Source organism: Oceanicaulis sp., from assembly GCF_965284345.1.
GTDB lineage: Bacteria > Pseudomonadota > Alphaproteobacteria > Caulobacterales > Maricaulaceae > Oceanicaulis > Oceanicaulis alexandrii_A.
The window spans coordinates 112105-333123 of record NZ_OZ260073.1 but is presented as its reverse complement, the minus strand read 5'-3'; the positions used below and the strand labels follow the sequence as shown (position 1 = coordinate 333123).

Below are 221019 nucleotides of genomic sequence, written 5' to 3'. Positions count from 1 at the left end.
GCGAAGACAGGCGCGCGCCAGCCAGGACGAAACGACTTTGAGCGATTTGCCCCCTGAAACGCCCATGGATGAAGACCTGCCCGCCGCGCCGAGCGGCCCGATGGTGTCCATCGAAGACGAGATGAAGCGCAGCTATCTCGATTACGCGATGAGCGTGATCGTCAGCCGCGCCATTCCTGATGCGCGAGACGGGCTCAAGCCTGTGCACCGCCGCATCCTGTGGGCCATGCATGAGGGCGGCTACACCAAGGACAAGGCGTACAAGAAATCCGCCAACGTGGTCGGCGACGTGATGGGTCGCTATCACCCCCATGGCGACAGCGCGATCTATGACGCCCTGGCGCGTATGGCGCAGCCCTTCTCCATGGGCCTGCCGCTTATGGACGGTCAGGGCAATTTCGGCTCCATGGACGGCGACCCGCCCGCCGCCATGCGTTACACCGAAATCCGCATGGACCATCCCGCTGAAGCGCTGCTGGCGGATATCGACAAGGATACGGTCGAGTTTCAGGACAATTATGACGGTTCAAAGCAAGAGCCGATCGTCTTGCCGGCGCGCTATCCCAACCTTCTGGTCAACGGCGCCGGCGGCATCGCCGTGGGCATGGCGACCAATATCCCGCCCCATAACCTCAACGAGGTGGTGGACGCGACGATGGCGCTGCTCGACCAGCCTGACATCACCGACGTTGAATTGCTGGAATTCGTTCCGGCGCCGGACTTCCCCACAGGCGGCGAGATCATTGGCCGCTCCGGTGCGCGCAAGGCGCTCCTGGAGGGCCGCGGTTCGGTCATTCTGCGCGGCAAGACCTCCATCGAGGATATTCGCCAGGGCCGCGAAGCCATCATCGTTCACGAGATTCCCTATCAGGTGAACAAGGCGTCGATGATCGAGAAGATCGCCGAACTGGTGCGGGAGAAGCGCGTCGAGGGCATTTCCGATCTGCGCGACGAATCCGACCGCTCGGGCGTGCGCGTGGTGATCGAGCTGAAGAAAGACGCCAACGCCGAAGTCATTCTGAACCAGCTGTATCGCTGGAGCCCGCTGCAAACCTCGTTCGGGGTGAACATGCTGGCGCTGATCGGCGGTCGCCCGCAGCAGGCGGGGATGCGCACCTTCCTTGAGACCTTCATCAATCACCGCAAGGAAGTGGTGGTCCGCCGCACCAAGTTCGACCTCAAGAAAGCGCGCGATCGGGCGCACGTCTTGATCGGTCTGGGCGTGGCCGTCGCCAATATCGACGAGATCATCGCCATGATCCGTCGCGCGCCCGACCCGCAGACCGCGCGTCAGCAATTGCGCGACAAGGCCTGGCCGGCCAAGGACATCGCGCCGCTGGTGGAGCTGGTGGCTGATCCGCGCTCTCGGATCAAGGATGGCGAGATCCGCCTGACGGAAGAGCAGGCCAAGGCGATCCTGGATCTGCGCCTGCACCGCCTGACGGCGCTGGGCCGCGACGAGATCGGCGATGAGGCCAACAAGCTGGCCGAGACCATCGCCGAGTTGCTGGAAATCCTGCGCAGCCCGACCCTGATCCGCGACATCATCCGCAATGAGCTTCTGGACGCCAAAGCCAAGTTTGGCGTGGAGCGTCGCTCCACGATCATCGAGGGCGATCTCGGGATTGAGGATGAAGACCTGATCCCGCGTGAGGACATGGTCGTCACCCTGACCCATGGCGGTTACGTCAAGCGCACCCCGCTCTCCACCTATCGCGCCCAGAACCGCGGCGGCAGAGGCCGCGCGGGCATGGCGATGAAGGATGAGGATTTTGTGGCGACCCTGTTTGTCGCCTCGACTCATGCGCCGCTCTTGTTCTTCACCTCTGACGGCATGGTCTACAAGACCAAGACCTGGCGCCTGCCGCTCGGCGCGCCTAACACCAAGGGCAAATTCCTGACAAACCTGCTGCCCAGCCTTAATGACGGCGCGTGGATCACCTCGGTGATGGCGCTGCCCGAAGATGAGGATCAGTGGAGCGAGTATGACGTGATGTTCGCCACCACGGCGGGCACGGTGCGCCGAAACAAGCTGTCGGATTTCGTTCAGGTCAACCGCAATGGCAAGATCGCCATGAAGCTGGACGAAGACGGCTCCGAAATCCTCGATGTGCGCCTGTGCAACAAGGATCAGGACGTGCTGCTGGTGTCTGCGGCTGGCCGGGCGATCCGCTTCTCGGTGGAAGATGTGCGCGTCTTCGCCTCGCGCAATTCCACCGGCGTGCGCGGTATTCGCCTGAAAGAGGGCGATCGCCTGATCTCCATGGCGATCCTGAACCATATCAACGTCACCACCGATGAGGCGCGCGCTTATATGAAGCACGCCAACGCCATGCGGCGTGCGGCGGGCCTTGAGGAAGACGACGCCGTCATCAGCACGCCGGAAGAGGGCGAAGCGGCTGCGGAGGTGGCGCTGAGCCCGGAACGCATCGCCGAGCTGGGCGCTGCGGAAGAGTTCGTGCTGACCGTGGCTCAGGACGGCTTGGGCAAACGGTCCAGCGCCTATGATTACCGCGTCATGGGACGCGGCAATCAGGGCGTCGCCGCCCACGACATGAGCAAGGTCAAGGAATTGGCGGCGTGTTTCCCGGTCATTGATGGCGACACCGTGATGGCGGTCACCGATGGCGGTCAGCTGATCCGCTTCCCGGTGGACAGTGTGCGCATCGCCGCCCGCGCCACCAAGGGCGTGCGGCTGATCCGACTGGCGGACAGCGAAAAAGTCGTGTCTGTTGTGCGCATCGCGGAAAGCGATGACGATACTGGCGTTGACGAAGGCGATGAGGGCGAAGCCCCGACGCCGGATGCGCCGGAATAGTTTCATTTGCAGAAGAAGTTATTCCTATGAGTGGAAGCAAGACTTTAGTCGATCCTGATCCTGTAACGATCGTTCTTACAGGTGCGGCGGTTGTTTCTGCAGTTTCCGCGCTTCCTTCTGCTATCGAAACACTACTTCGGATGAGGAACAACAAAAGAGAGGCTCAGCAGAACACAATCAATTTCCGCCAAACCTTGCTTCGTAAAATTCTGAATGATTTAAACGACGCAAGTGAATCTATATCTGAATTTCGCCATCAAATTTCCATTTATGAGGGCGAAGGCAGAGCTTCAAATTTAGATGAACCCATCCAGATAGGAAGGGCTCGGCTTGATTTAAGTATAGATGAGATTTCTCTTTTCTCTGAGCTCTATCAGCCGCTGGCCTTAGCGAATAATACGATAACCAACTCAGTTGGGAATTACCTCAGGACTGCTTCTCTGGATGATTGCCAGTTAGACAGTGACATAGTCGCTGTCTTGTCCGGCGTTGGTGAAGACCTCAGTAAAATTCTAGTTGGTGACTGCAGCTTGCGGGAAGCCCTAAGAATACTGGATGGCGCAATTTTCAACATCCACCAAGAATTGTCGAAGTTAAGGCTGAGGGGCAATAGATGAAACGCCGCGTCGCACTCTATCCTGGCACGTTTGATCCTATCACGAACGGCCATCTCGATATTATCGGCCGGGCTGTGAAGCTCTATGACAAGCTGGTGATCGGGGTGGCTCGCAATGACGCCAAGAACCCGCTCTTCAGCTTTGACGAGCGGGTCGAGATGGCGCGCGAGCTGGCGGAATCCGTGGCGGGCGACACCGAGATCGAAGTGTTGCCGTTTGAAGGCCTTTTGATGCACTTCGCCGAAAAAGTCGGCGCCAACTCGATCATTCGCGGTCTGCGCGCGGTGTCGGACTTTGAGTACGAATTTCAGATGGTGGGGATGAATCAGCGCCTGAATGCGGATATTGAAACCGTGTTCTTGATGGCCGATCCGCGCCATCAGGCGATCGCCTCGCGTCTGGTCAAGGAAATCGCCAAGCTGGACGGGGACATCACGCCTTTCGTTCCAGAATTGGTCAAAGCGCGTTTGTTGGAGAAATTCGTCTAATGGCCCAGTGCCCCCGTTTGTTCGCCACCGCCTGCCTGTCCGCCCTGTTGGCGACGGCGTGCGCGGAAGCCGAAACCGACAGCCAGACCCAGGACGCGGCGCCGGCAAGCGAAGCGGCTGAGCAAGCAGCGCAAGCGCCGGCCGCAGCGCCGGGCGCCGCTATCATCGCGGATGCGCCTGACAGCGCCTGGCGCACGGTGGACGGTGAAGACCTGATCCACATGGTGACCAGCAAGGGCGAGGTGTGGATCGAGCTGCAAGACGAGTTCACCCCGCTCCATGCCGCCCGTGTGCGAGAATTGGCCGAGACGGACTGGCTGGACTGGAAAGTCTTTCACCGTGTGATCGACGGCTTCATGGCGCAAGGCGGCGGGGCTGTGGATAATCCCAGCGTTCAGGCGCCGTTTGATCCGATCCAGGCTGAGTTCGGCATTCGCCGCGATCCTAACGCCATCATCGTCAATGAGCTTCAGGAACGCCGCGCCACACGGGACGGCCCCATGGCCCAGGCCGGGTTCTGGGATGGCTTTCCCGTCGGCACCCAGCCGTCAGCGCTCGCCGGCATCGTGGCCGATGGCCGGGTAGAGAGCTGGCTGCTTCATTGTGACGGCGCCGCCGCCATGGCGCGCACCAATGATCCCAACTCCGCAAACGCCCAGTTTTATATCGTCCGCGGCGACGCAGAGCATCTGAACACCCAGTACACCGTCTGGGGCAAGGTGCGTGTCGGGCAGGACGTGGTGGAGAGCCTCAATGTCGGCACCCAGGGGCAGACCCTGGGGTTCCGCCCTGACATCATTGAAGAGTTCGAGCTGGCCCGCGACATGACCGATGCGCCGACGGTGCAGGTCATGGACACGCGCTCGGCCAGCTTCACCGCCTATCTCGAAGCCTTGGCGGCCAGCCGTGATAACGGCCGCCTGCCGGATATTTGCGCCATCGACGTGCCTGTGCGCGTCCTCGATTAAGAACCTATCCTCCAAAGGAGACCGTCGTGTCCGACGCCAAGCAAGAACTCGTGTTCACCCTGGAAGGCGGCGATGTCGTCATTCGCCTGCGCCCCGATCTGGCGCCCAAGCATGTCGCCCGGATCTCTGAGCTGGCCGCTGATGGCTTTTATGACGGTCTGACCTTTCACCGTGTGATCGATGGCTTTGTCGCGCAGGGCGGTTGCCCGAACGGCAATGGCATGGGCGGCTCGGGCCAGAATATCGAGGCTGAGTTTAGTGCCGAGCCGCATGTGCGCGGCACCATGTCCATGGCGCGCGCGATGGATCCCAACTCCGCCGACAGCCAGTTCTTCATCTGCCTGGACGCCGTGCCATATCTCGACAACCAGTACACCGTCTGGGGTGAAGTGATCTCCGGCATGGAACATGTGGACGCGCTGCCCAAGGGCGAGCCGCCCGCCGAGCCGGGCAAGATCGTCAAGGCGTCCGTACGCTAGACCTGACTTCTGCGATGATGTGTGAAACGGGCGGCTCTCAGAGCCGCCCGTTTTTCGTTGCAGCGGTCGCTCAAGCCTCGCACCGCTCCACCAGGGTGAAGACAGGACGGTGATCAGACCCTGCGTCAGGCGCAGCGCCGGTTTGGGAGGCGCAGAGCCCGTCACTGATCCAGATATGATCAATCCCCAGCATGGGCAGAGGGATCAGACGTTTGGACGGCCAGGTGCGCAAGCCGTGGGTGACGCGTCTGAGCGGCGCCAGCGCGTGTGTCAGCGCTCGCATCGAAAAGCCTTTTTCGGCGGTGTTGAAATCTCCGGCCAGGATCTGGGAGTGCTCAGTTTGCGCCGCGATCAGCGCGGACAGGCGTTCGCGATGATACTGGTAGAGATCCGGGCGTGTCGGTCGCGCGAAATGGGTGCTGGTCAGCCGCAAGGGGGCGCCCTGGAAGTCGATCTGCATGAAGGCGATGGGCACGGTTCGGTATTCATCACACCCCTGATCCAGCACCGGCAGGCGAGAGATCAGGGTCGCCCCCCAGGGACAGCGCACCTGATGGGGATAGGCATCTTGAAGGCTGGCAGGGACATATTGCAGCGCGCCGCCAGTTTCCTGCAGGAAGACCAGATCAAAATCGCCCTCGCGCAGGAAGGTGATGGCCGCGTCCGGGTCGCGATTGAGGTTCCACAGATTGAATGTGACGAGTCGCAGGGCGTCTCCGGTTTCACTGCGCGGCGGCAGAGTGTCTGGATGCGGGCGAAGCTGGGCGTAGGGAAAAGCCAGAACGATCAGCAATGCACTGGCCATGAAGCCGATGCGGCGCAGCAGCGTCAGTCCTTTGGGGCGCAGGGTAAACAGAGCCGTTCCCGCCAGGGCGCCGGCTGCTGCAGGAACGGGCCAGATCATGTTGAAGACATCAGCTTTGGGAAAATAACTGCCGGACATCAACACTCCATAGGTCAGCGCCAGGCAGATACAGGCGCCCAGACACGCCGCGTATGCGGAAAGGCGAAAGACCGCAGTCAATAGGGGGGGCGGTTGAAGCATGCGGGAAATCTGTCCGGGTGTCTGGCGGGCGAGCGTTGCTATGCGTATATCACCGCCAGCTTGAAGGAATGTTATGACTCAATTGCGACTGACCGATTTTGATTTTCACCTGCCAGAAGACCGGATCGCCCTGCGCCCGGCGCGGCCGCGTGACAGTGCGCGCCTGTTGCAGGTGAAGGATGGCGGTGTGTCGGATCTGGGTGTTCTTGACCTTCCAGACCTGCTCGAACCCGGTGATCTTCTGGTCTTCAACGACACCCGCGTCATTCCGGCGGCGCTGACCGGCGTGCGCCCGGCCCGCGCTCATGGCGGCGGGGGTGATGTGGAGATCGAGATCAACCTGCACAAGCGCGATGACGAAGCCGTCTGGCGCGCCTTTGTGCGTCCCGCCAAACGCCTGAAAGAAGATGATACGCTGCAGTTCAAGGGCGGGTTGACCGCTCAGGTGACTGAAAAGCGTGAGGGGGGCGAAGTCGTTCTGACCTTTGACCGGTCCGGCGTTGACCTCGACAGGGCGATTGTGGAAGCCGGCGCCCCGCCGCTGCCGCCCTATATCGCCTCAAAGCGCGCTGCAGACGCCGCCGATCTTGAGGATTACCAGACGGTCTACGCCGCCCCGGATAAAGCGGGCTCGGTCGCGGCGCCCACAGCAGGATTGCACTTCACCGATCGCCTGTTTGCGGCGCTCGACGCGCGCGGGATCAAGCGCACTCATGTGACGCTGCACGTAGGGGCGGGGACGTTCCTGCCGGTCAAAACCGATGATTTGTCCGAGCACCAGATGCATGCGGAATATTACGAGATCAGCGAACAGACGGCGGATTTGATCAACCAGACCCGCAAGGCGGGCGGTCGCATCATCGCCGTGGGCACCACCTCGATTCGCACGCTGGAAAGCGCGGCGGACGAAGACGGCACGGTCCGCGCCGAAGCGCGCGACACGTCAATCTTCATCACGCCGGGCTACCGGTTCAAGGTGATCGACGCGCTGATGACCAATTTCCACCTGCCCAAATCCACGCTGTTCATGCTGGTCAGCGCGCTGGCGGGTTTTGACGAGATGCAGGCCGCCTACGCCCATGCGATCAGAAACGAGTATCGTTTTTTCTCTTACGGGGATTCCAGCCTGTTGTGGCGCAAGGGCTAATCCGCCGTTCCGCACACCGCGCCGTCATCCACCTGATCATAGCCTTGCCGGGCCAGATACATCGCGCAGCCGCAGGCGAGATCGGGGTCCGCTTTCACGGTGTCTTCGTTCTCCAGCACCATCAGGCACAGATACTCGTACTCATCTTTCATCATGGCGGGCTCCTTTGTGTTGAGCCCATCCTGCGCCCGGTGCGTGATCACGGTCCAATCGATAGTTTGTGTAAGCGCCAGTGAGCAGCTCTATGGCCGATAACGCGTCCCCGGCTTGTCGCGCGTGCGCAATTTGGCGGTCAGGTTCGCAAATTCTGTCAGCAAGGGTCGGGTGTCCGCCGGGTCGATGATCTCCTCGATCCAGAAGCGTTCGGCGGTTTTGAACGGGTCGGACAGATCACGCATCCGGGTGCGCAGCTCTTCCTTGAGCGCTTCGGGGTCTTCGGCGGTCGCCAGCACGGATTTAAACGCGGCCTCCACCCCGCCCTCCAGCGGCAGCGAGCCCCAGTCTCCTGACGGCCAGGCATAGCGATAGCGAAAGCGGGTATGGTCCATCATCGCCGCGCCCGCCACGCCATAGGCTTTGCGGATCAGCATGGTGCACCAGGGCACGCTGGCCTGATAGATCGCCGACAGGGCGCGGGCGCCATGCCGGATCGTGCCGGCGCGCTCGGCCCGGGTGCCGATAACAAAGCCCGGCACATCCACGAAATGCACCACCGGCAGGCGGAAGGTTTCGGCCAGATCGACAAAGCGGATGATTTTCTGTGCGGCCTCGGCGGTCCACCCGCCGCCATAGACATTGGGATTGCTGGCGAGCACGGCGACCGGCCAGCCGTCGAGCCGGGCGAGGGCGGTGATCACCGAACTGCCGAAATGACGGCCCATCTCGAACACGCTGCCCTGATCAAGCGTGGTGTTGAGGATCGCGCGCATGTCATAGCCGAAGCGTTTGTCGCGCGGCACGATTTCGCGAAGGCTCTCATCAATGCGCGCGGGATCATCTGAGGGCGGCGTGCGGTCGGCGGCGTCGCCCGCCATGTCAGGCAGATAGGAGAGGAACCAGCGCGCCGCCTCCATGGCGTCCGCCTCGCTGGCATAGGCGTCGTCTGCGGCGCCCGCGGCAAGCTGCAGGTCGGATCCGCCCAGCTCTTCCTTGCTGACATGTTCGCCCACGCCCGCCACCACGGGAGGGCCTGCGATGAACATTTGCGACTGGCCTTTGACCATGACGCAATAATGCGACGACACGGCCCGCGCTGCGCCAAGACCCGCCACGGGACCAAGCGCGAGCGACACCACCGGCACCCGTTCAAGATTGGCGACCACCTGATCCCAGGCGGGATTAAACGGCACATAGCTGGCGCCCATGTCGAGAATGGATTTGACCGAGCCGCCGCCGCCCGTGCCCTCGATCAACCGGATCAGGGGCAGGCCCAGCTCGCCCGCCATTTTCTCGGCCTCGATCTGTTTTTCGACTATGGCGGCGTCCGCCGCGCCGCCGCGCACAGTGAAATCATCAGCGACCACGGCCACCGCGCGTCCGCGCACCGTGCCGCGACCGAAGATGCAATTGGCCGGGGAGAAGCCCTCAAACCCGCCCTCTGCATTTGTGCGCGCTTTGCCGGTGAGCGAGCCGATTTCCCGAAAACTCCCTGGGTCGAGCAAAAGATCCAGTCTTTCCCGTACGTTGAGACGGCCTGCCGCCTTTTGGCGGGCGAGCTTTTCCGCCCCACCCATGTTATGAGCCAGCGCCTGACGCTTGCGCAAATGGGCGATTTCGTCTTTCCAACTCACTCAACTCTCTCCCGCAGTATCGCCAGGTTCTGATGCCCAGCTTTGATTTTGATCTTCACGCCACTGACGGCGCCGCCCGCACCGGGGTTCTGAAAACCCCGCGCGGGGATATTCGCACGCCGGCTTTCATGCCTGTCGGCACGGCGGCGACGGTGAAGGCGCTATATCCTGAACAGGTTAAGCAAGCTGGCGCGGATATCATACTGGGAAATACCTATCACCTGATGCTGCGGCCTGGCGCCGAGCGGGTCAAACGTTTGGGGGGGCTGCATCATTTCATGCGCTGGGATGGCCCGATCCTGACCGATTCGGGCGGCTTCCAGGTCTGGTCCCTGTCCGATCTGCGCGAGATGACCGAAGAGGGGGTGGCGTTCAAAAGCCATCTCGACGGCTCAAAGCACATGCTGACGCCCGAACGCTCCATCGAGATCCAGGCCGACCTCCTGGGCGCCGACATCTCCATGCAGCTTGATGAGTGCACGCCCTATCCGTGTGAGAAAGACGCGGCGGCGAGCTCCATGCAGCTTTCCCGGCGCTGGGGGCTGCGCTCGAAACAGGCGTTTGGCGAGCGCTCCGGCCAGGCGCTGTTCGGCATTGTTCAGGGCAGCACCTATGAGGATTTGCGTCGCGAAAGCGCGGAAGTCCTGATCGAGATCGGCTTTGACGGTTACGCCATTGGCGGCCTCGCCGTGGGCGAAGGCTTTGAGATGATGTGCCAGGTGCTCGACGTCACCACGCCGCATCTGCCTCATGAGCGCCCGCGCTATCTGATGGGCGTGGGCAAGCCGATTGATCTCGTGGAAGCCGTCGCACGCGGCGTGGACATGTTTGACTGCGTGCTGCCGACCCGCTCGGGCCGTCATGGTCAGGCGTGGACGGATTGGGGGCCGGTGAACGTCAAGAACGCCCGCTTCGCCGAGGATACGCGTCCCATGGACGAGACGCTCGATTGCCCGGCCAGCCGGGATTATTCGCGCGCCTATCTGCATCACCTCATTCGGGCGGGCGAGTATCTGGGCTCGATGCTGTTGTCCTGGCATAACATCGCCTATTTCGAAAACCTCACCGCCCGCATGCGCGCCGCCATCGCCGCAGGCGAGTTTGAAGCCTTCCGCGCCCAGTTCCATGCCCGCATGGATGAAGGGCCTGAGGCGATCTAGCTCTCGGGCTCCGCGGCTGTTTCGCTGAGTAAGCCATAGGCGCTCATCGCCTCAATCAAGGTCGCCCGGTCACACTGGAGCGCATCAAATCCGCCGCGCAGCCAGGCGCGGCGCTTGAGCGCCAGCTCACGCTCTTGCGCGGCGGCGGCTTCAATCTCACCCGCCCGGCCCAAAAACCGCACGACGGGACGCGTCGGGTTCAGCCCCACAATGGTGTCGCGCGCCGTATCGGCGGCGAGATCTGGCGCATCCTCTGCGATGGAAGAGGCGAAATCTCGCGAGCGGTCCAGCATCCCTTCTTCTTGCTCGCCTGAGTCTGTGTGGGACTCGGGGCGGGGCGCCTCGATATCTGGACCCAGCAATGAGGTGAGGCGCGCAATGTCGCGGGCGAGGGCCGGGCAGCTGACCGCCGCGCCGGAACCGCCATAGGGGGTGGGTACGGTTTCATCGCCATCATCAATCACGATCTGGCCGGGACGCGCCCGCGGCAGGCCCACCGTGTCAGACGCGACCGATTCCGTACGCCCCAGGGGCGTTTTGGGCAGGTCGGGCAGGCTGGAGCACGCGGTCAGGATGAGCGCGATTGCGCCAACGATCAGCATTTTGGACAGGGTGTTCTTCATGCTTATGTCCTATCATGATCGTGTAACTGTAAAAGAGGGGGTTTCCCGCATATAGCCGGGTTGACCCTATGGGGCGCCGGTTATAGGTTCCGCGCCTCTCGAGACGGAGAGCCGATAGCTCAGCTGGTAGAGCAACTGACTTTTAATCAGTAGGTCCAGGGTTCGAACCCCTGTCGGCTCACCAATCACTTAGCCTTGTTTTGTGATTGGCCGTTTGCAGCACCGTTTACAGCAGTAAAGCGCTCTGCCGTGCGAAGCGCAAGAGAATTCGCGTCTACATAGACCCGCCGAATCTCCGCCACCTTCTCAGGTGACCAGCCGATAATCCCCGCTATCTCCCGATCGTCGGTCCCTGCGAGCGCAAGGGCTGTGGCGAATGTTCCGCGCGCGTCGTGGATGTGTTTGTCCACACCCGCCAGTGTCGTGATCGCGTCAAAGTTCGAGCTGAATCCGTCCGGCGTCATGGGCTCGCCCCTGGCGCCGCGCAGGATCGCGCCCGTGGTTTCCGGCATTTCATCGATCAACGCCCGCAATTGCGGCAGGATGGGGATGATCACCCGCCTGTGCGTCTTATTGCTGATCCAGTCGAAATACCCGCCCTGATCGGCGCTATAAGGGATGGCCACAAGGCTGCTGCGTCTCAGCCCAGTGAGGCAGGCAAAGCGCATCGCCCAGGCCATGCGTTGCCCCAGAGGCGTTTGAACCCCCGCCATCTTTGCGTGATCGTCTTCGGTCCAGATGATGTCCGCCCGGCTTGCCCGGTGCAGCCGCCCCATGCGCGCGGCCACGTTCAGCACCAGCTCGCCATTGTCCATGAGCCATGACAGAAGCCGCTTGAAGACCGCCACGGCGTAATCCGCTGTGCGCGGCCGGTTGCGCATGTCGTCGCGCCACTCCTTCACCTCGCCCCGCATCTGCGGATCGTTGAAGGCGGACAATGGCGCGTCTGAGAATTCCAGCTCGATCAGGGACAGGTAGCGGCTGTATTCGCGCTGGGTCCGTTCTGAGAGCTTGGAGAAGTCACCCGACCGCTTGTAACGCTTGATCGCATCGCCAAGGGTTCCGGGGATGACATAGGCGTCTGGCGCGGTCTTGCTGGCTTGCGCCTGATTATAGGAGCGCAGGAACTCGACAGATCCCGGCTCACCGTCCAGCTTCGGCCCGCCGCGCCACGCATAGCGATGAACGCGGACAGAGCCGTCAGCCAGCTTCCTTCTGACCGTGTGAATCCCGTGCAGTTTTACGTCCACGCTTCCACTCCCTGAATGCGTCGGGGGGAGTGTAAGCCCCTGGCGCGTGAACAATCACGCCCCGATCTGTAATTTCAACAGACCCGACCGTCACGCCCGCATCCCGCGTGGCCTGCACAGCCTTGGTGATCCATTCGGGAGAGGGGCGCCGGCTCAAGGCGTACCCTCCTGGTCTAGCGCTGAGAGGGCGACTTCAAGGCGCTGCAACGCGTCGCCCATAACCTGCAAATCGCCGTCATCCCTGAATGCTTTTAGACCTGCGAGCAGTGTGCGAGCAAAGCGCGCCGCTTCCACAACCCGGTCCCGCTTCTCCAGCTCTGATTTAAGCGCGCGGATGGTGGAGGCCATAGCGCCCATGGCGGTCTTGCTGGCCACTATGAAATCGCGGTCAGCCTTTTTGACCCATGGCCCGTCGCAGCACCCGCAGGCGGCGATAACGGACGCTTCACCAGCGGCGATGAAGGCAAGGTTTTCACCCTCATCTGGGCTTTTGTCTTCCCACACGCCCGGCGTAGCCTTCGACAGCAACCGCTCCAGCTCTTCCAGTTCTGCATCAGTCATGGGTGGGCTCCTTGCGTCCGCGCTCATGCGCGCCCCATAGATAGACGCCCGTCATTGGCGCCATAAAAAGCAGGCCGATCAAAACGCCTGCGATGCCACCTTCGATTACACCGACAAACGCGGCGCCGGCGTTGCACATGAGGATCAAGCCGGTGCCGGGGTGGTGGCCATAGCCGGGCACATATCCGCACCCGCGCCAGATCGCTCGGATCACATCACCCATCGGTCTTGTCTCCTGTTGGGGTGGGCTTCGAGTTCGCGCCAAGCGTCTCGTAAAGCCTTAACCAACCCCACTAGGGATGCGGCAATCAAAAACATTGCTGCTACAGTCAGGCTAAAATTTAGCGGCTCTGGCGTGTGAAAAAGGTGCGTTGCGAATAGCACTCCGAACTGCACACCCATCACCCTTCTCCATTATTGAGAGAGCGGAGCATTGCCAGAGAAGCACTGTCCTGAGCGCGGATCACACTTGGTACATCGCCCTGAATGCTGTTCTCTTCGGTCAGTACGCCGCGCTCAAACATGGTCGCCAGCGCTTCGATGGTCTCACGCTCCACATCTCCTTGAACCAGCCGCCGCGCTGCGCGCTTGTCTAACTCCAGTGCTTTTTGACGACACCGCGCCGCTTCCTCTGGTGAGGGCGGAGGCCCAACCTCCCAATGCCCCTCCCCCTCACTGACAAGGGAGGCGAGAGCGGCGGTGATGCGCCCTTCTGCAATGTCTTGGCAGGCAATCAGGTGGTTTGTACGTTTTGGCTCTCCGCCGCCGCGGCTTTCGTTCCACCCGCATGTCCATGCGCGCTGTATTTCGCTTCGGATCAAAACGCGCAGATCATCACTCACCACCCCTGAAGGCTGTACAGGGGTGAGTTCCTCTGAGGGGTTTTCGGCCCCGTTCACCCTGTCAGGGTTGACGATTTGGCCGAGTTCCTCTGACCCTTCCCGCTGTACGCCCATGCGCTCGGCGCTTTCTTGGCGCACAATCTCTGTGCGCTCTGCGGCGTACCGGTCGAGGGCGGAAGGCTGTACAAGGGCAGAGGTGATGTGTTGGGCGAAGTCAGCTTGATCCGGTTCAACCGATACAATGGCAGAGGATGTCACGAGCAACCGCCAGTCTTCTTCGGCAACCGCACGCGCTTCTGTGAGTGATTGCTTTTCCCAAATGGGGTCGTCGCCCAAGCGGCCAACAAGAAACGACCCTTCATCTGGCTGAATGGCGTAGATCCGACCAACGCCGGTCACTGCAAACTCGCCATCGAAGTCAAATGGGCCATCCTTACTGCTTGTTGTTTCCCAAACCAATGGCCGCACCCCCATCTGCGGGAGTAGGGGCTTTCCAGTGCTTCCGCACACGTCGCACTTCACTGTCTCACTCATCTTCAGTCCTTCATGTCTGATAGTGCGGCCCGGTCCACGCCGTTCAGCGCCGCAGCGAGGGGCAAGCCGTTGACCATGTTGGACCGCACGTCAGTGCGCGCGCCGCGCAGCGCGGGCGTGAAGCCCGCCGCCTCCAGAGACACGGACACGTCATGGCCGCGCTCTTTCCAATAGGCTTCGATCCGGGATTTGAGGCGCAGGGCGCCGGTGTGGTCGCAGAGGTCAGGGGTCATCAGGCGGCGTCCTTCTTGTCGTCGGCAAACTCAACGCCGCGTTCAGCGCCGAATTTGAAAATCAGTTCGATCAGGTCGCTCATTTCAGACTTGCTCAGGCGAGAACTGGAGCGGCCCAGGTTGATGAAACCGGTCCCGTTGATGTTCGGGACAAGGCGCATTTCTTGGTTCAGCGCGTCCATGAAGATCAGTTTCCAGTCGTCGGCGGTGAGCCGGACGCCATGCCACTCGACCTGACGCGCGACTTCGGTGAGCATCGCCCACATCCGGGCGTTCTGATCTGACGAGCGCTTGCTTTCGCGGAACTCGACATACGTTCCAGCGGGCGCGCCCATGCACCATGAAGCGGCTTTCTCGCGCTCGCGCTTACTGGTCAGGATGACGCCCGCCCGGCTCATGCGGCCTCGCTCTCGCCCATGCGGGCGCGGATGCTGGCCACCACTTCGTCAAGCTCTTCAGTGAACTCAGCGACGGCGGACGCCATGCGGGCGATGTAGGCTTCGTCTCGCTCGATACGCTTGGTGAACAGGGGTAGGCCGCGATAATAGGCGGCGAAGTCCCACCACTCGCGTTCACAGACCCACATGCAGCCCTGAACCTGGGCCATGTGTTCGGGCGGCATTTCGCCCTTGAGCAGCGTATCAATCATCAGGTGAGGCGCGCGGGTCTTGATCTCCAAGCCGCCGCGCTCGCCTACCAGAGCGTCAGGAGAGCAGCCGGGCCGTTTATTGGTCACAAAGCCCACCTGCACCGGCTCAACGTCCGCCATGAAGGCGTAGAGGTTGCGCGCTTCCGCTTCCATTTCATGACCGCGCTCCATGGCGGCGTTTGAATAGGACTCGGCGGGCTCGCCCGTGAGGATTTCCCCTGCGAGCTTCAGCATCAGCGTGCGGCGTGTCTTGCTAGGCGCACCGCCACGCCCGCTGGCCATGATGGTTGAGAACTCCGAAGCGGTCGGGCGTCCGGCGCGGATGGCGAACCATTCCGGTGTGCCTTGGTCCATGTCGTGGATCTGCACGCTCATGCGTCACCGCCTTCCGCCTTGGCCTTGGCGGCTTTCTTGACGTTCAGAGCCTTGACTGCATCCCAGAACCGGGGCTCCGGCAGGTCTGCGAGCGTGTCCACCCCCAGCCATTTGCAGAATGCGGCTTCGTCAGCGTCTGCCGCTTCGATTTCGCGGCGAAGGTTGGCGAGTTGATCGGCGGTGATCGGGTCCGGCGCGTCAGCGGTGCGCGCGTCGTCATCCGCCGCAGCGGCAAGGCCAAGCGCCAGCTTCAGCGTGTACCGCTGGAGATAGGTCGTCGTGGAGCCCACGGCCTGAATGTTGTTCTTGCCGCCGCTCTCATCGCGCCCGGCGGAGAGTGAGGTTTCCTCGCTGTATCCGCCCCGGTGCGAGATGATGCACGCCACGGTGATGATCCCGCCTTCGCCTTGAGACGAGCGGAAGCGATAGGACAGGCCATGCTCTGCAAGGATCGGGTCAACCGCCTTGGCGATACCGGCAAGGGTCTCGTGCTTGTACTCGGTGCGCTTGTTGCCTTCGCCATAAGCGACCTGCTGGTCTTTCAGGATCGTCGGCAGTTTGGCCTTGGCCTCAGAGATAGCATTATCAAACGCCTTCTTGCCCTGGTTCGCTTCCCAACGCTCCTGAAGCGCGAGCAGCTTTTCCATGACGTCGATATTGGCGCCGCTATCAACAGCGCGTGAGAGCATGTCCATAGGCGTGAGCGCGCCGCCATTGGCAGGGGCCGGCGCTTCGTACTGCTCGCGCGTGGCGATCTCGGTTTTAGGTTCAGCGGACATATCAGGCTCCTAAATCTTTGGTGAAGTACAGCACCACGCCCGCCGCTGCGCAGATCAGCGCAAAGAGGATGTATTCCCATGCGGTGAGGGTGAGGAAGGACGGGCGGCGATGGAACAGGGGGCGGCTCATGAGCACCCCTTTTTATCGTCAATAAATCCGCCCAGAACGGGCAAGAAAAACGCGGCCATAATAAAAAAACAGGAGAGAAGGCTGTATGCTATGGCCAAGCTGCGGACGCGCGGCGTGGACGGGATTTCCCCACTCGCCAGCGGCGCCAGCCAAGCGGCAACGCCAAAGAGCACGATCACCAGAATTACCGCCACAATGCCCAGCCGCAGCGACCAGTAAGGTTTCGACATATCCAGTCTCCGAAAGAAGGGGGCCGAGCGGGCGAAGGGGATAACCCGCTCGGCCAGTTGACCGACGCGCAACCGGGGAGGCGCAGGACGTCGGCTTGAAGGGGGTTATTCGATCTCTCGAACGTCGCTGATGTGGCGGAGAGGGAAGGGCGAGACGATCAGCTCAGGCTCCCAATAGACAGGGCGAATGCCGCCTTCACCGTCGCTGCAGAGCACGTAGGTTGCCTGCAGCCCTTCGGGCATAAACAGGCCGTTGGGTTCTGGCTGCGGTATTGTCCCACCAACATCCCTGTGCGATCCCGAAAACCCAGTCGTGTCCTGCCCTTCCATCCAGATGCGCTCAGGATTGGTAATCTGAACGCTGGCGGGCATTCCGTAGCCGACGCTTTCACAGATCAGGAACAGCTCGCCTTGCCAGTTCTGATAGTACGAGTAGGTCGCAATCTCCTGATCGCGCAGCTCATAGAGGAATGTCTGCCAGCGCAGCTCTTGCCAGTTTGCAATCGCGGGAGGCGGAACCTGGCGCGTCGCCTCGCGCATCATTTGCTCGGTTTGAGCGCGCCGCTGCGCGTCGGCGGACTGGGTGGCCTCAACATCGCTGCAGGCAACAAGCGCCAGTGCAGCGGCGGCAGTGAAAATAATCGCTTTCATGGTATTCTCCTTAGCGGCAACCGGACGCCTGAAGGCGGCGGTAGTAGGCTTGTTGATCTGGGGAAAGGCGCTCCACGTCCGGCGCGAACTGGCGCACAATCGAAGCGCAGACAGCAGAGCGTGAGCCTTCATTGCGCGCAGTCTCAAGGGCCACACGCTGGCGCTCAAAGTTGCTGGATACTCCGCGATTGAAGGAGAGGCTTTCTTCGTAAACCTCGCGCTCCACGCGGACCTGTTCGGCTCGCAAGATTCCGCCAACACGAATGTTGAGAAAGGAGAGCCCAAACAGGGCGACATAGAGGACCGCAAGTGCGGCAATACCTCCGACGATGTAGGCTGCAGTCTTCATTTTACGCCTCCAATAAGGGGCTAGCGACCGGGGATAGCTACAGGCTGGGGGAGCGTTGAGCTGTCCCCGGTCGCAGTGGGGCTGAAGCCCCTGCAGGGCGTCAGCGGAAAGGGGGTCAGCCGATCAGGCAGGCCGCGCCGATCACGACAACGGCCATGAAGCCAAAGACAGCGCAGGCGCTGAGCGCGTCACTGGCGAGGTCAAGGAGATACTGGCGCATCACGCGGCCTCGCCTTCGGTTGCCTCAGCGCGCGCCTTCAGTTCAGCGAACGCCTGTTCAATCGCTTCAAGCGGGCAGTCCGCGCCGACATGAATATCAGCCGGATAGAGCTTGCCGTGCGGGGTCGTGACGGCGCCAAACGAAACCCGGCAATCAAACGCTGCGTCAAAGCTGCGAAGGTGGCGGCGAATGTCTTGGCGCGTGGTCCCGACAAGGGTCAGGGAGGCTGAGACATGCTCCGCGCCGGTGTGGTGCAGGGCGCGCGCTTCGAGCTTGTCGAGCTTGGCCTGCATGTCGTGAACGTCTTGGATGCTCATCGTGCTGCGGCTCCTTCTTTGTCAGAGGCGCGGCGCTTGATCTCGGCAGTCAGAGCGGCGGCGAATGCCGGATCGCTCTCACGCATACGCTCAGCGTGTTCAGCGCCGAACCGGGCCTGCATGGCGGGGTTTGACTTCCACTGATCGAGATAGCTGCGCGCCCGCTGCTCCGGGGTTTTCTGGACGAACACAGGAGCCGGGCGAGGGCGACCATCCAGCAGGTTGTCGAGCGCGTAATCGGTCTGCGTCCGGTAGCCTGCTTTCACATATGCGGGGGTGGTCTGCGTCATGTCGTGCTCCCTTGTTCGATAGGGAGACGATAGAAAAGCTATCGCATCAGGTCAACAGAAAAACTATCGATGTGCGATATTTTTTATGATGCCGGTGTTTTGGGGTTGGCGCGAGAGTGTTAAATCACAGGCTCGCCGCGTGCGGGCAGGTCGCACCGTGCGCGCTCTTTTGCGATGATCATGGCGTCTTCGTGGCCGCGCAGATCGGCGATCTCATCGGCATAGTCCCGCGTTCCGGCAAGGCCGATCAGAGCAGGCCAGAAAATCAGCGCGCCCGCCGTCATCAGCGCAGTGTCTGAATTTGCGCTATTGCCCTGGCGTCTGGCCAGCACGACCGCTTCAAACCGCACGCGCTCAATCTCCTCATCAAGCTGTTCGCATGAGAGATTGGCGTATAACGCCGGGTTTACATAGGTTGGTCGGATGGTGTGCGGCTGCGCAGCGCAGGCTGTAAGGAGCATCACGGCCCCGGCGATCATGGCAGTGCGTTTCATGTCAATTCCCCCTTTGCGGGTAAACGCTATCCCGCCACGCGCGCGGCGCCTAGAGTATCACCTCGTATTTGCCAATCATGACGCGGGCAATGCGGGTTTCTTCACCATCCCTGAGCATGTCGTCAGTGAGGGTGATCTTGCCGGTCCATCGCTTGTTCGTGGATCTGGCCTCAAGGGCATAGCCTGCGCCATCGCGCACCAGGGCCTTCAGTGTCGCTTCGACCAACCCGCCCCGAATGCGCTCTGCCACCACGATCAGGTCGCGGCCCTTGGCCTCAAATTCCCTCAACAGCCCATCCAGCCCATCGGCCGGCAAGGCCATTTCGAGCGGAACTGTGTTCACATAAGCCCCGTCTTGAGCGATCAGGTCGCAGCTATCGCCGCGCACACGCAAGGCGCGCTGGGCGCTCTTTGGAAAGCGCGGGTGCGGGATGAATGGTATGGATTCGCCTGTGTCGAGCATTTCAATTGCCTCTTGCCAAACCCCTGCGGCGATTTCGCCTATTACAGGTATTGAGCCGGAGGAATTCACCTCAATCAATGCTTTACCGTGATCTCGATTATGCTTGACACCTTCCGCCCAAGGCGGCGCGCCTTCGCCCGTCAAGAGCCACCCGGCGGACACCTTGAAGGCGTCGGCGTATTCTTCAGCCCTAGGTGCTCTAATGCCGCTCTGGCCATTCTCATGTGATCGGTAGGTGACTTCCTTCCACCCATAGCGCCGGGCGGCGTCAGAGGCGGTTTCAAAGCCTGCCCATTCACGGGCGGCCTTCAGTCGTTCGGCCTGCGTTTCCATATCGCCTCCGATACACATCAGCGCAACAGAAATCCTGTTGACGTTGAGCGACAGCTTTTCTATTGTGTCGCCATGAAGACATTCACCGACATCATGGCCAAGTGGCCGACCCTCGTGGAGTTCGCTGAAGACGCTGGCGTGCCTGAGCGGCGCGCACGCGGCTGGAAGGCGGCGGATTCTATTCCCGGCCGTTACTGGCTTTCTCTGGTGAAGGCGGCGGATCGTCGCTCGATCAAGGGCGTTACGACTGATGTGCTGGCCAAGATCGCGGCGACCACAAAGCCGAAGCCGACCAAGCCCCGCAAAAGCGAGGCCGCATGACCCGCTCACCCTTCCCCCTTCCCCCCCGCAAGGAGTCCTTCCATCATGACGGACATGACAGATGCCGAATTCAAGCAGGCCGAGGGTCAGCGCATTCTGGCCGGTCTGGGCGCTATTGCGGCCCTGCCGGGCGCGGGGCTGGTGACCGGGACGGGGGCTGGCGCGCCCCTGTTCGCGGCGGCGCTGTGCTGTGTGGCTCTGGCGTATCTGTTCTGGCTGTACACGGACGGGGTGTATGCCTTGTCGGTGAAGCTCAAACAGGCGGGTGTTTTGTCGGCCTGGATGGGGCGCCTGTTGCGGCCCGGCCGTCCGTTTCAGGTGATCACGCTTCTCAGCGCTGTCGCCAATGTGCTGTTGACCCTGTGCGGCTTTGCAGGGGAGCGCGCCGGGATCGCCTTGCCGATCAGCGCTCAGACCGGTTTCGCCCTGGCGCTGGGCTGGGCGGGCGTGTGCGCCGTCTTGGCCCTGTGGGGCTATGTGGCGATGGAACGGCTTCGCGCCGAGGTCCGCGCCCATATGGCCAACGCCCCTCAAGACTGAGCCTCGCTGATCAGCGCGGGCGGCTTCACGCCTCCGCCGCGTCTGGCGCGCTTGATCTGCGCGGCGTTCTCTTTTGCGCGCGCCCTGATTTCCAGATCCACGGCCGGCCTGATCAGCCGGATGCTTTCGCGTCTGAGCTGCATGGCGTCGGTCAAGTCCTTCATCGCGGTCTCCATGCCTATGCCCAGACCATGGCGCAAGGCCGGGGCGAGCGGAACGCAAAAACCTTGGGAGTGTTTGCATGACCCCGACCTTTCACCGGGCGCAAACGCGCCAGATCGTGAACGCCGCAGGCGGCGCCCAGCCGACCGCCGAAATGCTTGGCCTTGCGGATACGTCCGCAGTGTCGCGCTGGTTGAACGGCAACGGCACGATGAGCGCTTGGCATATGACGACGCTGCAATGCGCGCTGGGGGTGTCGAGCTATTCGGATGCGATGACCAATCTGGTCGGCCCGCCCCCTGTCTCACCGCTGGGCATGATCGAAAGCGCCGCAGAGGCGAGCCGTCATGCCGGGGCGCTTCCGGCGATGGTTCTGGACGCCAAGGCGGATGGCCGGGTGGATGAGAGCGAACGCCGCATGCTGCTCGCCTGCATCCGCAGCGCCAAGGAGCAGCTCGACCGCACCGAACAAGCCTTGCTGACAGAGGGTCCGCACTCTCTGGCTGCGGAATAGGGGGCGGGGATGGGACGTGTTGAGCAAGTCTGCCGCCGCATTGTCACTGAAGCTGGGGGCGATCCTAACGAGGTGAACAGCCAGAAACACTGGCATCCAGACGCGGGCGTTATGGTCAGGGCCAACGTCCCGGGATGGCGCGCCCATGCGCCGTACGTCCGCCGCGTCCTTATGGCCTATGACGCCATCCGTAACATCGAGGCCACGTCATGAGCCTCAACACCAACACACAGACAGCGGAGCGGGTAGGCTGCGCTGGATCCACGCCGGGCGGACAGTGCGGTTCCTCAGAACCCCGGCCTTCATGCGCCCCAGGGCGTCAAAGCGGTCCCGCTCCCCAGACCGGCACTGCCATGCCGTCTGGAATACATGCCGCCAATGAAGGTCAGCCCGGCACCCTTTCCCATTTGCGCGAGGTATCGTCATGAGCCGCCGCCCCGAATGGATTCCCGACCGAACCGCCATTCCGAACCGGGTCAAAATCGAAGTGTTCGCCCGCTCTGACGGTCAATGCCAGCAAGAGGGCTGTGATCGCGTCGGCAAGGAGTATGACCACATCAAGCCGCAAGCGCTGGGCGGGGATAACTCCGCCGGGAATGTGCAGCTGCTCTGTCGCAAATGCCACAAAGCCAAGACGCGCGGAGACGCCGCCACGGTCACGAAAGCAGATCGCCAGGGCGGACGCATCGGCCAATACGCCCGGCGCGAGAAGGCCAAGGCCGCAGGTAAGCACAAAGGCATCCAGAGCGGCGGCTTTCAGAACGGGCGCAATGGCCCCTTCAAGACACCGCTCGGCGGAAAGACCGTGCGGCGGGAGGGGGTGTGATGGGTAAGCGATCCAGCTTTGAGCGCCGTGAGCGCGATTTCTACCCCACGCCGGAAGCGGCGGTGCTGCCGCTGTTGCCGCATCTTGAGCCCGTTACGCAATTTATCGAGCCCTGCGTGGGAGGCGGCGACCTTGTGCGCCATTTGGCCAAGCACGGCCATTTCTGCGCTGGCGGTTCGGACGTTGAGCGCGATGCGCGCACGCACCTGTATTCAACCACCGTGGCGGGCGAAGTCTGTTTCATCACGAACCCGCCCTGGTCGCGTGACGTGCTGCACCCGATCATCACCAACCTGTCTGCCCAAGCGCCCACATGGCTGCTCTTCGACGCGCACTGGATGCACACCCGCCAAGCCGTCCCGTATCTGCCGCTCTGCCGCAAGATCGTGAGCGTTGGCCGGGTGAAGTGGATTCCCGACAGCACGCACACCGGCAAGGACAATTGCGCCTGGTATCTGTTCGACGCCAGCGCGTCCGGCCCTGCTCAATTCATCGGAAGGGACGCCGCATGACCCAGCCCATCACCCCGCACCAAGCCCAAGAGCGTGAGCGCAAGGCGAGTCCAGGCCGCAAGTGGATCGTGCGCGTCCGAAACCGTGAAGGCGTCCACGCGGCTTTGCGCCACGCCGTCAAGCGGACTGAAGAGGGCGCGCATGTCTGACCTGACCCCCACCGAGCAAACCCGCGTGCTGGACGCCTATCAGGCCGCCCGCGAGAGCATGGATCACGGCGCTGCCGCCATCCACGTCATCACCACCACACAGCTTCCACAAGGCGCCGTGCGCGCGGTTATCGCCGCGTACCGTCATGACATTGGGGAGATCGAGGCATGAGTGCAGCACATCATGATCGCTGGAGCGCACAAGAAGACAAGACGCTGGTTGAACTGCGCGAGTCCGGGCTGACCTTCCGGGGTGTTTCCTTCCAAATGAAGCGCTCGCCCCGCGCCTGCATCGCCCGGTATCACGTTCTGAAGGATGAAGGCGGCAAGCGCCCGGAACCTACGCCAGCGACTGCGCCGCGCCCGCATCCGGGGGAAACACCGCCGCGGCAATCCTTCATGAATCCGCACGCTGAAGCCTTGATCGGGCGCGCTAAGGCGCGTGCCGAGAAGTTGATCGCCGCTGGAACCGCTGTGGATGCAGCAGTGAACATGGTGCAGCAAGAGCTAGGCGTGCGCCTGAATCCTGACGATCTGGCCTTGCGCCCAGCTGGCGAGGCCGCACATCGCGTGCTGGACCTGATGAGTGCTGAAGGGCGCCGCGCGTTCATGAAGGTGGGTGCGTGATGCTGGATCAGGATTACACCCCGGCCCCGCCCGTGGATGAGGACAGCTATGCCCCGCCGCACAATATCGAGGCGGAACAGGCCATTCTCGGCGCGCTGCTGATGGAGAATGAGATATATTGGGCGGTCTGCCCCTTCCTGACAGCTGAAGACTTTTACGACCCGCTGCATGGCCGCATCTATGCCGAATGTGCGCGTGTGATCGGCACGGGCGCCCTGGCGGATGCGGTGATGCTCAAGGACAAGTTCACCACAGACCCGGCCATGGCTCAGGTGGGCGGAGCGGTCTATCTGGCCGATCTGATGCGCGATGCGCCCTATGGCCCGTCTGCGCGTGAATATGGCCGTCTGGTGCATGATCTGGCCAAGCGCCGCGCGATGATCGCAGCGGGTGAAGCGCTGATCGTGTCCGCCCGCCGCCCTGAAGACGACCAGAGCGCCGATGACGTGCTGGAAGCCCATGAAGGCGCGATTTTCGCCCTGGCTGAAAACACGCCCGCCGAGCGCAAAGGCCCGGTGAGCTTCATGGATAGCGTTCGCGCCCAACTGGAGCGCGTGGAAGCGTCTGTGAAGTCGGGCCGGGGGTTGGCGGGCCTGTCCACCGGTTTGCGCGCTCTGGACGCGAAATTGGGCGGTCTGTGCGCGTCTGACCTGATCATCCTGGCTGGACGCCCCAGCATGGGCAAAACCGCGCTGGCCACGAATATCGGGTTTCACCTTGCCCGCCGCTTTGAAGCCGAGACAGACGAGAACGGCGAAGAAAGGGTGAAGTCGGGCGGGCGTGGCCTGTTCTTCAGCCTGGAGATGGGCAAGGAGCAGCTCGCCGGACGTATTCTGGGCGAAGTGACCGGCATCGGCACGCATGACCAGCGCCAGGGCAAGCTCGACATGCGCCAGCTTCAGGCCATGCACGAAGCGGCCCGGATGATCGAAAGTGTTCCGCTGGCGATTGATGACACGGGCGGCTTGGCGATCCACGCCCTGTGCGCCCGCGCCCGTCGCCACAAGCGGATGCACGGTCTGGACTTCGTGATCGTGGATTACCTTCAGCTTGTGACCTGTTCCGGGTATGCCGGTCAGCGCGTGCAAGAGGTGTCCGCCATCACTCAGGCGCTCAAGGCGCTGGCCAAAGAATTGAACGTCCCGGTGATCGCCCTGTCCCAGCTGAGCCGTCAGGTGGAGCAGCGCGAAGACAAGAAGCCCCAGCTCTCAGACCTGCGGGAATCCGGCTCCATCGAGCAGGACGCCGATGTCGTCATGTTCTGCTACCGCGAGGCTTACTACCTGGATCGCATGGAGCCCAAGTTCGGCACGCCTGAACATGCTGATTGGGAATCCGCCATGGCGGAGTGCCGCCACCAGGCGGACATCATCATTGGCAAACAGCGTCATGGCCCCATCGGATCGGTGAAGGTCGCCTTTGACGCTGACACCACGAAATTTTCAGATCAGGAGGGCCGGCTGTGAGTCATTACGCAACGTCATGGGCCGTTCAGCAGAAAGGCATTCGGCCTGCCGCGAAAGTTGTCCTGTGGCATTTGGCGGACAGACATCATCCTGACCATGGATGCTTTCCGTCCCAGATCCGTTTGGCTGAAGACTGCGAGATGTCGCGATCATCCCTGAATGACCAGCTCGACACGCTTGAAGAGGCGGGCCTGATCAAGCGAAAGCAGCGCATCAATCCGAAGACGAAGCGCGTCGAGAGCACACGCTACATCTTCGCCTTTGAGATGGACTTGACACCAGATCATGATGAGCCGTGTCCGAAAATCAGACATGGAGCCGTGTCCGAAAATGACGATGAGCCGTGTCCGAAAAAAGCCCAAAACCATGTCCGAAATTCGGACACTAACCTTGTAAGGGAACCCGTAAGGGAACCTGTAACGGGCGCGCGGGTCGAATTGACCCAGACCGATTGCGACCAGTTCTGGGCAGCGTACCCTGAAGCGGGGCGTGTGAGCTATGCACGGGCTGATCTGCCGCTTGCGTTAGGTCGTCATGTGATGCGTCTGGGGTCGCCCGCAAGGTTGATCGGAGCGGCGCGGAACTATGCCGCCGCGATCCGCAAGCAGGACACTAAGCCGAAATCACTGGTGAACTGGCTAGCGAGTCCAGCGCTGGTGGACCAGTACGCCCCGGACGATGCGACCGACCCCACCCCAACAGACGCCGCGCGCTGGGATGACGCCCAATGGCGCCGGGTGGTGGGGTATTTCGACCGCCATGGCGAATGGCACGCCCCTGGACCTATGCCGGGCCGGGCTGGCTGTCAGGCCTCGCAGAGCGTGTTGGCTGAGTTCGGCTTCGCCAAGCGTGAGGGGGATGCGGCGTGATGCGGTTCGGTTCTGTGTGTTCAGGCATCGAGGCGGCGTCACAAGCATGGCGTCCGCTGGGCTGGTCGCCTGCGTTCTTCTCGGAGATCGAGAAATTTCCATCCGCCGTGCTGGCGCATCATCATCCCGATGTGCCGAACCATGGCGACATGACCCAATTTCAGGAGTGGCCGGATCATGCAATCGACGTTCTTGCTGGAGGAACCCCTTGTCAGTCCTTCTCGGTCGCGGGATTGCGAAAGGGACTGGCTGACCCACGCGGCAACCTCATGCTCACCTATCTTGCCATCGCTAAACGCTATCGCCCCCGCTGGGTCGCTTGGGAGAATGTCCCCGGCGTGCTGTCCAGTAACGAAGGACGGGATTTTGGAACCTTCCTCGGGGCGCTGGGCCAGCTCGGGTATGGGTGGGCCTATCGAGTCCTGGACGCTCAGCACACCCGAACACGCCGCTTCCCCTTCGCTGTCCCCCAGCGCCGGCGTCGTGTGTTCGTTGTCGGATATCTTGGAGACTGGCGCAGTGCCGCAGCGGTATTATTTGACGCCCAAAGCCTGCGCGGGGATCCTGCGCCGCGCCGAGAAACGGGGAAAGTCGCTCCCACCATCCCTAGCCGCAGCTCTGCGGGCGGTGGTCTCGGAACAGACTTCGACCTAGACGGCGGTCTGACCGCCGTCTCAGGCATCCCCGCTGTCTCCCCCGCCTTGAAAGCGCGCGACAGCAAAGGACCATCCAGCGATGGCGATGGCGATGGCGCCCCCATTTTGCCTGTCGCTTTCGACTGCAAGGGCACAGAAGTTCAGACTGTCACGGACGGCTCGCACCCGCCCTTGCGCTCCATGGGGCATTTGAACAGCCATACGAACGCGGGCGGTCATGCCGCGATTGCGAGAGAAATGGCCGTCCGCCGCCTCACGCCCATCGAGTGCGAGCGTCTTATGGGCTTCCCCGACAATCACACCCGCATCCCGTATCGCGGCAAGCCTGCGGAGCTTTGCCCTGACGGACCCCGCTACAAGGCGCTGGGCAATAGCTGGGCGGTGAATTGCGCCGACTGGATCGCGGAGCGCATCGAGCTTGTGGAAGCGATCGACAAGGCGCTGGGGAGGGACGCGGCGTGACCTTCGAGCAATTCACCCAAGCCCACGCAGGCCGGGATTTCGAGAGCTTCACCGCCTTCACCGCTGAAGTCACCCGCGCTGGGCTGTCAGACACCGACAAGCACGCCGCTTACCGCGCCTGGCGTCTGGGATGGGGTAGGGCGCTTGCTGGCGGTGGTGAGTTGAAGGCCACCCAGCCCGGAAAGATCAAGACATGGAGCGCGCCACAATGAGCATCGAGAATGAAGCGTTGAAAATGCTGGCTGAGAATTATCGAAGCCGGTTGGAGCGCCTAGCGAACCTGCGAGAGCCCCAGGCGCCGCTCCAGTTGAACGAAGAAGAGGCCGTGGCCTTCCGCGCTGGGGCGTCAGCCATGCGCCGGCTGCTCACAGAGGCTTTTGGCGACATCGCCCGCGATGAGCGCGAACTGCATAAGAAATGCATAAATTGCACGGCAAAACGAAAAACCTCGGAGGGCGATCAATGAAGCGCGTGATCATTGAAAGCCCTTATGCGGGCGATGTGGATGCAAGCGTGGCCTATGCGCGCGCTTGCCTGAAAGGCAGCCTGAAGCGCGGTGAGGCCCCGATTGCCTCGCACCTGCTGTACACCCAGCCCGGCATTCTGGACGACGACAAGGCGGACGAACGCGCGCTGGGGATTGACGCCGGCCATGCGTGGATCGCCTGTGCTGACCTGGTGGTGGTTTATCACGACCTGGGCGTTTCAGAGGGCATGCAGGAGGGCATTCGCCGAGCCTTTGATGCGGGAAAGCCGGTGGAGTTTCGGAAGTTGCCGCCGCGCTGCCCTTTGCTTGGCATACCATACAGCGATGTAAGCAGGCTGCTTAATGGCTGGGTTGACGCCGCCACCGCTTTGGAGGCCGATCAGCATGGGTAAGAACCGAGGCCAACAGCGGGCCGCCGCCCGCCTGCGTCAGCCCAAGCGCCGGCTGTCCATCACTGAGCGAGAAACCGATCTGGCGCATTCGCTGATCTGGTTCGCCCTGGTCACGAAGCCGCAGCGTGAGATCCATGCGGAGAAGGTGATTTCAGAGATCATGCCGGGGGCAATGGCCTTCACCCCGCGCAGCACCCGCACGATCAAGAAGCCCCGCCATCGCCACGGTGAGCGCGCCTATCGTGAGATCGAGGTCAGCGCCTATCCGCGGTATCTGTTCATTGGGGTGCCTGAGTTCTGGGGCGGCTTGCCCTGGCATGTGCTCGCGCCTGTGAGCTTCCTGACGGGCTATCTGGCGGATCCCGCCGGGAACCCGATCCGCCTGCGCGGTGTGGACGTGGCGCAAGTCATGCGCGCCAGTCAATCACCTCTGTTCAAAGGCCGGGACCGTGAAGAAGAGGAAGCCCCGTTCTGCGAGGTGCTTTATCCCGGTGAGCTGGCCATGGGACTCGGCGCGCTGTCGAGCGTGTCCGGCCAGATCGTGGCGACCGGCAAGGGCTATGCGGAGTTCGACACGCCGACCGGCGCATTCAAGGTGCCGTTTGATATGCTGGAGCGGTGCGCGTGATGGTTTCAGGGTTGACAGACGCCATGGGCTTCGCCCATGATCCGCGATGCAAAAGGGCAGCGGCCGCCGTACGCGGAGGGGCCGGGCCTACGGGCGCCGAGGCGCCTGATAGGTTTAATGTGTCTTGAGATAGGGTTGGCTCTAGGAGGCGATCATGCTCCCGCCGGGTAATTCCGGCTTACAGGTTCACCGCTCCACCAGTGTGATGCTGGATGCGGGAATGAGGCAAAGCTGGCTGGTTTCGGTTCCCATGCCAGCTCACGCACAAACCGATGACAGCCCGGAAAGACGGGCAACGTTATTCACCGCTACAGGCGGGTCCGAGAAGACTGGATGACTTTTGCTAGTTCAAGACGGTCTATAAATGTCATCGAAACTAGCCCTTGCGAGGCGAGAGGAAATTAGCCAGCGAGGCCGGATGCGCTGCCAGTTCCGGCATAAGGTTTCACCCCGGCGCTACACGCGACAGGGTACAGAGATCGGCAGGCAAGCGGGGCCGTGGAGTGAATGAGTAGGGACGTAGCCCGAAAGGGTCGTGCGCGTCCTAGAAACGGACTCCCTACCTTGTCTGCCGAACCCACAGCCCACAGGGCTAAACAGAGTGACGGCGGGCGTCAGTGCTTTCATCGCCAGAGATTGCGGAGACAGGCGATGTTGGGACGCACCCGGACATGGAACGCTAGCCGCATAGTACCGTGACAGCAGGGCGTCAGCCATCACACAGCCCCGTCCGCTTCGGCAGGCGGGGCTTTCTCATATCAGAACACCGGCGGCGTCTCTCACACAGAGCCATAGCTGCACATACTGGACGCACGCCGGTAACCCCTAAGAGATCGCCGCCCTGGCTGCATCCTTGATGCGCTTCAGCTCTAGCGCCAGCTCGATATAAGCCATGACATAGCGTGGCGGGTTGTCACCCCACCGGCTCACGCTGTCTGGCGACTTGCCCAGCTTGCGGCCTAGATCGGCCTTGCTCCATCCCAGCTCTTTGAGCGCGTCCATCATCCGCAAAACCTCGATAGTGGCCCGGCATATCGCGGGCCTATACCCGCAAAATGTCGATTTTGCCGAGAATACAGCAAATGAGGTCCGCATGACCACCTGTTCAAAGTGCAAACACTGGCGCAAGACCGGCCAAGGTAACGCCCAGGCTTATGGCGAGTGCCGTCGCTCCGCTCCCTCGCCCTCCACGACAGGCGGGCCGATGCTTGAGCCTGTGTGGCCACGCACGCTGGATATTGACGGATGCGGTGAGTTCACCGCCGCGCCTATGCCGAAGCCCGAACGCGCTGCCGAGTCCGTCACAGAACCTACGCGCACTCCGCGCCAGACCCAGAAGGGCGGACAGAACCGCCGCAAGCGTTAAGCCATGGCCCGTGCCGGGCTCGACATCCGGTCCAATGTTCGGGAGTTCAAGCGCGGGCTGAATCGCGTGGAGCGGCAACAGCTGCCATTCGCCACCTTCCTTGCCGTGAACAAGACCGCAACAGACGCGGTGATCCACAATCAGCGCCAGATGAAGCGCCACATTGACCGCCCCAAGCCTTTCACCATCCGCGGCATCTATGCGCGCAAGGGACGGTATCAGCGCGGCCGGCGCCGTCAGGGCATGGGTGAGGCGATCGCTGAGGCGTCCCTGATGTGGCGCGAGTTCGCGGGAAAGGGCGTTGCCGCCAAGAAGTACCTGCGGCCCATCGTGTTCGGCCAGCCCCGCCGAGCCAAGCGACACGAGGTCGCGTTACGCCGCCGTGGGTTCCTTGGCCCGAACAGCTTTCTCGCTCCTGCACCGGGCCAACGCCTGAACCAGTACGGCAACCTCACCGGCTCTCGCTATGTTCAGATCCTTAGCGCCTTGGGGTCATTCCAAGAGAATGGGTATGTGGCCAACCGCACCGCTCGATCAGCTTCGCGAAACCAACGGCGGAAGAACTACTTCTACGCCAAGAAAGGCGGAGCGCTTCACCCTGGCGTCTATGAGCGCGCCCGCACTGGCAAGATCAAGCCGGTCCTTATCGAGATCAACCGCCCCCGCTATGAGCGGCGTTATGACTTCTTCGGCATATCTGACCAGTTCGCCCGCACCATGTTGCCCATCAACCTGCGCCAGAGCCTTCGCCAAGCCATGAGAACGGCCCGCTAGGGTGAGGGCTGGACCCATCCCCGCACCCCCTAACACCCCCACCCCGTTAGGTTCTTCCAAGGGGGAGGGCGTACGTGGGTAAGTTCGATCCCCGATTTGTTTCTAGCCATAACGCCGTTATGTTGGGCTTTCTCTTGTGCCGAGTGGAGAATTGACTATTGCCCAGGACGCACGGAGGGATTGAGGTTAACCGCGCTAAAGTCGCTGAAATCTTTGGCGTTGCGGTTGACACGGTTTCCGCTTGGGTGAAGCGCGGCTGCCCGGTTTTGCAGATCGGGCGAAAAGGGATTCAGTGGAAGTTCAACACGGCTGACGTGTCGGACTGGCTGGTTCAGGACGCCTTGCGGCAAGCGACGTCGCCAGATGGTGAAGACGCCAACGCCGAGGCGATCAACATCGCCGTCGAGAAGGCGCGGCGCGAGCAGTATGAGGCCGACCTTGCAGAGCTCCGCCTGCGCAAGGAGCGCGGCGAGCTGATCGAACTTGAAACCATCATGTCGGCTGTCCGGTCTGAGTATGCGGTGGTTCGAACCCGGTTCGGGTCACTGCCTGGCCGCCTTGCTGCCCAGCTTGACCCTGAAAGGGCCATCGAGCTTCAGCCTGTCATTGCCGATCAGGTGGATGACATCCTACGGGAGTTAAGCGTGGATGACGATCTCGCCGCCCAACTTGACGGCGATGGCGAGGGCTGTGACGGCGCTGAGGTCGATCCGCAGCTCGACGCTGAAGCCAACGCCTCGCCGGAACCTGATTGAGTGGGCTGACGAGTTCCGCCGTTTGAGCGCACGCGCCGCCGCCCAGCCGGGCCGGTGGAAAACGGCAACGGTTCCGATGGCGCTTGGCCCTACGGCTGCGGTCACAGATCCGCGCGTCCGTTTCGTTTCGGTGATGGCGCCGACGCAGGAATTCAAGACGGAGCTTATCAATAACGCTGCCGGGTATTACGCCCATCAGGACGCATCCCCGATATTGCTGGTTCTGCCGACTGTGAACCTCGCGGAGTCCTACACCAAAGACCGGCTGGACCCGCTTGTGGATGAAACGCCAGCGCTGGCGGCGATCGCGCCGGCCAAGAAGTCCCGGTCACCTGATCGCACGCTCGACCGGCTGGCGTTCTACACGGGCGCAGTGATCGACATCGTGGGGGCGAACAGTCCAACCGATCTGGCGTCTCGCCCCAAGCGCATCGTGTTGGCGGATGAGATCGACAAATACCCGCCGAGCGCTGGCAAAGAAGGCGACCCGCTCGCGCTCGCTGAAGAGCGCCAGTCAACGTTTTGGAACGCCAAGTCGATCCGGGCTTGCTCGCCAACTCAGAAAGGGTTTTCGCGGATAGGGCGGGAATACGAGATGAGCGATCAGCGCAGGCTATTCGTGCGGTGCGCGCACTGTGACGAAGCCCAGCCGCTGACCTTTGATCGCGTTCGCTGGGACAAGGATGAGAACGGCCAGCACATGCCGCAAACAGCGGGTGTGGTCTGCCGGGGGTGCGGCACGATCTGGACGGAAGCCGAACGGCGCAAGGCCATCCAGTCTGTGGCCCTGGATCCTGATTTCGGCTGGCGTCAAACCAAGCCTTTCCGGTGCTGTGGCGAGGATCACAAGCCGCTGAACTGGACCGGTTCCGGTCACTGGAATGAGCAGGGCGAGGCGCTTTGCCCGAAGTGTGAAAGGCCGGGGATTCCGGTTCGCCATGCAGGCTTCAATGCGTCAAAGCTCTATTCGCTGACGCAGAGCCTAGAGCAGACGGTGCGCAAGTTCCTGTCTTCAAAAGACGACCTGTCGCTCTTGCAGGTGTTCACCAATACGCAGCTTGCGGAGCTCTGGGAAGAAAGCGGCACTGCGGTCGATCCTGACAGCCTTCTTGCACGCCGCGAGTCTTACGGACCCGATAACATCCCGTCTGGCGCCTTGGTGCTGACAGTAGGGGTGGACGTTCAGGACAATCGCCTTGAGTGCGAGGTGGTGGGCTGGGGCGCCGGGCGCGAAAGCTGGGGTGTCGAGTATCACGTCATCCACGGCGACCCGTCCCAAGATCAGGTCTGGCATGAGCTCGATCAGATCCTGCTACGAACCTATCGCCGTGAAGACGGCTTGCAGATGCGCATTCAGGCTGCGTGCATTGACTCAGGCGGTCACCACACCGAGCGCGTCTATGCGTTCACCAAGCCCCGCTTTGGGCGCCGCGTCTACGCCATCAAGGGCGATGGCGGCAACGCGAAACCGATCTGGCCGAAACGGGCCTCTAAATCGAAGACGCGGCAAGTGCTGTTCATGGTCGGCACCAACGCCGCCTCTGATCAGATTTACGGCGATCTCAGGGTTAAGCGCCCTGGCGCCGGGTATTGCCATTTCGCGGCGGATTATGACCAGGCGTGGTTCACGCAATTGCTGGCGGAGCGGTTGGTTCGCAAGCGCGTGAACGGTCAGGACGTGCGCGTCTATGAATGCCCCAAAGGCACCCGGAACGAAGCCCATGACTGCCGTCGCTATGCGCTCGCCGCCCTTCATGGCTTGCCCCGTCAGCTGCCGCCTGGCGCACCGCCCGCGGACGCGCCAGCGCCAGAAGGATCAGCGGAGCCGTCAGAGGCGCCGCCGCCGAAGCCAGCGCCTGCCCCGGCGCCCGTCAAACGCAAGAAGCGCCGCCGGCGCGGACTCAACAACACAGGTGAGAGCTGGCTATGAGCACACGCTATTCGCAAGCTGATCTTGACGCGCTCAATTCAGCAATCGCCACCGGCGCTCGCAGCGTCAGCTATAACGGCCAGCGCGTGGATTACCGCGATCTCTCTGAGATGAAGTCTGTTCGTGATGAGATGGAGCGCGAGCTTGGTGTCGTCAAAACCAAGCGGCGCTCGCGCGCTGTCTTTGCGCGGGGGCTTTAGGTATGGGCTGGTTCACCAAAGCTCTGGGAACTGTTGCGCCTCGCGCCGCGCTCAAGCGCGCGGCTGCGCGCAAGGCTCTCGATGCAGTCGAGAAGCGCAACTATGACGGCGCCTCCAAGGGGCGGCGCATGAAGAACTGGCGCGCGCCTCAGACCAGTTCAAACGCTGAGATTGGCGCAGCCATCCAGACCCTGCGCGGACGCTCGCGTGATCTTGTCCGCAATGATGGCTGGGCGAAACGGGGCGTGGAGGTCATTGCTGAGTGCGCCATTGGCGGCGGCATTATCCCCAAGCCTGAAACTGGCAATGATCGCCTGGACAAGGAGATCGCCCAGGCGTTCGCTGACTGGTCTGAGGTCTGTGACGCTGAAGAGCAATCAGATTTTTACGGCATACAAGACCTTGCCGTTCAGACCATCGCTGAGTCCGGCGAAGTCCTGATGCGCCGCCGCCGCCGCCGTTCATCTGACGGCTTGGCGGTCCCGCTTCAGCTCCAGCTCATGGAGCCTGATCATCTGGACGTCACGCATCTGCGCAACCAAACCACCGGCTTTGACATCATCAGCGGAATCGAACTGGACCGGATCAATCGCCGGGTGGCGTACTGGCTTTATCAAACCCACCCCGGCGAGGTTGGCCTGTACCGCCCCATGCGGTTTGACAGCCAGCGTGTCCCGGCGGACCAGATCGCCCACGCTTATCGCAAGACGCGGCCGGGCCAGCTGTCTGGCGTCCCTTGGCTTGCCGCCGCCATGATCGACCTGCGTGATCTGGGCGAATACGAAAGCGCCGAACAGGTCCGCAAGAAAGTCGAGGCGTGTTTCGCGGCGTTTGTGACGACATCTGATCTTGCAGATCCGGGGCTGCTGGGCGCTGAAGACGAAGACGACGGCGGGCGCCTTGAAACGCTTGAGCCGGGGATGATCGAATATCTAGAGCCGGGTGAAGACGTTTCTTTCGCCCAGCCTTCGCCATCCTCTGGATATGACAGCTACACCCGCGCGCGTCTTCACAAGATCGCCACAGCCATGGGTATGCCTTACCAACTCTTGACCGGTGATGTGAGCCGCGTGAACTGGTCGAGCTACAAGGCGGGCATCGTGCCGTTCAAGGCGATGATCCGCCGCTTCCAGAAACGCACCGTGCTGCCCATGGTTTGCCGCCCCGCCTGGCGCTGGTTTATCGAAAGCGCATTCGCGGCGGGTCGGATTTCAGAGCTGAACTATGGCGTTCAGTGGACCCTTCCGGGGTTCGAGCCCATTGACCGCCAGAAAGAGCTGATGGCCGATCAGTTGGAAGCCCGGATCGGCAAGGCGTCCATGCTTGAAATCATCCGCCGCAATGGCGGCGATCCTGAGACGGTTCTCAAAGAGCTGAGCGAATGGGCGGAGAAGGTTGATGAGCGCGAGCTCGTGTTTGACAGCGATCCGCGCAAAACGTCAGGCGCTGGCCTGACGCAAGCCCGCCCAGACGGCACGGTCTTGCCGCCCGCCGTCACCCCTGACGACACCAATCCACAGGAGTAAGCCATGGCGAGAGACATGGACGATACGGTCAAGCTCGCACGGCTTGGCCGCAATGCAGAGGTGCGCGCCGCTTCGGTGGACCAGGAGGCGCGAACCGTCGAAGTGACTTGGACCGCCGGCGCCGCCGTGCCGCGCTACATGCCCGGCCTTGGCCGGGTCATGGAAGAGCTGGAGGTCAGCGAAAACGCGATCCGGCTGGAGCGCCTGAACAATGGCGCTCCCTTCCTGAACACGCATTCATACTGGTCGCTTGAAGACGTCATCGGCGTTGTTGAACGGGCGTGGATCGAAGGCGGTGAAGGCCGCGCGCTCATCCGCTTTTCTGAACGCGAAAGCGTCGAGCCGATCTGGCGCGATGTGGTCAGCGGCATCTTGCGCAATATCAGCGTGGGCTATCGGGTCCACAGCTATGAGGTGATTGACGGCGATGACGAAGGCGTCACCCGCGTCATCGCCAAGGATTGGGAGCCCATGGAGATTTCCGCGGTTCCCATTGGAGCGGACGACATGGCGGGGTTCCGCTCCGAAAATGACGAAAACCCCTGCCGCATTCATCGGGCGGAGCCCGCTAATCCTAACAAGGAGACTCCCATGTCGGAGACGAAGACGAGCGCCGCTCCCGAAAGCGGCGAAGACAACACCCGTAACGCCACCCCCGCACCGTCCGCCCCGGCGCCTCGCGCTGAGGCTGACATCAAGTCAGAAGCCGTGACCGCGGAGCGCAAGCGTTCTGCGGACATCAACGCGCTGGGCGTCAAGTTCATCGGTCGCGGCCTTGAGCAAGATGACATCACCCAGGCCGTCAATGATGGGCTGACCGTTGATCAGGCCCGCGCCGCGTTCCTGGACAAGCTGGCGGACGCTGACGACGCGCCGGGCGAGACCCGCACCCGCGTGCAGGTCAATCAGGACGAACAGGTCACCCGCCGCTCTCTGGCCATCAACGCCCTTGAGCACCGCCTGAACCCGCGTTCGGAGCTTGAAGACGGCGCCCGTGAGTTCCGCGGCATGTCGCTTCTGCGCATGGGTGAGGAGCTTCTGGCGGCCCGCGGCGTCAAAGTTCGTGGCCTCAGCCGCAGCGAGCTTGCAAAGGCCATGCTGTCCCGCGGCGCGCACGGCACCAGCGACTTCCCGTTCATCCTGGCCAATGTGGCGAACAAGCGTTTGCGCGCGGCTTATCAGGCCGCCCCGCAGACCTTCCGTCCGCTGGTCAATGAAACCACGCTGCCGGACTTCAAGACCGTCAGCCGTGTGCAGCTGTCCGACGCGCCGTCCTTTGTGCGCAAGCTCGAAGGCGCTGAGTACAGCTTCGGCACCATGGCTGAAGGTCGTGAACAGTATGCTCTGGCCACCTATGGCCGGGGGCTGACCTTCACCCGCGAGATGATCATTAATGATGATCTGTCAGCCTTTGATCGCATCGTGCGCCAGTTCGGCACCTCCGCCGCCAATCTGGAGTCCGATCTGGTCTGGGGTCTGATCACGGGCAACCCGGATCTGAGCGACGGAACCGCCGTGTTCCACGCCGACCATGGCAACCTCGCCACTGCCGGCGCCATCTCGATCGCCAATCTGGGCGCTGCGCGCGCCAAGATGCGCAATCAGAAGTCCCTCGCACCGGACGCTGACACGGACGGCACTCTGCTGAACCTTGAGCCGGCCTTCTTGGCGGTTCCGGCAGAGCTGGAGACGGTCGCGCTTCAGTACACGCGCCAGACGTCCATCGTGACCGATCCGGCCAACCAGAACCCGTTCGTCAATTCCATGCAGCCGATCGTCGAGCCGCGCCTTGCGTCTCTGTCGGGCGGCTCCGCTGACGACTGGTATCTGTTCGCCTCGCCCAATCAGGTGGACATCATCGAGTTCGCCTATCTGGAAGGCGAGCAAGGCCCGCAGCTTGAGCAGACGGAAGACTTCAACACGGACGGCATCAAGCTGAAAGGCCGCCTGGACGTTGGCGCTTCGTGGATCGACCACCGCGGCGCGGTGAAGAACGCCGGCTCATAAGGGCCGCTGACCTGAACGGAAGGGAAGGCGAGGCGGCTTAGCGCCGCCCGTCTTTCATTCGGCCTGAGAAAGGAAATATTATGGCCAAGAACTACACTCAGGACGGTCGCCTGCTGACCGTTACCGCCCCTGCCGCCGTGTCGTCTGGCGACATGGTGAAAGTGGGCTCCATCTTTGGCGTTGCCCAAAACGACGCCGCCAATGGCGCGTCAGTCGTGATCGACACCGAAGGCGTTTACAGCCTGCCGGTGGCGTCCGCTGTCGCGGTCGGCATTGGTGACGCTCTTTATTGGGACGTTGCCGACGCCGAGTTCAACAAGACCGCCGCGTTTAACTGGTTCCTCGGCGTTGCCGTCACTGCGGCTGGCAATGGCGTGACCAGTGCGCAGGTTCGCCTGAACGGCTTTATGCCGGCTGCGGCTGGCGTTTAATCCATGGCGGGCCGCGTCTTCGCCGGCGTCGGCCGGGCCTTCACGACCGCCCTGGGCGAAAGCGTCACCTACACCCCGCAGGGTGGGGCTGGCGTTTCCGTTCAGGGCGTCTTCACGCGCAATTATGTAGCGGTGGGGCAAGACGGCGATCTCAGCGTCGAGAGTGTTTCGCCTGCGGTGTCGCTTCAGTCGAGCGATGCGCCAAGCGCTGCGCAGGGTGATGGCGTCACGGTTGGCGCTCATAGCTATGAGGTCGTTGAAGTTCAGCCGGACGGCTTCGGCATGGTCGTGCTCATCCTTCACGAGGTCTGATCATGGCGCATGTTCGAACCCAGATCCGCGACCTGTTGGCGACCCGCGTCACCGGGCTTGAAACCTGCGGCTCGCGCGTCTTCAAAAACCGCGTGAAGCCGCTTCAGCAAAGCGACCTACCGGCGATCAATGTCAGCTCTGGCGATGAGCAGATTGACCGGATGACCCAAAACACGCCCCGCCGCCTCGGTCGCCTTATGCAGGTTCATTTCGATCTGATCGCGGATGCGGATTCAGACGGCGCGGCTGACACGCTCGACACCATCGCGGCGGAAATCGAAGCCGTAATGCTGGAGGGCTCGTGGTCATCCGCGCTGATTTTCAACGTCACGCCGGTCAGTCTGACTGAAAGTTATGACGGTGAGGGCCGCAAGGTCGTCGCCCAATCCCGCCTCACATATGAGGTGGAATATCACACGGCTGAAGGTTCAGCCGGTTCCGTTCTGGCCTAGCATGAAAGGAAACGCTCATGGCCACTTCCCACGGTAAAGCCGGACTGGTCAAAGTCGGCACCGATACGATCGCTGAGACCACCGGTTGGACCCTCACCGAAACCGCCGAGACGGTGGACGACACCGCCCATGGCGACACCGCCCGGACTCATCTGGTTGGACACACCAGCTGGACCGCTTCAATCACATGTCATCTGGACCCGTCCGATACGGGTGGCCAGGGCGCTTTGACTACCGGCGCGAGCGTTTCGCTTAAGCTCTACCCTTCCGGCGATACGATTGGCGACCGCGAGTATGCAGGGACCGCCACGATCACCAGCGTTTCCCCGAACAACGCTCTGGATGCGGTGAATTCCGTTTCCTTCGAGTGCCAGGGCAATGGCGCCCTGACTACGGGCGCGGTGAGCGCATAGCCATGGCTAACGCCATGACAAAAGGCGGCGGATACCTTTCCGCCGCCGCCGCCCGCCGCGATGACGAGGGCTCGCTGACGCAAGTGGCGGTCCCTGAGTTTGCAGAGGACGGCCAACCGCCGGTCATCGTTTATGGCCGTAAGCCCACCCCCGCTGATCGCGCGACCATCGAGCGCCTGTCTCTGGACCTTGAGACCGGCAAGATCAATCAGGCCGAGGCCGCCGTGCGCACGGTCATTCAGCTGGCCTGTGACGAAAGCGGCGCGCGCTTGTTCACGGTGGAGAATGCGCAATTCATGCGCACCAAGATCGACGCTGATGTGATCGAAGCCCTCGCGTTCCGACTGAACGCCGGGCTCTCGCTGTCCGCCGCAAAAAAAAACTGAAATCAAATCCTGATCTGCTGTACCGGCTTAACCTGGCCGAACGCTTCGGGATGACCCTTGCCCGCCTTGACGCAGAGATGACCTGTGACGAGCTGATGCTGCACGCCGCGCGTGACATGCTGAAGGCTGAAGAGATCAGGGAACGTTAGGGTTGGTCGCCGGGTGATATGGGGTCTCTTGTCATCGCCGCGCTGGGCTCTGGGAAAGCTGCGTCCATGGCCTCCCAATCGGCGCACATCAACCTGATGTCGCCAACAGCAAATTGATCACTTTCTGGTGCGATCACGATTTGATCCGCCGTGTAGTTATAAGCCACTGCAAATAGCGATGATCCGCCTCGGTCGCCAGAATATCCACCAACCGCACAGACCAAAACCGCCGCCTCGCTCTGGACTACTTGCCCGGCTGCTAGTTGAAATTCGGGGCCTTGCGTGTGGCGCGCACGAATCTCGGCGGCATGAATAATATCTGTTGGATGCGGGCTTTGAGGCCCGCAAGACGCGAGTGAAAAGGCCGCAAGCAAAACATAGAGGCGCATGTTCTTCCCTCAATTTAAAAGGAGACCATGCCGCCTAATCAGCCTTCGGTAAATACCCGCGCTCTCGCAGCCAGTCGGTGAGGATGCGGCGGATGGCTTCAGGGCGGGTCGGAAGGTCTTCTTGATCCCGCCTGTAATCATCCAGAGCGCCGATCACGTCAGTGTGCGCCCTTACCGTGATAGGGCTGGTATCGACCTTTGGTCGCCCCACCTTGTTTGATTTCTGAATTTTCGACATTGACAATCCATAAGTGCGTTCTTAGGTTCTTAATGTCACAAATACACGGGCCGGGCAGGAGGTGCAACTCCGAACCCGGCCCTGACCTGGACCCGATCAAATGGAGTGATCGCAATGACCCAAGCTGGGCAAGAAACTAACACGGGGACTTCCGCCGCAACAGCCGCCAGCGGCGTGATGGCGCATCAGTATGAACTGGTGCAGGCGCTGAAGGTTGAATCCGAACGGTTGGACGCGAAGTATCACGCTGCCTATGAGGAGATCGACAAAGCGATACCCATTCACCGCTTTGCGCGCGCCACCAAGCATGTTGATGACGCGGAAACTTGGACACTTTTCGAGCAGACCGAGACGTGGCGTCTAAACCCTCTCCATCCAAACTACGAGAAGAACCGTGAATCTGTGCGCCGCCGCTTTCTGGAGCGTGACAGGGCATTGAAGTCGCCCGAAATGAAGGCTTTGGGGCGGCAATGCGAAGACGCGGCTAATAAATGGATGGAGCTTGAAGCCCAGATGATGGCCGCGCCTGTCCGCACGGTCGGAGATGCCCGCATCAAGATCACTGTCCTCAAAGAATTCATGGATGAAGACGATCCGCAGGGGCAGGAATTTCCGCTTCTGGACCTGTGCGAACAGCTGATCAAGCTGCGCACGGGAAAATAAATGCAGACTGTAAGTGCCGATCTGAACTTCGGAACAACAGTGTCAAGTGTCTTTCAGCTACAAAATTAGCCTTGAGACCAGTTGCCCTATGGGGGCTTTGATGGGTAGCTAGATGCACGATCCTGCTGCACGAACGAAGCGGGAACAGCTTTGCCGGGAAGCTCACAGCCCGGCGCGTTTGCGCCCTCTCAGCGCAAACAAAAACGGGCGAGGTGGTTGTGCCCTGAGAAAGCTTCCACCTCGCCCGTCCTTCAAATTCTCCCCGGCGATGTGAGCCGCCGCGAAGGAGTCCTTAAATGCCGAACCAACCGAACCCCGTCAACCGCGGCGATCTGACCTACAATGGCTGTTCGATCCGCGAAAAGGGCGAAATGCTCAGCCTGACCGATATGTGGAAGGCCGCAGGTGGCCCCGATGGCCGCGCACCCGCAGACTGGCGCGTGCTCGCATCATCCGTCGAATTTGCAAATCATGTCGCCGAAATTCTCAATGCCGGGAAATCCGGCAATGAGCTTTTCAAGGTGACGCGAGGTGGCCGCCGCCCTGGGACTTTCGCTCATTGGCAAGTCGCCATTGCCTACGCGAAATATCTGAACCATGATTTCCACATGTGGTGTAATCAGGTCGTCCGCGAACGCATGGAAGGGTCTGCATCGGGGCAGTCTATACTGCCCGCCGAACTGTCTGACCAGATCGAACGCATCTTCGGAATCTCCCGGATGCTCTCGCACAAGGTCACCGAGATCGAAAAGCGCGTGAATGACCTTTCCAGCCCTGACCCGGCGGTGTCTCAAGCCATCGGCTTCAAGACCTCCACTCAGGTTCTGACCGAGTTCGGGTTTCAGATGGGCGAGATCCGGGGGCGTGCCGGGAACCTGACCCAACGCTTGCGCCGCTTCTGCATGACGCGCGGGCATCGGATGCGCATGACGGCAGAGCGCCGGCTGTATCTGTTCGACTGCGACGCCATCCATGACTGGATCGAGAATGCTGGCGGTCGTGACTGGCTGATCGCCAAGCTCGTTGAAGTCCGCTCCGCGCGGGAAGGGCAGGGCCATCTTCGCCTTGTCGGGCGGCGCGGATGAAGCGCGACGAGTTCATCAAACAGTGGAAAGAGGGGGTCTTTAGCGGGCTTCCTCTCTCCAATCACCCAGAAACCGTCCAGATGCGTGTTCAGGGTCTGACAGAAGATCTTCTCCTGAAGCTTGGTAGTGCCTTCGAACTTGATGGAGACGAGGACTTCAGGAACATGGCCTGGTATCTGGCCTATCTGATTGGATACGCCGCCGCCAATGACGGCACCAAGCCTGACAAGCCCGAGAACGGCGCATCAATCAAGGACATGTCCGAAGTCATCCATGAGGTGATGATCTACGCCTCCATGCGTGACTAACCCCAGGCAGGCCCGCTGAAAGGCGGGCCTGATCCTTTCCGATCTCAAATCCAGCCGTCACCCCGCCCTTGAGCGGGGCTTTTCTGCATGGGAGCGCCTATGCCCCTTGGTATGCCATCAGACTTCCGCTTCGATATTCATGCGCGGGACCGTTCCGGCCCGGCATGGCGCGGGGTGGAGAATTCCATTCAGCGCACGCAGCGAGCCGTTGGCGGATTGTTGCGCGCCGCAGGCCCTTTGCTCGGCATTGGCGGCGTCGTCAGCGGCGCCGGGCTCGCCATGTTGGTGCGCGAGTCCCTGTCAGCCGCCGAGGCGGTTCAAGATCTTGCCGATCGCGCGGGCGTGTCTGCGGAATTCCTGCAAGAGATGCGCTATGCGGCCAGCCAGTCCGGCGCTGAAACCCGCGATTTTGACGATTCCATTTCGCGCCTGAACCGTCGCTTGGGCTTGTTTCAGCAACACCTGGCCAGCGGCACGGGCGAGGCTGGGCCTGCGGCTCAAGCCTTTCGCGCGCTGGGTCTTGAGGGCCGTATTGCGTCTGGTGAGTTGGCTGATGCTGAGAGCGTGTTTCGTGAGGTCGTGCGCGCCCTCAGCGATATGGAGAGCGAATCCCGCCGATCTGCGCTGGCGTCACAGCTGTTCGGTGAAGACAGCGGGCCGCGCCTCGCCTCCATGCTGGCGCGTGGTGAAGAAGGGATTTCCAGCCTGACAGCCCGCGCCCGCGAGCTTGGCCTTGTGCTGACAGATGAGATGATCGCCAAGGGCGCCGAGGCGTCTGACCAGATGGAAACGCTGGGCATGGTGCTGCGCACGAATGTTCAGGGCGCCATCATCGACAATGCGGATGATATTGGAGAGCTTGCCGAGGCTTTCACGGATGCTCTGCCGGGTATGATCGAGCTGGCCACGCAATTGGCTGACCAGATCGCACGCTGGGCGGGCATGTCTGATGCAGATCCCGCCAGCCGCTTGGAGGCACAGGCGCGGCTGACGCAAGTGGGCGTTCTTGCTGGCGATCTGTCACAGAGGCTTGGGACTGGCGAACGCCTACACAGGGGCAACCTGTCCGATGTCCGAGAGCGTTTCATGTCGCTGATGGGCCGGGACGCGCTGGGCGACATCAACGAACAGGTGATGGCGAGCGACACGCCGGGAATTGGGCTGGGCCCAGGCCGATCATTGTTGGGCAGTTCAAACGGCAATGCTGAGCGGCTGCAAGTATCATTGATGCTTGAAGCGTTGCGCGATGAAGCCGAGCGCGTCCGCAATCTCAAGAGCGGCTTCGAGCAGGCAGGCGACGCGCTGGGACAGCAGACCAATCTGGGCGATGATCCTGCGCGCGGCGGCGCAAGTCAGCTCGCCAAGACCCCGCGCGATCTGCTGGACGCCACCGCCACCGGCATGGATGATCCGAGCAAGACGCAGACCGCACAAGAGCTCGCCCGCATTGAGTCCCAAGCCAAGGCCGCCGCGCTCTCTGAAGAGAAGCGCGCGGCCATCGAGCTCGGCCAGCTCCAGGCGACGGCTTACAAGGAGCAGCTTGCAGAGGATCGTGGCGCGTTCATGGATGAGTTCGCGTCTGTGTTCGCAGGCGGCGCCATGGCGGCATGGGACGGCAAGCTGCAAGAGTTCCTGATCGGTCGCCTGCGTGAGGCGGCTTTCGAAGGGCTTTATGACGCCTTCCGCAATATCGCGGGCTCCATGTTCGACAGCATGGGCGATTCCAAAGGCGGCGGGCTTGTAGGCTCTGTGCTTGGCCTGTTCGGCTTTGGCGGCAAGCGCGCCGCGGGCGGACCCGCACGCCCCGGCATGGCGTATCAGTGGCAAGAGCAAGGCCGCGAATTCTTCTCCCCTTCGGTTCCCGGTGAAGTCATCCGCGCCAGTGATATGGGGCGAGAGATAATCCGCGAGCGTGTGGTCGTGGTGCGCGTGGACAAGTCCGATCTGTTCGAAACCGCTGTGCAAGAGGCCGCCGCGCCGGTCGCCGTGCAGGCTGCGCAAGGCGCGGTCCAGCAATCTCGTGCGGATATGGCGGGCGCCCAGATGCGCGCCAGCAAGCGTTTGAGGTAGGCCATGGGTAAGCTCCTGCCGTCCGGCCATGTCCGCACCTGGGCGATCAGCGTCACGCCCCGCGCGGCGCGTTCGGCGTCCGCGTTCGAAACGAACATGAATTTCATCACGCGCACGGGTCAGCACCTTGAAGCGCGGGTGACGCTGACGCCCATGGCGCGCGCTGACGCCTTGGCGTGGGGTGATCTTGAAGAGCCGTTCGACACGCTGATTTGGCCGATTGATCAAAGCGACATCATCGCCGCGAACGAAGGCTCGCCACGAGTGGCGGGCGCGGGCCAGCTCGGCCGCACGCTGAACGTGGACGGCGTGACAGCGGGCTATGTAATCCCCAAGGGCGCGTATGTGACCCACATCGCCAGCACGGGCCGGCGCTACACCTACCCCATCGCCTCGGCTGTGACGGCTAGCGGAACCGGAACGGCGGCGCTTGATCTGCGCATCCCGCTGCGTGTGAGCCCGTCTGACAATGACGTCATGGAGATCGCCACCCCCAAGCTGGAAGGTCTGGTGATGAGTGATACGGGCCTTGAATACGGCGAAGGCTTTCTGTCTCTGCCGCGAACTTTCACCCTGCGGGAGCGCGGCTGATGGATACGCTGTCGATCGCCGCATGGCAGCAAGCCAACCCTCATGCGTTTATCGCGCTTGAACTGGTCTTGCCTGATGAGACGGTGCGGCTGACATCTGGCGGAACGGTGGTGTTCGGCGGTCAGACCTATCATCCCGAACATGATGACATCGGCGTTCTGTCTGCGGTCGCCAATATCGAAGAGGGGCAGGTGTCAGAGGCGATTTCGCCAGACCTGACCTTTGCCCCCTTCACCGATGACGGCGTGACGGCCCTGTCAGCCCCGGCTGCGCAGGGTTCCGCCTGGACGCTTTATTGGGGCCTGATCAACCCGGATACGGGCGCCGTGATCGGAACCCCTGTCACACTGACCACGGGGTTTGTGAACGTGGCGAACCTGTCCGTCTCCACCGGGCGCCGCTCGGTTGTGGTCAGCTCCTACACCATCGAGCAATTCCAGTTGACCCCGCGCGGCGTGCGTCTGGCGGAATCTGCGGCGCTCAAACCTCTCATGTCTGGCCTGACCCGCAAGATTTACTGGCGGGCTGAACAGCCGCGCGGCGCGATCAATTACGGCGGCGGCGGTGGCGGCGGCATCGGCGGCGGCAATTTCAACGCGAGGCTCGTCTAAGCCATGGCGAAGAAAGCCGAGAATAGCCTGCTGGCTCGCCAGCGGGCCGTCAGCGCGTGTCTGACCCGTTTTGAGGGTGCGCCGTTGATCTGGGGCAAGACCGATTGTGTGCGCCTGTGCGCGCTCGCATTGCGCAAGCAAGGCCATGCGGTCCCGCTGCTAAAGGGTGTGCGGTATTCGAGCGAGCAGACCGCCCTGCGCCGGTTCAAGGAGCAAAAGATCGAAAGCCTGTGTGATGCAGTGGACGCGCTGGGACTGGTGCGGATCGCCCCGGCGATGGCCTTGCCCGGCGATCTGATCGCGCTTCCGACGCCAGAGGGTGATGCGTTCAAGGCATCCCTGATGGTGGTTCACACTCCCGCCGCGCGCCGGGTGATCGGCCTAGATGGGCTGGGCTCCTTCGCGGTGCTGGTTCCCAATCTCGATTTGACGCTGGCGTGTTGGAGGGTTCCGCATGGCTGATCCGATTAGCTGGGCTGTGACCGCCATTACGGTCGTCTCAAAAGCGGCTGCTGTGGGCACGTTCGCCCTGACAGGCAGCGGCACGCTTGCGGGTATTGTTGGCGGCGCCGTGATGGGGCTGGGTACGGTGCAGGGCGCCCTGACCGTGGCAGGATTCGCGGCGTCCGCCCTGATGCAGCCGAACACCAATGTGGAGGGTGCGCCCACCGAATGGCGCGCGGACCCGACCGCCGGCGTTCCCTTCGCCCTGGGCCGTGTGGCGGCGGCGGGCCGCATTGTCCACCGTGACGAGTGGGGCGGGGATAACCGGTATCAATCCATCTGGACCGTGTGTTCTGGCGCCGGGCCGATCCAGCAAATCGAGAGCTTTTACGCTGACGATGTGGCGGTGAGCTTTGGCGCGAACGGGGTGGCGAGCACAAGCCCCTATGACGGCAAGATGTGGCTTCAGACGACGCTCGGCACGTCCAGCGATACCGCGCTTGCGCAAACCGGTCTGGACGCCGCGACACCCGGCTATGAGGGTTGGGGGTCATCGCAGGCTTTGCCCTATCGCGCCGCCTGTCAGCTTACGCTGTACCAGGACAGCAAGTTTAAATCCTACCCCTCGGGCGAGCCGCGCACGCGGCTGACGCTGAAAGGGATCAAGCTCTATGATCCGCGTCTTGATACCACGGTGGCGGGCGGGTCGGGGTCGCATCGCTGGGGAACGCCGAGCACTTACGCCTATTCAGACAATCCGGCGTTGCTGGCGCTCAATTGGGCGATGGGGCTTTATGAGGGCTCAAAGCTGGTCGGCGGCATTGGGGCGGGCTCTGCGGGCGTGTATCTGCCCGCCTTTGCGGAATGGGCGACCGTCTGTGATGCGAACGGCTGGACGGCTTCGGCCTATCCGTCATCTCTGGATGACCGGCATCAGGTGCTTCTGGGCTTGATGCAGGCGGGCGGCGCCCGATATGCGCGCTTTGCGGGCAAGATCAGCTGCATCGTCTCGGCGCCGAAATCGAGCGTCGTCACGCTGTCGGTGGATGACACCGCCGGGCCGTTCGAGATCGCCACCAACGCGGATCGCCTGGACAAGATCAACACGCTGGTCCCGACATGCCGCATGGAATCCCATAACTGGGAGGATGTACCGCAGGATGAAATCAGCGTTGCGTCCTATGTGACCGCAGACGGCGGGGTGATCGATCGGGATCTGTCCTATCCGTTCGTGGCCCTGCATGCGGACGGATCGAACGCCGACCAGATCGCAGAGTTGGCGGCCTACGCCATTCTGGACAGCCGGGAGCCCTTCAGCGGGACCGTGCCGCTCAAGCCCTGGGCGATGCAGATTGAACCGGGCGATGTGTTCACCATCACAGAACCGGGCTTCCTTCTGGATGGCGTCGAGCTGAAATGCCTGAACCGGTCCTTTGACCCGGCCACGAATATCGTGCGCGTCAGCTTTATCAGTGAGAGCGACGGCAAGCATGACTTCGCGCTGGGCCGCACCAATACGCCGCCGGTTCCGGCCACACTGACGGTTCCTGACATCTATGACGTGCCGGCCCCGGCGATTGATGTGTGGAGCGCCAGCCCCGGCGCCGGCAAGCAGCCCACCATTCTTGTCACGGGCTCGGCCGATCAGGACAACGCCAAGGGCTTCATTGTCGAATACCGCACGGCGGTGGACCCGGACACCGGCTCCGCCTGGGCGGATGATGACGCGGGCTGGCGTGTGTTTGGTGAATACGACATCGGGACCGAGAATGTCGTCCTGACCGGCTTGGAGCCTGAGACCGCCTATGAAGTGGCGATCCGGTATGTGTCTCAGTTTGGCGTCATCGGCGTACGTCGGGTGCTGGCCAGCGTCACCACGGGCGCACTGGTGGCGACGGATGCGGGGCGGATCGGGGATTACACCTTTGAGCGTCTGTCAAACCTGATTGACGAGCTGCTGTCCGGCGTCAAGGCGCTTGAGGATGCGAACGTACGGTCTCTGATCGAAGAGGCGCGCCAGCGTCAGGGCGTTGATCGCAAGGCGGTGAACCTGTTCACGCAGGAGCGCACCGAAAGGATCAGCGCCACAGAGGCGGTGCAGACGACGCTTGAAGCCCAAATCAGCGCGGTAGGGGATGCTGTCGCCGGGGTTCAAGACGTCACAATGACGTTGGCTGATGACCTTCAGTCCCTGACCGAAAGCACGACGACGCAGTTCAGCGCCTTTGGGGATTCCCTCTCCACGCTGACAGATCAATACAACACGCTGGCGACGGCGCAGAACGCGTCAGCTTCGGCCATAACGCTTCTGCGTGCGCAAGTCTTTGAGGCGGACGGTGTGACCCCGCGTCTGGCGACGGTCACGGACGTAGCGGCGGTTTCGGCTGATGTGGATGAGCTGCTGGCCACCCGGCTGATTTCGACTGCTGTGAACAGTACGACCGCTGGCATTCAGATCAGCGCCGTCGCGACTGGCGGCAGTACAGCCACGAACATTCGCCAGTTCGCACAGGTTTTCTCGTGGGGCCCAACGCTTAGTGACCAGCGCTTTTTCATGGATGCGGTCAACAATGCATTCTACGCTACCAACGCCGCAGGCACCGTCCGGGTTGTAGAAATCAACGCCGATACTGATGGCCGGTTCCGTCTTCGCAAGGCTGACGGCACGCTGATTTGTGACACAGATGACGGCGGCATTCAGCGCGAAGGCATCAAGCCGGGCGCTCTTGGCTCTCAGGGGATTGGCTTTGAGAACCGGCATTATTTCCTTCCGAACAACTCGACCACGCGCACGGCGGCGCAGGCGACGTCTGCATTCACGCCCCTGTCAATCGAGACCAACGCCATCGCCTTCCCGGCCAGCGAATGGGTGGCGGTCACGGCGGGCATCACCATGAAGGCCACGTCTGACATGTTCGGCCATTTCAACGGTCGGGTGATGCTGGTGCGCAAGGCGACTTACCCGTCTGCGGGTGAGGTGACCACAACGCTGGGCGAGGACACGCCGCACTTTTCGGTGGCGGTGAATGGATACTGGTCTTCGGGGAACCGGCGCGACGCCAGCAAGGTCGAGCTTCGCCCCTGGAGTTTCGTCATCTTTGATCGCCCGCCCCAGAATGGCGGTGAAGACCCCACCTCGATCAAGTACCAGTTTATCGTGACGGCCGAGAATATCGGCGGCGGCTATTTCGAGAACTTCAACGACAATAACGGCGCCCGCCGCTTCTATGGCGACCGGGCCTATGTGCATGCGGTCGAAGCGGCATCTGGCCCGGTGGGCGTGAATGTCCGCTTGTCGAGCTCGGCGCCTGCGAGCCTGCCGTCTCCGCCTGCGGTGTCGATCATCCCGCCCGGCTCCTTCCTGCAGTGGAATTAATCTCATGAACAATCTGGATAACGCGGGCTTTGCGCCCGCGCTGATGGACGTGCTCGCCCGGTTCAAGGCGGATGAGATCACAGAGGCCGAAGCCTCAACCGAGATCGTGGCGCTCCTGAACCGCTGGTATACCTATACCGGAACAGTGGCCGAGCGCATGGCCAATTTCCTGCTTTCGATCTCCGGTTTCATCGTCACCACGGGCACGCCCTCTGATGCTGTGGGTGTGGACGGGGAGTTCGCGCTTGATAACACCAATGGCCTGCTTTACGGGCCGAAGGCGGGCGGGGCGTGGGGGTCAGCGATCCTTGATATAGGCGGTAAGGATGGGCGCACCATCCTGTCGGGCACGGGAGCCCCCGGTTCTGGCGTCGGTGAGGACGGCGATTTCTATTACGACACCGCTGCGAGCGATTTCTACGGTCCGAAGGCGTCGGGGGCATGGCCTGCGGGCGTGTCTCTGATCGGGCCGAAAGGCGATACAGGCGAGGTCGCGGTCGGGACCGTGACGACGCTTGCGCCGGGTGAGAGCGCCACGGTGACCAATTCGGGCACATCTACGGATGCAGTTCTGGATTTCGGCATCCCGGCGGGCGCCGCCGCAACGGTCAGCGTGGGGACGGTCTCGGCTTTGACGCCGGGCTCCACACCAACCGTCACCAATAGCGGAAGCAACGCTGCTGCGGTGCTTGATTTCGGCCTTGTCTCTGGCGCAGCGGCCACCATCGCCGTGGGCACTGTGTCGACGCTTAATCCGGGCGAAAGCGCGACCGTGACCAATAGCGGTACGAGCGCGGCGGCGGTGTTCGATATTGCAATCCCCAAGGGTGACAAGGGGGATACGGGAGACACCGGTCCACAAGGCGCGCTCGCAGATGACTTCCAGGGCGCATGGGATGGGGGCACGCCCTATGCCGCTGACGACATCGTCACCTATCAGGGTGAGACATGGCTGGCGCTTCAGGGTTCTACGGGCACGACCCCGACAGAAGGCGCAACATGGACCAAGCTGGCGGCCAAGGGCGCGGATGGCACTGGCGTCGGCACTGTCACCAGTGTGGCCATTTCCGGTTCTGACGGCATCGAGATTGACAGCGGATCACCTATTACATCGAGCGGAACCATTGCGCTTGGCGTGAACAAGGCGGCGCTGCTCGCGCACATCAATGTCGAGGACGGCGCAGATGTGACCGATGCGGCCAATGTCGCAGCGGCAGGCGCCCGCATGAGCGGCACAGATATTCCGCTGGCGGACCTTGAGCAAGACGGCGCGACTGACGGGCAGGTGCTGACCTGGAACAACGCAGCGGGCGCCTATGAGCCACAGGACGCGAGCGGCGGCGTCACGGTCGCCGCGATCCAGACGAGCGCTTTCACGCCTGCTGTGGGTTCGGCTTATCCCATTGACACGTCGGGCGGGGCCATCACGCTGACGGCCCTTCCCAGCTCTCCCACTCAAGGCCAGCGGTTCGAGCTGCACGACCCGCTCCGGGTTTGGAATGCGACCAACTCCGTCACCGTGCCGGGTGCTGCGGGGATTAATGGGCGATCCAAAAACCAGAACCTCACCCTGACCGGTGCGCGGGTGATTTTCGAGTACGTTAATGCGAATTACGGCTGGGAAATGAAGGTGATCGAGCCAAAGGCAAAAGACACCTATACCGCGCCATTCACCAACACGCCGTCCATCACCGCCCCCGCAAATGGCGCGACCGATATTGGCGAAACGCCGACGATTACTTCAAGCGCTTTCGGCACGACCAATGGCAGCGACACGCACGCCAACACAGACTGGCAGATCGCCAGCGACAGTGGATTCTCGACAATTGTGGTGCAGGCGGTGGACGACGCCAGCAACAAGACCAGCTGGACGGTTCCGGGCGGCAATCTCTCTGTGAACACCACGTATTACGTCAGGGCGCGGCATAGCGGCGCAACTTATGGCGACAGCGACTGGTCGGAAACTGTGAGCTTTACGACAGCGGCGCAGTTTCTTGACCCTGCGACCGAGGCCCTGATTGCACAAATGTCCATTGCGCCCACAAGCGCCAGGGAAGGTTTGATCGACGCCTTGATCAGCGGCCTGAAGGCGGACGGCATTTGGCCGAAGTTGGAGCGGCTTTGGGTGATGGCCGCGCATGACGCACAAGCGGCGCGGCTGGACTGGAAAAACCCCGCCGGAACTGCGTTGACCCCAGTCAACTCGCCCACCTTCACCGCTGATCAGGGTTACGCAGGCGACGGTTCGAGCGCATATCTTGACACGGGTTTCACGCTCAGCACAGATGCGGTGCAGGCCACCAAGTCGAGCGCATTCATCGGATGTTGGGTCCGAGGCCAGGCGACTGCGAATAATGCTTATTATTCAGGTATTCTGACGAACGCCAACACACGCGCTTTTGGCTTTGCGCTACGGTCCAGCGCTACCGAGGCGCGCACCGCAGCGACTACCAGCGGCACAGTCTTGCACAGCGCATCCACCGGATTTTTCGCCAACAACCAGTCGGCGCTCAGCGCGCAAGAGACGTACACCAACGGCGTGGCGGGCAATACAGGGACAATTACGGCGACAGACCTGCCGACCGACACCCTGTTGCTGCTCGCTTACCGGAATAATGCAAGCGGTCCGGCGAGTTATGCGGATGGACAGATATCGGTTTACTGCATCGGCAGCTCCTTGACCGCGACCGAGCACGCCAACCTTTACTCGCGTCTCAACACCTATATGGCAGGGCTGTAATGTTTATCATCTTGACAGAGGATCAGGCCGCGCGCGTGCGTGGCGATTACGAAGCGGGGCGCCTTGAGCCTGTGCGTGTCGTGCCGGGGCTGTATCAACTGCCTGAACGTCTGATCGGGGTTTTCCCAGACGCCGAGCTTGATCAATACCCGGCCACAGACGACCTGCTCGCCACGGCCAAGGCGCCCATGAAGGCGCAGGTGGCGGCGCTCCGCTGGGGTAAATCCCAGCTCATGCCCTATGACGGCGAAACCGCGTATGCTGATGCAGCGCTTGCAGTCGTCACCGCGAAAATCCGGGTGCTGGAGGAAAGCGGGTCAACCGATCCGATCAGCTTCAAGCTCACCGCGACAGCGTGGCGAAGCTGGACGCTCACCCAGCTGAAAGCCTACGGCCTCGCCATCGACGCGCACATTCAAGCTTGCTTTGACAATGAGGCAAGTCTGGCCGCTCAGATCGACGCGGCGGCGGACATTGACGCCCTGAACGCGATTGATCTTGAGGCCGGGTGGCCATAGCCGCCGCTCCATAGCTTTCACCCCGACCGCCCGCCGCGTGCGGGCTTTTTCATGCCTGCGTCTCAGTAAAGGAGACTCCATGTCGCTTCCGGTTTCACTTCTGGGATGGCTGAACCTGATGGCCTATCTCTGGGCGCTGGCCGCCTATGCTGTGGCCGCTTATGCGGGGGTGAGGGCGCTTCACCGGGCGTATGACGGCCCACCTGCTGCACCCTTCTGTCTGATCGCCGCCGCATCGCGCTGGGTTCTTGGGCGCGAGTTTGACGCGCAGCGCTGGACGGCGCGAGACTTCATAGCGCTAGGTGTATTCGGCGCCGTGATCGCCTGTCTGATTGCTGCGGTCGGCACGCTTGATTTCATCACATCCATGAGCTGGCGAAAGTTGGGCGGCTGGGACTCCCTGCATATCGCCGCTGACAAGATCCTGACCGGATCCGCACTGATCGTCATGCACTGCGGGGTTGCTCATCTATTCAAGCGGGAGGGCGTCTAATGGCGGACGGGCTCGAAAGGGTGGTGACCCTGTTTAATGACACGATCGATCTGGCTTTGATCACCCTTTTCACCATTGCGGGCCTGATCGGGTTCCTTCCGGGCGTGCAAAAGCGCTGGAGCTATGCCGGCGCGGCTTTGGTGATGGGCGTCGGGTTGGGCGTCGCCGTGCGCTGGGCGCCGTTTCTGCCGCCCGGCTGCGAGATCATCGGCGTGATCCTTGGCGTTGTCTGTGGCCCCGCCACTGCGGCCGCGTGGAAGGGCAAGACGCTTTCCGAAGCGATTGACGACATCCGCGCGATGAAGCGGGGAGGCGGCGATGCAGGGTAAAATCACTCAACATTTCACCTGGCGCGAAGCCCTGCGCAGTCAGACCGCGCACAAGCACGGGCTGGACAACACGCCCGGCCCTGAAGCCATTCAGGCGATCAAGAGCGCCGCGGAGTGCATGGAGTTTGTCCGCTCCCTGCTGGGCTTGATAATCGACGTGACCAGCTGGTTTCGCTCGCCCCTCGTGAATGAGGCTGTGGGCGGATCTCCGACCTCTGACCATGTGACGGGCTGGGCGCTGGACTTCAGGGCGCGTGGTCTCTCCGCGCACATCGCCGCCCGGCGCATCATCAAAAGCCCGATCATGTTTGATCAGCTCATCTGGTATCCCGGCGAAGACCGGCTGCATATCAGCTTCGCTCCTGGCGACCGCCGGGACGTTCTCACGAAACCAAAAGGACAGCCGGGCTATCTGCCTGGTCTCGTTCTCAGCACATAGGAGACTGACATGTACGCCACGTTGATGCGCGCGGCGCTGGCCGCCGTGATCGCGCTTGTCGTGCTCCTGATCCTTTGGGGGCATCTGGCCTTTGCTGGCGCGCTGGCCACCGGTGTGGTGATCGGTTTTGGCTGGTTCCTCTGGCCCTATGCCTGGGTTCGGCTTGTCCTTCTGAAAGAGTGGGTGTTCGGATGATCGGCGCGCTGTTGGCGCTTATCCCGCCGCGCCTGATCGGGCTCGGCCTCGCCATCGCCGGCGCCGCCTCGCTTGTGGCCGGCGCATACACCACGGGCCGCGTTCATGGCTGGCAAAACCATGCCGACCAGAACGCCCGTGATGATCTCGCCAGCCTGACAGGCCAGCTCAACACCTTCCTGTCTGAGCAAAAGACCAACGCGGCTGAAGGCGATCAGGCCCGCCTGATCATCACCGACGCCGCACGCACCATAGAGGATGCCCGCAATGTCATATCTGAAGCGTCTGATGCTTTTGATTGTCCTTCTGATCGGTCTGTCAGCCTGTCAGTCGACGCCGCCGCCCAAGCCGCTCGACGCGCCATTGATCGCGCCACCGGACGCGGAGGCGATGATCCCCCCGAGGGCTGAGGACATACCCGAACTTCCGCCACCGGAAGCGCGAACCAGTCGAGATTATGAGCTGGCCTATCTGGCGCTTCTCTCGGTTCATACTCCTGTCGCCACTCGTCTCGCCCTTCTTCAGAGTTGGGCGCGCCGGGTGACGGCGCCAGACGAATAAGAAAGGCCGCTCCATCTCGGGGCGGCCTTTTTCGTTTCAGGGCTTGGCAGATCAAAACGCCTTGCGCACTCCGACCCTCACCGCCCATTGGCGATGGATACCGGGGTTGGCGTCAAGAGGGCCTTGCTCAAGCGGAATCTTGCGGTCAAAGCCGGTGAGGTAAACCGCAGAGGTGTCAACAGACCATCCGCCCGCCAGATCGGCAAGGAGTCCGATCTGGGCGCGCGCGGCCACGCCATCGTGCTGAGCGTCCATCAGGAAGGGCACAGCGCCGTTCTCGACGGTCCCGGGCACATCGTACTCAGTCCGCATCCAGCCCGCTCCTAGCGCCCCATAGGGCCGTACAGAGCCAATCTCCGGGCCATAGAGCGCGACATTCGCCGTCACCGCCAGAGCGCGCGTATCCCCCTGCACCACGTCACCGGGCCAGTTATAGCTCTCCACATTCGCCTCGGCGTAGTCAGCCGCCACGAAAAACCCAAGCCCGGCCCGCTCTGGCATCAGCCCAATGTCAACGCCTGCATAGGCCGTATCGGCATTGATGAGGTTGTTTTCGTCTGACCGGGCGAAGCCGGTATGAGCGGCGATGTATGGCTCAAGGGGCTGGGCCAAGGCAGGGGTGGTCAGGGTTGCAAAAACGACCATCGCCGCCACACAATCTCGGTTTACAAGTTTCTTGTTTGTTCCGCGCATTTATGGCTCCGTTTACAGCATAAGTCGCTGTAAACAGATGCCAAGACCTGACTTTTAATCAGTAGGTCCAGGGTTCGAATCCCTGTCGGCTCACCACTTCTCCCTGAAAACATGGCGTTTTGTGGGGGGTGGTGATTGACTGTCCGCGCGATTGCGCTTTCGCATCCCTGACATCGATACTTCCTCAAGCGTTGACCGTATCGTCTGGCGCGCGCCACGCCTGTCTGGCGTCCGCAGGAAAAGCGTGGCGAGCTTGATGTCAGTGGTCGGGTTTTTCCGTATTCCGTCAAATGAATGAGAAGCGAGGGGCGGAACAGCCGCTCGCCAAAGCGGCGACGGCGTACCGTCAGGCTAGCCTTTTGAGCGAATATGCCTCAAGGTTAACGGACGAACGTTGGGAGGTCGCTGTGCCGAGTTTCACCCTGCCGGACGGGTCCAAAATCGAGATTGACGCCACCGTTATCGCGCGCGCTCGGCCCACAATACGAAACGAGATTTATGGCAAGCCAGGGCATGTGGGCACAGCCTTGTTCGCCCCGAAACGCCTGGTGCTTGAACCGATCGATACTGTGGGCCCAGAGCTGGAGAAGACGGCGCCCAGTTTCACTATTCTTCACGCACCCAATGGTCAGACCATCTGGTGTCAGGCCAGCAAGGCCAAAAACGCCGAAGCGCCCCTGCCCACCGAGGTTTCACCGACAACCAATGCCGTTGTGGTTATGGGCGGCGTTCGTCAGCGCGTCCGGGAGACGGTTTCAGAGGCGCAAGCAATCCTCAATTCCGCCCGCGCCAAAGCGTAAGACAAGCTTCGGGCTGGTGATTTGGAGTGCGGTCAGTCAGGATGGCGCACGCCTTCAGGCGCGATATCACAGTCATAAGGTCTGACCATGTTCGCCCCATCCGTCGTTTTTCTGGCTCTGTCGCTCATCCAGCCTGCCGATCCTGTGTGCACCGGTACCGGGGCGGAGGTTCAGTCGATCTGCGCCGTGCTGACCGCCCAGCAGGACGCCTGGAATGAAGGCGATATTCCCGGCTTCATGGCGGGGTATCTTGAAAGCGAGGATTTGCGCTTCGCTTCTGGCGGCTCTGTGACCACCGGCTGGGCGGCGACTCTGGCGCGCTATCAGGCGCGCTATGACACGCCGGACGCTATGGGCTGGCTGGCCTTCACCGATCTCGACGTCACCCAGCTGTCAGAGGACGCCGCCTATGTGTTCGGGCGCTGGACGCTCTATCGCGAAGCCGATGAGCCCACGGGATTGTTCACGCTGATCCTGCGCAAAGAGGACGTCGGCTGGCGCGTGGTGCATGACCACACCTCCAGCGCCGACTGATTAGTCTGAAGGGCCGCCATTGAACGCATCAACCTTTGTGAGGCTCTTGCGACGAAACCCTGTCGGCGTATCCCCCGTCAGGTCGCGAAAGGCGCGGTTGAAGGGCGCTATGGAGCCATAGCCAAGATCGAGAGCGATGTGCAGGATTTGCGTATCCGCACTGTGTGGGTCTGAGAGCGCTGTTTTTGCGGCTTCGATTCGGTACTCGTTGAGAAATGATGAGAAGTTGCGATAGCCGAGCTGGCGGTTAATGACGGCTCGCAATCGATGTTCCGGGACGCCAAGCCGTTCAGACAATCGCCCGACCGTCAGTCCTGCCGTGCGGTAGGCTTCCGCTGCCATGGCGCTTCGCAATCGCTCAATCAGGCGCCTGTCCGCCGTCTGATGCTCAGCCATGGCCGGTTCGGCTTTGGGTTTCACTTGCGCGGGAAAAAAAGTCCGAATGCGGGGATAGGGCCCAAGCTGAAAACAGACATGTCGTGAAGAACAGACCCAAAGCCTCAAGGGTCAGAACGGTGTCAGAAATCGTTGTTTTCAAGCGCAGGGCGCTCACCACAGCAGCTCCGATAATCGTGACGCCGATGGCTCCGAGCCACCAACCTCGGATGCGGCGACGCGGTTCCACCAGATCGTCACGAAAGCCCATTTGGATGATGCGCATCACATGCAGAACGAGCAAGATGTGGATTGCTTCGCTGGCCAGGTTCGCCATGGCGTCTGTGCGCTCTGATGTGCTGACCCATTCTAGAAGCATGCAGATCGACACAAAGGCCATCGGCAACAGGTATATGGGTTTCCATCGCCAGTCATCGCAGAAAAGCGACAAGCCGAACCACCAGAAAAAGATGGGTGACATGATTGCAAAGGGCTTCACGGATGCTGCTACGACTGGCGCCACGTCACGCAAGACCGGGCTGCTGGCAATGCAATAGGCTGCTGCGCCCAAAGCGAAGAGAGCGCAAAACCGGGCGGGCAGGGTTGTGATCGCAAGTGGGGCGAGTCGGGCGACCAGGACGAGGCAAATCCCGGCCGCACCACTGCGCAGCATTAGATCCAGCACATCAATTGATGTCATTCCAGTCGCCTCGAACGCTCAGAGATTAATATGCTGAGCGAGGCTGCGCGTTGGCAAGGTTTGTTGCGCCCGATCGGTGCGAGTGCAGATAGGACAGCTCAGAGACATTCAAATTCGCCACAGCATTGGACACGGTCATGTGCACACACTGACCCATGGCGTTAAGCGAAGTCGCTCCGAACTGGTGTTCGTCACGGCAGACCCTCAAGGCGGCGATGCGGATGCGGCGATACGCAATGGCGGCGTCATGAGGGTCCGTCAGAACCAAGCCTTCTAAGGACACAGTCCTGGATGCCGGTTCATCGGCGAAGGCGGGAGCAGAGCCGCAAGCCAGCATCAGGGCTAACAGGGCAAGGGTAGGTTTGAGAACAGACGACATCGATCACTCCATCAGACTTTGACCGCTTCTGCTGCGGTCTGCTGTCAGGGATGGAGGGCGCAGCACCAACTGGCTCCGCGAATTTGAAATCGAGTTGAGATTTTCAGAAACGAGGCATGATTTTCAATAATGATCAGCCTGCAAGCATTGTCCAACTCAGGATTTGCAGACCTAAAGCGCCAGCGCCCAGCAGGACTCCGAGCCAGGCGATATCCGCAAGACCGCCTTTGGGCCTGAAATCTGGCGCGGATGTGGGAGTGTCGGAGATGGGCGGCGGAGCGCCTGTCTGTGACGCAGAAAAGCCCGAGGGAGCCGGTCTTTCGCGCAGTTCTTTCAAGGCGAGCCGTCTAGCGCGCACATTGTATCTCTGATGCGCGATGAGCAGACGCAGATCCATGTCTGACAGGGTTGTAAGCGTCTCATCAGACGGGGTGCGGAACTTCGGTCGCATGGCGCGCCTCTGGCGGCTGGGGGTAACAGACGAATGGTCTGAAACGACTGCGCCGTTTCAGACCATTCATGGACAAAGCGTTGTGTCTAGAAGGCTTTGGAGATCGTGAAGACGGCGGTTTCATCCGATCCGTCGGTATCTTCGCTGGTGTCGATATACGCCAGCGACCAATCCACGCCATAGGCTGAGCCGCCGATGCCGATCGTCCAGTCGACCTTGTCGTCGCCATCGCCGTCGGGATCGCCGAAGGCGCCGGTTTCATAACCGATGCCCGCCATCAGGCTGAGACCTGACTCTCCGAGCGGCGCGGAGCCTGAAAGGTTCAAATACAGATTGTCGTCATCACCGATATTGTCTTGTTCGGGAGCGTAGGCGATCGTGCCGGTGGTCTCCACCAGGCCGAGCATGCCTGTCAGGCTGCCATAGACTTCGCCATAGGCCACGTCTTCAGCACCGGGATAGAAATACCCGATCACGCCCACATCATAGCTCAGCTCGCCGAGCGTTCCGCCATAGCCAGCGTAGAAATCGAGCTCCATTTCCGAATTGCCGACCGGCTCGATGCTCGATCCCCAGGTCCCTGCGTAGAAGCCGGACTCAAACGCAACGTCAAAGCCGCCCTGAATGGCGATGGCTTCATCGCTGAGCGAGGCGCCGCGGAAGCGGTAATCTGTGGTCATCGCCACATTCGCCGAGACTTCTTGCGCCTGTGCGGCGCCCCCAGAGAGGCTGGCGGTGGTCGCCATGGCCAGAGGAAGGACGCTTGCTGCGAGTAAAACTGTGGTTTTCATGGCTATTCTCCATTTAAGATTGTGCATGTGATCGCGTGGCTCGCCAGAGTTGGCGAGGCGGCGCTCAGGCCGCCCCGCCTGCCCGGTTACTCAGCCGGTTTGGGTTCGCTCTTGGGTGTGAACTCGGGATAGGCGCTGTGACCCAGTTCAGAGAGGTCGCCGCCGACCTCTTCTTCATCCGGGTTCAGACGAATGCCGAGCGTAACTTTCAGAGCCAGCCAGAGAACAAAACTGGTGACGAAGACGAAGGCCCCGATGGCGCCCACGCCTACGGCCTGACCCAGGAAGCTGGCGTCAGAATTGGTCAGCGGGACGGCCATGGTGCCCCAAATGCCCGCCATCAGGTGGACCGGGATCGCGCCGACCACGTCATCCAGGCGGACGGCTTCCATCAGCACCGCGCCGAAGGTGGCGATCACCGCACCGACGCCGCCGATCAGAATGGCTTCCAGAATGGTCGGGGTCAGTGGTTCCGCCGTGATGGCGACCAGACCGGCGAGGGCGCCGTTCAGCACCGAGCCCAGATTGGCTTTGCCCTTGCCCAGAAGCATGGAGACGATATAGGCGGTAACGACGCCGGAGGCTGCGGCCATATTGGTGTTCGCGAAGATCTGCGACACGGCGGTGGCGTCCGCTGCGCTGCCGAGCGCCAGCTGGGAGGCGCCGTTAAAGCCGAACCAGCCAAACCACAGGATGAAGGTGCCCAGAGTCGCGAGCGGCAGGGATGAGCCGTGCATGGTCACCGGCTTGCCGTCGACAAAGCGACCGCGGCGTGCGCCCAGCAAGATGACGCCCGCCAGAGCCGCCCAGCCGCCAGTGGAGTGCACCAGGGTTGAACCCGCAAAGTCAGAGAAGCCGAACTGGGAGTCCAACCAGCCTGCGCCCCATTCCCAGGACCCCTGGATGGGATAGATCACCCCGGCCAAAACGGCAGTGAAGATGAAAAACGATCCGATCCGCACGCGTTCAGCAACAGCGCCTGAGACAATCGAGGCCGTGGTGGCCACAAACACCATCTGGAAGAACCAGTCTGAAGCGCTGGAATAGCCCGCTGCGGTGACGTCAATGGCGTCATCCGCCGCGGTTTCGGAGGGCGACCACATGGAGGGCGTGCCGAACAAGCCGCCATGATCGCCAACGCCGGAATACATCAGATTATAGCCGATGACGAAGAACATCAGGCCCGCGACGGAGTAAAGGCCAATGTTTTTCAGGCAGATGACAGCGGCGTGCTTGGTGCGTACAAAACCCGCCTCCAGCATGGCGAAACCGGCCGCCATCCACATCACCAGAAAGCCGCCAATCAGGAAGAGAAGCGTATTGAAAATATAAGCGGTTTCATCGCTCACCTGAGCATAGGCGCTCTCTGAAGCCAGAGCGGTGAAACTCAAAGCGGCCAGCGCTAGCGCCCCCAGACGCGTGGCGCGCGCGCGCAGACTTGGCTGCGCGCCAGTGTAATCGGTCATGATGATGTCCTCGGTCGCACTCTGACGGGACGGAGCAAGGTCGGCCTCGTCCAGTCGGGTCGAATGAATACGACGAAGGGGGCGGCACGATCGTGTGCCGAAGGGCCGGGCTGCGCCGGTCTGATCTTGTCTCATAGTCGCCTCCGTCGCGGTTTGCGGCGGCCGGCGGTGCGTCTCTAAACGGGCGCGCAGCTTGGGCTGCGTCTGTCGTTAACAAAACCTTTGCAGAGCGCGTGCTGCATCGCAACAAAAAAGTGAAATCTATTCGTTGTCCATCACAGCTCTATGGCGATGATGCCACAGTTGGGGTGATTACAGGTCTGGATTTGAGAATAGAAAAAAAAGGCGGGACCAGCCCGCCCTCTAGTTTTAGAGACGACCCCGAGGCCGCGATAGGACGGTCTCAGGCGGGTAGGACTTTAGTCAAAGATTATAAAAAATATGCGGACATATGGATGCGCAATGCTCGATGCGCGAGCGATCAATCCTAACTTTTGTGCGTCGGAGGCGGTTAACACGCAATTTATCGTGTCTTGGGGGTGCTAAATTTCACTTTCAATTACAGCGAGAAATTCGGCGCCGTACCGCTCAAGCTTGCGGGCGCCTACGCCGAAGATGCGTGACAAGTCTTCCTGAGTGCGTGGCTTGCTGGCCGCCATTTCAATCAAGGTGCGATCCGCAAAGATGGTGTAAGCGGGTTTGCCGGACTCCTTGGCGAGCTCAAGACGCTTTTTGCGCAGTGCAGTATAAAGCGCCCGGTCGGTCTCCGAGAGCAATTGGTCGGCCGCGTCGCTGGGCCGCGCCCGGGCAGAGCGAACGCCGCGTTGCTCCTCCGGCGGACGCAGCTTGATCGGGAGCTTGCCGAACAGGATCTCTTTGCCCTTGGGGGTGATGATCCACTCGCCATGCCCATCGATCGGCTGATCAATGGCGCCGGAGGCGAAGAGCTGACGAAACACGCTCATCCATTGGTCCTTGGACAGGTCTTCGCCGACGCCGAACGTGGGCAAGGCGTCATGACCGCGCGCCAGCACCTTGTCGGTTTTCAGGCCGCGCAGAACGCTGATCAGATGCTCCAGGCCGAAGCGCTGGCCCGTGCGGGCGATCGCCGACATGGCCTTTTGCGCCAGAACCTGGCCATCAATCAGCTTGGGCGGGTCGTCACACAGATCGCAATGTCCGCACGGTTCGATCTCGTCGCCGAAATACCCCAGCAGGGTCTGGCGGCGGCACTGGGGGGCTTCGCAATAGGCGATCAGCGCGGACAGGCGCCGCAGCTCCATACGTTTGCGCTCTTCGTCTGAATCCCCATCATTGATCTGGCGACGGCGTAGCGCGGCGTCAGACAAGGACCAGAGCATAAGGGTGTCAGCCGGATCGCCATCGCGTCCGGCGCGTCCGATCTCCTGATAATAGGCTTCCATGGAGCTGGGCAGGGCGGCGTGAAGCACATAGCGGACATCAGGTTTGTCCACACCCATGCCAAACGCGATGGTGGCGCACATCACCACCCCGTCGCCCTTGACGAATTCGTCCTGCCGGAAACTGCGGGTCTGGGCGTCCAGACCCGCATGATAGGACAGGGCATAGACATTCTCGGCTTGCAGCTTGGCGGCGATGTCGTCACAGGCCTTGCGGCTGGAGCAGTAGATGATGCCGGCGCGATCAGGGCGCGCCTTGACGAAATCAATGATCTGGGCGGCGCCGGATCGCCGGGCCCCCACCGCCAGATGCAGGTTGGGGCGATCAAACCCCGAGACGAATTCGTCCGGCGCCTGTTCAAATAACCGTCCGGCGATGTCGCGCCGCGCCGCCGCGTCCGCGGTCGCGGTGAAGGCGGCTATCTGTGGGCGCCCTGCGGCCTGAGCAAATTCTGAGATTCTGAGATAATCGGGGCGGAAATCATGCCCCCATTGCGACACGCAATGGGCTTCATCCACAGCGATCATCGACAGGCCCGCCCGGCCCAGCCGCTCCGCCAGTCCAGGAACCGCCATGCGTTCCGGCGCCATGTATAGCAGGCGCAAGCTGCCGTCATCGAGGGCGCGCCACGCCGCTTCGCGATCCTGGGCTTCATCGGTCGAGGTCAGGGCGGCGGCGTTCACACCGACGGCCTGCAAGGCGCTGACCTGGTCTCGCATCAGGGCGATCAGCGGGGATATCACCACTGTCAGCCCGCCTCTGAGCAGGGCGGGCAATTGAAAGCACATGGATTTGCCGCGCCCTGTGGGCATGACGGCGAGAACGTTGTGGCCTTTGAGGACGCTGTCGATGATCTCGGCCTGGCCGGGCCGGAAATCGCGATACCCGAACACGTCCGCCATCGTCTGACGGGCCTGGTCGAGCTGAGGGGAAAGAGTCGAATCGCTGTGCGCCATGGGTGCAGGCTAGGCGGCGGGAGAGCGGGGGCAATACGCAAGGGCTGCTTGCGCTGGCGTGGACACAGGGGTAGCCCAGAGCGCTGAGGGTCTCCACGCGCTGACAGAGGTTTGTCCATGAGCACTGCGCCATTGTCTCACATACGGGTTCTGGATTTGTCACGCGTTCTGGCGGGACCCTGGTGCGCCCAGATTCTGGGCGATCTCGGCGCGGATGTGATCAAGGTTGAAAACCCGAAATCCGGTGACGATACCCGGCGTTGGGGGCCGCCATTTCTCACAGATGAGCATGGAGAGGCCGCAGACGCCGCGTATTATCTGTGCGCGAACCGCAACAAGCGCTCGATCGCTGTGAACATCGCGGACGCTGAAGGCCAGGCGGTGCTGAAACAACTGGCGGCCGAAAGCGATGTCGTGATCGAGAATTACAAGACCGGCGGCTTGGAGAAATACGGTCTTGATTATGACAGCCTCAACGCGATTAACCCTGATCTTGTCTATTGTTCGGTGACCGGGTTCGGTCAAACCGGTCCATGGAAGAACCAGCCCGGCTACGATTTCCTCATCCAGGCCATGGGCGGGCTGATGAGCGTCACGGGCGAGGATACGCCCATGAAAGTGGGCGTCCCGGCGGTGGATTTGTTCACGGGCGTTTACGCCGCTGGCGCTGTGATGGCCGCCTTGCTCGCCCGCACGAAGGGGCAGGGCGGTCAACATATCGACATGGCGCTGTTTGATGTGCAGACGGCTATGCTGGCCAATCAGGCGGCCAATTACTTCGTCTCAGGCAAAACACCGGGACGTCAGGGCAATGCTCATCCCAATATTGTTCCCTATCAGGACTTTCCGACCTCCGATGGCCGCATAGCGGTGGCTGTGGGCAATGACGGACAGTTTCAAGCGTTTGCACAGGCTTTGGAGCGGCCTGATTGGGCGACTGATTCGCGTTTCATGCGCAATGCGGACCGTGTCGCCAATCGCGAGGTTCTTGTCGCTGACATTACGCTCACTCTGAGTGCTGAGACGACGGCATGCTGGACCGAGCGCCTGCACGCCACAGGCGTGCCATGCGGACCAATTTTGGCGCTTGATCAGGTATTTAGCCATGAGCAGGCGCAAGCTCGCAAGCTAGCCTTCAACTTGCCTATGACGGGGGTGGGGGATGCGCCCATGATCGCCAATCCCATGAGGCTGTCCAAGACCGGACCGCAATACCTCAAAGCGCCTCCGCGTTTTGCAGAACACACGTCTGAGGTGTTGCAAGAACGCCTCGGGTTGACTGAAAATGAAATACAGAGCCTGCGAGAGCGCGCTATCGTGTGCTGAGAGGGCCGATTCCACAACAACGCCAGTGGTGTTGTGCAATTAAATCAGGTATCGATGGTTATGACATGGAACTGGAGCGCATCATGATGCGTTGGGGCCTGTGTTAAACTTAATGCTCACACGAAGGGCGTTCTCCGCCCGGAGGGGGATAGGATGAAAATAAAGCTTCTTTCGGCAGTCGCCGTTGGGGCCATCCTCGCCGCGCCGTCCATGGCGGTTGCGGATGAAGGTTGGTACGTCAGTGGTGCGCTGGGTTACGGCGCGCCGGGCGATGTTGACGTCACTGGCAGCCTGAATGGTGAAATTCAGGGTGCAGGCGACATTCGCGAAAAACTGGCCCTGGGTTACCAGTGGAACAGCAACTGGCGTCTGGAAGGTGAGCTGGCTCACCGTTTCAACGACACCGGCGCTGTCGGCAATTTTGAGAACAGCAGCTCGGACTTCCAAGTCTGGTCCGGCATGCTGAACCTCATCTATGATTTCGACACCGGCTCGTTCTGGACCCCCTATATCGGTGGTGGTCTGGGCTGGGTTCAGTCTGACGTCTCCGCCATGGGTTGGGACACCGGCACGTTCAACGCGTCGTCCAACTTCGTTTCGGTTGACGATTCTGACGCGGCTCTCGGCTATCAGCTGATCGCCGGTATCGGCTGGGAACTGGCTCGCAACCTGACGCTGGACACCGAGTATCGCTACTTCGGTTACGGCGAGACGGATTACGCGCCGAACCTCGAGCTGGATCGCGTCGGCGGTCATGAGGCCTGGATCGGCCTGCGCTATCTGTTCTCCGCTCCGGAGCCTGCTGCGCCGCCGCCCCCGCCGCCTCCTCCCCCGCCGCCCCCGCCGCCCCCGCCGCCTCCGCCGCCTCCGGCGCCGGTGTGTGACGACGCTGGCTTCGTGGTCTACTTCGCTTGGGATCGCTCCGAGATCTCCAGCCAGGCTGCTGCGGTGATCAACCAAGCTGTCAACCAGGCTCGCGAATGTGGTGTGGCGTCTGTGAACATCGACGGTCACGCTGACCGTTCGGGCGCAGCCTCCTACAATGTCGGCCTGTCCGAACGCCGCGCTCGTGCGGTTCGCGACGAAATGGTGCGCCTTGGCGTTCCGTCGTCCGCCATCTCTCTCGACGCCTTCGGCGAAAGCCGCCCGGCTGTCGAGACCCCGGATGGCGTGCGTGAGCCGCTGAACCGTCGCGCTGAAGTGATGATCGACCTCAACTAGGTCTATCGCACTGGCGAAAGATTGCGGCCCGGCGCTCCAAGCGCCGGGCCGTTTTCGTTTGAGCAAAGTGTCAGGACCGCAAGGCCATCCCGGACCAATTCATCTTCATTGCGCTGCAACATCTCGCGTCTGTGAGCGTTCGGGCTGGACCTGGCCGACGGCGGCGGGTTGACCCCACGCAGCGCGCGTCGCAAGAACCTGCCATCACCGTATCCGATCTGCACGCCCGTCCGTTCGCGTCGGGGCGTCTTGAAGAAGGACTGGCCCATGAGCAAGCCGGACACCCCTTATCGCAAACGCGCGCTGGGCGACCGCGCGCTGAGCCCTGAAACCCTGATGATGAGCTATGGCTTTGACGCGAAAATGTCAGAGGGCTCCATCAAGCCGCCGGTGTTTCTGACCTCGACGTTCGCCTTTGCGACGGCGGAAGAGGGCGCGGCTTACTTCCGCATCATGGGCGGCAAGAAAGAAGCGGGCGATCCGGAAACTGCGGGCCTTTTGTATTCGCGCTTCAACAACCCCAATATGGAGGTGCTCGAAGACCGTCTGGCGGTGTTTGAGGGCGCCGAGGATGCACTGGTGTTTTCATCGGGCATGGGCGCCATCTCCACGGTTTTGATGGGACACTCAAAAGCCGGGGATGTGATCTTGCAGTCCACCCCGCTCTATGGCGGCACCGAGACCCTGATCCGTTCGATTCTGCCCCAGTACGGCATTTCCAGCGCAGATTTCTTCGCGGGCGCCTCTGAGGACGAAATCCGCAAGGTCGTAGACGCCGCTATGAAACAGGGCCGCATCTCGGTTCTGTATTGCGAGACGCCGACCAATCCGACCAACGAAGTGGTCGACCTTCAGCTGATGGCGAAGCTCGCTGATGAGATCGGTGAACGCCAGGGCCATCGCCCCCCTGTGGTGGTGGACAACACCATTCTGGGCCCGATCGGTCACAAGCCGCTGGAGCTGGGCGGTGATATCGTGGTCTATTCGCTGACCAAATATATCGGCGGCCATTCCGACCTGATCGGCGGCGCCGCGCTGGGCGCCTCTGATCTGATGCTGCCGGTGCGCAAGCTGCGCTCGGGCATCGGCACCAATCTCGATCCGCACACCTGCTGGATGCTGGCGCGTTCGCTGGAGACGGTCACCCTGCGCATGCGCGCCGCCTTTGAAGGCGCACGCAAGGTGGCGGAGTATCTGCGCGACCACCCCAAGGTGAAGCGCGTGCGGTATCTGGGCTTTCTTGAAGACGGCTCGCGCGATTACGAGGTGCACAAGCGCCAGTCGGGCGACATGCACGGCTCGACCTTCGCCTTTGACGTCGAGGGTGGCCAGGCGGCGTCGTTCCGTATGCTCAATGCGCTGAAGGTCGCCAAGCTCGCCGTGTCGCTGGGCGGCACCGAAACCCTGATCTGTCATCCGGGCAGCACCACGCACGCTGCGGTGGCGCCGGACCTTCAGGAACGTCTGGGCTTTGACCCGGGCATGGTGCGCGTGTCGATCGGGGTGGAGAACCCGGACGATCTGATCGCCGATTTCGAGCAGGCCCTCGCTGAAGTCTAAACCAGAAGGATAGCCATGACTGACATCTCCCTCGACCAGGACGAACGCAAGATTCTCGACTGGGTTGAAAGCCGCGGCGATCACATGATCGACACGGTCAAAGCCTGGTCGCAGATCAATTCAGGCAGCCGCAATCTCGACGGGCTCGAGACCATGCGATCTGTGTTGTCTGACGCGTTTTCCGAGCTCGAGGGCGATGTCAGCGCGGTCGAGCTGCAGCCGTCAACAACAGTGGAGCTGGATGGCGAGATCAAGGAGGTGCCGTATACGCCCTCCATGAAGGTCTCAAAACGTCCCGAAGCGCCAGTTCGGATCGTCCTGACCGGCCATCATGACACGGTCTTCCCGAAAGGGTGCGGGTTTGAAGACTGGCGTCTTCTGGATGATGATACGATCAACGGGCCCGGCGTCGCCGACATGAAGGGCGGCCTGCTGGTCATGCTTCACGCGCTTCTGGCGCTGGAGCGCAGCCCCTGGGCCAGCCAAATCGGCTATGACGTTTTGGTCAGCCCGGACGAAGAGATCGGCTCTCTGGGCTCTGGCCCTGTCTTGATGGATCTGGGCGCCAAGGCCCATGTGGGCATGACCTATGAGCCGGCGCTGGCGGATGGCTCGCTGGCGGGCGCGCGCAAGGGCTCGGGCAATTTCTCGCTGCGGTGCCGCGGGCGGGCCGCTCATGCGGGCCGTGAACACCATCTGGGCCGCAACGCCATTGTCGCCGCAGCGGACTTCGCCCGCGGACTGGATCTGCTCAACAGCCAGCGTCCGGACATCACCTTCAACGTTTCGCGCATTGACGGCGGCGGCGCGCCGAATGTGGTGCCGGATCTGGGGATTTGCCGCTTCAATGTGCGGGTGAAAACCGAAGAGGACGCCCTCTGGGCCAAGGCCGAGATTGAGAAACTGGTGCGCGCCGCCGATGCGCGCGACGGGATCACGGCGGACCTTCATGGCGGGTTCACCCGCCCGCCCAAGCCGATGAGCGCCGCCAATCAGCGCATGTTCGACTGGACGCGCACCGCCGGACAGGCCATAGGTCTAGACATAAAATGGGCCGATACGGGCGGTGTGTGCGAAGGCAATAATCTGTGGGCGTCCGGCTGTCCCAATGTGGACACGCTGGGGGTGCGCGGCGCCGACATTCACTCTGACCGCGAAATCGCCAAGCTTTCGAGCTTTGTCGAGCGCGCGCAATTGTCAGCGGTGATGTTGATGCAATTTGCTCGGGGCCGGTTCAACGCTTCGGACGCTCGCGCGCTCAGCTCGGCGGGCTGATCAAAATAAAAAGGGGGACGCGCCATGCTTGTGGTGCGCGCCGCACGGTCTGACGACCATGCCGCATTTGTCGATCTGGCGAGGGCTGCGGGCCCTGGCTTCACCAGCCTGTCGCTTGATGACGAAGCGCTGCACGCCAAGCTGCTCAAGTCTGAACAGGCGTTTGAAGGAAAGCTGCCGGACCGGTCAGACTGCGTCTATCAGCTGATGCTGGAAGATGATGTGACGGGCCAGGTTTACGGAACGGCCGCCGTGAAGGCGCAAGTCGGGGTGAAAAAGCCCTATTTCGACTTCAAGATCTTCACCATCGCCCAGTCGTCAAAAGAAGCGGAGCGCCGCTTCGACATGGACGCCATGTTGCTGGTGAATGATTTCGCCGGCTGCACTGAAGTGGGGTCCTTGTTCGTCAGCGACGCCTTGCGCGGCTCGGGCGCCGGGCGGCTCACTTCGCAATGCCGCTATATGCTGGTGGCTGCGGACCGGTCGCGCTTCGGCTCGCGCATCCTCTCTGAATTGCGCGGCGTGGTGGACGAGCGTGGCGAGTCCGTTTTCTACGAGCACGTCACGCGGCCGTTTTTCCGCATGAGTTTTGAAGAAGCGGATACCCTGTCGGCGTCGACGGACAATCAGTTCATTCTCGATCTGATGCCGCGCAGCGCGATCTTTCTCGACTTGCTGCCCAGTGAAGTTCAGGCGGTGATCGGCAAGACTCATCCCCACGGCGCCAACGCCTTGCGCCTTCTGGAGGATGAGGGCTTCCGCTATGATCGCTATGTGGACATTTTCGACGGTGGCCCGCTGGTCAGCTGTGAGACGGATGACGTGCGCACGATCAAGGATAGCCGTCTGATGACGGTGGCGGACCGTGCGCCAGGCTCTGAGCGGGTAAGGGCGCTGGTCTCAAACAATCAAATGCCTGATTTTCGATGCGTGCATGCAGAAGTCAGCGTCACAGGCGACGCTGTGTCTCTGGATGCCGACGCCGCCCGGGCGCTGAAGGCCAGCGCAGGGCAAACCGTACGTCTGTGGACGAAGGAGCTTAGCTGATGGCGCATTCCGCATTTATCTCAGGTCAATGGGTGTCTGGCGGCGGCGCTGACATCGTGTCTGTCAACCCGGCGGACGGCGAGACGGTCTGGACGGGCTCCAGCGCCTCGCCTGACAGTGTCCGGCAGGCCTTCTCCGCGGCGCGCTCGGCTTTTGAGGACTGGGCGCTGACCTCATATGACGCGCGCCGCGCCGTGGTTCAGGCCTATGGCGACATCGTCAAGGCGGAAGCGGATCATATCGCCCAGTTGATCAGCCGTGAGACCGGCAAGCCGCTCTGGGAGACCAAGGGCGAAGCCGGCGCGATGGCGGCCAAGGTCAGCGTCTCCATCCAGGCCCATGACGAACGCGCAGGACGCAAGGTCGCCGATACAGAATTCGGCGAGGCGGTGCTGGATCACAAGCCTCTGGGCGTGATGTTCGTTCTTGGCCCGTACAACTTCCCGGGCCATCTGCCGAATGGGCATATCATTCCGGCATTGCTGGCAGGCAATACGATCGTGTTCAAACCGTCTGAGCTGACCCCGGCTGTGGGCGAGTTCATGGCGCAATGCTGGGAGAAGGCGGGCTTGCCCGCCGGCGTGCTGAACCTGGTGCAGGGCGCGCGCGACACCGGCGCGGCGGCGCTGGACGACCCGGATCTCGACGGCGTGCTGTTCACCGGCAGCTGGAATACCGGCGCCTTCATTCACAAGAAATTCGCCGGACGCACCGGCATCCAGCTGGCGCTGGAGATGGGCGGCAACAATCCGCTGGTGGTGTGGGACGCGGCCGATGCGGAAGCCGCCGCCCGTATCGCGGTGCTCTCGAGCTATATCACCGCCGGCCAGCGTTGTTCGTGCGCGCGCCGCCTGATCCTGCCGCAAGGCCAGGCGGGGGATCAGGTGGTTGACCATCTGGTGGAGATGATCAAAAAGCTCAGCGTCAATGTCTGGAACGCCGACCCCGAGCCCTTCATGGGGCCGTTGGTGTCCGCGCAGGCGGCGAACCAGGTGCTCAAGGCGCAGGATGATCTGATCGCGCTCGGCGCCAAGCCCATCGTCAAATCCGAAGCCATGGCGCTGGGCGACGCCTTTGTCAGCCCGGGCCTTCTGGATGTGGACGGCGTGACGACGCCGGACGAGGAAGTCTTCGGTCCGCTGTTGCAGGTGCGCCGGGCGGACAGTTTTGAAGCCGCCCTCGCAGAAGCCAATAACACCGCCTATGGCCTCTCGGCCGGGCTGGTGTCAGACTCAGAAACGCTGTGGAAGCGGTTCTGGGCGGGCAGCCGCGCCGGCATCGTCAATCGCAATCGTCCCACGCCGGGCGCCGCGTCCACCATGCCGTTCGGCGGGCCGGGCCAGTCAGGCAATCTGCGCCCGAGCGCGTATTATGCGGCGGATTATGTGGCCTATCCGGTGGCGACCCAGGCGGCGCCGACGGTTGAGAAATTGCCGGTGAAAGGGCTCTAGATCATGACCGCGGTGGAAGCCAATTTCGACGGTCTGGTGGGTCCGACCCATAATTATGGCGGGCTTGCGCCGGGCAATCTGGCCAGCGCGAAGAACTCAGGCTCCATCGCCGCCCCGCGCGCCGGCGTGCTGGAAGGCTTGGCCAAGGCGAAATCATTGGCTGATGCGGGCCTGGTCCAGGGCGTGCTGCCGCCGCAGGAACGCCCCTACATTCCGCAATTGAAAGCGCTCGGGTTCTCAGGCGCTAATGACGGCGCGATCTGGGAAGCGGCCTACAAGGCGCAACCGGCGCTGGCGCTGAACATGTTGTCGGCCAGCTCCATGTGGGCGGCGAACGCGGCGACCGTCAGCCCAAGCGCCGACACATCAGACGGACGTCTGCATTTCACGCCAGCCAACCTTCTGACGGCGCTGCACCGCTCTATCGAGGGTGAGCAGACACGGCGGGCGCTGTCCGCGGTCTTTCCCGATCCAAGCCGGTTCGCTGTCCATAACACGCTGCCCTATCAATCCGCTTTCGCCGATGAGGGCGCGGCCAATCATGTGCGCCTGTGCGCCGAGCATGGCGGGCAGGGCGTCGAGATTTTCGTGCATGGCCGCGACGCGTTTGAAGCCTGGGCGGGCAAATATCCCGCCCGCCAAACCCTGCAAGCGTGCGAAGCCGTCGAGCGGCGCCACGGTCTGAAGCCTGAGCGCACGGTTCATATCCGCCAGTCGCGCAAGGCCATCGACGCCGGCGCCTTCCATAATGACGTGGTTTGCGTGGGGACCGGTCCGGTGCTGTTCTTTCACGAGCATGCCTTTGAAGACAAAGCCGCGGCGCTCGACGCCATCCGCAAAGCCGCAGACGGTCTGTTCGAGCCGGTGTTTGTGGAAGTGCCCGACGCCGAGGTGCCGCTCGGCGATGCGATCACCTCATACCTCTTCAACTCCCAGCTTCTGATCATGCCGGGTGTGGATCGTCAGGTCCTGCTGGCGCCCAGCGAAACCGAAGAGACAGATTCCACCAACGCCTATTGCGCCAATATGGTGGCGGGCAACGGCCCGATCGGCGCCGTGAAATTCGCCCATGTGCGCCAGTCCATGCGCAATGGCGGCGGACCCGCCTGTTTGCGCTTGCGGGTGGTGTTGACGGAAGACGAGCTGAGGTCAGTCAATCCCAAGGTCATGATGAATGACGCGCTTTATGCTGTGCTGACGGCTTGGGCGAACACCCATTACCGCGAAGACCTGGCGCCCGGCGATCTGGGCGATCCGGCGCTGGTGACGGAAGGCCGAACGGCGCTGGATGCGCTGACCGGCATTCTGGGGCTGGGTTCGGATTTTTATCCCTTCCAGCGCGCGGGCGCCTGAGGCTTTCAGTCTGAGAGCAAACACAAAAAACCCCGGCGCTCAGCGCCGGGGTTTTCTTGATGGACCCACCTAGGGATTAGCGCACGCAGAGCACGTCAGCCAGCGCTTCACGGCCCTGGACCGTGCGGCGTTCATCCAGCGACCAGACCGATCCGCGGGCGCGCACCGTGCCGTAATAGACGGCGCGGTTCATCCCGCTGGCCCGGCACAGATCATCCGCGGCGCTTTGACCGCAGCGGCCATAGTTGCCGCCTTCACACGCGGAAACTGCATAGCCGCTGACCGTGGGCTCGGCGAAGAAGACCGTCGCCACGCCGCGCACGCCGCCATCCACACGGTTGGAGCCATAGCCCGGACGCTGGCCGTAATCATCATCACGCGGAATGCGCCGGTTGGTGGCGGAGGTGATCTCGCGGTTCAGATTGAGCGTGCCGAGATTGCGAACATCACGGTCAATCTCGACGCAGCGTCCGCCAAAGTCATCATGCTGACAGAAGGTCCAGTCGCCTGAATGCACTTCGATAGACTGGGCCGCGTCGTTGAAGCCCTGACGGCTGAGATTGGTCGAAGGCTCGATCAAGGTGACGCTGCGGCCGGTGAAGTTCGTGCCGGACCACAGGGTGACGCCATTGTCGCGCGTGCGGCCGCGACGGCCCTGATCATGAACCGGGCGGATCGAGCTGATACGGTCATTGAACGCCCATTGCGTCATGTTCGGCAGATCGGAATCGATGACCTGACACGACCCGCGATAGCTGGCGTCGACACAGACTTCCCATTGGCCGCCACTGATCCGGATCGAGCTGGCCATGTCATTGAAGTTCACCCAGTCGAGATTTTCCGCGTCAGAGTCGATCACCACGGACCGGCCTTGATAGTTCGGTGCGTCATAAAGGGTGATGCTGGCGCCCCGCTGACGATCGCCGCGATCCCCGCGGCCATTGCGCTGGGCTTCCGCCAGATCCGCCACGACGACCAGTCCGGCCAGGGCGGCGAGCATTACAGGGGCGAAACGCATTTCAGTCTCCTAACAACCAGATCAGAGTATGCCTCATTCTATGAAGCCTCCAACCTGAACCGGGACTGAAAGCATTTTCGCCCCGCCATTCATCTACGTCTCAAGACCTTAATAGCCCTGAGCGTTTCCGTCCTTGCGCATTTCGCTGGCGCCATAGAGCACGCCGGTCTCGCGATCGCGCCAGATGGCTTGATAGCCGCCAAAGCCGCCATCGCTATCGCCGATGACATGGCCGCGCGCTTCCAGCGCGGCGCGGACTTCTGAAGGCACGCCGCTTTCCAGATGCACCACGCCAACGCCGGCGGTTTCACCCGCATCGCCAGTTTCTGACGTTGAGCCGTCATGGCGCCAGCGCGCGGCGTCGCCCGCTTCTTGCACATTGAGGCCGAAATCGATGATGTTGGACACGATCTGCACATGGCCCTGGGGCTGCATGCCGCCGCCCATCAGGCCGAAGCTCATCACGCCATCGCCGTCCTGGGTGATCATGGCGGGGATGATGGTGTGGAAGGGCCGCTTGCCCGGCGCATAGACATTGGGATGGTTGGGATCGAGGCTGAACAGCTCGCCGCGATCCTGGAACATGAAGCCCAGACCATCGGGCACCAGGCCAGAACCCATGCCGCGGAAATTGGACTGGATCAGCGACACCATCATGCCGTTGCCATCCGCCACCGTCAGATAGGTGGTGTCGCCGTCTTCCAAAACGGCCGGGTCGCCATGGGTGACGCTCGCCATCGCCTGCTCCATGGAGATGAGCGCGCGTCGCTGGTCAGCGTAAGCCTCGCTCAGAAGCGCCTCGACCGGGGCCGGGGCGAAGTCAGGATCGGCGTAAAAGCGCGCCCGGTCTTCAAAGGCGAGGCGCTTGGCCTCGATCTGCACATGCAGGGCGTCCGCGCTCATATAGCCCATGCTGGCGAGGTCATAGTCTTCGAGGATTTGCAGCATTTGCAGGGCGGCGATGCCCTGGCCCTGGGGCGGTAATTCCCATACGTCATAGCCGCGATAATTCACGCTGACCGGGTCGACCCATTCCGAGCGGTGATTGGCGAGATCCTCATAGCGAATCCAGCCGCCGATGCGCTGCATATAGGCGTCGATGGTGCGCGCGATCTCACCTTCATAAAAGGCGTCGCGCCCGCCTTCGGCGATCTGCTGCAAGGTGTTCGCCAGGTCCGGATTGCGGAAAATCTCACCCTCGAGCGGGGCGTCGCCATCTTCAGTCAGATACGTGGCGCGCGCGTTGGCGAACTCCTCGAACTGGTCCTGGGCGAACCTGTTTTCGAGGATGGTCATATTGCGATCCCAGTAATAGGCGATGGTCTGGGTCAGGGGGAAACCGTCTTCGGCGTAGCGGATGGTGGGGGCGAGGACGTCCGCCATCGGCATTTCGCCAAAACGCTCGTGCAGGGCGAACCAGCCATCCACCGTTCCGGGTACGGAAACCGGCATGGCGCCCAGCGGCGGAATGGCGCCGTCTTCGCCGACAATCTCGACGACCTCGTCATAGCTCAGGCCCATAGGCGAGCGGCCCGCGCCGTTCAGGCCGTAAACCTGGCGGGTTTCGGGATCATAGACGATGACGAAAATGTCGCCGCCAATGCCGTTGCCCGTAGGCTCCATCAATCCCAAAGCCGCGTTGGCGGCGATGGCGGCGTCCACCGCATTGCCGCCTGCCTTGAGCACGTCCAGCGCGACCTGGGTGGCCAGCGGGTGCGCAGTGGCGGCCATGCCGTTCGTTGCGGTGACCGGAGAGCGGGTGGCGAAATGATCGCCGCTGACCCGGTCGCCGGGATAAAAATCCTGCGCGCCGGCTGACGCTCCGAATTCACTAAAGGCCATGGCGGCGACCACACTGGCGGCGGCGATCTTTTTCATCTGTTTGCTCCCCGAATGTGTTGCAGGCTTAACGCCTGTACATTTGGAACAAGTAGATAAGCCCGCGCCAAAAGGATCAAGACCTAGTTCGGCGCATCCCCTTCTTCGTCGTCTCCGTCTGTCGGTTCGTCGGAGCCGTCGTCATCATCATTGCGGGCATTGTTCAGGAGTTGTCCGAACAGGCCGCGCACCACGTCTTCGGGCGATGCGGGCGCTTCATCGTCGCCGCCATCGCTACTCTGGCCGCCGATCAGCCGCCCGGCTTGCTGGCGCAGCAGGTTGCGCGCGACCGCTTCAAAGTCGATTCCGGCGGAGACATTGTTGAAACCACCGCGCAAGCGCACCGGCACTTCCAGCCCCTGAAGGTCGAGCTCGCCGCCCTGACCGGCCAGAGACTGAACCGCACGCGCGGTCAGGCGATAATCAATGCTCTGCCCGCCCAGATCGATTTCGCCATTACCCAGCACGCGCAGCAGCGGGCTCAGCATGGTCGTGTCGTCATTGCGTACGACGCCATTGGTCACAGTGAAACTGCCGCCCAGGCTTGAGAAGTCGGTTTGCTCGGTCTCGGCGAAGGCGGTGGGCAAGGCGCGGTTCTGCAAGGCCGTCTGAACCGTTCGGATCATCTGGGCCAGGTTCACGCCGCGCAGCGCGCCGTCGGTGAAATCATACCGGCCCGTGCCCGAGAGCGAGTTCATGATGGCCGCAGGGCTGGCGCCGCTGGCGGTGAGGTCCATGTTCATGCCGCCATCGCCGATCAGGCGATCAAACTGCGCCGCCGCGAGCAAGAAGGGCTGCGCCTCCAGCCCGTCCAGACTGGCGTTAAAGGAATAGCTGGGCGTATTGGACCGCGCATTGATGACCGCAATGGCCTCGCCTGTACCGCCATAAAGCTGGAACTGGTTCAGGCGCGCGGTCATCCGGCCCCGATCCACAGTGATCAAAGCGGTCACATTGCTGATCTCGATATCGCGCGCTTTCAGCTCATCGGCGCGGATGGTCAGCTCTGAATCCATCGTGCGCAGGGGCGCCAGATCAATCGGCTCATCGCTCCATTGCGACACGCCTGAATTGGCGCTTCGATTGGCTTGGGGCGCGGTGTCGGCGGGAATGTAAGGAGTGAGGCCGAGCATGGCGGTGCTCAGATCACCGGTGATGCGCGGCCGGGCGCCGGCAGAGTTGAGCGTCAAGTCGCCAGTGGCCGCGATATCGTCAAAACGGATGACCGCATCGCGCAGCCGCACGACGCCGGGTTCGCCTGAGAGGTCCGAGCGGGCGCTGAACTGGCGGAAAATGTCGCCATCTGGCAAGTCTGCGCCCAGATAGCGCGCCAGGGCCCGCAGGGGCAGGGTCACATCGACTTCGCCCTCATAAGCCAGCTCGGAGCTTTCCAGAAAGCGACCCTCCAGCGTCAGGTCAGCCAACGGACCGTTCAGCGTGGTCAGGAAGGGCGTTTCCTGCCCCTCGAAAAAACTACGCAAGGAGCCGAGCTCGATGTTGAACGTCATCGGCCGGCCATCGGCTTGAAACGATCCGCGCAGGCGCACGGGATCATCCACGGAGGGCAGCTCCACGTTCAGATCCAGCGCTTCGATCCGGCGGCTTTGTGAGCCGTCCTCAAAATAGACCGCGCCGTTTTCGATGCGTACATCGCCAAAGCTGGCTTCGAAGGGCAGGGCGCCGGGCTCGCGGCGAAAGCCGTCGCTCGAGGGCGCCGGGGCTATCTGATCCGTATCGGTTCCGAACGTCCAGTTATTGCCGCGCGCGTTCGACTGCAGCCGGATCACCGGTTCGACCAGCACAAATTCCTCAATCTCCACCTGGCGCGACAAGAGCGGGATCAACGCCACCGACACCCGCATTTCCTGCATCTGGGCGAACGGCGCCTCGCCAAAGCCCGGCGCGTTGGCGATTTCAGCGTTCTGGGCGCGCACCTGAAGCTGGGGCAGAATTTGCAGGCGGATATCGCCGGTCAGCCGAACCTCGCGCCCCAGTGTCTGACTGGCGGCGGTCTGGGTGCGTTCCCGAATGAGGTCGGCGGGGATGAGCGCGGGCGCCAGCACAGCCACGCCGATCACCAGAATGAACAGGACGAGCAGGGCGATAATCAGACGGCGCATGGGCTCAGCTCCAAAAATAGCGCGTTCAAGGGCGGGTGCGGCCCGTCCCCCGCTTGCGGATTTCCCGCGATGAGCGACAATGATTCACCATATCGCTCAGCCTGGCCACAGCAGGTAAGGACTGGAAGCGGCGATTTAATGGCGAACAGGCCTGAAGATCATACAGGGGGAGACCATTATGACCGAAGACGAACTGAACGCTCTGCCGCGCGTCACCATGGGGCGCCGCGAATTGCTGGTCGGGCTGGCGGCGGGCACGGTGTTTCCGCTCGCGGGCTGCGCCACCGATGGCGGCTTTGGCGCGGCGCTGGTGTCTGACGCCCAGATCATGCAGGCCTCTGAAGCCGCCTGGGAGCAGGCGCGCCAGCAAGAACGCATCAGCCAGGACCGCACTCTGAACAACCGTGTGCGCCGCGTCGGCCAGCGCATCGTGCCGGCGTCGGGGATGACCCAGTATCAATGGGAATTTGTGGTCTTTGACTCAGACCAGCAAAACGCCTGGGTTTTGCCCGGCGGCAAGGTCGCCTTTTATCGCGGCATTCTTGAGACCATGAGCAATGACGACCAGGTGGCCACGGTGATGGGCCATGAAGTGGCGCATCTTAGCCGCAATCACGCCGCTCAGCGCGCAAGGCAACAAGCCGCGGCGGGGCTGGGGCTCGCTGTCGTCAACGCCGGTCTCGGCGCGGCGAATGTGGAGAACAGCGATACCTGGGCGGGCATTCTGGGCACGGGCGTGACCTATGGCGTGCTCTTGCCCTATTCGCGGCAGCACGAGCTGGAAGCGGACATTCTGGGCGTCGATTACATGGCGCGGTCCGGTTACCGTCCGTCCGAAGCGTTGGAATTCTGGCGCACCAAGGCCGCGCAAAACGCCCGCCGTCCGATCGAGCTGATGTCCACCCACCCCTCAGACGCCACGCGCATCGAAAATCTCGAGCGTCACATCGCCGAACAGGGCTATGCCTGAGTACTGAAACGGGTGTGTGCAAAGCGCAGACACGGGTCTTGCGCGCCGCCGCGCGCGGCGCTAGTTTCCGCGCCCTGCCGACCGGGCTTTCACGCCCCGGCAGGGCGCATAGCGTGCCGCCTTAGCTCAGTTGGTTAGAGCGCTAGATTGTGGATCTAGAGGTCCCCTGTTCAATCCAGGGAGGCGGTACCATTCTCACTCTACATTTTCCGGATGACGCCGCCTTGATCCGCCTCACGCCAGCGCCTGTCTGAGCGCCGTAATCGCCTCCTCCCTTGAGCCGGATACGTCGATGCGGGTCCAGCCTTTGGGTTCGGCTTCGAGCAATTGTTTTTCGAGCACGTCCACCCCGGCGTCCGACGCATCCCCGCGGCGCGCGGCGACGCGGGCGCGCAGCACGTCCATAGGCGCCTCCAGCCAGAGCGTTTTCACCGCGCCGTCGAAATCTCGGGTGATCTCAGCGAGGTTCGCTTCGGACTTTTCCGACAGGAAGGTCGCGTCGAGGATGCAGGCATAGCCTGCGGCGAGGCAGGCGCGCGCCTGAGCGACCAGTTCCGCATAGACGCGGGCCGAGGTTTCAGGGGTGTAGGCGGAGGGCGGCAACGGGGCTTCCGGCGCCTGCCCGGCCATCACCTTGCGGATGACGTCGCTGCGCAAGATGATCGCGCCGGGGCGCTGGCCTAGTGTTGGCGCGATGGCGCTGGCGAGGGTTGATTTACCGGTGCCCGAGCGGCCGCCCAGGGCGATCAGCACGGGCGCCGGAGCCGGGGCGAGAGTCTCAAGCGCCAGATCAAGATAGGCGTCGGCCTCAGCGTGTTGACCCGCCAGACCGCTGGCCATGGCGCGCACGGCGGCGCGCAGCGACAGATAGAGATCAAACAGCGGCAGGCCGTCATAATCCCGGGTCCGGGCCAGATAGCGATTGAGCAGGGCGTTCGCCGCCCAGCCCGCCTTGCACTGCAGGAAATCCATGACCGGGAAGGCGGCGTCATAGAGCACGTCGATCGTGCTCAGCGCATCGTCAAACTCCAGCGCATCATAGCCAACGAGCCGATCGCGCCAGACACAGATATTCTTCAAATGAAGATCGGCGTGAACCTGGCGCACCTTGCCCTGTCTCGCCCGGTCTTCGCACAGCGCGTGATGCGTCTTGAGCGTTGAGTGCGCCAGCTCGCGCCATCGCGCGCTCTTCTCCCGGACGTCTTTGCCCGTCTCCGCTTTTTGCAGATCGCCGCTGATTTGATCAATCAGGCCTGAGACGGTTACAGAGGCGCCGGTTTGGGCGCTCTGCGGCGCGCGCTCATGATTTGCGGCCAGATCGTCGGCGAAGCGCTCGACCTGCGCCATTGTCAGCCTGCCGGCTTCCAGACGCTTGTCGAGCCGGTCCGCATCCGCGAACCGGTGCATCCGCACAAGCCAGTCCACGGGGGTGTCGCCGGGACTGTCGCCGCCGATCTGAAACCCGTCCGGCGTTTTCCAGACCGGCGCCACGTCCAGATACAGCGATTGCGCCCAATCGGTATTGGCGGCCAGCTCCCGTTCACAATATTTGCGGCGCTGGTCGGGCGTTGAATAATCCACAAAGTCGAGGGTCAGAGCGCGCTTGAGTTTCAGGACGATCTGCGGGCCTAAAAACACGTGCGACAAATGCGTGTCGATGCGTTGCGGCGTTTCGCCGTCATGCGCCTCTGACGTGCTCAGATAGGCGACAAGCTCAGCCTGTTCCGGGGCGATGGGGCGAGGCGCTGCGGGCTCAGTCATGAGAGGCGACTCCGGCCAATCTGGTCGCAAGAGGCGTGACGATAGGCGCTCCTGCCGTGCATTGTCATCTGACTCACAGCGGATAAATTCCCCAGAGCCGAGAAATTGTGATTTCTAATTAACTGTTTAAATGGAAGAAAAGCAATTGGTCCACAGCTTCCGCCCAAATCGTTAATACGGGGTCTTGCGAGTCTGGCGAATTGCGACACCATATTTTCTTCACGCGAATCCCTAAGCTCGAAGAGGCGGATATGGGACGGTTGAGTTCAGGCGGGACGACACAGTTTGTCATTATCGAGAGCGATCCGATCTATTCGGACGCAGAACTCGACCGGATTTGCGCGCGCCATGAGATTGCGCCCGCGCATCGCAGCACGCTGAAGCGGGTGCTGGAAGAGGCGGGGCAGGTGTATCTCGATCAGATGCAGCTCAACGGCCGCCCGACCCAAACCATCAGGCTGCGTCAAGATCTGCGCAAGGGTCTGTGCCTTCTGACCGAGCTGATCGAGCTGGTGCCTGATCTCAGGGAGCCGGGGCAGACCGGGGCTGATTCCGCGCACGCCGCGGCCTTGCGTGAAGGGGACCGGCAGGTCAAAGCAGCAGCGACCAGCAGTCTCGCCTTGCTGGCGGATGCACCTTCAACCTTGTCCTATCTGCGCGACGTGTACGAACTGGCGCTGGAAAGCGCAGCTCGCGGCGCGCGCGGCGCGTCAGAGCGCGCCCGGACCCTTGACCGCTGGCGCAGTCCGATCATCGAGTTCTACACCCTGACGCTGGGACGGACCTGGATGGATACCGGCACCGAACATGACGGCGAGCGTTTTGTCCGGGATTGCCTGTCGGTGCTTGAGGAAGGCGCCTCAAGTGAAGAGCACGATCTCGCCGCCGCAGAGGCGACGGGCTAATCCTTCGCTGATTTCAGAGCGGGGCGCTCTACCGGCTCTCACCCTCTGACTGAGCGGCGCGCTCTTCGATCAGCCGCTGCGCCGTCTCTGCGTCCTCCACTTCTTCGATGGACTGGATCTGGCATCGCCCACCATCGGGGACCACCAGATATTCAAATCGCGCATTGCAGATGCGGGCCGTGTCCGGAAAGCTGAGGCCGACCTGCATGCCGTGTTCCAGCCCGTAGCAGGATCGACGGGTCGTCACGAGATAATGGCGGCTCGCGCCGCCGCTCAGCAGCAAATGCTGGTCATCCAGCGTGCTATAGCCGTTGATATTGACCAGGCGCACACACGGTGAGTCCTCAGAGGCCTGAGGCGTGGATTCCGCCTGCGCCATCGCGGCGCCAGACAGCAAAGCGGGCGTCATCAGGGCGACGCCCAGCACGGTTGCAGCAAGTCCCATGGCTATGCCTTTCGTCTCAGATTACATCACTGGGGCCGATATTTGTTTCGCCCCGTGGATACGCCCGCCCCATGTCAGATCGCAGTCTAACCCAAAACCTGGCCGAACACATCGTCATCGTGGGCGGGGGCGCGATCGGCCTAGCGAGCGCCTGGGCGCTTTGTGAAAAAGGCGTGCGCGTCACGGTTCTGGAGGCGGGCAAATCGGGTGAGGGCGCGCTCTGGGCGTCCGGGGGGATGCTGGCGGCGGGATTTGAAGCCTGTTTCGAACTGGATCCCGCTCATCCGCTGGCAGACGCTTATGCCCAGTTTCTAAGCCAGTCCTTGCGGCTGTGGCGCGACTGGGCGCCGATGCTGCAGGCTCTGAGCGGGCCCGCGTTGGGGGAGGACTTTCAAGGCTCTGTCACGCCGGCTTTCACGCCCGCCGAAGAGGACCGGATTGATCGGGCCGAGGCTCTGGCCAAGCGGTTCGGCGTACAGGCGGCGCGGGTTAACGCAGATGAGCTCGCTCACCTTGAACCCGCCCTGGCGAAGGCGCGTGGCGCCTTGATTTTTTCACATGACGGGCAACTCGATAACCGGGCTTTGGGAGGTGTCTTGTCCGACGCTGTTCGAAGCCGGGGCGGCGAGGTTGTTGAACAGCGCCGGGTGGCGGCGCTCGATCGCGTCGCCGGGCAAGTGCGGGGCGTTGTATTAGAGACGGGTGAGCGCTTAGCCGCAGACGCCGTGATCCTGGCGACCGGCGCGGAGCGCTTCGCCGATATGCCTGCCTTCGCGCAGATGACGCCGGTCAAAGGCCAGATGATCCGCTTTGACGCCTCTGGTCTTGCAACGCCCAAACGCGTGGTGCGCGGCTTGTCGATCTATCTGGCGGCCAAATCGGGCGGGCGCCTGATCGCCGGCGCCAGTTCTGAACCGGGGGAAAGGGCGTTGGAGACGGATCCTGACACGCTGGAGCGCCTGAACTCTGCGGCGTGCGCGGCGATGCCGACGCTGGCCGGGCGCCCGGTGGTGGAAAGCTGGGCCGGACTGCGACCTTGTTCGTCTGACGCCATGCCGATCATAGGGGAGGCGGAATCCGGACTGTATCTGGCGCTGGGCGCTTATCGAAACGGGGTTTTGACGGCGCCGGGCATGGCGGAGTTGCTGCTGCAGGCGCTCGGGGCGCATCCAACCACAGACTTGGCGCATGCGTTCTCGCCTGCGCGGCTCGGGCTGAAGGCTTAACGAATGTTTACCACATCGCTGTCAGTCTGGGACGGTAACGATTCGCGGTGTCAGTCATGTCCGATCCAATCAACAATTCAGGCGCAAATGCGCTGTCGCCCTCGAGCCTGATCGCCCGAGCGGCGCAAAGCACAGGCGCGGACTTTGACTTCCTGATGCGCACCGCGGCGCGCGAGAGCGGTTTTGACGCCAATGCGCGCGCGACCACGTCCAGCGCAGCGGGCATGTTTCAGTTTATCGAGCAGACCTGGTTCGCCATGGTGTCGCGCTACGGCGCCGAGCACGGCCTTGAGGATGCGGCGGCGTCCATTGAGCAAAACACCGACGGGCGGTTTCGTGTGTCTGATCCGGCCCAGCGTGAAACGGTGCTCAATCTGCGCCTTGATCCGCAAGCTGCGTCTGTCATGGCGGGCGAGCTGGCGGCGGAGAATGCAAACCGGATCGAGAGCGCCATCGGGCGCAAACCCACGAGCGGTGAGCTTTATGCCGCCCATTTTCTAGGCGCAGGCGGGGCGGTGCGCCTGATCGAGGGGGTTGAAGCCAATCCCAATCAGCGCGCGGATCAGCTGTTTCCCAACGCCGCCGCGGCCAATCGGCCTGTGTTTTATGATAACGGACGCCCGCTCAAGGCCAGCGAACTGATGGAGAAGCTGACCGGAGAGGCTGTGACCCTGACGCGTGAAGTGGCCTCAGTGACGGACGCTTCCTCGCCTGTGACGGCGATGGCGGCCTCCTGGGCGCGCTATGCGCAAGGCGCTTACGGCTCGGCCCGTGTGGGCGACGGCGTGTTGACCCCGGCAGTGGTGGAACTGCTTGCATCTCTGCGCGCTCCAGAGCGCTCGTCTTCCGAAAGATAAATCGGCGATAATTCGCGCAACAGGTCGTTAACTTCTTGTTGAGACCCTAAGGGCGCGAACAGACCAAGTATGAGGCTCGTATTGCCATGACTGTTCAGACCCTACGTGCTCGCCTGACCCGCGATGATATCCAGCGCTTGTCAGACGCCAGTGATGCAGAAGGCCGCGCGCTGGCGGCGCGCAAATTCTGCGCCCGCTTTGCGTCCGTGGACCTGAGCGATGACGAACGCAAGATCGGATCGGAAGTCGTCCGGCTTCTAGCCGATGATGCGGCCGAGCTGGTCCGCCGCTCGCTGTCGGTCACCTTGCAACGCTCTTCGCACCTGCCGCCGGACGTGGCGCGCAAGCTGGCGAACGACATCGACTCCATCGCCATGCCCGTGATCGCCGGCTCGCCGGTTCTCAGCGACGAGGACCTGGTGGAGATCGTGCGCACGTCGCCGTCGCGACGCCAGGCGGCGGTCGCCGCCCGGTCGGACGTATCCGAGATCGTGGTTCATGAGATTGTGGAAGTGGGGGACCGCGAGGCGGTCAAGATTCTCGCTTCGAACAATGGCGCCCGGTTCGACGCCCGCGGCTATGCGTCCGCGCTCAACCGGTTTGACGGGGATGCGGACGTTCTGGATCAGTTCGTGTTGCGCAGCTCCCTGCCGGTCACGATCACCGAGAAGCTGATCGCGCATATTTCTGACAGCGCGATGCAGACCTTGGTGAACCGCCATGCCTTGCCGGCCCAACTGGCCGTCGAGCTTGCAGAGGGCGCGCGCGAACGCGCGACGGTGGATCTTGTCGAGCAAGCGGGTCTGTCAGACGAACCGCGCCGGTTCGTTCAGCAATTGCAATTGAACGGGCGTCTGACGCCGTCCTTGATTCTGCGCTCGCTTTTCCGCGGTCATATGAGCTTTTTTGAGCATTGCATGGCTGAGATGGGCGGCGTCACACACGAAAAAGCGTGGTTGTTGGTCCATGATGCGGGATCGCTGGGGCTTGAGACGCTGTTCAAGCGCGCCGGCATGCCTGAGCGGATCTTGCCCGTGGCGCGCTCGGCTGTATCAGCTTGGCATTCGCTGGAGATCGGCCCGAATGGAACGCCGGACATCATCCGGTTCCGACGCCTCCTGGCCGAACGTATCCTGACCCAGTTCCAGGGCGTGCCTCAGGCTGAGCTGGATTACATTCTAGACCGTCTCGACGCCGATGAGGCGGAGCTGGGCCAGATGCGCCTGTCCGCCGCCAGCTAAGCGCTGGCAGGCAAGACGTCTTGTTCAATTGAAAGAAGTCGCGAGGTCGGCGGGGATTAATCCGCGCCGACCAATGCGATGACTTGCGTTTCCAGCTCTTCAGCGAGCTGACGGCCCACCGGATCATCTTCAGAGCGGATATTCTGGATCAGCGCAGCGCGGATCGAGCTGGCATGAGCGCGAACCAGAGCCAGAGGCGCGATCGACCGGCGCTCCTTGGTCTCGATCAGTTTGGCGAGCGAGCCTGAAATGCGCGAGATGATCGGAAACTCATAGGTGGAGCCCAGGCCGCGCAGATCATGGGCGGAGGTGAACAGCATTTCGCCGCTCTCACCCAGAAGGCCGTCCTGGCTGACCGAATCGATCAGAGCTTCCATTTTGGTGACTTCTTCAGCCAGCCAGTCCTGGAATTGGTGCTTGATCTGCCCCAGAGCCATTTCAGCGCGTTCGATAGCCGCCTGGTCCGCTGGAGGAAGTTTCCCGCCAACCTTGGCCTTGAGCATGTTCGGCGGATTGATGATCTCAACCGACTTATCAGGTTTTGCCATGCTTAGAAGGCTCCGCTTCCCATGTGTTCGTCTTGATCTCTACGCACCACGACGTTCTTCATCCGCGTGCGAGTCTACCTTACGGCGTCGGTCAGGTCCAAAAAAGCTGTCAGAATCCACAAACCGCCGCGGTTTTTTGAATATCGCGGAAATGTGTTGGTAAATGCTTTCCGGGCTGAATGGTTTGACCATAAATTCTGTCACGCCGGCGTCACGAGCGATTTTCACGCGTTCAACTTCCGCATAACAGGTGAGCATGATGATCGGCAGCGTGGGGCAGGGGCTTTTGCGCGGATCGCGCACCCAGCGCACCAATGCGATGCCGTCCACGGGTTCCATCTTCCAGTCGCAGATCAGCAGATCCACATGCTCATGCTGCAAGATGTCCATGGCCGCGCGCACATCGCCGGCTTCGTAAATCCGCGGGGCGCCCATGGCGTTCAGGATTGTACGCAGGATGCCTCGCATGGCGGCGTTGTCATCAACAATCGCCACCGTCATGCGATCCAGTGCGAGATAGGCGTCCTGCGGTTTCAATCCGGGCTCCCTGCCAGTGTAGGCTTTGGGTAGCAGTCAGACTTTAATACCCGGTAAGTCACGAGGTTAGGTGGCGAATTGCTCGAGCAATATGCGCTCGTCCAGTGCGCGCCCCTTATCAAACAGCATGGTCAGCGTGTGGCCGGGCGCCTGACAGATGGTGACGGTCTCAGCGTCCCGGAACTCCTTGTTGTCGGCAACGACGGCGACCGGGCGCTTGCGGGGTTCCAACACGTCAAAGCGAACCATGGAGGACTGGCGTAACAGCGCACCGCGCCAGCGCCTGGGGCGGAAAGCGCTGATCGGCGTCAACGCCAGCAAGGTCGCGTCCAGCGGCAGGATTGGCCCGTGCGCGGAGAAGTTATAGGCCGTCGACCCTGCAGGCGTCGCCACCAGCACACCGTCCGCCGCCAGCTCTTCCAGGCGGGTCTTGCCATCAATGCTGACACGGATTTTCGCGGTCTGACGGGTCTCGCGCAGCAAGGAGACCTCATTGATCGCGAGCGCTTCAAATGTTTGCCCGCGAGTGTCCCGGACAATGGCGCGCAGGGGGTGGATTTCGGCGCGTTCGGCCTGTTCCAGGCGGGTGATGAGCTCCTCGACGCACGGCTCGTTCATCAGAAATCCGACGGAGCCGAAATTCATGCCGAATACAGGGATCTTGCGGCCCATGACGGAGTGAAGCGCGTCGAGCATCACGCCGTCGCCGCCCAAAGCGATCAGCACATCTGCGTCCAGCAGATCGCTTTCCCCATAGCGTTCGACAAGATCGGCCTTGGCCGCTTGGGCGTCGTCACGATCTGAGACGTGGTAGGCCAGGCGCATGACGGCTCCTGTCAGCTCGCCGTGAAGGCGCTGCGGGAAAGAGAGAGGCTTAGTGGATTGAACCGTCTGCGCTCATCCGGTGCAAGGCCTGACGTGCGGTGTCTCGGGAGTATTGCTGATACAATTCCCCGACAGCCTTCTTGGCGGCGTCTGCGGGCAAATGATGCGCGCGGCCCTGGTCGCACAAGGCCTCAAAGAACAGATGGGCGTGATCGATATTCATCGCCATGGCGCGCGCCGCCAGTATCGAGACGCGAACCGGTGAGCGTCGCAGCGCCTGCCGCCAGTCCGCAGGCTCAAGACCGGTCAGGCGCGCAACGGCGTGGTCGGAGATATCGGCGCGACCATTCTGGGTCGCGCGCAAGACGTCTTCGGCGTTCAGCGCGTCAATTTCGTGCAGCTCATCGCTGAGGCTTGCGCCGAGATCATCAAGGCTGTCCTCGTCATGGTCCGCGTCAGTTGCGCCCAGGTGCACAAGGGCTTCGGGACACACCTCTTTCAGCAGCGCGCTGACGGCGTCTCCGGCCGCGTCATAGAGCGCTTGCGCGAACTCAAGCTCCAGCGATCCCCGTTGAGACAAGGCGTTCTGCAATAAGGCGTCAGCCTTGATGATATCTGCGGTTTGTTCAGCGCAGACTGCGCTCAGTTGGGCGCCGAGATTGGCAAAGAGCTGCGCCAGACAGTCGCGCTCGCGATACCCGCTCAGTCGCTCCGCCAGGGATTTGCTGATGCACCGGCGCTTCGCCAGCGCCAGTCTCTGGTCCGCCCCCAAGGCCGTGAGCGCCAGCAAGTCCTGCTCTTTCAGGCAGGGCGAATGCGATAAAATGAGGGCTGACACTTCGTAAGCGTCAAAGGCCAGAACCCGCACCGCCTCCAGCGGCGCCCATTCACATTGCGAGAGTTTCAACGCCGCCTGAATGCGCACGCGTGCCTCGGCCGCTTGTAAAAAACCTGTGAGATGAACATCGATCTCATCCAGGACCGGTTCAGGCAAAGGCCGAAGCGTGCAAAGATCGGTTAACGCGAGCGCTTTGCGTCCCGCCTTGTCAGGCGGAATCGTAGACGTGGTCACAGGGTCTGAGGTCGAACGCAGCATTTGCCCCTCATGCTAAATCGGCCTGACCGAAAGAAACATTAGCCCAAATTGACTGAATCTTGGTTAGTGAATCATTATCAACGGCGGAGTATAAGATGGCTAAAGACATGAATGCAGTCGCCTTTAGTGCTCTGAGAGACCGCTATAACGCTGTTCGGTCGCGGACAGAGGCCCTCTCTGCGGAATTCTCTGCAGAAGACTTGTGTGTGCAGACCATGCCGGATGTCTCGCCCGGCAAATGGCATCTCGCCCATGTAACCTGGTTCTGGGAGACGTTTCTGCTGTCCGAAGCGCATCCGGGCTATGAGCCTTTTGATCGGCGATTCAATTATCTGTTCAATTCTTATTATGAAGCGATTGGCGAGCGCCATGCGCGCCCGGAGCGCGGCTTTCTGACCCGGCCAGGTCTTGAAGAGGTTCTGGCCTATCGCGCCCATGTGGATCGCGCTGTGAATGACTGGTTTGATCAGGCGAGCGCTGAAGCGATCGACACCTGCCGCACGGTGATCGAGACCGGCTTCGCGCATGAAGAACAGCACCAGGAACTCTTCCTGACAGACATCAAGCACGTGCTGTCACGCAACAGCTTTCCCGAGGCTGGGTATCCTCGCAAGCTGGAGCCGGCGCCGGAACTGATCGCGACGCGCCCGGATCCCGACTGGGTGGCCTTTGAAGGCGGCTTGTTCGAGTTCGGTCATTTGGGCGGTGATTTCGCCTTCGATAATGAAGGCCCGCGCCATAAGGCGTGGCTGGCGCCTTTCGCCCTGGCCAGCCGTCCGGTCAGCAATGCCGAGTATCTCGCCTTCATTGAGGATGAGGGCTATGGGCGGCCTGAGTTCTGGCTGTCAGAAGGTTGGGCGCGGATGCAAGATGAGGGGCGCACCCACCCGTTTTACTGGCGCCGCCGGGACGGCGAATGGGCCGAATTTACTCTGCATGGCGAGCAGGCGTTGCACCCTGACGCGCCCGTCAGCCATCTCGACTATTTCGAGGCGAGCGCCTTCGCCAGCTGGGCCGGCGCCCGTTTGCCAGAAGAGCGCGAATGGGAGCACGCCGCCCAAAAATGTAGGCCGGATTCTGGGCATTGGGCGAGCGCTGACGGCTTGCTTCACCCCCAGCCGCAGAGATCGGGCACAGATCTGCAAGCCCTGTTCGGCGAAGTCTGGGAATGGACCCGGTCCGCCTATAGCGCCTATCCGGGGTTTGCGCCTGCAGAAGGAGCGATTGGCGAGTACAATGGTAAATTCATGTGCGGTCAGTTCGTGTTGCGGGGCGGGTCATGCCTGACGGCGCCTGACCATGCGCGGATCACCTATCGCAATTTCTTCCCGCCTGACGCCCAGTGGCAAATGACCGGGTTGCGCCTCGCCAAAGACCTTTAGTCGCGGCCGACCTTGCCCGCCAGGCATGGGCAGAGGCATAAAAGTACGGTAAACAGTGTTCACAGAACCGCCAAAGAGCGGTTGAGCGCAGAAAACGCCTGTCAGAGGGAGGAGAGCCTTATGGACGATGCCAGCCAAATCTCGGTGAAAGACCAGGTCAGCGAAGACGAGTGGAAAGCGCGGTGCGATCTCGCGGCGCTTTACCGTCTGGCGCGGATGCACAAATGGGATGATCTGTTTTTCACTCACATCTCCATGCGCGTTCCCGGCCCGGATGAGCATTTCCTGATCAACCCGTTCGGCCTTCTGTTTGAAGACGTGACGGCGTCCAATCTGGTCAAGGTCGATATCGAGGGCAATGTCCTGCCGCCATCGCGCTATGGCATTAATCCGGCGGGCTTCACCATTCACTCCGCGATCCACCATGCGCGCCCGGATGTGAAAGTCGCCATGCATCTTCACACCGACCAGGGCGTCGCCGTCGCGGCGCAGAAACGCGGCCTGCTGCCGATTTCTCAGCTGGCGATGAATGTGATGAAGGACGTGACCTATCACGACTATGAAGGCATCGCGCTGGATGCGGACGAGAAAGAACGTCTGGTCGCTGATCTGGGCAAGAACAACCTGATGATCTTGCGCAATCACGGCACGTTGACGGTCGGGGACCACCCGTTCAATTGCTATCTGCGCATGTATCTGCTGGAGCGCGCCTGTTCGATCCAGACCCTCGCTCAGGGCGCAGGCGCAGAGCTGATCGAATGGGATGACGCCATGCAGACCCGGGTCTTCAAGCAAGGCGAAGAAGGGGTCACAAATGAGCTCTTCCTTGAGATCGCCTGGCACGCCCTTCGTGGTCGCGTGGACCGTGAATGCCCAGGATATGACGTGTAAATTTCCCGCTTGAGGGGAATTTTCTGGACAAGTCGCCGCGCCTGAGTTTGGCTTCCTGCAAAGGGGCTGGGCGATGGGCGGCGACGGCCGGGCGAAACGATCGATACCAAATGCCGCGCTGTGGGTGTGCGGGGGCGTTTTGGGTTTATGGGCGCTGACCGCTGCGCCCGCTTCAGCGGGCGCCTGGACACGTCCCGCGGGAAGCGGTCTGACGATCACCACAGCCAGTCATCACGCCTTCGCCCTCAGCAACCCTGATGCGGCGTTTTCAAAGATTGAAACAGCCATTTACGCCGAATACGGGCTGACTGACCGCCTGACCGTGGTGGGCCGCGTGGCGCGGGAAACGCGGTTTCGCCGTTCTGAGCGCCAGATCACAAAAGCGGGCGCTACCTACACCCTGTCTCTCAATACCGTCAGCCAAGGATGGGGCGAGCTGGAGGCGGGTTTGCGCCTGAACGCTTTTCAGCATCGCGGTTGGGTTGTGAGCACTCAAGTCAGCGCCGTTCGATCGCCAACCGACCTTGAAAACGGTTTGCGCGCTCAGCCGGTCTGGGGATCGGACGCGCGCATTTTGCTGGGGCGCAGCCTTGGCGGACGCATGTTTGCGGACGCCCAACTGGCTCATCGCAGCCGCTTCGTTGAGGGCGGAGCCGAGCAACGCATGGATCTCACCTTCGGCGTTCGTCCTGCGCAGCGCTGGCTGGTGATGGCGCAGACATATTCAGCCTGGGGAGAGCGCAGCGGCGGCTCGAGTTATGAAAGCCACCGGTTTCACATATCTGTGACCGCACCGGTCGCAGACCGGCTTTCCTTGCAGTTTGGAGCGACTAACTCCTTTTATAACGACGGATTAGCGCCTGAACGTGCGTATATGCTCGCGCTGTGGCGTGAATTTTAAAATCATAACAGCGTGCGAATTTTGTTTTTTGTATTAAACGGCGCATATCGAGCGCTCAGAGACTTTCAGGAGACGGGCAAATGCAGCGTTGGCTTTTTCTAGCTGCGACAGCGGTGATTTTTGCAATCATGGCCTTGGCTGTGATCGTACGCGCCATGTCAGGCGGCGAGGATCAAGCCAGAGGATGGGGCGGCGGTCGCACGCTGGTGTCCGCCCATACGGTGCAGACCAGCACTTTCGCCGACGTCGTCGAGGCTCTGGGAAATGCCGGGGCCAATGAATCCGTCAGCCTGACCGCAAAAGTCTCCGACGTTATTGCGCGGCTTGATTTTGATTCCGGCGCCCGCGTGGAACAAGGCGATATCCTTGTGGAGCTGGCGGACGCTGAAGAAGCCGCAGGGCTGAGCGAAGCGCGCGCGACACTGCGCGAGACGCAACGTGATATTGCGCGGATCCAGGACCTGACTGACCGCGGGGTCGCCTCCCGCACGCGCTTGGACGAAGCGCAGGCGGCGCTCGATCGCGCCCGGGCGCGGGTCGCAGCGATTGAAGCGCGCGTGGCGGACCGCATTATCCGGGCGCCGTTTTCCGGCGTCATTGGTTTGCGCACTGTCAGTGTGGGCGAACTGGTTGGTCCGGGAGACGTGATCGCCCGGCTCGACGATACCTCGGTGATCAAGCTTGATTTCACTGTGCCTGAACGCTTTTTGTCGGTGATTGACGCCGGTCAAGTCGTGCGCGCCAGGAGCGCGGCCTTCCCTGATGAGCTGTTTCAAGGCGAGGTCAGCCAGGTTGACAGTCGCATCGATCCCGCCACGCGGACGGTGACTGTCCGCGCGCTGATCGACAATGCTGACGGTCGTTTGCGTCCTGGCATGCTGATGACGGTCGAATTGCGGCGCGATGAGCGTCAGAGCCCCGCTGTGCCGGGCTCTTCGATCGTTCGCTTTGGCGAGCAGACCTTTGTGTATGTGATCGCGGAGGGTCAGGCAGGCCCCATGGCGGTGCGCCGGGACATCGTGCTGGGCTTGCGCAACGCTGGCATGGTCGAAGTTGTAAGCGGGCTTAGCGCAGGCGAAACAATCGTTGCTGAAGGCGTGCATCGCGTGCGCGAGGACGCCCCGGTCGAGATTGCGAACGCGCCCGCTCTGGGCGGCGGCCAGGGCCTTGAGATCCAGACCGGGGAGGCCGCGCGATGACCCTCACTGATGTCGCCGTCCGCAGGCCTGTGCTCGCTTTCGTGGCGAGTGCCCTGATCATCGTTTTCGGCTTCATGGGCTTGCAAGAGCTCCCCTTGCGCGAAATGCCCGATGTGGATCGTCCCATCGTTTCCGTCAGCGCGGACTATCCCGGCGCCAACGCGGAAGTCATGGAAAACCGCGTCACGCAGGTGATCGAAGACAGCCTGTCGGGCATTGAAGGCGTGGATACGATCAGTTCGTCCTCTCGCGACGGCTCGTCCCGGGTCACTATCACCTTCACCCTGGAGCGCGATATTGAGGCGGCGGCCAATGATGTGCGTGACGCCGTATCGCGCATTCGCGACCGCATGCCCGAAGACGTGCAGGGCCTTGAAGTGTCAAAGCAGGACAGCGATGCGCGGCCCTTCCTGTGGTACATGCTCAGCTCTGACCGGATGACGCGCGAAGAGCTGACTGATTACGCCGACCGCAATATCGTCGACCGCTTCACCGTGCTCGACGGCGTGGCCAATGTGCGCATTGGCGGACAGCGCCGCTACGCCATGCGCATCTGGTTGGATCCGTATGAGATGGCGGCGCGTTCGGTGACGGTGTCAGACATCGAAGCCGCGTTGCGCTCTGAGAATGTCGAAGCGCCCGGCGGGGCCGTAGAAACCTCCGATACCCAGCTATTCGTGCGCGTTGAACGCTTGTTCGCGGATGAGGACGCCTTCTCGCGCATGCCGATCCGGGTGTCAGAAGATGGCCATGTGATCCGTCTGGGCGAGGTCGCGGATGTGGAGCTGGCGGCTGAAGAGCACCGATCCCTCTTCCGCGGCAATGGCCAGAACATGGTGGGCCTGGGGTTTGTACGTCAGAGCAAGGCCAATTCCGTCGCCGTCGCTGAAGAGATCAACGCGGCCATCGAGCGCCTGCGCCCGCAATTGCCCGAAGGCATGCAAATCGTTCAAGGCTCTGACGATACCGTCTTCATCAAGGAATCCATCAAGGAGGTCTGGCGCACATTCGCTGTGGCCGCCACATTGGTGGTGCTGGTGATTTACCTGTTCCTGGGCAGCTTCCGGGCCGCCATCGTGCCTGCGGCTGTGGTGCCGGTGTGCATGATCGGCACCTTCGCCATCCTCGCCGCGGGCGGCTTTTCCATCAATATCCTGACCCTTCTCGCGCTTGTGCTGGCGATCGGTCTGGTGGTGGACGATTCCATCGTGGTTTTGGAAAATATCCAGCGCCGGGTCGATCTGGGCGAGCCGCCCATGCTGGCCAGTGAACGCGGCGGGCGTCAGGTCTTCTTCGCTGTGATCGCAACCACGGCGACACTGGTGGCGGTCTTCATGCCGCTGATTTTCCTTCCGGGCCTGATCGGACGGATTTTCGCCGAGCTGGCGGTGACCATCACCGGCGCGGTGGTGTTGTCGAGCTTTGTCGCGCTCACTTTGTCGCCGATGATGACGTCCAAGCTTCTCAAGCCCAGCACCGAGCTGCGTGGCCCCGCGCGATGGGTGAACAAGGGCCTCGACCACGTCCAGGTGAGCTATCGTCACAGCCTGAAGCTCATTCTGAGCATGCCCTGGATCGTCGCGCCGCTGATCATCGTCGCCGTGGCGGGTTCGGCCTTCATGTTCTCGCGCTTGCCTGGCGAGCTGACCCCGCCCTCTGATCGCGGCAGCTTCTTCGGCTTCGTCGGCGCTCATGAAGGGGCGAGCTTTGACTATATGAGCGGCCAGATGATGCAGGCCGAAGAGATCGTGAACAGCTATCTCGAAAACGGCGAACTGCGCCGGGTGCTGGTGGTGTCGCCGGGCTGGGGCGGGTCGGGGTATAATTCGGGCATCGTCATCGGCAGCATGACCGACTGGGATGAGCGCCGTCCGGGTGATGAGATCGTCAATGAGATCAACGCGCGTCTGGGGCAATTGCCTGGGGTGCGCGCCTTTGTGTCCATGCGCTCGCCTCTGGGCGGCGGCGGGGGCGGCGGCGACGATATCCAATTCGTGCTGCAAGGCCCTGAATATGAACTTCTGGATCGCGAAGCTGACCGGCTGATCGCGGACATGGCCGAGCGCAACCCCAACCTCATCCGTGCTCGCAAGGATTACCAACCCACCGCGCCGCGTCTTCTGGTCGATATTGATCGCGAACGTGCGGCGGCTCTGGGCGTGTCGGTGTCTGATATCAGCGGCGCCTTGCAAACCCATCTGGGGTCGCGCCGGGTCGGTCAGTTTATTGATCGCGGCGAGGCTTATAATGTGATCATGGAGAACCGGCAGGCGGACCGGTCCAGCCAGAACGACCTGGAAGCCTTGTACGTCCGGGCGCAGTCGGGCGATCTGATCCCCTTGTCGAGCCTTGTGAATTTGCGCGAAGTGGGTGAGGCGCCCAGCCGCTCGCGCATCGACCGCCAGCGCGCGGTGACCGTCTCGGCCACCATTCAGGGCGATTACACCATTGGACAGGCGGTGGAATGGCTCGACGCCTGGGCGGCGAACACGCTGCCGCCGGAAGTAGGCACGACCTATGTGGGTGAAGTGCGCGAATTCCTGCGCTCCAACAATGCGATCTATTTCGCCTTCGGGCTGGCGCTCCTGATCGTTTTCCTGGTGCTAGCAGCGCAGTTTGAAAGCTTCATCCAGCCCGCCGTGATCATGCTCACCGTGCCGCTCGCGGTCGCGGGCGGCCTGTTCGGGCTTTATATGGGCGGATCGAGCCTGAACATCTTCTCCCAGATCGGATTGATCATCCTGATCGGTCTGGCGGCGAAGAACGGCATTCTGATCGTGGAGTTCGCCAACCAGCTGCGCGAAGAGGGGATGACCCTCGCCGAAGCGACGCTGGAGGCGTCTGTCACCCGCCTGCGTCCGATCCTGATGACAGGCGTGTCCACCGCCATCGGCGCCTTCCCGCTGGTCATCGCTAGCGGCCCCGGCTCGGAGACGCGCGTGACTATCGGTCTGGTGATTTTCACCGGGGTGATGGTGGCGACGCTGTTTACCCTCTTTGTGGTGCCCGCCGTCTATGGCGTTCTCGGCCGATACACCAAAACGCCGAACTGGGTGACGCGCCAGCTTGAAAAAGAAGCGCGCGAAGTGCGCGGCGCTGATCCGATCGATCCGCCCGCGGCGCCCGCGGAATAGCCAAGAAAAACCCCGGAGCGTCGCTCCGGGGTTTTTTATTCAGCGTTGAGGAAACGCTCAGTTTGTGTTCACGGCCAGCCAGGCGATCAGGTCATTGCGATCTTCTTCGTCCCGCAGACCGGCGAAGCTCATGCGGTTACGCGGGATGTAAGTCCGCGGATTGGCCAGATAGGCGTCCAGCGTCTCTGCTGACCAGACAATGCCGGACTCTGACATCGCGGGCGAATACCGAAAGCCCTCTTTGGCGCCGGCGTCCGCGCCAAACACGCCGTGAAGATTGGGGCCGACCATGTTGCGGCCGCCTTCATCCACGGTGTGGCAGGACTGGCAGCGGCGGAAGATGCGGGCGCCGTTCTCGACGCTGGCGCTCACATAGGGCTCGCCCAGTTCGGCCAGGACGGTGGTGTCGGCGTCGTCTTGCGCCTGGGCCGCACTGGTCAGGGCGAGGGCGGCGAAACCGGCGAAAATCATACGCATTGGGAACTTACTCCTGTTGCACTCGGGTCTGGGTGTGCATCTAGCGCGTCACATGGGGCCCGGCAAATGCGCCAAGCGTCGCAGGATACGCCAATCCTCACCCTAAAATCATGAGCTTGCGGCCTGATTAAGGCGGTGTGTGTGCAGGTGCGGCAAGATGAAACAGGGCTGCGCGCCTGTCTCGACTGACCAAGGGCAGCCGATCTCGCTAGGATGGACCTTGATCAAGCGGGGATGAAAAGGCCGGATGGCGAACACATCACCCATAGCGTGTTTTGAAACGCGCGATCTGTGCAAGGTTTACGGGGAGGGCGCAGGCGCCGTCCACGCCTTGCGCGGCGTTGACCTTCTGGCGCCGGAGGGCGAGCTCGTTGTGTTGCTCGGCCCTTCAGGGTCGGGCAAATCCACCTTGCTCAATATTCTGGGGGGGCTCGATCGCGGCAGTTCCGGCGAGGTGTATTTTCGAGGCCGACCGCTGCATGAAGCCAGCGAGCGCCAGCTGACGCGCTATCGGCGCAATCATGTGGGCTTTGTCTTTCAGTTCTATAATCTGATGCCCAGCCTGACCGCGCTTGAAAATGTGGCGCTGGTCACTGAAGTCGCGCCCAATCCACTGCCGCCTGAAGAGGCGCTGGCGCTGGTGGGTCTGCATGAGCGCATCCATCATTTCCCGGCAGAGCTTTCGGGCGGCGAACAGCAACGCGTCGCCATTGCGCGCGCCATCGCCAAACGGCCTGAAGTCCTGTTGTGCGACGAGCCGACGGGCGCGCTGGATTCTGCGACGGGCGTCAAAGTTCTGCAGGCCTTGCGCGAGGTCAATGAAACCCTGGGCGCCACCACCTTCATCATCACCCACAACGCGTCCGTGGCGGACATGGCCGACCGGGTCATCGTCTTCGGTGATGGTCAGATCCGCGAGAACCGGGAGAACGCCACCAAATTGGACCCCAAGGAGATCGCCTGGTGACCCGGCGCTGGCTCTCTGTGCTGGACCTCAAGCTCTGGCGCGATTTCTGGTCCATGCGGGGTCAGGCGTTGGCGATCGCGCTGGTGATTGCGGGCGGCGTCTCGGTGCATCTGGTGATGGCGGGCATGCTGGGCTCGCTCGATGAAACCCGCTCCGCCTATTACGAGCGCTACCGGTTCGCTGACATCTGGGCGCCGGCGGTGCGGGCGCCCAATGCGGTACTCAATGATATTCGCCAGATCGACGGGGTCGCAGCCGCCCAATCGCGCATCCTGGCGCCGGTCTTGTTCGACATCCCCAATATGGCCGAGCCGCCTAGCGGGGTGATCTATTCCTTGCCCCACGCAGGACGCCCCCTGGTCAATGACATTCATCTGGTCGCCGGCTCCATGCCCGACCCGGCTCGGCGTGATCAGGTGGTCGTGCTGGAGGGGTTTGCAACCGCGCACGGTCTGACGGTGGGCGATACGGTCATGGTCACCATTCGGGGCGGCAGAGAGCGACTGTCGATCTCCGGCATCGCGCTGTCGCCTGAGTATGTCTACGCCATCGCGCCCGGTCAGATCGTGCCTGATCCGTTATTGTTCGGCGTTTTGTGGATGGATCGCGAAGCGCTGGAAACGGCCGCCGATCAGCAAGGCGCCTTTAACGAGGTGGTGGTGCGCCTGTCACGGGGGGCTGACCCGGCGCCCGTACGCGCCGCGATTGACCGCAGTCTCGAGCCTTATGGCGGGGCGGGGGCGTACACACGCCGCGAGCATGTCTCCGCCGCTTTCTTGCAAAGCGAGCTTGATCAGCTTGAGACCATGGGCGCCATCTTGCCGCCGATCTTTCTGGCGGTGGCGGCGTTCCTGGTGAACATCGTGATCTCGCGATTGATTGCTGTGGAACGCGAGCAGATCGGGCTTCTAAAGGCTTTTGGCTATTCGTCAGAGGCCGTGTCCCTTCATTATCTCAAGCTGGTCGGCGTCATCGCCGCGCTGGGGCTTGTGATCGGCTTTGCGTTGGGAACCTGGCTCGGTCACGCCATGGCGATGATGTATGTGCAATATTACAGCTTCCCCTTTCTCATTTTCTCAGCCAGCCCGTCTGTTTACGCCATCGGCGTTCTGGTCACCGTCATAGCGGTTGGCGGCGGCGCGATCTGGTCGGTCTTCAAGGCGGCCCGGCTGGAGCCGGCGGTGGCGATGCGTCCGCCGCCGCCGCCTGATTACTCGCGCGGCGCCGGGGTAATGCTGACCCGGATCAGCGTGCTCGATCATCAAAGCCGGATGGTCTTACGCCAGATCTTCCGTTGGCCTGTGCGGGCGGGGCTGACCGTGACCGGCATCGCCGCCTCCGGCGCCTTGCTGGTGATGACGCTCTATTTTCTCGACGCCATGGAGGTGATGATCGAAAATTATTTCGACCTCTCCAACCGGCATGACATGGCGGTCAGCTTCACCGAGCCGCGAAGCATGGCGGCGTTTCACGATCTCGCCGGGCGTGAGGGCGTTGTGGAGGCGGAACCCTTCCGGATGGCGAGCGCGCGCCTGCGTTACGACAATCGCGAAGTCCTGATGGGGATAACGGGCGTCATCGACGATCCGGCCCTGTCGCGCATGATGGATGGGCAGGGGCGCACGGTGTCGCCGCCGCCCGGCGGTTTGATCCTGTCTCAGGATCTGGCGAACCGGCTACATGTGCGCTCAGGCGAGCTGTTGACCGCGCAAATCACTGAAGGCTCCCGGCCGCGACTTGAACGGCTGGTGGTCCAGACGCCGGATGTGCTGATCGGATCGGGCGCTCAGATGCGCCTCGAAGACCTGAATGCGGCGCTGGGTGAAGGTCGGGTGATATCCGGCGTCTATCTGCGCGTGGATCCGGCGTTTGCGGACGCGCTTTATCTCGAGCTGAAAGATGCGCCGCTGGTGGCGGGCGTCCAGCTTCACACCATCGCCAGAGAGAATTTCACCGAGCTGATGGACCGGTCCATCGGACGCTCGATCTTCATTTACACGCTGTTCGCCGGCATGATCGCGCTGGGGGTGATCTATAACTCCGTGCGCGTCTCGCTGGCTGAACGTGAACGCGAGCTGGCCTCCTTGCGGGTGCTGGGTTTCACCAAGGGCGCGGTCAGCTACATCTTGCTGGCTGAAAGCGCCATCCTGACCCTGGTGGCCCTGCCGATTTCTCTGGTCGCCGGCGCGGCCCTGGCCTGGGGTATGTCCAAGGCGATGAGTTCGGATTTCTTCCGCCTTCCGTTCGTGATCGAGCCATCCACCTATGGCTATACGGCGTGCGTGCTGATCGTGATCGCCCTGATCAGCGGGCTGATCGTGCGCCAGCGCATCAACCGGCTTGATCTGATCGCCGTGCTGAAAACTCGCGAATAGCCAAGGAGGCGCCCGATGACCTTGAACTTTCGAACTCTGTTCTGGCCTGCTGTCGGGCTGATCGCCCTGGTGTTGATCATCTACGCCTTCCTGCCGCGGTCTGTGCCGGCGGATTTCGCCCGTGTCGAGCGCGGCGTTCTGACGGTGACCGTTCAGGATGAAGGCTATACGCGGGTGCGAGAGGTTTACACGGTGTCTGCGCCCGTGGGCGGACGGTTGCTGCGCGTGGAGCCCGAAGCTGGCGATGCAGTAAGCGTGGGGCAGGTTCTGGCCAATATCCTGCCCTCTGACCCGGCGTTTCTGGATGCGCGCAGCCAGGGCGAAGCGGAAGCCGCCTTGCGCTCGGCTGAGGCCTTGCTGGGCTTTGCGCAAGCGGATGTGGAGCGGGCGCGCGCTGAAGCCGATTTCGCGCAGGCCGAGATGGACCGGATCGATACCCTTTATGAGCGCGGCACCGTTAGCGAAGGCGCGCTGGACCGCGCGCGGTTGGCCTTGCGTAGCGCCAATGCCGCTTTGAACACCGCCCGCGCCAATGTGCGCGCCCGTCAGGCCGAGCGCGACGCCGCGGCGGCGCGATTGCTGGAGCCCGGCGATAATGGCGACGCCCGTGGCCTCGTGGAAGTGACGAGCCCGGTGAACGGCCGCGTGCTCCGGCTGGTTCAGGAAAGCGAGATGGTGGTGGCGCCCGGCGCGCCCTTACTGGAGCTGGGCGACCCGCAAGATCTGGAAATCGTTGTCGAGCTGCTATCCACCGACGCGGTGCGCATCACTGAAGGCGCGGCGGCGACGCTGGAAGATTGGGGCGGGTCACCGCCCTTGCGCGCTCGTGTCAGCCGGGTGGAGCCCTTTGGATTTCTGAAAATCTCGGCGCTGGGCGTCGAGGAACAGCGCGTCCGGGTGCGGTTGGATCTCTTGGACCCGCCGCAGATGTGGGAGAGCCTGGGCCATGGCTTCCGCGTGGAGCCGGCGATCGAGGTCTGGCGCGGCGAAGACGTGCTGATCGCACCAGTGGCGGCGCTGTTCCGACGTGAAGGCGGCTGGGCCTGTTATGTGGTGGAAAACGGGCGTGCGCGTCTGCGCTCTGTCGAGATCGGCCAGACCAATGGCGTAGACGCTGAAATCCTGACGGGCCTGGAAAGCGGTGAAACCCTGGTGCTCTACCCCTCAGACCGGATCGAGGATGGCGTGCAGGTGACCGAGCGGGGGGAATAAAGCTCGCCCCACCGAACCCGCAGGGTTCGCAAGGCCAAAGGCCGCCCGCAGCGTCAGCGAGGAAAGAACCATCGAACCGTCAGGGTTCGCAAGCGCGACCGCGCGCCCGCAGCGAAGCGAGGATCGACCGAGCGAAGGCAAGAAACACAGACCGAACCCTGAGGGTTCGCAAGGCCAAAGGCCGCCCGCAGCGTCAGCGAGGATCTTCAAACATAGAGAAAACTGGCGCCGGCTGAGGGAATCGAACCCCCGACCTTCGGTTTACAAAACCGCTGCTCTACCAGCTGAGCTAAGCCGGCGCGTCTGGGCTTTCTACGCGGGAGCCTGCCAGTTGGGCAAGCGTCTGGATGCAGACAATGCACACGCAGGGCGGTGACGCTGAACCGGGCTGGTTTCCCTTTGCCGTGAGCTTGGGTAAGAGTGCGCGTCTCATCCCGTGACAGACCGGATCTAATCTCCATGGCCCGCATACTCATCACCAGCGCTCTACCGTATATCAACGGCGTCAAGCATCTCGGCAATCTGGCCGGCTCCATGCTGCCCGCCGACGTGTATGCGCGCTTCATGCGGCTGAGCGGCCATGACGTGCTGGCGATCTGCGCCACCGACGAACACGGCACGCCCGCCGAGCTGGCCGCCGCGGTCGCCGGGCAGGATGTGCGGACCTATTGTGACGAACAGCACGAGATCCAGAAATCCATAGGCGAGCAGTTTGCGCTGAGCTGGGATTATTTCGGTCGCACCTCCTCAAAGCAGAACGCTGAACTGACCCAGCACTTTGCGGAGACGCTGGAAGCGAACGGCCTGATCGCGGAAGTCGTCGAAAAACAGGTCTATTCTATTGACGATGAACGCTTTTTGCCAGATCGCTATGTAGAGGGGACCTGTCCCAATTGCGGGTTCGAGAAGGCCCGCGGCGACCAGTGCGATAATTGCGGCAAGCTTCTCGACCCGATCGAACTGATCGAGCCGTATTCGGCGGTGTCCGGATCGAAGAATCTCGAAGTGCGCGATACGCGCCATCTCCAGCTCAAGCAGACCGATATGGAAGCGCGCATTCGCGCCTGGGTGGATGCGGCGGACGGCTGGCCGCAATTTGCTAAATCCATCGCCTATAAATGGCTCGATGAAGGCTTGCGTGACCGCACCATCACCCGCGACCTGAAATGGGGCGTACCGGTCACCCAGAACGGCGCGCCGCGCGAGGGCTTTGAAAACAAGGTCTTCTATGTCTGGTTTGACGCGCCCATCGGTTATGTCGCCGCGACGCGCGAATGGGCGGAAACAACCGGCGGCGATTGGGAGAGCTGGTGGCGCACCGACAAGGGCGCAGACGATGTGCGCTATGTGCAGTTCATGGGCAAGGACAATGTAGCCTTCCACACGGTCAGCTTCCCCGCGACGCTTCTCGGCTCTGAAGAGCCGTGGAAGACGGTGGACGCGCTCAAGGCGTTCAACTGGCTGACCTGGTATGGCGGCAAGTTCTCCACCTCCAACAAGCGCGGCGTCTTCATGGACCAGGCGCTTGAGCTGTTGCCGTCCGATTATTGGCGCTGGTATCTCACCGCTTACGGGCCTGAGGGGTCTGACGCGCAATTCACCTGGGATCATTTCCAGTCCAGCGTGAACACGGACCTCGCCAATGTACTGGGCAATATGGTCAATCGCGTTCTGAAGTTCGCCACCTCCCGCTTTGAGGGCGTTGTGCCGGATGGGGGAGAAACGGGCGAGCATGAGGCCTGGCTGGCGAGCGAGGTCGAGACGCGCCTCAAGGCGATCGCCAGTCATTATGAAGCCATGGAGTTCCGCAAGGCGGCTGCGGAAACCCGCGCGCTCTGGGCGGCGGGCAATGACTATCTCACCCGGGCCGAACCTTGGGCGCACTTCAAGACGGACAAGGACAAGGCCGCCATGGGGGTCCGCACCGGGATCAATCTGATCGCCCTGGCCGCCATTGTCGCGCAACCGGTGATTCCAGATGCAGCGAAAACCGTTCTGGACGCGATTGGCGTTCCCGAAGATCGGCGGACCTGGCCCACGGGCTCAGGGGCTGCGCTTCTGGACGCTCTGCCGCGCGGTTTGCAGTTCTCCGTACCCGATGTCCTGTTCGCCAAGATTGAGGATGATCAGGTCGCTGAATGGTCAGAGCGATTCGGCGGCGCCGAATAAGGCGAGTTCTTGCGCTGAATACACCCATTACGGTTAGTCTTTCGTTTAGGCGGACTTGGCATTGTCTGCGCTGGACCAGACGACGGGGCTATCATGAGCGAAGCGGCGACCTTGGGCGAAGGCGCGCTGTCAGCGGAGGCGTTGACGGCGGCCAACGTGCATCCGGAAACCGGCCTTGCGACTGACTATCTCAACCATTTCAATGAAGTGGTCATGCTTCTGGAGATGTTGCCCGATATGCCGGACTTCGCTGAGGAAGTCCTGGCGTGGGAGCCTGTGCCCTATGAAGAGCATTTCGAGCGCACCAATTATGTGGGCAAGGAAACCGTGATCGCGGCCTATGCCGCTGTGGATCACACCTTGAAAGCGCATCTTGAGACCATCGTCGCCGCCGTGAACGATGAAATGCGCGAAGCGCAATCCAAGGTCCAGGCCGGCGATTTCGCGGGCGCTTCGGCCATGGCGGGCAGTGAAATTGAATCGCTGCTGGCCGCCGCCCGCGCCGCCGTTCAGGGCCGGATTGAGGGCGAAGGCATTGATGACAGCGCCGCCGCCCAGGCCGCCGCCGACGCCCTGTTTGATTGACGATCTAACTATTCAGTAAGTTGAGAGCTCTCCCGCTTCCGGCTTAACCTGTCTGTGTATGAGGGAGGCGCTTGATGGACTATGATCACGACCGCTACGACGCCTGGACCTGGAAGCATCCGCTCATCCTTCACTGGGTCCTCAATCCCGGGCTCGTTTTCAATGAGCTGGTGCTCGGTCAGCGCATACCCCGGCTCACGCTGATCGATACTCAGTCTGAAGCGCCGATGGCTGAGCGTCAGTACATCCCGTGCCCTCATTGTCAGGCGATGAATCCTGCCTCCGTCTATTCCAAAGCACCGATGGGCAATTATGCGGGTCTGGTCTGTCTGGAGTGCGGGGGTGAGATCCCGACGGTCAAGAATGCGCTGACCTGGCTTCTGCTCATGGCCAGCTGGCCGCTCTGGGCGCCGTTCAAGCGATACATGGCGCCTGATATGCTGGCCAAGCAGCGTGCAAAACTGCTGAACCCGGCGCCCGTCACCGCCCAATCTCGAACTCAACCGACAGTCTCCGGCCTGAAGCTGGGCGTCATATTTGGCGTGCTCATGGGCCTGTTCTTTTTTGTGATGGGCATGCTGGACGGCGGCGGTGTTGGCGCAGCGCTCACATCCTCGGCGATCGGCGGGGCGCTGGGGGGCGTGTTCTTCGGGGTCATCATGAAGCTGTTCCTGACAGTGGCCGGACGCCGGGCGGCGCCGGAAACCCCTTCGAAGCACTGACGCTTTATGCGTTGACCTCCCCGGACTGGCGGTCTGCAATGCCGCCAAGAAAAAAGGGGAGTCGTACTCATGCGTCATTTGTTCATGGCCGCCGCCGCAGGGCTGGCGCTGACCACGCCGTCTTTCGCTCAAGACGATCTGCGCACCGCCATCGCCACAGATTGGGATAACCATCTGCAAGCGCTCTATGAGCACTTCCATGAGAATCCAGAACTCTCCTTTATGGAAGTGGAGACCGCCGCTCGCCTGGCGCAGGAACTGCGCAGCGCCGGGTTTGATGTCACCGAAGGCGTCGGCCGCACCGGCGTCGTCGCGGTGATGGAAAACGGCGAGGGGCCGACCATCATGCTGCGCGCCGACATGGACGGCCTGCCCGTGCGCGAAGACACGCCGGTGGAATACGCGTCTGAGATTATGGGCGAGGACCGGATGGGCAACACCTTCCCGGTCATGCATGCCTGCGCGCACGACACGCACATGACCTCTCTGGTCGCCGCCGCGCGCTATATGAGCCAGAACCGCGACGCCTGGACGGGGACGCTGGTGCTGATCGGCCAGCCCGCCGAAGAAGTGGGCCTGGGCGCGCTCGCCATGCTGTCCGACGGCCTTTATGAACGCTTCCCGGCGCCGGATGCGGTCGTGTCCTATCACACCTGGGGATACATGCCGGCGGGCGTGATCCGCTATGCGCCGGGCTGGGCGATGGCCAATGTGGATTCGGTTGATCTTTATGTCCGCGGCGTCGGCGCCCACGGCGCGTCACCGCATCTGGGCAAGGACCCGGTGGTGCTCGCCAGCCAGATCGTCACCAATCTGCAAACTCTGGTCAGCCGCGAGCTGTCGCCGCTTGAAACCGGCGTTGTGACGGTCGGCGCCTTTAACGCCGGGACCAAGCACAACATCATCTCTGACGAAGCCCATCTGCAGATCACCGTACGGTCTTATTCTGACGAGGTGCGCGAGCGCCTGATCAGCGGGATCGAGCGCATTGCGCGCGGTCAGGCGATGGCGGCCGGCCTGCCCGAAGAGTTGATGCCGGTGATGGAGGTCGAGCAGACTTACACGCCAGCGCTGTATAATGATCCGGCGCTGTCAGATCAGGCGGGCGCCGTGCTGGCGGCCCGGTTTGGCGAAAACGCCGTGGGGACCGCAGACCCGGTGACGGGCGGCGAGGATTTTTCGCGCTATGGCCGCACTGAGGAAGACGTGCCCATCTTCATGTTCTGGGTGGGCGGCGCACCGCAGAGCGTGTGGGACGAGTATCAGGCGCGCGGTGAAACCCCGCCTGCGAACCACTCGCCCTTCTTCTATCCCGATGGCGAAGGCGCCGTGACGGTGTCCTCTGAGGGCATGGTGGCGATTGCGCTCGACCTGTTCGCTAATGGCGTTCCTCAAGGCGAATAGACGATGACCAAACCCCGTCACGACATCCAGCGCGTCACCTCTGGCGCGCCCTGGGAAGAGCTGGTCGCCTATCGCCGCGCCGTGCGCGTCGGCGACCAGGTGTTTGTGGCGGGGACGGTGTCGGTGGATGCACAGGGGCAGCCGTTCGCGCCCGGAGACGCCGGAGCCCAGACCTCACAATGTCTTGAAATCATCGCGCAAGCGCTGGACAAGGCGGGCTCCCATATCAGTCATGTGGTGCGTACGCGCCTTTACGTGACCGATATGAGCCCTGAAACACAACGCGCGGTGGGGCAGGCGCATCGCAAGGTGTTCGCAGAGTTTCCGCCCGCCAGTGCGATGATCGGGGTCGCGGCGCTCGCCGGGCCTGAGTTTATTGTTGAGATTGAAGCTGATGCGGTCATTCCGCCCGGCGACTGAACTGTCAGGATGATTTGATGGATGCTTCCTTGATCCCCGCCGATCAGCACCTCGCGGTGATGGCTGGGCTGACCGTGATCGCAGCGGCAGGCTTTTTGCTGGAAAAGACCAAATTCGGCGCTCTTTTGACCGGCACCGTATGGACGATCCTGCTGGCGATCCTGGCGTCCAATCTGCGCATCCTGCCGTTTGACGCGCCGGCCTATGGCTTCGTGTTCTCCTATGCGGTGCCGGTGCTGATCCCGCTCTTCTTGATGAAGGCGGACCTCAAGCGCATCTTCTTTGAGACGACCCGGATGACCGGGGCCTTTCTGATCGCATCTTTGGCGACAGTGATCGGCGTCTTCATCGCTGTGCTGGTGGTCCGCTTGGGCGACTGGGAAGCGGCGGTCGCGGCGTCTTTGACGGGCTCGTATGTGGGGGGATCTGTGAATTTCGGGCCGCTGACCGAGATGACCGGTCTGGCCGAGGGCGCGCCGAGCCTCGTCTCCGCCATTGTCGCCGCCGACCATCTGGCGAGCGCCGCCTATCTGGGCGTTCTGGCCGTGCTGCCGGGCGTCGCCTGGATCGCCAAGCGCTTCGTGTCGCGCGATCATACCCAGGACCACACCGATACGTTGGAAGAAGGCAGTGAGGGCGCGACGACGCCGCTCTCGCTGGCGCTGACCTTGGCTTATGCGCTGACGGTCGTCGCTATCGGCACATGGCTGTCGAGCGTGGGCGACGGCCTGGTGTCGCCGGATGCGATGCGCGAGGCGATCGGCGTCTCCTTCGGCGATCTCAAATATGTCTTCATCACGCTTCTGGCGTTGATCCTGCCCACCGCTATCCCGACCCAGATGGCCAAGCTCAATGGCGGGTTCGAGCTGGGCGTGGTGTTCGCCTTCCTGTTCTTCGGCGCCATCGCCGCCGGCGCCAATGTGGCGCAATTGCTCGCCGATGCGCCGCTGATCATGTTGTTCATCGCCATATTGGTGAGCGTACATGGCGTGGTGGCGTTCGTGCTCGCCAAGTTCTGCAAGCTGTCCCTGCCTGAAATCATCATCGCGTCCAACGCCGCCATTCTGGGCGCCACCACCGCCCCGGCGCTGGCGGCGGCCAAGGGCTGGCGGGACCTCGTGACGCCGGGCGTTCTCGTCGGCGTTCTGGGCTATGCGCTGGGCACGGTGCTGGGCACGCTTGTGTACGGTGTTCTGAGCTAGCTCGGCCCACGCCCGGTCTGCGATTAGCCAGTCTTGCCGATTGTGACGGTTCTGTTTGTTCGCCCTCTTGCATGTTGGGGCGATAGCCGTCACTTCTATTGATGAATGCAGCAATTGAAAGGAGGTGATTCGATGTCGAGTGTTTCACGTTCAGGACCGTCCGCCCTGCGCGGTCAGGTGGTGTCGGAGCATCCTTTGGCCCGCCTCGTCTAGCGTATTGGCTTGGCCAAGGACGGTGTGTCTTGGCTGAACACGGAAAGGCCCCGCCTTGGCGGGGCCTTTTTTGTGGGTCCATAAAGGGCCGTCGAATTTGTGATCAGTCAGCTGAGCTAGCGCCAGTCTCTCCGGGCCAGCCAGACACACGCCAGGGCGAAGATGGCGACGCCGCCAACCGAGCCGGTCAGCAAGGCCTGCTGGGCGCGTTCGGGTTCTGAGGCGAGCATGTTCACCGGCAGCAGCCAGGGAAAGAACACGCCATATTCTGATGAGGTCGCCACGACCGAGACGAAGACGCCGCCAATGCCGACGATGATCGGGGTGGCGAAGGATGACACCGCGTGCGCGATGGTGAACTGCAAACCGGACATCAACAGCCCGGCCAGCCACATCTTGAACATCAGCCCGGTCATGAGCGCATAAGGCGGCGTCCCTGAGACCGCCTGATCGGGGGCGATGAGCTGGACCAGATGTCCGGCGGCGAGCACGCTGGCGCCGATGCCGGCCGAAATCAGCGCCACGAGCCCGATGGTCACCACCGCCTTGGCGGCGAACACAAGGGTCTTGGGCGCCGGCTGGACGAGACTCCAGGTCCATCCTGCGCAGCCATGTTCAAGGCTCGCCATCAAGGCGGTCAGGGCGGTGATGGTCAGCGGCATCAGCAGATAGGCCCATATGGCGGCCCCGCTCATGCTCAATTGATCCCAGGTGTCAGGCCCGTTTCCGGTCAACGTCGTCGCAATCACCATCAGGCCCAGCATGAGGGGCGGCGCCGCCGCCAGCAGCAGAACCAGCGAACGCTTCAGCTTCATGGTTTCAGCCAGGATGGCGCGAAACAGGACGATCATTGGCTGAGCCCCCGTCCAGCGCCGGTTAACCGCAAGAAGAGCGATTCAAGGGCCGGTTTCTCGACACGCAGGGCTGAGACGCCGATGCCTTCGGCGACCAGATCCCGCACCAAAGCGCGACGCTCTTCGGCGGTCAGATTGACCGTAACGCGCACCCAATCCTCCTTGCGGTTCGCCTCAAGGCCTTGTTCAAGGAAACGCTGGGCCAAGGCGACGGGACGATCCGTCTCAACCGCGAGGACAGAGGGCGCCGCGTCAGTCAGGCGCTCAAGCCGGTCCTGAAACACCATTTTGCCTTTGTCCATCAGCGCGCAATGGGTGGCGATCTGCTCGATCTCGCTCAGCAGATGACTGGACAGGAACACTGTCGCGCCCAGCGTTTCGGGGAGGGAGCGGATCAGCGCGCGCATGTCGGCGATGCCTGCCGGGTCCAGCCCGTTCGTGGGTTCGTCAAGGATCAACAGGCGCGGCTGTCCCATCATGGCGCGCGCCAGAGCGAGACGCTGGCGCATGCCGAGCGAATACCCCGACACCTTGCGGTCCATAGCATCGACCAGTTGCACGCGTTCGAGCTGTTCCAGCGCCTGGCGCACGGGACGCCCGGACAGGCGGGCTGCTAGGGTGAGAATCTCACGTCCAGTCAGATTGGGGTACAGCGCCGGGCCTTCCACGATCGCACCCACCCCTGAGAGCGCTTGCGAGCGGTTCTTCGCCAAGGTGCAGTTATTGAGTCGAACCTCGCCCGAATCAGGCGCGATCAACCCCAGCAGCATGCGAATGCTGGTGGTCTTGCCGGCGCCGTTGGGCCCCAGAAAGCCGAAAACGCTGCCCTCTGGAACCGCCAGGTTCAGGCCGTCTACTGCGGTCACATCACCAAAAGCGCGACACAGACCTTGTGTTTCAATCGCAAAAGCCATGGCAGGACGCTCTGATATTTCGCCATGACGGTCAGCTTAAATTCCTGTTAGCCGCCCAATCGCGCCCGCCCGATCAGCCAGTCATGGTCGATGGCCGCTTCGCCAGCGCCCAGCGAGGTCGGGTTTTCGGCGATCCGTCGGCCAATATAGGCGTCCGCCGCCGGCTCCAGCCCGGCGCGGATCAGGGCGCTGGCGGTGAGGGCGGTGGCCGACCATTCCGCAAAGCGTCGTGCATCGGCTTCGCCAAGGCCGCCGGACGCCAGTGCCGTCAACGCATTCAGGCGTGCATCAAGGGCCGGATGCCGGCCAAAGGCGGGCGCCAACTCGGCGGCGAGGGCGTCCCGTGCGGCCGTGTCCCGCGACAGGGCGCGCAAGACATCCAGCGCGATGACATTGCCCGAGCCTTCCCAGATGGCGTTCAGCGGGCTTTGCCGGAACATGCGCGGCAGGGGGTGTTCTTCCACATACCCGGCGCCGCCATGAGCCTCCATCGCTTCATAGGTCAGATACGGCGCCCGCTTGCAAATCCAGTATTTGGCGATCGGGGTAAGCAAGCGCGCCAGCGCGGCTTCGTGCGGATCGGTCTCGGCCTTGTCAAAACTCTCAGCGACCCGGAAGGCGAGGGCGATCGCAGCTTCCGCCTCCATCGCGAGCTCGCCCAGAACTTCGCGCATCAAGGGCTGGTCAATCAGGCGGCGTTGAAAGGCGCTGCGGCGGTCGGCATGCCAGATGGCATAGGCGGCGCCGTTGCGGATGAGACCCGCCGATCCCGCCAGACAATCAAGCCGGGTGTGATTGACCATCTCGATAATGGTGCGCACCCCGCGACCCGGCTCGCCCACGCGGCGGGCCCAGGCCTGCTTGTATTCGATTTCCGAGCTGGCGTTGGAACGGTCGCCCAGCTTGTCCTTCAGGCGCTGGATCTCGATCGTGTTGCGCTCGCCGTCCGGGGTCCAGCGCGGCACAAGAAAACAGCTCAGCTGCGCGTCATCGCCCGCGCCTTCATACGCCAGGGTCAGAAAGCCGTCGCTCATGGGCGCCGAGCAGAACCATTTATGCCCGGTCAGCGTCACCACATCGCCGTCCCGGCTTTCTGCGGTGGTGGCGTTGGCACGTACATCGGACCCGCCCTGTTTCTCAGTCATCGCCATGCCCAGCGTCAGTCCGACCTTGTCTTCAGGCGGCAGGAAGCGCGGGTCATAGCGCCCCGAGGTGACGCCCTGAATCCAGGGCCCGGTCCAGTTTGAGTTCTTCAGCGCCGGCACGCTGGCATAGGTCATGGATTGCGGGCAGCACACGCCCGCGTCCGCCGTTCCCATCAGCATCAACAGCGCGGCATGCAGCGAATGCGGCGCCTGTTTTTCCGTCCACGCCGCGGACGACACGCCATGGCTCAGCCCCAGCTCCATCAGCGCATGATAGGCGGGGTGGAATTCGACCTCGTCTATGCGATGACCAAACCGGTCGAAGGGTTTGAATTGAGGCGGGTTTTCGTTCGCCATACGGGCCAGGTCCTGAACGCTGTCAGAGCCGATTTCGGCGCCCATGGAGGACAGGCGATCGGCATGGACCCGGGCGCCATTGCGCGTCAGCGCGTCCTTTAGCATGGCGTCGTCAGAATACCAGTTCACCCCGACAAGCGGTTCGGACTGGTTTTCAACACTATGGGTGGCGAGGTCGGAGCGGGGGGCGTGATGTCTCATGCCTGGCATCAAAGCGCTTTGCGCGGCGACTGTCGACCGGCGCAACATGGAGAAGAGTTTAGCTTGCCGCAATGTTGTGGTGGGGTCTGTTCAGCCAGCATGATCATGCGATGGCGTCAGGGGGGACAACCCGCGCCAAACGATAACAACACTCAAAGATGTGAGGGTCGAAATGACGGTCATGGTTCTGGCGCTGGCGACGGCGATGCAAGCGGGCGGCGCGCCGTCTGTAGAGATTGAAAATTTCATTGGTACGGTACGGGTTGAGCAAGGCGCAGCGCTAGACGCACGCTTCGAACGTGGCGGCTCCAGCGCTGATATCCGCAATGCCACCGGCGCGCTTTACGTGGACGGCGGCGAAAGCATGCGGCGCATGCGATGCTTTGGCGGATTCCGGGAGCAACGTGTCGGACGCAATCGGCGCGAAGCTCTGGCTTTTGACGAGCTGCCGGTTCTGATCATCACGACGCCGAACCCTGCCAGCGTCGAGCTTGATGACTCCATTGTCCGCGCCGAACTGGGCGCGACTCAATCGCTTGATCTGGCGATGTCGCATTGCTCAACGCTTGAAGCCGGCGATGTAAACGCTGACGCAAGCTTGGCGATTCGCGGCTCAGGCCATGTGAGCGTCGGTGCAATCGGCGGCGCCTTGAATGCGGCGCTGTCTGGCTCGGGGCATCTGAGCGCCGAAGATATCGGCGAATCGGTTGACCTGGCCGTGTCCGGGTCCGGCGATGTAGAGCTCGGCGATGTGGCCGGCGACATGGATGTCGGCATTTCCGGCTCCGGCGAAGTCGAAGCGGGACATGTGGCGAGCCTCGAAGCCAGCGTGTCCGGCTCTGGCAATATCGAGATCGGCAATGCGCCGGGCGGCGTTCAATACGCGGCCTCAGGCAGCGGTGATCTGTCGGCCGGCGCCACGTCTGACGTGTCCGTCAGCATTTCAGGCTCATCCAACATGGAAGTCGCCAGCATGGACGGCGTCCTTGAGATGAGCAGCAGCGGCTCCGGCGATGTGCGCATCCAGCAAGGCCGCGCCAGCTCGGTGGAGGCGCGCTTGGGTGGTTCGTCAGATTTGTGGTTCGGCGGCACTGCGGGGGATGTGGACATCCATGTGAGCGGCGGCTCTGACGCTTACATCCGCACGGTCACCGGCCAGCGCAATATCCGCACCTCCGGCGGCGGCGACTTCACCACCGGCGGCTAGACTGAGCGGAAGTTGGATCACTCCGCCTTGGGATTGATCCGTGGATCAAAGCGGGAGGCTTCATAAAGCGCGATCGCTGCGGCGTTCGACACATTGAGGCTTTCCGCTTTGGGCCCCATCGGAATGCGCGCCAGGGCCGAGCAATGCTCGGCCACGCGCGGGCGCAGGCCATCGCCCTCAGCGCCCAGCACCAGCACCAGGCCCGGCCCGGCGTTCGCAGCGACTTCGTCAGCGAGGCCGGCCTCGGCTTCACCCGCAAGACCGATCACATAGCGACCCGCTTCCTGAAGCGCGATCAGCGTATCGGCGATATTGGTCACCTTCACATGAGGAATGGTCTCTGCCGTGCCGACTGCGGTCTTGCACAGGGCGCCAAAGAAGGGCGGCGATTTTCGATCCTGAACGACCACGGCGCGGACGCCGAATGCGGCGCAGGAACGCAGGATGGCGCCCACATTGTGCGGGTCGGTGATCTGGTCGAGCACCACCAGCAAGCCATGGGTGGGCTCAAGCACGGCGTTCAGTGATTCCGCAGGTGGCGCGCCGGTTTTCAGCGCGAATCCCTGATGCACCGCGCCTTCGGGCAAACGGGCCGTGATCTGGCCGGGCAATTCAATGTCGGCGAGCTTTTGAAACGTGTCGTCCAGCTCGGTCGCGGCATTGCGCGTCACATGCAAAGAGATGTGTTTTCGCTTGGGGTTGGCCAAGGCCGCCAGGACGGCATGGCGCCCCCAGATCCAGCCCTGATCGGGGCCGTCACGTCGGGCTGCATTTCGCGCTGCAGAACCCTTTTTATCGGTGTTGCGCCGTTGAAAAGCCATGACTATAGTCCGCGCTCCAAATCAGGAAGCGGCCTCGTTAAAGCCCTTAGCGCCCAAGCGCAATCGGTTGATGCGGTGAAGCTCTGAATTGGCCCGGCGGCTGAACTCCCAATCAGTCGTTCTCGCGGAGACGCGAACCCTGTGGAGGGGTGGGAGAGTGGTTAAATCCAGCAGACTGTAAATCTGCCCGTTTCGGCGTACGCTGGTTCGAATCCAGCCCCCTCCACCATTCTGTTTCCCTATGAGCCGAGAGCTGATCCCTTTTGCCCTAAGGCTTGAGTGCCTGGAAGCGCGCGTGCGCATCGCCCCCATATGCATTCGGACCGCGTCTCCCGTCTCGACAATGGGGTGAGGGACACGCTATTTAGTCATTTCGGCGCGGGTATAGCACAATGGTAGTGCAGCAGCCTTCCAAGCTGAGGATGCCGGTTCGATCCCGGCTACCCGCTCCAAATCCCTGCTTTTCCTGACAACGAACGCGTGACGGCCCGTAAGGGTGATTGCGCGGCCGGGGCGAACCACGTCACACTCCTACCTGACCTGCTGGCGAGGCGGCTGGAGTGGACAAGGCGGACGGAGCATGGCGCGCATTCTGATTTATTTCGCTCACCCCGGTCGGCGCTATTCGCGCGCCAATATGGCCATGGCGGAAGCCGTTGATCACCTGGCCGGCGTCACCTTCGTTGATCTTTACGGGCAGTATCCGCGGCATGATATCGAGATCGAAGCCGAACAGGCGCAGCTCATCGAGCATGATGTGATCATCTTCCAGTTTCCGCTGTTCTGGTATTCAACGCCCTCGCTTTTGAAAGAGTGGATGGATCTGGTTCTGGAGCACGGCTTTGCGTACGGCTCGGGCGGCGAGGCGTTGAAGGACAAGATCTTCATGTGCGCCGTCACCGCGTCGTCTCCGGAGGACGCGTATAGCCCTGACGGGTTCCAGAATTATCCGTTGCGCACCTTTCTGACGCCGCTGGAGCAGACCGCGAGGCTGTGCCAGATGCGCGGTCTGCCGCCCTATGTCTTGTATGAATCGCTGGTCGCATCCGAGGACGAGCGTCTGCCCGATCATGTGAAAGGCTATAAGCGACTGATCATGGGGCTTCGTGAGGAGCGCTATGATTGCGAGCAAGCCGGAGCTTATGACGTGATCCAGGCCCAAGATCTCAAGACCTTGCTGAGAGATGAGGAAACGGCCTGATGGGCGATTTTCTGCTTTTGGCGACCTTGTTTCTGACCGCGGGCGTCATCGCGGTGCCTCTGGCGTCTCGTCTGGGGCTGGGCTCGGTGCTTGGGTATCTGTTGGCCGGGATTGTTCTGAGCCCGATCCTGGGCCTGTTGAATGTGGACGTGATCGCCATTCAGCATTTTGCAGAATTCGGCGTGGTGATGATGCTGTTCATCGTCGGGCTGGAGCTTGAGCCGCGGCGGCTTTGGGACATGCGCGCCCGGCTGGTTGGGCTGGGCGGTTTGCAGGTCGGACTGACCGCTGCGGTCGTCATAGGCGTCTGTCTGATGCTGGACATGCCCTGGCGGCAGGGCGTGGCGATCGGCTGCATTCTGGCTTTGTCTTCAACCGCCATCGTCATTCAGACCCTAAATGAGCGCGGATTGATGAATTCGGACGGCGGCCGCAGCAGTTTCTCTGTGCTGTTGTTTCAGGATATCGCCGTCATCTTCATGCTGGCGCTGTTTCCGCTGCTCTCTTCGCCTGACATTCTGGCGGACAATGCGGGGCACGCAGCCGGGGCTGTATCAGACCATGGTGGAGAGGGCGCGGAGCTAGCGCCCTTTGCAGGCTTGCCGGGATGGGGCCGCGGGCTGATCAGCCTCGCCGCCATAGCGCTGGTCGTCGGGATTGGCAGCTATCTCACCCGCCCCTTGTTCCGGTTCATCGCAATGGCGCGTCTGCGCGAGCTGTTCACCGCGGCGGCGCTGATGCTGGTGGTGGGGATCGCTCTTCTGATGACGCTGGCGGGCTTGTCGCCGGCCCTGGGCGCGTTCCTGGCGGGCGTGGTGCTCGCCAATTCTGAATACCGGCACGAACTTGAAAGCCATATTGATCCGTTTCGCGGGCTCTTGCTGGGCCTGTTCTTCATCACGGTCGGGGCGGCGGTGGATTTCACCCTGCTGGCGGAGCAGTTGTGGGTGACGCTGGGCCTGACGCTCGGCCTCATCGTGATCAAGGCGGTGATCTTGTGGGGGCTCAGCGTGGTCTTCCGGATTGGCGGGGCGGACCGTTGGCTCTTTACGCTGGGACTGGCGCAAGCGGGTGAGTTCGGTTTCGTGCTTTTGACGCTGACCGTGTCGGAAGCGATCTTGCCGCCCATGGTCGCCAGCCAGCTCTTGCTGGTTGTGGCGCTATCCATGCTGATCACCCCGGGGCTGTTCCTGCTTAATGACAAGATCAGCGCGATGATGGCCAGAGCGCGCACGCCCCAGGATGCCGACGAGATTGATTCCAAGGCCAGGATCATCGTCGCCGGGCATGGACGCGTGGGCGGCATCGTCAATCGTATGCTGCGCGCCTACGGCCATGAAACGACGGTTCTGGATTATTCGTCCAGCCAGCTTGAAATGTTGCGCGCGTTCGGGATCAAGGTGTTTTTCGGCGATGCGACCCGGCCAGACCTTTTGCACGCCGCCGGCATTGAGCAGGCTGAGTTGTTGGTGGTCGCCATCGACAACCGCGATCAGATCACAGAACTGGTGCGCCATGTGCGCCGGCATCACCCTCATGTCCATGTGATCGCCCGGGCGGTCTCACGCGAGCATGTTTATGATCTATACGCTGTGGGGTGCCGGGACATGATCCGGGAAACCTTTGATTCAAGTGTCCGAATCGGGCGCAGTGCCTTTGAGGCTCTGGGCGCGCACCCCTTTGACGCCGAACAGATGTGCCGGGCCTATGTGCATGAGGACCGCAAGATCCTGCGCGAGATGGCCGAGGTGTATGATCCTGAGATTCCCAATCACAAGAACCCGCCCTTCGTCGCTAGAGCCAGAGAGTCGCGAGAGCGTCAACAAAACGAGCTGAGCGGCGGCGGGCGCGTGCTGGGCGCCATGAATGACCGGCGCTGGTCGCCGCCGACCCCCAAGGACGTCCGGGTCGAACGCGACCAGGCGCGCTCCGACCCGGACGAATAAGGCTAGGCGGCGCGGTTGATATGACCCATCGCGTCGCTGATGCTTTCGTCGCCTTTGCACAGCTCGAACACGGCGCCCGAGGCTTCAGGCACGCTGACGCAGCGCTCAAGCACCTCCGCCACGTCTTCGCGTGAAATAGTGTCGCCGCTGACATGGTCTGAAGAGACTTCGATCCGGCCAGTACCGTCTTCGTCAGTCAATGAGACCGGGCGAACGATTGTGAAATCTATGCCCGCGGTTTTCAGATGAGCATCGGCGTCTTGCTTGGCCTTGAGATAGTGTCTCAGTCCCTCTGGCCCGTTTTCAGGAGCGTCGGCGCCCACCGAGCTCAGCATCACGAAGCGTTGAACGCCGGCTTTCTTGGCTTTCTCGATCAGCGAGATCGCGCCGTCGCGGTCGATGGCGTCGGTTAGCGATTCAGGCGTGTCGCCGCCTGAGCCTGCAGCGAAGATCACCGCATCCATGCCTTCAGCCACGTCATCGGGCAAAGCGGTCAGGTCAGCCGTGCGAGTCTCTACGCCGTCCGGCAACACTGAAAGGTCCGAGCTGTCTCGCACCAGCGCCACAGGCGTGCGCCCTGACTGCTGGATCTTGCGAGTAAGGGTGCGGCCGGTAAGCCCTGTGGCCCCAGCAATGAGAATACGCATCGTCTTCTCCAGTTCTGCTTCGGATGCTGGCGGAGGCCAGCGCCCATAAGCAACGGGGGGAGGGCTGTTTTGTTCCTTTTCCTCCGCATGAAGGACAGGGAAGCGAGGGGTTTCACCACGCTTTATCTGCAGAAGCCTGCAGTGAAGGCGCTTTCTTTCTTGCCAGAGCGTGGATCGGGCGCTATGCCCCGCGCAATCGCCCTGGCGCAACGTTCAGCAGTCGGACCGTCGGCTGATGCAAGCGCCGCAAATTCATGTTCCAGCTTGAGGGTCCACGACAATGGCCAAGGAAAAGTTTGAGCGTACGAAACCGCATGCCAATATTGGCACGATTGGTCACGTTGACCACGGCAAGACGACGCTGACCGCCGCGATCACCAAATATTTTGGTGACTTCCGCGCGTACGACCAGATTGACGGAGCGCCTGAAGAGAAGGCGCGCGGCATCACGATTTCGACGGCGCACGTTGAGTATGAGACGGACAACCGTCACTATGCGCACGTGGATTGCCCGGGCCACGCCGACTACGTGAAGAACATGATCACGGGTGCGGCGCAGATGGACGGCGGCATCCTGGTGGTGAACGCGGCTGACGGCCCGATGCCGCAGACCCGCGAGCACATCCTTCTGGCGCGCCAGGTTGGCGTTCCGGCTCTGGTGGTGTTCCTGAACAAGGTTGACCAGGTCGACGACGAAGAGCTCCTGGAGCTTGTGGAGATGGAAGTTCGCGAACTTCTGTCCTCTTACGACTTCCCGGGCGACGACATTCCGATCATTGCGGGCTCTGCGCTTGCGGCGATGGAAGGCCGTGATCCTGAAATCGGCGAGAACAAGATCAAAGAGCTGATGGCGGCTGTGGATGAGTACATCCCGACCCCTGAGCGTCCGGTTGATCAGGCGTTCCTGATGCCGATCGAGGACGTGTTCTCGATTTCGGGCCGCGGCACGGTTGTGACCGGTCGTATCGAGCGCGGCGTGATCCATGTGGGCGACGAGATCGAGATCATCGGTCTGCGCGACACGGTGAAGACGACGTGTACGGGCGTTGAGATGTTCCGCAAGCTGCTCGACCAGGGCGAAGCGGGCGACAATGTGGGCCTTCTGCTGCGCGGCATCGACCGTGAGGGCGTTGAGCGCGGCCAGGTTCTGGCCAAGCCGGGTTCGATCACGCCGCACGCGAAGTTTGAAGCCGAGGCTTACATCCTGACCAAGGAAGAGGGTGGCCGTCACACGCCGTTCTTCTCCAATTATCGTCCGCAGTTCTACTTCCGCACGACGGACGTGACCGGTGTTGTGACCTTGAAAGAGGGCACCGAGATGGTGATGCCGGGCGACAATGTTGAAGTGTCTGTGGAGCTGATCACCCCGATCGCGATGGAAGAGAAGCTGCGCTTCGCCATCCGTGAAGGCGGCCGCACCGTGGGCGCTGGCGTGGTGTCCAAGATCACCGACTAAGCGCACGCGCTGCTCGCAGCGCATGGCACAGATCAACGCCCCGGAGCCCAGCTCCGGGGCGTTTTTCGTGCCCGCGACTCAAGTCCCCCGCGAATCGTTATTTTCAGGAGCGGGACGGAATAGGCCGGGCGGGGGCGGAGCGCTGTAATGTTTGGCGCTCGAGAGCGTCATAATCATGTCTTGAAGCGCCACCCCTGGGTGCGTTGTGACTCGAAAATGCCCCCATGAGAAGAAATGTGTCCGTGCTACAACGGCAAGTCGACGCGACAGGCTCCATGGTCGCAATCCTAAGTCACAAATGTGATCTTTCTGTCACGTTCTGAAGTTCATCTCCTGTCCATGTTCAGCAGCGTGTTGACCCGTCTTGGTTCCACACCATAGGGTTCTGTTATGTCCGCATAATTCTTTTGTGCGGGCGCCATCGTACGGGTCGCTCGCACCTAAAAAGGGGAGGTGCAGCGGCTTTTTGGAATTTGAAGCGGGGAGATATTTATGCTTCGAGATAGAGCACTGGCACGTAAGCTGTTGTGCGCAACAATGCTTACTGGTGTAGCCACGCTGTCGGCTGCGCCGATTGCGATGGCGCAGGAAGACGCTGCGTCGCAAGACGTGATTCAGGTCACGGGTTCGCGCATTCAGCGTCCGGACGTTACGGCTCCGAGCCCGGTCACTTCGATCAGTGAAGCGACCCTCGAGTTCAACAACACCATCAACCTGGAAGACACGCTGAACGATCTGCCTCAGCTGGTTCCTGCGTTTGATGCATCCTCCAACAACCCGGGCAACGGTACGGCGACCCTGTCGCTGCGCGGCCTTGGCGCCTCGCGGACGCTGATCCTGGTCGACGGTCGTCGCATGGTGGGTGAAGGTGCTGGCGGCATCGTCAACATCAACTCCATCCCGTCCGCTCTGGTTGAGCGCGTCGACATCGTCACCGGCGGCGCGTCCGCTGTGTACGGTTCTGACGCTGTGGCCGGCGTTGTGAACTTCATCATCAAGGACGATTTTGAAGGCGTTGAGTTCGACGTGTCTTCGCGTTGGACCGAAGATGGCGGCGCAGGCAACTTCAACACCTCGCTGACCATGGGCGGCAATTTTGACGGCGGACGCGGTAACGCAGTGCTGTCGATGTCGTACAATGATCGTGAAGAACTGTTCCAGGGCGACCGCGATTTCTCGCGCGACACCCTGATCGACAACGGTTCGGGCACGTTCGGCACCACCGGCTCCATCAACATTCCGAACACCTCGATCTTCGCTCCGAACTTCTCGAGTTTTGATCCGAGCGTGGCTCCGGGATACCAGTCCAACATCAATGACCGGTGTTCCAACCTGGGCGGAACTGGCGCTGACACCTGCTGGGGCTTCGGCCTTTTCGTAGACAATAGCGGCGCTGTTCAACCGTTCCGTACGGCTGGTCCGAACAATGACCGCTTCAACTACGCACCGACCAACTACCTGCAACTGCCGCAGGAGCGCTATAACATCGCTTCGTTCCTCACCTATGAGATCAATGAGAACGTCGAAGTTTACGGTCGCGCTTTCTACACCAACTCAATCGTTGACTCCCAGCTGGCGCCGACCCCGGGCGGCACCCAGTTCGATTTCACGATCGACGAGAACAACCCGTTCCTGACGGGCGAGCTTCGCGCTCTGTTTGATGCGAACTCTGCGATCAATGTCGGCGACATTGATGGTGACGGCGTGAACGAATACCAGTTCACCACCGGCCGCCGTTACGAAGAAGTTGGCTTCCGTAACAGCCTGCGTGACACCCATACGTACCAGATCGGCGGCGGCCTGCGCGGCTCCATCAACGCCAGCTGGGACTATGACGTGTATGCCCAGTACGCGAAGTCGCGTGCTGACCAAATCCAGACCGGCAACGTGTCCATTTCCGCCGTGCAGGCGATCGTGGAAGAAGGCCGCTGGAACATCTTCGGCGGCAGCGGCACTCTGACGCCGGATCTGGTCGAAGAGATCTCCCGTACCGGCGCAATCTTCGAGACCAACGAACAAGTCTCGTTTGTGGCTTCCGTGAACGGCGAAATCGAGCAGTTCCAGTCACCTTGGGCTTCCGCCCCGCTGGCGATTGCTACGGGTCTTGAGTATCGCGAAGAGTATGTGCGTCGTCAGCCTGACTCCGTGCTGGGTCCGGACGTGATGGGCTTTAACCAGTCCACCTTCATCGAAGGCAGCTACGACGTTTATGAGTTCTTCGGCGAAGCCAACCTGCCGCTGATCGAAGGTGCTGAGTTCGCTGAGTACCTCGCTCTGAACGCGGGTTATCGTTACTCCGATTACTCGTCTGTCGGCACCGTTGAATCCTACTTTGTGGGTGCGGAGTGGATGCCGATCGACAGCGTGCGTTTCCGCACGCAGTTCCAGCGCGCTGTGCGTGCACCGTCTGTGTCCGACCTCTTCCAGTCTGACTCCAACGGCTTCCCGGGCGTCCAGGATCCGTGTTCGGCGTCCGGTAACGGCGCCTTTGATCTGCTGTCTCCGGAACAGCAGACTGCTGTGCGTGACAACTGTATCAACCTGGAAGGCATCAGCGCCGCGGCATTCGACGCCGGCGTGCCTCAGCTGAACAGCCAAGTGGAATCCGTCTTCCGCGGCGCCAGCAACCTGGAAGCAGAAGAAGCTGACACCTTCACCATCGGTGTTCAGTGGTCTCCGGAATTCATTCCGGGCCTGGATCTGACGCTTGATTACTATGACATCGAAATCGCCAACGCACTGGGCGGCGCGACCGCTCAGCAGGTGATCAACGATTGTGTGATCAACGGCAATCCGAACGCTTGCATCATCACCAACCGTCAGGGCAATGGCGCTCTGGACTCCTTTGGTGACCGTGCGGGTGAAGACCCGAATGGCGACGGCATCGCTCAGGCGTTGACCACCGAAAACCAGACCGGTCTGTTCGTGCAAGGTTTCGACTACGGCGCGACCTACACCTTCAGCCCTGACTGGGACTTTGGTTCCCTCGCTCTTGGCATCAACGGCACCATTCTGGACACGAACTCCTTCCAGCCGACCGCGTCCCTGGGCGTGATCGAGTGTAAGGGCTTCTACGGCGCTGACTGTGGTGAACCGACCCCGGAGAACAAGTTCCTGGCGTTCGGCACCTGGATGTACGGCCCGCTGGACGTGACCCTGCGTTGGAGCCACATCGGTGAGATGACTGACGTGCAGACCCAGTTCTACGGCGCCTATGCCGAAGGTCTGGATGTCACCTCCATCGACGCGTTCAACTACTGGGACATCAACGCGAACTACCAGCTGACGGACGCTATCCGCGTCTATGGCGGTATCCGCAATATGTTCGAGCAAGAGCCGCCGCGTCTTGGCGACGGTCCGCAGTCCGAACAGGCCAACACCTGGCCGGCCACCTACGATCCGTATGGCCGTCAGTTCTTCCTGGGTCTGACTGCGACCTACTAAGCTCTGAACTCACGAGTTCCTTCTTGGGGCGGCCCTCTGGGCCGCCCCATTTTTTTGGCGCCTACGGGCAGGTCGTCATCTGGACAGACCGCATACCCGGCTTGTTAACTTGGGTCTTGAAGGAGATGACAGGCATGGTTTTGCACGCCCAGCTGAGCGCAGCGCTCGCAGACATCAAGGCCGGGCGATTTCAGCAGGCGCTGTCCGCGCTGACGATCTTGCAAAAATCGCATCCGAAGACGCCGGATGTCTGGCGATTGTCAGCCATGGCGGCTCGCAAGACCGGTGCGTACGCGCAAGCGGAACGCTGGCTTGAGACCGCGCTTTCACTGGAGGCCGACAATCCTGAAAGCTGGAATGCACTGGGCCTGACCCAGGATGCGATGAACCGTCCAGAGGCGGCCGTCGGCAGTTTCCAGACGGCCTTGCAGAAAGCGCCGCAATTCGTACCGGCCGTCATCAATCTGGCGCGACTGCATCTCAGGTCGGGCGCTGCGCAGCAGGCCTTGGCGGTGATGAAGCCTTTCGCACAGCAGCCTCAGGCGCATCTGGTGCTGGCCCAAGCGTATCAGCAAAGCGGCCATCCGCAGACGGCGCTTGAACTCTATGCGGGGCTGGTGCGCCGTGAGCCTCAGAATGTTCATGCGCATTATGGACTTGCGGTCTGCCTGATCGAACTGGGGGAGCCCGCACGCGCCCTGCCGACGCTTGATGCGCTCTGTCAGGCGGGTTTCGGACCTGCGCACTATCCGCGCTTTACCGCGCTGGCGCGCCTGGGCCGTCATGAAGAGGCGCTGCAAGCCGTGCGGGCGGCGTTGCATGAAACCCCCACTGATTCGTCTGCGTTGCACGGAATGGCGCAATTGTATTGGATGATGGGGCGAGCGGATGACATCGCGCCTCGCTTTGAAGCCTGTCTGACTGAAAGTCAGGGGGCGGTCGCCGTTTATGCGGCCTATCTGGATGTTCTGATCCAGATGGAGCGTTTTAACGACGCCCGAGCTCTGGCGGATCGTGCAGGCGCCTTGCACGGTGAGAACACTTGGTTGAAAGCGCGCCGTCTCTCTATCGAGATTGAATCGGGCGCGGCGGATGCCGCCTGCGAGCTTGCGCTGGCCGTGCTGGAGAAGGGGCCGCCTGCGTCGGAGCTGCGCGGCAATCTCGCGCGAGCCCTGCTGATGGGGGGCGCGTTCGACCAGTCTCGTGCGTTGATCCAGGAGGCTATGGCGGCGTCCCCTGGAGACCGGTTCTGGGTTGCGATGCAGGCGACGCAAGCGCGCGCGGATGGAGATCGCTCAAGCTATGAAGCGCTTGTGAATCTTGATGACTTCACGATGACCGCGCCGCTCAAGACGCCAGACGGATATCGCGATCTGGCGCATTTCAATGCGGACCTGGCCGTGGTCTTGCGTCAGATGCATGACTTCACCGCTGCGCCGCTGGATCAATCCCTGCGCGCGGGCAGCCAGACGCCGACAGATCTGCGCCACAGTAAAGAGCCCGTCATCCAAGCTTTTTTCGCCATGGTGGAGCGCGCTTTCACCACCTATCGCGATCAGTTGAGCCCGCAAGCCGGTCACCCCTTGCTGGGGGCTATTCCAGATCATTTCGAGCTTGCGGGCGCCTGGTCCGTCAGACTTCAAGCAGATGGCCGTCATGTGAACCATGTCCACCCCGAAGGCTGGATCAGCTCGGTCTATTATGTAGACGTCCCGCCACAAGTGGCCGGTTCGCCCGACCACGAAGGTTGGTTGAAATTTTCAGAGCCGCCGTTTGATGTGGCGGGTCTGGGGCCTGAACGTTTTGTGGAGCCCAGGGCCGGGGAGTTGACCTTGTTTCCCAGCTATTTGTGGCATGGAACCGTTCCCATTCAGTCCGGGGAACGATTGACCATTGCTTTTGACATTAAGCCACGCGGGTAAATGACTATGACGGGTGAGCAGCCTTGGTCTGAATTCTGGCAGGGAGAAACTGACGAGGCTTCTGTTGCCAGTCGGCGCGCCAGTACGGCTTTTGCGTCATTGTGGCGCGAGTGGAGCACAGAGCTTTTTGAGCAGCAGTCCGCCCCTGTGATCCTGGACGCAGCCTGTGGTGCTGGCTCTGTCAGCCGTGAAGTGATAGCGGCGGCGCAGCAGGCGGACCCGGTGATTGTGAGTGTGGATATTGCCTATTCGGCTCTCAAAAAGCTCGAAGACGCGCCTGTCCTGAGAGCGACGGCGGACGCCGCGGCGCTTCCGTTTGCTGAAGGCAGCTTTGACGCTATCGCCAGTCAGTACGGCGTTGAGTATGCCGGACAGGAGGCTTTGGAAGCATTGCCCGCTTTGCTGGCCCCGCATGGACGAATACGGGTCCTCGCTCACATTACGGACGGGGCTGTCGCCCAAGAATGCAGTGACAATCTGACGGTCCTGCACAGTCTGCGTGAGCGCGAACTCATCCAACGCGTGAGTGAGCTGTTTCAGGCCCTAAGGGGGCTGCGGCCGGATTTAGAGTCTTGTGACGCGGCCTTCCGTCAGGTTGCGCAGGCGTGCGGTCGCGAAGTTCAGACCCGAGCCTGTCCGGCGTCGACCTATGCGCAGCGCCTGTTTCAGGATTGTGCAACCGTGCTTCAGCGAAATCAGGCCTATGATCCAAAGGATATGCAGCTCTGGTTCGAGGGGCAGGCGCAGTCCATTGAGGCGTATGCCGCACGCATGTCTGCAATGCTGTCCGCCGCACTCGACAGATCGCAGATTGAGATGGTCCTGCAAGCCTGGGAGCGACACGGCATGGCGGATTGCACCGTCAAACCGGTGTACGCTGCAGCTGATGACTCACCTGCGGCCTGGCGTCTGGACGCTGTTCGGCGCAGCTGACCGCATAAGATCAGCTCTGATTTCAGACTCAAACTGAATACACGCTCTCCCTTCGCACCTGGGGCGGTGAAAGGGGTGTGTGTCATATACGCCAAAGGTGTGCGCTACAAAGGCAACCTTTCTTGAAAATTAAATTATTGATAGTTTTGCATATATTCAAGCGCCTCTTTCGAGGTGTGCGCCGGGCGCGACAATCGTGTCGGGATTTTCGCATATGTCGCGCTATCAGCCCGAAAATTCGCTGATTCCAACTCAACGAAACAGATATCAACCCTAGATCGTGGGTCTCAGAGGTTGAAATTCATTGCTGGAATGTAATAGTTGCGATCACGCAACATTGATATTTTGTCATCTAAATAAGCACTTTTTGGCCATAATCACCGCTTTGGGAGAAAATTATGCCGCCAAGGGTTGGTTAAATTGCAATTTTGCAACACTGGAATTGCAACGGCACGTCACCCTGAAAAGTTCACTTTTAAGGCGAATGAAGCGGTGCCTAGTTTGCGCCATCCACTCGAACACGAGTGCGAGCTTGTTCTCGGCCTGTCGCCTACGGGCCTTGCCTCTGAATTACGGGGAGATGTGAATGTCCTATAAGAACTTTAAAACCTGGGCCCTGGCGTCCAGCCTGCTCGCCGGTCTCGGCGCAGCAAGCGCGCCGGCTCTGGCTCAGGAAGATGCGGACGGCGCCCAGCAAGACGTCATCCAGGTCACCGGTACGCGCATCCAGCGCGGCAACATGACCGAAGCGACTCCGGTCAACACCTTCAACGCCGAGCAGTTCGAGCTGTCCGGCGCGGTGAACACCGCCGAACTTCTGCGCACCCTGCCAGCCGTCGGCGTGTCGACGCTGACTTCCACGAACTCCAACTTCACCGTTGCGTCCTCGGGTGTGAACACCATCGAGCTGCGCAACCTGACTGAAGATCGCACCCTGGTGCTGATGAACGGCCGCCGCTTCGTCGCGGGTCTGCCGGGCAGCAACAATGTGGACTTCAACTCCATCCCGACCGAGCTGATCGAGCGCGTCGACGTCGTCACCGGCGGCGCATCCGCCGTGTACGGTTCTGACGCTCTGGCCGGTGTCGTCAACGTCATCCTGAAAGACGACTTTGAAGGCATTGTCGCCTCGACCCAGGCTGGCATTTCCGATGAAGGCGACGACGAGACCTACCGCGCATCCCTGACCATGGGGTCGCTGTTTGACCAAGGTCGCGGCTCTGCAGTGGTCTCCAGCACCTGGTCGCGTGAAAACGGTGTTTACGCCCGCGATCGCGAAGGTCTGGACCGTGACGGTCTCTCGCGCGCCTTTTTCGACCCGACCGTCGAGAACTGGCAAGAAGATGTGATCCCGTTCTACTCGTCCTTCTCCGAGCGCGGCCGCATCCGCATTCCGGGTCTCTCCGCCAATGGCAACCCGACCGACGCTGCAAACCTCGTGTTTGATGAAACCACCGGTCAGGTGCGTCCGTTCACCTCTGCGAACGCCGACGGTTCTGCTCTGGACGGCTTTAACCGTCAGGCGTACCGCGCCATCGCTGTACCGACCGAACGCTTCACCTTCTCCTCGCTCGTGAATTACGAAGTGAACGAGAAGATGAACTTCTTCTTTGAAGGCACCTACGCGTCCACCGAGACCCAGTCTTCTCTGGAGCCGTTCGCTCTGTCCTCAGAAGACGTCTATGGCGACAACCTGGCCCAGTTTGTTGATGAAGATAATGACGGCGTGTACGAGCGCTCGCGTTACGGCATCTCCATCCTGAACCCGTACGTGCCGCTCGCCATGCGCGACGCCGCCCGCGCCGCGTCTGACTTCAACAATGACGGCATTCAGGACATTGCGGATGAGGACCTGGTCGTCGGCTTTGTGCGCCGTATGACCGAAGTGGGTCAGCGCTCGTCTCAGAACACCCGTCAGACCGCACGCATCGTCGTGGGCCTGGACGGCGATCTGACCGATAACTGGTCTTATGAAGTCAGCGCCAATGTCGGCCGCACCACCCAGTCGCAACGCTCCACCGGTCAGATCAATGTTCTGAACCTGCGTCAGGCTCTCAATGCGACCGAAGTCAACGGCCAGATCGTCTGCGCCGACGACATCGCCCGCGCTCAAGGCTGTGTGCCGGTCAATGTCTTCGGCCAAGGCTCCATCACCCCGGACGCGGCGGCTTACATCAACGCCCCGTCTTCGCGTCAGGCTGAAGTCACCCAGATGGTGTATTCGGGCTTCCTGACCGGTGATGTCGGCTTTGCGTCTCCGTTCGCTGAAGAGAATGTCCAGGTCGTTATCGGTGCGGAATACCGCTCTGAGGAATCCGAGAGCATTCCTGACGCGCTGAGCCAGTCCGGCCAGAACGGCGGCAATGTGTCTCCTGCCGTGCTGGGCGACTTCCAGGTTGCTGAGATCTTCGCCGAAGCGGAAATTCCGCTGGTTCAAGGTCGTCAGTATGTCGAAGACCTGCGTGTGAACCTGTCCGCACGTGCGTCTGACTACACCACTGTGGGTCAGACCTTCGCCTGGGCCGCCAACCTGCAGTACACCCCGGTCGACATGCTGCGCTTCCGGGCTCAGTACTCTGAATCCGTGCGGGCGCCGAACATTGGCGAGCTGTTCCAGCCTCCGTCAGAAACCTTTGAGGGCGGTGATGATGTTTGCGCCGGCCTGACCCTGTCGGGTTCTGATCCGGCCTTCTTCAACAGTGCTGACGACGCCACCTCCGGCGTTGATGCGGGCACTGTGAACTCGTCCATCGCCCAAGCGTGTATCGCGGATCCGGCTGTCGCCGCCCGTGTGAGCCGTGACGGCTTCTACATCCCGACCCAGGGCGAGATTCAGGGCATCGCTGGCTTTAACGGCGGCAACCCGAACCTCTCTGAAGAAACCGCCACCTCCATCACGTTGGGCGCGGTGTTCTCACCTGACTTCGGCAATATGTGGATCGACAACTTCGCTCTGTCTGTTGACTACTTCAACATTGAGATCGAAGACGCGATTGCTGGCATTGCGCGCCAGACCTCGATCAACCAGTGCTACGACAACGGCTCGGGCGTTTATGACGCCAGCTCCGTGTTCTGTTCGAACATTGTGCGTTTCAACTCCGGCCCGTCTGTCGGCGCCATTCAGGAGCTGAACGCCCTGCAGCAGAACCTGGCGACCATCGAGACCGCCGGCGTGGACGTGCAGGCCAGCTATTTCCTGGGCCTGAACGATCTCTTCACCGACACCAGCTGGGCTCTGGGTGATCTGAACTTCACTCTGACCTACGGCTATCTGGAGAAGTGGGAGCAAGAAGCGTTCCCGGGCGCTGAGGTGATCGACTTCGCCGACACCGCCGGCCTGTTCGAGCACGAAGTCCTGTTCTCCACCGTCTATCGCAATGGTCCGCTGACCGTCGCCTATGACATGAACTGGATGCCGGAAACCCGTCTGGAAGCCACGGGCGCGCTGTCTGAAGCGATCGTGCCGTCTGCGACCTTCCAGGATGTTCAGGTGCGTTGGGCGTTCGAAAACGAGCTTGAGCTGGTGTTCGGCGTGGACAACGTCACCGACGAGTTCATCAAGTATGGTCAAGGCTTTGACTCTACGGGTACGGGCACGGACGGCGCCATCTACGACGCCATTGGCCGTCGCTGGTATGTGGGTGCGCGTAAGACGTTCTAAGTCTTAAGCGTTCCATGGCTCAAAGAGGCGGCGGGTCTAATGCAGGCCCGCCGCTTTTTTGTGGGAAAAGGGCTTTTCTTTCGGGCTCAGGCTGGTTACAAGACCGGCTTCCGAATAACGGCCCGCTACGTTTGTGCGCACATGATCCTACATAGGGTGGTGTGAGCACGCGCCGCGGGCCGCTGGGTCTAGGGGTGTAGCTCAGCTGGTAGAGCGACGGTCTCCAAAACCGTAGGTCGGGGGTTCGAACCCCTCCGCCCCTGCCAGGCCCGCAACACGTGATCGGTGACGTGCCGAAGGGAAGATGACGAACGCTATGGCGCGAGACACGAAAAACCGTCAGTCTGCGAACGCTGGCTCCTCCGGCAAGTCCGGATCGACCCCGCCTGCCGCGCCTGCACGCAAGCCGGTGAACCCGCTGAAATTCTTCAGCGAGGTGCGTCAGGAGGGCCGTAAGGTCACCTGGACGTCGCGCAACGAGACCTTTATCTCCACCATCATGGTGCTGGTTATGGCGTCGTTCGCCGCACTGTTCTTCCTGGGGGTCGATACGGTGATCGGCTTTATTGTGAACTTCCTTCTGGGTCTGGGAGCCTGATCGGAATGGCTGCGAAGTGGTATATTGTCCACGCCTATTCCAACTTCGAAAAGAAGGTGGCTGAGGCGATCCGCGCCGAGGCTGCGCTCCAGGGGCTTGAAGACAAGTTCGAAGAAGTTCTGGTGCCGACCGAAGACGTTGTTGAAGTGCGCCGCGGCCGCAAGGTGAACGCAGAGCGCAAATACTTCCCCGGCTATGTGCTGGTGAAAATGGATATGACGGACGAGGCCTATCACCTCGTCAAAGACACCCCGCGCGTCACGGGTTTCCTGGGTTCGGGGCGTCGCCCGACTCCGGTGCCGGAAGGTGAAGTGCGCCGTATCATGGGTCAGATGGAAGAGGACGCCGAGCGTCCGCGGCCGACTGTCTCTTACGAAGTGGGTGAGACCGTGCGCGTCACTGACGGCCACTTCCAGAGCTTTAATGGTCTGGTTGAGGAAGTGGACGACGAAAAGGGCGTGCTCAAGGTCGCCATCAATATTTTCGGCCGGGCGACCCCGGTCGAACTGGAATACGCTCAGGTGGAAAAAACCGCCTGATCGTAGACAGGTGCGGGAGGTCGCGGCGAAAGACCATGCCGGGACCGCACCGCGCCGCCCATTGAGACGAGCCGCGCTTTCCGAGCGCGGCTTATTGTGCAATCCCCAGGCGTCGCTTGCGGCGCGAATTGGAGGACAGGGACATGGCGAAGAAGATCGCAGGTTATATCAACCTGCAAGTTCCCGCTGGCGCAGCCAACCCGTCGCCGCCCATCGGGCCGGCGCTGGGTCAGCGCGGCGTGAACATCATGGAATTCTGTAAGGCGTTCAACGCCAAGACCCAAGAGATGGAAAAAGGGATGCCGATCCCGACCACCATCACGGTCTATCAGGACAAGTCGTTCACCTTCGTGATCAAGACCGCTCCGGCGAGCTTCTTCCTGAAGAAAGCGGCGAAAGTTCAAAAAGGGTCCGGCGAAGCAGGTAAATCTGCGCCGATCGCCAGCGTGACTGCGGCTCAGTGCCGTGAGATCGCCGAGGCGAAAATGAAAGACCTGAATGCAAACGACCTGGATGCTGCGACCAAGATCATCGAAGGATCTGCGCGCTCCATGGGTTTTGAGGTGGTGGGGTAAGCATGGCCAAGATTGCTAAGCGTATCGCCGCCGGCCGCGAAGGTCTGGACCGCGAAAAAATGCACACCGTCGTTGAAGCTGTGAAAGCAGTGAAGGCGCGTGCAACCGCCAAGTTTGATGAAACCATCGAAGTGGCCGTCAATCTGGGCGTCGACCCGCGTCACGCTGACCAGATGGTCCGCGGCGTCGCCAACCTGCCCAACGGCACCGGCCGCTCCATGCGCGTCGCTGTTTTTGCGCGTGGCCCCAAGGCTGATGAAGCCAAGGCCGCAGGCGCCGAGGTTGTGGGTGCGGAAGACCTGGTCGAACAGATCCAGGGCGGCGAGATCAACTTTGATAAAGTGATCGCCACTCCGGACATGATGCCGCTGGTCGGTCGCCTGGGTAAGGTCCTGGGTCCGCGCGGCATGATGCCGAACCCCAAAGTGGGCACCGTCACCATGGACGTGACCAAAGCGGTCGAAGCCTCCAAGGGCGGCGCCGTTGAATTCCGTGCTGAAAAAGCCGGCATCATCCACTGCGGCGTGGGCAAGGCGTCTTTCTCTGAAGACGCCCTGACCGAGAACGTGCGCTCCTTGCTGGAGGCTTTGATGAAAGCCAAGCCGACCGGCGCCAAGGGCCAGTACGTTAAAGCCATCGCGCTGAGCTCCACCATGGGCCCGGGCGTGAAAGTGGACGTGTCTGAAGCGTCTGCACCGGCTGAAAACGCGTAAGCGTTTCAGCTGAACGAGTTTCCTGAAGGGCGGCCTGGCTGCTCTTCAGGATGTCCGGATCGGGAAGGGGGCTTCGGCCCGGTTTCCGGTCCACCTGTCCGAGACCTTGGGGGAGGCCTAGCGCCTCTTAATCCAACCGGCCCCGGGTGAGACAGAGCGACAATCGATGCTCCCAGCCTTGTGCTGGTAGGGTCGGTTCGAGCCCTGGGACAGGCCAACGCCGCAGGACGCCTGATCTTGATCAGGCATTCCGGCGGCGGCTTGAGCGAGCCGTCCATAGGGGACGGCTCAAAAAGGGAGACCGCAATGGATCGTACGACCAAAGAAGCGGCGGTCGAGGAGCTTTCGGAAATCTTCGAAGGCGCCGGATCCGTCGTTCTGACCCGTTATTCGGGTCTTACCGTTGCGGAAATGACCAAGCTGCGCAGTGATCTGCGTGAGGTGGGCGGCAAACTCAAAGTTGTCCGTAACCGTCTCGCCAAGATCGCGCTGAAGGATAAGAAAGGCGAGGCCGCCTCCGACATGTTCGAAGGCCCGGTCGCAATCGCTTATTCTGAAGACTTCACGGCTGCGCCGAAAGTTGTCGTGGAATACGCCAAGTCGAACGACAAGTTCGATCTGGTGGGCGGCTTTATGGAAGAGGAAATCTTCGACGCCAACGGTGTCGTGGAACTCTCCAAACTGCCGTCTCGCGAAGAGCTTATCGGCGCCATCGCGGGTCGTCTCCTGGGCCAAGCTGGCGAAATCGTCTCGCGCATCACTGCGCCGGGCAACACGCTGGCCGCTCAGATCGAGACCATCCAGGAAAAAGCCGAAGCCTAGTCGTCTCTGCACATCGAACCGATACCCTTACTTACCGCAAGGAACTGAACCATGGCTGATATCGCCAAACTCTGTGAAGACCTTCTGGCCCTGACCATTCTGGAAGCCAAAGAACTCAACGACCTTCTCGAAGAAAAAGGCATCAAGCCGGCCGCCGCTGCTGTGGCTGTTGCTGGCCCGGCCGCCGGTGGCGAAGCTGCTGCTGAAGAGAAAGACGAGTTCGACGTGCTCCTGATGGAAGCCGGCGACAAGAAAATCAACGTGATCAAAGAAGTCCGCGCCATCACCGGCCTGGGCCTCAAAGAAGCCAAGGAACTGGTGGAAGCCGGCGGCAAAGCCGTCAAAGAAGGCGCCTCCAAGGCCGAAGCCGAAGAGATCAAGAAGAAGCTCGAAGACGCTGGCGCGAAAGTCGAGCTCAAGTAATGCGTTTCGGGCCGGGCTTGGTTCTGGTCCGAATGCGTTATACAGCGTACGGGCGTGCAGGGATTCCTGCGCGCCCGTCACGCCGTTAAAGTTTCCTCTGCAGGTTGTTCCGGTCTGGGGCCTGCAGATTGACCGCGACGGGGCACCCCTCAGTCCCTGGCGCGGCACACCAGAACGGGTCTTGGGGGACCTTAGGGTCCTAACGCAAGCGCCAGGCTGATTGAGCCTGCGAAGGGAGCGGAAATGGGTCTGTCGTTTACCGGCAAGAAGCGCATTCGCAAATCGTTCGGACGTATTCCAGGTGCGGTCGAAATGCCGAACCTCATTGAGGTTCAGAAGCATTCTTACGAACAGTTCCTGATGAAGGACACCGCCATCGCGGACCGTCTGGATGAAGGCATGCAGGCGGTGTTCAAGTCCGTTTTCCCGGTGAAGGACTTCTCAGAGCGTGCTCTGCTCGAGTTCGTCTCCTACGAATTCGAACCCCCCAAATATGACGTTGAAGAGTGTGTCCAGCGCGACATGACCTATGCAGCTCCGCTGAAGGTCAAGATGCGCCTGATCGTTTTTGATGTGGACGAGGAAACCGGCTCCAAGTCCGTCAAGGACATCAAGGAGCAGGACGTTTACATGGGCGATATCCCGCTCATGACCGACAAGGGCACCTTTGTCGTCAACGGCACCGAGCGTGTAATCGTCTCCCAGATGCACCGTAGCCCGGGCGTGTTCTTTGACCACGACCGCGGCAAGACTCACGCATCAGGCAAATTCCTGTTCGCAGCGCGGATCATTCCCTATCGCGGCTCCTGGCTGGACTTCGAGTTCGACGCCAAGGACATCCTGCACGTGCGCATCGACCGCCGCCGCAAACTGCCGGCGACGACTCTGCTGTACGCTCTGGGCCTCGATAAAGAAGAAATCCTATCCACCTTCTATGGTCGCGTGACCTATCAGGCGGGCAAGGACGGCTGGACGATGCCGTTCGTGAAGGAACGCTGGCGCGGCCTGAAGCCGTCGCGTGACCTGATCGACGCCAAGACCGGCGAAGTCGTTGCAGCCGCTGGCAAGAAAATCTCTGCTCGCGCCGCCAACAAGATGGCCGAAGACGGTCTTGAGAGCCTGCTGGTCTCGTCAGAAGAGCTGATGGGCAAGTTCGCGGCTGAAGATCTTGTGAACGCCGAGACGGGTGAGATCTTTGCCGAAGCCGGCGACGAGCTGACCGAAGAAGTGATCGCGGCGATCACCGAAGCTAGCGTGGACAGCCTGGACATCCTGGATGTCGACGGCCTGTCCATTGGCGGCCATATGCGCACCACGCTGGCGGCGGACAAGAACGACACCCGTGAGCAGGCGCTGATCGACATCTATCGCGTCATGCGTCCGGGCGAGCCGCCGACGCCGGAAACCGCCGAAGCGCTGTTCGCCGGCCTGTTCTTTGATCCTGAGCGCTATGACCTGTCACCGGTCGGCCGCGTGAAGATGAACATGCGTCTGGACCTTGAGTGTCCGGACGATGTGCGCGTGCTGCGCGCCGAGGACATCATTGAAGTTCTGCGCGTCCTTCTGGACCTGCGTGACGGCAAGGGTGAAATCGACGACATCGACAATCTGGGCAACCGTCGCGTCCGCTCTGTGGGCGAGCTGATGGAAAACCAGTATCGCGTCGGTCTGCTGCGCATGGAGCGCGCCATCAAGGAGCGCATGGGGTCGGTTGATATCGAAACCGTCATGCCGCACGACCTGGTGAACGCCAAGCCGGCCGCGGCCGCCGTGCGTGAATTCTTCGGCTCCTCGCAGCTGTCGCAGTTCATGGACCAGACCAACCCGCTGTCGGAAGTCACTCACAAGCGCCGCATGTCAGCGCTTGGGCCGGGGGGTCTGACCCGTGAGCGCGCCGGATTTGAAGTGCGCGACGTGCACCCGACCCACTATGGACGGATCTGCCCGATTGAAACGCCTGAAGGCCCGAACATCGGTCTGATCAACTCGCTGTCGACCTATGCGCGCGTCAACAAGTACGGCTTCATCGAGAGCCCGTATCGCAAGGTTGAGGACGGCAAGCTCACCGATCAGGTCGATTACCTGTCGGCGATGCAGGAAGCGCGTTTCACCATTGCGCAGGCGAACGCCACCGTGGACGCCGAAACCGGCATGCTGGCGAACGAGTTCGTCAACTGCCGCGTCGGCCCCGGCCGTGACGCGACCCTGATCCCGCGTGAAGACGTGGACTATATCGACGTGTCGCCCAAACAGGTGGTGTCGGTTGCGGCTTCGCTCATTCCGTTCCTGGAAAATGACGACGCCAACCGCGCTCTGATGGGCTCGAACATGCAACGCCAGGCCGTGCCGCTCGTCAAAGCGGAAGCGCCTCTGGTGGGCACCGGCATGGAAGCTGTCGTGGCGCGTGATTCCGGCGCGGCCATCGCCGCCCGCCGTGAGGGCGTGGTGGAGCAGGTGGACGCCCAGCGGATCGTGATCCGTGCGGCGGGTGTCGTCGGCGCGGCTGAGTCCGGCGTCGATATCTATCGCCTGTCCAAGTTCCAGCGTTCCAACCAGTCCACGGCCATCAACCAGCGTCCGATCGTGCGCGTGGGTGATGTTGTTCGCGCAGGCGACATCATTGCTGACGGCCCATCCACGGATCTGGGCGACCTGGCTCTGGGCCGGAACGTGCTCGTCGCGTTCATGCCCTGGAACGGTTACAACTTCGAGGATTCCATCCTCATCTCTGAGCGTATCGTGCGTGATGACGTGTTCACCTCGATCCACCTCGAAGAGTTCGAGGTCATGGCCCGCGACACCAAGCTGGGTCCCGAAGAGATCACCCGCGATATCCCCAATGTCGGCGAGGAAGCCCTGCGCAACCTCGACGAAGCGGGCATCGTGGCGATCGGCGCCGAAGTGGAATCCGGCGATATTCTCGTCGGCAAGGTGACGCCGAAAGGCGAAAGCCCGATGACGCCGGAAGAAAAGCTTCTGCGCGCCATCTTCGGTGAGAAAGCGTCTGACGTGCGCGACACCTCGCTGCGTCTGCCGCCGGGCACCACCGGCACCATCGTGGAAGTCCGCGTCTTCAACCGTCACGGTGTGGACAAGGATGAACGCGCCATCGCCATCGAGCGTGAAGAGATCGAACGTCTGGGTGAAGACCGGGACGACGAACTCGCCATTCTCGAGCGCGACATCTTTGGCCGTCTGCAGGAAATCCTGATCGGCAAATCCGCCGTCTCGGGGCCGAAAGGCTTCAAGAAGGGCGAAGTCACCGGCGAGGCGCTGGAAGACGTGCCGACCAGCCAGTGGTGGAAGATCGGCCTGGAAGATGAAGAGGCCATGGGCCGCGTCGAAGCGCTGAAAAAGCAATACGACGAGTCCAAGGCGCGTCTGGACCGCCGCTTCGAAGACAAGGTCGAGAAGCTGCAGCGCGGCGACGAGATGCCCCCGGGCGTGATGAAAATGGTCAAGGTGTTCGTGGCGGTGAAGCGCAAGCTTCAGCCGGGCGACAAAATGGCCGGCCGTCACGGCAACAAGGGTGTGATCTCCAAGATCAATCCGATCGAGGACATGCCGTTCCTGGCGGACGGCACCGCCGTCGACATCGTGCTGAACCCGCTCGGCGTGCCGTCGCGGATGAACGTTGGCCAGATTCTCGAAACCCATCTGGGCTGGGCCTGTAAGGGCCTGGGGCGTCAAATCGGTGAGGCGTATGAAGCCTACAAGCGCACCGGCGATCAGGGCGATCTGAACCAGATGCTGATCAAGGCCTATGGCGACGATCAGGAGCTGCCGGAAGGCGAAGAGGCGCGGGCCGAACTGGGCCGCAACCTCGCCAATGGTGTTCCGATCGCCACGCCGGTGTTTGACGGCGCCCGGGAAGACGACATTGTTGATCACCTGCAGCGTGCAGGCTTCGACAAGTCCGGTCAGTCCATCTTGCATGATGGTCGTACCGGCGATCAGTTCAAACGTCCGGTCACCGTGGGCATCAAGTACCTGCTCAAACTGCACCACCTGGTGGATGACAAGATCCACGCCCGCTCCATCGGCCCGTACTCGCTGGTCACCCAGCAGCCGCTGGGCGGCAAGGCGCAGTTCGGCGGTCAGCGCTTCGGCGAGATGGAAGTGTGGGCGCTCCAGGCTTACGGCGCCGCCTACACCTTGCAGGAAATGCTGACGGTGAAGTCGGATGACGTGGCGGGCCGCACCAAGGTCTATGAGGCCATCGTGCGGGGCGACAATGCGTTTGAAGCCGGCATCCCGGAAAGCTTCAACGTGCTGGTCAAGGAAATGCGTTCGCTTGGTCTGAATGTGGAGCTGCTCAACCAATAGGTCGAGCCAGCCAGAACAAGAGAGCGAGCGATCGCGTAGCGGATATCAGACGGCGGGCCCGGACCCCTCAAACCGGCCCCGCCGTCGCCACCGTCAAGGAGACGGACCATGAACCAAGAGGTCATGAACATCTTCAATCCCTCCGCCGAAGGCCCGTCCTTCGACCGGATCCGGATTTCGCTGGCCAGCCCGGAGAAAATTCTCTCCTGGTCTTTTGGCGAGGTGAAGAAGCCTGAGACGATCAACTACCGGACGTTCAAGCCTGAACGCGACGGTCTGTTCTGCGCCCGTATTTTCGGCCCGATCAAGGACTATGAGTGCCTGTGCGGAAAGTACAAGCGCATCAAGTATAAGGGCATTATCTGCGAGAAATGCGGCGTTGAAGTCACCTTGGCGCGCGTGCGCCGTGAGCGCATGGGCCATATCGAGCTCGCTGCGCCGGTGGCTCATATCTGGTTCCTGAAATCACTGCCGTCCCGGATCTCGCTGTTCCTGGACATGGCCCTCAAGGATGTGGAGCGCGTGCTCTACTTTGAAGGCTATGTGGTGATCGAGCCGGGCCTGACCCCGCTTCAGAAACAACAGATCCTCACCGAGGAAGAGTATTACGAAGCCGTCGACGAGTACGGCGAGGACGCTTTCACCGCCGGCATCGGCGCGGAAGCCATCCGTGAAATCCTTTCCACGATGGATCTGGAAAAAGAAGTGGAGAAGATGCGTGAGGAGATGGGTGAAACCGGCTCCGAGCTGAAGCTGAAAAAGCTCGCCAAGCGCACCAAGCTCATCGAATCCTTCATGTTCTCCGGCAACAAGCCGGAGTGGATGATCCTGACCATCGTGCCGGTCATTCCGCCGGAACTTCGCCCGCTTGTCCCGCTGGACGGCGGCCGGTTCGCCACGTCGGATTTGAATGACCTGTATCGCCGTGTCATCAACCGTAACAACCGCCTCAAGCGCCTGATCGAGCTTCGCGCGCCGGACATCATCATCCGTAACGAAAAGCGGATGCTGCAAGAGTCCGTCGACGCCCTATTCGACAATGGCCGTCGCGGCCGCGTGATCACCGGCGCCAACAAGCGTCCGCTGAAATCGCTGTCTGACATGCTCAAGGGCAAGCAGGGCCGGTTCCGTCAGAACCTGCTCGGCAAGCGCGTGGACTATTCCGGTCGTTCCGTGATTGTGGTGGGCCCCGAGCTGAAACTGCACGAATGCGGTCTGCCCAAGAAGATGGCGCTCGAGCTGTTCAAGCCGTTCATCTATGCGCGTCTTGACGCCAAGGGCCTGTCCGGCACCGTGAAGCAGTCCAAGAAGATGGTGGAAAAAGAGCGTCCGGAAGTCTGGGACGTTCTGGACGAGGTCATCCGCGAACACCCGGTCATGCTGAACCGGGCGCCGACCCTGCACCGTCTGGGCATCCAGGCCTTTGAACCCAAGCTGATCGAGGGCAAGGCCATCCAGCTGCACCCGCTGGTCTGCGCCGCGTTCAACGCCGACTTTGACGGCGACCAGATGGCCGTGCACGTGCCGCTGAGCCTTGAGGCCCAGCTGGAAGCGCGCGTCCTGATGATGTCCACGAACAACATCCTGTCGCCCGCCAACGGCAAGCCGATCATCGTGCCGTCCCAGGATATCGTGCTGGGACTGTACTATCTGTCGATCGTCAAGGACAAAGAGCCGGGCGAAGGCATGGTCTTCGGCTCCATGGGCGAGCTTGAAGCCGCTCTGGATTCCGGGGTCGTGACCCTGCACGCCAAGATCAAGGCGCGCTATTCCGGCGTTGACCCGGACGGCAATGAATACACCAAGGTGATCGACACCACGCCAGGCCGCATGAAGCTGCTTGAGCACCTGCCCAAGCACCCTGAAGTGCAGCCGGACGTGCTGGATGGTCTGCTGACCAAGAAAGCCGTCGGCGGCTTGATCGACATCGTCTATCGCCACACCGGCCAGAAGGCGACCGTGATCTTCTGCGACAAGATCATGGCCCTGGGCTTCAAGGAAGCGGCGCGCGCCGGCATTTCCTTTGGCAAGGACGACATGCTGATCCCGGACGCCAAGAAAGACCTGGTGGGCGAAACCCGCGCGCTGGTCGGCGATTACGAGCAGCAATATGTGGACGGCCTGATCACCAAGGGTGAGAAGTACAACAAGGTCGTCGACGCCTGGGCGAAGTGCACCGACAAGGTGGCTGACGCCATGTATGACGAGATCTCCAAGCCGGTCAAAGAAGATGACGGCACCGATGGGGAAGTGAACTCGGTTTACATGATGGCCCACTCGGGCGCGCGTGGCTCGAAGAACCAGATGAAACAGCTCGCCGGGATGCGTGGCCTGATGGCCCGTCCGGACGGCTCGATCATTGAAACGCCGATCATCTCGAACTTCAAAGAGGGCCTGACGGTTCTGGAGTACTTCAACTCCACCCACGGCGCTCGTAAGGGTCTGGCGGATACCGCGCTGAAAACGGCGAACTCGGGCTATCTGACCCGTCGTCTCGTCGACGTGGCGCAAGATTGCATCGTCACCGAGTTTGATTGCGGCACCTCTCAGGGCATCACCCTGGGCGCGGTGGTCAATGGCGGCGACATCGTCGAACCGCTCAGCCAGCGCATTCTGGGCCGGAACACCGCGGAAGCGGTCAAAGACCCGTCCACGGGCGAGGTTCTGGCTCCGGCGGACACGTATCTGGATGAAGAGCTGTCCCTGGCGCTCGAGGCGGCTGGCGTCAGCACCATCAAGGTGCGTTCGCCTCTGACCTGTGAAACCCGCGTTGGCGTCTGCGCCACCTGTTACGGACGTGACCTGGCGCGCGGCACCAAGGTGAATATGGGTGAAGCGATCGGCGTGATCGCGGCCCAGTCCATCGGCGAGCCGGGCACCCAGCTGACCATGCGGACCTTCCACATCGGCGGTACGGCGCAGGTGTCCGAACAGTCCTTCATCGAAGCTACCCATGAAGGCAAGGTCGCCTTTGTGGAGCGCAATACGGTGCAGGCCTCTGACGGCTCCTTCATCGTGCTCAGCCGGAACATGCAGGTCCAGATCACCGATCAGGACGGCAACCCGCTCGAGACCTACAAGCTGCAATACGGCGCCAAGCTGCGCGTGGATGCGGGCGAGAAGGTCAAGCGCGGCGCGCGTCTGGCCGAATGGGACCCGTACACCATGCCGATCGTCACCGAGGCGGGCGGCAAGGTGAAGCTGATCGACATCATCGACGGCCTGTCGGTGAAGGAAGACACCGACGAAGCCACCGGCATCGCCTCGAAAGTGGTGGTCGACTGGCGCGGCACCGGCACCAAGTCGGCGTCGATCCAGCCCGCCATGGTGATCGAGGACGCCAATGGCGAGCCGGTCAAGCTGGCCGACAAGACCGCCAACTACATGCTGTCTGTGGGCGCCATTCTCTCGGTCAATGACGGCGACACGGTTCAGCCTGGCGACGTGCTGGCCCGTATCCCGACCGAGGGCGCCAAGACCCGCGACATCACCGGTGGTCTGCCGCGTGTGGCCGAGCTGTTCGAAGCGCGTCGTCCGAAGGACCACGCCGTCATCGCCGAGATGACGGGCCGTGTGGAATTCGGCCGTGACTACAAGAACAAGCGCCGCATCTCCATCACGCCGGAAGGCGATGATGCGGAGGCTGTCGAATACCTGGTGCCGAAGGGCAAACACCTCACGGTGCAGGAAGGCGACATCATCCAGCGCGGCGAATATCTGCTCGATGGCAACCCGGCGCCGCACGATATCTTGCGGATCCTGGGCGTCGAGGCGCTGGCCGATTACCTGATCAACGAGATCCAGGAAGTCTATCGCCTGCAGGGCGTGCCGATTAACGACAAGCACATCGAAGTGATTGTCCGGCAGATGCTGCAGAAGATGGAAATCACCCATCCGGGCGATTCCGGCTATCTCAACGGCGAGCATGTCGACAAGATCGAATGGCTTGAAACCAACGAGAAGCTGGAAGCGGAAGGCAAGCGTCCGTCTGTGGCGGACCCGGTTCTGCTGGGCATCACCAAGGCCTCGCTGCAGACCCGCTCCTTCATCTCCGCGGCGTCCTTCCAGGAGACCACCCGCGTGCTCACCGAGGCTTCGGTGCAGGGCAAGGTGGACACCCTTGAGGGCCTGAAAGAGAACGTGATCGTGGGCCGTCTGATCCCGGCCGGCACCGGGTCGATGATGCGCGAGTATCAAGTCGAGGCCGATGCGCGTGACGAAGCGCGGATCGCAGAGCAGAAGAAAGCCGTGAAGAGCGGCGACGAGGCCCTGCCGGCCGAAATCGCTGAAGCTGCGGCTGAAGAAGCGCGTAGCGAAGACTGATCCTTCGCTCTGATCTGAATGGAAAGCCCGCTGGCGCATGTCAGCGGGCTTTTTCATGTGCAGGGCAGGGGGCGCGGCGTTCAGGGGATTCGCTCAATTGTGATTTTGAGCGTAGTGATGTGAGGAAATCAGTGCTGCACTGGCCTTGGAATCCTCAGCTGGAACGACTCTGACAGTGGTTGAGGGCCCTCACAGCATTGAAATACTTCAATAGATCAAGCGAAACACATGTGATTTCCGCAACTTGCCAAGCCTGCAAATTTCCCGTGAAGGTGAGCTTGACGGAATGGCCTGCTCTGAGTAGGTTCCGCGCTCGATTTCGGGGGTGAGCCGTAATCCGTCCTGAGTCCGTCATGGATGACTGGAACGGGTTAGACGTCGCCCGGAACAGACACATACAAGCTTCAACACCGTCCGCGGACGAACGGCACCAGTCGTCGCGCCCCGGTCGGGTTTTCGCGTCTTGGTGCGCCTTTAGACGGGAAAACAGGAACAGGAACGGATAGAGGCCTGATGCCTACAGTTAACCAGCTCATCCGCAAACCGCGGAAAGACAAGCCGAAGCGGAACAAGGTTCCCGCGCTTCAGGCGTGCCCGCAACGCCGTGGCGTTTGCACGCGCGTTTACACCACGACCCCGAAGAAGCCGAACTCGGCGCTTCGTAAAGTCGCCAAGGTTCGCCTGACGAACGGCTACGAAGTCGTGAGCTATATTCCGGGCGAAGGTCACAACCTGCAAGAACACTCTGTCGTGCTGATCCGCGGCGGCCGTGTGAAAGACTTGCCGGGCGTGCGTTACCACATCCTGCGCGGCGTTCTGGACACCCAGGGCGTTAAAGACCGTCGTCAGCGTCGTTCGAAATACGGCGCCAAGCGTCCGAAATAAGGAGAGGCGTTCATGTCTCGTCGTCACCGCGCTGAAAAGCGCGAGATTCTGCCCGACCCGAAATTCGGTGATCGCGATCTCACCAAGTTCATGAACTACATCATGGTCGACGGTAAGAAATCCGCCGCTGAAGCCATCATCTATGGCGCCCTCGACATTGTTGAGGAAAAAGTGAAGCGCGAACCCGTTCGCGTCTTCCACGAAGCCCTGGACAATGTGGCTCCGGAAATCGAAGTGCGCTCCCGCCGGGTCGGCGGCGCCACGTATCAGGTTCCGGTTGAGGTTCGCCCCGATCGCCGCAAGGCTCTGGCCATTCGCTGGCTGGCGGCTGCAGCGCGCAACCGTAACGAAAACACCATGCGCGAGCGGCTTGCCGCTGAGCTCATGGACGCCGCTTCCAACCGCGGCTCTTCGGTCAAAAAGCGTGAAGACACGCACAAGATGGCCGAAGCCAACCGCGCGTTCGCGCATTACCGCTGGTAATTTCCAGCCTGACGCTTGCCTCCTGATCTAAGGACCCTCCCCATGGCCCGCGACTACAAAATCGAGGACTACCGCAACTTCGGCATCATGGCGCACATCGATGCCGGCAAGACCACCACGACCGAGCGGATCCTCTTCTACACCGGCAAATCGCACAAAATCGGCGAAGTGCACGATGGCGCCGCCACCATGGATTGGATGGAGCAGGAGCAGGAGCGTGGCATCACGATCACGTCTGCTGCGACGACCTGTTTCTGGAAAGAAAAGCGTCTGAACATCATCGACACTCCTGGCCACGTGGACTTCACCATTGAAGTTGAACGTTCGCTGCGGGTGCTCGATGGTGCGGTGTGCTGCCTGGACGCCAACGCCGGCGTCGAGCCTCAGACCGAAACGGTCTGGCGTCAGGCTGACAAATACAAAGTCCCGCGGATGATCTTCATCAACAAAATGGACAAGCTCGGCGCGGACTTCTTCAACTGCGTCGACATGATCAAGGATCGTCTGGGCGCCAATCCGCTTTGCGTTCAGCTGCCGATCGGCTCTGAGAGCGAGTTTGAAGGTCTGATCGACCTGGTCGCGATGAAAGAACTGGTCTGGCTGGGTGAAAACCTCGGCGCGACCTGGGAAGAGCGCGACATTCGTCCGGAGCTGGCTGACAAGGCCGCTGAATACCGCGAAGCGCTGGTTGAGACCGCCGTCGAGCAGGACGAAGCGGCGATGGAAGCGTACCTGGAGGGCGAAGAGCCGTCTGAGGAGCTTCTGAAGTCGCTGATCCGCAAGGGCACCATTGCGCTGGCGTTCAACCCGATCCTGTGCGGCACCGCGTTCAAGAACAAAGGCGTTCAGCCTCTGCTTGATGGTGTTGTGGACTTCCTGCCGTCTCCGGTGGAAGTGGCCGCGATCAAGGGCATCGACGCCAAGACCGAAGAGCCGCTTGTGCGCCTGCCGTCTGATGACGCGCCGCTCGGCTTGCTGGCCTTCAAGATCATGAACGACCCGTTCGTGGGCTCGCTGACCTTCTGCCGTATCTATTCAGGCACCCTGTCCACCGGGCAGACCGTTCTGAATACGGTGAAAGAGAAGAAAGAGCGCGTCGGCCGCATGCTGCTGATGCACTCCAACTCTCGTGAAGACATCAAGGACGCGTATGCCGGCGACATCGTCGCTATCGCGGGTCTCAAGGACACCACCACGGGCGACACCCTGTCCGACCCGGCGCACCCGGCCATCCTGGAGCGCATGGAGTTCCCGGATCCGGTGATCGAGATCGCCATCGAGCCCAAGTCCAAGGGCGACCAGGAAAAGCTTGGCGTGGCTCTGGCCCGTCTGGCGGCTGAAGATCCGTCTTTCCGCGTGTCCTCTGATGAGGAATCCGGTCAGACCATCATCGCCGGCATGGGTGAACTGCACCTCGACATCCTGGTTGATCGCATGAAGCGTGAGTTCAAGGTGGAAGCGAATGTGGGCCAGCCGCAGGTGGCCTATCGCGAAACCGTCGGTGTTGCGCACACTGTTGACTACACCCACAAGAAACAGTCGGGTGGTTCGGGTCAGTTCGCGCGCATCAAGCTGGAAATCGAGCCGGTCGAGCCGGGCGAAGGGTTCTCCTTTGACTCCAAGATCGTCGGCGGCTCCGTGCCCAAGGAATACATTCCGGGCGTGGAAAAAGGCCTGAACTCGGTGCGGGACACCGGCCTTCTGGCGGGCTTCCCGATGATCGACTTCAAGGTGACTCTGGTCGATGGCGCGTATCACGACGTCGACTCCAGCGTCATGGCCTTTGAAATCGCCGCGCGCGCTGCGCTTCGTGAAGCGAAGTCTTCTCTGAAGATGAAGCTGCTCGAGCCGATCATGAAAGTCGAAGTGGTGACCCCGGACGAGTATACCGGTTCGGTCATCGGCGACCTGAACTCCCGCCGCGGTCAGATCCGCGACCAGGAAATGCGCGGCAACGCCACGGTGGTGAACGCCTTCGTGCCGCTGGCGAACATGTTCGGGTACGTGAACAATCTGCGTTCGGCTACTCAGGGTCGCGCCCAGTTCACCATGCAATTCGACCACTACGAGCCGGTGCCGCAAGCTGTCGCCGACGAAGTGATCTCCAAAATCGCGTAATTCGGATCTTCACCGATCCACTGAAAAGACGCCTGTCCGAAGAGTAGGAAGAGACAATGGCCAAGGAAAAGTTTGAGCGTACGAAACCGCATGCCAATATTGGCACGATTGGTCACGTTGACCACGGCAAGACGACGCTGACCGCCGCGATCACCAAATATTTTGGTGACTTCCGCGCGTACGACCAGATTGACGGAGCGCCTGAAGAGAAGGCGCGCGGCATCACGATTTCGACGGCGCACGTTGAGTATGAGACGGACAACCGTCACTATGCGCACGTGGATTGCCCGGGCCACGCCGACTACGTGAAGAACATGATCACGGGTGCGGCGCAGATGGACGGCGGCATCCTGGTGGTGAACGCGGCTGACGGCCCGATGCCGCAGACCCGCGAGCACATCCTTCTGGCGCGCCAGGTTGGCGTTCCGGCTCTGGTGGTGTTCCTGAACAAGGTTGACCAGGTCGACGACGAAGAGCTCCTGGAGCTTGTGGAGATGGAAGTTCGCGAACTTCTGTCCTCTTACGACTTCCCGGGCGACGACATTCCGATCATTGCGGGCTCTGCGCTTGCGGCGATGGAAGGCCGTGATCCTGAAATCGGCGAGAACAAGATCAAAGAGCTGATGGCGGCTGTGGATGAGTACATCCCGACCCCTGAGCGTCCGGTTGATCAGGCGTTCCTGATGCCGATCGAGGACGTGTTCTCGATTTCGGGCCGCGGCACGGTTGTGACCGGTCGTATCGAGCGCGGCGTGATCCATGTGGGCGACGAGATCGAGATCATCGGTCTGCGCGACACGGTGAAGACGACGTGTACGGGCGTTGAGATGTTCCGCAAGCTGCTCGACCAGGGCGAAGCGGGCGACAATGTGGGCCTTCTGCTGCGCGGCATCGACCGTGAGGGCGTTGAGCGCGGCCAGGTTCTGGCCAAGCCGGGTTCGATCACGCCGCACGCGAAGTTCGAAGCCGAAGCCTACATCCTGACCAAGGAAGAGGGTGGCCGTCACACGCCGTTCTTCTCCAATTATCGTCCGCAGTTCTACTTCCGCACGACGGACGTGACCGGTGTGGTGACCTTGAAAGAGGGCACCGAGATGGTCATGCCGGGCGACAATGTTGAAGTGTCTGTCGAGCTGATCACCCCGATCGCGATGGAAGAGAAGCTGCGCTTCGCCATCCGTGAAGGCGGCCGCACCGTGGGCGCTGGCGTGGTGTCCAAGATCACCGACTAAGCGCACGCGCTGCTCGCAGCGCATGGCACAGATCAACGCCCCGGAGCCCAGCTCCGGGGCGTTTTTCGTGCCCGCGACTCAAGACCCACGCGAATCGTGAATGTGCGGGGCTGAACTGTTGCAAGCATTGAGGTTTCCGCCTTGGCGCTTAGGATGTTTGTTCGTACGGCGACGCGTGCAGAACGAAGGCCCGAGCTTATGGCGCAAGACATTGAACTGACTTTACGGCCTGGGCTGGATCCTGCGCCTTTTGCAGAGATTTACGCCCGCGACAAGCTGGTCTCCATTCCTGACATTTTGCCAGACGCCGCCGCCAACGCTGTCCATGAGTTGCTGCGCAGTTCGATCAGCTGGCGGCTCATTTTTCCCGAACCTGCGCCAGACCATCCACAGGGTCACAAAATCAATGTTCTGAGCGCTGCGGACATCGAAGCGATCGGTCGCCAGCAAATGGCGCAGCGAATCCAAGGCGTCATGGCGCGAGCCAAGGACAATTACGGGTATCTGTACAACGCCTATCCCATGATCGAAGCGTATATGAAGGGATGGGATTCAGGCCACCCGATCCACCGGCTGACCGAGTTTCTGAATTCGCCGGCGTTTCTGGAATTCGGCAGGGCGGTGATTGGAGAGAAACAGATCACCAAAGCCGATGCCCAGGCGACCTTGTACACGCGGGGTCATTTTCTGACCCGTCATGTTGATGAAGGCTACGACCGGGAGCGTCGCGCCGCCTATACCTTCGGGTTCACGCGCGAGTGGCAGCCGGACTGGGGCGGGCTGTTGATGTTGCTGGACTCAAATTTCGACATACAACGCGGGCTGCTGCCTCGCTTCAACACCCTGAACATTTTTGACGGGACTATGGTGCATGCGGTGAGCGCCGTGTCTCCGTTTGCGGGCGGTCACAGGCTTCAGATCACAGGCTGGTTGCGCGATGACCCGCCGGCAAGGCCCGGCTAGACAAGCGGCGGCAGGGAAGGTCTCGCCTGAAGCGACTGTGTCCGGATGAGGCGCGCCTGGAATTCGCTGAGATCAGCGGTTGTTCAGACGCGGGCGAAGCGCTAATACACAAGCGTCAGCGCCGAGTCACTTGGCGCCCCAGACGTCTTTGGCGTCGTTTAAGCTCTTTGACAGCCCGTAAGGGCGATCAAGATCCCCGTCTCAGCGCATTGCGCGCCTGGCGATGAGTTTAAACTGCCGATCTGGTGGCGAATCTTGTGGCAGGGTGTTGACGGGGAGGGGCACAGGGCGTATTGCACGGTCCCTCTGATGAGCTGGCAGTGTCTTTTGGGCAAACGCAGTTCTTCGAAGCGATAAAAATTTGGATTGCAAGAGCTGCCGGGGCGATCCGTCCTTTGCGCGGCTCTTGTGCATGTTGGGACCGGACCGATGGCGCAACAAAACATCAGAATCCGCCTGAAGGCGTTCGACCACCGCGTGCTCGACACTTCGGCGCGTGAGATCGTATCCACGGCTAAGCGCACCGGCGCGAATGTACGTGGCCCGATTCCGCTGCCGACGCGGCTGGAGAAATTTACTGTTCTGCGCGGTCCGCACATCGACAAGAAGTCGCGTGAACAGTTCGAAATCCGCACTCACAAGCGGATGCTGGACATCGTAGACCCCACTCCGCAGACCGTGGACGCGCTGATGAAGCTCGACCTGTCTGCCGGTGTGGACGTCGAGATCAAGCTGGGAGCGTAGGGCCATGAAGCAGGCTGCATCCATGCGCACCGGCCTACTGGCCAAAAAGCTGGGCATGACGCGCGTCTTCTCTGAAGACGGCAATCATGTTCCGGTGACCGTGCTTCATCTGGACGGGCTCCAGGTGGTCGCACAGCGCACCTCCGAAACCGATGGCTACACCGCAGTCCAGCTGGGCTCGGGCAAGGCCAAGGCGAAGCGCACCTCGAAAGCGATGCGCGGCCATTTTGCGAAGGCTTCTGTTGAGCCCAAGCGCAAGCTGGTTGAATTCCGCGTGCCGGAAGACGCGCTGATCGAAGCGGGTTCCGCCCTGTCTGCCGAGCACTTTGTGGTCGGTCAGAAAGTGGACGTGTCCGGCACCTCGATCGGTAAGGGTTTCGCTGGCGGCATGAAGCGTTGGAACTTTGGTGGTCTGCGCGCCTCTCACGGCGTGTCGATCTCTCACCGTTCCCACGGTTCGACCGGTCAGTGTCAGGATCCGGGCAAGGTCTTCAAAGGCAAGAAGATGGCCGGTCACCTCGGTTCCGAGCGTGTCACCATCCAGGGCCTTGAGATCGTCCGGGTGGACGCTGATCGCGGTCTGGTGCTGGTGAAGGGCGCTGTTCCGGGCTCCAAGCAGGGCTGGGTCGAAATTCGCGACGCCGTCAAAGGTGTTGGCGTTGATGATCTGCCGTACCCGGCAAAGCTGATCGAAGCTGCTGAGCAGGCTCCGGCCGAGGCTCCGGCTGAGGCTCAAGAAGCCCAGGACGAAGGGGCTAACTGATGAAACTTGATGTTGTGACGCTCGACGCCGGCAAGGCTGGCTCGATTGATCTCTCCGACGCCGTGTTCGGCATCGAAGAGATCCGCGCGGACATCCTCCAGCGCGCCGTCAAGTGGCAGCTGTCGCGCCGTCAGGCCGGCACCCACAAGACGAAAGAGCGCGGTGAGATCGCCCGCACCAAGAAGAAGTTTGGTCGCCAGAAAGGCGGCGGCGGCGCCCGTCACGGTTCGCGCAACGCCCCGATCTTTGTGGGCGGCGGCGTGGCCCACGGCCCGCGCGTTCGCTCTCACGCGACTGAGCTGCCGAAAAAAGTGCGCGCCCTGGCGCTCAAGCACGCCCTGTCTTCCAAGGCTGGTTCCAAGCAGCTTGTGGTTCTGGACGAGGCGCGCCTGGACGCGGCGAAAACCAAGACCCTGATCGAGAAGTTCTCGAAACTGGGTCTGGCGAAGGCGCTGATCATTGATGGCGAGACGCTGGACGAGAACTTCGCCCGCGCCGCTCGCAACATCCCGCTGATCGACGTTTTGCCGGCTCAAGGCCTGAACGTTTATGACGTGCTGCGTTGTGACGTGCTGGTCCTGACCAAGGCGGCTGTCGAGAAGATCAACGAGCGGCTTGCGCCGCAGGAGGCTGCGTAACATGCCCGCTGCTCGCCATTACGACACCATTTTGTCGCCGGTGATCACCGAGAAAGCGACCATTCTCTCTGAAGAGAACAAGGTCGTGTTCCGTGTGCCGCTGTCTGCGAACAAAAAAGAAATCGCCGAGGCGATCGAAGAGCTGTTCAAGGTCAAAGTGAAGGCCGTGAACACCCTCGTTCAAAAAGGCAAAACCAAACGTTTCCGCGGCATTGCGGGCAAACGTGATGACGTCAAAAAGGCGGTTGTGACCCTTGAAGAGGGCCACTCCATCGACGTCAGCACTGGCCTGTAAGCGCGGGCAGAGGAGAGAGAACCATGGCTCTGAAGACTTTCAAGCCGACCTCGCCTGGCCGCCGCGCACTCGTGCTGGTGGACAAATCCGGGCTGCATTCGGGTCGCCCCGAAAAGACGCTCGTCGAGGGTCTGCACAAATCTGGTGGTCGTAACAACACCGGCCGCATCACGTCGCGTCGTCGCGGCGGCGGCGCCAAGAAGCTGTATCGCGTCATCGACTTCAAACGTCGCAAGTTTGATGTCCCGGCGACGGTCGAGCGTCTGGAATACGACCCGAACCGCACCGCCTTCATCGCACTGATCAAGTACGAAGACGGCGAGCTGGCCTACATCCTGGCTCCGCAGCGTCTGTCTGCTGGCGACACCGTCGTCGCGGGTGACCGCGTTGACGTGAAGCCGGGCAATGCGATGCCGCTCAAGAACATGCCGGTCGGCACCATCATCCACAATGTTGAGCTCAAGCCGCTCAAGGGCGGCCAAGTGGCCCGCTCCGCCGGCGCCTATGCTCAGCTGGTGGGGCGTGACGCCGGTTACGCCCAGGTTCGCCTGATGAGCGGTGAGCTGCGTATGGTCCATCAAGACTGTATGGCCACGGTCGGCGCGGTGTCGAACTCTGACCACCTGAACACCAATCTGGGTAAAGCCGGCCGCAAGCGCCATATGGGCAAACGCCCGGCGGTTCGCGGCGTGGCCATGAACCCGGTGGATCACCCCCATGGCGGCGGCGAAGGTCGCACCTCGGGCGGTCGTCACCCGGTCACCCCGTGGGGCAAACCGACCAAGGGTCGCAAAACCCGGTCGAACAAATCCACCGATAAATTCATCATTCGCTCGCGCCACGAGCGCAAGAAACGCTAAGGGACGGCTGCGCCATGCCTCGTTCTGTCTGGAAAGGTCCGTTTGTCGACGGATACCTCCTGAAGAAAGCCGATGCTGCTCATGATGCCGGCCGCAAGCAGGCGATCAAAACCTGGTCGCGTCGCTCGACGATCATGCCGCAGTTTGTGGGTCTGACCTTCCAGGTCCACAACGGCAATAAATTCATTCCGGTTCTCGTCTCCGAAGAGATGGTCGGTCACAAGTTGGGCGAATTCGCTCCGACGCGGACCTATTACGGCCACGCGGCGGACAAGAAAGCCAAGAGGAAGTAAGCGATGGGCAAGGCTGCAAATCCCCGCCGCGTCGCGGACAACGAAGCTCGCGCAAAGCTGCGCATGCTTCGCATCAGCCCGCAGAAGCTCAACCTGATCGCCCAATTGATCCGTGGCAAAAAGGTTGAACGCGCTCTGGCTGACCTGGAATTTTCGCGCAAGCGTCATTCCGCCGACGTCAAGAAGGTGCTCGAGAGCGCCATCGCCAACGCGGAAAACAACCACGGTCTGGATATCGACTCTCTGGTCGTGTCCGAGGCCTATGTGGGCAAGAACCTGGTCATGAAACGCTTCCGCGCCCGTGCGCGTGGTCGCGGCGCCAAGATCCTGAAGCCGTTTTCCGAGCTGACGATCGTCGTGCGCGAAGTTGAGGAGGCCGCCTAATGGGTCAGAAGGTTAATCCGATCGGCCTTCGCGTCGGCATCAACCGCACGTGGGAATCGCGCTGGTTCGCCAAGGGCGACGAGTATGCGGACCTGCTGCACGAAGATCTGCGCATTCGCGAGTTCCTGAAAAAGGAACTCAAGAACGCGTCTGTGTCGCGCATCATCATCGAGCGCCCGCACAAGAAATGCCGCATCACGATCTACACGGCGCGTCCGGGTGTCGTGATCGGTAAGAAAGGTGCGGACATCGAAAAGCTGCGCCGCAAGGTCTCGAAAATGGTTGACGGGGAAGTCTTCCTCAACCTGGTCGAAGTGCGCAAGCCGGAAGTAGACGCGACCCTGGTCGCCGAGAGCGTGGCTCAGCAGCTCGAGCGCCGCGTGGCTTTCCGCCGCGCCATGAAGCGCTCTCTGCAGACCGCCATGCGCATGGGCGCACTGGGTTGCAAGATCATGTGCGGCGGCCGTCTCGGCGGCGCCGAGATCGCGCGCGTTGAAAAGTATTCTGAAGGTTCGGTTCCGCTGCACACCCTGCGTGCGGACATCGACTATGGTTTCGCTGAAGCCAAGACCGCGATGGGCATCATCGGCATCAAGGTCTGGATCTACAAAGGCGAGATCATGGAACATGACCCGATGGCGCAAGAGCGCCGCATGCTCGACTCTGGCGAGCAGCGCGCACGCTCTGGCCGTCAAGCGGCGTAAGCGGAACGAGGGAGTAGAACCATGCTTCAGCCGAAGCGCACCAAATTCCGCAAGGCGCACAAAGGCCGCATTCACGGTCAGGCCAAAGGCGGCTTTACGCTGACCTTTGGCTCTTATGGCCTGAAAGCGGTTGAGCCGGAGCGGATCACCGCCCGTCAGATCGAGGCGACCCGTCGCGCCATCACCCGTCACATGAAACGGGCTGGTCGCGTCTGGATCCGGGTGTTCCCGGATCTGCCGGTCTCCAAGAAACCGACCGAAGTCCGGATGGGTAAAGGTAAAGGCTCACCCGAATACTGGGTGGCCAAAGTCAAGCCTGGCCGGATCATCTTCGAGATCGACGGTGTTCCGGATGATGTCGCCCGCGAAGCCCTGCGCCTCGGCGCAGCCAAGCTTCCGATCAAGACCAAAGTCGTCACCCGTCCGGGTGAGTAAGAGGAGGGAAGAATGAAAGCCGAAGACGTCCGCGCGTTTAGCGACGATCAGCTTCAGGACGAACTCCTCAAGCTGAAAAAAGAACAGTTCAACCTGCGTTTCCAACAGGCCACCGGCCAGCTGGAAAACACTGCGCGCTTTATGCAGATCCGCCGGGATATCGCCCGGGTCAAAACGGATCAGCGTCGCCGCGCGCTTGAAAATTAAGGGGGCTTGGGTCCATGCCGAAGCGCATCCTTCAAGGCGTCGTGGTGAGCGACAAGCAGGAAAAAACCGTGATCGTGCGCGTAGAGCGCACCTTCCTGCACCCCCTGCTGCGTAAAACCGTGCGCCGTACGAAGAAATATCACGCCCACGATGAGTCGGGTGCGATCAAAGTGGGTGAGCGCGTCCAAATCCAGGAGTGCTCGCCGAAGTCGAAGCTGAAGCGGTGGGAGATCGTCTCCGAGCAGGCGTAAGCCTGGCCCGGTGGAGGATCCACTGATTACGGAGGATTAGCGATGATCCAGATGCAAACTAATCTGGACGTGGCCGACAATTCCGGGGCCCGCCGCGTGCAGTGCATCAAAGTACTGGGCGGCGCAAAACGCCGCTACGCAGGCGTTGGCGACATCATTGTCGTCTCGGTCAAGGAAGCCACGCCCAAGGGCCGCGTTAAGAAGGGCGACGTCCGCAAGGCCGTCGTCGTGCGCACCGCTCGCGACATCAAGCGTCGCGACGGCAGCGTCATCCGTTTCGACGGCAACGCGGCTGTGATCTTGAACACCAACAACGAGCCGGTCGGCACCCGGATCTTCGGCCCGGTTCCTCGTGAACTGCGCGCCAAGAGCCATATGAAGATCGTCTCCCTCGCGCCGGAGGTCCTGTAACCATGGCTGCGAAGATCAAAAAAGGCGACAAGGTCATCGTTCTGACCGGTCGCGATAAAGGTAAGACCGGCGAGGTCACCCAGGTTCTTCCCAAAGAAGATCGTGTGGTGGTGTCGGGCGTCAATGTGGTCAAGCGCCACCAGCGCGCGACCCAAACGGCCCCGGGCGGTATTGTTGAGAAAAACGCGTCCATCCACGTCTCCAACGTGGCTCTGGCCGATCCGAAATCTGGCGAAGCCACCCGTGTGGGCTTCAAGATTGAAGACGGCAAGAAGGTGCGCGTGGCCAAGAAATCCGGTGAGGTGATCGATGGCTGACGTTGCTACATACGAACCGCGCCTGAAGACGAAGTATCGCGAGGAAATCCGCGCGACTTTGAAGGAAAAGTTCGGTTACGCGAATGACATGATGATCCCGCGCCTGGATAAGGTCGTGATCAACATGGGCGTCGGCGAGGCGGCTCAGGATTCCAAAAAAATCCGCGGCGCGCTCGCAGACCTCGAAGCAATCGCTGGCCAGAAGCCGGTCGGCACGATCGCCAAGAACTCCATCGCCGGCTTCAAGCTGCGCGAAGATCAGATGATTGGCGCCAAAGTCACCCTTCGCAAGGATCGCATGTTCGAATTCCTTGATCGTCTGGTGACCATCGCTCTGCCGCGCGTCCGTGACTTCCGCGGACTGAACGGCAAGAGCTTTGACGGCCGGGGCAATTACGCGATGGGTTTGAAAGAGCACATCGTCTTCCCCGAGATCGATTACGACAAGGTCGAGAAAATCCGCGGTATGGACATCGTTGTCTGCACCACGGCCAACACCAATGAAGAAGCGAAGGCCCTGCTGGCCGAGTTCGATTTTCCGTTTTCGAACTAACGCAGCAGGAGAGCGGGACCGTGAGGGTCTCGCACGCGAGGAGATAAACTGAATGGCTAAGAAGAGTGCAGTCGAACGCAATCTCAAGCGCCAACGCCTGGCTCAGCGTTTCGCTGCCAAGCGTGAAGCGCTGAAGGCGATCGCACGTGACACGGACAAGCCGGTGGAAGAGCGCTTTGCAGCGCAGCTGAAGCTGGCCTCGTTGCCGCGCAACTCGGCGCCGACCCGCATCCGTAACCGATGCCAGGTGACCGGTCGCCCGCGCGCTTATTACCGCAAGCTCAAGATGTCGCGTATTGCGCTGCGTCAGCTGGCCAGCCACGGGCTTATCCCGGGCATGGTCAAGTCGAGCTGGTAGGAGGGATTTAGATGTCCGTGAACGATCCTCTCGGCGATATGCTGACCCGCATCCGTAACGCGCTGATGCGCAAGCGGACCAATGTGGTGACCCCGTCTTCCAAACTTCGCGGCCGCGTGCTCGAAGTGCTCCTGGAAGAGGGCTTCATCCGCGGCTATACCGAGACCACCGACGCCAAGGGCTTCAGCCAGTTCGAAATCGAACTGAAATACCATGAAGGCCAGCCGGTGATCTCCGACATCAAACGCGTGTCCAAGCCGGGCCGTCGCGAATACCGCAAGGTGCGCGACCTGCCGCTCGTCATGAACGGCCTGGGCATTGCAATCATTTCGACTCCGCAAGGCGTTATGAGCGATGCACTGGCGCGCTCCAAGAACGTCGGCGGCGAAATCCTTTGCCACGTCAGCTAGAGACAGGGAGGCTAGAACCATGTCGCGTCTAGGCAAACTGCCTGTCGAAATCCCCACCGGGGTCACCGCCAACATCACTGGCGGCCAGGTGTCGGTCAAAGGCCCGAAAGGCGAACTCAGCTTTTATGCGCCCGCATGCGTGCGCCTAAAGCAAGAGGACAACGCCATCACGGTCGAAATGGCTGACAGCACAAAATTCGCGAAAGCCATGTACGGAACCGCACGCGCCCGCATCAAAAACATGGTGCACGGCGTCACTCAGGGCTTCTCCAAGAACCTTGAGCTGGTCGGTGTGGGTTACCGCGCCCAAATGCAGGGCACGGATCTCAAGCTTTCGCTCGGCTTCTCGCACGACGTGATCTACACGCCGCGTGAGGGCGTCAAAATTGCGACGCCGAAACCGACCGAGATCACCATTGAGGGCGCTGACGCCCAAACCGTGGGTCAGACCGCGGCGGAAATTCGTGAATTCCGTCCGCCCGAGCCTTACAAAGGCAAGGGTGTGAAGTATTCCGACGAATATGTCCGTCGTAAGGAAGGCAAGAAGAAGTAAGGGGCCAGGCGATGAAAAATGCTGCAGAAACCATGCGGCGCCGCGCTCAGCGCACGCGCACCCGGCTCCGCAAAATGGGCAATGGACGACCGCGTTTGTCGGTGTTCCGTTCCTCAAAGAATATTTACGCCCAGATCATCGATGATGCGAACGGCGTGACCCTGGTGTCGGCCTCCACTTTGGAGAAAGATTCCAAGATCTCTTCGAACGGTGTCGAAGCGGCTGCCGAAGTCGGCAAGCGCGTCGCAGAACGGGCGAAGGAAAAAGGTCTGATCGACGTGGTGTTCGACCGCGGCGGTTACATCTTCCACGGGCGTGTTAAAGCGCTCGCAGACGCCGCTCGCGAGGGCGGTCTGAACTTCTAAGGAGCGAACGCATGGCACGAGAAGACAATCGCGGCCGCGATCGCCGCCGCCGGGACGACGATAACGGCGAACCGGAACTGGTCGACAAGCTGGTCCAGATCAACCGCGTCGCCAAAACCGTGAAAGGCGGCCGGAACTTCCAGTTCGCCGCCCTCGCAGTGGTTGGTGACCAGAAGGGCCGTGTCGGCTTTGGACAGGGCAAGGCGCGTGAAGTGCCTGAAGCCATCCGCAAGGCGACCGAAGAAGCCAAGAAGATGATGGTGCGCGTGCCGCTGCGTGAAGGCCGCACCCTGCACCATGATGCGAAAGGTCGTTGGGGCGCCGGCAAGGTGATCCTGCGTTCCGCCCCTCCGGGCACCGGCGTCATCGCCGGCGGTCCGATGCGTGCGGTGCTGGAATCGCTCGGCGTTCAGGACGTGGTCGCCAAATCGACCGGTTCGTCCAACCCGTACAACATGGTTCGCGCAACGTTCGAGGCTCTCAAGGCCCAGAACAGCCCGCGTTCGGTGGCCGCCAAACGTGGCATCAAGGTCGCTGATCTGGTTGAGCGTCGCCAAGATGGCGCCAGCTCACCTGAAGCCATCGAATCCTAGGAGGGACGCATGGCTGAACAAAAAACCCTGGTGGTGCGCCAAACCGGCAGCCCCATCCGCCGTCCGAAGGACCAAGGCGCGACCCTGAAGGGTCTCGGCCTGGGCCGGATCGGCCGCGAGCGCGAGCTTGAGGACACCCCGTCCGTGCGGGGCATGATCCGCAAGGTCGCCCACATGGTTGAGATCGTGGAGGAGCGCGGTTAATCCCGCGCCCTCTCACCAAGGAGACGAACGATGCGCTTGAATGAACTGCGCGATAACGACGGCGCGACCAAATCGCGTACGCGTGTCGGCCGTGGCATCGGCTCTGGCAAAGGCAAAACCGGCGGACGCGGCGTTAAAGGCCAGAAGTCTCGCTCGGGTGTCGCCATCAAGGGCTTTGAGGGCGGTCAGATGCCGCTCTATCAACGTCTGCCCAAGCGCGGCTTTAACAAGCCGAACCGTTTGGCGTTCGCTGAAGTGACCCTGGGCCGCCTGCAAACGGCAGTAGACGCCGGCAAGCTGGACGCGAAAGCGCCTGTCGACGCCGCCGCTCTGATCAAAGCTGGCGTCATTCGCCGCGCCAAGGACGGCGTGCGTGTGATTGGCGGCGGCGAACTGACCGCGAAACTGGACCTGACGGTGGCTGGCGGCTCCAAGCCGGCGATCGAAGCTGTGGAAAAGGCCGGCGGTAAAGTCACCGTCACCGCCAAATCCGCCAAAGACCAGTCCGAATAAGCTAGCGTTGAGACGGACCGCTTCCTAACTGGAAGCGGTCCCTCCGCGCTTTGAGGGCTTTCTCAGGGAGCATCCGACCGATATGGCGTCAGCCGCTGAACAGCTCGCCCAGAACATGAATTTCGGGGCGTTCGCCCAAGCGAAGGAGCTGCAGAAGCGCATTCTGTTCACGCTCCTGGTCCTGGTCATCTACCGTATCGGCACGTTCGTGCCTGTGCCGGGCATCGATCCCTCGCAGTTTGCGCTGGCCTTCCAGCAGCAAAGCCAGGGCGTGCTGGGCATGTTCAACATGATGTCCGGCGGCGCCGTCGAGCGCATGGCGATCTTCGCGCTGAACGTGATGCCCTACATCTCCGCCTCGATCATCATGCAGCTCATGTCGGCCACCGTGCCGTCGCTTGAGCGCCTGAAAAAGGATGGCGGCGAGGCGGGTCGCAAGCAGATCAACCAATACACCCGGTATCTGACCGTGGTTCTGGCCGGCGCACAGGCGTTCGCCATCGCCATCGGCATGCAGACCGTGACCGACGGCGCCTCCATCGCCATCAATCCGGGACCGTTCTTCCTGATCACCACCGTCACCACGCTTGTGGGCGGCACAATGTTCCTGCTGTGGCTGGGTGAGCAGATCACCGCGCGCGGCGTGGGTAATGGCGTCTCCCTGATCATCTTCGCCGGCATTGTGGCCGAGCTGCCCCGCGCGCTGGTCAATGCGCTGCAACAGGGCGCCTCGGGCGCCATTCCGGGCGGCGTCATCATCGCCATGCTGATCGGCATCATCGTCGTGCTGGCCTTTGTGGTGTTCATGGAACGCAGCCAGCGCCGGCTTTTGATCCAATACCCCAAGCGTCAGGTGGGCAACCGCATGATGGGCGGCGAATCAAGCTTCCTGCCGCTCAAGCTGAACACGGCGGGCGTGATCCCGGCGATCTTCGCCTCCTCACTGCTGTTGCTGCCGGCGACTGTGGCGGGTTTCTCCACCACCGGACCGGAATGGGTGACGACCATCGTCGCGCTCCTGGGCCCGGGGCAGCCTCTGTTCCTGGCGTTCTATGCCTCGCTCATTATCTTCTTCACCTTTTTCTACACCTCCCTGGTCTTCAACCCGGAAGAGACAGCGGACAATCTGAAAAAGTATGGCGGCTTTCTGCCGGGCATCCGTCCGGGCAAGCGGACTGCGGAATATCTTGATTATGTGCTCTCGCGCCTGACCGTTATCGGAGCTGCGTATTTGACCATTGTCTGTGTTTTCCCTGAGTTCCTGAAAGCGCAAGTTTCCGGCATCCCGTTCTACATCGGCGGCACATCTTTGCTGATCGTCGTGTCGGTGACGCTTGATACGGTTGGTCAGATTCAGTCCCATCTGCTGGCCCACCAGTATGAAGGCCTGATCAAGAAGACCAAGCTGAAGGGGCGCAAGAGATGAATCTGGTCATGTTCGGCCCGCCTGGCGCGGGCAAGGGCACCCAAGCCAAACGTCTTGTCGCAGACTATGGATGGCTTCAGCTGTCCACCGGCGACATGCTGCGCGCCTCTATCGCAGCTGGCACCGAACTGGGCCGCAAGGTCAAAGGAATCATGGACCGGGGCGACCTGGTTTCCGACGATGTCGTCATCGCACTGATCGAGGAACGTCTGCCGGAAGCTGATATCGCCGGCGGCGCCATTTTCGACGGTTTCCCGCGCACCGTGGCTCAGGCCGAAGCGCTGGACGAGCTCCTGCAATCACGCGGCACGCAGATCGACACGGTCTTGCGGCTCGTGGTGGACCAGGACGAACTGGTGGCGCGCATGGAAAAACGCGCCGCTGAAGAGGGCCGCGCCGACGACACCGTCGAGGCGTTCAAAGTGCGGCTTGAGAATTATAACGCCCAGACCGCGCCGCTGATTCCCTATTATGAGGGGCAGGGCAAACTGTCTGATGTGGACGGTATGGGCGAGATGGACGAGGTTGCTGCACGCATTGCAGCTGCGCTCGGCCAATAAAAGAGCAGCTTCCAGATCAGTCTGGTCTGGAAAAACAGGACGGGTGGCTTCCTCTCGCGGTTGACGTGATCGGTGAGCGCCTATAATAAGCGCCCTTCGCTCGCAGGGGCAGATGTCGAAACAAGCGCCGCCATATCGGTTGCGCTCTTTCGCCGTCTTCTGTGCGAAGGCTGATGAGACAAGGAGAGCGTCGTGGCACGTATCGCCGGCGTCAACATTCCGACTAACAAGCGCGTCACGATCGCGCTGCGCTATATCCACGGCATCGGCCCGGCTATGGCGACGGAAATTTGTGACAAGGTGGGAATTCCCGCCGAAAAACGTGTGAGCCAGCTCACCGACGCAGAAATTTTGCAGATCCGTGAAGCCATCGACGGTGGCTACACCGTTGAAGGTGATCTGCGCCGCGAAGTTGCGGTGAATGTGAAGCGTCTGATGGACCTGGGTTGCTATCGTGGTCTGCGTCATCGCCGCGGCCTTCCGGTCCGCGGTCAGCGCACGCACACCAATGCGCGCACCCGTAAAGGCCCGGCCAAGCCGATCGCCGGCAAGAAGAAGTAAGGAAGCAGGGTAATGGCAAAAGAACCGTCCCGCGTCCGCCGCCGCGAGCGCAAGAATATCACGGCCGGCGTCGCACACGTGAACGCCAGCTTCAACAACACCATGATCACCATCACCGATGCGCAGGGAAATGCGATTTCCTGGTCGTCGGCTGGCGCCATGGGGTTCAAGGGCTCGCGTAAATCCACGCCGTACGCTGCGCAGGTTGCTGCTGAAGATGCAGGCCGTAAAGCGCAAGAGCACGGTGTGAAGACGCTGGAAGTGAAAGTCTCTGGTCCGGGTTCGGGCCGTGAGTCTGCGCTGCGTGCGCTGCAGTCTGTCGGTTTCACGATCACGACGATCCACGACGTGACCTCGATTCCGCACAATGGCTGCCGTCCGCCGAAGCGCCGCCGCGTCTAAATTCAATCGACGCCGTATTGCGTTGATTGACGACTTTGGTCCGGCGCGCAGTCCCCTCGACTGTCGCGCCGCACGCCTGAAGGGGTGATGTCCGTGATTGAGAAGAACTGGCAGGAACTGATCCGCCCGATGAAGCCGGAAATTCAACCTGGCTTTGATCCGGTGCGCCAAGCCAAAATCATTGCTGAGCCGCTCGAGCGCGGCTTCGGCATGACTTTGGGTAATGCGCTGCGCCGTATTCTGCTGTCCTCGCTGCAGGGCGCGTCGATCACGGCCGTGCAGATTGATTCCGTGCTGCACGAGTTCTCGTCCATCAAAGGCGTGCGCGAAGATGTCACCGACATCATCCTGAACCTCAAGCAGGTCGCTCTGCGCATGCATGGCGAAGGTCCCAAGCGCCTGACTCTGAAAAAACAGGGTCCGGGCGAAGTGACCGCCGCCGACATCGAAGAGACCGCCGACGTCGAGATCATCAACAAGGATCACGTCATCTGCACCCTCGACGAGGATGCGGACGTGCGCATGGTCCTGACCGTGAACACCGGCAAGGGCTATGTCCCCGCTGACCGCAACCGTCCCGAAGACGCCCCGATCGGCCTCATCGGCGTGGATGCGCTCTACAGCCCGGTCAAGCGCGTGGCCTATCGCGTGGAGAACACGCGTGAAGGTCAGGTGCTCGACTATGACAAGCTGATCCTGGAAGTCGAAACCAACGGTGCTGTGACCCCTGAAGACGCCGTGGCTTACGCCGCGCGCATCTTGCAGGACCAGTTCCAGATCTTCGTGAACTTCGAAGAGCCCTCTGAAGCCCGTGCGGCTGAAGATGACAAACCCGAGCTGGACTTCAACCCGGCCCTCCTCAAAAAGGTGGACGAGCTGGAACTGTCCGTGCGTTCGGCGAATTGCCTGAAGAACGACAACATCGTCTATATCGGCGACCTCATTCAGAAGTCCGAGGCGGAAATGCTCCGCACCCCGAACTTCGGTCGCAAATCGCTCAACGAGATCAAGGAAGTTCTCGCACAGATGGGTCTGCATCTGGGCATGGACGCGCCGAACTGGCCGCCGGAGAACATCGAAGATCTCGCCAAAAAATATGAGGATCAAATCTAGAGCGTTTTCCGGAAAAGTGGTTGCCGGTTTTCCGGACTGAAAACGCTCCAGATAATGTTAATCATGTGACATCTCATTCTAGAATGAGATGTTCACCGGGTCGGCGCGCCGCGAGGCGTCCCTAACCGGGATTGAAGGAGAACACCGATGCGTCATGGCGTCGCCCACCGCAAGCTTAACCGCACCTCGACCCACCGTCGCGCCATGTTCGCCAACATGGCCGCGTCGCTGATCGAGCACGAACAAATCGTCACCACCTTGCCGAAGGCCAAAGAGCTCAAGCCGATCATGGACAAGCTCATCACCCTGGCCAAACGCGGTGATCTGCATGCTCGCCGTCAGGCGATCTCCAAGATCCGCAACAAGGATCAGGTGGCCAAGCTGTTTGAAGCCCTCGGCCCGCGCTATCAGGAACGCCAGGGTGGCTACACCCGCGTTCTGAAAGCCGGCTTCCGTCATGGCGATAACGCCCCGATGGCCGTGATCGAACTGGTTGATCGCGATCCGTCCGCCAAAGGCGCCGCCGACCGTGCGCGCGAAGAGGCGACCGAGGCTGCAGAAGACTAGGTCTTCGCACTCGCGACAATACGAAAAGCCCCGCTCGACAGAGCGGGGCTTTTTGCATTCAAGCGGGAGTGTTCAGCTCGGGTTCGAGGCCATGCCCAACGCCTCGCGCGCTTTGGCGCGGTGGGCGTCCGTGATCGCGCCGCCCACTTGCAAGATGATGGTGGTCAAAACCGTGCCGTCATCGGCGTATCCGACGAAGCCGAGAAAATCGGGGATGATGTCGAAGATCCATAGAAAATAGAGCAGGCCCAGGGCGAGGGCGGCGCGCACCTGAAGCGGCGTTTCAGGGTCGCGCATGGCGTAATAGGCGGCGACAAGATCCTCGAGAAACGGGATTTGCCGGGCGACTCGCTGGACCTTGGGCCAGAAGCCGGCTTCGACTTTGGCTTCGTCGCGCTCAAACTCGTCTTCGGTCCGCTCGGCCGCTTCGGCCACGCGCTGCAGGGCCAGCTCCTCGGCGCGATCCAGCGCAGGCGTCCGCCCCTCCCGATAAAGCGGGGTGTAGGCCGCTTCGGCCTTCGCCTGAATTTTCGACAGCGCCTTTTCGCCCTTGCCGCGGCGGAATATCAGGCGATTGATCGTGTGGCGCATGACGTTTCCCTTCCTGAGCAGTTTAGCCCAATTTCTGACGAGATGTGTGTCGAACTTGCGAAATCGTAATCGCTCAGCCCCTGTTCAGGCCCGGTCCGCCACCTTAAATCGGTCTGGCATTTGCTTTGTCATTACAGGCTTGCCCCCAAGGAGATTGCTCCATGATCCGAACCCTGTCCCTCGCGCTTGCTGCGAGCGCCACGCTTATCGCGCCCGTTTCTGCGCAAGACCAAGCTGTTCCCGAGACACAGGCTCAGGTTCAGCTGTCGTTTGCGCCCGTGGTGCGCCAGGCCGCGCCCGCAGTGGTGAATGTGTATTCGCGCCGGGTCATTGCTCAACGCACGCCCTTCGCCGGCGATCCCTTTTTTGAGCGCTTTTTCGGCCCGCAGGTGCGCGAGCGCGAAGTGAACTCGCTCGGGTCGGGCGTGATCGTGGACGCCAGCGGCGTCATCGTCACAAATAATCATGTGGTTCAGGGCGCCCAGGATCTGCGTGTGGTGTTGTCTGACCGGCGCGAATACGAGGCGGAGCTGCTGCTGGCGGACGAGCGCACGGATCTGGCGGTTCTGAAGATCAGCACCGACGAAGCGCTGCCTGTGCTGCCGTATGATGACGCCGGCGACAGCGAAGTCGGCGATCTGGTGCTCGCCATCGGTAATCCGTTCGGCGTGGGCCAGACCGTAACCAGCGGCATCGTCTCCGCCCTGGCGCGCACTGATGTGGGCATTTCCGACTACGCCTTCTTCATCCAGACCGATGCTGCGGTGAATCCCGGCAATTCCGGCGGCGCGCTGGTGGACATGGATGGCCAGCTGATTGGCGTGAACACCGCCATTTTCTCGCGCTCGGGCGGGTCGAACGGCATCGGCTTCGCCATTCCCTCTGAAATGGTGCGCACCGTAGTCGAGGCCGCCCTTGTGGATGGCGAGATCATCCGGCCCTGGCTTGGCGCACGGCTGCAGCCCGTCACTCAGGATCTCGCCAGCTCGCTGGGTCTCGACCGTCCGCGCGGCGCGATCGTCGCCGATTTGTGGGGCGGCGGCGCTGCGGATCGCGCCGGGCTCGAACAAGGCGATGTGGTGATTGCGGTCGACGGCGTCGAGGTCAATGACGAGATCGGCGCCCGGTTTCGCTTTGCGACCCGCATGATCGGCGACCGCGCGCAGCTCACTGTCCTGCGCGACGGGCGCGAGCGGGTGCTGACTGTGGAGGCGGAACCCGCGCCGGGCGCGGTTGAGGGCGCACGCATGGAGATTTCCGGCGAGAACCCGTTCCGCGGCGCCGAACTGGTCCAGCTCAGCCCCGCCTTTAATGAGGAGAACGGGATTGATCCGTTTCAGGATGGCGTGCTGGTCTCAGGCGTCTCGCGCCGCTCTGCTGCAGCCTATTTCGGCTTTCGTCCGGGGGATCGCATCCTCTCGGTCAATGACGAGCGGGTCGAAACCCTGATCGATCTCAACCGCATCCTGCGCGAGCTGGAAGGCGAGAAAACCTGGCCCGTCGAGATCGAACGTCAGGGTGAACGCTTCTCGCGCACCCTGTCGCTTTAAGAGCTCAGGACCACAACGCCGCATCCGCCCAGGGCGTGGGGACCCGCAAGGTTCCGCGCTCTGGCGCGGCGTCCGTCAGCGGTCTCATCCGCCACGCGTCGCGCCATTCTGGTTTGAGCGGATAGGGCGCCGCGACCGGGCTGACCTGATCAAAGCCGCACAGGGTGTAATAGTTCGGGTCACCCAGTACGAGCATGGCGCTCACTGATTCCGCCTTGAGCTGTCGCGCCGCGTCTTCGATAAGGGCGCGGCCCAGTCCCTGACGCTGGGCTTGGGGCGCCACGCAAAGCGGCCCCAGCAGCGCCACACGCGTATCGTCATCTGTAACGGAGCATCGCGTCAGGACGGCGTGCCCGGCAATGCTGAGCCCTGTCCACGCGGTCAGGGACAAGACATCGGGATGGCCGAGCAGGTCAGCGACCAGTCCGGTCAGGTCTTCATCGGGAAACGCTTCGGGATAGAGCGCAAGAAGCGCCTTATGATCTTCAGGCGTGCTGATTGTGATCCGGGTGGCGTCCATGATGCGTCTTACTCGCGATTGAGAGCTCGCCAGGCGATGTCGCGTCGACAGACGCCTTCGGGCCAGTCAATTGCGTCCACAGCCTTGTAGCACCGCTCTACGGCCTGTTTGAGGTCATCGCCCACGGCAGTGACGTTCAGCACCCGGCCACCGGTCGCGATCAGATCGCCGGCGTCGTTCGTGCCTGTGCCGGCATGAAAGATCGTGACGCCGTTGATGTCGCCCGCCGCCTTCACATTCTTGATCACAGAACCCTTTTCATAGGCGCCCGGATAGCCGCGAGTCGCCAGCACCACACTTGCGGACGGGCGCGCCTGATCCACGACAGGCAGGAGGGACTTGAAGTCGTTTTCGGGCATGCCGCCCGTGGCGCAGGCCAGCAGGACCGGCACGATGTCATCCAGAAGCGACGCCATCAGAACCTGGCATTCAGGATCGCCGAAGCGGACATTGAACTCGACCACTTTGGGGCCTTCAGCGGTGATCATCAAACCGATGTACAGCACGCCCTGATAGGGGTGGCCGGCCTGATTGAGACCGTCGAGCATGGGCGCGGCGATCTCTTCATCTACTTGCGCCATCAGTTCGGGCGTCATCACCGGGGCGGGGCAATAGGCGCCCATGCCGCCGGTATTGGGGCCCTCGTCATGATCCAGAAGGCGCTTGTGATCCTGACAGGCGGGCAGGGTGATGCGGTTCACGCCATCGGTCAGCACGAAGACGCTGGCTTCCTCGCCATGCATGAATTCCTCGATCACCAGCTCAGCCGAAGCGTCGCCGAACTTGCCCGACAGCATGTCTTCGGCTTCTGCTTTGGCCTCCTCAAGGGTGGGGGCGATCACAACGCCCTTGCCGGCGGCCAGGCCATCAGCCTTGAGCACATAGGGCGCGTCCAGCGTGTCCAGGAACGCCTTGGCTTTACCGGCATCCGTGAAGCGACCATAAGCGGCGGTCGGCACGCCCAGCTTCGCCATCAGATCCTTGGAGAACCCTTTGGAGGCTTCCAGTTGCGCCGGCTCTTTGTTGGGGCCGAACACGTCAAATCCGCGCGCGCGAAGCATGTCCGCCGCGCCGAGCGCGAGCGGCGCTTCCGGGCCGATGACGATCAGGTCCGGCTCCAGCTGAAGCGCGAGCGCTTGCAGCCCTTCAAGGTCATCAGGCTGGACGTCAAAGCACGGACCGATCTGATCCAGCGCGACGCTTCCCGGCGCGGACCAGACCGTGTCCACCAGCGGGCTCTGTGCGATTTTCCAGGCCAGGGCGTGCTCACGGCCGCCCGATCCGATGATGAGAATGTTCATGTGCCGCCCTTGCCGTCTTCAGCGCAATTGCTACGCCCGATATCCTTGGTGCCTGCTGAATGGCCTTGGGAAGGCCGCACGTCAACGGCGCCTGAGCGGTACACGACGCCCGAATCCGCAGCTAGGGTGAGCCCATGACTGACGCCAGCGCCTCCAACACGCCCGAATATACCGTCTCTGAACTGTCCAATGCGCTCAAGCGCACGGTGGAGCAGGCCTATGACCATGTGCGGGTGCGCGGCGAGCTGGGGCGCGTGACAATCGCCAAGTCCGGCCATGTCTATCTGGACATGAAGGACGAGAAGGCCGTCATTGACGCCGTGATGTGGAAGGGCGTGGCCGCCCATCTCAATTTCCGGCCTGAAGAAGGCCTCGAAGTGATTGCTGAAGGGCGGCTCTCCACCTTCCCGGGACGCTCGAAATACCAGATGATCATCGAGCGCATGGAGCCGGCGGGCGAGGGCGCCCTGATGGCGCTGCTGGAGGCGCGCAAAAAGGCGCTGGCGGCGGAAGGCCTGTTCGCGCCAGATCGCAAGCAGGCTCTGCCCTATCTGCCGCGGGTGATCGGCGTCGTGACCTCGCCCACAGGCGCGGTGATCCGCGACATCCTGCATCGACTGGAGGATCGCTTCCCCACCCATGTCCTGCTCTGGCCGGTGCTGGTGCAGGGCGACAAGGCCGCCGACCAGATCACCCGCGCCATCGAAGGCTTCAACGCCATAACGCCGGGCGGTCCCGTGCCTGTGCCAGACCTTCTGATCGTGGCGCGGGGCGGGGGCTCTATCGAGGATTTGTGGTGTTTTAACGAGGAGAGCGTGGTGCGCGCCGCCGCAGCGTCGCGCATCCCGCTGATCTCCGCGGTGGGGCACGAAACCGACACCACCTTGATCGATTACGCCTCGGATCGCCGCGCGCCCACGCCCACCGGGGCGGCGGAGATTGCAGTGCCGGTCCGGCGCGAGCTGGCTGAACGCATCTCCACCACCAGCGCCCGGTTGATGAGCGCCCTGGTGCGCGGGCTCGACCGGAAAGCCGCCGATCTCAAATCCGCCTCACGCGGGCTACCCAGCCCCAAGGCGATGCTCAATGAAAACGCACAAAAGCTCGACTTCATCGCCAGCCGGCTCAATGGCGCGGCGCAGACAGGTCTGGAGCGCAAGCAGAACCGGCTTCAGACCGCCGCGCTCCAGATGCGCCCGGCGGCGCTCAGGCGCGATCTGGCGCTGAAAGGCGAGCGTTTTACTCAAGCAAGCGCCCGTCTGGACCAGGCTTTCCGGCGTGACCTGTCAGATCAGAAACGGACCCTGTCCGGCCTGGGCGCCCGGCTTGAATCCCTATCGCACAAATCCGTGCTCAAGCGCGGCTTTGCGCTGGTCAAGGATGAGCACGGCGCTCTGGTGCGTCAGGGCGCGGCGCTAGCAGCCGGGCAGGCGGTGTCGCTGGTCTTTGATGACGCCGAACGCCGAGCGGTGATTGACGGCGCGCCCTCAGTTCCCGCCGCAGCGTCGCCTCGGGTCTCGCCAGCAAAGCCTAAGCCTGCACCCAAAGCGAAAAAGCGCCCCGCCAATCCGGATCAGGGCAGCCTGTTCTAGGCGGCTCTCAAGCGCTTGAGGAATTGAGCCACGTCTTCTCGCAGCTTGTCCGCCTGACGCCCTAGATCATCAGAGGACTCCACCAGGCCTTGAGCGGAACTGGCGGTGCTCTGCACGCTGCTCAGCACACCTACAATCGTTTGCGACACGGATCCGGCGCTCTGGGCGGTCTGCTCGGTGTTGCGGCTGATCTCGGCGGTCGCCGCGTTCTGCTCTTCCACGGCGGCGGAGATCGACGTGGACACCCCGTTCACCCGATCGACGGAGCGCGCCACATCCTCGATCGCTTCGACCGCGCTCTTCACAACGGTCTGGATATTATTGATCTGTTCAGAGATTTCATCGGTCGCCTTGGCGGTCTGACCGGCCAGGGACTTCACTTCGCTGGCCACAACCGCAAAGCCCTTGCCGGCGTCACCCGCGCGGGCGGCTTCGATGGTGGCGTTCAACGCCAGAAGGTTGGTTTGCTCGGCGACGCCTGTGATCAGGGTGATGATCTCGCCGATTTTCTGGGCGGCCTCATCCAGCGTGTTCATGGTGACGCGGGTGCGTTCAGCCTGTTCCGCGGCCTTGTGCGAGCCGTCTGCGGCTTCGCCCGCGCTTGATGAGATTTCCTGAATAGCCTTGGTCAGCTCAGATGAGGCGCCCGCCACGCTCTGAGCTGTGGCGGTGGCTTCTTCGGCGGCGGCTGCGACGGTCGAAGCCTGTTGAGACGAGGTCTCGGCATCTTTCGCCATGGTGCGCGCGCTGTCGGCCAGATGGGTGGAGGTTTTCGCCAGCGTGTCGGAAATAACCCCGATCTGGGCTTCCATCTCGTTGGCGAGCGTATCAAACATCTCCAGCCGCTCTTCATTCTGGCGCTCATAAATGACGCTGAGCACCAGCTCCATATCGAGCATGACCGCTTTGACCAGAACCGAGACACGCTTGCGCGCCGCTTCGGCATGGCCTCTCCAGCCGCTGAGACCGCCTTGTTGGCGGCGCTCGTCGAGCACCGCCTGGATCAGGTCCATCATCAGGAAGTTGTAGGCGCCGAAATACCATTGCGGCTGCAGTTTCAAACGGGCGTGCGCATTGCCGATCGCCGTGACGGAGCGGGCGTACTCCTCGTCAAACTTGGCGTCTGCGATCCGCAGCCAGTGTTCCAGCTGCTTTGACCGGGCGTGCTTGACGCCAGCCTCGCCGCCGAACATGCCGTAGATCTCGGGCCAGCCTTTAAGGTGCTCATAAAAGGCGTCCAGAATTCCGGGAAATTCGCGCTCGATGACCGGCTTGAGCCGCCGCAACAATTCCCGTTCCTCCTCCTCGATTTTCATGAAGGCGACGCGGGTTTTGAAATCAATCGAATAGGACATGGGGCCCTGCAAAGCTGTTTGTGAATCGCGCTCGTTCAGCACACAGCGACACTCGTGCGGGAGTGGTTAACAGCTCGCTTCACCACTGCAGTGATCACTGCTCAACGTTTGAGCGCAGTTTGCAGATAGGGCCAGGCCGACCAGACCGTCAGCAGCGCCAGGAACCAGACCGCGCCGATCCAGTAATGATACCACAGAGCCACATCGTGAAATCCGGTAGCAATTAATGCGAAAGGAGCTGCTGTTACAACCATTTGCAGCGCAGTCTTGATCTTCGCCGTCAGGGTGACGTGCAGCGTGCCCGGCGAGGGGCGGACAAAGCGCAAGACGGTGATTGCGACATCACGTCCCACAATCACCAGAACAGGTAAAACCAGATAGGCGTCAAACCCGCTGATCGCGCAAAAGGCGATTAGATAGGCGCCCACCAAGGCCTTGTCGGCGATGGGGTCGAGCAAGGCGCCCAGGGCGCTTTCCGCGTTCAGCAAGCGCGCCAGCCAGCCGTCGAGCCAGTCCGTCAGCGCGGCGATAATGAACACCAGTGCTGAGAGGAGCCCCAGACGCACCGCCTCGCTTTCCGCGACCGCTTGTGAGCTTTGCACCAGCAACAGGGCGCCCAGCGGTCCGGCGAGCGCACGCGCCAGGGTTAGGGCGTTGGGCAGCTGGCGGAGGGCGCTATTCATGGAAATGCTCGTAAATTTTGCGGGCGAGCGCTTTTGAGACGCCGTCCACCGCTTCCAGATCCGCCAGATTGGCGCGGGAGACTGCTTTCGCCGAGCCGAAATGCTTCAGAAGGGCGCTCTTGCGATTGGCTCCGACGCCGGCGATGTCATCCAGCGGATTCTCGCGCATCTGCTTGGCGCGTTTGGCGCGGTGGCCGGTGATAGCGAAGCGGTGCGCCTCGTCGCGGATGCGCTGCAGATAATACAGTACCGGATCATTCATCGCCATGCGGATCGGAGGCTTGCCCGGCATGTAGAAGACTTCACGTCCCGCATCCCGGTCCGGGCCTTTGGCGACAGCGGCGACCGCCACATCGTCGACGCCCAGCTCTTCCATCACCTCCATCACGGACGACAGCTGCCCCTTGCCGCCATCAATCAGGATCAGGTCGGGCACGGGTGCGCCGTCCTCACGATCTTTCTGAAGCCGGGTGAAACGCCGCCGGATCATCGCCTTCATCATGGCGAAGTCATCATTGGTGGCCGCATCGTCGCCCTTCATGTTGAACCGCCGATAGCTCTGTTTATCAAAGCCGTCCGGTCCCGCCACAATCATGGCGCCGAGCGCGTTCGTGCCCTGGATGTGGGAGTTGTCATAGACCTCGATGCGATCCGGGCGCTCGTCGAGATCAAACACTTTCGCCACCCCATCCAGCAGTTTCGCCTGGGACTGGCTTTCCGCCAGCGTTCTGCCGAGGGCTTCCTTGGCGTTGCGTTCCGCGGCTTCAACCAGCGCTTTTTTCGAGCCGCGGAGCGGGGTCTTGATCTCCACGGAATGCCCGGCGCGCAAGCTCAGCGCTTCGGCCAGCAGGTCAGCCTGCTGCGGGGCCTCGCCGGTCAGGATCAGGCGCGGCGCCGGTTTGTCGTCATAGAATTGTGCAATGAAAGCGGCGAGAATTTCATCGGTGGACGCATCCGCTTCGTGCTTGGGATACAGGGAGCGATTGCCCCAGTTCTGGCCGGCGCGGAAGAAGAAGATCTGTACGCAGGTCTTGCCGCCCTCCTGGTGCAGGGCGATCACGTCCGCCTCTTCAACGCCATCGGGATTGACGTCTTGCTGGCTGGTCACGGCGGCGATGGCGCGGATACGGTCGCGCAGCTTGGCGGCGGTCTCAAAGTCGAGATTTTCCGAGGCTTCGGTCATTTCAGTCTGTAGTCGCTGACGCAGCGTATTGGAGCGCCCCGACAAGAAGTCCTTCGCTTCGCGCACCAGCTCGTCATAGTCAGCCGGGCTGACCAGATCGACGCACGGCCCGGCGCACCGCTTGATCTGATAGAGCATGCACGGACGCGTGCGGGACTCATACGTGCTGTCTGTGCAAGTCCGGATACCGAAGGCCTTTTGCAGGGTGTTCAGCGTGTTGTTGACCGCGCTGGGGCTGGCGAAGGGGCCGTAATAATCGCCCTTGGCCTTGCGCGCGCCGCGGTGCTTGACCAGCTGCGGACTCTCATGCTCGCGCCGGATCAGGATGTAGGGAAAGCTCTTGTCGTCGCGCAGCAGAATGTTGAAGCGCGGCTTCAGGCGCTTGATCAAATTCGCTTCCAGCAACAGCGCTTCGGTCTCGGTGCGGGTGAGGACGAACTCCATGGACCGCGTCAGCGAGATCATCAGGGCGATGCGGTTGGTATGCCCGCCGGTCTTGGCGTAATTGGACACCCGGTTCTTGAGCTTTTTCGCCTTGCCCACATACAGGACTTCACCGTCCGCGCCATACATGCGGTAGACGCCCGGCCCCTGGGACAGGGTCTTCACATAGTCGGCGATGATCTCCGGACCGGTGCGATACTCCTGCGGCGCCGGCTTGGGGCCAGCGTCTGAGGAGCCGTCAAGCGGCGGAGCGTCGGGGCGATTGGCTTTGACCATGGGCCTAAGATAGGCGCGAAGAACTGAGTCGTCAGCGCCAGCGGCTGAGACTGACGCCCACGCTCTGCGCATCCTCCAGCGCTGTCAGCTTGTCCAGCGTCAGATCGAGCCGTTTGACCCGCGGATCGGCGAACAGGGTGTCGGCGATGGTCTGCGCCAGATCTTCCAGCAGATCATGATGGGCGGCGCCGACGATCTGACGCACGGTTTCGGCCATGGCGGCGTAATTGACCGCTTCGCCCAGCGCGCCGTGAGGATGTGTCGCTTCGGGCGCGACTTCGGCTTCAAGGCTGATTTCCAGCGGCTGTTTGCGGCCGCGCTCTGAATCATACACGCCCACTTCCGCGTCCAGGCGCAGACGATTGACGCGCACGCTGACCCGTTCGCCCGCAAAATCGGGGCGAGGGTTCGCGGCGTTTTGTGCAGCCAGAGCGTCGAGTTTCATAAGGTGGCCTCTACATCCATCTCTCAGACAGCGGTATAAGCCGGAATGTCCGCGCGCCAAACCGCTGAGGGCTGACAGAGTGCAGATAGGATTATCATGAGCGATCACAGCTGCGACAAACCCGCCGCGCTCGTCACCGGCGGCGCCAAGCGCCTGGGGCGCGCTTTCATCGAGGCGCTGGCGGCGGACGGCCATGATGTGATCATTCATTACAACAGCTCGTCAGACGCGGCTGAGGCTCTGGCGGCCGAGCTGTCACAGACCGGCGTGCGGGCGATCGCGCTGGGCGCAGACCTCAGCCAACCCGAAGAGGCGGCAGGCCTGATCGCGCGCGCCAATCAGGCGCTGGGCCCGGTGGGGGTTCTGGTCAATTCCGCGTCGGTGTTTGAACAAGACCAGCTCGAAGATGTTGGTGCGGACAGTTTCAACCGTCACATGACGGCGAACACGCTGGCGCCCGCGCTTCTGACCAAGGCGCTGGCCGGGCAGGGGCTGGAGCGGGCGTGTGTGATCAATGTGCTCGATTACAAGCTGTTCAATCTCAACTCCGATTATTTCTCCTACACGCTCTCGAAAGCCGCGCTAAAAACCATGACCGAGATGCTGGCGAAATCGCTGGCCCCCAAGGTGCGCGTGAACGCCATCGCGCCGGGCCTGACCCTGCCAAGCGCGCATCATTCCGAAGCCGAGTTCGAGCGGGTTCATAGCGACACCCCCCTCAATACGGGCTCTACGCCTGACGATCTGGTCGCCGCCCTGCGCTTTTTCGTGCATACGCCGTCTGTTTCAGGCCAGACCTTGTGCGTGGATGGCGGCCAGCATTTTGACCCAAGGCTCAGCCGGGACGTGTTTGAGGCGTTGTGATCCGGCTCACACCCGTCCGGGTGTTCGCTCCTCGCTAAAGCTGCGGGCGCGGTCGCGCTTGCGAACCCTTTGGGTTCGATGCTCATCAGCGATAGATGTGCGCTTTACCCCCGGCGCACCACAGCCTTTTCGCCGCAGCTGGGGCGGCGAATCTCGACGGCGGTCAGACCCGGCAGGGTCTTCTCAAGCCGTTCAAACACCCAGAACGCGATGGCTTCGAGCGAGGGGTGTTCGAGCCCTTCCACATCATTGAGGAGGCGGTGGTCGAGCTGATCGCGGATCTTGTTGATCTCGGCGTCGATCTCCCAGAAATCGCGCACCATGCCGCTTTCGGCCGCACGCGGTCCGGTCAGCGTCACGGTTCCGGCGAAAGAATGCCCATGCATCCGTGAAAACGGATGGCTGGCGTCCTTGTGCTCGAAATGGTGCGCAGCGTCGAAGGTGAAGTCCTTCGAGATTTCCAGATGTAGATCGGCCATGGGATCAGGGTTTCTTGTTCAAGCAAGCCGGGCCATATACAGCCCTAAAGCCCAAAAGAGAACCTTTGACTGCGGTTTGACGCAGTCTTGCTGGAAAGACCGCTCCATGTCCGATGCTCCGACGCCCCGCTCGATCACCAAGCTGACCCTCGCGCTCTGGGCCTTGCCGGTTCTGGCGGGCTTTGTGGTGCTGGCTCTGGCCTACGCCCTGAACTGGGAGCCCTGGTTCGGCTTCGCCAGCATTATCGCCGGCGCTCTGCTGACCATCATGCTGGTGGGCAACCACTATAATGTCGGCCCGGACGCTTAAGGCGCCTGTTCTAACGGCTTCAACGTCACCAGCGACCAGACATGACCATATGGGTCGCGCACCTTGCCGTGACGGCCGAAGAACTCATCGGTGACGTCCCGGATAGAGGTGCACCCGGCCTCGACGGCGCGTAAGTGCCAGGCGTCCGCATCATCCACCTGCAGGCTGATAGTGAAAGTGGTGCGGTCCCCTAGAGTCGGCGGCGCGACATTGCCGGTCATCGCCTCATGCTCTGGAAATTCGTCCGCCATGAAGATGACCCCGCCATTGATGCGCAGGGCGGCGTGGCCGAGCTTGCCCTCAAACTCATAGCGTTCGGCTTCTTCGGCGCCGAAGGCGGTCTCGTAAAACCTGATCGCCCCCAGCCCATTACGGACGGACAGATACGGCGCGACAGCGTGGCGGGCGGGGGCTTGGGGCATGGCGCGTGCTCCACTGGCTAGAACATTTGCGAACGATCCCCAGCTTAGCCCATAGTCCGCCCCATGAGTGATCTGTTTTCTTCCGCCGGACTTGAAACCGAGGCGCCGCGACCGCTGGCCGACCGTTTGCGTCCGCAAACCCTCGAAGACGTGGTGGGTCAGGACCATGTGCTGGGCCCGGAGGGGCCGCTCGGGCGCATGCTGGCGCAGGGGCGTCTGTCCTCCCTGATCCTGTGGGGCCCGCCCGGCGTGGGCAAGACCACCATTGCGCGGCTTCTGGCGGAACGCGCGGGGCTTGAGTTTGACGCCATCTCGGCGGTGTTCTCGGGCGTCGCCGATCTCAAGAAAGCGTTTGAGCGCGCCCGCGCCCGGCGTCAGGCGGGGCGGGGCACGCTTTTGTTTGTGGACGAGATCCACCGCTTCAACCGCGCCCAGCAGGACGGCTTTCTGCCCGTCGCCGAAGAAGGGATCATCACCCTTGTGGGCGCCACCACGGAAAATCCCAGTTTCGAGCTGAACGCCGCTTTGCTGTCGCGCTGTCAGGTCATGGTGCTTAAGCGGCTCGACGCCGAGGCGCTGGAAAAACTGCTCAAGCGCGCCGAGGCCGAGGAGGGGACCACGCTCCCCCTCTCGCAAGACGCGCGTGAAGGCCTGATCGCCATGGCTGATGGCGATGGGCGCTACATGCTCAACCTGGCTGAAGAGTTGATCGCGCTGAAACCCGACGCGCCGCTCGATCTCAAGGACTTGTCCTCGGTGCTGCAAAAGCGCGCCCCGGTCTACGACAAGGACCGCGAGGAGCATTACAACCTCATCTCCGCGCTTCATAAGTCGGTGCGCGGCTCGGATCCGGACGCCGCGCTCTACTGGCTGGCGCGGATGCTGAGCGCGGGCGAGGACCCGCTCTATCTGGCGCGGCGGATCGTCAGAATGGCCAATGAGGAGATCGGCCTGGCTGATCCCGGCGCCGTGCACGCAGCGCTGGCGGCCAAGGATGTCTATGAGTTTCTCGGCAGTCCCGAGGGCGATCTGGCGCTGGCCCAGGCGGTGGTTCATATCGCCTGCGCGCCCAAGTCCAACGCCGTTTACGCCGCGTGGAAAGCCGCCCTGCGCACCGCCAAGGGCACCGGCTCTCTGATGCCGCCCGCTCACATCCTCAACGCCCCCACCAAGCTCATGAAGGATGTGGGCTATGGCCAGGGGTATGAGTACGACCATGATGTGGAGGGCGGGGTGTCAGGCCAGAATTATTTCCCCACCGAAATGGGCAAGCCGCCGACCTTTTATGAGCCCAAACCCCAGGGCCGCGAAGCCGCGCTTCTGGAACGGCTGGAGCGGTTCCGCGCGGTGAGGGCGGAGCGGGCCAAGCGCGGGGATTAGGCGCTTGCGTCTATGTCATCCGGTAATGCTGGAACGGGCTCAGGCACAGGACCATACCGATTTGCCTCTGGCATGCCGGGACTGTTCAGAAGGTTCACATACCAAGCCCAAACCGGAACGCCGATAAAGAGCAGACCGATTGCGCAAATCAGTATTGCTATTGGCATGCCTATGATCAGTGGAACGGCGATACTCAGAATTACCAAGCTGAAGAGCCCAGTTGGGGGTGCTATCGCCCAGACCCAGGACTTCCCCAGATCGTGAATGCGCTGAATGGTCCAAAATATCTGATCCAATGTGGATGCGATCAGCAAGATGCCGAGGGTGAGGGGTAGAATTGCAAAACTGACGAAGCCCCAAAACTGATAAAAATGTAGCGCTAAGGCCAAGGCGCTAATCATGACGGCAATTGAAGCGATAAAGTTCACAATGCTGGCTGACATAGTCGCACGCCACACTTGCGGGGCATTCATCAATATGTGCCATCGGTTATATTTAGGTGCGGCCACTCTCCCCCTCGGCGTTCCAGAAATACGCAGATTGGAGGGGTGAAAACTCTCTAGCCGATGGACGAAGAGATAGAACAGCATCAGCTGAGTGTATCTCTGCAAATGAGGGTGTCCATCGCTCATGGGCTCCCGCATCAATTCCTTGCGCCAGCGCGCTCACGCGCCTAACCCTCTCGCTCATGCAACATGTGCTTCTCATAGCGCTGGGCGGCGCGTTGGGCGCGGTGTCGCGGCATGTCGTCAATCAGGCGGGACTGCGCCTGATCGGGCCGGAATGGCCGTACGGCACCTTCACGGTGAATGTGCTGGGTTGTTTCCTCTTGGGCGGTCTGGTGGGCTGGCTGGCGTTGGCCGGACGGGCTGACGCGACCGAGCTGCGCTATGCGCTGGGCGTAGGGTTTCTGGGCGCGTTCACGACGATGAGCGCCTTCTCCCTCGACGTCATGGTGATGGTGGAGCGCAAGACTTATGGTATGGCCGCGATGTATGCGGGCGGGACGCTGATGGCCTCGATGGTCGCGGTGTTCGCCGGGCTCATCCTGGCGCGAAAGGTATTTGCCGCATGAGCGGAGTTCAAACCAAAGACGTAACCCAAGACGAAGACGAGATGCGTCTTGATCGCTGGTTCAAAAAGCATTTCCCCCATGTCAGCCATGGCATGATCGAGAAATTGCTGCGCAAGGGCCAGATCCGCGTCGAGGGCGGCCGCGCCAAGGGCAATCAGCGCCTGAGCGCGGGGCAGTCCGTGCGCATCCCGCCCATGCCCGAACCGGGCGAGCAGAGCGACGCGCCGTCAATCAATCGCGATGACGCCGCCTTCGCCCGATCCTTGGTGATTTATCAGGACAAGCATCTGATCGCGCTCAACAAGCCGCCGGGGCTGGCGGCGCAGGGCGGCTCCAAGATCAAGATGCATCTTGATCATTTGCTGCAGGCGTTCGGCAAGGGTGATCAGAAGCCGCGTCTCGTTCACCGGCTCGATAAAGACACCTCCGGCGTCATGGTGGTGGCCAAGACCGCGCAAAGCGCCAAATCCCTCGCGCGCCTGTTTCAGACCCGCGATGTGAAAAAGACCTATTGGGCGGTCTGCCTGGGCGTGCCGAACCCACGCGCCGGCGAGATCAAGGGCTTCATGAAGAAGTCCATGGAAGGCGATCGCGAGCTGATGGTCGGCGCACACCATGGCGAAGAGGGCGCCCAGCATGCGCTGACCCGCTACGCCGTGGCCGATAATGCGGGCCAACGCGTGAGCTGGGTCGTGCTGCGGCCCGAGACGGGGCGCACCCACCAGCTGCGCGTGCACATGCAGGCCCTGGGGCATTCCATCTATGGGGACGGCAAATACCCGTGCGATTATCCTGATCCTGAAGGGTTGTCGCGCAAGCTGCACCTGCATGCGCGCAAGATCGAGATCCCGCGCGACGGACAGACGCCTTTGGTGCTGGAAGCGGATCTGCCGCGCCATATGGCCGACAGTTTTGACGCGCTGGGCTTTAACCCTGACGACAATCTGATGCTGGTCGAGGAGGCGCTCACATGAGCGAACTCAAGCTCGCCGTCTTTGACGTGGACGGCACGTTGGTGGATAGCCGCGAGGTGATCCACCGCGCCATGAGCCGCGCCTTTGATCGCGCCGGGCTGGGCGAGATTCCCTATGACAAGGTGCGCATGATTGTCGGGCTGGAGCTGACCGAAGCCGTGCTGCGTCTGGCGCCGGCTGACTATCCCGCCGAGCGCATTCCCGAACTCGCCAATTTCTACAAGCAGGCCTTTGTGGAGATGCGCGCCCAGGACGGGTTCTCAGAACCGCTCTATGACGGCGCCCGTGAAACCGTGGAGCGCCTGGCCGATGAAGGTTGGCTCTTGGGCGTCGCCACGGGCAAGGCGCGGCGCGGGCTTGATATCGTGTTTGAGCATCATGGCCTTCACAAGCATTTCCAGACGCTTCAGACCGTGGATGGCGGGGCGGGCAAGCCCGATCCGCGCATGGTGCTGGACGCGATGAAGGAAACCGGCGTCGACGCCGCGCGCACCGTGATGATCGGCGACACCAGCTGGGACATGCTGATGGCGCGCGCGGCCAACACCCATGCGCTGGGCGTCTCTTGGGGCTTTCACACCCATGACGAGATCGCCGAGGGCGGCGCCCATTCCATCCATGATGAATTTGACCATCTGAATGCGGCGCTCGACGCCTTTGCTGAAACCGGAGCGACGCCTGCATGAGCATGTCGAAAGCCAAGGCGGAAAACCGCGAACTGCCCAAGCGTTTCTATAAAGAGGTCAGCCTGCAGCCCGGCGAGGGCGGCTGGTCCGTGCTTTTGGACGGGCGCCCGGTGAAAACCCCCGCCAAGCGCGCCTTGCGTGTGCCGTCCGAAATGCTGGCGCAGGCGCTGGCGGCGGAATGGTCGGCGCAGGAGACGGTGATTGATCCGTTCACCATGCCGATCACGCGCATCCTGCATGTGGCGCTCGACCGGATCGAGGCCGTGCGTGACGGCGCAGCGGAGGAAGTGGCGAAGTTCGGGCGCACGGATTTGCTCAGCCATCGTGCCGACGAGTCAGGCCTCGCCGCCCGTCAGGCCGAGCTCTGGGATCCGTATCTGGACTGGGCGAAAACCGCGCTCGACGCGCCGCTCAACGCCGCCGCGACGGTATTGGCGCTGGAGCAGCCTGAAAGCTCGATCGAAGCGCTGAAAGCGCGGGCGCTGGCCCAGGATGATCTGCGTTTGACGGCGCTGGTCAGCGTCACGCCGATCCTCGGCTCGGCGATATTGGCGTTTGCGCTGCTGGAAGGCGAGGCGGACGCTGAAGCCGTCTGGACCGCTGCGCGGGTGGATGACGAGTATCAGACCGAGCGCTGGGGCGAGGACTCCGAAGCCGCTCTGGCCGCCGCCAATCGCAAGCGCGACCTGATCGCCTGCGAGACCGTGATGCGGGCGCTGGATGAGGCGGGACTCTGATACGCTGAAACCCCTGTGAAGCGTAGCAATTCAATCCCTCTTTCCCGGCGAAGGCCGGGATCCAGTGATCGTGAAACGTTGCACTCTCGGCTCTGGGTCCCGGCCTTCGCCGGGAAAGAGGGTGATAGAGATCACACTCTTTCGTCAGGATGACGATAAAGATGCCTCACCCACCATTTGCGCCCATCGCCAAACCGGTGCTAGCAAGCTCATAACGAAGAAAAAACTTTGGGAGTGAAGGCTGATGAAAGCCGTCCTGGAACAGCTCGACGCGAAACGTGAAGCGGCCCGCATGGGCGGGGGCGAAGCCCGCATCAAGGCCCAGCATGAAAAGGGCAAGCTGAGCGCGCGCGAGCGCCTGGACGTGCTTCTGGACGAGGGCAGTTTTGAAGAGTTCGACATGTTCGTCGAACATGACTGCACCGAGTTCGGCATGGCCGAGAAGAAAATCCCCGGCGACGGCGTCGTCACGGGCTCGGGCACGATCAATGGCCGTCTGGTCTATGTATTCGCCAAGGATTTCACCGTGTTCGGCGGCTCTCTGTCCGCGGCCCATGCACGCAAGATCTGCAAGGTTCAGGACGCGGCGCTGAAAAACGGCGCACCGATCATCGGCTTGTTTGACGCCGGCGGCGCCCGCATCCAGGAAGGCGTGGATGCGCTGGGCGGCTATGCCGAGATTTTCCAGCGCAATACGCTCGCCTCGGGCGTGATCCCGCAAATCTCCGTCATCATGGGGCCGTGCGCGGGCGGCGATGTCTATTCGCCCGCTATCACCGACTTCATCTTCATGGTGAAAGACACCTCCTACATGTATGTGACGGGCCCGGACGTGGTGAAAACCGTCACCAACGAGATCGTTACCCATGAAGAGCTGGGCGGCGCCTCCGTCCACGCCAAGAAATCCGGCGTCGCCGAAGGCGCGTTCGAAAACGATATCGAGGCGCTGGTTCAGGTGCGCCGCCTGATCGACTTCCTGCCCGCCTCAAACCGCGAAGACCCGCCGATGCGCGAGGTGTTTGACGCGCCGGACCGCGTTGAGCCGAGCCTTGATACCTTGGTGCCGCCGAACCCCAACAAGCCCTATGACATCAAGGAATTGATCGCCAAAGTGGCTGATGAAGGCGATTTCTTCGAGATCGCGCCCGATTACGCCGCCAATATCGTGGTGGGCTTTGGCCGCCTTGAAGGCCAGACCGTGGGCTTTGTGGCGAACCAGCCGCTATCGCTTGCGGGCGTTCTGGACATTGACGCCTCCAAGAAAGCCGCGCGCTTTGTGCGCTTCTGCGATGCGTTCGAGATCCCGCTGATCACCTTTGTGGACGTGCCGGGCTTCCTGCCGGGCACGAAGCAGGAATATGGCGGGCTGATCAAGCATGGCGCGAAACTCTTGTTCGCCTATGCCGAGGCGACGGTGCCCAAACTCACCGTCATCACCCGCAAAGCCTATGGCGGCGCCTATGACGTGATGGCGTCCAAGCATTTGCGTGGCGATGTGAACTATGCCTGGCCGACGGCGGAGATCGCGGTGATGGGCGCCAAGGGCGCGGCGGAAATCATCCACCGCAAGGATCTGGGTGATGCGGACAAGATGGCCGAGCATGTGAAGGAATACGAAGACCGGTTCGCCAACCCCTTCGTCGCCGCCTCACGCGGCTTCCTCGACGATGTGATCCAGCCCCACAACACCCGCCACCGCCTGATCAAGGCCCTGCGGACCCTGCGCAACAAGGAACTCACCAATCCCTGGAAAAAGCACGACAATATTCCGCTTTAGGAATGTCGCGCTGAATGTTTGAAAAGCCCCGGTCATGGACCGGGGTTTTTTGTTTGGGATTTGCACGATTTCTTTCCCCGCGCAGGCGGGGATCCAGAGCCGGATGTGCAGCGCCTTATGCTCTCTGGGTCCCGGCTGCAGTTGACCCTCAACTTGATTGGGGGCCGGGAAAGAGGGGAGTTGAAAAGCTCTCAAACTGTCATCCCGGATGCGAAGCGAGCCGGGATCTACCGGAATCGTTCTGTTCTGATCACGGAGATGCTGTCAGTGGATCCCGGATCAAGTCCGGGATGACGCGGTGGGGTGAATGTCTGAAACATCAACCACGCGCAGCGTTGCTCCCTCCCATGGGCCTCCCGATCAAGTCCGAAGGCCGAGAGCGGGCTTTACATCTCGGTCCTCGGGCTTGACCTGGGGACCCAAAGCGAACCTGCTATTCCAGCTCGACGGCTTCGACCTTGCCGTTTTCCAGCACCAGGGCGATTTCGCCGCGTTTCAGGCGCAGGGCTTCCTGGCCGAACACGTCGCGGCGCCAGCCCTTCAGGGCGGGAATGTCGGCCTCGTCGTCGGCGGCGAGTTTTTCAAGATCGGGCACGGTGGCGATCAGCCGGCTGGCGACGCCTTCCTGCTCGGAGACGACTTTGAGGAAGACTTTCAGGATCTCGATGATCGGCCCCAGATTGGGCGGGCTGGCTTCGGGCTTGTCCACCTTGGGCGCATAGGCTTTGGGATCGGCCAGCGCCTCTTGCATGATCGCGATCAGGCGCTCGGCGGGCTTTGAGCGTTCAAAGCCCTTGGGCACCGCGCGCAGATTTTTGAGGTCATCCAGCGAGGTCGGGCTGGCATGGGCCAGCTCGTACAGGCCATCGTCCTTGATGATGCGCGAGCGGGGAATGTCGCGGGTCTGCGCCTCGGTCTCGCGCCATTCGGCGGCGGCTTTCAGCCCCGCCAGCCATTTCGCGGTGGTCTTGCGCAGTTTCAGACGCTTCCAGGCGTTTTCAGGATGCATCTGATAGGTGGCCGGATCGGTGAGGGTTTTCATCTCCTCGGCCAGCCAGGCTTCGCGGCCCTTCTTGGCGAGCTTCTCACGCAGGATCGGGAACAGGTCGCGCAGATGGGTCACATCGGCGAGCGCATATTCCTTTTGCTTGTCCGACAGCGGCCGGCGCGACCAGTCGGTGAAACGCGAGCCCTTGTCCAGATTCACCTTCACCAGCGCGCGCACCAAATTGTCGTAAGACACGGAATCGCCCAGGCCCACCGCCATGGCCGCGATCTGGCTGTCAAAGAGCGGTTTGGGGATCAGCCCGCCACCTTCGTGAAAGAAGATCTCGAGATCTTGCCGGCAGGCGTGAAACACCTTGATGACGTTCTGATCGGTCAGAAGGTCATAAAAGGGCTGAAGGTCCAGCCCCTCGGCCAGCGGGTCGATCAGCACTTCGGTCTCGTCGCCCGCCGCCTGTATCAGGCAGAGCTGCGGCCAGAAGGTGCTCTCGCGCATAAACTCGGTGTCTACGGCGACAAACTCGGCTTCACGCAGCTTCGCACACGCTTGGGCCAGGGACTCAGTATCGGCGATCCATTCCATGGCCCGCTCGAATATACCGAAGAGAGCGGTTTGGCGAGCCCTCAGCTCACTGAAGGGTTTTTCGCCGCGCCAGCATGCGCCATACGATGAAGGCGACCGCACCCAGAGAGCCGAGCGCGACGAAGATGAAGGCGGTCTGTAAGGGCGCGCTGATCGCTCCGATCAGCAGCAGCACCAAAGGCCCCAGAGTACCGCCCAAACCGTTCAGTACGCCCGACGCAGCCAGCAGCCGTCCGCGCATCTCCGCCTTGGCGCGGCGCTGGGCCATGGCCTGCAAGGGCACCAGGAACAGGCCGCCGCCCACGGCTGAGACGGTGAGGTCAAACACGATGCGCCAGTTTCCCCGATCAGACAGGAAGTCTGCGGCGTTGATCAGCTCAGCCCCCGGCGCGCGGTTGAGGGTGTAGAGCGCGATGTCGAGGGGGAAGACGGCGAGCAGGATCGCCCCGATCAGGGAGAAGCGCAGCGCATCGCCCGATTTCGACAGCGCCCCACAGATTACAGCCCCCAGCGCCGCGCCGATGGTGAAGATCAGCTGGAAGACCGCGACAACGCCTTCATCCGCGCCCAATACATCGCGGGTGAACAGCGGCAGCACGGTGATCACCGCCGCCGCCAGCATCCAGAACCAGGCGACGCCCAAGAGAGGCCGCAGCACGTCGGGTGCGCGCAGGGCGTGGCCCAGCATGCGCGGGGTCTCCCACAGGACGCCCAGCAACCCCCAGCGGACTTTCAGGTCGGGATTGCCGCCCGGCGCCGGGGTTTGCTGGCGCATGGCGATCCAGCCCAGCAGAGCCATCACGACCAGTAGGGCGCTGACCAGCGGCACGCCCCAGTCCGGCGCAATCAGCAAGGTGCCGCCGATGGCGCCGATAAGTATCGCCACATTGATCGCGCCCGACAGCGCCGCATTGGCGGGGACCAGCTCGTGCGGCTCCATCAAGGAGGGCAGGGCGGAATTGCGCGCGGGCAGGAAGAAGGTCGACTGCACGCCCATCAGGAAGAGGGTGAGCAGCAGCGCCAAAGGCAATTGAAACAGAAAGCCCACCGCCGCCATGATCATCAGGATGATTTCGGCGAATTTGGCGATCCGCATGATCCTGGTGCGGTCGTAGCGGTCGGCCACCTGACCGGCGATGGCGGAAAAGGCGAAGATCGGCACGGTGAAAGCCGTGGCGGCGAGCGGCACCATGACGGCGTTATCCAGGCCAAACACCGTCCAGCCCTGATAGGTGGCGAGCGCCACCAGCGCATAGCGGAACAGATTGTCGTTAAAGGCGCCCAGGGTCTGCGCCAGCCAGAGCGGCAGATAGCGGCGCTGGGTCAGTAAGGTCGAGACGATTTTCAGGCTCATTTCAGCCCCTCCTTCACCAGCGCGTCGGTGCGCGCTTCGATCACGGCTTCAAGGCGCGCCATGAACTCATCTTTCTCTAGGCCGGGCTCGATCGGGTCGAGAAACTCCACCACGGCGCGTCCCGGTGTTTTACGAAAGGATTGCTGATTCCACGCCAGCCCCAGATTGGTGGCGACCGGCGTGCACGGGCGGTTCAGCGCAGCGTAGAGGTGCCACACCCCTTTGCGATAGGCGTGTTTCTCGCCCGGCGCGGCCAGATGGCCTTCGGGATAGATCAGCACGTCGCGGCGCTCCTCTCGCAGGATGTCCAGGCTGGCGTTCATCCGGGCGCGGGCCTCGTCTCCGCCGCCATTGGACAGGACGATGGCGCCGAGCTTGTTGAGGATGCGGCCCACCAGCGGAAACTTGTACAGATGATCGCCCGCCACGAAGGACAGCTGGGCCAGCTCTGAAATCATCACAAAACCGTCGCCCCAGCTTTGGTGCTTGGCGGCGATGACGCTGGGCTCTCTCGGCAACCGGTCCTTGCCGCGCACCTCAATGCTGATCCCGGCGATGAAAAAGAGCGCCACACGCTGCGCAGAACCATACAGCTGAATGCCATAGGCGAGGGGTTTGCGGCCCGGCAGCAGGGCCAGCAGCGTGCAGGCGATGGCGAACACGGCGGTGATCAGCCAGTAGGCGACGAAATAGGCGGCGGAGCGAACCATGGCGCATCCTCCTTGAGACGTCGGTGAAGAGAAGGGCTTAATCCGCTTTCAGAGCGGCCAGGGCGGCGTGCGCCAGGGCCGGCGCATTGGTCGTCATCAGGCCTGCCAGGCGCCCGGCCATGCGGTGCGCGGCGGGCTGCAGGACCAGACCCAGCGCCATGGCGGCCTTCAGCTCGGGGTCGCCGGGCGGGCAATCGCCGTTATCTATGGCGCGGGCGATGGCCTGAGCGATCAGGGTCACCGGGTCAGGGCGCCCATCGCGATCCGTGCGGCCAAAGCGGAACATGTGGATGAGATGGTATTCAAACAGCGCCGGATCTTCGTCCGCCGCCTGGCAATAGACGCCCACGACCCGGGTGACGGCGTCCTCAAAGCCGTCTGCGTCTTCCAGCGCCGTTTCCACCAGATCAAACAGGCGTGAATGGATGGCCTCAAACAGGGCTTCGGCCAGCACTTCCTTGCTTTTGAAATGCCGGTAGATCGACCCTTCGGCCACCTGAGCCGCACTGGCGATCTCACGGGTGGACACTGCGTCCACACCATTTTGCGCGAACAGCATCAGGGCGGCGCGTTCGATGCGCGCCTTGGCGGTGCCATCCACTGCCGTGACCCCGCGGGGGTCAGGGGCGCCGGGAAGTGCGTCATTCGCCATGTGAACCTCCTTGATGCGCCCTGAGACTTTGGCGCCGATGCTTAAGAGTCCGAGCGCTTTTGAGCGCGACACTGCCTCTGAGTGAGCGATCACTCACAATCTCACTCTGTCAGCTCCAAAGCGGCGTGTCAACACTGAGTGAGCGTTCACTCACATTTAGGATTTGAGGCTCGCAATTCTTGCTGGCCTGGGAGACTGGCGCGGTGCTGGGGGCGCGGCGAAGCGGGGGGCGCGCATAGATGGGGTGGGACATTTCTGCCCACATTGGCAGGGACGGCGTATTGCCGGCTCTCGCCCTATGAGCGGTCCCTCAGCGCTTCACCCTCCAGCGTCCGTGTCTGGTCCTGAACCTTGTGTTGCAGCGCCCCAATAAAGGCGCGGCTGTCGGTCTCGGCGGGCATGGCGGGCAGAAACTCGATCACGGCCGTGCCCGGATGCAGCACTTTTTCCTGTTCGGGCCAGAAGCAGCCCAGATTTGTGGCGACGGGAATGACGGGACGGTCCAGGGCGTGCGCCAGACGGTGCACGCCTTTGCGAAAACGGCGGCCTTCGCCCACAGGCGTCAAACCGCCTTCGGGAAAGATCAGGGCCGAGCGTTGATCGCGCGCCAGCTGCGCGGCGCCGTCATCCAGTGCGCCATTGGCGCGGCGGCCCGCCTCATTATCCACCACCACAGCTCCGGCGCGCTGCAGGTACAGCCCCACCAGCGGGAAGCGCAGCATGTGATCACCGATCACATAGGCAAGGGCGGGGTCGCGAGCGAGATGACACAGCCCGTCGCCATAGGATTGATGTTTGGCGGCGAAGATGACGGGCTGATCTGCGGGAATATGCTCAAGCCCACGATATTCAAGTTTCACCCCGCACAAGCGAAGCCATCCGCGAAACAGTTTTGAGAAGGCGCCGATCGCCCAGACCGCCGCTTGTCGGCCGGGCCAGAGCAAAAGCGGCGCGCAGGCAATGGCCAGCGATCCCGCCAGCGCCCAGAACCCGGTATGAAAAAGCGTCGCGCGCATGAGAGTCAAAATTGATGTGTTCGCCCGGTCTCACAAGCGCTTCGTGTGCAGCGCTTTGCTCTTTACTCTGTTGCATGTCTTGACAGAGCAGGTGCAAACGTTCCTTTTCCAACCGCTTCTCGACCGCCCAATTGAAACGGACGATTTTCCATGCACGCTTATCGCACCCATACTTGCGGAGAGCTGCGCAAAGCCCAGATGGGCGAAACTGCGCGACTGTCCGGCTGGATCCACCGCAAGCGCGACCATGGCGGTCTGCTGTTTGTGGACCTGCGCGACCATTACGGTCTGACCCAATGCGTGCTGGAGCCTGATAATCCCAATTTCGCGACCCTGGAACGGATGCGCGCCGAAAGCGTCGTCACCGTGACCGGCAAGGTCGTGGCGCGCTCTGAGGACACGATCAATCCCAACCTGCCTACGGGCGAGATCGAACTGCTGGTGGAAGACCTTGTTGTTCAGTCCGCGGCTGAAGAGCTGCCGCTGCCCGTGTTCGGCGAGCCGGACTGGTCAGAAGAAGTGCGCCTGAAGCACCGCTATGTGGATCTGCGCCGCGAAAGCCTGCACAAACGCATCGTGCTGCGCTCTAAGATCATCGATTCCTTGCGTCGCCGCATGGTCGATGAGGGCTTCACCGAATACCAGACCCCGATCCTGACTGCGTCCTCGCCGGAAGGCGCACGCGACTTCCTGGTGCCGTCGCGCCTGCATCCGGGCCAGTTCTATGCGCTGCCCCAGGCGCCGCAGCAGTTCAAACAATTGATCATGGTCTCTGGCTTTGATCGCTATTTCCAGATCGCGCCGTGCTTCCGGGACGAAGATGCTCGCGCCGACCGCGCGCCGGGCGAGTTCTATCAGCTCGACATGGAAATGAGCTTCGTCACTCAGGACGAGGTGTTCGGCGTGATGGAGCCGGTTCTGGCCGGTCTGTTCCGTGAATTCGCCGACGACCGTAAAGTCCCTGACGAAGCCTTCCCGCGCATCCCTTATGCCGAAGCCATGCGTAAATACGGCTCGGACAAGCCTGATCTGCGCAACCCGATCGAGATGGAAGCCGTCACCGAGCATTTCGCCGGGTCCGGCTTCAAGGTCTTTGCGGGCATGATCGAGAAAAACCCCAAGGTCGAAGTCTGGGCCATTCCGGCGCCGAAAGGCGGCAGCCGCGCCTTCTGCGACCGGATGAATTCCTGGGCGCAAAAAGAAGGCCAGCCGGGGCTAGGCTATATCTTCTGGCGCGAAGAAGAGGGCGCGCTGGCCGGCGCCGGCCCGATCGCCAAGAATATTGGCCCGGAACGCACCGAAGCGCTGCGCACCCAGCTCGGTCTTGAGGCGGGCGATGCGGTGTTCTTCGCCGCCGGCGAGCCGTCTGCGTTCGCCAGCTTCGCCGGCAAGGCGCGCAATGTGGTCGGCCAGGAGCTCAATCTGTTTGAAGAGAACGTCTTCCGCTTCTGCTGGGTCGTCGACTTCCCGATGTATGAATGGGATGAAGACAACAAGAAGGTCGACTTCTCCCACAACCCGTTCTCCATGCCGCAAATGGACCCTGACGCGTTCATGGCGCTCGACAAGGACGACCATGACACGCTGCTGGGGATGAAGGCCTGGCAGTACGACATCATCTGCAACGGCATTGAGCTGTCTTCCGGCGCGATCCGGAACCACCGTCCGGACGTGATGCTGAAAGCGTTTGAATTCGCCGGCTATGGCGAAGACGTGGTGGAAGAAGCCTTTGGCGGCATGCTCAACGCCTTCCGCTATGGCGCTCCGCCGCACGGCGGCATCGCACCGGGCGTCGACCGGATCGTGATGATCCTCGCTGATCAGGACAATTTGCGCGAAGTCGTCATGTTCCCCAAGGACCAGCAAGCGCGCGATCTGATGATGAATGCGCCGGCCCCCGCCGAGATGCGCCAGCTGCGCGAGCTGCATCTGCGGACGGTGACGCCCGAGGCCAAGAAAGACAGCTAAGGGCTCACACTCTGCTGCAGATACGAAAACGGCGGGTCGATGACCCGCCGTTTTTGTTTGAAGCTTGTTCAGCCTTCATTTTCAGGTGGGCGCGGTGGTTGCGGCGGCTCGGGCGGTTCGTTACGCGCTTCGCGTTCGCGGCGGCGCTCTTCAGCGCGCTGGGCGGCCTCTTGCTGGCGGATGACTTCTTCCATCCGTCGTTGTTCGGCTTCCTGCAACCGTCTCGTCTGTTCGGCTAATTGCTCCATGCGGCGCGCTTCAATTTCCGCCAGCTCGGCATGAGAGCGCAGACCAGGCTGTTTGGGCGGCGCGGGCGGGGCGCCGTCCAGGGTCATGGGCGGAAGGGCAGGTTTGGGAGCTGGGCCGCTTTGTTCCAGGATCAGACGAATGCGGTCGCCAAGCTCGGTGGGGTGGAAGTCGAAACTCCAGTCGATCTGATCGAGATCCCCATTGGCCTGAGCTTCGGCCAGCGCGCGGGCTGCGACGCGCAAGCTGTCGCGCACGGCTTCGGCCGTAGCCTGCTCGATCGCGCGTTCGACGCTGTCCGTGCTCTCGGTTTCATTGACCCGAACGGTGACATCCTGCGCCGCATGGCGCAGGTCGGTCAGCGCTTCGCGCAGGGCGATCGCCATTTCACGCTCGCGCACGCGCATGATTTGACCGCTTTCAGAGATGGCCGCTTCCAGCTCGGCGCTGGCGCGTTCCAGTTCGGCGCGCTGGCTTTCCAGATTCGTGACCTGAGGCACTGCAGCCTCGGAACTGCGACGCAGGGTGAAGATCAGGCTCCCATCCTCAGAACAACGTGTCAGCGTGTAGTCAAAGGGCAGGCGCGTATTCTCATCACCGCACACATGCTGAAAGTTGTCCGCGGTCAAACCTTCCGCATCGCGCAGATCGGTTGAGGACAGGTTGACTGCGATGAATTGCGCGTCTGAAAACCGGGTGTCGCGCAGATCGGCGAAACTGAGATCGGTATTTTCAAAAATCACATTGCGAAACAGTGCGCCGCGCCCGTCTACGCCGCGCAACCGGGCGCCGAAGAAGTGGGCGCGCATCAGATTGGCGTCACGCAGATTGGCCTGACTGAAATCAGCTTGCCGAAAGACCGTGTCGGGCAGATTCGCGCTGCGCAGATTGGCGCCGCTGAGATCGGAGAGGAGATAGACGCCGCCTTCCATGTTCGCATCACGCAGATTGGCCCCGCGCAGGCTGACCTGATGCGCGCGCAAGCGCATCATCTGGGCGTCTTCCAGATTGGCGCCGTCCAGCTCGACATTCGACAATCGGGCTTCAGACAGGCTGGCGTCGGTAAAGTTGGCGCCGGACAGATTCAGGTCGATCAGCTGTGCGCCGAGGATCTGGGCGTCTGAAAAGTTGGCGCCGGAAAAGTCGCCGCCGATCATTTGAGCGCCGGCCAGATTGGCGTCGACAAAATCACACGACGGGCAATCGCCGCCGATCACAAGGCGGCGATGGGGTTCGCCAGCCAGTGCGGCGGTGGATAAACCGGTGCTCAGGGCCAAAGCCAATATGGAAATGCGGTATGGCATGGCTATAGATTTAATCCGCCAATGCATCCGGGGCGACTAAATTCGCAGTAAGATGCAGTGAACCTGTTCAACGGCAAGACGGAATCGTCAACCCGGACGGCAAGCGCGTGCTGGCGTCGCCGCACGCTGTATTGAGTTGAGCCTGGGTCAGGCCGTGCGCGGTTTCCAGTTCGGCGCCGGACAGGTTTGCGCCATCAAGCCGCGCGCCTGTGAAATCGGCGCCGCCGAAATAGGCGCCCGCCGCCGTCGCCTGGCTCAGATCGGCATAGGCGAAGCGGGCGCCGGTGAACCGTGCGCCGAACAGATTGGAGACCGACAGATTCGCTCGGGTGAAATTGGAATGGTTCATCGTGGCCAGGCTGAGATCCGCCTGGCGCAGGCGAGAGCCCGAGACATCAATATGAGGCAGATCGAGATAGCTCAGATCGGCCTGAAACAGATTGCATCCCGGACAGGACTGGCCCGCCTGAACGCGCGCGATTTCACTGGCGTTCTGGGCGAGAGCGCCGCCAGGCAGGGCTGCAAGCAGGCCAATAACGCAAAGAAACTGTTTCAACATGGCGCATACCTTGTCTGTTACCGGTCTGCCCTGCGCAAGTTTCAGGCCTGAACCCTAGACCTTTCCTGCCCAGCCGCAGGCATCACAGCCCAGAAGTCCTGCATTTTCGATCACGGTGAAGTGGCCGCATTCCGGGCAAGGATCGCCGTGATAGTTCACGGCAGGCTCTTCCAGACGCTCGACAGAGGCGCCGCCTGCATGTGAACCGCCAGAGGCGGGCTTGGGATCAAACTCAAACCCCGTGCCCACAACAGGAGTGTCAGAGGTGTCGGGTTTGGTCCGGCTGCCCAGCATGACCACATTGTCGGGCAATTGCCCGCGTGAGAAGCCCTTGGAGATCAGACTGGCGGGGTCCGCTTCGCGCACCAGCTTTTCTTTCTCGACGCCATTGCCCAGCCCGCCGGGATCATAAGGGTGGGCGTCGGTCTGGGCGAGGTCTTCACGGCCCAGATAGCTGACCGCCAGTTCGCGGAAAATGTAATCGAGGATCGAGCTGGCGTGCTTGATGGAGTCATTGCCGCCCACATCGCCGGCCGGTTCAAACCGGGTGAACAGATAGGCGTCCACATACTCTTCCAGCGGGACCCCGTATTGCAGGCCTATGGAGATGGCGATGGCGAAATTATTCATCAGCGAGCGGAAGGCGGCGCCTTCCTTGTGCATGTCGATGAAGATCTCGCCCAGCTCGCCATCCTCGAACTCGCCGGTGTGCAGGTAGACCTTATGGCCGCCCACGGTGGATTTCTGGATATAGCCCTTGCGGCGATCGGGAAGCTTGCGCCGCTCGGCGGCGCGCTCGACATATTTCTCCACCACGCGCTCGACCACGCGCTCTTCGGCGATGACCGAACGGCGCACCGAATCTCCGGTGTCGTATTCGATGGTGTTCAACAGGTCATACAGCGCATCGCCTTCGCGTCGGATCGACAGCCCGGTCAGGCCGCGCTGCGCGCTGGAGGTGATCAAGGCGCTCAAGTCTTCAATCGAACTTGAACCGGGCAGGGCCAGTTCCAGACTGGCCGAGCCTTCAAGCGCCTCTTCACAGGCTTCCGCCATCGCCAGCCGCGCCTCGGGGGCGGGGTCTGCGAAAACGGCGCGCAGATCCGGGCTCAGCGTGTCGCAATCATCCAGGCGCCCGGCGCCATGCACATAGCGTTCGGCGGCGACCACTTCGAGCGGGTCAACGCCAAGTTTTTCCAGAAGACGCGGGCCGGCCTCGTCAAAATGTTCCGGGCTGAGCCCGCATCGGCGCGCGACTTCTGCGCCCAGACTCCAGCGATTGATCGCGAACCGAAGCGGTACGCCGTCGCTGAGGGCGGCGTCGATCCGGGCGAAGCCAGCCTGGTCGACGCCAGCGGCTTCAAGCTGGGTGATCCAGGGGGCGGAATGCCCCGCCAGCGCGCCTGCGCCCAGCGCATGGCGGCGGGCGATGGTTTGTTCTTGCTTGGACAAGCCGCTGAGCGCCGCGTTCACGCACTGGGCGAACTGACGGCCGCCGGGGGCGTCGAGCGCTGCGGGGGGATGGACGCCCACTGATTCCGCGCCCACAAATCCAGCCGACAGCGCGTCAGGGCGCTCAAGGCTCACCGGCGCAGGGCATTCATTGCGCAGAATGGTCAGAACATGCTGTGCGCGTTCGCGGGCGGCTTCGCTGTCATAGGCCAGCGACAAGGCCGTTAGCGCTGCGCCCAGCCCGGCGATCACCAGGGCGCCGTTCTGACGCTGGGCGACCGTGCCCCACAGACGCGCCGCATAGGCCAGTCCGTCCTCATCAAGAGTTTGACCCTTGATGAAGCGGGCCAGGTTGAGCACGATGGCGGGGCTGACGCTCAGTTCGGGATCCTTGAAGTGAAGCGTCGGCTTGCCATGGGTCCAGACCGCTTCCGCCAGCCGGGTCATCACCTGGCGCGCGCTTTGTCCGTCCGCCAGCGCAGAATCGCTTTCAACCGCGTCAAAAAATGCGCCCCCCAGCTGCACGTCGGGAAGATCGGCAGCGGGCGGCGTGGCGAACAGGCCTTGCTCGGGCGTGATCAGCCCTTGTCGCGCACGGGCGATGGCGCGCTCGATCATCGGGTCCGGCGCGCCGTCCCGCCGGGCGGCGCGCACGGCGCGGGCCAGGGCGCGATTGCGGCGCGGGTCAAAGCATTCATCGTCCGCGCCGTCGCAATTGACGCAGGCCAGCGCCACCGCTTCCAGACGTTCAGCCAGCACGCGCGCGCCCACATTGGCGGCGGCCTGACCCATTTCTGCGGCGTTGAGATCGTGCAGAGCTTCGGTCAGCCCCTCCGCGCCAATCGTGGCATGGCCGTGAGACGCCGGCAGGCTCTCACCCCGCCAGAGCGCGGGGACCGGGGCGGCTTCGCGATGCAGCAGGCTGGCGAGCAATTCGTCGTGTTCGACGGCGTCACCGTCCGCCAGCGAAACGGTCAGTTCAGACAGCACATGCCCGGCATGAAGCTGCTCACCCGGCTGGGCGCCGCAGAGCGCCACAAGCGAAGCGATGGTGCGCGTATCCCACCCCTCGGGCGTCAGAAGTTGAACCTCGGCCTCTGCGCCGATGGCGTCAGGATCGGGATTGTCCGCCTGTCGGCTCTGAAAGGCGAAATCATCCAGCGGCGTAACACCGTTTCGGGACAGGCGGCGGGGATTGCTCATGACGGCTCCTACCAATCGGGCGCGCGAATCACCCAGATGGTACCGGAGGAGCAGGGGCGGAGTCGAAGCATGAACAGGGCGCTCTTAACCTGATCGTGGAAAACTGGCCTGCACAGCGTCCCACAGGTCACGCCCATGAGGAGAAAGCATGGTTTTGGCGCCCAATTGCGGGCGCATGACTGGACCCGCAGGGTGCGCAGGGGCATATAGCGGTCACGAGTATTTTTTGCGAAGGAGCACGCCATGCTTGGCCTGCTGTCAAAAGTCTTCACCTGGTGGAACGGCGCGTCTGCTGGCGCGGCCTGGACGATCTGGCGCTCTGGCGAGCTCGTCGGCGAGGATGAGTTCGGCAACAAATACTATCAAGAGCGCAAGGCCGGGACGGGCGCAGACGGCAAAACGCGCCGCTGGGTCGTCTATAACGGCTATGCCGACGGCTCTCGCGTGCCATCTGACTGGCATGGCTGGATGCATCACACCTTTGATGAAGTCCCCAGCGATGCGCCTTTGCCGCGCAAGGATTGGGAGCAAGAGCACCAGCCCAACATGACCGGCACGCTGCATGCCTATCACCCCACGGGTTCCCTGATCGGCGGCTCGGCGCGTCAGCGCCAAGCGACGGCGGCTGATTACGAATCCTGGACACCGGGGGACTAGACCATGCGTGGCGGCGCCGTTCTCGAAACCGTGCTGGGTCTGCTTGTGCTGGTCACCGCCGGCGCCTTCCTGATCTACGCTCAAGGCCAGATTGATGATGGCTCGGGGTCTGACGGCTATACGCTGACGGCCCGGTTCTCCTCGGTCGGCGATCTGAGCCGCGGCGCAGATGTGCGCGTGGCGGGCGTGCCAGTGGGCACGGTCACCACGGTGCGGCTCGATCAGGACACCTATTTCGCCGAAGCCGTGTTCGAGCTGAATGGCGAGATTCAGATTCCGGCGGACTCCACCGCCAAGATCGCCACAGCAGGCCTGATCGGCGGCGTGTTCATCGAGATCGAACCCGGCGGCGATGTGGACATGCTGCAGGCGGGCGAAGAGATTTCCTTCACCCAGGGCGCGGTGGACATGTTCGACCTCATCGGCCAGGCGGTGATGAACCGCGGCTCATCCGGATCAGGCGGCTCGGAGTCCTGAGCTGCGCCTTGGTCTCGCCTCAAACGCCTAACACAGTGATGACCATGATCCGCTCAATGATTATCTCAGCCTCCCTGATCACAGCGCTCGGCCTTGGCGCGCCTGCTTTGGCGCAACAGGTTGAGACGCAACAGGGTATGGCGAACCAGACCTCAGCGCAGATGCGCGCGCAGCAAGACCCTGAAGCGCCGGAGCTGACCTCCGAGCCAGGCTCTGTGGTGGTGTTGCGCGGGCTTGATAAAGTCACCGCCCGCACGCGCGATTTCGAGGCGCCCATCGGCGAGGCTGTCCAATTCGGCGCCTTGTCGATTACGGTGCAATATTGCCGCAAGCGTCCGCCGGAAGAGCCGCCGGAGGTGTTCGCCTTTGTCGAGGTTGAAGATCGCCGCACGGACGGTTTCGGCGTTCAGGCGGACGGGGAGCTGATGTTCTCAGGCTGGATGTTCGCCTCCAACCCGGCGCTCAACGCGCTGGAGCACCCTGTCTATGATGTCTGGGTGATCGACTGCAGAAGCTGATCGCCCGCCACGCCCTCAGGCAGGGCGAAGAAGTCAGCGTTTAGCTCAACCGCCTGATCCAGGCGCTCACGATATAGCTGTTGTGAGATTGTTTGCGCGCCGAAGCGTTTGAGATGCTCTGTATTGAACTGGGTGTCCAGCAGCGCATAGCCGCCGGCGTTCAGTCGTGCGACCAGGGACACCAGCGCCACCTTTGACGCGTCTGTCTCACGCGAGAACATGCTCTCGCCAAAGAACGCGCCGCCCAGACTGACCCGTAAAGCCCGCCCGCCAGCTTGCCGTCTTTCCACGCTTCGATGGAATGGGCGTGACCGGCGGCGTGCATGTCCAGATACAAGGTCAGGATCTGGTCGTTGATCCAGCTGTCTTCACGACCAGGCGCAGGCGCGGCGCAGCTGCGCACCACGGTCTCGAAACAGCGATTGACGGTCAGCGCGAAGGCGTCGCGCCGAACGGTTTTTCTCAAGGATTTGGGAATGTGGAAGCCGTCGAGCGGAATGACGCCGCGCTCGTCAGGCTCCAGCAGATAGACGCGGCTGTCACTGCGCGACTCCGCCATCGGGAAAACCCCGCGTGCATAGCACGCCAGCAATTCCTGAACGCCGAAGCCGCGCATGACGTGTTCTCCGCGCTTACGAGCCTTGACGCTCGGCGAGCCAGCTTTCCAGCCAGCGGATATGGTAATCCCCCGTCAGGAAGGCGGGTTCTTCCAGAAGCGCCAGGTGCAGCGGTATCGTCGTTTCGACACCGCTGACGACCATTTCCGACAAGGCGCGCTTGAGACGCAGCAAGGCCTCTTCGCGATCACGCCCGTGCACGATCAGCTTGCCGATCATGGAGTCATAATAGGGCGGGATCTTGTAGCCGGTATAGAGCGCGCTATCGAGCCGCACTCCCAGACCGCCGGGTGCGTGGAACTCGGTCACCGTGCCCGGGGAGGGCGTGAAGGTTTCGGGGTTCTCCGCATTGATGCGGCACTCGATGGACCAGCCTTCAAGCTTGATGTCGTCCTGGGTGAAGCTCAGCTCATGGCCCGCGGCGACCCGGATCTGCTCACGCACCAGGTCGATGCGGGTGATGGCTTCAGTCACCGGGTGCTCCACCTGGAGACGGGTGTTCATTTCGATGAAATAGAACTCGCCGTTCTCATAGAGGAACTCCACCGTGCCGGCGCCGCGATAGCCGATCGCTTTCACTGCGTCCGTCACGGTCTTGCCGATCTTGGCGCGCGCCGCCTCATCGAGGGCGACGGAGGGCGCTTCTTCAAGCACTTTCTGGTGACGGCGCTGAAGCGAGCAGTCGCGCTCGCCCAGATGCACCACATTGCCATGGGTGTCGGCGATGACCTGGATTTCGATATGCCGCGGCTGACCGAGATATTTCTCTATATACACCGCGCCGTCGCCAAAAGCCGCCTGGGCTTCAGAGGACGCCGTCTGCAGCGCGCTTTCCAGCGTGTCTTCGCTCTCGGCGACTTTCATGCCGCGACCGCCGCCGCCAGAGGCGGCCTTGATCAACACAGGGAAGCCGATTTTCAGGGCGACCTTGCGCGCTTCAACCATATCGGTGATCGCGCCGTCAGAGCCAGGCACGACCGGAATGCCGGCGTCCACCGCTGCTTGCTTGGCAGTGATCTTGTCGCCCATCAGGCGGATCGTGTCTGCGGTCGGACCAATGAAGGTCAGGCCGTGCGCTTCCACGATCTCGGCGAAGCGGGCGTTCTCGGACAGAAAGCCATAGCCGGGGTGGATCGCCTGCGCGCCCGTGATTTCGGCGGCGGCCATGATGGCGGGCACGTTGAGATAGGACCGGCCCGCGGGCGGCGGACCAATGCACACGCTTTCATCAGCCAGCTTGACGTGCATGGCGTTGGCGTCGGCTTCGGAGTGAACCGCCACCGTCTTGATGCCCATTTCCTTACAGGCCCGGTGGACCCGCAAGGCGATCTCGCCGCGATTGGCGATAAGGACTTTATCGAACATGAGCGACCGCCTAGCTGATGATGAACAGGGCTTCGCCGTATTCCACCGGTTGGGCGTCATCGACCAGAAGCTCGGTGAGGGTGCCCGATTTGGACGCGGTGATGGGATTGAAGGTCTTCATGGCTTCAACCAGCAAAATGGTGTCGCCTTCCTTCACGCTGTCGCCGGCTTTCTTGAACTGGTCCGCCTCGGGAGAGGGACGCAGATACACCGTGCCCACCATGGGCGAGGTCACGGCGCCGGGATGGCTTTTGGCGTCGGCGGCGCTGACGGCGGCCGGCGCTTCAGGCGCGGCGGCCGGAGCGGGCGCAGGCGCGGCGGCCATGGGCGCAGCCGCAGGCTGAGCAGCATATACGGCGGGCGCAGCGGTGAGTTCGCGCGCAACGCGGATACGCATTTCGCCTTTTTCGACTTCGATCTCGGTAAGGTCGGTGTCGTTGAGAATATCGGCCAGCTCGCGCACGAGCTTGGAATCGACCTGCGGGTTCGACGTGGTGGACGCCATAGGTTCATTACCCTTTCTAGTCATTATTTCGCACGCGCCTGCGCCAGTTGCACAGCGGCTCTAATCCCCAGCTCATAGCCGCGCGCGCCTAAACCGCTGATGGTGCCAGCGGCGGCAAGTGACACATAAGAGACAGCACGAAAGGCCTCTCGCGCAACAGGCTGGGACAGATGCACCTCAATTGCGGGCGCGTCCACCCCTTTGATCGCGTCCAGCAGCGCTATGGAGGTATGGGTGTAGGCGGCGGGATTGATCACGATGGCCGAGCCCTTGGCGCCGGCGGTGTGAATCAGCTCCACCAGCGCGCCTTCATGATTGGTCTGCTCAAACACCAGCCCGACGCCCAGCGAGTCGGCCGTCTGACGGCACAGCGCTTCGATATCTGTGAGGGTGGTGGTCCCGTAAATCTCAGGCTCACGCGTTCCCAGCAGATTGAGATTGGGGCCGTTGAGTACGAAGACGGGTTTGAGGTCAGACACTTTTGTTCACTCCGGCCAGGCTGAAGGGCGCCAGCGCACCTTGACTGCCAGCCTTGGTTCTACGACCTCATAGGGGTGTGAACAAGCAAACCCGTGCGTGGGACGCAGGTCATGAGCCAGATCAATGTCGAGCTGAACGGCGAAAGCCGTCAAATCCCTTCCGGCTTAAGCCTGAAAGGCTTGCTGGAGCATCTTGAGCTTGATCCGCGCAAGGTCGCCGTGGAACGCAATCTCGAAATCGCGCCGCGCGATGGCTATCACGCGATTCGCATCGAGACCGGCGACCGACTTGAAATCGTGCATTTTGTCGGAGGAGGGTGAGCCATGACGGCCCAGACCCAGATACAGGACGACGCCCCGCTGGTCGTGGCGGGCCGGAGCTTTAACTCCCGCCTGATCATCGGCACCGGCAAGTACAAGACCTATGAGCAGAACGCGCAGGCGCTGGTCGCTTCTGGCGCTGAGATGATCACGGTGGCGGTGCGGCGGGTAAACCTGTCTGACCCCAGCCAGCCGCGACTCGTCGATTTCATTGATCCCAAGGACTACACCTTCCTGCCCAATACGGCGGGGTGCTTTACGGGCGAGGACGCCGTGCGGACTCTGCGTCTGGCGCGCGAGGCGGGCGGCTGGGACCTGGTGAAGCTCGAAGTGCTCTCAGATCCCAAGCATCTCTATCCGGACATGGCCGAAACCCTTCGGGCGACCGAGATGCTGGTCAAGGAAGGGTTCGAGGTCATGGTGTATTGCTCTGACGATCCGGTTTACGCCAAGCGCCTGGAAGAGGCGGGCGCCTGCGCGATCATGCCCTTGGGCGCGCCGATCGGCTCGGGCTTGGGCATCCAGAACCCGGTGAATATTCGTCTGATTATCGAAGAGGCGAAGGTGCCGGTGATCGTGGACGCGGGCGTCGGCACGGCGTCAGACGCCGCTGTGGGCATGGAGCTTGGGTGTGACGGCATTTTGATGAACACCGCCATCGCCGAGGCGAAAGACCCCATCCGCATGGCCAAAGCTATGAAGCATGCGGTCATCGCGGGCCGTGACGCCTATCTGGCGGGGCGGATGCCGAAAAAGCGCTATGCCGATCCGTCGAGCCCGCTGGCGGGCTTGATCTGATCTGCTTGCGCGAGTTCTTGTAATGTTCCAAAGTGTCTGGGTATAGGGAGGACGCCATGGAACAACGCATTTCTATGATTACGCTCGGGGTTTCAGATCTCGTTCGCGCACGCGCTTTTTATGAGGGCATGGGCTGGTCCGCACTGCCGTCCGAGAGCGATCAGATCGTCTTCTTTGATTTGAACGGCGTGATCGTGGGTTTCTTCGGCGGCGAGGCGCTGGACGCGGATATGGGGCGTCAGAACCCGCCGAACGGGCGAGTGGCGCTAGCCTATAATGTGCGCAGCCGAGATGAGGTGCAGCCGATTCTGGACCGGGCCGCGCAGCTGGGCGGGTGTGTGCTCAAACCGGCAGAAGACGTCTTCTGGGGCGGCCATTCCGGCTATTTCGCCGACCCGGACGGACATGCGTGGGAAGTGGCGCATAATCCGTTCTGGCAGATCCTTGAGGACGGGCGGATCAAGCCTGAGCCGCCCGCCTGTTGATCAGCGAGACCGCCGTAGCGCTTCAGCGCCTACAGGCAGGTCATCCTGCACTTCCATGCAGACCGGGCGTGAGACGCGTTCGCCGCGGCCCAGAAGGGCCTGTTCATGCTCACGCATGGCCGTGCCGCCCAGACAGGGCAAGACATGGCTGATCTGCAGCATTCCGCGATCCGCCATGCCGCGCATGACCGCGGCGACGAGGGCGTCGCTGACCAGGGCGTTCACCTGCCAGGCGCGCTCGGCTCCGGACCAGGCCCCATAGGATCGCCCCGATGGGCCGACCATCAGCTCGGTGTCAGTCTCACGCAGGCGGATCGGAACAAGCGGCAGCCATTCCGGTCCGGCATAAGGCGGATAGGTGGTGTCCCAGCGGGCGCCGACGCTGAACCAGGGGCTGTCAAAGAAAAATGGGACGATGTTAAAGACGCCGAGAACCCCGCCTGTGGCCCAGTCAGCTTCATCGACACCGGGCCAATAGGCCTCGCGGCGGGCGGACACCGGTTCGTTCATGATGACCCGGCCGGTCAGGCGGTCTTCAATCCAGACGCGCCCGAGCAAGGCCGCATCCATGTGCGAGCCGAAATCGGGCCCGTCCACCTGATCGAAATCGAGCGAAATCACATAGCGCGCCTGATTGCGGTCAGGCGCGGCGAGACCGGCCTGTTCCAGCGCGGTTTCAAACCGCGGGCGCAGGATCGAGCGATTGGGTTCGGGCAGAAACCAGGAAAACTGGGACGTTCCCGTGACCGGGCCAAGCGCCATCTGATGATAGAAGGGGCTGGCGGCGTCGACGCGGAGGGTCTGCGTGTCCAGAGGCTGCGGCGTCTGGCGCGCGGAAACGGCGTCGCGGCTGGCGCAAGCGGTCAGGGTCAGCGCCGCACAGGCGGCCATCAGGATCGTCAGGTGTTTCATCATCCCCTCCAGGTTCGCAGGGATGATTAACCACAAGCGGAAAACAAGCTGTAAACGGCGCCGGGACTTGTCCCGGCGCCGTCAGTCATCACGCTTAACGCGACAGCGCGTCGTTCACCAGGCGGTTGAGGCTGTCGATATCGGCGCCGGGAACGACCGTTTCGCCGACGATGAAGAAGGGCGTGCCGGTGATGCCGATGGCCTGGGCCAGCTCGCGCACATCGCTCAGCTGACGAGTGATCTCGTCTGAGGCCATTTCAGCACGCATGGCCGCCACATCCACCCCGGCGGTGACGGCGAAGGCGTCGATCCGTTCATCCGGCAGCGGGCCGCTGGCGTTCATCAGGGCGTTGTGAAACGCCTCATAGGATTGAGGCGCGATCCGCCAGACTGCGAGCGAGGCGCGCGCAGCGTTCGTGGATTGCTCGCCCCGGATCGGAAATTCCTTGAAGATGAAACGCACCTGGTCGCCATGCTCTTCCAAAACGGATTGAATCCATTCGTTCGAGACGGTGCAATACGGGCAGCGATAGTCAAAGAACTCGATCACGGTCACGACCGGGCTGTCTGCGCCCATAACCGGGTCCCGGGCGTCGGCGTATAGTCGGTCTTCGCTGGAGGTGACTGCGCCGAGCATGGCGTCCTGCTCGCGCTGGCGCGCGCGACGCTGCAGCTCGATCAGCGCTTCCTCGATGATCTCGGGGTTGGTCAGGATGTAATCGCGCACAATCTGCTCGATTTCGGCGCGATTGGCGGGTTCTTGCGCCGGGGCGCAAGCGGTCATGCCGAAAGCGGCGGCGAGGGCGAGCAGCAAGATGCGCATGAAAACTCCAGTCATCAGTCAGAAATCATTTGTTCCCGCGTTTAACGCGGTTCTGCGCTCTGGCACAATCACAAGCCCGTTTAGGGCTGTAACAGAGCGCCGCGATCCAGATGCTGGAAATTGGGCTGACGCTCGCGCTCGCGGCGGTTCCAGTTCCGCAATTCCCGGCTGTCGGGCCGGGTGACCGCCAGGATTTCCGTCGCGCGGATCCAGGCTTCAGTGCCGCGTTCAAGCTCTTCATGAGCCCGGGTGGCGAAGATATGCGCCTGCATTTCGTCACCGACCGCATAGGCGCGTTCCGCTGTAGACAGCTCCGCCAACGCCGTTTCACCCAATTGCTGATGCGCCAGTGAGCGCTGGAACCAGGCATAGGGATTTTGCGGCTCGCTCACCAGGGCGATGCGCAATTGGCTCAGCGCTTCTCGCGCGTTCTCTTCGTCATTGGTGGCGATCAGCGCAGACGCGTAACCGATGCGGAGCAGCGGCGCATCGGGCAGCAATTCAATGGAGCGGCGATAGGGCTCGATTGAGCGTTCGATCAGACCGCTCTCATACAGCATCTGGCCTTTGAGCTCGTAAAAATAGGGATTGTCAGGCTCAAGCTCGAGCAATTCATTGACCGCGCTCTCGGCGTTGTCGGTCAGGCCTTGCTTGTAATAGGCCACCGCCCGGGCATAGCGCGCCGGGATGGATGTGTCGCTGTCGGGATAGCGTGAAAAGGTCTGAGCGGGGGGCGCCATGAACCCGATGATCTTGGCCTGCAGGCGTTGCAGCTCGGCGATCTCCTCCGCACTGTCAGGAACATCGGCGAAACCGGATGCTTCCACATTACGGCGCAGCGCCGCCACCCGATCTGACGACAACGGGTGAGAGCGGAAATATTCCCACCGGCGCTGAAACGAGATTCGTTCCTGATAGGCGAGACGTTCAAACGTCGCCACCAGACCGCGGCCCGATTGCCCGGTCTCGGTCAGAAAGCGCACGGCGGCCTGGTCGGCGGAGGCTTCCTGAGCGCGGGTATAGGTCAGCATGTTCAGCTGACCAAATTGCGGGGCGGAGGCCATGATGGCCGCGCCCGCATCTGGCGCGCCAGCGAGGGCCGCGATCAGTCCCACGCCAAACGAAGCGGCCATGGTGGCCAGACCCGCTCGGCTGGCTTCGCCGCGCCGGATGATGTGCGCGCCTTCGATATGGCCGATTTCGTGAGCGATGACGCCTTTGATTTCGTTTGGAGTTTCGGCGCGGACGATAGTGCCCGTATTCAGGAAGATATTCTGTCCGCCGGTGACGAAGGCGTTAAAATCCATATCGCCGACCAGATAGAAATCCACGGCGCTCACATCGAGCCCGGCCGCTTCCAGCAACGGGTCGGTGTATTCGCGCATGGCGCGCTCAGTCTCGGTGTCTCGGATCAGGCTCTGTCCGTGAGCACCCGCCAGACTGGCGAGCGCCAGACTTGCTGCGGCGGCGATGCGGGTCACGCCGGTCCGTAAGGGTTTGAGCATACGCAATGCAAGCGTCCTTCGTGTCAGCCAGCTCTGGAAGACAACAGTCTATCCTTCTGTCCGTCTGCACGCCAGAAAACGTGAGAACGGCGCCGGAAGTGTGACCACCGGCGCCGTTCGCGTGTTTAGCTCAGGCCTAGGAATTTCGACGAACGTTGCCACCAGCCGCGTTTCGCGGGGCGGTTCTCGTCTGATCCTTCGTCATCGCTGGCCTGATCAGCCGCTGGCGGGGCCGGTTCTGTCGGCGCGCTCTGTTCGGGCTTGGCGTCGCTCTCGCTGGCGGCTTGAGGCTCAGGCGCAGGAGAACTGGCCTGCTCCATGGCTTCGCGGGCCGCCGTATCGGTGGTGTCCGCTTGAGCCGCCGGTTCCGCTTTCTTGCGGCGGGTGCGTCGCTTGGGTTTGTCGGCGTCCGCCTGAGCGGCCTCTTCGCTGGGCGCGTCGCCTTCGGCGGACGCTTCAGCAACGGGTTCGGCCTTCTTGCGGCGCGTGCGACGCTTGGGCTTGTCTGCCGCCGCATCACCCTCAGCCGCTGCAGGGGCGTCTGCTTCAGACGCTTGAGCCTCCGAAGTGTCCGCGACGTCATCGGCAGGTTTTTTACGCGTGCGGCGGCTGCGCTTGGGCTTGGCCGGCGCCGTCTCGTCGCCAGCGTCGCTGGCGGCCTCCGCCGGCGCATCCTCGGCCTGCGCTTCAGACGCGGGCGCGTCCTGAGCGCTCGTCTCGATCTGGCCCGCTTCATCCTGAGCGGCCTCGCTCTGGCCGGCCGGTTTGCGACGGCGACGGCTGGGGCGTTTGCGCCGGGGCGGCGTGTCATCATCGTCGGTCTGAGCACCAATGGGTTCAGATTCAGACGGCTCGATCACTTGAAGGCCCGCGACACCATCGGATGCGTCAGCGTCCTTGGACACAGACTCGGTTCCGGTTTCGCCGTCAGTCTCCTCGGTCCCGTCCAGAGCCGACAGGGCGTCGTCCGAGGATCCGGCCTCATCATTGCGCTTGCGACGATTGCGACCACCGCGGCGGCCGCGCCGGCGGCGTTTTTTCGAGCCGTCTTCATTGGTCTCGTCAGACGCGGTGCGCGCCGGGCGTTCACCGCGGTCCTCACGCTCTTCAGTCGCCTCGTCTTCTTCCGTATCCTCGATGTCGTCGTCTTCATCGATATCGGCGACGACGGCGGCCGCGCTGGTCAGCGGGGTGTCGGCGCGGGCGGCTTTCGCTTCGGCGCGCGCTGCTTCGCTGCGGCTCTCAAGACGTTCAAGAGTACAGTCAGGGCGGATCAGGCTGTCATCCGCGTCCACCGTCACGCTCATGTCATAGCGCGCTTCAATCGCGGTGAGATGATCGCGTTTCTCGTTGAGAATATAGAGCGCCACTTCCGGGGCGCAGACCAGGCGCGCTTTGGACGTGCGGCCGCGCACGCCTTCCTCTTCCAGCGAGCGCAGGGCGACCAGAGCGCTGGATTCGATCGAGCGCATATGGCCCGAGCCCTGACAATGCGGGCAGACATTGCTCGACCCTTCCACCAGCGAGGTGCGCCGACGCTGACGACTCATCTCCATCAGGCCGAATTGCGAGATACGGCCCACTTGCAGGCGGGCGCGGTCACGCTTGAGCGAATCCTTCATCTTCTTCTCTACGGCGCGAACGTTTTTGTTCTCGTCCATGTCGATGAAGTCGATCACGAGCAGGCCGGCGAGGTCGCGCAGACGCATCTGGCGAGCGGCTTCCTCGGCCGCCTCCATATTGGTCTTGAGCGCGGTTTGCTCGATATTGCGTTCCTTGGTCGCCTTGCCGGAGTTCACATCGATGGAAACCAGCGCCTCGGTCGGGTTGATGACGATATAGCCGCCTGATTTCAGCTGCGCGACGGGGGAATGGATCGCCTCAAGCTGGCTTTCCACCTGATGACGCAGGAAAAGCGGCGTGGCGTCGCGATAATGCTGTACCTTCTTGGCGTGGCTGGGCATCAGCATGCGCATGAAGGCCTTGGCCTCCTTATATGCGTCCTCGCCTTCCACCAGCACCTCGTCGATCTCCTTGTCGTAGAGATCGCGGATCACTCGTTTGACGAGATTGCCTTCTTCATAAATCAGCTTGGGGGCGCTCGATTCCAGCGTCGTGGTGCGGATCGTCTCCCACAGCCGGATCAGATAGTCGTAATCGCGTTTGATCTCGACCTTGGTGCGCGCAGCCCCAGCGGTGCGGATGATCAGGCCCATGCCTTGGGGCACGGCCAGTTCGGACACCGCCGATTTCAGACGTTTGCGATCAGGGGCGTTGGTGATCTTGCGTGAAATGCCGCCGCCGCGCGCGGTATTGGGCATCAGCACGCAATACCGGCCGGCCAGCGACAGATAGGTCGTCAGCGCCGCGCCCTTATTGCCGCGCTCTTCCTTGGCCACTTGCACCAGCAGCACCTGACGGCGCTTGATCACTTCCTGAATCTTGTAGCGGCGCATGAAGGAGCGGCGACGGCGCGCCGCTTCGTCAATCAGATCGTCTTCATCAGGCGTTGGCGCGTCTTCATTGTCGTCGTCAGGGCCGGCGTCGTCATTCAGATCGCCGGTCGCTTCCGCTTCCGCTTCGCGCAGCGCTTCACGATCCGCATGGGGGATCTGATAGTAATCGGGATGTATCTCGTTGAAGGCGAGAAAGCCGTGCTTGTTACCGCCATATTCGACGAATGCGGCCTGTAGCGAAGGCTCTACACGCGTGACTTTGGCGAGATAGATGTTTCCACGAATCGGCTTTCTGGAGGCCGATTCAAAATCGAATTCCTCAACCCGATTGTTGTCGACAATCACCACCCGGGTCTCTTCCGGGTGGGCGGCGTCGATCAGCATTTTGCGTGACATTAAAATACGCTCCATACCGCATGGCGAAAGCCGCGCTCAACGAGGAGGCGGCTTCAGACGTGCGGCGATTGTTGCAGGAACGCGCTCGACGGCGATCTGTTCTTACTAAAGATGATCTCGCGGCGGGAGCGCGCATCATGGGTCTGTCCTTAACCGGGCAGGGGCGCGTCCTGATTCGGAGCGTCACCCGAGCGCCAGTCATTCTGGCTTTTGGCGCCGGCGGCGGGCGTGAGCCCTCCCGCGTCGTCCAGAAATCTGTGTGCTTTGAAGATTTGCGCCCTGGGGCGGATCTTCAAGGGTGTTCATGTGGGCGGCGCGCGAACGCGCCTGATCCCAATCTCGAACATAATCACATTGCACGAGAATGTCGCCAATGAAAAGCGAGCTACACCGTGTTAGACTCTCGGTAAGGACTCGCTAACCGAATCTCAAGGCGTGGCGTTCTACAGTGATTTTCATCGGAGCATTTGCGCGACGTAAAATGACGCAAAGCCCGTTTGGGACTTCGGCATGGTGGTGGTCGGAATGCGATTTTTAGCGGGTCTTGTAGCTTGCGCCCTGACGCTGTCCGCCGGTTCGGCGATGGCGTCTGATATTACAAATGTGCGCTTCGGCGCCTACGAAACCCATACCCGCATCGTCATTGAAAGCGAAACGCCGCTTGATTCGCGCGCCTTTACGCTGGCTGAGCCGGTCTCGCGCCTGGTGGTCTCCTTTGATCAGGCAGGCTGGGATGTTCCAACCTTGCCCAATCGACAGGGCGAAGGCGAGGGGCTTGTGGGCCGGTTTCAGTTTGACGGACAGGCCGGCGCGCCACGTCTGGTGTTTGCGCTGAACTCGCCGTCCACTGTTGATCATCATTTTTCGCTCGCCCCTGATGGCGGCGGCTACCGCACGGTCGTGGATCTGGCGCCTGTGGGGGCGACGGCGTTCCAGCAAACCTCTGGCTTTCCGTCGGAAAGCAGAAATATGGCGCAGTTCCTTGTGGAAAATGCGGTCGTGTCCGCAGCGCCGCCCGCGTGTGAGGCTGTGCGAGTGGTGATCGACCCCGGGCATGGCGGCCGTGATCCCGGCGCACTGGCGCGGTTCGGCGGCGGGGATGAAGCGGATGTCAATCTGGCGGCCGGTCTGGTCCTGCGCGACCTCCTGAACGCCACCGGACGCTATGAGGTCATCATGACCCGGGACCGCGATGTGTACGTCGATCTGTATGATCGCGTCGAAATCGCGCGTCAGGCCGAGGCGGATCTGTTCATCTCCCTTCACGCAGATTCGGCCGGCGATTCGACGGGGCCTGAAGGCGCAACCGTCTATTCGATGAATCACCGGGCCGTAGACCGCGCACGCAGCCGCGCGATCAGCCAGGGTGACTGGGTGGACCCCAACCGGCCTGAAGAGGTCTCCCGCATCCTTGTCGAGATGTCCCTGACCAACAAGGAAAGCCAGTCCGAACGCTTCGCGGACGCGCTTCGCACCGAAGTCGGCCGGGTGCAGCCCTTGTTCCGTGAGACGGCCATGCGCGCCAATTTTGCGGTGCTGATCGACGCGGAAGTGCCAGCGGTCCTGTTCGAAATGGGCTTTTTGACCAATCGCAGTGACGCCCGGCGCCTGAACAGCGCCACGGACCGTCGGCGGCTGATGCAATCGGCGGCGTCCGCCATTGATGAGCACTTCGCTCATTGCCAGGGCGGCGGCTCGGATCGCTATATCGCCCAGAACACGGCGAGCGCCTCCAGCACCCGTTAATCTGGACCTGTGCGGAATCCGCCATTGGGTTGACGCCTGAGACACGCCATAATAGCGCCATCTGAGGGCGTAATAAGGCGGGGGCGGGCAGGCCTTGCGCGCCGTCTATGAGGGCAAGATGAAGCTGTTGAGTTGGAAAAACGCGTTGCGTGCCTTGATCTGGGGCGCCGGCGCGGCGGTGGTCTTAGGCGTGGTGGCGTCAATCGCCATTGCTGTCTATGTGGTGCGCGTCACTGAAGACCTGCCTGATTATCAGCAGCTTGCGGAATATGAACCCCCGATCATGAGCCGGGTGCATGCTGGCGATGGACGCCTGATTCAGGAATACGCCATCGAGCACCGCGTCTTCGTGCCGATCGAGAATATTCCGCCGCTCGTCATCGACGCCTATCTGTCCGCCGAGGACAAGAATTTCTACAATCATGGCGGCGTGGATTATCTGGGCATGATCCGGGGCGGCATCCGATCGGTGATTGCGCGTCTGCGCAATCCGAACGCGGCGCTGCAATCGGGCTCAACCATCACCCAGCAGGTGGCCAAGAACTTCCTCTTCAGCTCCGACCAGCGCATCGACCGCAAGATTCGCGAGATCGTCATTTCGCGTCGGATGGAGCGCGCCTTCACCAAGGACCAGATCCTCGAGCTCTATCTCAACGAGATTTACCTCGGCAATCGCGCGTACGGCATCGCCGCTGCGGCGTTGAACTATTTTGATAAATCGCTGGACGAGCTGGAATTGCACGAAGCGGCCTATCTGGCCGCCCTGCCCAAAGGGCCGAGCAATTATCATCCGACCCGCAATACCGAAGCCGCCATTGGCCGCCGCAACTGGGTGCTCTCACGCATGATCGCCAATGGCGTCATCAGCCGCGAAGAGGGTGAAGCGGCGATGCAGACGCCGCTGGAGACCGCCGAGCGGCTGGATGGTGACGAATATCTGGCGGCGGAGTATTTCGTCGAGCAAGTGCGTCGCGAAGTCTTCAACCGCTACGGCCAGGATCAGCTCTATGAAGGCGGGCTGTCGATCCGCACCACGCTGGACACCCGCATGCAGCTGGCCGCCCGTGCGGCCTTGCGGGATGGACTTGAGACCTATGATCGCCGCCACGGCTATCGCGGTCCGGTCGCGCAGATGGAGAGCTTTGACGCCTGGCCGGACCAGTTGGCGGAGATCGATCCGCCAGCAGACCTTGATGAGGGTTGGCGTCTGGCTGTGGTTCTGGAAATGACGGACAGCGATGCGCTGATCGGGTTCGCCGATCGCACCCGCGGCCGCATTCCGCTTTACGCTCTGGCCTGGGCGCGTGAGCCGCGTCGGGACGAGGATGGCTTCCCGCGCACGGGCGGCGCCATTGGGCGGCCGTCTGACGTCTTCGAGCTGGGTGATGTGGTCATCGTTGAGGATCTGGTCGCCGAGGACGCGCCGGAGCAAACCGTAGAGGACGATCATTACGGCTTGCGGCAGTTGCCGGACGTCAATGGCGGCATTGTTGCGATTGACCCGTTCACGGGCCGGGTTCTGGCGATGGTGGGCGGCTATTCCTTCCAGCACAGCCAGTTTAACCGCGCCGTCCAGGCGCGCCGTCAGCCGGGGTCCTCGTTCAAGCCGTTTGTCTATGCTGCGGCGCTTGAGAACGATTACACGCCTGTCTCGATCATTCTTGACGCGCCCTTCGTGGCGTCGGGCGACGCCGAAATGCGCTTTTACCGCCCGCAGAACTATTCAGAGGTGTTTTACGGCCCCTCCACGCTGCGGCGGGGGCTGGAATTGTCACGTAACGTCATGACGGTGCGCCTGGCGCAGGATATGGGCATGGCCCCTGTCGTGGATATCGGCGAACGGACTGGCATATATGACGATCTTCAGCCTACTCTCGCCATGTCGCTGGGCGCGGGTGAGACCACGTTGATGCGGCTGATCGGCGCCTATGGCGCTTTGGTCAATGGCGGCCTTCTGATCGAGCCGGCGCTGATCGACCGGGTTCAGGCCCGATCGGGCGAGACGATCTATATTCACGACCAGCGCGACTGCGTCGGGTGTGACGTGCCTGGCGGATACGAGTCTTCCCTGAACGAGCCGCAATTGCCCGAGTTGGGCGAGCAGATCATAGACCCAGTCACTTCCTATCAGATCGTGCATATGCTCGAAGGCGCTGTTCAGCGCGGCACAGCCACGGCCTTGCGCTCTCTGGGGCGTCCGCTGGGTGGCAAGACGGGCACCACCAACGACTTCCACGACGCCTGGTTTGTGGGCTTCAGTCCTGATCTGGTGGTGGGCGTCTATGTGGGCTTTGACACGCCCAGACCGCTCGGGTCGGGCGAGGCAGGCGGCCGGGTTGCGGCGCCGGTGGCGGCCGACTTCCTGGGCGCGGCGCTCGAAACCTATTCGGTCAGCCCGTTCCGGGTGCCCGACGGGGTGAGCCTGGCGCCGATTGATCGCGAGACCGGCGAACCGTCCGTCATCGGTCGCCCCGGCGTGATCCTGGAAGCGTTCAAACCCGGCACCGAGCCGCAGCGCGGCCAGACCAATGCAGAGGAAACGCTGAGCTTTGGCGCCAATGCGCTGGGCGTGGATTTCTCCTCGGGCGCGCCAAACGATGCAGACGATGATGATGACGACGAGGATACGCTGGGCGGGCTTTACTAGATCCCAGCCTCGCAGATTTTAAAGCCCACAACAGGCGCAGTCCCTTGTCCGGGGGCTGCGCCTCGTTTATCGACCCGATCCACCCTCTTTCCCAGACTATCAGGAGATCCGCCATGCGCGCCGAGATCGCTGAACTCAAAGACGCCATCGAACAGTCCACCGCCTTGCTACGGAGGCGTCTTTGACTGGCCTACGGCTGAGAAACGACTTGATGAACTGAACGCCAAGGCCGAAGACCCCACATTCTGGGACCGGCCCAGCGACGCCCAGGCGCTCATGCGTGAGCGTAACCGGCTTGACCAGTCCATGACCGAAGTGCGTGAGATCGACACCGATCTTGCTGACACGCTGGAGCTGGCCGAGATGGCCGAGCTGGACGGCGATGAAGAGCTGTATGAAGAGGCGGCGACCGCGCTGCGGGGGCTCAAGGCGCGCGCCGGCAAGGCGGAGCTGCAAGCCTTGTTGTCTGGCGAGGCCGACAGCAATGACAGCTATCTGGAAATCCATCCCGGCGCCGGCGGCACCGAAGCCCAGGACTGGGCGTCCATGCTGGCGCGCATGTATACGCGCTGGGCGGAGAAATCCGGCTACAAGGTTGAAGTGATCGAGGCGCAGGCCGGTGAAGAGGCGGGTCTGAAATCCATCACTATCCTTGTCAAGGGCGATAACGCCTATGGCTGGCTGAAGACCGAGGCGGGCGTGCACCGCCTGGTGCGCATCTCGCCCTATGACAGCTCGGGGCGTCGACATACCAGCTTCGCCTCGGTTTGGACCTATCCACTGGTGGACGACACCATCGATATCGAGATCGAGGACAAGGATGTGCGCGTGGACACCTATCGCGCGTCCGGCGCGGGTGGTCAGCACATCAACAAGACCGATTCCGCCGTGCGCCTGACCCACGAGCCCACCGGCATCGTGGTGGCGTGCCAGACCGATCGCTCCCAGCACAAGAACCGGTCGAACGCCTGGACCATGCTGCGCGCCCGCCTGTACGAGTTGGAGCTGCAAAAGCGCGAGGAAGCGGCCCAGGCCGACGCCGAATCCAAGACCGATATCGGCTGGGGCCACCAGATCCGCTCTTACGTGTTGCAGCCCTATCAGATGGTCAAGGATCTGCGCACCCAGGTTGAAACGTCAGACACCCAAGGGGTGCTGGACGGCGATCTGGACGACTTCATGGGCGCGGCGCTGGCCCAACGCGTGGGCAAGTCCGAAGAGGATTAAAACCCGGCGCGGACACGGAATACAAAAAAGGGCCGGCGATACGCCGGCCCTTTTTCTGTGTCTGTACCTGAAACCCTAGGATTTCGAGGTGAACGGGTCGTTGGCGACCGCCTTGTCCGCGCTGGCGGCGGCGGCCGGCGGCGGGGTGGAGGAGGCGGTGCTGGATGACGTGGAGGCGCTGCCGCTGCCGCTCTGTGCGGCCGGTTTGCTGGACGACCCCGATGAGGATTTGGCGTCCGACAGCGGATCCGAAGAGCGCTTGCACAGGCCGTCAAAGAAGGCGCCGCTCTCAATGGCGAGCGTCGCGTGGATCACATCGCCTTCCACGCGGGCGGTCGCAGAGAGCTGCACCTGGCGGGCGCGAACCGAGCCGACCACGCGGCCACGGATGACCACGTTTTCGGCGACCACTTCGCCCTTGATGGAGGCTTCTTCGCCGATCGTCAGGTCCGTTGCGCGAACATCGCCTTCCACAGCGCCGTCCAGCTGAACTTCGCCGTCTGACACGATGGAGCCGGTGATTTTCAGATCAGCGCTCAGAATGGATGGGGCTTTGGTTTTCATGGCGGACCTCTTGGTCGGAGCGGGGACGGCGGCGGCGTGACTGTCGCTGGGGGGCGTATCTTTTTTAGTGAACATAGCGTCCGGCTCTTATGTAATCTTCGGGGTCAATGTGTTCGCCGCGGAACCAGATTTCATAATGGAGATGCGTGCCGGTGGAACGTCCGGTCGATCCCATCCCCCCCAGTCTTTGGCCCAGCTCCACCTCATCGCCGCGGCGGACGTCGATAGCGTGAAGATGGCCATATCGTGTGCGGAACCCGTATCCGTGATCCACTTCGACAGTGCGACCATACCCGGCTCGCCAGCCCGCGTAAACGACCTCACCCGGCGCAGGCGCCACAATAGGTGCGTTTCTAAAGGCGGCGAAATCCTTGCCGGCATGCATGGCCAGACGGCGCGTGAACGGGTCGATGCGGGCGCCATACCGCGATGTCTCGCGGAAAGGCCCGTCGATCGGCAGTCCCAGAGGCGTGGCGTTGAGCAGGTTTTCCACCTGTTCGCTTTCCACAATCCGGTTGGCGATGCGGGCGACGCGCGCATTGAAGGGGTCATCGAGATTAAGCGCATCGCTGAACAGCGGCGCCTGATCGAGACTGATCAGAGGGCCGCCGGTCCCGCCGTCTTCACCCTCCAGCGGGCCTTCCTGCATGGCTTCATCCACCCGCATGCCGGTCAGACGCAAGACTGCGCGCAAATTCTCAAGGCGGCGTTCTGCGGCGTTCTCGGCTTCGGCCAGGGCGGCTTCCTGATCGGCCAGAAGCGCGGCGACACGCTCTTCAGCCAGGCCGTCAAAAGCTTCTTCCCCGACCGGATCCAGCAGCGCCTGGCGCGGATCAGGATCGGCGGGCGAGGCGGCCATCAAGATTCGACCTTCATCCATGCTGGGGCTCTCTCGCTCTTCCCCGACCGACAGATCGTCGGCGAAGTCCAGAAGGCGGCGAAGCGTGTCATGGCGCATCTGGAATTCGCCCGCCGTGCGGTCAAAGGCGTCGGTGCGCGATTCCATATAGGCGATGGCGGCGGCCTCGGCGGCGCGCGCTTCATCAACCTCGTTTTGATATTCGGCTTCGATCTGGGCGAATTGTTGTTTGACGCGCTGATCGGCTCGCCCGTCGAGCAGCATGCCGACGGTGGTAAGAGACAGCCAGACCGCCAGCAGACACACGCCCCCGATTGCCGAGAGTTGCATCTCGGTCGTGATAGCGAAGTATCTCACCTGACCCTCGGTCCGATGATAGATCTGCCGATCAGGGAAGCGTTGCTTGATCTGCTCCCACGGCCCGGCCAGTAGTCGTTTCACCATCCGACTGCGTTCGCCTCGCTATCCTCGCCCCTCGATGCGCTATCTCGCATGATAACGCATCGTTTATCAACTGATCCGTTGCAAGCCTTGTTCCGATCCCTAAGGGACAGGAATGAAAATGTTCCGTGCGTCGGCGTCAGATGCAAGTCCTGGTTTCAGGAAAGCTGTTCAGCCAAAGGCTGGTAGAAACATCCCGGCAAGCCCGCCGCCGCTCGGGCGTCCTCATTGAAGGGACGCTTCAACGCGCCGCTGAAATAAGTTGAAACCAGCCTGTGAAAGCAGTGTTCGGGCGTCTCGGTCTCATCGCGGCACACATGATCAAACCAGCGCGCGCCTGCGGCGACATGGCCCACTTCCTCTTCATAGATCACGCTCAGGATGGCGACGCTGTCAGCATCCCCCACGCTGGAGAGCTTCTCGATCATGGGCGGCGTGACGTCCAGCCCGCGCGCTTCGAGCACCAGGGGTGCGACGGCAAGCCGCGCCGCCAGATCATGCGCCGTGTTTTGCGCCGCCTCCCAGAGCCCGTCATGGGCCGCCAGATCGCCATAATCGCCGCCCATCTGCTGAAGACGATCACGCACCATGGTGAAATGACGCGCTTCGTCATCGCCGACGCTGATCCAGTCTGACACAAAGGCGGCGCGCTGATCGTCCGCAATTCTGGGATCGCCTGCGAAACGGGCGACCATGTCAAAATGCAGATCAATGGCGTTGAATTCGATATGCGCGACGGCATGCATCAGGGCGAAGCGCCCCTCAAGACTGCCCAGCCTGCGCCGCGGCGTTTGTCCAGGCGGTTTCAGCTCCGGGCGTAGCGGACGGCCTGGCGCAGACGGCGCGCGGGAGGGGGCGCCGGTTTCGGGCAAGTCGAGTTCGCCTGATCGCCAGGCGGCGGCGGTCTCCCGCGCCAGCCGGGTTTTGGCGTCAGGGGCGGCGGTTGCGACCACGCGCGCCGCCGCCTCCATCACGCAAGGTTTGGGCTGCAGCGTCGTCACGCAGATTTCACCGCGTCCAGAACCGCCTCCACATGGCCTTTGACCTTCACCTTGCGCCAGACCTGCTGGATCACGCCGTCGGAACCAATCAGATAGGTGCAACGTTCAATGCCCATGTATTTACGCCCATACATGTTCTTCTCCACCCAGGCGCCATAGGCCTCGGTGACGGCGCCGTCTTCGTCTGACGCCAGCACGACTTTCAGCTCATGCTTGTCGCGAAACTTGTCATGCTTGGCTACGGTGTCTTTGGACAGGCCGATGACAACTGCGTTTTCGGCGTTGAACGCATCGATATGCTCGGAAAAGCCGATGGCCTCGGTCGTGCAGCCGGGCGTGTCATCCTTGGGATAAAAGTACAGGACGACGGATTTGCCCTTCAGCTCACGTAATGACACCTGTCGGCCGCCATCTGCAGGAAGCGTGAAGTCTGGGGCCTTGTCGCCGGGCTTAAGCTCGCTCATGAGTGTCGTCCTTAATGATGATTTGCCGTGCTTCGGCCTGGAAGATTGTCAATTCGCCCCGCCACGTCCAGTCGCGACCCGACTTTGAGTTCATATGCGCCGTATCGCTCGTCTGTCCCTTCTCTATGTGCTTGAAGCGATCGCCGCGCTGCTGGCGCTGGCTGTGGTGGCGTTCGGCGCGGCGTTGTGGCGCCTCGCGGAGGGCCCGGTCAACGCCGAGATGATCCGCCCTGTCGTCACCGAAGTTCTTCTGGACGCGGTGAAGGGCGACGCGGCTGTCATCGGCGATCTTGAAATCAGCTTCGATCCGGCGCTCGCCGCCCTTGTGGTGACGGCGCGCGATGTTCGCATCACGCGTGAGACAGGCGATGTCGTCATTTCGTCAGAGCTGATCGAAGCAGGACTGGCGCTCGACCTGTTGATGACCGGACGGATCGCGCCCGTCAGCCTTGAGGCGCGCGGCGGCACGCTCTGGCTGTACCGAGACGAGCTGGGCCGTCTGACCGGCGGGCTGGGCGCGCTGGATGACCGCTTCGGCGCCACCCAGGAAAACGACAGCGTCACGCCTGATTTCGATATGGACCAGGCCAGCCGGGTGTTTGCACGCTTGTTGATGGTGGATGTCTCTGACGTCACCTTGCAGGTGCGTGAGGAATATCATGATTGGACCGGGCTGTTCACGGACATGGGCGGCGCGGTGAATCTGTCAGACGGCGTGGTGTCGCTGCGGGCGGAAGGCGGGCTGGTCACCTCCGCCGGCATGGCGCCGATCACGCTGGATGTGCAGACAGGCCGATCGCTGGACAGCGTTTTTGTCGAGGCGCGCCTGTCCAATCTGGTGCCGGCGGCGGCTGCGCCCTTGCAAGGCCCGTTTGCGGGCGTATCCGCGCTGGACGCGCCGTTCGACATGCACCTCGTGTTTGACGCCTCGCGAGAAGAGGGCCTGCGTCAGGCCAGTCTTCAAATGGTGGCGCAGTCCGGGGTTGTGCGCACCGCCAGCGGACAGACCGCCATACGCGACGCCCGCATTGACGCTGCCCTGGATGTGGAGGCGGGGCGCCTCGATCTGCAGACTGTGGAGGTGGATTCAGACCTATTGTCCTTGTCGCTGACCGGCGCGCTTTATGACTTTTCCGACTATGACGACGCAATCCCGGCGCGGGCGCGCTATGAGCTGACGTCCGGTGCGGGGCGTCTTGATCTTAACGGCGCCTTTCCCGAGCCGCTCCAATGGCGCTCCGCCGAACTGGCGGGGGTCATGGATATTGAAGAAAGCCTGATCAGTTTTGACATGCTGGACGCGGTGCTGCCCGCCGCCAGCGCGTCGATGACGGGCTCGCTGGCATTGGAGCCGACCATTGCGGGCTTGCTGCCCACCGTCAAACTCAGCGGTCCCGTTGAAGGCGCGCTCACCAAGACGGATGTCCTCAATCACTGGCCGGTCAATTTCGCGCTCGGCGCCCGGGACTGGGTGCGAGACAGCATTCTGGACGGTCGGGTGACCAATGCGACGCTCGACCTGAACCTCACCGCCCAGGCGCTGGCCGCCAAAACACTCTCGGATGAAGATCTGACCCTCAGCTTCCAGTTCTCCGATGCGGATGTGCGTTATATGAGCACGATGACGCCGCTGCTGGGGCTGTCAGGACAAGCGGTGCTCAGAGGCAACTCCTTAAGTCTTGAAGGCGCGGGCGGCGCCATCGGTGAGCTGGAAGCGACGCGGATTTATGTCGACATTCCGCGTCTGAATCCCAAAGGCGCCGTGGCGCGCTTTGGCGGCACGGGCAGGGGGGATGTTTCGGACTTCCTGGCGCTTGTCAGTGAGCCGCCGCTCAATCTTTCCAGCGAATACGGCTTTGAGCCTGAAGCGTTTGGCGGGCAGGGCGAGCTGGCGTTTGAAATCCGCCGTCCCATGTTGCGCATGGTTCCCGCCGAGGATCTGGGTTTTGATATTTCGGGACAGTTTGAAGAGGTTTCGGGCCCGGCGGGCCCGCCGGGCATCTCGTTGTCTGACGGCACAATGGCCCTGACGGTCAATCCTGAGGGGCTGCGCGCGGAAGGAGAGGCGCGGATCGCGTCAGCGGAGGCTCAGATCATCTGGACGGAGACGTTCGGGCTCGAGCCGGAGGTCAATTCTACTGAGGTGCGCGTGACGTCTGTCATGACCGCGCGAGAGCTGGACCAGCTCGGCCTGCCCTTGCGGCGCTTCATGGACGGAGCAGTGGGCGTTGACGCGACGATTGAAGGCCGGGGCCTCACCTTCTCGCAAATGGCGCTGGAGCTTGACCTTCAGAACGCCGCCATCGCCTTGCCTGCAGGGCTGTGGGACAAGCCCGCCGGCGAGCCGGCCGCTGCATCCTTGCAGGCGGGGGTGGCGGAGGACGGCGCGGTTCAGCTGAACCAACTGCGCCTCACGGGCGAGGACGTGGCGCTGGAGACCAGCGCGGACCTGGCCCCGGACGGGCGCTTGCTGGCGGCGCAGGCGTCTCGTGTGTTCGTTCGCGACAGGCTTGACCTCAGTGCAGAGATTTCCCGACCCGACGGTCCGGAGGGGGTGCTGCAGATCGCCGTCCAGGGCCCGTTCATGGATGCAGAAGACCTGTTCGGGATCGCGGCGCCGTCGGGCGGCGGCGTGACCTTGGGCGCCTCGGTGAATTTTGAAGGTGTTCTGGACCGGGTTCTGGTGCGTGATCAGCGCTTCACCGACGTGGGGCTGGTGCTGAACGTGCGGCCTGAAGGGGTTGAGCGGTTCGTTCTGGAGGCTGACGCAGCGCAAGGTCCTGTCATCGTCCGGTTTGAACCTGAACAGGACACCGGGGTGCGCCGGTTGAGCGCCTTGGGGCCGGACGCGGGGCTGTTGCTGTCTGCCTTCGCCGGGTTTGACAATATTTATGGCGGGTCCCTGAGGCTGAGCGGGGAGGCGCCGCCTTTGGGCCAGCCGGGCGGGGTCAGCGGCGAGATCGAAGTGGGCGCGTTCACACTGAACCGCATGCCTTTGCTGGCGCGGGTCCTTGCCGCAGGCTCGCTGGAAGGGCTGGGAGGTTTGCTGAGCGGTCAGGGCATCGGCTTTGAGCGTCTGCAGAGTGAGTTTGTCTGGCAGGACGGCATCATCGAGATGCGAGAGGCGCGCGTCGCCGGGGCGTCTCTGGGGGCGACCTGGAACGGGCTTGTGGATTTCAGCGATGAACGCATGTCGGTGAACGGCACGCTTTTACCCTCTTACGGCGTCAATTCGGTTCTGGGCTCGGTTCCGGTTCTCGGCGAGCTTCTGACTTCACGTCGGGGGGAAGGCGTGATCGGGGTGACTTTCTCGGTCAGCGGCCCGTTCAGTGAAACGCGTGTCAGCGCCAATCCGCTCTCTGCGCTCGCGCCGGGCGTCTTCCGGCGTATTTTCGAAGGCACGTCTGCGGAGCGCGAACTAGAGGCGCTGGAGGCGGAACGCCGTGAGGAGCAGGCCCAGGCCCGTGAAGCGCGCGAGACCGCAGCTGATGACGCTGAAACGCCGCCAGACGCCCCAGACGACCCGCCTACAGACACGCCTCAACAGGATACGCCATGATCTGCATCGGTTTGATGAGCGGCACCTCGCTGGACGGTGTGGACGCAGCCTTGCTTGAAACGGACGGCGAGACCATCACCCGATTTGGCCCGGGCGGCGAAACCGCCTTCGCCCCGCAAGAGCGCGCGGTGTTGAAAGCGGCGGTCGATGCTGCGCTCGACTGGCGCTTTGAAGGGGCGGAGCCTGACATTTTCAAGCAGGCCGAAGACGTGCTCACCCAGACCCATGCACGCGCCGTTGAGGCTGTGGCCGAGCACGCCGGGCTGACATTGGCCGAGATTGATCTGGTGGGCTTTCACGGACAAACGGTCATCCATATCCCGCCACAGCCGGGGCGACCGGGCCGGACCTGTCAGCTGGGTGACGGCGCCGCGCTGTCGCAGCGTCTGGGCATACCAGTGGCGTATGATTTTCGCACCGCCGACATGGATGCTGGGGGGCAAGGGGCGCCGCTGGCGCCGATTTATCACGCCGTGCTGGCGCAGGGGTCAGGACTTGAGCGGCCTTTGGGCGTTCTCAATATTGGCGGCGTCGCCAATCTGACCCTCATCCGGTCCGACGGAACGCTCGACGCGTTCGACACCGGGCCCGGCAACGGACTGATTGACGCCTGGGTGGAGGAACGTACGGGCCAGACCATGGATCGGGACGGCGCCCTGGCCGCTGAAGGACGCGTGCATGAGGCGGGCCTGGCGGACTTGCTGGCGCACCCGCATTTTGCGCTGGAAGGCCCCAAATCGCTCGACCGTTGGGATTTCTCCCTTGATGCTGCGCGCAATCTGACAGTAGAGGACGGCGCGGCGACGCTGAGCCAGTTCACCGCGGAAGCCATTGGCCAGGGGCTTCAGGCTTGTCTTGAGCGTCCTGAGCGGCTGATCGTTTGCGGCGGCGGGCGCAAGAATGCCGACCTTCTGCGCCGTATCAGCGAGGTCACAGGTCTGTCAGTCTGCAGCGCGGAAGCCGTGGGCTGGCGCGGCGATCTGATCGAGGCGGAAGCCTTCGCCGTGCTGGCGGCGCGAACGTTGCGCGGCTTGCCGCTCAGCTTTCCGGGCACGACGGGGATTGCGCAACCGCTTACGGGCGGCCGTATCGCGCGGCCCTGATCAATTGCCGCCTCAGCACAAACAAAAAAGCCCCGGTCTGATGACCGGGGCTTTTGTCTTGGAAGGCGAGCCGCCTAGCGACTTAGCGCTTGCCGGTGTTCGCCATCTCGGCGCGCTCCACATCCACTTCAGGCAGGCGCTTGTCGAGATAGGTCTTCACCGATGCTTCCAGCGGTTCGAGATGGTCGGTGAACAGATGGCCGGCGCCCTTGATGATGTCATGGGTCATGATGATCCCCTTCTGGGTGCGCACCTTGCTCATGGCGCGCTCCATCTCGTCATGGGGGACGATGGCGTCAGATTCCCCATGGGCGATCAGGCCCGACGCCGGGCAGGGCGCCAGGAAGCTGAAATCATACATGTTGGTGGGCGGCGACACCGAGATGAAGCCGGCGATTTCGGGGCGGCGCATCAGAAGCTGCATGGCGATCCAGGCGCCGAAGGAATGCCCGGCCACCCAGCAATAGGACGCATTGGGATTGTGCGCCTGGGCCCAGTCGAGCGCGGTGGCGGCGTCTGACAATTCGCCCAGGCCCTGATCGTACGTGCCCTGGCTGCGGCCGACGCCGCGGAAATTGAACCGCAGCACGGAAAAGCCGCGCTCCTTGAACTCGTCATACATCATGGTGCTGACCGGCGTGTCCATATGACCGCCGCCACGCGGGTGGGCGTGCAGGATCAGCGCGACGGGAGCGCCAGGGGTCTTGGACGGGCTGTATTTGCCTTCAAGGCGGCCGGCCGGGCCGGGAATGATAACGTCGGGCATGGAAAGCTTACGGGTCCTGCTTCAATTTCCCTAGCTCTGCACTCAGGAATTGATTTCCAGGTGGTGCAAGGGGTGTGCGAAAACCAAGTCCTAATACTTGACTCTCGCGCTGGGGATACTAGCTCCCTAGTACGCGAGCGCTGTTAGACAATCGGATCGGCCTCATAACACAGCCGGGACGCACAATGCGAGCGCGCCACGCTTATTTGTACGGGTTAGCGAAGGATAATGTCATGAAGCTGAGCACCAAGGGGCGTTATGCAGTCATGGCCATGGTCGATCTCGCCCAGGCCAGCCAAGAGCGTCCTGTTCCGCTCGGCGACATCGCCTCGCGCCAGGAAATCTCGCTCTCCTACCTTGAGCAACTATTCGCAAAGCTGCGTCGCGCGGGCGTCGTCAAATCCGTGCGCGGCCCGGGCGGCGGCTACAAGCTGGGGCGGGGCCTCAATGAAACCCGCATTGCCGACATCATGCTGGCGGTTGAAGAGCCGGTGGACGTGACCCGATGCCAGGGCAAGGCGGCGGGCTGTCTGGAAAGCGGACGGCGCTGCGTCACCCACGATCTCTGGGATGAGTTGAGCCGTCATATCCATCTCTTCCTCAGCGATGTGACTTTGGAAGACGTGCTGGAGCGCCGTGTGATGGGCTTGTCCATGGGCCGCCGTACGGCGAGCGCGACCCTGGAGGCGGCGGCGGAGTGACGGTTTATCTCGATCATAACGCCACGGCGCCGATCCGGCCTGAAGCGCGCGCCAGCGTGATCGAGGCCCTGGATTGCGTCGGCAATCCGTCTTCGGTTCACGGGACGGGGCGAAGTGCGCGTGCGCGGGTCGAGGCGGCGCGCAGCTTGATCGCCAAAAAGATCTGCACCCGGGCCGAAGATCTGGTTTTCACCTCCGGCGGCACCGAAGCGAACAATCTCGGTCTCAAGGCTGGCATCGCGGCTGGCGCGACGCGTGTGATCGTGTCCGCGATCGAGCATGAAGCCGTCGGCGCTGCTGCACGCGCGCTGGGCGTGCCGTTTGACGTCTGGCCGGTGACGGCGGACGGAACGGCGGACATGCAATGGCTTCAGGATCGCCTGCAACGCGCTGAACAGGAAGGCGAAACGCCGATCTTGTTCGCGCTGATGGCGGCCAATAACGAAACCGGCGTGATCCAGCCTTATGAGCAGGCGGGCCGATTGATCCGCGAGGCGGGCCATCTCTATCACATCGACGCGGTGCAGATGCTGGGCAAGGCCGCGTTTGATTTCGCGGGCTCCATGGCGCACTTCGCCGCGCTGTCTTCACACAAGGTCGGCGGCCCGCAAGGCGTCGGCGCGCTGGCGGTGGCCTGTGAAGCCGGCGTCGCCGCGCAAGTGATAGGCGGCGGCCAGGAAAAGGGCCGACGCGCGGGCACTGAAAACGTGGCCGGCATCGCCGGCTTCGGTGCGGCTGTCGGCGCAGCGGGGGGTGAGGAAGAACTCATCCGGATCAAAGGTTTGCGTGACGCTTTGCAGGCGCGACTTCAGGCGGGCGCTCCCGAGATCACGATCTGGGGTGAGCGCGAGAACCGGCTCGACAATACGCTGTGTCTCTCCGCGCCGGGCTGGCCCAGCGAGATCCAGGTGATCGCGCTGGATCTGAACGGTTTTGCGGTGAGCGCCGGATCGGCTTGCTCGTCGGGCAAGGTGCGCAAATCGAAAGTACTGGAAGCCATGGGGGCGTCATCTGCCGATGCGGAGAGCGCGCTGCGCATTTCGCTGGGCTGGACGACGACCGAAGACGATATCGAGGCGTTCGCGAACGCCTGGCTGAGTGAATATACCCGCCTGCGCCCCCGCGCGGCGGTCTGAGAGTAAAAAGGAAGCGGCTTATGCCTGCGGTCAAGGAAACCATCGAAGACGTCCGTCAGCTGGAATCTGACAAGTACAAGTACGGCTTCACCACCGAGATCGAGCAAGAGCGCGCGCCCAAGGGTCTGAGCGAAGACACCGTGCGCTTTATCTCGGCCAAGAAAGGCGAGCCCGACTGGCTGCTCGACTGGCGTCTGGAGGCTTATCGCCGTTGGACCCAGATGAAGGAGCCCGACTGGGCGAAAGTGGGCTATCCGCCGATCGACTATCAGGACGCTTATTATTACGCAGCGCCCAAAGACTCAGCGAAATACAAAAGCTTGGACGAGGTTCCTCAGGAGCTGCTCGACACCTACAAGAAGCTCGGCATTCCGCTGAAAGAAGCGGAAGTCCTGCTCGGTGTTGAAGGCGCGGACGCCAGCGCCGCCGATGCGCGCACCGAAGGGTCGCAGCGCAAGGTGGCCGTGGATGCGGTGTTTGACTCTGTCTCGGTGGTGACGACCTTCAAGGAAGAGCTGTCCAAAGCCGGCGTGATCTTCATGCCGATCTCCGAAGCGGTTCACGAATACCCCGAGCTGATCAAGAAATATCTCGGCTCGGTCGTGCCGGTGACGGACAATTTCTTCGCCACGCTCAATAGCGCGGTCTTCTCGGACGGCTCGTTCGTCTACGTGCCCAAGGGCGTGCGCTGCCCGATGGAGCTGTCGACCTATTTCCGGATTAACGCGGAAGGCACCGGCCAGTTTGAACGCACGCTGATCATTGCGGATGAGGGCGCCTATGTGTCCTATCTCGAGGGCTGCACCGCGCCTATGCGCGATGAAAACCAGCTGCACGCCGCCGTGGTGGAACTGGTCGTGCTCGACGAGGCCGAGATCAAATATTCGACGGTTCAGAACTGGTGGCCGGGCGATGCGGACGGCAAGGGCGGGGTCTATAACTTCGTCACAAAGCGCGCCGATTGCCGGGGCCGGAATTCGAAAGTCAGCTGGACCCAGGTCGAGACGGGCTCCGCGATTACCTGGAAATACCCCTCCTGCGTCCTCAAGGGCGATGGCAGCCAGGGCGAGTTCTATTCCATCGCTGTGACCAATGGCCGCCAGCAGGCCGATACCGGCACCAAGATGATTCATCTGGGCCGCAATACGAAGTCGCGGGTGATCTCCAAGGGCATCTCGGCAGGTAAATCGGATCAGACCTATCGCGGGCTCGTCTCCGTGCATGGCAAAGCCGAAGGCGCGCGGAACTTCACCCAGTGCGACAGCCTCCTCATCGGCGACACCTGCGGCGCGCACACCGTGCCCTATATCGAATGCAAGACGCCAAAAGCCACGCTGGAGCATGAGGCGACCACCTCCAAGCTCTCTGAAGAACAGCTCTTCTATGCGCGCCAGCGCGGCCTTGATGAAGAAAGCGCCGTGGCGCTCTTGGTGAACGGCTTCTGCCGCGAAGTGCTGCAGGAACTGCCCATGGAGTTCGCCGTGGAAGCTCAGGCTTTGCTGAAAGTCTCGCTCGAAGGGAGCGTGGGCTAAGCGATGACCCAGTACTGGTTCGCACGTCGCCGCGCTGAAGATATCGGCAAGCCCGCCTTCAAGGGGCGCTTCTACCCCATGGTCTGGCAAGGCTGGGCCGTGGTCGGCGTGTTTCTGGGCGCGATGGCTCTGGGCGTGCTTTTGTTGTTTGAAAGCGCGCGGCTCGGGGCGGGTCTGGTGATGAGCCTGATCCCCTTCATCATGCTGACCGCCTTTGGCGCGGGCGTGATCATGCTGGCCACCGTCAGCAAGGGCGATCCGGACCATACCGTGGCGCAATACCGGGCTGGCGAAGTCGGAAAGGGGCGCGGGCATGTCTGAGCGCACGCTGATCTTTACCGGCGCGATCACGGCGCTCGCCGACTGCGTGCTGACGCCCGGCCCTGCGTTTGACGCA

227 protein-coding genes, 6 tRNA genes and 1 pseudogene (1 of these 234 only partly in view) are annotated in these 221019 nt (G+C 62.0%); 157 read left to right on the top strand and 77 right to left on the bottom strand.

The window, feature by feature from the left end:
- Nucleotides 1-64 precede the first annotated feature (64 nt).
- From gyrA to ACQ66J_RS01695, 5 genes are read left to right on the top strand one after another with little or no spacing between them, the layout of a single operon-like run.
- The gene (gene gyrA, locus ACQ66J_RS01715; protein ID WP_430432215.1) at nt 65-2818 is read left to right on the top strand and encodes a DNA gyrase subunit A; all 2754 of its coding nucleotides are present in this window, start codon (nt 65-67) and stop codon (nt 2816-2818) included.
- A 26-nt stretch (nt 2819-2844) separates the two neighbouring features.
- Nucleotides 2845-3435, top strand: coding sequence for a hypothetical protein (locus ACQ66J_RS01710; RefSeq protein WP_430430246.1), 591 nt, complete (start codon nt 2845-2847; stop codon nt 3433-3435).
- Entirely contained in the window at nt 3432-3923 is a 492-nt protein-coding gene (gene coaD, locus ACQ66J_RS01705) for a pantetheine-phosphate adenylyltransferase (RefSeq protein WP_430430245.1), read from the top strand. Before ACQ66J_RS01710 ends, coaD begins: the two co-directional genes overlap by 4 nt.
- Nucleotides 3923-4891 carry a peptidylprolyl isomerase gene (locus ACQ66J_RS01700; protein ID WP_430430244.1) on the top strand — a complete coding sequence of 323 codons (969 nt, stop codon included), beginning with the start codon at nt 3923-3925 and terminating at the stop codon, nt 4889-4891. The genes coaD and ACQ66J_RS01700 overlap by 1 nt, the downstream gene beginning before the upstream one ends.
- Nucleotides 4892-4917: 26 nt before the next feature.
- The gene (locus ACQ66J_RS01695; RefSeq protein WP_375548795.1) at nt 4918-5370 is read left to right on the top strand and encodes a peptidylprolyl isomerase; all 453 of its coding nucleotides are present in this window, start codon (nt 4918-4920) and stop codon (nt 5368-5370) included.
- A gap of 70 nt (nt 5371-5440) precedes the next feature.
- On the opposite strand, the gene ACQ66J_RS01690 is transcribed toward ACQ66J_RS01695, so the two are convergent.
- Complete coding sequence (locus ACQ66J_RS01690) at nt 5441-6313, bottom strand: endonuclease/exonuclease/phosphatase family protein (RefSeq protein WP_430430243.1); 873 nt, start codon at nt 6311-6313, stop codon at nt 5441-5443.
- Between the two features lie 184 nt (nt 6314-6497).
- Between ACQ66J_RS01690 and queA the strand changes: the two genes are divergently transcribed.
- A complete protein-coding gene (queA, locus tag ACQ66J_RS01685) occupies nt 6498-7562 on the top strand; it encodes a tRNA preQ1(34) S-adenosylmethionine ribosyltransferase-isomerase QueA (protein ID WP_430432214.1) in 1065 nt (354 codons plus the stop codon).
- Here queA and ACQ66J_RS01680 read toward each other — a convergent pair.
- Together ACQ66J_RS01680 and ACQ66J_RS01675 are read right to left on the bottom strand one after the other, a co-directional pair.
- Nucleotides 7559-7717: a hypothetical protein gene (locus ACQ66J_RS01680; protein ID WP_375548797.1), complete on the bottom strand. Its 159-nt coding sequence runs from the start codon at nt 7715-7717 to the stop codon at nt 7559-7561. The genes queA and ACQ66J_RS01680 overlap by 4 nt on opposite strands.
- Nucleotides 7718-7804: 87 nt before the next feature.
- Nucleotides 7805-9352 carry an acyl-CoA carboxylase subunit beta gene (locus ACQ66J_RS01675; protein WP_430430242.1) on the bottom strand — a complete coding sequence of 516 codons (1548 nt, stop codon included), beginning with the start codon at nt 9350-9352 and terminating at the stop codon, nt 7805-7807.
- Between the two features lie 32 nt (nt 9353-9384).
- On the opposite strand from ACQ66J_RS01675, the gene tgt reads away from it, so the two are divergent.
- Nucleotides 9385-10512, top strand: a complete 1128-nt coding sequence (gene tgt, locus ACQ66J_RS01670; RefSeq protein ID WP_430430241.1) for a tRNA guanosine(34) transglycosylase Tgt — start codon at nt 9385-9387, stop codon at nt 10510-10512.
- Here the strand turns inward: tgt and ACQ66J_RS01665 are convergent.
- Nucleotides 10509-11135, bottom strand: a complete 627-nt coding sequence (locus ACQ66J_RS01665; protein ID WP_430430240.1) for a hypothetical protein — start codon at nt 11133-11135, stop codon at nt 10509-10511. The two genes, tgt and ACQ66J_RS01665, sit on opposite strands and share 4 nt — an antisense overlap.
- A gap of 108 nt (nt 11136-11243) precedes the next feature.
- On the opposite strand from ACQ66J_RS01665, the gene ACQ66J_RS01660 reads away from it, so the two are divergent.
- Nucleotides 11244-11319, top strand: a tRNA-Lys gene (locus tag ACQ66J_RS01660).
- Between the two features lies 1 nt (nt 11320).
- On the opposite strand, the gene ACQ66J_RS01655 is transcribed toward ACQ66J_RS01660, so the two are convergent.
- From ACQ66J_RS01655 to ACQ66J_RS01580, 16 genes are all read right to left on the bottom strand, one after another.
- Nucleotides 11321-12385 carry a tyrosine-type recombinase/integrase gene (locus tag ACQ66J_RS01655; RefSeq protein WP_430430239.1) on the bottom strand — a complete coding sequence of 355 codons (1065 nt, stop codon included), beginning with the start codon at nt 12383-12385 and terminating at the stop codon, nt 11321-11323.
- A 153-nt stretch (nt 12386-12538) separates the two neighbouring features.
- A complete protein-coding gene (locus ACQ66J_RS01650; protein WP_430430238.1) occupies nt 12539-12946 on the bottom strand; it encodes a hypothetical protein in 408 nt (135 codons plus the stop codon).
- Nucleotides 12939-13169 carry a hypothetical protein gene (locus ACQ66J_RS01645; protein ID WP_430430237.1) on the bottom strand — a complete coding sequence of 77 codons (231 nt, stop codon included), beginning with the start codon at nt 13167-13169 and terminating at the stop codon, nt 12939-12941. The genes ACQ66J_RS01650 and ACQ66J_RS01645 overlap by 8 nt, the downstream gene beginning before the upstream one ends.
- 178 nt (nt 13170-13347) lie before the next feature.
- Nucleotides 13348-14322, bottom strand: a complete 975-nt coding sequence (locus tag ACQ66J_RS01640; protein ID WP_430430236.1) for a hypothetical protein — start codon at nt 14320-14322, stop codon at nt 13348-13350.
- 2 nt (nt 14323-14324) lie between these two features.
- On the bottom strand, nt 14325-14555 hold the full coding sequence (locus tag ACQ66J_RS01635) for a phosphoglycolate phosphatase (protein ID WP_430430235.1): 231 nt from the start codon (nt 14553-14555) through the stop codon (nt 14325-14327).
- Complete coding sequence (locus ACQ66J_RS01630; RefSeq protein WP_430430234.1) at nt 14555-14953, bottom strand: recombination protein NinB; 399 nt, start codon at nt 14951-14953, stop codon at nt 14555-14557. Before ACQ66J_RS01630 ends, ACQ66J_RS01635 begins: the two co-directional genes overlap by 1 nt.
- A complete protein-coding gene (locus tag ACQ66J_RS01625; protein WP_430430233.1) occupies nt 14950-15579 on the bottom strand; it encodes a lambda exonuclease family protein in 630 nt (209 codons plus the stop codon). The genes ACQ66J_RS01630 and ACQ66J_RS01625 overlap by 4 nt, the downstream gene beginning before the upstream one ends.
- Nucleotides 15576-16358 (bottom strand): ERF family protein, encoded by a 783-nt coding sequence (locus ACQ66J_RS01620; RefSeq protein ID WP_430430232.1) that lies wholly within the window; start codon nt 16356-16358, stop codon nt 15576-15578. The genes ACQ66J_RS01625 and ACQ66J_RS01620 overlap by 4 nt, the downstream gene beginning before the upstream one ends.
- Before the next feature lies 1 nt (nt 16359).
- Complete coding sequence (locus ACQ66J_RS01615) at nt 16360-16488, bottom strand: hypothetical protein (RefSeq protein ID WP_430430231.1); 129 nt, start codon at nt 16486-16488, stop codon at nt 16360-16362.
- Nucleotides 16485-16718 (bottom strand): hypothetical protein, encoded by a 234-nt coding sequence (locus ACQ66J_RS01610; protein WP_430430230.1) that lies wholly within the window; start codon nt 16716-16718, stop codon nt 16485-16487. The genes ACQ66J_RS01615 and ACQ66J_RS01610 overlap by 4 nt, the downstream gene beginning before the upstream one ends.
- Nucleotides 16719-16823: 105 nt before the next feature.
- Entirely contained in the window at nt 16824-17369 is a 546-nt protein-coding gene (locus ACQ66J_RS01605) for a hypothetical protein (protein WP_430430229.1), read from the bottom strand.
- 10 nt (nt 17370-17379) lie between these two features.
- Nucleotides 17380-17718, bottom strand: coding sequence for a hypothetical protein (locus ACQ66J_RS01600; RefSeq protein ID WP_430430228.1), 339 nt, complete (start codon nt 17716-17718; stop codon nt 17380-17382).
- A 219-nt stretch (nt 17719-17937) separates the two neighbouring features.
- Nucleotides 17938-18255, bottom strand: a complete 318-nt coding sequence (locus ACQ66J_RS01595) for a hypothetical protein (protein ID WP_430430227.1) — start codon at nt 18253-18255, stop codon at nt 17938-17940.
- Nucleotides 18252-18545, bottom strand: a complete 294-nt coding sequence (locus tag ACQ66J_RS01590) for a hypothetical protein (RefSeq protein ID WP_430430226.1) — start codon at nt 18543-18545, stop codon at nt 18252-18254. The genes ACQ66J_RS01595 and ACQ66J_RS01590 overlap by 4 nt, the downstream gene beginning before the upstream one ends.
- A gap of 119 nt (nt 18546-18664) precedes the next feature.
- Nucleotides 18665-19039, bottom strand: a complete 375-nt coding sequence (locus ACQ66J_RS01585) for a hypothetical protein (RefSeq protein WP_430430225.1) — start codon at nt 19037-19039, stop codon at nt 18665-18667.
- 49 nt (nt 19040-19088) lie between these two features.
- A complete protein-coding gene (locus tag ACQ66J_RS01580; RefSeq protein WP_430430224.1) occupies nt 19089-19835 on the bottom strand; it encodes a LexA family transcriptional regulator in 747 nt (248 codons plus the stop codon).
- A gap of 93 nt (nt 19836-19928) precedes the next feature.
- On the opposite strand from ACQ66J_RS01580, the gene ACQ66J_RS01575 reads away from it, so the two are divergent.
- Both ACQ66J_RS01575 and ACQ66J_RS01570 read left to right on the top strand, forming a co-directional pair.
- On the top strand, nt 19929-20156 hold the full coding sequence (locus ACQ66J_RS01575; protein ID WP_430430223.1) for a hypothetical protein: 228 nt from the start codon (nt 19929-19931) through the stop codon (nt 20154-20156).
- 45 nt (nt 20157-20201) lie between these two features.
- Nucleotides 20202-20696 (top strand): hypothetical protein, encoded by a 495-nt coding sequence (locus ACQ66J_RS01570; RefSeq protein ID WP_430430222.1) that lies wholly within the window; start codon nt 20202-20204, stop codon nt 20694-20696.
- Here the strand turns inward: ACQ66J_RS01570 and ACQ66J_RS01565 are convergent.
- Nucleotides 20687-20860 (bottom strand): hypothetical protein, encoded by a 174-nt coding sequence (locus ACQ66J_RS01565; RefSeq protein WP_430430221.1) that lies wholly within the window; start codon nt 20858-20860, stop codon nt 20687-20689. The genes ACQ66J_RS01570 and ACQ66J_RS01565 overlap by 10 nt on opposite strands.
- A 77-nt stretch (nt 20861-20937) precedes the next feature.
- Between ACQ66J_RS01565 and ACQ66J_RS01560 the strand changes: the two genes are divergently transcribed.
- From ACQ66J_RS01560 to ACQ66J_RS01500, 13 genes are all read left to right on the top strand, one after another.
- On the top strand, nt 20938-21372 hold the full coding sequence (locus ACQ66J_RS01560) for a DUF533 domain-containing protein (protein WP_430430220.1): 435 nt from the start codon (nt 20938-20940) through the stop codon (nt 21370-21372).
- 424 nt (nt 21373-21796) lie between these two features.
- Nucleotides 21797-22198 (top strand): HNH endonuclease, encoded by a 402-nt coding sequence (locus tag ACQ66J_RS01555; RefSeq protein ID WP_430430219.1) that lies wholly within the window; start codon nt 21797-21799, stop codon nt 22196-22198.
- Nucleotides 22198-22710 (top strand): hypothetical protein, encoded by a 513-nt coding sequence (locus tag ACQ66J_RS01550; protein WP_430430218.1) that lies wholly within the window; start codon nt 22198-22200, stop codon nt 22708-22710. Before ACQ66J_RS01555 ends, ACQ66J_RS01550 begins: the two co-directional genes overlap by 1 nt.
- Nucleotides 22707-22859: a hypothetical protein gene (locus tag ACQ66J_RS01545; protein ID WP_430430217.1), complete on the top strand. Its 153-nt coding sequence runs from the start codon at nt 22707-22709 to the stop codon at nt 22857-22859. Before ACQ66J_RS01550 ends, ACQ66J_RS01545 begins: the two co-directional genes overlap by 4 nt.
- The gene (locus ACQ66J_RS01540) at nt 22852-23031 is read left to right on the top strand and encodes a hypothetical protein (RefSeq protein ID WP_430430216.1); all 180 of its coding nucleotides are present in this window, start codon (nt 22852-22854) and stop codon (nt 23029-23031) included. The genes ACQ66J_RS01545 and ACQ66J_RS01540 overlap by 8 nt, the downstream gene beginning before the upstream one ends.
- Complete coding sequence (locus ACQ66J_RS01535; RefSeq protein ID WP_430430215.1) at nt 23028-23486, top strand: hypothetical protein; 459 nt, start codon at nt 23028-23030, stop codon at nt 23484-23486. Before ACQ66J_RS01540 ends, ACQ66J_RS01535 begins: the two co-directional genes overlap by 4 nt.
- Nucleotides 23486-24952, top strand: coding sequence for a replicative DNA helicase (locus ACQ66J_RS01530; protein WP_430430214.1), 1467 nt, complete (start codon nt 23486-23488; stop codon nt 24950-24952). Before ACQ66J_RS01535 ends, ACQ66J_RS01530 begins: the two co-directional genes overlap by 1 nt.
- Nucleotides 24949-25821, top strand: coding sequence for a helix-turn-helix domain-containing protein (locus tag ACQ66J_RS01525; RefSeq protein ID WP_430430213.1), 873 nt, complete (start codon nt 24949-24951; stop codon nt 25819-25821). Before ACQ66J_RS01530 ends, ACQ66J_RS01525 begins: the two co-directional genes overlap by 4 nt.
- The gene (locus tag ACQ66J_RS01520; RefSeq protein WP_430430212.1) at nt 25821-26939 is read left to right on the top strand and encodes a DNA cytosine methyltransferase; all 1119 of its coding nucleotides are present in this window, start codon (nt 25821-25823) and stop codon (nt 26937-26939) included. Before ACQ66J_RS01525 ends, ACQ66J_RS01520 begins: the two co-directional genes overlap by 1 nt.
- Nucleotides 26936-27151 (top strand): hypothetical protein, encoded by a 216-nt coding sequence (locus ACQ66J_RS01515; protein WP_430430211.1) that lies wholly within the window; start codon nt 26936-26938, stop codon nt 27149-27151. The genes ACQ66J_RS01520 and ACQ66J_RS01515 overlap by 4 nt, the downstream gene beginning before the upstream one ends.
- Complete coding sequence (locus tag ACQ66J_RS01510) at nt 27148-27405, top strand: hypothetical protein (RefSeq protein WP_430430210.1); 258 nt, start codon at nt 27148-27150, stop codon at nt 27403-27405. Before ACQ66J_RS01515 ends, ACQ66J_RS01510 begins: the two co-directional genes overlap by 4 nt.
- Entirely contained in the window at nt 27402-27818 is a 417-nt protein-coding gene (locus ACQ66J_RS01505) for a hypothetical protein (RefSeq protein WP_430430209.1), read from the top strand. The genes ACQ66J_RS01510 and ACQ66J_RS01505 overlap by 4 nt, the downstream gene beginning before the upstream one ends.
- Nucleotides 27811-28446 carry a hypothetical protein gene (locus tag ACQ66J_RS01500; protein ID WP_430430208.1) on the top strand — a complete coding sequence of 212 codons (636 nt, stop codon included), beginning with the start codon at nt 27811-27813 and terminating at the stop codon, nt 28444-28446. Before ACQ66J_RS01505 ends, ACQ66J_RS01500 begins: the two co-directional genes overlap by 8 nt.
- 825 nt (nt 28447-29271) lie before the next feature.
- Here the strand turns inward: ACQ66J_RS01500 and ACQ66J_RS01495 are convergent.
- Nucleotides 29272-29451 carry a helix-turn-helix domain-containing protein gene (locus ACQ66J_RS01495; RefSeq protein WP_430430207.1) on the bottom strand — a complete coding sequence of 60 codons (180 nt, stop codon included), beginning with the start codon at nt 29449-29451 and terminating at the stop codon, nt 29272-29274.
- An 88-nt stretch (nt 29452-29539) separates the two neighbouring features.
- Here ACQ66J_RS01495 and ACQ66J_RS01490 point away from each other — a divergent pair, with 88 nt between their 5' ends.
- The 12 genes from ACQ66J_RS01490 to ACQ66J_RS01435 all read left to right on the top strand — a co-directional run bounded on the left by ACQ66J_RS01490 (nt 29540) and on the right by ACQ66J_RS01435 (nt 38998).
- Nucleotides 29540-29812 (top strand): hypothetical protein, encoded by a 273-nt coding sequence (locus ACQ66J_RS01490; protein ID WP_430430206.1) that lies wholly within the window; start codon nt 29540-29542, stop codon nt 29810-29812.
- A 3-nt stretch (nt 29813-29815) separates the two neighbouring features.
- The gene (locus ACQ66J_RS01485) at nt 29816-30586 is read left to right on the top strand and encodes a hypothetical protein (RefSeq protein ID WP_430430205.1); all 771 of its coding nucleotides are present in this window, start codon (nt 29816-29818) and stop codon (nt 30584-30586) included.
- 158 nt (nt 30587-30744) lie between these two features.
- On the top strand, nt 30745-31341 hold the full coding sequence (locus ACQ66J_RS01480; RefSeq protein ID WP_430430204.1) for a terminase small subunit: 597 nt from the start codon (nt 30745-30747) through the stop codon (nt 31339-31341).
- Entirely contained in the window at nt 31277-33271 is a 1995-nt protein-coding gene (locus ACQ66J_RS01475; protein WP_430430203.1) for a phage terminase large subunit family protein, read from the top strand. The genes ACQ66J_RS01480 and ACQ66J_RS01475 overlap by 65 nt, the downstream gene beginning before the upstream one ends.
- Nucleotides 33268-33471, top strand: coding sequence for a phage head-tail joining protein (locus ACQ66J_RS01470; RefSeq protein WP_430430202.1), 204 nt, complete (start codon nt 33268-33270; stop codon nt 33469-33471). The genes ACQ66J_RS01475 and ACQ66J_RS01470 overlap by 4 nt, the downstream gene beginning before the upstream one ends.
- A 2-nt stretch (nt 33472-33473) precedes the next feature.
- Nucleotides 33474-34997 (top strand): phage portal protein, encoded by a 1524-nt coding sequence (locus tag ACQ66J_RS01465; RefSeq protein WP_430430201.1) that lies wholly within the window; start codon nt 33474-33476, stop codon nt 34995-34997.
- A 3-nt stretch (nt 34998-35000) separates the two neighbouring features.
- Nucleotides 35001-37004: a prohead protease/major capsid protein fusion protein gene (locus ACQ66J_RS01460; RefSeq protein ID WP_430430200.1), complete on the top strand. Its 2004-nt coding sequence runs from the start codon at nt 35001-35003 to the stop codon at nt 37002-37004.
- Between the two features lie 80 nt (nt 37005-37084).
- Nucleotides 37085-37435, top strand: a complete 351-nt coding sequence (locus ACQ66J_RS01455; protein WP_430430199.1) for a DUF2190 family protein — start codon at nt 37085-37087, stop codon at nt 37433-37435.
- 3 nt (nt 37436-37438) lie between these two features.
- Entirely contained in the window at nt 37439-37747 is a 309-nt protein-coding gene (locus tag ACQ66J_RS01450) for a head-tail joining protein (RefSeq protein ID WP_430430198.1), read from the top strand.
- Nucleotides 37748-37749: 2 nt separating this feature from the next.
- Entirely contained in the window at nt 37750-38199 is a 450-nt protein-coding gene (locus tag ACQ66J_RS01445; protein ID WP_430430197.1) for a hypothetical protein, read from the top strand.
- A 17-nt stretch (nt 38200-38216) separates the two neighbouring features.
- The gene (locus ACQ66J_RS01440) at nt 38217-38612 is read left to right on the top strand and encodes a hypothetical protein (RefSeq protein WP_430430196.1); all 396 of its coding nucleotides are present in this window, start codon (nt 38217-38219) and stop codon (nt 38610-38612) included.
- Nucleotides 38613-38614: 2 nt separating this feature from the next.
- Complete coding sequence (locus ACQ66J_RS01435; protein WP_430430195.1) at nt 38615-38998, top strand: hypothetical protein; 384 nt, start codon at nt 38615-38617, stop codon at nt 38996-38998.
- A 145-nt stretch (nt 38999-39143) separates the two neighbouring features.
- On the opposite strand, the gene ACQ66J_RS01430 is transcribed toward ACQ66J_RS01435, so the two are convergent.
- Nucleotides 39144-39536, bottom strand: coding sequence for a hypothetical protein (locus ACQ66J_RS01430; RefSeq protein ID WP_430430194.1), 393 nt, complete (start codon nt 39534-39536; stop codon nt 39144-39146).
- 352 nt (nt 39537-39888) lie between these two features.
- On the opposite strand from ACQ66J_RS01430, the gene ACQ66J_RS01425 reads away from it, so the two are divergent.
- From ACQ66J_RS01425 to ACQ66J_RS01355, 15 genes are all read left to right on the top strand, one after another.
- Nucleotides 39889-40437, top strand: a complete 549-nt coding sequence (locus ACQ66J_RS01425) for a hypothetical protein (protein ID WP_430430193.1) — start codon at nt 39889-39891, stop codon at nt 40435-40437.
- A gap of 296 nt (nt 40438-40733) precedes the next feature.
- Nucleotides 40734-41522 (top strand): KilA-N domain-containing protein, encoded by a 789-nt coding sequence (locus ACQ66J_RS01420; protein WP_430430192.1) that lies wholly within the window; start codon nt 40734-40736, stop codon nt 41520-41522.
- Between the two features lie 164 nt (nt 41523-41686).
- Entirely contained in the window at nt 41687-41830 is a 144-nt protein-coding gene (locus tag ACQ66J_RS01415) for a hypothetical protein (protein ID WP_430430191.1), read from the top strand.
- A 99-nt stretch (nt 41831-41929) separates the two neighbouring features.
- On the top strand, nt 41930-43900 hold the full coding sequence (locus ACQ66J_RS01410) for a hypothetical protein (RefSeq protein WP_430430190.1): 1971 nt from the start codon (nt 41930-41932) through the stop codon (nt 43898-43900).
- A gap of 3 nt (nt 43901-43903) precedes the next feature.
- Nucleotides 43904-44491 carry a hypothetical protein gene (locus ACQ66J_RS01405; RefSeq protein ID WP_430430189.1) on the top strand — a complete coding sequence of 196 codons (588 nt, stop codon included), beginning with the start codon at nt 43904-43906 and terminating at the stop codon, nt 44489-44491.
- Nucleotides 44491-45102: a hypothetical protein gene (locus tag ACQ66J_RS01400; protein ID WP_430430188.1), complete on the top strand. Its 612-nt coding sequence runs from the start codon at nt 44491-44493 to the stop codon at nt 45100-45102. The genes ACQ66J_RS01405 and ACQ66J_RS01400 overlap by 1 nt, the downstream gene beginning before the upstream one ends.
- A gap of 3 nt (nt 45103-45105) precedes the next feature.
- On the top strand, nt 45106-45564 hold the full coding sequence (locus tag ACQ66J_RS01395; RefSeq protein ID WP_430430187.1) for a DUF6950 family protein: 459 nt from the start codon (nt 45106-45108) through the stop codon (nt 45562-45564).
- Complete coding sequence (locus tag ACQ66J_RS01390; RefSeq protein WP_430430186.1) at nt 45557-48922, top strand: hypothetical protein; 3366 nt, start codon at nt 45557-45559, stop codon at nt 48920-48922. Before ACQ66J_RS01395 ends, ACQ66J_RS01390 begins: the two co-directional genes overlap by 8 nt.
- Before the next feature lie 4 nt (nt 48923-48926).
- Nucleotides 48927-51662 (top strand): hypothetical protein, encoded by a 2736-nt coding sequence (locus ACQ66J_RS01385; RefSeq protein ID WP_430430185.1) that lies wholly within the window; start codon nt 48927-48929, stop codon nt 51660-51662.
- On the top strand, nt 51662-52180 hold the full coding sequence (locus ACQ66J_RS01380; RefSeq protein WP_430430184.1) for a hypothetical protein: 519 nt from the start codon (nt 51662-51664) through the stop codon (nt 52178-52180). The genes ACQ66J_RS01385 and ACQ66J_RS01380 overlap by 1 nt, the downstream gene beginning before the upstream one ends.
- Before the next feature lie 79 nt (nt 52181-52259).
- On the top strand, nt 52260-52673 hold the full coding sequence (locus ACQ66J_RS01375) for a hypothetical protein (RefSeq protein WP_430430183.1): 414 nt from the start codon (nt 52260-52262) through the stop codon (nt 52671-52673).
- Nucleotides 52673-53002: a hypothetical protein gene (locus ACQ66J_RS01370; protein ID WP_430430182.1), complete on the top strand. Its 330-nt coding sequence runs from the start codon at nt 52673-52675 to the stop codon at nt 53000-53002. Before ACQ66J_RS01375 ends, ACQ66J_RS01370 begins: the two co-directional genes overlap by 1 nt.
- The gene (locus tag ACQ66J_RS01365; RefSeq protein ID WP_430430181.1) at nt 52992-53441 is read left to right on the top strand and encodes a D-Ala-D-Ala carboxypeptidase family metallohydrolase; all 450 of its coding nucleotides are present in this window, start codon (nt 52992-52994) and stop codon (nt 53439-53441) included. The genes ACQ66J_RS01370 and ACQ66J_RS01365 overlap by 11 nt, the downstream gene beginning before the upstream one ends.
- Nucleotides 53442-53450: 9 nt before the next feature.
- Nucleotides 53451-53636, top strand: coding sequence for a hypothetical protein (locus tag ACQ66J_RS01360; RefSeq protein WP_430430180.1), 186 nt, complete (start codon nt 53451-53453; stop codon nt 53634-53636).
- Nucleotides 53633-54046, top strand: coding sequence for a hypothetical protein (locus ACQ66J_RS01355; RefSeq protein WP_430430179.1), 414 nt, complete (start codon nt 53633-53635; stop codon nt 54044-54046). Before ACQ66J_RS01360 ends, ACQ66J_RS01355 begins: the two co-directional genes overlap by 4 nt.
- Nucleotides 54047-54248: 202 nt before the next feature.
- Here ACQ66J_RS01355 and ACQ66J_RS01350 read toward each other — a convergent pair whose 3' ends face one another.
- The gene (locus ACQ66J_RS01350) at nt 54249-54890 is read right to left on the bottom strand and encodes an outer membrane protein (RefSeq protein ID WP_430430178.1); all 642 of its coding nucleotides are present in this window, start codon (nt 54888-54890) and stop codon (nt 54249-54251) included.
- Nucleotides 54891-55297: 407 nt separating this feature from the next.
- Here ACQ66J_RS01350 and ACQ66J_RS01345 point away from each other — a divergent pair, with 407 nt between their 5' ends.
- Both ACQ66J_RS01345 and ACQ66J_RS01340 read left to right on the top strand, forming a co-directional pair.
- Nucleotides 55298-55690, top strand: coding sequence for a hypothetical protein (locus ACQ66J_RS01345; protein ID WP_430430177.1), 393 nt, complete (start codon nt 55298-55300; stop codon nt 55688-55690).
- A gap of 87 nt (nt 55691-55777) precedes the next feature.
- Complete coding sequence (locus ACQ66J_RS01340; RefSeq protein WP_430430176.1) at nt 55778-56224, top strand: YybH family protein; 447 nt, start codon at nt 55778-55780, stop codon at nt 56222-56224.
- On the opposite strand, the gene ACQ66J_RS01335 is transcribed toward ACQ66J_RS01340, so the two are convergent.
- The 6 genes from ACQ66J_RS01335 to recQ all read right to left on the bottom strand — a co-directional run bounded on the left by ACQ66J_RS01335 (nt 56225) and on the right by recQ (nt 62764).
- A complete protein-coding gene (locus ACQ66J_RS01335; protein WP_430430175.1) occupies nt 56225-56566 on the bottom strand; it encodes a helix-turn-helix domain-containing protein in 342 nt (113 codons plus the stop codon).
- A 46-nt stretch (nt 56567-56612) separates the two neighbouring features.
- A complete protein-coding gene (locus ACQ66J_RS01330; RefSeq protein WP_430430174.1) occupies nt 56613-57299 on the bottom strand; it encodes a hypothetical protein in 687 nt (228 codons plus the stop codon).
- A gap of 25 nt (nt 57300-57324) precedes the next feature.
- Nucleotides 57325-57678 (bottom strand): UrcA family protein, encoded by a 354-nt coding sequence (locus tag ACQ66J_RS01325; protein ID WP_375548804.1) that lies wholly within the window; start codon nt 57676-57678, stop codon nt 57325-57327.
- A gap of 537 nt (nt 57679-58215) precedes the next feature.
- Complete coding sequence (locus tag ACQ66J_RS01320) at nt 58216-58920, bottom strand: TorF family putative porin (RefSeq protein WP_430430173.1); 705 nt, start codon at nt 58918-58920, stop codon at nt 58216-58218.
- An 86-nt stretch (nt 58921-59006) separates the two neighbouring features.
- Nucleotides 59007-60386 carry an ammonium transporter gene (locus ACQ66J_RS01315; RefSeq protein WP_430430172.1) on the bottom strand — a complete coding sequence of 460 codons (1380 nt, stop codon included), beginning with the start codon at nt 60384-60386 and terminating at the stop codon, nt 59007-59009.
- Between the two features lie 542 nt (nt 60387-60928).
- Nucleotides 60929-62764, bottom strand: a complete 1836-nt coding sequence (gene recQ / locus ACQ66J_RS01310; protein WP_430430171.1) for a DNA helicase RecQ — start codon at nt 62762-62764, stop codon at nt 60929-60931.
- 117 nt (nt 62765-62881) lie between these two features.
- Between recQ and ACQ66J_RS01305 the strand changes: the two genes are divergently transcribed.
- The 7 genes from ACQ66J_RS01305 to astB all read left to right on the top strand — a co-directional run bounded on the left by ACQ66J_RS01305 (nt 62882) and on the right by astB (nt 71997).
- Nucleotides 62882-64090 carry a CaiB/BaiF CoA transferase family protein gene (locus ACQ66J_RS01305; RefSeq protein ID WP_430430170.1) on the top strand — a complete coding sequence of 403 codons (1209 nt, stop codon included), beginning with the start codon at nt 62882-62884 and terminating at the stop codon, nt 64088-64090.
- A gap of 153 nt (nt 64091-64243) precedes the next feature.
- On the top strand, nt 64244-65311 hold the full coding sequence (locus ACQ66J_RS01300) for an OmpA family protein (RefSeq protein ID WP_430430169.1): 1068 nt from the start codon (nt 64244-64246) through the stop codon (nt 65309-65311).
- Between the two features lie 267 nt (nt 65312-65578).
- Nucleotides 65579-66871 (top strand): cystathionine gamma-synthase family protein, encoded by a 1293-nt coding sequence (locus ACQ66J_RS01295; protein ID WP_430430168.1) that lies wholly within the window; start codon nt 65579-65581, stop codon nt 66869-66871.
- A 15-nt stretch (nt 66872-66886) separates the two neighbouring features.
- Nucleotides 66887-68146 carry a hydrolase gene (locus ACQ66J_RS01290; protein WP_430430167.1) on the top strand — a complete coding sequence of 420 codons (1260 nt, stop codon included), beginning with the start codon at nt 66887-66889 and terminating at the stop codon, nt 68144-68146.
- A gap of 24 nt (nt 68147-68170) precedes the next feature.
- On the top strand, nt 68171-69193 hold the full coding sequence (locus ACQ66J_RS01285) for an arginine N-succinyltransferase (RefSeq protein WP_430430166.1): 1023 nt from the start codon (nt 68171-68173) through the stop codon (nt 69191-69193).
- Entirely contained in the window at nt 69193-70644 is a 1452-nt protein-coding gene (gene astD, locus ACQ66J_RS01280) for a succinylglutamate-semialdehyde dehydrogenase (protein WP_430430165.1), read from the top strand. Before ACQ66J_RS01285 ends, astD begins: the two co-directional genes overlap by 1 nt.
- A 3-nt stretch (nt 70645-70647) precedes the next feature.
- Entirely contained in the window at nt 70648-71997 is a 1350-nt protein-coding gene (astB, locus tag ACQ66J_RS01275) for an N-succinylarginine dihydrolase (RefSeq protein ID WP_430430164.1), read from the top strand.
- 76 nt (nt 71998-72073) lie between these two features.
- Here the strand turns inward: astB and ACQ66J_RS01270 are convergent, their stop codons facing one another.
- The 3 genes from ACQ66J_RS01270 to ACQ66J_RS01260 all read right to left on the bottom strand — a co-directional run bounded on the left by ACQ66J_RS01270 (nt 72074) and on the right by ACQ66J_RS01260 (nt 77013).
- Nucleotides 72074-73015, bottom strand: a complete 942-nt coding sequence (locus tag ACQ66J_RS01270) for a beta/gamma crystallin-related protein (RefSeq protein ID WP_430430163.1) — start codon at nt 73013-73015, stop codon at nt 72074-72076.
- Nucleotides 73016-73123: 108 nt separating this feature from the next.
- Entirely contained in the window at nt 73124-74893 is a 1770-nt protein-coding gene (gene ggt / locus ACQ66J_RS01265; RefSeq protein ID WP_430430162.1) for a gamma-glutamyltransferase, read from the bottom strand.
- A gap of 83 nt (nt 74894-74976) precedes the next feature.
- Nucleotides 74977-77013, bottom strand: a complete 2037-nt coding sequence (locus ACQ66J_RS01260; protein WP_430430161.1) for an AsmA family protein — start codon at nt 77011-77013, stop codon at nt 74977-74979.
- 178 nt (nt 77014-77191) lie between these two features.
- Here ACQ66J_RS01260 and ACQ66J_RS01255 point away from each other — a divergent pair, with 178 nt between their 5' ends.
- Both ACQ66J_RS01255 and ACQ66J_RS01250 read left to right on the top strand, forming a co-directional pair.
- Nucleotides 77192-77983 carry a M48 family metallopeptidase gene (locus ACQ66J_RS01255; protein ID WP_430430160.1) on the top strand — a complete coding sequence of 264 codons (792 nt, stop codon included), beginning with the start codon at nt 77192-77194 and terminating at the stop codon, nt 77981-77983.
- 115 nt (nt 77984-78098) lie between these two features.
- Nucleotides 78099-78175: transfer RNA gene (locus ACQ66J_RS01250), tRNA-His, on the top strand.
- A gap of 42 nt (nt 78176-78217) precedes the next feature.
- On the opposite strand, the gene ACQ66J_RS01245 is transcribed toward ACQ66J_RS01250, so the two are convergent.
- Entirely contained in the window at nt 78218-79744 is a 1527-nt protein-coding gene (locus ACQ66J_RS01245) for an AAA family ATPase (protein WP_430430159.1), read from the bottom strand.
- A gap of 251 nt (nt 79745-79995) precedes the next feature.
- On the opposite strand from ACQ66J_RS01245, the gene ACQ66J_RS01240 reads away from it, so the two are divergent.
- Nucleotides 79996-80649: a hypothetical protein gene (locus ACQ66J_RS01240; RefSeq protein WP_375548823.1), complete on the top strand. Its 654-nt coding sequence runs from the start codon at nt 79996-79998 to the stop codon at nt 80647-80649.
- Nucleotides 80650-80677: 28 nt separating this feature from the next.
- Here ACQ66J_RS01240 and ACQ66J_RS01235 read toward each other — a convergent pair whose 3' ends face one another.
- A complete protein-coding gene (locus ACQ66J_RS01235) occupies nt 80678-81094 on the bottom strand; it encodes a DUF6491 family protein (RefSeq protein ID WP_430430158.1) in 417 nt (138 codons plus the stop codon).
- A 71-nt stretch (nt 81095-81165) separates the two neighbouring features.
- Here ACQ66J_RS01235 and ACQ66J_RS01230 point away from each other — a divergent pair, with 71 nt between their 5' ends.
- From ACQ66J_RS01230 to ACQ66J_RS01220, 3 genes are all read left to right on the top strand, one after another.
- On the top strand, nt 81166-82320 hold the full coding sequence (locus ACQ66J_RS01230; RefSeq protein ID WP_430430157.1) for an NAD(P)/FAD-dependent oxidoreductase: 1155 nt from the start codon (nt 81166-81168) through the stop codon (nt 82318-82320).
- A 56-nt stretch (nt 82321-82376) separates the two neighbouring features.
- Entirely contained in the window at nt 82377-83177 is an 801-nt protein-coding gene (locus tag ACQ66J_RS01225; RefSeq protein ID WP_430430156.1) for a hypothetical protein, read from the top strand.
- 86 nt (nt 83178-83263) lie between these two features.
- The gene (locus tag ACQ66J_RS01220; RefSeq protein WP_375548827.1) at nt 83264-84418 is read left to right on the top strand and encodes a DUF2336 domain-containing protein; all 1155 of its coding nucleotides are present in this window, start codon (nt 83264-83266) and stop codon (nt 84416-84418) included.
- A gap of 56 nt (nt 84419-84474) precedes the next feature.
- Here ACQ66J_RS01220 and ACQ66J_RS01215 read toward each other — a convergent pair whose 3' ends face one another.
- The 4 genes from ACQ66J_RS01215 to ACQ66J_RS01200 all read right to left on the bottom strand — a co-directional run bounded on the left by ACQ66J_RS01215 (nt 84475) and on the right by ACQ66J_RS01200 (nt 87424).
- Nucleotides 84475-84966, bottom strand: coding sequence for an Hpt domain-containing protein (locus ACQ66J_RS01215; protein WP_375548828.1), 492 nt, complete (start codon nt 84964-84966; stop codon nt 84475-84477).
- A gap of 39 nt (nt 84967-85005) precedes the next feature.
- Entirely contained in the window at nt 85006-85503 is a 498-nt protein-coding gene (locus ACQ66J_RS01210) for a response regulator (protein WP_430430155.1), read from the bottom strand.
- A gap of 66 nt (nt 85504-85569) precedes the next feature.
- Complete coding sequence (locus ACQ66J_RS01205) at nt 85570-86328, bottom strand: NAD kinase (protein WP_430430154.1); 759 nt, start codon at nt 86326-86328, stop codon at nt 85570-85572.
- Between the two features lie 49 nt (nt 86329-86377).
- Nucleotides 86378-87424, bottom strand: a complete 1047-nt coding sequence (locus ACQ66J_RS01200) for a DUF2336 domain-containing protein (protein WP_430430153.1) — start codon at nt 87422-87424, stop codon at nt 86378-86380.
- 95 nt (nt 87425-87519) lie between these two features.
- Between ACQ66J_RS01200 and egtB the strand changes: the two genes are divergently transcribed.
- The 5 genes from egtB to ACQ66J_RS01175 all read left to right on the top strand — a co-directional run bounded on the left by egtB (nt 87520) and on the right by ACQ66J_RS01175 (nt 94931).
- The gene (gene egtB / locus ACQ66J_RS01195; protein WP_430430152.1) at nt 87520-88806 is read left to right on the top strand and encodes an ergothioneine biosynthesis protein EgtB; all 1287 of its coding nucleotides are present in this window, start codon (nt 87520-87522) and stop codon (nt 88804-88806) included.
- A 120-nt stretch (nt 88807-88926) separates the two neighbouring features.
- Nucleotides 88927-89697, top strand: coding sequence for a class II aldolase/adducin family protein (locus tag ACQ66J_RS01190; protein WP_430430151.1), 771 nt, complete (start codon nt 88927-88929; stop codon nt 89695-89697).
- Nucleotides 89698-89836: 139 nt separating this feature from the next.
- Entirely contained in the window at nt 89837-90598 is a 762-nt protein-coding gene (locus ACQ66J_RS01185; protein WP_430430150.1) for a hypothetical protein, read from the top strand.
- Nucleotides 90599-90678: 80 nt separating this feature from the next.
- On the top strand, nt 90679-91797 hold the full coding sequence (locus ACQ66J_RS01180; RefSeq protein ID WP_430430149.1) for an efflux RND transporter periplasmic adaptor subunit: 1119 nt from the start codon (nt 90679-90681) through the stop codon (nt 91795-91797).
- On the top strand, nt 91794-94931 hold the full coding sequence (locus ACQ66J_RS01175; RefSeq protein WP_430430148.1) for an efflux RND transporter permease subunit: 3138 nt from the start codon (nt 91794-91796) through the stop codon (nt 94929-94931). The genes ACQ66J_RS01180 and ACQ66J_RS01175 overlap by 4 nt, the downstream gene beginning before the upstream one ends.
- A 57-nt stretch (nt 94932-94988) precedes the next feature.
- Here ACQ66J_RS01175 and ACQ66J_RS01170 read toward each other — a convergent pair whose 3' ends face one another.
- A complete protein-coding gene (locus ACQ66J_RS01170) occupies nt 94989-95408 on the bottom strand; it encodes a c-type cytochrome (RefSeq protein WP_375548837.1) in 420 nt (139 codons plus the stop codon).
- Nucleotides 95409-95655: 247 nt separating this feature from the next.
- Here ACQ66J_RS01170 and ACQ66J_RS01165 point away from each other — a divergent pair, with 247 nt between their 5' ends.
- The 3 genes from ACQ66J_RS01165 to ACQ66J_RS01155 are packed head-to-tail and all read left to right on the top strand — an operon-like array spanning nt 95656 to nt 99962.
- A complete protein-coding gene (locus ACQ66J_RS01165; protein ID WP_375548838.1) occupies nt 95656-96375 on the top strand; it encodes an ABC transporter ATP-binding protein in 720 nt (239 codons plus the stop codon).
- Nucleotides 96372-98750 carry an ABC transporter permease gene (locus ACQ66J_RS01160; protein ID WP_430430147.1) on the top strand — a complete coding sequence of 793 codons (2379 nt, stop codon included), beginning with the start codon at nt 96372-96374 and terminating at the stop codon, nt 98748-98750. Before ACQ66J_RS01165 ends, ACQ66J_RS01160 begins: the two co-directional genes overlap by 4 nt.
- A 15-nt stretch (nt 98751-98765) precedes the next feature.
- Entirely contained in the window at nt 98766-99962 is a 1197-nt protein-coding gene (locus ACQ66J_RS01155; RefSeq protein WP_430430146.1) for an efflux RND transporter periplasmic adaptor subunit, read from the top strand.
- Nucleotides 99963-100185: 223 nt separating this feature from the next.
- Here ACQ66J_RS01155 and ACQ66J_RS01150 read toward each other — a convergent pair.
- Nucleotides 100186-100261: transfer RNA gene (locus tag ACQ66J_RS01150), tRNA-Thr, on the bottom strand.
- Between the two features lie 160 nt (nt 100262-100421).
- Between ACQ66J_RS01150 and metG the strand changes: the two genes are divergently transcribed.
- From metG to ACQ66J_RS01120, 6 genes are all read left to right on the top strand, one after another.
- Entirely contained in the window at nt 100422-102131 is a 1710-nt protein-coding gene (metG, locus tag ACQ66J_RS01145) for a methionine--tRNA ligase (protein ID WP_430430145.1), read from the top strand.
- A 93-nt stretch (nt 102132-102224) separates the two neighbouring features.
- Nucleotides 102225-102716: a hypothetical protein gene (locus ACQ66J_RS01140; RefSeq protein WP_375548842.1), complete on the top strand. Its 492-nt coding sequence runs from the start codon at nt 102225-102227 to the stop codon at nt 102714-102716.
- Between the two features lie 74 nt (nt 102717-102790).
- Nucleotides 102791-103438, top strand: coding sequence for a hypothetical protein (locus ACQ66J_RS01135; RefSeq protein WP_430430144.1), 648 nt, complete (start codon nt 102791-102793; stop codon nt 103436-103438).
- A 69-nt stretch (nt 103439-103507) separates the two neighbouring features.
- Complete coding sequence (locus ACQ66J_RS01130; protein ID WP_430430143.1) at nt 103508-104842, top strand: amidohydrolase; 1335 nt, start codon at nt 103508-103510, stop codon at nt 104840-104842.
- 3 nt (nt 104843-104845) lie between these two features.
- The gene (locus ACQ66J_RS01125; RefSeq protein WP_430430142.1) at nt 104846-105262 is read left to right on the top strand and encodes a RidA family protein; all 417 of its coding nucleotides are present in this window, start codon (nt 104846-104848) and stop codon (nt 105260-105262) included.
- Between the two features lie 17 nt (nt 105263-105279).
- On the top strand, nt 105280-106464 hold the full coding sequence (locus tag ACQ66J_RS01120; protein WP_430430141.1) for a DUF819 domain-containing protein: 1185 nt from the start codon (nt 105280-105282) through the stop codon (nt 106462-106464).
- 329 nt (nt 106465-106793) lie between these two features.
- Here the strand turns inward: ACQ66J_RS01120 and ACQ66J_RS01115 are convergent, their stop codons facing one another.
- Genes ACQ66J_RS01115 through ACQ66J_RS01105 form a run of 3 tightly spaced genes read right to left on the bottom strand, consistent with a single transcriptional unit; the run spans nt 106794 to nt 110148 of the window.
- Nucleotides 106794-107528 (bottom strand): ABC transporter permease, encoded by a 735-nt coding sequence (locus ACQ66J_RS01115; RefSeq protein ID WP_430430140.1) that lies wholly within the window; start codon nt 107526-107528, stop codon nt 106794-106796.
- The gene (locus tag ACQ66J_RS01110; protein ID WP_430430139.1) at nt 107525-108445 is read right to left on the bottom strand and encodes an ABC transporter ATP-binding protein; all 921 of its coding nucleotides are present in this window, start codon (nt 108443-108445) and stop codon (nt 107525-107527) included. The genes ACQ66J_RS01115 and ACQ66J_RS01110 overlap by 4 nt, the downstream gene beginning before the upstream one ends.
- Nucleotides 108446-108492: 47 nt before the next feature.
- Nucleotides 108493-110148: an acyl-CoA dehydrogenase family protein gene (locus ACQ66J_RS01105; RefSeq protein WP_430430138.1), complete on the bottom strand. Its 1656-nt coding sequence runs from the start codon at nt 110146-110148 to the stop codon at nt 108493-108495.
- 172 nt (nt 110149-110320) lie between these two features.
- On the opposite strand from ACQ66J_RS01105, the gene ACQ66J_RS01100 reads away from it, so the two are divergent.
- Nucleotides 110321-111355: a GIN domain-containing protein gene (locus ACQ66J_RS01100; RefSeq protein WP_430430137.1), complete on the top strand. Its 1035-nt coding sequence runs from the start codon at nt 110321-110323 to the stop codon at nt 111353-111355.
- Nucleotides 111356-111372: 17 nt separating this feature from the next.
- On the opposite strand, the gene ACQ66J_RS01095 is transcribed toward ACQ66J_RS01100, so the two are convergent.
- A complete protein-coding gene (locus ACQ66J_RS01095; RefSeq protein ID WP_430430136.1) occupies nt 111373-112176 on the bottom strand; it encodes a TrmH family RNA methyltransferase in 804 nt (267 codons plus the stop codon).
- Between the two features lie 143 nt (nt 112177-112319).
- On the opposite strand from ACQ66J_RS01095, the gene ACQ66J_RS01090 reads away from it, so the two are divergent.
- The 4 genes from ACQ66J_RS01090 (at nt 112320) to ACQ66J_RS01075 (ending at nt 115323) form a co-directional block, all read left to right on the top strand.
- Nucleotides 112320-112405: transfer RNA gene (locus ACQ66J_RS01090), tRNA-Tyr, on the top strand.
- 149 nt (nt 112406-112554) lie between these two features.
- Nucleotides 112555-112628, top strand: a tRNA-Gly gene (locus ACQ66J_RS01085).
- A gap of 128 nt (nt 112629-112756) precedes the next feature.
- On the top strand, nt 112757-113377 hold the full coding sequence (locus ACQ66J_RS01080; RefSeq protein WP_430430135.1) for an NAD(P)H-dependent oxidoreductase: 621 nt from the start codon (nt 112757-112759) through the stop codon (nt 113375-113377).
- On the top strand, nt 113377-115323 hold the full coding sequence (locus ACQ66J_RS01075; RefSeq protein ID WP_430430134.1) for a cation:proton antiporter: 1947 nt from the start codon (nt 113377-113379) through the stop codon (nt 115321-115323). Before ACQ66J_RS01080 ends, ACQ66J_RS01075 begins: the two co-directional genes overlap by 1 nt.
- A 2-nt stretch (nt 115324-115325) precedes the next feature.
- Here ACQ66J_RS01075 and ACQ66J_RS01070 read toward each other — a convergent pair whose 3' ends face one another.
- Entirely contained in the window at nt 115326-115970 is a 645-nt protein-coding gene (locus ACQ66J_RS01070) for an SDR family oxidoreductase (RefSeq protein WP_430430133.1), read from the bottom strand.
- Between the two features lie 280 nt (nt 115971-116250).
- Here ACQ66J_RS01070 and tuf (ACQ66J_RS01065) point away from each other — a divergent pair, with 280 nt between their 5' ends.
- The 46 genes from tuf (ACQ66J_RS01065) to rplQ all read left to right on the top strand — a co-directional run bounded on the left by tuf (ACQ66J_RS01065) (nt 116251) and on the right by rplQ (nt 159866).
- On the top strand, nt 116251-117426 hold the full coding sequence (tuf, locus tag ACQ66J_RS01065) for an elongation factor Tu (RefSeq protein ID WP_430430119.1): 1176 nt from the start codon (nt 116251-116253) through the stop codon (nt 117424-117426).
- 537 nt (nt 117427-117963) lie between these two features.
- Nucleotides 117964-120870, top strand: a complete 2907-nt coding sequence (locus ACQ66J_RS01060; RefSeq protein WP_430430132.1) for a TonB-dependent receptor plug domain-containing protein — start codon at nt 117964-117966, stop codon at nt 120868-120870.
- 134 nt (nt 120871-121004) lie between these two features.
- Complete coding sequence (locus ACQ66J_RS01055; RefSeq protein WP_430430131.1) at nt 121005-122792, top strand: tetratricopeptide repeat protein; 1788 nt, start codon at nt 121005-121007, stop codon at nt 122790-122792.
- Nucleotides 122793-123725: a methyltransferase domain-containing protein gene (locus ACQ66J_RS01050; RefSeq protein WP_430430130.1), complete on the top strand. Its 933-nt coding sequence runs from the start codon at nt 122793-122795 to the stop codon at nt 123723-123725.
- A 586-nt stretch (nt 123726-124311) separates the two neighbouring features.
- The gene (locus tag ACQ66J_RS01045) at nt 124312-127386 is read left to right on the top strand and encodes a TonB-dependent receptor domain-containing protein (RefSeq protein WP_430430129.1); all 3075 of its coding nucleotides are present in this window, start codon (nt 124312-124314) and stop codon (nt 127384-127386) included.
- Nucleotides 127387-127576: 190 nt separating this feature from the next.
- A tRNA-Trp gene (locus tag ACQ66J_RS01040) sits at nt 127577-127652 on the top strand.
- Between the two features lie 38 nt (nt 127653-127690).
- Nucleotides 127691-127984 (top strand): preprotein translocase subunit SecE, encoded by a 294-nt coding sequence (gene secE, locus ACQ66J_RS01035; protein WP_430430128.1) that lies wholly within the window; start codon nt 127691-127693, stop codon nt 127982-127984.
- Nucleotides 127985-127989: 5 nt separating this feature from the next.
- Complete coding sequence (nusG, locus tag ACQ66J_RS01030) at nt 127990-128523, top strand: transcription termination/antitermination protein NusG (protein ID WP_022702243.1); 534 nt, start codon at nt 127990-127992, stop codon at nt 128521-128523.
- Between the two features lie 143 nt (nt 128524-128666).
- Nucleotides 128667-129098 carry a 50S ribosomal protein L11 gene (gene rplK / locus ACQ66J_RS01025; RefSeq protein ID WP_430430127.1) on the top strand — a complete coding sequence of 144 codons (432 nt, stop codon included), beginning with the start codon at nt 128667-128669 and terminating at the stop codon, nt 129096-129098.
- A 2-nt stretch (nt 129099-129100) separates the two neighbouring features.
- Nucleotides 129101-129811, top strand: coding sequence for a 50S ribosomal protein L1 (rplA, locus tag ACQ66J_RS01020; RefSeq protein WP_430430126.1), 711 nt, complete (start codon nt 129101-129103; stop codon nt 129809-129811).
- 306 nt (nt 129812-130117) lie between these two features.
- Nucleotides 130118-130633, top strand: coding sequence for a 50S ribosomal protein L10 (rplJ, locus tag ACQ66J_RS01015; protein ID WP_430430125.1), 516 nt, complete (start codon nt 130118-130120; stop codon nt 130631-130633).
- Between the two features lie 51 nt (nt 130634-130684).
- On the top strand, nt 130685-131056 hold the full coding sequence (gene rplL, locus ACQ66J_RS01010) for a 50S ribosomal protein L7/L12 (protein WP_430430124.1): 372 nt from the start codon (nt 130685-130687) through the stop codon (nt 131054-131056).
- Nucleotides 131057-131299: 243 nt separating this feature from the next.
- On the top strand, nt 131300-135382 hold the full coding sequence (gene rpoB / locus ACQ66J_RS01005) for a DNA-directed RNA polymerase subunit beta (RefSeq protein ID WP_430430123.1): 4083 nt from the start codon (nt 131300-131302) through the stop codon (nt 135380-135382).
- A 108-nt stretch (nt 135383-135490) separates the two neighbouring features.
- A complete protein-coding gene (rpoC, locus tag ACQ66J_RS01000; RefSeq protein ID WP_430430122.1) occupies nt 135491-139705 on the top strand; it encodes a DNA-directed RNA polymerase subunit beta' in 4215 nt (1404 codons plus the stop codon).
- Nucleotides 139706-140218: 513 nt separating this feature from the next.
- Nucleotides 140219-140590: a 30S ribosomal protein S12 gene (gene rpsL / locus ACQ66J_RS00995; protein WP_009801142.1), complete on the top strand. Its 372-nt coding sequence runs from the start codon at nt 140219-140221 to the stop codon at nt 140588-140590.
- A 12-nt stretch (nt 140591-140602) separates the two neighbouring features.
- Nucleotides 140603-141073, top strand: a complete 471-nt coding sequence (gene rpsG / locus ACQ66J_RS00990; protein WP_430430121.1) for a 30S ribosomal protein S7 — start codon at nt 140603-140605, stop codon at nt 141071-141073.
- A gap of 42 nt (nt 141074-141115) precedes the next feature.
- On the top strand, nt 141116-143191 hold the full coding sequence (gene fusA / locus ACQ66J_RS00985) for an elongation factor G (protein ID WP_430430120.1): 2076 nt from the start codon (nt 141116-141118) through the stop codon (nt 143189-143191).
- Between the two features lie 56 nt (nt 143192-143247).
- Nucleotides 143248-144423: an elongation factor Tu gene (tuf, locus tag ACQ66J_RS00980; protein WP_430430119.1), complete on the top strand. Its 1176-nt coding sequence runs from the start codon at nt 143248-143250 to the stop codon at nt 144421-144423.
- A 198-nt stretch (nt 144424-144621) separates the two neighbouring features.
- Nucleotides 144622-145386: a 2OG-Fe(II) oxygenase gene (locus ACQ66J_RS00975; RefSeq protein WP_430430118.1), complete on the top strand. Its 765-nt coding sequence runs from the start codon at nt 144622-144624 to the stop codon at nt 145384-145386.
- A 429-nt stretch (nt 145387-145815) separates the two neighbouring features.
- Nucleotides 145816-146130: a 30S ribosomal protein S10 gene (gene rpsJ / locus ACQ66J_RS00970; protein WP_022699743.1), complete on the top strand. Its 315-nt coding sequence runs from the start codon at nt 145816-145818 to the stop codon at nt 146128-146130.
- Nucleotides 146131-146152: 22 nt separating this feature from the next.
- Nucleotides 146153-146893: a 50S ribosomal protein L3 gene (gene rplC, locus ACQ66J_RS00965; RefSeq protein WP_430432213.1), complete on the top strand. Its 741-nt coding sequence runs from the start codon at nt 146153-146155 to the stop codon at nt 146891-146893.
- A complete protein-coding gene (gene rplD / locus ACQ66J_RS00960) occupies nt 146893-147531 on the top strand; it encodes a 50S ribosomal protein L4 (RefSeq protein WP_375548856.1) in 639 nt (212 codons plus the stop codon). The genes rplC and rplD overlap by 1 nt, the downstream gene beginning before the upstream one ends.
- 1 nt (nt 147532) lies before the next feature.
- Nucleotides 147533-147826: a 50S ribosomal protein L23 gene (locus ACQ66J_RS00955; RefSeq protein ID WP_022699740.1), complete on the top strand. Its 294-nt coding sequence runs from the start codon at nt 147533-147535 to the stop codon at nt 147824-147826.
- Between the two features lie 23 nt (nt 147827-147849).
- Entirely contained in the window at nt 147850-148686 is an 837-nt protein-coding gene (rplB, locus tag ACQ66J_RS00950) for a 50S ribosomal protein L2 (protein WP_133723081.1), read from the top strand.
- A gap of 14 nt (nt 148687-148700) precedes the next feature.
- Nucleotides 148701-148979 carry a 30S ribosomal protein S19 gene (rpsS, locus tag ACQ66J_RS00945; RefSeq protein ID WP_022699738.1) on the top strand — a complete coding sequence of 93 codons (279 nt, stop codon included), beginning with the start codon at nt 148701-148703 and terminating at the stop codon, nt 148977-148979.
- A 3-nt stretch (nt 148980-148982) separates the two neighbouring features.
- Complete coding sequence (rplV, locus tag ACQ66J_RS00940; protein ID WP_022699737.1) at nt 148983-149363, top strand: 50S ribosomal protein L22; 381 nt, start codon at nt 148983-148985, stop codon at nt 149361-149363.
- Nucleotides 149363-150067 carry a 30S ribosomal protein S3 gene (gene rpsC, locus ACQ66J_RS00935; RefSeq protein ID WP_107712991.1) on the top strand — a complete coding sequence of 235 codons (705 nt, stop codon included), beginning with the start codon at nt 149363-149365 and terminating at the stop codon, nt 150065-150067. Before rplV ends, rpsC begins: the two co-directional genes overlap by 1 nt.
- Before the next feature lie 21 nt (nt 150068-150088).
- Entirely contained in the window at nt 150089-150502 is a 414-nt protein-coding gene (rplP, locus tag ACQ66J_RS00930) for a 50S ribosomal protein L16 (protein WP_009801130.1), read from the top strand.
- A gap of 12 nt (nt 150503-150514) precedes the next feature.
- Nucleotides 150515-150709 carry a 50S ribosomal protein L29 gene (rpmC, locus tag ACQ66J_RS00925; protein ID WP_022699735.1) on the top strand — a complete coding sequence of 65 codons (195 nt, stop codon included), beginning with the start codon at nt 150515-150517 and terminating at the stop codon, nt 150707-150709.
- Nucleotides 150710-150723: 14 nt separating this feature from the next.
- Nucleotides 150724-150960: a 30S ribosomal protein S17 gene (gene rpsQ, locus ACQ66J_RS00920; protein ID WP_022699734.1), complete on the top strand. Its 237-nt coding sequence runs from the start codon at nt 150724-150726 to the stop codon at nt 150958-150960.
- A gap of 42 nt (nt 150961-151002) precedes the next feature.
- The gene (rplN, locus tag ACQ66J_RS00915) at nt 151003-151371 is read left to right on the top strand and encodes a 50S ribosomal protein L14 (RefSeq protein WP_022699733.1); all 369 of its coding nucleotides are present in this window, start codon (nt 151003-151005) and stop codon (nt 151369-151371) included.
- Nucleotides 151372-151373: 2 nt separating this feature from the next.
- Nucleotides 151374-151688: a 50S ribosomal protein L24 gene (gene rplX / locus ACQ66J_RS00910; RefSeq protein ID WP_022699732.1), complete on the top strand. Its 315-nt coding sequence runs from the start codon at nt 151374-151376 to the stop codon at nt 151686-151688.
- The gene (rplE, locus tag ACQ66J_RS00905; protein ID WP_375548857.1) at nt 151681-152241 is read left to right on the top strand and encodes a 50S ribosomal protein L5; all 561 of its coding nucleotides are present in this window, start codon (nt 151681-151683) and stop codon (nt 152239-152241) included. The genes rplX and rplE overlap by 8 nt, the downstream gene beginning before the upstream one ends.
- Nucleotides 152242-152293: 52 nt before the next feature.
- Complete coding sequence (rpsN, locus tag ACQ66J_RS00900; RefSeq protein ID WP_022699730.1) at nt 152294-152599, top strand: 30S ribosomal protein S14; 306 nt, start codon at nt 152294-152296, stop codon at nt 152597-152599.
- A gap of 11 nt (nt 152600-152610) precedes the next feature.
- Nucleotides 152611-153009 carry a 30S ribosomal protein S8 gene (gene rpsH / locus ACQ66J_RS00895; protein WP_375548858.1) on the top strand — a complete coding sequence of 133 codons (399 nt, stop codon included), beginning with the start codon at nt 152611-152613 and terminating at the stop codon, nt 153007-153009.
- A 19-nt stretch (nt 153010-153028) separates the two neighbouring features.
- The gene (rplF, locus tag ACQ66J_RS00890; protein ID WP_430430117.1) at nt 153029-153562 is read left to right on the top strand and encodes a 50S ribosomal protein L6; all 534 of its coding nucleotides are present in this window, start codon (nt 153029-153031) and stop codon (nt 153560-153562) included.
- 11 nt (nt 153563-153573) lie between these two features.
- Nucleotides 153574-153927 (top strand): 50S ribosomal protein L18, encoded by a 354-nt coding sequence (gene rplR, locus ACQ66J_RS00885; protein WP_107712997.1) that lies wholly within the window; start codon nt 153574-153576, stop codon nt 153925-153927.
- 11 nt (nt 153928-153938) lie between these two features.
- On the top strand, nt 153939-154520 hold the full coding sequence (gene rpsE, locus ACQ66J_RS00880; RefSeq protein ID WP_107712998.1) for a 30S ribosomal protein S5: 582 nt from the start codon (nt 153939-153941) through the stop codon (nt 154518-154520).
- Between the two features lie 9 nt (nt 154521-154529).
- Complete coding sequence (gene rpmD / locus ACQ66J_RS00875; RefSeq protein ID WP_107712999.1) at nt 154530-154724, top strand: 50S ribosomal protein L30; 195 nt, start codon at nt 154530-154532, stop codon at nt 154722-154724.
- A 30-nt stretch (nt 154725-154754) separates the two neighbouring features.
- The gene (rplO, locus tag ACQ66J_RS00870) at nt 154755-155237 is read left to right on the top strand and encodes a 50S ribosomal protein L15 (RefSeq protein WP_022699724.1); all 483 of its coding nucleotides are present in this window, start codon (nt 154755-154757) and stop codon (nt 155235-155237) included.
- 82 nt (nt 155238-155319) lie between these two features.
- Nucleotides 155320-156663, top strand: a complete 1344-nt coding sequence (gene secY, locus ACQ66J_RS00865) for a preprotein translocase subunit SecY (RefSeq protein WP_375548860.1) — start codon at nt 155320-155322, stop codon at nt 156661-156663.
- Entirely contained in the window at nt 156660-157223 is a 564-nt protein-coding gene (locus ACQ66J_RS00860; RefSeq protein ID WP_430430116.1) for an adenylate kinase, read from the top strand. The genes secY and ACQ66J_RS00860 overlap by 4 nt, the downstream gene beginning before the upstream one ends.
- Nucleotides 157224-157415: 192 nt before the next feature.
- On the top strand, nt 157416-157784 hold the full coding sequence (rpsM, locus tag ACQ66J_RS00855; protein ID WP_022699721.1) for a 30S ribosomal protein S13: 369 nt from the start codon (nt 157416-157418) through the stop codon (nt 157782-157784).
- 12 nt (nt 157785-157796) lie between these two features.
- Nucleotides 157797-158186, top strand: coding sequence for a 30S ribosomal protein S11 (rpsK, locus tag ACQ66J_RS00850; RefSeq protein ID WP_009801114.1), 390 nt, complete (start codon nt 157797-157799; stop codon nt 158184-158186).
- 93 nt (nt 158187-158279) lie between these two features.
- A complete protein-coding gene (locus ACQ66J_RS00845) occupies nt 158280-159299 on the top strand; it encodes a DNA-directed RNA polymerase subunit alpha (RefSeq protein ID WP_107713697.1) in 1020 nt (339 codons plus the stop codon).
- Between the two features lie 147 nt (nt 159300-159446).
- Complete coding sequence (rplQ, locus tag ACQ66J_RS00840; protein WP_133723085.1) at nt 159447-159866, top strand: 50S ribosomal protein L17; 420 nt, start codon at nt 159447-159449, stop codon at nt 159864-159866.
- Nucleotides 159867-159938: 72 nt separating this feature from the next.
- Here the strand turns inward: rplQ and ACQ66J_RS00835 are convergent, their stop codons facing one another.
- Nucleotides 159939-160457 (bottom strand): YkvA family protein, encoded by a 519-nt coding sequence (locus tag ACQ66J_RS00835; protein ID WP_430430115.1) that lies wholly within the window; start codon nt 160455-160457, stop codon nt 159939-159941.
- 161 nt (nt 160458-160618) lie between these two features.
- Between ACQ66J_RS00835 and ACQ66J_RS00830 the strand changes: the two genes are divergently transcribed.
- Nucleotides 160619-162007 (top strand): DegQ family serine endoprotease, encoded by a 1389-nt coding sequence (locus ACQ66J_RS00830; RefSeq protein ID WP_430430114.1) that lies wholly within the window; start codon nt 160619-160621, stop codon nt 162005-162007.
- A gap of 4 nt (nt 162008-162011) precedes the next feature.
- On the opposite strand, the gene ACQ66J_RS00825 is transcribed toward ACQ66J_RS00830, so the two are convergent.
- Nucleotides 162012-162527: a GNAT family N-acetyltransferase gene (locus tag ACQ66J_RS00825; protein ID WP_430430113.1), complete on the bottom strand. Its 516-nt coding sequence runs from the start codon at nt 162525-162527 to the stop codon at nt 162012-162014.
- Nucleotides 162528-162535: 8 nt separating this feature from the next.
- Nucleotides 162536-163828 (bottom strand): phosphoribosylamine--glycine ligase, encoded by a 1293-nt coding sequence (purD, locus tag ACQ66J_RS00820; protein ID WP_430430112.1) that lies wholly within the window; start codon nt 163826-163828, stop codon nt 162536-162538.
- A 134-nt stretch (nt 163829-163962) separates the two neighbouring features.
- Between purD and xseA the strand changes: the two genes are divergently transcribed.
- Nucleotides 163963-165420 carry an exodeoxyribonuclease VII large subunit gene (gene xseA / locus ACQ66J_RS00815; RefSeq protein ID WP_430430111.1) on the top strand — a complete coding sequence of 486 codons (1458 nt, stop codon included), beginning with the start codon at nt 163963-163965 and terminating at the stop codon, nt 165418-165420.
- Here xseA and ACQ66J_RS00810 read toward each other — a convergent pair.
- The 4 genes from ACQ66J_RS00810 to folB all read right to left on the bottom strand — a co-directional run bounded on the left by ACQ66J_RS00810 (nt 165417) and on the right by folB (nt 169806).
- The gene (locus ACQ66J_RS00810) at nt 165417-166775 is read right to left on the bottom strand and encodes a protoglobin domain-containing protein (RefSeq protein ID WP_430430110.1); all 1359 of its coding nucleotides are present in this window, start codon (nt 166773-166775) and stop codon (nt 165417-165419) included. The two genes, xseA and ACQ66J_RS00810, sit on opposite strands and share 4 nt — an antisense overlap.
- Before the next feature lie 101 nt (nt 166776-166876).
- Nucleotides 166877-167458 carry a CDP-diacylglycerol--glycerol-3-phosphate 3-phosphatidyltransferase gene (gene pgsA, locus ACQ66J_RS00805; RefSeq protein WP_430430109.1) on the bottom strand — a complete coding sequence of 194 codons (582 nt, stop codon included), beginning with the start codon at nt 167456-167458 and terminating at the stop codon, nt 166877-166879.
- Complete coding sequence (gene uvrC, locus ACQ66J_RS00800; RefSeq protein ID WP_430430108.1) at nt 167451-169361, bottom strand: excinuclease ABC subunit UvrC; 1911 nt, start codon at nt 169359-169361, stop codon at nt 167451-167453. The genes pgsA and uvrC overlap by 8 nt, the downstream gene beginning before the upstream one ends.
- A 31-nt stretch (nt 169362-169392) precedes the next feature.
- Nucleotides 169393-169806, bottom strand: a complete 414-nt coding sequence (folB, locus tag ACQ66J_RS00795; RefSeq protein WP_430430107.1) for a dihydroneopterin aldolase — start codon at nt 169804-169806, stop codon at nt 169393-169395.
- A gap of 96 nt (nt 169807-169902) precedes the next feature.
- On the opposite strand from folB, the gene ACQ66J_RS00790 reads away from it, so the two are divergent.
- Nucleotides 169903-170670 carry an SDR family oxidoreductase gene (locus ACQ66J_RS00790; RefSeq protein ID WP_430430106.1) on the top strand — a complete coding sequence of 256 codons (768 nt, stop codon included), beginning with the start codon at nt 169903-169905 and terminating at the stop codon, nt 170668-170670.
- 104 nt (nt 170671-170774) lie between these two features.
- On the opposite strand, the gene ACQ66J_RS00785 is transcribed toward ACQ66J_RS00790, so the two are convergent.
- Nucleotides 170775-171149 carry a 6-pyruvoyl trahydropterin synthase family protein gene (locus ACQ66J_RS00785; protein ID WP_022699706.1) on the bottom strand — a complete coding sequence of 125 codons (375 nt, stop codon included), beginning with the start codon at nt 171147-171149 and terminating at the stop codon, nt 170775-170777.
- Nucleotides 171150-171255: 106 nt separating this feature from the next.
- On the opposite strand from ACQ66J_RS00785, the gene ACQ66J_RS00780 reads away from it, so the two are divergent.
- Entirely contained in the window at nt 171256-171459 is a 204-nt protein-coding gene (locus ACQ66J_RS00780; protein ID WP_430430105.1) for a hypothetical protein, read from the top strand.
- On the opposite strand, the gene ACQ66J_RS00775 is transcribed toward ACQ66J_RS00780, so the two are convergent.
- Nucleotides 171456-171881, bottom strand: a complete 426-nt coding sequence (locus ACQ66J_RS00775) for a VOC family protein (protein WP_430430104.1) — start codon at nt 171879-171881, stop codon at nt 171456-171458. The genes ACQ66J_RS00780 and ACQ66J_RS00775 overlap by 4 nt on opposite strands.
- 63 nt (nt 171882-171944) lie before the next feature.
- On the opposite strand from ACQ66J_RS00775, the gene ACQ66J_RS00770 reads away from it, so the two are divergent.
- Entirely contained in the window at nt 171945-173261 is a 1317-nt protein-coding gene (locus ACQ66J_RS00770) for a replication-associated recombination protein A (RefSeq protein ID WP_430430103.1), read from the top strand.
- Here ACQ66J_RS00770 and ACQ66J_RS00765 read toward each other — a convergent pair.
- Nucleotides 173258-173893, bottom strand: a complete 636-nt coding sequence (locus tag ACQ66J_RS00765) for a hypothetical protein (protein ID WP_430430102.1) — start codon at nt 173891-173893, stop codon at nt 173258-173260. The genes ACQ66J_RS00770 and ACQ66J_RS00765 overlap by 4 nt on opposite strands.
- A 56-nt stretch (nt 173894-173949) precedes the next feature.
- On the opposite strand from ACQ66J_RS00765, the gene crcB reads away from it, so the two are divergent.
- The 5 genes from crcB to ACQ66J_RS00740 all read left to right on the top strand — a co-directional run bounded on the left by crcB (nt 173950) and on the right by ACQ66J_RS00740 (nt 178510).
- Nucleotides 173950-174336 (top strand): fluoride efflux transporter CrcB, encoded by a 387-nt coding sequence (gene crcB / locus ACQ66J_RS00760; protein ID WP_375548875.1) that lies wholly within the window; start codon nt 173950-173952, stop codon nt 174334-174336.
- Nucleotides 174333-175310, top strand: a complete 978-nt coding sequence (locus ACQ66J_RS00755; RefSeq protein ID WP_430430101.1) for an RluA family pseudouridine synthase — start codon at nt 174333-174335, stop codon at nt 175308-175310. Before crcB ends, ACQ66J_RS00755 begins: the two co-directional genes overlap by 4 nt.
- The gene (locus ACQ66J_RS00750) at nt 175307-175996 is read left to right on the top strand and encodes an HAD-IA family hydrolase (RefSeq protein WP_430430099.1); all 690 of its coding nucleotides are present in this window, start codon (nt 175307-175309) and stop codon (nt 175994-175996) included. Before ACQ66J_RS00755 ends, ACQ66J_RS00750 begins: the two co-directional genes overlap by 4 nt.
- Nucleotides 175993-176733, top strand: coding sequence for an ATP12 family chaperone protein (locus ACQ66J_RS00745; protein ID WP_430430097.1), 741 nt, complete (start codon nt 175993-175995; stop codon nt 176731-176733). The genes ACQ66J_RS00750 and ACQ66J_RS00745 overlap by 4 nt, the downstream gene beginning before the upstream one ends.
- A gap of 244 nt (nt 176734-176977) precedes the next feature.
- Complete coding sequence (locus tag ACQ66J_RS00740; protein WP_430430095.1) at nt 176978-178510, top strand: acyl-CoA carboxylase subunit beta; 1533 nt, start codon at nt 176978-176980, stop codon at nt 178508-178510.
- Between the two features lie 433 nt (nt 178511-178943).
- Here the strand turns inward: ACQ66J_RS00740 and rnd are convergent, their stop codons facing one another.
- The 5 genes from rnd to ACQ66J_RS00715 form a co-directional block, all read right to left on the bottom strand.
- On the bottom strand, nt 178944-180098 hold the full coding sequence (rnd, locus tag ACQ66J_RS00735; protein WP_430430093.1) for a ribonuclease D: 1155 nt from the start codon (nt 180096-180098) through the stop codon (nt 178944-178946).
- Nucleotides 180099-180144: 46 nt separating this feature from the next.
- Complete coding sequence (locus ACQ66J_RS00730) at nt 180145-181452, bottom strand: MFS transporter (RefSeq protein ID WP_430430092.1); 1308 nt, start codon at nt 181450-181452, stop codon at nt 180145-180147.
- Nucleotides 181449-182162, bottom strand: a complete 714-nt coding sequence (locus tag ACQ66J_RS00725; RefSeq protein WP_430430090.1) for a lysophospholipid acyltransferase family protein — start codon at nt 182160-182162, stop codon at nt 181449-181451. The genes ACQ66J_RS00730 and ACQ66J_RS00725 overlap by 4 nt, the downstream gene beginning before the upstream one ends.
- Nucleotides 182163-182199: 37 nt before the next feature.
- A complete protein-coding gene (locus ACQ66J_RS00720; protein ID WP_430430088.1) occupies nt 182200-182814 on the bottom strand; it encodes a TetR/AcrR family transcriptional regulator in 615 nt (204 codons plus the stop codon).
- A 296-nt stretch (nt 182815-183110) separates the two neighbouring features.
- Entirely contained in the window at nt 183111-183830 is a 720-nt protein-coding gene (locus tag ACQ66J_RS00715) for a lysophospholipid acyltransferase family protein (protein ID WP_430430086.1), read from the bottom strand.
- Nucleotides 183831-183980: 150 nt separating this feature from the next.
- Between ACQ66J_RS00715 and aspS the strand changes: the two genes are divergently transcribed.
- Nucleotides 183981-185798: an aspartate--tRNA ligase gene (gene aspS / locus ACQ66J_RS00710; protein WP_430430084.1), complete on the top strand. Its 1818-nt coding sequence runs from the start codon at nt 183981-183983 to the stop codon at nt 185796-185798.
- A gap of 68 nt (nt 185799-185866) precedes the next feature.
- Here aspS and ACQ66J_RS00705 read toward each other — a convergent pair whose 3' ends face one another.
- From ACQ66J_RS00705 to ACQ66J_RS00695, 3 genes are all read right to left on the bottom strand, one after another.
- Nucleotides 185867-187348: a pentapeptide repeat-containing protein gene (locus ACQ66J_RS00705; RefSeq protein WP_430430082.1), complete on the bottom strand. Its 1482-nt coding sequence runs from the start codon at nt 187346-187348 to the stop codon at nt 185867-185869.
- Between the two features lie 67 nt (nt 187349-187415).
- Complete coding sequence (locus tag ACQ66J_RS00700) at nt 187416-187907, bottom strand: pentapeptide repeat-containing protein (protein WP_375548888.1); 492 nt, start codon at nt 187905-187907, stop codon at nt 187416-187418.
- A gap of 54 nt (nt 187908-187961) precedes the next feature.
- On the bottom strand, nt 187962-190562 hold the full coding sequence (locus ACQ66J_RS00695) for a hypothetical protein (RefSeq protein ID WP_430430080.1): 2601 nt from the start codon (nt 190560-190562) through the stop codon (nt 187962-187964).
- 243 nt (nt 190563-190805) lie between these two features.
- Here ACQ66J_RS00695 and ACQ66J_RS00690 point away from each other — a divergent pair, with 243 nt between their 5' ends.
- The 3 genes from ACQ66J_RS00690 to ACQ66J_RS00680 are packed head-to-tail and all read left to right on the top strand — an operon-like array spanning nt 190806 to nt 192214.
- On the top strand, nt 190806-191219 hold the full coding sequence (locus ACQ66J_RS00690) for an NADH:ubiquinone oxidoreductase subunit NDUFA12 (protein ID WP_375548890.1): 414 nt from the start codon (nt 190806-190808) through the stop codon (nt 191217-191219).
- Nucleotides 191220-191222: 3 nt separating this feature from the next.
- Nucleotides 191223-191696 (top strand): outer membrane lipid asymmetry maintenance protein MlaD, encoded by a 474-nt coding sequence (gene mlaD, locus ACQ66J_RS00685; protein WP_022699684.1) that lies wholly within the window; start codon nt 191223-191225, stop codon nt 191694-191696.
- 56 nt (nt 191697-191752) lie between these two features.
- Nucleotides 191753-192214, top strand: coding sequence for a DUF2155 domain-containing protein (locus ACQ66J_RS00680; RefSeq protein WP_430430078.1), 462 nt, complete (start codon nt 191753-191755; stop codon nt 192212-192214).
- Here ACQ66J_RS00680 and aat read toward each other — a convergent pair.
- The 4 genes and pseudogenes from aat to aroQ all read right to left on the bottom strand — a co-directional run bounded on the left by aat (nt 192181) and on the right by aroQ (nt 195180).
- Nucleotides 192181-192773, bottom strand: a pseudogene (gene aat / locus ACQ66J_RS00675) (leucyl/phenylalanyl-tRNA--protein transferase). The gene ACQ66J_RS00680 and the pseudogene aat sit on opposite strands and share 34 nt — an antisense overlap.
- A gap of 73 nt (nt 192774-192846) precedes the next feature.
- A complete protein-coding gene (gene accC, locus ACQ66J_RS00670; protein WP_430430076.1) occupies nt 192847-194196 on the bottom strand; it encodes an acetyl-CoA carboxylase biotin carboxylase subunit in 1350 nt (449 codons plus the stop codon).
- 10 nt (nt 194197-194206) lie between these two features.
- The gene (gene accB / locus ACQ66J_RS00665; RefSeq protein ID WP_430430074.1) at nt 194207-194701 is read right to left on the bottom strand and encodes an acetyl-CoA carboxylase biotin carboxyl carrier protein; all 495 of its coding nucleotides are present in this window, start codon (nt 194699-194701) and stop codon (nt 194207-194209) included.
- A 23-nt stretch (nt 194702-194724) separates the two neighbouring features.
- On the bottom strand, nt 194725-195180 hold the full coding sequence (gene aroQ, locus ACQ66J_RS00660; protein WP_430430072.1) for a type II 3-dehydroquinate dehydratase: 456 nt from the start codon (nt 195178-195180) through the stop codon (nt 194725-194727).
- A 111-nt stretch (nt 195181-195291) separates the two neighbouring features.
- Here aroQ and thiS point away from each other — a divergent pair, with 111 nt between their 5' ends.
- The 3 genes from thiS to ACQ66J_RS00645 are packed head-to-tail and all read left to right on the top strand — an operon-like array spanning nt 195292 to nt 196784.
- Entirely contained in the window at nt 195292-195501 is a 210-nt protein-coding gene (gene thiS, locus ACQ66J_RS00655) for a sulfur carrier protein ThiS (RefSeq protein ID WP_430430070.1), read from the top strand.
- A gap of 3 nt (nt 195502-195504) precedes the next feature.
- Nucleotides 195505-196299 carry a thiazole synthase gene (locus tag ACQ66J_RS00650; RefSeq protein WP_430430068.1) on the top strand — a complete coding sequence of 265 codons (795 nt, stop codon included), beginning with the start codon at nt 195505-195507 and terminating at the stop codon, nt 196297-196299.
- Nucleotides 196300-196355: 56 nt separating this feature from the next.
- Nucleotides 196356-196784, top strand: a complete 429-nt coding sequence (locus ACQ66J_RS00645; RefSeq protein WP_375548899.1) for a VOC family protein — start codon at nt 196356-196358, stop codon at nt 196782-196784.
- Here the strand turns inward: ACQ66J_RS00645 and ACQ66J_RS00640 are convergent, their stop codons facing one another.
- From ACQ66J_RS00640 to ACQ66J_RS00625, 4 genes are all read right to left on the bottom strand, one after another.
- Entirely contained in the window at nt 196785-197696 is a 912-nt protein-coding gene (locus tag ACQ66J_RS00640; RefSeq protein ID WP_430430065.1) for a hypothetical protein, read from the bottom strand.
- 94 nt (nt 197697-197790) lie between these two features.
- On the bottom strand, nt 197791-198519 hold the full coding sequence (locus tag ACQ66J_RS00635) for a DsbA family protein (RefSeq protein ID WP_375548901.1): 729 nt from the start codon (nt 198517-198519) through the stop codon (nt 197791-197793).
- Between the two features lie 80 nt (nt 198520-198599).
- Nucleotides 198600-200024 carry a M48 family metalloprotease gene (locus tag ACQ66J_RS00630; RefSeq protein ID WP_430432212.1) on the bottom strand — a complete coding sequence of 475 codons (1425 nt, stop codon included), beginning with the start codon at nt 200022-200024 and terminating at the stop codon, nt 198600-198602.
- 125 nt (nt 200025-200149) lie between these two features.
- Nucleotides 200150-202876, bottom strand: coding sequence for an Rne/Rng family ribonuclease (locus ACQ66J_RS00625; protein WP_430430063.1), 2727 nt, complete (start codon nt 202874-202876; stop codon nt 200150-200152).
- Between the two features lie 525 nt (nt 202877-203401).
- Here ACQ66J_RS00625 and ACQ66J_RS00620 point away from each other — a divergent pair.
- From ACQ66J_RS00620 to prfB, 3 genes are all read left to right on the top strand, one after another.
- On the top strand, nt 203402-204622 hold the full coding sequence (locus ACQ66J_RS00620; RefSeq protein WP_430430061.1) for an N-acetylmuramoyl-L-alanine amidase: 1221 nt from the start codon (nt 203402-203404) through the stop codon (nt 204620-204622).
- 118 nt (nt 204623-204740) lie between these two features.
- The gene (locus tag ACQ66J_RS00615; protein ID WP_430430059.1) at nt 204741-207269 is read left to right on the top strand and encodes a penicillin-binding protein 1A; all 2529 of its coding nucleotides are present in this window, start codon (nt 204741-204743) and stop codon (nt 207267-207269) included.
- Between the two features lie 113 nt (nt 207270-207382).
- Nucleotides 207383-208496, top strand: a protein-coding gene (prfB, locus tag ACQ66J_RS00610) for a peptide chain release factor 2 (protein WP_430430057.1) whose coding sequence is annotated in 2 segments (ribosomal slippage) — nt 207383-207451 and nt 207453-208496 — 1113 coding nt in all. Because the reading frame shifts where the segments join, the coding sequence is not laid out codon by codon here.
- A gap of 75 nt (nt 208497-208571) precedes the next feature.
- On the opposite strand, the gene ACQ66J_RS00605 is transcribed toward prfB, so the two are convergent.
- The 4 genes from ACQ66J_RS00605 to bcp form a co-directional block, all read right to left on the bottom strand.
- The gene (locus ACQ66J_RS00605; protein WP_375548906.1) at nt 208572-209060 is read right to left on the bottom strand and encodes a bactofilin family protein; all 489 of its coding nucleotides are present in this window, start codon (nt 209058-209060) and stop codon (nt 208572-208574) included.
- A gap of 64 nt (nt 209061-209124) precedes the next feature.
- Nucleotides 209125-210363: a M23 family metallopeptidase gene (locus tag ACQ66J_RS00600; protein WP_430430054.1), complete on the bottom strand. Its 1239-nt coding sequence runs from the start codon at nt 210361-210363 to the stop codon at nt 209125-209127.
- A gap of 155 nt (nt 210364-210518) precedes the next feature.
- Nucleotides 210519-211361 (bottom strand): ferritin-like domain-containing protein, encoded by an 843-nt coding sequence (locus ACQ66J_RS00595; protein ID WP_430430052.1) that lies wholly within the window; start codon nt 211359-211361, stop codon nt 210519-210521.
- The gene (gene bcp / locus ACQ66J_RS00590) at nt 211358-211825 is read right to left on the bottom strand and encodes a thioredoxin-dependent thiol peroxidase (RefSeq protein ID WP_430430050.1); all 468 of its coding nucleotides are present in this window, start codon (nt 211823-211825) and stop codon (nt 211358-211360) included. Before bcp ends, ACQ66J_RS00595 begins: the two co-directional genes overlap by 4 nt.
- A 94-nt stretch (nt 211826-211919) precedes the next feature.
- Between bcp and ACQ66J_RS00585 the strand changes: the two genes are divergently transcribed.
- Both ACQ66J_RS00585 and ACQ66J_RS00580 read left to right on the top strand, forming a co-directional pair.
- Nucleotides 211920-215384 (top strand): DUF3971 domain-containing protein, encoded by a 3465-nt coding sequence (locus tag ACQ66J_RS00585; RefSeq protein ID WP_430430048.1) that lies wholly within the window; start codon nt 211920-211922, stop codon nt 215382-215384.
- Nucleotides 215381-216487, top strand: a complete 1107-nt coding sequence (locus ACQ66J_RS00580; RefSeq protein WP_430430046.1) for an anhydro-N-acetylmuramic acid kinase — start codon at nt 215381-215383, stop codon at nt 216485-216487. The genes ACQ66J_RS00585 and ACQ66J_RS00580 overlap by 4 nt, the downstream gene beginning before the upstream one ends.
- A gap of 82 nt (nt 216488-216569) precedes the next feature.
- On the opposite strand, the gene ACQ66J_RS00575 is transcribed toward ACQ66J_RS00580, so the two are convergent.
- Nucleotides 216570-217253, bottom strand: a complete 684-nt coding sequence (locus ACQ66J_RS00575) for an alpha/beta hydrolase (RefSeq protein WP_375548911.1) — start codon at nt 217251-217253, stop codon at nt 216570-216572.
- Nucleotides 217254-217486: 233 nt separating this feature from the next.
- Here ACQ66J_RS00575 and ACQ66J_RS00570 point away from each other — a divergent pair, with 233 nt between their 5' ends.
- The 5 genes in view from ACQ66J_RS00570 to ACQ66J_RS00550 are tightly spaced (at most 20 nt apart) and all read left to right on the top strand, a layout consistent with a single transcriptional unit that may run on beyond the window.
- Nucleotides 217487-217954, top strand: coding sequence for an Rrf2 family transcriptional regulator (locus ACQ66J_RS00570; RefSeq protein ID WP_430430044.1), 468 nt, complete (start codon nt 217487-217489; stop codon nt 217952-217954).
- Nucleotides 217951-219090 carry a cysteine desulfurase family protein gene (locus ACQ66J_RS00565; RefSeq protein ID WP_430430042.1) on the top strand — a complete coding sequence of 380 codons (1140 nt, stop codon included), beginning with the start codon at nt 217951-217953 and terminating at the stop codon, nt 219088-219090. The genes ACQ66J_RS00570 and ACQ66J_RS00565 overlap by 4 nt, the downstream gene beginning before the upstream one ends.
- 20 nt (nt 219091-219110) lie before the next feature.
- Nucleotides 219111-220622, top strand: coding sequence for a Fe-S cluster assembly protein SufB (sufB, locus tag ACQ66J_RS00560; RefSeq protein ID WP_430430040.1), 1512 nt, complete (start codon nt 219111-219113; stop codon nt 220620-220622).
- A 3-nt stretch (nt 220623-220625) separates the two neighbouring features.
- A complete protein-coding gene (locus ACQ66J_RS00555; RefSeq protein WP_430430038.1) occupies nt 220626-220943 on the top strand; it encodes a hypothetical protein in 318 nt (105 codons plus the stop codon).
- Nucleotides 220936-221019, top strand: partial view of a hypothetical protein gene (locus tag ACQ66J_RS00550; RefSeq protein WP_430430036.1) — the 5' portion only. 51 nt of this gene lie beyond the right edge of the window; 84 of the gene's 135 nt are visible here — the first part of the coding sequence; the start codon lies at nt 220936-220938; its stop codon lies off the right edge, out of view. The genes ACQ66J_RS00555 and ACQ66J_RS00550 overlap by 8 nt, the downstream gene beginning before the upstream one ends.

What these genes read in the sequence shown, in the direction of transcription:
- ACQ66J_RS01545 (WP_430430217.1), top strand. Translation starts at nt 22,707, where the DNA reads ATGACCCAGCCCATCACCCCGCACCAAGCCCAAGAGCGTGAGCGCAAG.
- fusA (WP_430430120.1), top strand. Translation starts at nt 141,116, where the DNA reads ATGGCCCGCGACTACAAAATCGAGGACTACCGCAACTTCGGCATCATG.
- ACQ66J_RS00955 (WP_022699740.1), top strand. Translation starts at nt 147,533, where the DNA reads ATGCCCGCTGCTCGCCATTACGACACCATTTTGTCGCCGGTGATCACC.
- ACQ66J_RS01570 (WP_430430222.1), top strand. Translation starts at nt 20,202, where the DNA reads ATGACGGACATGACAGATGCCGAATTCAAGCAGGCCGAGGGTCAGCGC.
- ACQ66J_RS00715 (WP_430430086.1), bottom strand. Translation starts at nt 183,830, where the DNA reads ATGCGCGCGACGCTTTTTCATACCGGGTTCTGGGCGCTGGCGGGATCG.
- nusG (WP_022702243.1), top strand. Translation starts at nt 127,990, where the DNA reads ATGGCTGCGAAGTGGTATATTGTCCACGCCTATTCCAACTTCGAAAAG.
- ACQ66J_RS01625 (WP_430430233.1), bottom strand. Translation starts at nt 15,579, where the DNA reads ATGAGCGTGCAGATCCACGACATGGACCAAGGCACACCGGAATGGTTC.
- ggt (WP_430430162.1), bottom strand. Translation starts at nt 74,893, where the DNA reads ATGAAAAAGATCGCCGCCGCCAGTGTGGTCGCCGCCATGGCCTTTAGT.
- ACQ66J_RS01330 (WP_430430174.1), bottom strand. Translation starts at nt 57,299, where the DNA reads ATGACATCAATTGATGTGCTGGATCTAATGCTGCGCAGTGGTGCGGCC.
- ACQ66J_RS01390 (WP_430430186.1), top strand. Translation starts at nt 45,557, where the DNA reads ATGGCTGATCCGATTAGCTGGGCTGTGACCGCCATTACGGTCGTCTCA.
- ACQ66J_RS01075 (WP_430430134.1), top strand. Translation starts at nt 113,377, where the DNA reads ATGGGCGATTTTCTGCTTTTGGCGACCTTGTTTCTGACCGCGGGCGTC.
- ACQ66J_RS01495 (WP_430430207.1), bottom strand. Translation starts at nt 29,451, where the DNA reads ATGATGGACGCGCTCAAAGAGCTGGGATGGAGCAAGGCCGATCTAGGC.
- crcB (WP_375548875.1), top strand. Translation starts at nt 173,950, where the DNA reads ATGCAACATGTGCTTCTCATAGCGCTGGGCGGCGCGTTGGGCGCGGTG.
- ACQ66J_RS00750 (WP_430430099.1), top strand. Translation starts at nt 175,307, where the DNA reads ATGAGCGAACTCAAGCTCGCCGTCTTTGACGTGGACGGCACGTTGGTG.
- rpmD (WP_107712999.1), top strand. Translation starts at nt 154,530, where the DNA reads ATGGCTGAACAAAAAACCCTGGTGGTGCGCCAAACCGGCAGCCCCATC.
- ACQ66J_RS01190 (WP_430430151.1), top strand. Translation starts at nt 88,927, where the DNA reads ATGGACGATGCCAGCCAAATCTCGGTGAAAGACCAGGTCAGCGAAGAC.
- ACQ66J_RS01445 (WP_430430197.1), top strand. Translation starts at nt 37,750, where the DNA reads ATGGCGCATGTTCGAACCCAGATCCGCGACCTGTTGGCGACCCGCGTC.
- ACQ66J_RS01240 (WP_375548823.1), top strand. Translation starts at nt 79,996, where the DNA reads ATGGGACGGTTGAGTTCAGGCGGGACGACACAGTTTGTCATTATCGAG.
- sufB (WP_430430040.1), top strand. Translation starts at nt 219,111, where the DNA reads ATGCCTGCGGTCAAGGAAACCATCGAAGACGTCCGTCAGCTGGAATCT.
- ACQ66J_RS00785 (WP_022699706.1), bottom strand. Translation starts at nt 171,149, where the DNA reads ATGGCCGATCTACATCTGGAAATCTCGAAGGACTTCACCTTCGACGCT.
- rplC (WP_430432213.1), top strand. Translation starts at nt 146,153, where the DNA reads ATGCGCACCGGCCTACTGGCCAAAAAGCTGGGCATGACGCGCGTCTTC.
- ACQ66J_RS01355 (WP_430430179.1), top strand. Translation starts at nt 53,633, where the DNA reads ATGATCGGCGCGCTGTTGGCGCTTATCCCGCCGCGCCTGATCGGGCTC.
- ACQ66J_RS01260 (WP_430430161.1), bottom strand. Translation starts at nt 77,013, where the DNA reads ATGCGCCGTCTGATTATCGCCCTGCTCGTCCTGTTCATTCTGGTGATC.
- ACQ66J_RS01045 (WP_430430129.1), top strand. Translation starts at nt 124,312, where the DNA reads ATGTCCTATAAGAACTTTAAAACCTGGGCCCTGGCGTCCAGCCTGCTC.
- ACQ66J_RS00645 (WP_375548899.1), top strand. Translation starts at nt 196,356, where the DNA reads ATGGAACAACGCATTTCTATGATTACGCTCGGGGTTTCAGATCTCGTT.
- metG (WP_430430145.1), top strand. Translation starts at nt 100,422, where the DNA reads ATGGCCCGCATACTCATCACCAGCGCTCTACCGTATATCAACGGCGTC.
- ACQ66J_RS01435 (WP_430430195.1), top strand. Translation starts at nt 38,615, where the DNA reads ATGGCTAACGCCATGACAAAAGGCGGCGGATACCTTTCCGCCGCCGCC.
- ACQ66J_RS01155 (WP_430430146.1), top strand. Translation starts at nt 98,766, where the DNA reads ATGACCTTGAACTTTCGAACTCTGTTCTGGCCTGCTGTCGGGCTGATC.
- ACQ66J_RS00640 (WP_430430065.1), bottom strand. Translation starts at nt 197,696, where the DNA reads ATGAAACACCTGACGATCCTGATGGCCGCCTGTGCGGCGCTGACCCTG.
- ACQ66J_RS01550 (WP_430430218.1), top strand. Translation starts at nt 22,198, where the DNA reads ATGGGTAAGCGATCCAGCTTTGAGCGCCGTGAGCGCGATTTCTACCCC.
- ACQ66J_RS01060 (WP_430430132.1), top strand. Translation starts at nt 117,964, where the DNA reads ATGCTTACTGGTGTAGCCACGCTGTCGGCTGCGCCGATTGCGATGGCG.
- ACQ66J_RS01565 (WP_430430221.1), bottom strand. Translation starts at nt 20,860, where the DNA reads ATGAAGGACTTGACCGACGCCATGCAGCTCAGACGCGAAAGCATCCGG.
- ACQ66J_RS01665 (WP_430430240.1), bottom strand. Translation starts at nt 11,135, where the DNA reads ATGAAGAACACCCTGTCCAAAATGCTGATCGTTGGCGCAATCGCGCTC.
- ACQ66J_RS01615 (WP_430430231.1), bottom strand. Translation starts at nt 16,488, where the DNA reads ATGAGCCGCCCCCTGTTCCATCGCCGCCCGTCCTTCCTCACCCTCACC.
- rplQ (WP_133723085.1), top strand. Translation starts at nt 159,447, where the DNA reads ATGCGTCATGGCGTCGCCCACCGCAAGCTTAACCGCACCTCGACCCAC.
- ACQ66J_RS01400 (WP_430430188.1), top strand. Translation starts at nt 44,491, where the DNA reads ATGGATACGCTGTCGATCGCCGCATGGCAGCAAGCCAACCCTCATGCG.
- ACQ66J_RS00570 (WP_430430044.1), top strand. Translation starts at nt 217,487, where the DNA reads ATGAAGCTGAGCACCAAGGGGCGTTATGCAGTCATGGCCATGGTCGAT.
- ACQ66J_RS00860 (WP_430430116.1), top strand. Translation starts at nt 156,660, where the DNA reads ATGAATCTGGTCATGTTCGGCCCGCCTGGCGCGGGCAAGGGCACCCAA.
- ACQ66J_RS00680 (WP_430430078.1), top strand. Translation starts at nt 191,753, where the DNA reads ATGATTATCTCAGCCTCCCTGATCACAGCGCTCGGCCTTGGCGCGCCT.
- purD (WP_430430112.1), bottom strand. Translation starts at nt 163,828, where the DNA reads ATGAACATTCTCATCATCGGATCGGGCGGCCGTGAGCACGCCCTGGCC.
- rplB (WP_133723081.1), top strand. Translation starts at nt 147,850, where the DNA reads ATGGCTCTGAAGACTTTCAAGCCGACCTCGCCTGGCCGCCGCGCACTC.
- ACQ66J_RS01245 (WP_430430159.1), bottom strand. Translation starts at nt 79,744, where the DNA reads ATGACTGAGCCCGCAGCGCCTCGCCCCATCGCCCCGGAACAGGCTGAG.
- rpsQ (WP_022699734.1), top strand. Translation starts at nt 150,724, where the DNA reads ATGCCGAAGCGCATCCTTCAAGGCGTCGTGGTGAGCGACAAGCAGGAA.
- rpsG (WP_430430121.1), top strand. Translation starts at nt 140,603, where the DNA reads ATGTCTCGTCGTCACCGCGCTGAAAAGCGCGAGATTCTGCCCGACCCG.
- bcp (WP_430430050.1), bottom strand. Translation starts at nt 211,825, where the DNA reads ATGAGCGAGCTTAAGCCCGGCGACAAGGCCCCAGACTTCACGCTTCCT.
- ACQ66J_RS01305 (WP_430430170.1), top strand. Translation starts at nt 62,882, where the DNA reads ATGAGCACTGCGCCATTGTCTCACATACGGGTTCTGGATTTGTCACGC.
- ACQ66J_RS01505 (WP_430430209.1), top strand. Translation starts at nt 27,402, where the DNA reads ATGAAGCGCGTGATCATTGAAAGCCCTTATGCGGGCGATGTGGATGCA.
- ACQ66J_RS01080 (WP_430430135.1), top strand. Translation starts at nt 112,757, where the DNA reads ATGGCGCGCATTCTGATTTATTTCGCTCACCCCGGTCGGCGCTATTCG.
- ACQ66J_RS01120 (WP_430430141.1), top strand. Translation starts at nt 105,280, where the DNA reads ATGGATGCTTCCTTGATCCCCGCCGATCAGCACCTCGCGGTGATGGCT.
- ACQ66J_RS01595 (WP_430430227.1), bottom strand. Translation starts at nt 18,255, where the DNA reads ATGAGCATCCAAGACGTTCACGACATGCAGGCCAAGCTCGACAAGCTC.
- egtB (WP_430430152.1), top strand. Translation starts at nt 87,520, where the DNA reads ATGGCTAAAGACATGAATGCAGTCGCCTTTAGTGCTCTGAGAGACCGC.
- ACQ66J_RS00605 (WP_375548906.1), bottom strand. Translation starts at nt 209,060, where the DNA reads ATGAAAACCAAAGCCCCATCCATTCTGAGCGCTGATCTGAAAATCACC.
- ACQ66J_RS00625 (WP_430430063.1), bottom strand. Translation starts at nt 202,876, where the DNA reads ATGTCACGCAAAATGCTGATCGACGCCGCCCACCCGGAAGAGACCCGG.
- ACQ66J_RS01110 (WP_430430139.1), bottom strand. Translation starts at nt 108,445, where the DNA reads ATGGCTTTTGCGATTGAAACACAAGGTCTGTGTCGCGCTTTTGGTGAT.
- ACQ66J_RS01350 (WP_430430178.1), bottom strand. Translation starts at nt 54,890, where the DNA reads ATGCGCGGAACAAACAAGAAACTTGTAAACCGAGATTGTGTGGCGGCG.
- ACQ66J_RS01455 (WP_430430199.1), top strand. Translation starts at nt 37,085, where the DNA reads ATGGCCAAGAACTACACTCAGGACGGTCGCCTGCTGACCGTTACCGCC.
- rpsC (WP_107712991.1), top strand. Translation starts at nt 149,363, where the DNA reads ATGGGTCAGAAGGTTAATCCGATCGGCCTTCGCGTCGGCATCAACCGC.
- ACQ66J_RS00725 (WP_430430090.1), bottom strand. Translation starts at nt 182,162, where the DNA reads ATGGTTCGCTCCGCCGCCTATTTCGTCGCCTACTGGCTGATCACCGCC.
- ACQ66J_RS01220 (WP_375548827.1), top strand. Translation starts at nt 83,264, where the DNA reads ATGACTGTTCAGACCCTACGTGCTCGCCTGACCCGCGATGATATCCAG.
- secE (WP_430430128.1), top strand. Translation starts at nt 127,691, where the DNA reads ATGACGAACGCTATGGCGCGAGACACGAAAAACCGTCAGTCTGCGAAC.
- ACQ66J_RS01375 (WP_430430183.1), top strand. Translation starts at nt 52,260, where the DNA reads ATGTCGCTTCCGGTTTCACTTCTGGGATGGCTGAACCTGATGGCCTAT.
- rpoC (WP_430430122.1), top strand. Translation starts at nt 135,491, where the DNA reads ATGAACCAAGAGGTCATGAACATCTTCAATCCCTCCGCCGAAGGCCCG.
- ACQ66J_RS01585 (WP_430430225.1), bottom strand. Translation starts at nt 19,039, where the DNA reads ATGAAACGCACTGCCATGATCGCCGGGGCCGTGATGCTCCTTACAGCC.
- ACQ66J_RS01450 (WP_430430198.1), top strand. Translation starts at nt 37,439, where the DNA reads ATGGCGGGCCGCGTCTTCGCCGGCGTCGGCCGGGCCTTCACGACCGCC.
- pgsA (WP_430430109.1), bottom strand. Translation starts at nt 167,458, where the DNA reads ATGAATAGCGCCCTCCGCCAGCTGCCCAACGCCCTAACCCTGGCGCGT.
- recQ (WP_430430171.1), bottom strand. Translation starts at nt 62,764, where the DNA reads ATGGCGCACAGCGATTCGACTCTTTCCCCTCAGCTCGACCAGGCCCGT.
- ACQ66J_RS00780 (WP_430430105.1), top strand. Translation starts at nt 171,256, where the DNA reads ATGTCCGATGCTCCGACGCCCCGCTCGATCACCAAGCTGACCCTCGCG.
- folB (WP_430430107.1), bottom strand. Translation starts at nt 169,806, where the DNA reads ATGAAACTCGACGCTCTGGCTGCACAAAACGCCGCGAACCCTCGCCCC.
- ACQ66J_RS01370 (WP_430430182.1), top strand. Translation starts at nt 52,673, where the DNA reads ATGGCGGACGGGCTCGAAAGGGTGGTGACCCTGTTTAATGACACGATC.
- ACQ66J_RS01300 (WP_430430169.1), top strand. Translation starts at nt 64,244, where the DNA reads ATGAAAATAAAGCTTCTTTCGGCAGTCGCCGTTGGGGCCATCCTCGCC.
- ACQ66J_RS01620 (WP_430430232.1), bottom strand. Translation starts at nt 16,358, where the DNA reads ATGTCCGCTGAACCTAAAACCGAGATCGCCACGCGCGAGCAGTACGAA.
- ACQ66J_RS00630 (WP_430432212.1), bottom strand. Translation starts at nt 200,024, where the DNA reads ATGCTCAAACCCTTACGGACCGGCGTGACCCGCATCGCCGCCGCAGCA.
- astD (WP_430430165.1), top strand. Translation starts at nt 69,193, where the DNA reads ATGGCGCATTCCGCATTTATCTCAGGTCAATGGGTGTCTGGCGGCGGC.
- ACQ66J_RS01560 (WP_430430220.1), top strand. Translation starts at nt 20,938, where the DNA reads ATGACCCCGACCTTTCACCGGGCGCAAACGCGCCAGATCGTGAACGCC.
- ACQ66J_RS01440 (WP_430430196.1), top strand. Translation starts at nt 38,217, where the DNA reads ATGGCCACTTCCCACGGTAAAGCCGGACTGGTCAAAGTCGGCACCGAT.
- ACQ66J_RS00695 (WP_430430080.1), bottom strand. Translation starts at nt 190,562, where the DNA reads ATGAGCAATCCCCGCCGCCTGTCCCGAAACGGTGTTACGCCGCTGGAT.
- ACQ66J_RS01530 (WP_430430214.1), top strand. Translation starts at nt 23,486, where the DNA reads ATGCTGGATCAGGATTACACCCCGGCCCCGCCCGTGGATGAGGACAGC.
- ACQ66J_RS01095 (WP_430430136.1), bottom strand. Translation starts at nt 112,176, where the DNA reads ATGGCTTTTCAACGGCGCAACACCGATAAAAAGGGTTCTGCAGCGCGA.
- ACQ66J_RS01710 (WP_430430246.1), top strand. Translation starts at nt 2,845, where the DNA reads ATGAGTGGAAGCAAGACTTTAGTCGATCCTGATCCTGTAACGATCGTT.
- ACQ66J_RS01415 (WP_430430191.1), top strand. Translation starts at nt 41,687, where the DNA reads ATGGCCTGGTATCTGGCCTATCTGATTGGATACGCCGCCGCCAATGAC.
- ACQ66J_RS01295 (WP_430430168.1), top strand. Translation starts at nt 65,579, where the DNA reads ATGAGCAAGCCGGACACCCCTTATCGCAAACGCGCGCTGGGCGACCGC.
- ACQ66J_RS01325 (WP_375548804.1), bottom strand. Translation starts at nt 57,678, where the DNA reads ATGTCGTCTGTTCTCAAACCTACCCTTGCCCTGTTAGCCCTGATGCTG.
- rpoB (WP_430430123.1), top strand. Translation starts at nt 131,300, where the DNA reads ATGGGTCTGTCGTTTACCGGCAAGAAGCGCATTCGCAAATCGTTCGGA.
- ACQ66J_RS01420 (WP_430430192.1), top strand. Translation starts at nt 40,734, where the DNA reads ATGCCGAACCAACCGAACCCCGTCAACCGCGGCGATCTGACCTACAAT.
- ACQ66J_RS01470 (WP_430430202.1), top strand. Translation starts at nt 33,268, where the DNA reads ATGAGCACACGCTATTCGCAAGCTGATCTTGACGCGCTCAATTCAGCA.
- rplN (WP_022699733.1), top strand. Translation starts at nt 151,003, where the DNA reads ATGATCCAGATGCAAACTAATCTGGACGTGGCCGACAATTCCGGGGCC.
- rplO (WP_022699724.1), top strand. Translation starts at nt 154,755, where the DNA reads ATGCGCTTGAATGAACTGCGCGATAACGACGGCGCGACCAAATCGCGT.
- rnd (WP_430430093.1), bottom strand. Translation starts at nt 180,098, where the DNA reads ATGGAATGGATCGCCGATACTGAGTCCCTGGCCCAAGCGTGTGCGAAG.
- ACQ66J_RS00830 (WP_430430114.1), top strand. Translation starts at nt 160,619, where the DNA reads ATGATCCGAACCCTGTCCCTCGCGCTTGCTGCGAGCGCCACGCTTATC.
- ACQ66J_RS01490 (WP_430430206.1), top strand. Translation starts at nt 29,540, where the DNA reads ATGACCACCTGTTCAAAGTGCAAACACTGGCGCAAGACCGGCCAAGGT.
- ACQ66J_RS01125 (WP_430430142.1), top strand. Translation starts at nt 104,846, where the DNA reads ATGACCAAACCCCGTCACGACATCCAGCGCGTCACCTCTGGCGCGCCC.
- ACQ66J_RS00975 (WP_430430118.1), top strand. Translation starts at nt 144,622, where the DNA reads ATGGCGCAAGACATTGAACTGACTTTACGGCCTGGGCTGGATCCTGCG.
- ACQ66J_RS01465 (WP_430430201.1), top strand. Translation starts at nt 33,474, where the DNA reads ATGGGCTGGTTCACCAAAGCTCTGGGAACTGTTGCGCCTCGCGCCGCG.
- ACQ66J_RS01600 (WP_430430228.1), bottom strand. Translation starts at nt 17,718, where the DNA reads ATGAAGACTGCAGCCTACATCGTCGGAGGTATTGCCGCACTTGCGGTC.
- ACQ66J_RS01290 (WP_430430167.1), top strand. Translation starts at nt 66,887, where the DNA reads ATGACTGACATCTCCCTCGACCAGGACGAACGCAAGATTCTCGACTGG.
- ACQ66J_RS00790 (WP_430430106.1), top strand. Translation starts at nt 169,903, where the DNA reads ATGAGCGATCACAGCTGCGACAAACCCGCCGCGCTCGTCACCGGCGGC.
- ACQ66J_RS01135 (WP_430430144.1), top strand. Translation starts at nt 102,791, where the DNA reads ATGGACTATGATCACGACCGCTACGACGCCTGGACCTGGAAGCATCCG.
- ACQ66J_RS01050 (WP_430430130.1), top strand. Translation starts at nt 122,793, where the DNA reads ATGACTATGACGGGTGAGCAGCCTTGGTCTGAATTCTGGCAGGGAGAA.
- ACQ66J_RS00575 (WP_375548911.1), bottom strand. Translation starts at nt 217,253, where the DNA reads ATGCCCGACGTTATCATTCCCGGCCCGGCCGGCCGCCTTGAAGGCAAA.
- ACQ66J_RS00825 (WP_430430113.1), bottom strand. Translation starts at nt 162,527, where the DNA reads ATGGACGCCACCCGGATCACAATCAGCACGCCTGAAGATCATAAGGCG.
- ACQ66J_RS01605 (WP_430430229.1), bottom strand. Translation starts at nt 17,369, where the DNA reads ATGAAAGCGATTATTTTCACTGCCGCCGCTGCACTGGCGCTTGTTGCC.
- ACQ66J_RS01630 (WP_430430234.1), bottom strand. Translation starts at nt 14,953, where the DNA reads ATGAGCCGGGCGGGCGTCATCCTGACCAGTAAGCGCGAGCGCGAGAAA.
- ACQ66J_RS00745 (WP_430430097.1), top strand. Translation starts at nt 175,993, where the DNA reads ATGAGCATGTCGAAAGCCAAGGCGGAAAACCGCGAACTGCCCAAGCGT.
- ACQ66J_RS01200 (WP_430430153.1), bottom strand. Translation starts at nt 87,424, where the DNA reads ATGCTGCGTTCGACCTCAGACCCTGTGACCACGTCTACGATTCCGCCT.
- ACQ66J_RS01140 (WP_375548842.1), top strand. Translation starts at nt 102,225, where the DNA reads ATGAGCGAAGCGGCGACCTTGGGCGAAGGCGCGCTGTCAGCGGAGGCG.
- ACQ66J_RS00580 (WP_430430046.1), top strand. Translation starts at nt 215,381, where the DNA reads ATGATCTGCATCGGTTTGATGAGCGGCACCTCGCTGGACGGTGTGGAC.
- ACQ66J_RS01700 (WP_430430244.1), top strand. Translation starts at nt 3,923, where the DNA reads ATGGCCCAGTGCCCCCGTTTGTTCGCCACCGCCTGCCTGTCCGCCCTG.
- coaD (WP_430430245.1), top strand. Translation starts at nt 3,432, where the DNA reads ATGAAACGCCGCGTCGCACTCTATCCTGGCACGTTTGATCCTATCACG.
- ACQ66J_RS01535 (WP_430430215.1), top strand. Translation starts at nt 23,028, where the DNA reads ATGAGTGCAGCACATCATGATCGCTGGAGCGCACAAGAAGACAAGACG.
- ACQ66J_RS01360 (WP_430430180.1), top strand. Translation starts at nt 53,451, where the DNA reads ATGTACGCCACGTTGATGCGCGCGGCGCTGGCCGCCGTGATCGCGCTT.
- rplF (WP_430430117.1), top strand. Translation starts at nt 153,029, where the DNA reads ATGTCGCGTCTAGGCAAACTGCCTGTCGAAATCCCCACCGGGGTCACC.
- ACQ66J_RS00555 (WP_430430038.1), top strand. Translation starts at nt 220,626, where the DNA reads ATGACCCAGTACTGGTTCGCACGTCGCCGCGCTGAAGATATCGGCAAG.
- ACQ66J_RS01215 (WP_375548828.1), bottom strand. Translation starts at nt 84,966, where the DNA reads ATGGCAAAACCTGATAAGTCGGTTGAGATCATCAATCCGCCGAACATG.
- ACQ66J_RS01105 (WP_430430138.1), bottom strand. Translation starts at nt 110,148, where the DNA reads ATGAGACATCACGCCCCCCGCTCCGACCTCGCCACCCATAGTGTTGAA.
- ACQ66J_RS01070 (WP_430430133.1), bottom strand. Translation starts at nt 115,970, where the DNA reads ATGCGTATTCTCATTGCTGGGGCCACAGGGCTTACCGGCCGCACCCTT.
- rplX (WP_022699732.1), top strand. Translation starts at nt 151,374, where the DNA reads ATGGCTGCGAAGATCAAAAAAGGCGACAAGGTCATCGTTCTGACCGGT.
- ACQ66J_RS01575 (WP_430430223.1), top strand. Translation starts at nt 19,929, where the DNA reads ATGGCCAAGTGGCCGACCCTCGTGGAGTTCGCTGAAGACGCTGGCGTG.
- tgt (WP_430430241.1), top strand. Translation starts at nt 9,385, where the DNA reads ATGCCCAGCTTTGATTTTGATCTTCACGCCACTGACGGCGCCGCCCGC.
- ACQ66J_RS01365 (WP_430430181.1), top strand. Translation starts at nt 52,992, where the DNA reads ATGCAGGGTAAAATCACTCAACATTTCACCTGGCGCGAAGCCCTGCGC.
- astB (WP_430430164.1), top strand. Translation starts at nt 70,648, where the DNA reads ATGACCGCGGTGGAAGCCAATTTCGACGGTCTGGTGGGTCCGACCCAT.
- thiS (WP_430430070.1), top strand. Translation starts at nt 195,292, where the DNA reads ATGAGCCAGATCAATGTCGAGCTGAACGGCGAAAGCCGTCAAATCCCT.
- aspS (WP_430430084.1), top strand. Translation starts at nt 183,981, where the DNA reads ATGCACGCTTATCGCACCCATACTTGCGGAGAGCTGCGCAAAGCCCAG.
- ACQ66J_RS01385 (WP_430430185.1), top strand. Translation starts at nt 48,927, where the DNA reads ATGAACAATCTGGATAACGCGGGCTTTGCGCCCGCGCTGATGGACGTG.
- ACQ66J_RS01690 (WP_430430243.1), bottom strand. Translation starts at nt 6,313, where the DNA reads ATGTCCGGCAGTTATTTTCCCAAAGCTGATGTCTTCAACATGATCTGG.
- ACQ66J_RS01540 (WP_430430216.1), top strand. Translation starts at nt 22,852, where the DNA reads ATGTCTGACCTGACCCCCACCGAGCAAACCCGCGTGCTGGACGCCTAT.
- rplA (WP_430430126.1), top strand. Translation starts at nt 129,101, where the DNA reads ATGGCCAAGATTGCTAAGCGTATCGCCGCCGGCCGCGAAGGTCTGGAC.
- rpmC (WP_022699735.1), top strand. Translation starts at nt 150,515, where the DNA reads ATGAAAGCCGAAGACGTCCGCGCGTTTAGCGACGATCAGCTTCAGGAC.
- ACQ66J_RS01285 (WP_430430166.1), top strand. Translation starts at nt 68,171, where the DNA reads ATGCTTGTGGTGCGCGCCGCACGGTCTGACGACCATGCCGCATTTGTC.
- ACQ66J_RS00585 (WP_430430048.1), top strand. Translation starts at nt 211,920, where the DNA reads ATGCGCCGTATCGCTCGTCTGTCCCTTCTCTATGTGCTTGAAGCGATC.
- rpsE (WP_107712998.1), top strand. Translation starts at nt 153,939, where the DNA reads ATGGCACGAGAAGACAATCGCGGCCGCGATCGCCGCCGCCGGGACGAC.
- ACQ66J_RS01205 (WP_430430154.1), bottom strand. Translation starts at nt 86,328, where the DNA reads ATGCGCCTGGCCTACCACGTCTCAGATCGTGACGACGCCCAAGCGGCC.
- ACQ66J_RS00705 (WP_430430082.1), bottom strand. Translation starts at nt 187,348, where the DNA reads ATGCCATACCGCATTTCCATATTGGCTTTGGCCCTGAGCACCGGTTTA.
- ACQ66J_RS01270 (WP_430430163.1), bottom strand. Translation starts at nt 73,015, where the DNA reads ATGCGTTTCGCCCCTGTAATGCTCGCCGCCCTGGCCGGACTGGTCGTC.
- rpsN (WP_022699730.1), top strand. Translation starts at nt 152,294, where the DNA reads ATGGCTAAGAAGAGTGCAGTCGAACGCAATCTCAAGCGCCAACGCCTG.
- rpsS (WP_022699738.1), top strand. Translation starts at nt 148,701, where the DNA reads ATGCCTCGTTCTGTCTGGAAAGGTCCGTTTGTCGACGGATACCTCCTG.
- ACQ66J_RS01395 (WP_430430187.1), top strand. Translation starts at nt 45,106, where the DNA reads ATGGCGAAGAAAGCCGAGAATAGCCTGCTGGCTCGCCAGCGGGCCGTC.
- ACQ66J_RS00615 (WP_430430059.1), top strand. Translation starts at nt 204,741, where the DNA reads ATGAAGCTGTTGAGTTGGAAAAACGCGTTGCGTGCCTTGATCTGGGGC.
- ACQ66J_RS01255 (WP_430430160.1), top strand. Translation starts at nt 77,192, where the DNA reads ATGACCGAAGACGAACTGAACGCTCTGCCGCGCGTCACCATGGGGCGC.
- ACQ66J_RS00740 (WP_430430095.1), top strand. Translation starts at nt 176,978, where the DNA reads ATGAAAGCCGTCCTGGAACAGCTCGACGCGAAACGTGAAGCGGCCCGC.
- ACQ66J_RS01500 (WP_430430208.1), top strand. Translation starts at nt 27,811, where the DNA reads ATGGGTAAGAACCGAGGCCAACAGCGGGCCGCCGCCCGCCTGCGTCAG.
- rplK (WP_430430127.1), top strand. Translation starts at nt 128,667, where the DNA reads ATGGCGAAGAAGATCGCAGGTTATATCAACCTGCAAGTTCCCGCTGGC.
- ACQ66J_RS00755 (WP_430430101.1), top strand. Translation starts at nt 174,333, where the DNA reads ATGAGCGGAGTTCAAACCAAAGACGTAACCCAAGACGAAGACGAGATG.
- ACQ66J_RS01320 (WP_430430173.1), bottom strand. Translation starts at nt 58,920, where the DNA reads ATGAAAACCACAGTTTTACTCGCAGCAAGCGTCCTTCCTCTGGCCATG.
- rplL (WP_430430124.1), top strand. Translation starts at nt 130,685, where the DNA reads ATGGCTGATATCGCCAAACTCTGTGAAGACCTTCTGGCCCTGACCATT.
- ACQ66J_RS01315 (WP_430430172.1), bottom strand. Translation starts at nt 60,386, where the DNA reads ATGACCGATTACACTGGCGCGCAGCCAAGTCTGCGCGCGCGCGCCACG.
- tuf (WP_430430119.1), top strand. Translation starts at nt 143,248, where the DNA reads ATGGCCAAGGAAAAGTTTGAGCGTACGAAACCGCATGCCAATATTGGC.
- ACQ66J_RS01650 (WP_430430238.1), bottom strand. Translation starts at nt 12,946, where the DNA reads ATGACTGATGCAGAACTGGAAGAGCTGGAGCGGTTGCTGTCGAAGGCT.
- ACQ66J_RS01180 (WP_430430149.1), top strand. Translation starts at nt 90,679, where the DNA reads ATGCAGCGTTGGCTTTTTCTAGCTGCGACAGCGGTGATTTTTGCAATC.
- ACQ66J_RS01510 (WP_430430210.1), top strand. Translation starts at nt 27,148, where the DNA reads ATGAGCATCGAGAATGAAGCGTTGAAAATGCTGGCTGAGAATTATCGA.
- rplP (WP_009801130.1), top strand. Translation starts at nt 150,089, where the DNA reads ATGCTTCAGCCGAAGCGCACCAAATTCCGCAAGGCGCACAAAGGCCGC.
- secY (WP_375548860.1), top strand. Translation starts at nt 155,320, where the DNA reads ATGGCGTCAGCCGCTGAACAGCTCGCCCAGAACATGAATTTCGGGGCG.
- gyrA (WP_430432215.1), top strand. Translation starts at nt 65, where the DNA reads ATGGATGAAGACCTGCCCGCCGCGCCGAGCGGCCCGATGGTGTCCATC.
- ACQ66J_RS01380 (WP_430430184.1), top strand. Translation starts at nt 51,662, where the DNA reads ATGTTTATCATCTTGACAGAGGATCAGGCCGCGCGCGTGCGTGGCGAT.
- ACQ66J_RS01230 (WP_430430157.1), top strand. Translation starts at nt 81,166, where the DNA reads ATGTCAGATCGCAGTCTAACCCAAAACCTGGCCGAACACATCGTCATC.
- ACQ66J_RS01405 (WP_430430189.1), top strand. Translation starts at nt 43,904, where the DNA reads ATGGGTAAGCTCCTGCCGTCCGGCCATGTCCGCACCTGGGCGATCAGC.
- accB (WP_430430074.1), bottom strand. Translation starts at nt 194,701, where the DNA reads ATGGCGTCCACCACGTCGAACCCGCAGGTCGATTCCAAGCTCGTGCGC.
- ACQ66J_RS01590 (WP_430430226.1), bottom strand. Translation starts at nt 18,545, where the DNA reads ATGACGCAGACCACCCCCGCATATGTGAAAGCAGGCTACCGGACGCAG.
- ACQ66J_RS00690 (WP_375548890.1), top strand. Translation starts at nt 190,806, where the DNA reads ATGCTTGGCCTGCTGTCAAAAGTCTTCACCTGGTGGAACGGCGCGTCT.
- ACQ66J_RS01610 (WP_430430230.1), bottom strand. Translation starts at nt 16,718, where the DNA reads ATGTCGAAACCTTACTGGTCGCTGCGGCTGGGCATTGTGGCGGTAATT.
- ACQ66J_RS01485 (WP_430430205.1), top strand. Translation starts at nt 29,816, where the DNA reads ATGGCCCGTGCCGGGCTCGACATCCGGTCCAATGTTCGGGAGTTCAAG.
- ACQ66J_RS01520 (WP_430430212.1), top strand. Translation starts at nt 25,821, where the DNA reads ATGCGGTTCGGTTCTGTGTGTTCAGGCATCGAGGCGGCGTCACAAGCA.
- rpsK (WP_009801114.1), top strand. Translation starts at nt 157,797, where the DNA reads ATGGCAAAAGAACCGTCCCGCGTCCGCCGCCGCGAGCGCAAGAATATC.
- ACQ66J_RS00650 (WP_430430068.1), top strand. Translation starts at nt 195,505, where the DNA reads ATGACGGCCCAGACCCAGATACAGGACGACGCCCCGCTGGTCGTGGCG.
- ACQ66J_RS01335 (WP_430430175.1), bottom strand. Translation starts at nt 56,566, where the DNA reads ATGGCAGCGGAAGCCTACCGCACGGCAGGACTGACGGTCGGGCGATTG.
- ACQ66J_RS01340 (WP_430430176.1), top strand. Translation starts at nt 55,778, where the DNA reads ATGTTCGCCCCATCCGTCGTTTTTCTGGCTCTGTCGCTCATCCAGCCT.
- mlaD (WP_022699684.1), top strand. Translation starts at nt 191,223, where the DNA reads ATGCGTGGCGGCGCCGTTCTCGAAACCGTGCTGGGTCTGCTTGTGCTG.
- ACQ66J_RS01635 (WP_430430235.1), bottom strand. Translation starts at nt 14,555, where the DNA reads ATGACCCCTGACCTCTGCGACCACACCGGCGCCCTGCGCCTCAAATCC.
- ACQ66J_RS01430 (WP_430430194.1), bottom strand. Translation starts at nt 39,536, where the DNA reads ATGCGCCTCTATGTTTTGCTTGCGGCCTTTTCACTCGCGTCTTGCGGG.
- ACQ66J_RS01645 (WP_430430237.1), bottom strand. Translation starts at nt 13,169, where the DNA reads ATGGGTGATGTGATCCGAGCGATCTGGCGCGGGTGCGGATATGTGCCC.
- ACQ66J_RS01555 (WP_430430219.1), top strand. Translation starts at nt 21,797, where the DNA reads ATGAGCCGCCGCCCCGAATGGATTCCCGACCGAACCGCCATTCCGAAC.
- ACQ66J_RS01680 (WP_375548797.1), bottom strand. Translation starts at nt 7,717, where the DNA reads ATGATGAAAGATGAGTACGAGTATCTGTGCCTGATGGTGCTGGAGAAC.
- ACQ66J_RS01410 (WP_430430190.1), top strand. Translation starts at nt 41,930, where the DNA reads ATGCCCCTTGGTATGCCATCAGACTTCCGCTTCGATATTCATGCGCGG.
- ACQ66J_RS01460 (WP_430430200.1), top strand. Translation starts at nt 35,001, where the DNA reads ATGGCGAGAGACATGGACGATACGGTCAAGCTCGCACGGCTTGGCCGC.
- accC (WP_430430076.1), bottom strand. Translation starts at nt 194,196, where the DNA reads ATGTTCGATAAAGTCCTTATCGCCAATCGCGGCGAGATCGCCTTGCGG.
- ACQ66J_RS01165 (WP_375548838.1), top strand. Translation starts at nt 95,656, where the DNA reads ATGGCGAACACATCACCCATAGCGTGTTTTGAAACGCGCGATCTGTGC.
- ACQ66J_RS00620 (WP_430430061.1), top strand. Translation starts at nt 203,402, where the DNA reads ATGCGATTTTTAGCGGGTCTTGTAGCTTGCGCCCTGACGCTGTCCGCC.
- rplE (WP_375548857.1), top strand. Translation starts at nt 151,681, where the DNA reads ATGGCTGACGTTGCTACATACGAACCGCGCCTGAAGACGAAGTATCGC.
- rpsJ (WP_022699743.1), top strand. Translation starts at nt 145,816, where the DNA reads ATGGCGCAACAAAACATCAGAATCCGCCTGAAGGCGTTCGACCACCGC.
- ACQ66J_RS00835 (WP_430430115.1), bottom strand. Translation starts at nt 160,457, where the DNA reads ATGCGCCACACGATCAATCGCCTGATATTCCGCCGCGGCAAGGGCGAA.
- ACQ66J_RS01425 (WP_430430193.1), top strand. Translation starts at nt 39,889, where the DNA reads ATGACCCAAGCTGGGCAAGAAACTAACACGGGGACTTCCGCCGCAACA.
- ACQ66J_RS01640 (WP_430430236.1), bottom strand. Translation starts at nt 14,322, where the DNA reads ATGAGTGAGACAGTGAAGTGCGACGTGTGCGGAAGCACTGGAAAGCCC.
- rplR (WP_107712997.1), top strand. Translation starts at nt 153,574, where the DNA reads ATGAAAAATGCTGCAGAAACCATGCGGCGCCGCGCTCAGCGCACGCGC.
- ACQ66J_RS01130 (WP_430430143.1), top strand. Translation starts at nt 103,508, where the DNA reads ATGCGTCATTTGTTCATGGCCGCCGCCGCAGGGCTGGCGCTGACCACG.
- ACQ66J_RS00765 (WP_430430102.1), bottom strand. Translation starts at nt 173,893, where the DNA reads ATGAGCGATGGACACCCTCATTTGCAGAGATACACTCAGCTGATGCTG.
- ACQ66J_RS01055 (WP_430430131.1), top strand. Translation starts at nt 121,005, where the DNA reads ATGGTTTTGCACGCCCAGCTGAGCGCAGCGCTCGCAGACATCAAGGCC.
- ACQ66J_RS01170 (WP_375548837.1), bottom strand. Translation starts at nt 95,408, where the DNA reads ATGCGTATGATTTTCGCCGGTTTCGCCGCCCTCGCCCTGACCAGTGCG.
- ACQ66J_RS01580 (WP_430430224.1), bottom strand. Translation starts at nt 19,835, where the DNA reads ATGGAAACGCAGGCCGAACGACTGAAGGCCGCCCGTGAATGGGCAGGC.
- ACQ66J_RS00635 (WP_375548901.1), bottom strand. Translation starts at nt 198,519, where the DNA reads ATGCGCATCTTGCTGCTCGCCCTCGCCGCCGCTTTCGGCATGACCGCT.
- rplJ (WP_430430125.1), top strand. Translation starts at nt 130,118, where the DNA reads ATGGATCGTACGACCAAAGAAGCGGCGGTCGAGGAGCTTTCGGAAATC.
- ACQ66J_RS01100 (WP_430430137.1), top strand. Translation starts at nt 110,321, where the DNA reads ATGACGGTCATGGTTCTGGCGCTGGCGACGGCGATGCAAGCGGGCGGC.
- xseA (WP_430430111.1), top strand. Translation starts at nt 163,963, where the DNA reads ATGACTGACGCCAGCGCCTCCAACACGCCCGAATATACCGTCTCTGAA.
- ACQ66J_RS01225 (WP_430430156.1), top strand. Translation starts at nt 82,377, where the DNA reads ATGTCCGATCCAATCAACAATTCAGGCGCAAATGCGCTGTCGCCCTCG.
- ACQ66J_RS00775 (WP_430430104.1), bottom strand. Translation starts at nt 171,881, where the DNA reads ATGCCCCAAGCCCCCGCCCGCCACGCTGTCGCGCCGTATCTGTCCGTC.
- rplV (WP_022699737.1), top strand. Translation starts at nt 148,983, where the DNA reads ATGGGCAAGGCTGCAAATCCCCGCCGCGTCGCGGACAACGAAGCTCGC.
- ACQ66J_RS01175 (WP_430430148.1), top strand. Translation starts at nt 91,794, where the DNA reads ATGACCCTCACTGATGTCGCCGTCCGCAGGCCTGTGCTCGCTTTCGTG.
- ACQ66J_RS00770 (WP_430430103.1), top strand. Translation starts at nt 171,945, where the DNA reads ATGAGTGATCTGTTTTCTTCCGCCGGACTTGAAACCGAGGCGCCGCGA.
- ACQ66J_RS00600 (WP_430430054.1), bottom strand. Translation starts at nt 210,363, where the DNA reads ATGGTGAAACGACTACTGGCCGGGCCGTGGGAGCAGATCAAGCAACGC.
- ACQ66J_RS00810 (WP_430430110.1), bottom strand. Translation starts at nt 166,775, where the DNA reads ATGTCCTATTCGATTGATTTCAAAACCCGCGTCGCCTTCATGAAAATC.
- ACQ66J_RS00700 (WP_375548888.1), bottom strand. Translation starts at nt 187,907, where the DNA reads ATGTTGAAACAGTTTCTTTGCGTTATTGGCCTGCTTGCAGCCCTGCCT.
- rpsH (WP_375548858.1), top strand. Translation starts at nt 152,611, where the DNA reads ATGTCCGTGAACGATCCTCTCGGCGATATGCTGACCCGCATCCGTAAC.
- tuf (WP_430430119.1), top strand. Translation starts at nt 116,251, where the DNA reads ATGGCCAAGGAAAAGTTTGAGCGTACGAAACCGCATGCCAATATTGGC.
- ACQ66J_RS00730 (WP_430430092.1), bottom strand. Translation starts at nt 181,452, where the DNA reads ATGAGCCTGAAAATCGTCTCGACCTTACTGACCCAGCGCCGCTATCTG.
- rplD (WP_375548856.1), top strand. Translation starts at nt 146,893, where the DNA reads ATGAAACTTGATGTTGTGACGCTCGACGCCGGCAAGGCTGGCTCGATT.
- rpsL (WP_009801142.1), top strand. Translation starts at nt 140,219, where the DNA reads ATGCCTACAGTTAACCAGCTCATCCGCAAACCGCGGAAAGACAAGCCG.
- ACQ66J_RS00720 (WP_430430088.1), bottom strand. Translation starts at nt 182,814, where the DNA reads ATGGCGAATGACGCACTTCCCGGCGCCCCTGACCCCCGCGGGGTCACG.
- ACQ66J_RS01115 (WP_430430140.1), bottom strand. Translation starts at nt 107,528, where the DNA reads ATGATCGTCCTGTTTCGCGCCATCCTGGCTGAAACCATGAAGCTGAAG.
- ACQ66J_RS01235 (WP_430430158.1), bottom strand. Translation starts at nt 81,094, where the DNA reads ATGGGACTTGCTGCAACCGTGCTGGGCGTCGCCCTGATGACGCCCGCT.
- uvrC (WP_430430108.1), bottom strand. Translation starts at nt 169,361, where the DNA reads ATGGTCAAAGCCAATCGCCCCGACGCTCCGCCGCTTGACGGCTCCTCA.